The organism is Arthrobacter sp. NQ4 (assembly GCF_029077345.1).
GTDB lineage: Bacteria > Actinomycetota > Actinomycetes > Actinomycetales > Micrococcaceae > Arthrobacter.
Map to the genome: position 1 here is coordinate 57672 of NZ_JARETC010000005.1, position 225585 is coordinate 283256.

General features: G+C 67.2%; 206 protein-coding genes, 6 tRNA genes, 1 other RNA gene, 1 pseudogene and 2 riboswitches (2 of these 216 running past the window's edge). Of the genes and pseudogenes, 104 read left to right on the forward strand and 110 right to left on the reverse strand.

Annotated features, from left to right (window positions below; genetic code table 11):
- A protein-coding gene (locus tag PUN51_RS10675; RefSeq protein WP_224024935.1) for an MFS transporter crosses the window boundary here: on the forward strand, window positions 1–1253 show its 3' portion. It extends 229 nt beyond the left edge of the window; only the last 1253 of its 1482 coding nucleotides appear in the window; its start codon lies beyond the left edge, outside the window; the stop codon is at window positions 1251–1253.
- Here the strand turns inward: PUN51_RS10675 and PUN51_RS10680 are convergent.
- On the reverse strand, window positions 1177–3381 hold the full coding sequence (locus PUN51_RS10680; RefSeq protein WP_275180900.1) for a RecQ family ATP-dependent DNA helicase: 2205 nt from the start codon (window positions 3379–3381) through the stop codon (window positions 1177–1179). The two genes, PUN51_RS10675 and PUN51_RS10680, sit on opposite strands and share 77 nt — an antisense overlap.
- 151 nt (window positions 3382–3532) lie before the next feature.
- Between PUN51_RS10680 and PUN51_RS10685 the strand changes: the two genes are divergently transcribed.
- The 4 genes from PUN51_RS10685 (at window position 3533) to PUN51_RS10700 (ending at window position 7221) form a co-directional block, all read left to right on the forward strand.
- On the forward strand, window positions 3533–4951 hold the full coding sequence (locus tag PUN51_RS10685; protein WP_275180903.1) for a phosphomannomutase/phosphoglucomutase: 1419 nt from the start codon (window positions 3533–3535) through the stop codon (window positions 4949–4951).
- 6 nt (window positions 4952–4957) lie between these two features.
- Window positions 4958–5455 carry a hypothetical protein gene (locus PUN51_RS10690; RefSeq protein WP_159632944.1) on the forward strand — a complete coding sequence of 166 codons (498 nt, stop codon included), beginning with the start codon at window positions 4958–4960 and terminating at the stop codon, window positions 5453–5455.
- A 15-nt stretch (window positions 5456–5470) separates the two neighbouring features.
- Window positions 5471–5920 (forward strand): RrF2 family transcriptional regulator, encoded by a 450-nt coding sequence (locus PUN51_RS10695; RefSeq protein WP_159632945.1) that lies wholly within the window; start codon window positions 5471–5473, stop codon window positions 5918–5920.
- Window positions 5921–6060: 140 nt separating this feature from the next.
- Window positions 6061–7221, forward strand: a complete 1161-nt coding sequence (locus PUN51_RS10700; protein WP_275180906.1) for a globin domain-containing protein — start codon at window positions 6061–6063, stop codon at window positions 7219–7221.
- 85 nt (window positions 7222–7306) lie between these two features.
- Here the strand turns inward: PUN51_RS10700 and PUN51_RS10705 are convergent, their stop codons facing one another.
- Complete coding sequence (locus PUN51_RS10705; RefSeq protein ID WP_159632947.1) at window positions 7307–9139, reverse strand: phosphoenolpyruvate carboxykinase (GTP); 1833 nt, start codon at window positions 9137–9139, stop codon at window positions 7307–7309.
- A 276-nt stretch (window positions 9140–9415) separates the two neighbouring features.
- On the opposite strand from PUN51_RS10705, the gene PUN51_RS10710 reads away from it, so the two are divergent.
- The 5 genes from PUN51_RS10710 to PUN51_RS10730 all read left to right on the forward strand — a co-directional run bounded on the left by PUN51_RS10710 (window position 9416) and on the right by PUN51_RS10730 (window position 14505).
- A tRNA-Arg gene (locus PUN51_RS10710) sits at window positions 9416–9492 on the forward strand.
- Window positions 9493–9568: 76 nt separating this feature from the next.
- On the forward strand, window positions 9569–11023 hold the full coding sequence (locus PUN51_RS10715; protein ID WP_224024922.1) for a dihydrolipoyl dehydrogenase family protein: 1455 nt from the start codon (window positions 9569–9571) through the stop codon (window positions 11021–11023).
- Between the two features lie 67 nt (window positions 11024–11090).
- Window positions 11091–11828, forward strand: a complete 738-nt coding sequence (locus PUN51_RS10720) for an ABC transporter ATP-binding protein (protein ID WP_275180907.1) — start codon at window positions 11091–11093, stop codon at window positions 11826–11828.
- Window positions 11825–13861: a YhgE/Pip domain-containing protein gene (locus PUN51_RS10725; protein ID WP_275180908.1), complete on the forward strand. Its 2037-nt coding sequence runs from the start codon at window positions 11825–11827 to the stop codon at window positions 13859–13861. Before PUN51_RS10720 ends, PUN51_RS10725 begins: the two co-directional genes overlap by 4 nt.
- On the forward strand, window positions 13858–14505 hold the full coding sequence (locus PUN51_RS10730; protein ID WP_224024916.1) for a TetR/AcrR family transcriptional regulator: 648 nt from the start codon (window positions 13858–13860) through the stop codon (window positions 14503–14505). Before PUN51_RS10725 ends, PUN51_RS10730 begins: the two co-directional genes overlap by 4 nt.
- Window positions 14506–15064: 559 nt before the next feature.
- Here the strand turns inward: PUN51_RS10730 and PUN51_RS10735 are convergent.
- On the reverse strand, window positions 15065–16069 hold the full coding sequence (locus PUN51_RS10735) for an EamA family transporter (RefSeq protein ID WP_275180909.1): 1005 nt from the start codon (window positions 16067–16069) through the stop codon (window positions 15065–15067).
- A 72-nt stretch (window positions 16070–16141) separates the two neighbouring features.
- Between PUN51_RS10735 and PUN51_RS10740 the strand changes: the two genes are divergently transcribed.
- The gene (locus tag PUN51_RS10740; protein ID WP_159632953.1) at window positions 16142–17080 is read left to right on the forward strand and encodes a LysR family transcriptional regulator; all 939 of its coding nucleotides are present in this window, start codon (window positions 16142–16144) and stop codon (window positions 17078–17080) included.
- Here the strand turns inward: PUN51_RS10740 and PUN51_RS10745 are convergent.
- The 3 genes from PUN51_RS10745 to PUN51_RS10755 form a co-directional block, all read right to left on the reverse strand.
- Window positions 17049–17576 carry a SixA phosphatase family protein gene (locus tag PUN51_RS10745; protein ID WP_275180910.1) on the reverse strand — a complete coding sequence of 176 codons (528 nt, stop codon included), beginning with the start codon at window positions 17574–17576 and terminating at the stop codon, window positions 17049–17051. The two genes, PUN51_RS10740 and PUN51_RS10745, sit on opposite strands and share 32 nt — an antisense overlap.
- Before the next feature lie 198 nt (window positions 17577–17774).
- A complete protein-coding gene (locus PUN51_RS10750) occupies window positions 17775–18641 on the reverse strand; it encodes a winged helix-turn-helix domain-containing protein (protein ID WP_275180911.1) in 867 nt (288 codons plus the stop codon).
- Between the two features lie 566 nt (window positions 18642–19207).
- Window positions 19208–20128, reverse strand: a complete 921-nt coding sequence (locus PUN51_RS10755; protein WP_275180912.1) for a hypothetical protein — start codon at window positions 20126–20128, stop codon at window positions 19208–19210.
- A 226-nt stretch (window positions 20129–20354) separates the two neighbouring features.
- On the opposite strand from PUN51_RS10755, the gene PUN51_RS10760 reads away from it, so the two are divergent.
- The 6 genes from PUN51_RS10760 (at window position 20355) to PUN51_RS10785 (ending at window position 29355) form a co-directional block, all read left to right on the forward strand.
- Complete coding sequence (locus tag PUN51_RS10760) at window positions 20355–21095, forward strand: response regulator transcription factor (protein WP_159632959.1); 741 nt, start codon at window positions 20355–20357, stop codon at window positions 21093–21095.
- 12 nt (window positions 21096–21107) lie between these two features.
- Window positions 21108–22583 carry a sensor histidine kinase gene (locus tag PUN51_RS10765; RefSeq protein ID WP_275180913.1) on the forward strand — a complete coding sequence of 492 codons (1476 nt, stop codon included), beginning with the start codon at window positions 21108–21110 and terminating at the stop codon, window positions 22581–22583.
- Window positions 22584–22657: 74 nt separating this feature from the next.
- A complete protein-coding gene (locus PUN51_RS10770; protein WP_224024906.1) occupies window positions 22658–24001 on the forward strand; it encodes a glycosyltransferase in 1344 nt (447 codons plus the stop codon).
- On the forward strand, window positions 23998–26109 hold the full coding sequence (locus PUN51_RS10775; RefSeq protein ID WP_275180914.1) for a glycosyltransferase family 39 protein: 2112 nt from the start codon (window positions 23998–24000) through the stop codon (window positions 26107–26109). The genes PUN51_RS10770 and PUN51_RS10775 overlap by 4 nt, the downstream gene beginning before the upstream one ends.
- A gap of 6 nt (window positions 26110–26115) precedes the next feature.
- Window positions 26116–28227 (forward strand): ArnT family glycosyltransferase, encoded by a 2112-nt coding sequence (locus tag PUN51_RS10780; protein WP_275180915.1) that lies wholly within the window; start codon window positions 26116–26118, stop codon window positions 28225–28227.
- A 241-nt stretch (window positions 28228–28468) separates the two neighbouring features.
- Window positions 28469–28630: riboswitch (cyclic di-AMP (ydaO/yuaA leader) on the forward strand.
- Between the two features lie 5 nt (window positions 28631–28635).
- A complete protein-coding gene (locus PUN51_RS10785) occupies window positions 28636–29355 on the forward strand; it encodes a hypothetical protein (protein ID WP_275180916.1) in 720 nt (239 codons plus the stop codon).
- Between the two features lie 218 nt (window positions 29356–29573).
- On the opposite strand, the gene PUN51_RS10790 is transcribed toward PUN51_RS10785, so the two are convergent.
- Genes PUN51_RS10790 through PUN51_RS10800 form a run of 3 tightly spaced genes read right to left on the reverse strand, consistent with a single transcriptional unit; the run spans window position 29574 to window position 31540 of the window.
- The gene (locus tag PUN51_RS10790; RefSeq protein WP_224024899.1) at window positions 29574–30023 is read right to left on the reverse strand and encodes a glyoxalase superfamily protein; all 450 of its coding nucleotides are present in this window, start codon (window positions 30021–30023) and stop codon (window positions 29574–29576) included.
- Between the two features lie 44 nt (window positions 30024–30067).
- A complete protein-coding gene (gene upp / locus PUN51_RS10795; protein ID WP_141158139.1) occupies window positions 30068–30703 on the reverse strand; it encodes a uracil phosphoribosyltransferase in 636 nt (211 codons plus the stop codon).
- Window positions 30704–30715: 12 nt separating this feature from the next.
- Window positions 30716–31540 (reverse strand): phosphatase PAP2 family protein, encoded by an 825-nt coding sequence (locus PUN51_RS10800; RefSeq protein ID WP_275180917.1) that lies wholly within the window; start codon window positions 31538–31540, stop codon window positions 30716–30718.
- A 55-nt stretch (window positions 31541–31595) separates the two neighbouring features.
- Between PUN51_RS10800 and PUN51_RS10805 the strand changes: the two genes are divergently transcribed.
- The gene (locus PUN51_RS10805) at window positions 31596–32144 is read left to right on the forward strand and encodes a nucleoside deaminase (protein ID WP_275180918.1); all 549 of its coding nucleotides are present in this window, start codon (window positions 31596–31598) and stop codon (window positions 32142–32144) included.
- On the opposite strand, the gene PUN51_RS10810 is transcribed toward PUN51_RS10805, so the two are convergent.
- The 4 genes from PUN51_RS10810 to PUN51_RS10825 form a co-directional block, all read right to left on the reverse strand.
- Window positions 32101–33183, reverse strand: a complete 1083-nt coding sequence (locus tag PUN51_RS10810) for a glycosyltransferase family 4 protein (protein WP_275180919.1) — start codon at window positions 33181–33183, stop codon at window positions 32101–32103. The two genes, PUN51_RS10805 and PUN51_RS10810, sit on opposite strands and share 44 nt — an antisense overlap.
- Window positions 33184–33185: 2 nt before the next feature.
- On the reverse strand, window positions 33186–33581 hold the full coding sequence (locus tag PUN51_RS10815; protein WP_224024891.1) for a 6-pyruvoyl trahydropterin synthase family protein: 396 nt from the start codon (window positions 33579–33581) through the stop codon (window positions 33186–33188).
- A gap of 3 nt (window positions 33582–33584) precedes the next feature.
- Window positions 33585–34625 carry a zinc-dependent alcohol dehydrogenase gene (locus tag PUN51_RS10820; RefSeq protein WP_275180920.1) on the reverse strand — a complete coding sequence of 347 codons (1041 nt, stop codon included), beginning with the start codon at window positions 34623–34625 and terminating at the stop codon, window positions 33585–33587.
- Window positions 34626–34695: 70 nt separating this feature from the next.
- A complete protein-coding gene (locus tag PUN51_RS10825; RefSeq protein WP_275180921.1) occupies window positions 34696–36180 on the reverse strand; it encodes an HNH endonuclease signature motif containing protein in 1485 nt (494 codons plus the stop codon).
- 110 nt (window positions 36181–36290) lie between these two features.
- Here PUN51_RS10825 and PUN51_RS10830 point away from each other — a divergent pair.
- A tRNA-Ser gene (locus tag PUN51_RS10830) sits at window positions 36291–36380 on the forward strand.
- Window positions 36381–36497: 117 nt separating this feature from the next.
- Here PUN51_RS10830 and PUN51_RS10835 read toward each other — a convergent pair.
- Both PUN51_RS10835 and PUN51_RS10840 read right to left on the reverse strand, forming a co-directional pair.
- Window positions 36498–37532, reverse strand: coding sequence for a zinc-dependent alcohol dehydrogenase family protein (locus PUN51_RS10835; protein ID WP_275180922.1), 1035 nt, complete (start codon window positions 37530–37532; stop codon window positions 36498–36500).
- A 176-nt stretch (window positions 37533–37708) separates the two neighbouring features.
- The gene (locus PUN51_RS10840; RefSeq protein ID WP_275180923.1) at window positions 37709–38245 is read right to left on the reverse strand and encodes a GNAT family N-acetyltransferase; all 537 of its coding nucleotides are present in this window, start codon (window positions 38243–38245) and stop codon (window positions 37709–37711) included.
- 188 nt (window positions 38246–38433) lie between these two features.
- Between PUN51_RS10840 and PUN51_RS10845 the strand changes: the two genes are divergently transcribed.
- Window positions 38434–38820: a DUF7793 family protein gene (locus PUN51_RS10845; RefSeq protein ID WP_275180924.1), complete on the forward strand. Its 387-nt coding sequence runs from the start codon at window positions 38434–38436 to the stop codon at window positions 38818–38820.
- An 11-nt stretch (window positions 38821–38831) separates the two neighbouring features.
- Here the strand turns inward: PUN51_RS10845 and PUN51_RS10850 are convergent, their stop codons facing one another.
- The gene (locus PUN51_RS10850) at window positions 38832–39395 is read right to left on the reverse strand and encodes a hypothetical protein (RefSeq protein WP_159632993.1); all 564 of its coding nucleotides are present in this window, start codon (window positions 39393–39395) and stop codon (window positions 38832–38834) included.
- A 424-nt stretch (window positions 39396–39819) separates the two neighbouring features.
- Here PUN51_RS10850 and PUN51_RS10855 point away from each other — a divergent pair, with 424 nt between their 5' ends.
- Window positions 39820–40440 (forward strand): Rho termination factor N-terminal domain-containing protein, encoded by a 621-nt coding sequence (locus tag PUN51_RS10855; protein WP_275180925.1) that lies wholly within the window; start codon window positions 39820–39822, stop codon window positions 40438–40440.
- Window positions 40441–40505: 65 nt separating this feature from the next.
- On the opposite strand, the gene PUN51_RS10860 is transcribed toward PUN51_RS10855, so the two are convergent.
- Genes PUN51_RS10860 through PUN51_RS10905 form a run of 10 tightly spaced genes read right to left on the reverse strand, consistent with a single transcriptional unit; the run spans window position 40506 to window position 53111 of the window.
- Window positions 40506–42785 (reverse strand): gluconokinase, GntK/IdnK-type, encoded by a 2280-nt coding sequence (locus PUN51_RS10860; RefSeq protein WP_275180926.1) that lies wholly within the window; start codon window positions 42783–42785, stop codon window positions 40506–40508.
- A 29-nt stretch (window positions 42786–42814) separates the two neighbouring features.
- The gene (manD, locus tag PUN51_RS10865; protein WP_159634054.1) at window positions 42815–44044 is read right to left on the reverse strand and encodes a D-mannonate dehydratase ManD; all 1230 of its coding nucleotides are present in this window, start codon (window positions 44042–44044) and stop codon (window positions 42815–42817) included.
- Between the two features lie 36 nt (window positions 44045–44080).
- The gene (locus PUN51_RS10870; RefSeq protein ID WP_275180927.1) at window positions 44081–45493 is read right to left on the reverse strand and encodes a mannitol dehydrogenase family protein; all 1413 of its coding nucleotides are present in this window, start codon (window positions 45491–45493) and stop codon (window positions 44081–44083) included.
- Window positions 45490–46893, reverse strand: a complete 1404-nt coding sequence (uxaC, locus tag PUN51_RS10875) for a glucuronate isomerase (protein ID WP_275180928.1) — start codon at window positions 46891–46893, stop codon at window positions 45490–45492. Before uxaC ends, PUN51_RS10870 begins: the two co-directional genes overlap by 4 nt.
- A gap of 2 nt (window positions 46894–46895) precedes the next feature.
- On the reverse strand, window positions 46896–47801 hold the full coding sequence (locus tag PUN51_RS10880; RefSeq protein WP_275180929.1) for a sugar phosphate isomerase/epimerase family protein: 906 nt from the start codon (window positions 47799–47801) through the stop codon (window positions 46896–46898).
- 3 nt (window positions 47802–47804) lie between these two features.
- On the reverse strand, window positions 47805–48965 hold the full coding sequence (locus tag PUN51_RS10885; RefSeq protein ID WP_275180930.1) for a Gfo/Idh/MocA family protein: 1161 nt from the start codon (window positions 48963–48965) through the stop codon (window positions 47805–47807).
- The gene (locus PUN51_RS10890) at window positions 48962–49810 is read right to left on the reverse strand and encodes a sugar phosphate isomerase/epimerase family protein (protein WP_159633012.1); all 849 of its coding nucleotides are present in this window, start codon (window positions 49808–49810) and stop codon (window positions 48962–48964) included. Before PUN51_RS10890 ends, PUN51_RS10885 begins: the two co-directional genes overlap by 4 nt.
- Window positions 49811–49812: 2 nt before the next feature.
- On the reverse strand, window positions 49813–50736 hold the full coding sequence (locus PUN51_RS10895) for a carbohydrate ABC transporter permease (protein WP_159633014.1): 924 nt from the start codon (window positions 50734–50736) through the stop codon (window positions 49813–49815).
- A complete protein-coding gene (locus PUN51_RS10900; protein WP_275180931.1) occupies window positions 50733–51743 on the reverse strand; it encodes a carbohydrate ABC transporter permease in 1011 nt (336 codons plus the stop codon). The genes PUN51_RS10895 and PUN51_RS10900 overlap by 4 nt, the downstream gene beginning before the upstream one ends.
- 6 nt (window positions 51744–51749) lie before the next feature.
- Window positions 51750–53111, reverse strand: coding sequence for an ABC transporter substrate-binding protein (locus PUN51_RS10905; protein ID WP_201302462.1), 1362 nt, complete (start codon window positions 53109–53111; stop codon window positions 51750–51752).
- 222 nt (window positions 53112–53333) lie between these two features.
- Here PUN51_RS10905 and PUN51_RS10910 point away from each other — a divergent pair, with 222 nt between their 5' ends.
- Entirely contained in the window at window positions 53334–54389 is a 1056-nt protein-coding gene (locus tag PUN51_RS10910) for a LacI family DNA-binding transcriptional regulator (RefSeq protein WP_159633018.1), read from the forward strand.
- Here PUN51_RS10910 and PUN51_RS10915 read toward each other — a convergent pair whose 3' ends face one another.
- The 6 genes from PUN51_RS10915 to PUN51_RS10940 all read right to left on the reverse strand — a co-directional run bounded on the left by PUN51_RS10915 (window position 54390) and on the right by PUN51_RS10940 (window position 61215).
- On the reverse strand, window positions 54390–56105 hold the full coding sequence (locus PUN51_RS10915; RefSeq protein WP_275180932.1) for a CocE/NonD family hydrolase: 1716 nt from the start codon (window positions 56103–56105) through the stop codon (window positions 54390–54392). It abuts the gene before it with no gap.
- Entirely contained in the window at window positions 56098–57066 is a 969-nt protein-coding gene (locus PUN51_RS10920) for an MBL fold metallo-hydrolase (RefSeq protein ID WP_275180933.1), read from the reverse strand. Before PUN51_RS10920 ends, PUN51_RS10915 begins: the two co-directional genes overlap by 8 nt.
- Window positions 57063–58010 (reverse strand): alpha/beta hydrolase, encoded by a 948-nt coding sequence (locus PUN51_RS10925; protein ID WP_275180934.1) that lies wholly within the window; start codon window positions 58008–58010, stop codon window positions 57063–57065. The genes PUN51_RS10920 and PUN51_RS10925 overlap by 4 nt, the downstream gene beginning before the upstream one ends.
- Before the next feature lie 4 nt (window positions 58011–58014).
- Complete coding sequence (locus PUN51_RS10930) at window positions 58015–59142, reverse strand: FAD-dependent oxidoreductase (RefSeq protein ID WP_275180935.1); 1128 nt, start codon at window positions 59140–59142, stop codon at window positions 58015–58017.
- A gap of 67 nt (window positions 59143–59209) precedes the next feature.
- Window positions 59210–60163, reverse strand: a complete 954-nt coding sequence (locus tag PUN51_RS10935) for a phosphotriesterase family protein (RefSeq protein ID WP_275180936.1) — start codon at window positions 60161–60163, stop codon at window positions 59210–59212.
- A 38-nt stretch (window positions 60164–60201) separates the two neighbouring features.
- On the reverse strand, window positions 60202–61215 hold the full coding sequence (locus PUN51_RS10940) for a phosphotriesterase (protein WP_275180937.1): 1014 nt from the start codon (window positions 61213–61215) through the stop codon (window positions 60202–60204).
- Window positions 61216–61416: 201 nt separating this feature from the next.
- Here PUN51_RS10940 and PUN51_RS10945 point away from each other — a divergent pair, with 201 nt between their 5' ends.
- From PUN51_RS10945 to PUN51_RS10965, 5 genes are read left to right on the forward strand one after another with little or no spacing between them, the layout of a single operon-like run.
- The gene (locus tag PUN51_RS10945; protein ID WP_275180938.1) at window positions 61417–63141 is read left to right on the forward strand and encodes an MFS transporter; all 1725 of its coding nucleotides are present in this window, start codon (window positions 61417–61419) and stop codon (window positions 63139–63141) included.
- A gap of 45 nt (window positions 63142–63186) precedes the next feature.
- Window positions 63187–64356 (forward strand): cytochrome P450, encoded by a 1170-nt coding sequence (locus PUN51_RS20745; RefSeq protein ID WP_275180939.1) that lies wholly within the window; start codon window positions 63187–63189, stop codon window positions 64354–64356.
- On the forward strand, window positions 64353–64550 hold the full coding sequence (locus PUN51_RS10955) for a ferredoxin (RefSeq protein ID WP_275180940.1): 198 nt from the start codon (window positions 64353–64355) through the stop codon (window positions 64548–64550). The genes PUN51_RS20745 and PUN51_RS10955 overlap by 4 nt, the downstream gene beginning before the upstream one ends.
- Entirely contained in the window at window positions 64547–65728 is a 1182-nt protein-coding gene (locus tag PUN51_RS10960; protein ID WP_275180941.1) for an NAD(P)/FAD-dependent oxidoreductase, read from the forward strand. The genes PUN51_RS10955 and PUN51_RS10960 overlap by 4 nt, the downstream gene beginning before the upstream one ends.
- A 50-nt stretch (window positions 65729–65778) precedes the next feature.
- Window positions 65779–66393, forward strand: a complete 615-nt coding sequence (locus tag PUN51_RS10965; protein ID WP_159633046.1) for a TetR/AcrR family transcriptional regulator — start codon at window positions 65779–65781, stop codon at window positions 66391–66393.
- A 15-nt stretch (window positions 66394–66408) separates the two neighbouring features.
- On the opposite strand, the gene PUN51_RS10970 is transcribed toward PUN51_RS10965, so the two are convergent.
- The 4 genes from PUN51_RS10970 to PUN51_RS10985 form a co-directional block, all read right to left on the reverse strand.
- Window positions 66409–67035: an alpha/beta hydrolase gene (locus PUN51_RS10970; RefSeq protein WP_275180942.1), complete on the reverse strand. Its 627-nt coding sequence runs from the start codon at window positions 67033–67035 to the stop codon at window positions 66409–66411.
- A 36-nt stretch (window positions 67036–67071) separates the two neighbouring features.
- Window positions 67072–68112, reverse strand: a complete 1041-nt coding sequence (locus PUN51_RS10975) for an LLM class flavin-dependent oxidoreductase (RefSeq protein WP_275180943.1) — start codon at window positions 68110–68112, stop codon at window positions 67072–67074.
- Window positions 68113–68230: 118 nt separating this feature from the next.
- On the reverse strand, window positions 68231–69478 hold the full coding sequence (locus PUN51_RS10980) for an FAD-dependent oxidoreductase (protein ID WP_275180944.1): 1248 nt from the start codon (window positions 69476–69478) through the stop codon (window positions 68231–68233).
- On the reverse strand, window positions 69471–70766 hold the full coding sequence (locus PUN51_RS10985) for an MFS transporter (protein WP_275180945.1): 1296 nt from the start codon (window positions 70764–70766) through the stop codon (window positions 69471–69473). The genes PUN51_RS10980 and PUN51_RS10985 overlap by 8 nt, the downstream gene beginning before the upstream one ends.
- Before the next feature lie 48 nt (window positions 70767–70814).
- On the opposite strand from PUN51_RS10985, the gene PUN51_RS10990 reads away from it, so the two are divergent.
- From PUN51_RS10990 to PUN51_RS11030, 9 genes are all read left to right on the forward strand, one after another.
- The gene (locus PUN51_RS10990; protein WP_224024831.1) at window positions 70815–71621 is read left to right on the forward strand and encodes an IclR family transcriptional regulator; all 807 of its coding nucleotides are present in this window, start codon (window positions 70815–70817) and stop codon (window positions 71619–71621) included.
- 108 nt (window positions 71622–71729) lie between these two features.
- On the forward strand, window positions 71730–72860 hold the full coding sequence (locus PUN51_RS10995) for a cupin domain-containing protein (protein ID WP_224024829.1): 1131 nt from the start codon (window positions 71730–71732) through the stop codon (window positions 72858–72860).
- Complete coding sequence (locus tag PUN51_RS11000) at window positions 72860–73684, forward strand: fumarylacetoacetate hydrolase family protein (RefSeq protein WP_159633069.1); 825 nt, start codon at window positions 72860–72862, stop codon at window positions 73682–73684. The genes PUN51_RS10995 and PUN51_RS11000 overlap by 1 nt, the downstream gene beginning before the upstream one ends.
- Window positions 73684–74442, forward strand: coding sequence for a maleylpyruvate isomerase family mycothiol-dependent enzyme (locus PUN51_RS11005; RefSeq protein WP_275180946.1), 759 nt, complete (start codon window positions 73684–73686; stop codon window positions 74440–74442). Before PUN51_RS11000 ends, PUN51_RS11005 begins: the two co-directional genes overlap by 1 nt.
- Before the next feature lie 243 nt (window positions 74443–74685).
- Window positions 74686–76281 (forward strand): PucR family transcriptional regulator, encoded by a 1596-nt coding sequence (locus PUN51_RS11010; protein ID WP_159633075.1) that lies wholly within the window; start codon window positions 74686–74688, stop codon window positions 76279–76281.
- Entirely contained in the window at window positions 76278–77231 is a 954-nt protein-coding gene (locus PUN51_RS11015) for a glutaminase (protein WP_275180947.1), read from the forward strand. Before PUN51_RS11010 ends, PUN51_RS11015 begins: the two co-directional genes overlap by 4 nt.
- 45 nt (window positions 77232–77276) lie before the next feature.
- On the forward strand, window positions 77277–78794 hold the full coding sequence (locus PUN51_RS11020) for an amino acid permease (protein WP_275180948.1): 1518 nt from the start codon (window positions 77277–77279) through the stop codon (window positions 78792–78794).
- A gap of 37 nt (window positions 78795–78831) precedes the next feature.
- Window positions 78832–80547: a thiamine pyrophosphate-dependent enzyme gene (locus PUN51_RS11025; RefSeq protein ID WP_275180949.1), complete on the forward strand. Its 1716-nt coding sequence runs from the start codon at window positions 78832–78834 to the stop codon at window positions 80545–80547.
- Window positions 80548–80744: 197 nt separating this feature from the next.
- Window positions 80745–81389 (forward strand): NADPH-dependent F420 reductase, encoded by a 645-nt coding sequence (locus tag PUN51_RS11030; protein ID WP_275180950.1) that lies wholly within the window; start codon window positions 80745–80747, stop codon window positions 81387–81389.
- A 78-nt stretch (window positions 81390–81467) separates the two neighbouring features.
- Here the strand turns inward: PUN51_RS11030 and PUN51_RS11035 are convergent, their stop codons facing one another.
- Window positions 81468–81815, reverse strand: coding sequence for a hypothetical protein (locus PUN51_RS11035; RefSeq protein ID WP_275180951.1), 348 nt, complete (start codon window positions 81813–81815; stop codon window positions 81468–81470).
- A gap of 354 nt (window positions 81816–82169) precedes the next feature.
- Between PUN51_RS11035 and PUN51_RS11040 the strand changes: the two genes are divergently transcribed.
- From PUN51_RS11040 to PUN51_RS11055, 4 genes are all read left to right on the forward strand, one after another.
- A complete protein-coding gene (locus tag PUN51_RS11040; protein WP_275180952.1) occupies window positions 82170–82826 on the forward strand; it encodes a DUF4232 domain-containing protein in 657 nt (218 codons plus the stop codon).
- Window positions 82827–83061: 235 nt separating this feature from the next.
- Window positions 83062–84612 (forward strand): FAD-dependent oxidoreductase, encoded by a 1551-nt coding sequence (locus tag PUN51_RS11045; RefSeq protein WP_275180953.1) that lies wholly within the window; start codon window positions 83062–83064, stop codon window positions 84610–84612.
- Window positions 84613–84738: 126 nt separating this feature from the next.
- Complete coding sequence (locus PUN51_RS11050; RefSeq protein WP_275180954.1) at window positions 84739–89868, forward strand: DNA glycosylase AlkZ-like family protein; 5130 nt, start codon at window positions 84739–84741, stop codon at window positions 89866–89868.
- Window positions 89861–90691: an Fpg/Nei family DNA glycosylase gene (locus tag PUN51_RS11055; protein ID WP_224024813.1), complete on the forward strand. Its 831-nt coding sequence runs from the start codon at window positions 89861–89863 to the stop codon at window positions 90689–90691. Before PUN51_RS11050 ends, PUN51_RS11055 begins: the two co-directional genes overlap by 8 nt.
- Before the next feature lie 18 nt (window positions 90692–90709).
- Here the strand turns inward: PUN51_RS11055 and yczE are convergent, their stop codons facing one another.
- Window positions 90710–91330, reverse strand: coding sequence for a membrane protein YczE (gene yczE / locus PUN51_RS11060; RefSeq protein WP_275180955.1), 621 nt, complete (start codon window positions 91328–91330; stop codon window positions 90710–90712).
- 60 nt (window positions 91331–91390) lie between these two features.
- Between yczE and yczR the strand changes: the two genes are divergently transcribed.
- Window positions 91391–92902 carry a MocR-like transcription factor YczR gene (gene yczR, locus PUN51_RS11065; RefSeq protein ID WP_275180956.1) on the forward strand — a complete coding sequence of 504 codons (1512 nt, stop codon included), beginning with the start codon at window positions 91391–91393 and terminating at the stop codon, window positions 92900–92902.
- A 33-nt stretch (window positions 92903–92935) separates the two neighbouring features.
- Here the strand turns inward: yczR and PUN51_RS11070 are convergent, their stop codons facing one another.
- Both PUN51_RS11070 and PUN51_RS11075 read right to left on the reverse strand, forming a co-directional pair.
- Window positions 92936–93628 carry an SRPBCC family protein gene (locus PUN51_RS11070; protein ID WP_275180957.1) on the reverse strand — a complete coding sequence of 231 codons (693 nt, stop codon included), beginning with the start codon at window positions 93626–93628 and terminating at the stop codon, window positions 92936–92938.
- Complete coding sequence (locus tag PUN51_RS11075) at window positions 93625–94260, reverse strand: winged helix-turn-helix domain-containing protein (protein WP_275180958.1); 636 nt, start codon at window positions 94258–94260, stop codon at window positions 93625–93627. Before PUN51_RS11075 ends, PUN51_RS11070 begins: the two co-directional genes overlap by 4 nt.
- A 120-nt stretch (window positions 94261–94380) precedes the next feature.
- Here PUN51_RS11075 and PUN51_RS11080 point away from each other — a divergent pair, with 120 nt between their 5' ends.
- The gene (locus PUN51_RS11080) at window positions 94381–95373 is read left to right on the forward strand and encodes an RluA family pseudouridine synthase (RefSeq protein ID WP_275181026.1); all 993 of its coding nucleotides are present in this window, start codon (window positions 94381–94383) and stop codon (window positions 95371–95373) included.
- On the opposite strand, the gene PUN51_RS11085 is transcribed toward PUN51_RS11080, so the two are convergent.
- Window positions 95345–95875 carry an O-acetyl-ADP-ribose deacetylase gene (locus tag PUN51_RS11085; protein ID WP_275180959.1) on the reverse strand — a complete coding sequence of 177 codons (531 nt, stop codon included), beginning with the start codon at window positions 95873–95875 and terminating at the stop codon, window positions 95345–95347. The two genes, PUN51_RS11080 and PUN51_RS11085, sit on opposite strands and share 29 nt — an antisense overlap.
- A 34-nt stretch (window positions 95876–95909) precedes the next feature.
- Here PUN51_RS11085 and PUN51_RS11090 point away from each other — a divergent pair, with 34 nt between their 5' ends.
- Window positions 95910–96533, forward strand: coding sequence for a DedA family protein (locus PUN51_RS11090; RefSeq protein WP_224024801.1), 624 nt, complete (start codon window positions 95910–95912; stop codon window positions 96531–96533).
- On the opposite strand, the gene PUN51_RS11095 is transcribed toward PUN51_RS11090, so the two are convergent.
- The 3 genes from PUN51_RS11095 to PUN51_RS11105 all read right to left on the reverse strand — a co-directional run bounded on the left by PUN51_RS11095 (window position 96530) and on the right by PUN51_RS11105 (window position 100388).
- On the reverse strand, window positions 96530–96835 hold the full coding sequence (locus tag PUN51_RS11095) for a hypothetical protein (protein WP_043449019.1): 306 nt from the start codon (window positions 96833–96835) through the stop codon (window positions 96530–96532). The genes PUN51_RS11090 and PUN51_RS11095 overlap by 4 nt on opposite strands.
- A 92-nt stretch (window positions 96836–96927) precedes the next feature.
- On the reverse strand, window positions 96928–99735 hold the full coding sequence (gene ppc, locus PUN51_RS11100) for a phosphoenolpyruvate carboxylase (protein ID WP_275180960.1): 2808 nt from the start codon (window positions 99733–99735) through the stop codon (window positions 96928–96930).
- 113 nt (window positions 99736–99848) lie between these two features.
- On the reverse strand, window positions 99849–100388 hold the full coding sequence (locus PUN51_RS11105; protein ID WP_275180961.1) for a hypothetical protein: 540 nt from the start codon (window positions 100386–100388) through the stop codon (window positions 99849–99851).
- Between the two features lie 92 nt (window positions 100389–100480).
- On the opposite strand from PUN51_RS11105, the gene PUN51_RS11110 reads away from it, so the two are divergent.
- Complete coding sequence (locus PUN51_RS11110; protein WP_275180962.1) at window positions 100481–101335, forward strand: DUF1684 domain-containing protein; 855 nt, start codon at window positions 100481–100483, stop codon at window positions 101333–101335.
- A 12-nt stretch (window positions 101336–101347) separates the two neighbouring features.
- Here PUN51_RS11110 and PUN51_RS11115 read toward each other — a convergent pair whose 3' ends face one another.
- The gene (locus tag PUN51_RS11115) at window positions 101348–102553 is read right to left on the reverse strand and encodes an acyl-CoA dehydrogenase family protein (protein WP_275180963.1); all 1206 of its coding nucleotides are present in this window, start codon (window positions 102551–102553) and stop codon (window positions 101348–101350) included.
- A complete protein-coding gene (locus PUN51_RS11120) occupies window positions 102550–103344 on the reverse strand; it encodes a 3-hydroxyacyl-CoA dehydrogenase (protein WP_275180964.1) in 795 nt (264 codons plus the stop codon). Before PUN51_RS11120 ends, PUN51_RS11115 begins: the two co-directional genes overlap by 4 nt.
- A gap of 141 nt (window positions 103345–103485) precedes the next feature.
- Here PUN51_RS11120 and PUN51_RS11125 point away from each other — a divergent pair, with 141 nt between their 5' ends.
- Window positions 103486–104775 (forward strand): glycoside hydrolase family 76 protein, encoded by a 1290-nt coding sequence (locus tag PUN51_RS11125; protein WP_275180965.1) that lies wholly within the window; start codon window positions 103486–103488, stop codon window positions 104773–104775.
- Here the strand turns inward: PUN51_RS11125 and PUN51_RS11130 are convergent.
- Both PUN51_RS11130 and PUN51_RS11135 read right to left on the reverse strand, forming a co-directional pair.
- A complete protein-coding gene (locus PUN51_RS11130) occupies window positions 104772–106439 on the reverse strand; it encodes a glycoside hydrolase family 32 protein (protein WP_224024788.1) in 1668 nt (555 codons plus the stop codon). The genes PUN51_RS11125 and PUN51_RS11130 overlap by 4 nt on opposite strands.
- Before the next feature lie 132 nt (window positions 106440–106571).
- Window positions 106572–107174: a YdeI/OmpD-associated family protein gene (locus PUN51_RS11135; RefSeq protein ID WP_224024786.1), complete on the reverse strand. Its 603-nt coding sequence runs from the start codon at window positions 107172–107174 to the stop codon at window positions 106572–106574.
- Window positions 107175–107279: 105 nt separating this feature from the next.
- Here PUN51_RS11135 and PUN51_RS11140 point away from each other — a divergent pair, with 105 nt between their 5' ends.
- From PUN51_RS11140 to PUN51_RS11175, 8 genes are all read left to right on the forward strand, one after another.
- Window positions 107280–108032: a VOC family protein gene (locus PUN51_RS11140; protein ID WP_275181027.1), complete on the forward strand. Its 753-nt coding sequence runs from the start codon at window positions 107280–107282 to the stop codon at window positions 108030–108032.
- 9 nt (window positions 108033–108041) lie between these two features.
- Window positions 108042–108581 (forward strand): NUDIX hydrolase family protein, encoded by a 540-nt coding sequence (locus PUN51_RS11145; protein ID WP_141158190.1) that lies wholly within the window; start codon window positions 108042–108044, stop codon window positions 108579–108581.
- An 88-nt stretch (window positions 108582–108669) separates the two neighbouring features.
- A complete protein-coding gene (locus tag PUN51_RS11150; RefSeq protein ID WP_159633396.1) occupies window positions 108670–109701 on the forward strand; it encodes a DUF6707 family protein in 1032 nt (343 codons plus the stop codon).
- 116 nt (window positions 109702–109817) lie between these two features.
- Window positions 109818–110546, forward strand: a complete 729-nt coding sequence (locus tag PUN51_RS11155; RefSeq protein WP_275180966.1) for an SRPBCC family protein — start codon at window positions 109818–109820, stop codon at window positions 110544–110546.
- A 39-nt stretch (window positions 110547–110585) separates the two neighbouring features.
- The gene (tgt, locus tag PUN51_RS11160) at window positions 110586–111869 is read left to right on the forward strand and encodes a tRNA guanosine(34) transglycosylase Tgt (protein ID WP_275180967.1); all 1284 of its coding nucleotides are present in this window, start codon (window positions 110586–110588) and stop codon (window positions 111867–111869) included.
- Between the two features lie 35 nt (window positions 111870–111904).
- Window positions 111905–112654 carry a dienelactone hydrolase family protein gene (locus PUN51_RS11165; RefSeq protein ID WP_275180968.1) on the forward strand — a complete coding sequence of 250 codons (750 nt, stop codon included), beginning with the start codon at window positions 111905–111907 and terminating at the stop codon, window positions 112652–112654.
- 156 nt (window positions 112655–112810) lie between these two features.
- Window positions 112811–113749, forward strand: coding sequence for a hypothetical protein (locus PUN51_RS11170; protein ID WP_275180969.1), 939 nt, complete (start codon window positions 112811–112813; stop codon window positions 113747–113749).
- Window positions 113750–113887: 138 nt separating this feature from the next.
- Window positions 113888–114745, forward strand: a complete 858-nt coding sequence (locus PUN51_RS11175) for a hydroxymethylpyrimidine/phosphomethylpyrimidine kinase (RefSeq protein ID WP_275180970.1) — start codon at window positions 113888–113890, stop codon at window positions 114743–114745.
- A 137-nt stretch (window positions 114746–114882) separates the two neighbouring features.
- Here the strand turns inward: PUN51_RS11175 and PUN51_RS11180 are convergent, their stop codons facing one another.
- Both PUN51_RS11180 and PUN51_RS11185 read right to left on the reverse strand, forming a co-directional pair.
- Window positions 114883–116631, reverse strand: a complete 1749-nt coding sequence (locus PUN51_RS11180) for a pyruvate dehydrogenase (RefSeq protein WP_275180971.1) — start codon at window positions 116629–116631, stop codon at window positions 114883–114885.
- Window positions 116632–116714: 83 nt separating this feature from the next.
- Window positions 116715–117338 (reverse strand): TetR/AcrR family transcriptional regulator, encoded by a 624-nt coding sequence (locus PUN51_RS11185; RefSeq protein WP_275180972.1) that lies wholly within the window; start codon window positions 117336–117338, stop codon window positions 116715–116717.
- Window positions 117339–117616: 278 nt separating this feature from the next.
- On the opposite strand from PUN51_RS11185, the gene PUN51_RS11190 reads away from it, so the two are divergent.
- On the forward strand, window positions 117617–117769 hold the full coding sequence (locus PUN51_RS11190) for a hypothetical protein (protein WP_275180973.1): 153 nt from the start codon (window positions 117617–117619) through the stop codon (window positions 117767–117769).
- 116 nt (window positions 117770–117885) lie between these two features.
- Here PUN51_RS11190 and PUN51_RS11195 read toward each other — a convergent pair whose 3' ends face one another.
- Window positions 117886–119280 carry an MFS transporter gene (locus PUN51_RS11195; protein WP_275180974.1) on the reverse strand — a complete coding sequence of 465 codons (1395 nt, stop codon included), beginning with the start codon at window positions 119278–119280 and terminating at the stop codon, window positions 117886–117888.
- A 239-nt stretch (window positions 119281–119519) separates the two neighbouring features.
- On the opposite strand from PUN51_RS11195, the gene PUN51_RS11200 reads away from it, so the two are divergent.
- From PUN51_RS11200 to PUN51_RS11210, 3 genes are read left to right on the forward strand one after another with little or no spacing between them, the layout of a single operon-like run.
- Window positions 119520–120191: a response regulator transcription factor gene (locus PUN51_RS11200; protein WP_275180975.1), complete on the forward strand. Its 672-nt coding sequence runs from the start codon at window positions 119520–119522 to the stop codon at window positions 120189–120191.
- Entirely contained in the window at window positions 120188–121639 is a 1452-nt protein-coding gene (locus PUN51_RS11205; RefSeq protein ID WP_275180976.1) for a HAMP domain-containing sensor histidine kinase, read from the forward strand. The genes PUN51_RS11200 and PUN51_RS11205 overlap by 4 nt, the downstream gene beginning before the upstream one ends.
- Window positions 121626–122642, forward strand: coding sequence for a TAXI family TRAP transporter solute-binding subunit (locus tag PUN51_RS11210; protein ID WP_275180977.1), 1017 nt, complete (start codon window positions 121626–121628; stop codon window positions 122640–122642). The genes PUN51_RS11205 and PUN51_RS11210 overlap by 14 nt, the downstream gene beginning before the upstream one ends.
- Window positions 122643–122845: 203 nt before the next feature.
- Here the strand turns inward: PUN51_RS11210 and PUN51_RS11215 are convergent, their stop codons facing one another.
- Window positions 122846–124357, reverse strand: a complete 1512-nt coding sequence (locus PUN51_RS11215; RefSeq protein WP_275180978.1) for a helix-turn-helix transcriptional regulator — start codon at window positions 124355–124357, stop codon at window positions 122846–122848.
- Window positions 124358–124506: 149 nt separating this feature from the next.
- On the opposite strand from PUN51_RS11215, the gene aceA reads away from it, so the two are divergent.
- Window positions 124507–125823 carry an isocitrate lyase gene (aceA, locus tag PUN51_RS11220; protein ID WP_275180979.1) on the forward strand — a complete coding sequence of 439 codons (1317 nt, stop codon included), beginning with the start codon at window positions 124507–124509 and terminating at the stop codon, window positions 125821–125823.
- Between the two features lie 256 nt (window positions 125824–126079).
- Window positions 126080–127732 carry a malate synthase A gene (gene aceB, locus PUN51_RS11225; RefSeq protein ID WP_159633437.1) on the forward strand — a complete coding sequence of 551 codons (1653 nt, stop codon included), beginning with the start codon at window positions 126080–126082 and terminating at the stop codon, window positions 127730–127732.
- 227 nt (window positions 127733–127959) lie between these two features.
- On the opposite strand, the gene PUN51_RS11230 is transcribed toward aceB, so the two are convergent.
- On the reverse strand, window positions 127960–129153 hold the full coding sequence (locus PUN51_RS11230; protein WP_224024767.1) for an MFS transporter: 1194 nt from the start codon (window positions 129151–129153) through the stop codon (window positions 127960–127962).
- Window positions 129154–129295: 142 nt separating this feature from the next.
- On the opposite strand from PUN51_RS11230, the gene PUN51_RS11235 reads away from it, so the two are divergent.
- Together PUN51_RS11235 and PUN51_RS11240 are read left to right on the forward strand one after the other, a co-directional pair.
- Window positions 129296–130255, forward strand: a complete 960-nt coding sequence (locus PUN51_RS11235) for a D-2-hydroxyacid dehydrogenase family protein (RefSeq protein WP_224024765.1) — start codon at window positions 129296–129298, stop codon at window positions 130253–130255.
- Between the two features lie 22 nt (window positions 130256–130277).
- On the forward strand, window positions 130278–130811 hold the full coding sequence (locus tag PUN51_RS11240; protein ID WP_159633446.1) for a GNAT family N-acetyltransferase: 534 nt from the start codon (window positions 130278–130280) through the stop codon (window positions 130809–130811).
- A 5-nt stretch (window positions 130812–130816) separates the two neighbouring features.
- Here the strand turns inward: PUN51_RS11240 and PUN51_RS11245 are convergent, their stop codons facing one another.
- Both PUN51_RS11245 and PUN51_RS11250 read right to left on the reverse strand, forming a co-directional pair.
- Complete coding sequence (locus PUN51_RS11245; RefSeq protein WP_159633449.1) at window positions 130817–132997, reverse strand: amylo-alpha-1,6-glucosidase; 2181 nt, start codon at window positions 132995–132997, stop codon at window positions 130817–130819.
- 60 nt (window positions 132998–133057) lie between these two features.
- Window positions 133058–134119, reverse strand: a complete 1062-nt coding sequence (locus tag PUN51_RS11250; protein WP_159633452.1) for a glycosyltransferase family 4 protein — start codon at window positions 134117–134119, stop codon at window positions 133058–133060.
- Window positions 134120–134333: 214 nt separating this feature from the next.
- Here PUN51_RS11250 and PUN51_RS11255 point away from each other — a divergent pair, with 214 nt between their 5' ends.
- Window positions 134334–135032: a DsbA family oxidoreductase gene (locus PUN51_RS11255; protein ID WP_275180980.1), complete on the forward strand. Its 699-nt coding sequence runs from the start codon at window positions 134334–134336 to the stop codon at window positions 135030–135032.
- 34 nt (window positions 135033–135066) lie between these two features.
- On the forward strand, window positions 135067–135717 hold the full coding sequence (locus PUN51_RS11260) for a TetR/AcrR family transcriptional regulator (RefSeq protein WP_159633458.1): 651 nt from the start codon (window positions 135067–135069) through the stop codon (window positions 135715–135717).
- 9 nt (window positions 135718–135726) lie between these two features.
- On the opposite strand, the gene PUN51_RS11265 is transcribed toward PUN51_RS11260, so the two are convergent.
- A complete protein-coding gene (locus PUN51_RS11265; protein ID WP_275180981.1) occupies window positions 135727–136401 on the reverse strand; it encodes a LytR C-terminal domain-containing protein in 675 nt (224 codons plus the stop codon).
- Window positions 136394–136693, reverse strand: coding sequence for a type II toxin-antitoxin system VapB family antitoxin (locus tag PUN51_RS11270; RefSeq protein ID WP_026264985.1), 300 nt, complete (start codon window positions 136691–136693; stop codon window positions 136394–136396). The genes PUN51_RS11265 and PUN51_RS11270 overlap by 8 nt, the downstream gene beginning before the upstream one ends.
- 148 nt (window positions 136694–136841) lie before the next feature.
- On the opposite strand from PUN51_RS11270, the gene PUN51_RS11275 reads away from it, so the two are divergent.
- The gene (locus PUN51_RS11275; protein WP_224024757.1) at window positions 136842–137771 is read left to right on the forward strand and encodes a hypothetical protein; all 930 of its coding nucleotides are present in this window, start codon (window positions 136842–136844) and stop codon (window positions 137769–137771) included.
- 75 nt (window positions 137772–137846) lie between these two features.
- Entirely contained in the window at window positions 137847–139484 is a 1638-nt protein-coding gene (locus tag PUN51_RS11280) for a stealth family protein (RefSeq protein ID WP_275180982.1), read from the forward strand.
- An 85-nt stretch (window positions 139485–139569) separates the two neighbouring features.
- Here PUN51_RS11280 and PUN51_RS11285 read toward each other — a convergent pair whose 3' ends face one another.
- From PUN51_RS11285 to PUN51_RS11295, 3 genes are all read right to left on the reverse strand, one after another.
- Window positions 139570–140499, reverse strand: a complete 930-nt coding sequence (locus tag PUN51_RS11285) for a phosphodiesterase (protein WP_159633470.1) — start codon at window positions 140497–140499, stop codon at window positions 139570–139572.
- Between the two features lie 159 nt (window positions 140500–140658).
- A complete protein-coding gene (locus PUN51_RS11290; protein ID WP_275180983.1) occupies window positions 140659–141171 on the reverse strand; it encodes a glutathione peroxidase in 513 nt (170 codons plus the stop codon).
- 52 nt (window positions 141172–141223) lie between these two features.
- Entirely contained in the window at window positions 141224–142870 is a 1647-nt protein-coding gene (locus PUN51_RS11295; protein WP_275180984.1) for a M23 family metallopeptidase, read from the reverse strand.
- Window positions 142871–143055: 185 nt separating this feature from the next.
- On the opposite strand from PUN51_RS11295, the gene PUN51_RS11300 reads away from it, so the two are divergent.
- The gene (locus tag PUN51_RS11300; RefSeq protein WP_275180985.1) at window positions 143056–143991 is read left to right on the forward strand and encodes an oxygenase MpaB family protein; all 936 of its coding nucleotides are present in this window, start codon (window positions 143056–143058) and stop codon (window positions 143989–143991) included.
- Window positions 143992–144069: 78 nt separating this feature from the next.
- Here the strand turns inward: PUN51_RS11300 and PUN51_RS11305 are convergent.
- Window positions 144070–144154: transfer RNA gene (locus PUN51_RS11305), tRNA-Ser, on the reverse strand.
- Between the two features lie 405 nt (window positions 144155–144559).
- Between PUN51_RS11305 and ffs the strand changes: the two genes are divergently transcribed.
- The 4 genes from ffs to PUN51_RS11325 all read left to right on the forward strand — a co-directional run bounded on the left by ffs (window position 144560) and on the right by PUN51_RS11325 (window position 150655).
- An RNA gene (ffs, locus tag PUN51_RS11310) (signal recognition particle sRNA small type) lies at window positions 144560–144656 on the forward strand.
- A 21-nt stretch (window positions 144657–144677) separates the two neighbouring features.
- Entirely contained in the window at window positions 144678–148415 is a 3738-nt protein-coding gene (locus PUN51_RS11315) for a DNA polymerase III subunit gamma and tau (protein ID WP_277999470.1), read from the forward strand.
- A 73-nt stretch (window positions 148416–148488) separates the two neighbouring features.
- Window positions 148489–149088 carry a recombination mediator RecR gene (gene recR, locus PUN51_RS11320; RefSeq protein ID WP_141158226.1) on the forward strand — a complete coding sequence of 200 codons (600 nt, stop codon included), beginning with the start codon at window positions 148489–148491 and terminating at the stop codon, window positions 149086–149088.
- Window positions 149089–149296: 208 nt separating this feature from the next.
- On the forward strand, window positions 149297–150655 hold the full coding sequence (locus tag PUN51_RS11325) for an aspartate kinase (RefSeq protein ID WP_224024744.1): 1359 nt from the start codon (window positions 149297–149299) through the stop codon (window positions 150653–150655).
- An 83-nt stretch (window positions 150656–150738) separates the two neighbouring features.
- Here the strand turns inward: PUN51_RS11325 and PUN51_RS11330 are convergent, their stop codons facing one another.
- Window positions 150739–150954, reverse strand: a complete 216-nt coding sequence (locus tag PUN51_RS11330) for a hypothetical protein (protein ID WP_159633488.1) — start codon at window positions 150952–150954, stop codon at window positions 150739–150741.
- Window positions 150955–151071: 117 nt separating this feature from the next.
- Window positions 151072–151314, reverse strand: coding sequence for a hypothetical protein (locus PUN51_RS11335; protein ID WP_159633491.1), 243 nt, complete (start codon window positions 151312–151314; stop codon window positions 151072–151074).
- A 78-nt stretch (window positions 151315–151392) separates the two neighbouring features.
- On the opposite strand from PUN51_RS11335, the gene PUN51_RS11340 reads away from it, so the two are divergent.
- The 4 genes from PUN51_RS11340 (at window position 151393) to PUN51_RS11355 (ending at window position 153756) form a co-directional block, all read left to right on the forward strand.
- Window positions 151393–151866: a MarR family winged helix-turn-helix transcriptional regulator gene (locus PUN51_RS11340; RefSeq protein ID WP_159633494.1), complete on the forward strand. Its 474-nt coding sequence runs from the start codon at window positions 151393–151395 to the stop codon at window positions 151864–151866.
- A gap of 75 nt (window positions 151867–151941) precedes the next feature.
- The gene (locus PUN51_RS11345; protein WP_275180987.1) at window positions 151942–152517 is read left to right on the forward strand and encodes an SSI family serine proteinase inhibitor; all 576 of its coding nucleotides are present in this window, start codon (window positions 151942–151944) and stop codon (window positions 152515–152517) included.
- Window positions 152504–153427 (forward strand): 3-methyladenine DNA glycosylase, encoded by a 924-nt coding sequence (locus PUN51_RS11350; RefSeq protein WP_370871739.1) that lies wholly within the window; start codon window positions 152504–152506, stop codon window positions 153425–153427. Before PUN51_RS11345 ends, PUN51_RS11350 begins: the two co-directional genes overlap by 14 nt.
- Complete coding sequence (locus PUN51_RS11355; RefSeq protein ID WP_275180988.1) at window positions 153424–153756, forward strand: serine protease inhibitor; 333 nt, start codon at window positions 153424–153426, stop codon at window positions 153754–153756. Before PUN51_RS11350 ends, PUN51_RS11355 begins: the two co-directional genes overlap by 4 nt.
- A 100-nt stretch (window positions 153757–153856) precedes the next feature.
- Here PUN51_RS11355 and PUN51_RS11360 read toward each other — a convergent pair whose 3' ends face one another.
- Both PUN51_RS11360 and PUN51_RS11365 read right to left on the reverse strand, forming a co-directional pair.
- Window positions 153857–156988 carry a S8 family serine peptidase gene (locus PUN51_RS11360; RefSeq protein WP_275180989.1) on the reverse strand — a complete coding sequence of 1044 codons (3132 nt, stop codon included), beginning with the start codon at window positions 156986–156988 and terminating at the stop codon, window positions 153857–153859.
- Between the two features lie 249 nt (window positions 156989–157237).
- Window positions 157238–157423: a hypothetical protein gene (locus PUN51_RS11365; RefSeq protein WP_159633506.1), complete on the reverse strand. Its 186-nt coding sequence runs from the start codon at window positions 157421–157423 to the stop codon at window positions 157238–157240.
- 272 nt (window positions 157424–157695) lie between these two features.
- On the opposite strand from PUN51_RS11365, the gene purS reads away from it, so the two are divergent.
- Genes purS through purL form a run of 3 tightly spaced genes read left to right on the forward strand, consistent with a single transcriptional unit; the run spans window position 157696 to window position 161028 of the window.
- Window positions 157696–157947: a phosphoribosylformylglycinamidine synthase subunit PurS gene (gene purS, locus PUN51_RS11370; RefSeq protein ID WP_015935902.1), complete on the forward strand. Its 252-nt coding sequence runs from the start codon at window positions 157696–157698 to the stop codon at window positions 157945–157947.
- 1 nt (window position 157948) lies between these two features.
- Window positions 157949–158722 (forward strand): phosphoribosylformylglycinamidine synthase subunit PurQ, encoded by a 774-nt coding sequence (gene purQ / locus PUN51_RS11375; protein WP_275180990.1) that lies wholly within the window; start codon window positions 157949–157951, stop codon window positions 158720–158722.
- Complete coding sequence (purL, locus tag PUN51_RS11380; RefSeq protein ID WP_224024734.1) at window positions 158719–161028, forward strand: phosphoribosylformylglycinamidine synthase subunit PurL; 2310 nt, start codon at window positions 158719–158721, stop codon at window positions 161026–161028. Before purQ ends, purL begins: the two co-directional genes overlap by 4 nt.
- 71 nt (window positions 161029–161099) lie before the next feature.
- Here purL and PUN51_RS11385 read toward each other — a convergent pair whose 3' ends face one another.
- The 5 genes from PUN51_RS11385 to PUN51_RS11405 all read right to left on the reverse strand — a co-directional run bounded on the left by PUN51_RS11385 (window position 161100) and on the right by PUN51_RS11405 (window position 163797).
- Window positions 161100–162041 (reverse strand): hypothetical protein, encoded by a 942-nt coding sequence (locus PUN51_RS11385; protein WP_224024732.1) that lies wholly within the window; start codon window positions 162039–162041, stop codon window positions 161100–161102.
- A 175-nt stretch (window positions 162042–162216) separates the two neighbouring features.
- Window positions 162217–162510 (reverse strand): DUF503 domain-containing protein, encoded by a 294-nt coding sequence (locus PUN51_RS11390; RefSeq protein ID WP_159633515.1) that lies wholly within the window; start codon window positions 162508–162510, stop codon window positions 162217–162219.
- Window positions 162511–162525: 15 nt separating this feature from the next.
- The gene (locus PUN51_RS11395) at window positions 162526–162846 is read right to left on the reverse strand and encodes a putative quinol monooxygenase (RefSeq protein WP_159633518.1); all 321 of its coding nucleotides are present in this window, start codon (window positions 162844–162846) and stop codon (window positions 162526–162528) included.
- Window positions 162843–163391, reverse strand: coding sequence for a DUF1990 family protein (locus PUN51_RS11400; RefSeq protein ID WP_224024730.1), 549 nt, complete (start codon window positions 163389–163391; stop codon window positions 162843–162845). Before PUN51_RS11400 ends, PUN51_RS11395 begins: the two co-directional genes overlap by 4 nt.
- On the reverse strand, window positions 163384–163797 hold the full coding sequence (locus PUN51_RS11405; RefSeq protein ID WP_224024729.1) for an MmcQ/YjbR family DNA-binding protein: 414 nt from the start codon (window positions 163795–163797) through the stop codon (window positions 163384–163386). Before PUN51_RS11405 ends, PUN51_RS11400 begins: the two co-directional genes overlap by 8 nt.
- A gap of 45 nt (window positions 163798–163842) precedes the next feature.
- Here PUN51_RS11405 and PUN51_RS11410 point away from each other — a divergent pair, with 45 nt between their 5' ends.
- The gene (locus tag PUN51_RS11410; RefSeq protein ID WP_224024727.1) at window positions 163843–164877 is read left to right on the forward strand and encodes an isopenicillin N synthase family dioxygenase; all 1035 of its coding nucleotides are present in this window, start codon (window positions 163843–163845) and stop codon (window positions 164875–164877) included.
- Between the two features lie 24 nt (window positions 164878–164901).
- Here PUN51_RS11410 and PUN51_RS11415 read toward each other — a convergent pair whose 3' ends face one another.
- Complete coding sequence (locus tag PUN51_RS11415) at window positions 164902–165327, reverse strand: CoA-binding protein (protein ID WP_275180991.1); 426 nt, start codon at window positions 165325–165327, stop codon at window positions 164902–164904.
- Window positions 165328–165560: 233 nt separating this feature from the next.
- Here PUN51_RS11415 and acs point away from each other — a divergent pair, with 233 nt between their 5' ends.
- The 4 genes from acs to PUN51_RS11435 are packed head-to-tail and all read left to right on the forward strand — an operon-like array spanning window position 165561 to window position 170627.
- A complete protein-coding gene (gene acs, locus PUN51_RS11420; protein WP_374114935.1) occupies window positions 165561–167597 on the forward strand; it encodes an acetate--CoA ligase in 2037 nt (678 codons plus the stop codon).
- Window positions 167594–168784: a dimethylsulfone monooxygenase SfnG gene (gene sfnG, locus PUN51_RS11425; protein ID WP_224024721.1), complete on the forward strand. Its 1191-nt coding sequence runs from the start codon at window positions 167594–167596 to the stop codon at window positions 168782–168784. The genes acs and sfnG overlap by 4 nt, the downstream gene beginning before the upstream one ends.
- Window positions 168784–170136 carry an O-acetylhomoserine aminocarboxypropyltransferase/cysteine synthase family protein gene (locus PUN51_RS11430; protein ID WP_159633536.1) on the forward strand — a complete coding sequence of 451 codons (1353 nt, stop codon included), beginning with the start codon at window positions 168784–168786 and terminating at the stop codon, window positions 170134–170136. Before sfnG ends, PUN51_RS11430 begins: the two co-directional genes overlap by 1 nt.
- Entirely contained in the window at window positions 170133–170627 is a 495-nt protein-coding gene (locus tag PUN51_RS11435; RefSeq protein WP_214944045.1) for a CoA-binding protein, read from the forward strand. Before PUN51_RS11430 ends, PUN51_RS11435 begins: the two co-directional genes overlap by 4 nt.
- Before the next feature lie 61 nt (window positions 170628–170688).
- Here the strand turns inward: PUN51_RS11435 and PUN51_RS11440 are convergent, their stop codons facing one another.
- From PUN51_RS11440 to PUN51_RS11460, 5 genes are all read right to left on the reverse strand, one after another.
- The gene (locus PUN51_RS11440) at window positions 170689–171630 is read right to left on the reverse strand and encodes a hypothetical protein (protein ID WP_224024719.1); all 942 of its coding nucleotides are present in this window, start codon (window positions 171628–171630) and stop codon (window positions 170689–170691) included.
- Complete coding sequence (locus tag PUN51_RS11445; protein WP_224024717.1) at window positions 171627–172178, reverse strand: RNA polymerase sigma factor; 552 nt, start codon at window positions 172176–172178, stop codon at window positions 171627–171629. Before PUN51_RS11445 ends, PUN51_RS11440 begins: the two co-directional genes overlap by 4 nt.
- 296 nt (window positions 172179–172474) lie before the next feature.
- Window positions 172475–172846 carry a YegP family protein gene (locus PUN51_RS11450; RefSeq protein WP_224024715.1) on the reverse strand — a complete coding sequence of 124 codons (372 nt, stop codon included), beginning with the start codon at window positions 172844–172846 and terminating at the stop codon, window positions 172475–172477.
- A 178-nt stretch (window positions 172847–173024) separates the two neighbouring features.
- Entirely contained in the window at window positions 173025–174314 is a 1290-nt protein-coding gene (locus PUN51_RS11455; protein ID WP_224024713.1) for an adenylosuccinate synthase, read from the reverse strand.
- Between the two features lie 234 nt (window positions 174315–174548).
- Window positions 174549–175613, reverse strand: a complete 1065-nt coding sequence (locus PUN51_RS11460; RefSeq protein WP_275180992.1) for a M14 family zinc carboxypeptidase — start codon at window positions 175611–175613, stop codon at window positions 174549–174551.
- Between the two features lie 229 nt (window positions 175614–175842).
- Window positions 175843–175947, forward strand: a riboswitch (SAM riboswitch).
- Between the two features lie 13 nt (window positions 175948–175960).
- Between PUN51_RS11460 and PUN51_RS11465 the strand changes: the two genes are divergently transcribed.
- The gene (locus PUN51_RS11465; protein ID WP_275180993.1) at window positions 175961–177169 is read left to right on the forward strand and encodes a cobalamin-independent methionine synthase II family protein; all 1209 of its coding nucleotides are present in this window, start codon (window positions 175961–175963) and stop codon (window positions 177167–177169) included.
- Window positions 177170–177380: 211 nt separating this feature from the next.
- Complete coding sequence (locus PUN51_RS11470; protein WP_275180994.1) at window positions 177381–178010, forward strand: uracil-DNA glycosylase; 630 nt, start codon at window positions 177381–177383, stop codon at window positions 178008–178010.
- A gap of 70 nt (window positions 178011–178080) precedes the next feature.
- Here PUN51_RS11470 and PUN51_RS11475 read toward each other — a convergent pair whose 3' ends face one another.
- From PUN51_RS11475 to PUN51_RS11485, 3 genes are all read right to left on the reverse strand, one after another.
- Window positions 178081–178506: a DUF3151 domain-containing protein gene (locus tag PUN51_RS11475; RefSeq protein ID WP_224024709.1), complete on the reverse strand. Its 426-nt coding sequence runs from the start codon at window positions 178504–178506 to the stop codon at window positions 178081–178083.
- Window positions 178507–179526, reverse strand: coding sequence for a class II fructose-bisphosphate aldolase (gene fbaA / locus PUN51_RS11480; protein ID WP_175319088.1), 1020 nt, complete (start codon window positions 179524–179526; stop codon window positions 178507–178509).
- A gap of 122 nt (window positions 179527–179648) precedes the next feature.
- Window positions 179649–180305: a TrmH family RNA methyltransferase gene (locus PUN51_RS11485; protein ID WP_275180995.1), complete on the reverse strand. Its 657-nt coding sequence runs from the start codon at window positions 180303–180305 to the stop codon at window positions 179649–179651.
- A gap of 71 nt (window positions 180306–180376) precedes the next feature.
- Here PUN51_RS11485 and PUN51_RS11490 point away from each other — a divergent pair, with 71 nt between their 5' ends.
- Entirely contained in the window at window positions 180377–181213 is an 837-nt protein-coding gene (locus PUN51_RS11490; RefSeq protein WP_159633566.1) for an HAD-IIA family hydrolase, read from the forward strand.
- On the opposite strand, the gene PUN51_RS11495 is transcribed toward PUN51_RS11490, so the two are convergent.
- The 5 genes and pseudogenes from PUN51_RS11495 to PUN51_RS11515 all read right to left on the reverse strand — a co-directional run.
- On the reverse strand, window positions 181210–182250 hold the full coding sequence (locus tag PUN51_RS11495) for a thioesterase domain-containing protein (RefSeq protein ID WP_159633569.1): 1041 nt from the start codon (window positions 182248–182250) through the stop codon (window positions 181210–181212). The two genes, PUN51_RS11490 and PUN51_RS11495, sit on opposite strands and share 4 nt — an antisense overlap.
- A 69-nt stretch (window positions 182251–182319) precedes the next feature.
- Window positions 182320–182940, reverse strand: coding sequence for a hypothetical protein (locus PUN51_RS11500; protein WP_159633572.1), 621 nt, complete (start codon window positions 182938–182940; stop codon window positions 182320–182322).
- An 81-nt stretch (window positions 182941–183021) separates the two neighbouring features.
- Window positions 183022–183771, reverse strand: coding sequence for a GAF and ANTAR domain-containing protein (locus PUN51_RS11505; protein WP_224024702.1), 750 nt, complete (start codon window positions 183769–183771; stop codon window positions 183022–183024).
- Between the two features lie 145 nt (window positions 183772–183916).
- The gene (pyrE, locus tag PUN51_RS11510; RefSeq protein ID WP_200830744.1) at window positions 183917–184501 is read right to left on the reverse strand and encodes an orotate phosphoribosyltransferase; all 585 of its coding nucleotides are present in this window, start codon (window positions 184499–184501) and stop codon (window positions 183917–183919) included.
- A 48-nt stretch (window positions 184502–184549) separates the two neighbouring features.
- A pseudogene (locus PUN51_RS11515) lies at window positions 184550–185809 on the reverse strand (FAD-dependent oxidoreductase); the annotation flags it as partial.
- Between the two features lie 75 nt (window positions 185810–185884).
- Here PUN51_RS11515 and nadE point away from each other — a divergent pair.
- Complete coding sequence (gene nadE / locus PUN51_RS11520) at window positions 185885–186739, forward strand: ammonia-dependent NAD(+) synthetase (RefSeq protein WP_159633581.1); 855 nt, start codon at window positions 185885–185887, stop codon at window positions 186737–186739.
- Between the two features lie 89 nt (window positions 186740–186828).
- On the opposite strand, the gene PUN51_RS11525 is transcribed toward nadE, so the two are convergent.
- Entirely contained in the window at window positions 186829–187626 is a 798-nt protein-coding gene (locus tag PUN51_RS11525) for an IclR family transcriptional regulator (RefSeq protein ID WP_275181029.1), read from the reverse strand.
- Window positions 187627–187787: 161 nt separating this feature from the next.
- Between PUN51_RS11525 and PUN51_RS11530 the strand changes: the two genes are divergently transcribed.
- Genes PUN51_RS11530 through PUN51_RS11545 form a run of 4 tightly spaced genes read left to right on the forward strand, consistent with a single transcriptional unit; the run spans window position 187788 to window position 191887 of the window.
- Window positions 187788–188504, forward strand: a complete 717-nt coding sequence (locus PUN51_RS11530) for a CoA transferase subunit A (protein ID WP_275180996.1) — start codon at window positions 187788–187790, stop codon at window positions 188502–188504.
- Between the two features lie 53 nt (window positions 188505–188557).
- The gene (locus PUN51_RS11535) at window positions 188558–189997 is read left to right on the forward strand and encodes a short-chain fatty acid transporter (protein ID WP_224024697.1); all 1440 of its coding nucleotides are present in this window, start codon (window positions 188558–188560) and stop codon (window positions 189995–189997) included.
- A gap of 37 nt (window positions 189998–190034) precedes the next feature.
- Entirely contained in the window at window positions 190035–190706 is a 672-nt protein-coding gene (locus PUN51_RS11540) for a CoA transferase subunit B (RefSeq protein WP_275180997.1), read from the forward strand.
- Window positions 190703–191887, forward strand: a complete 1185-nt coding sequence (locus PUN51_RS11545) for an acetyl-CoA acetyltransferase (protein ID WP_275180998.1) — start codon at window positions 190703–190705, stop codon at window positions 191885–191887. The genes PUN51_RS11540 and PUN51_RS11545 overlap by 4 nt, the downstream gene beginning before the upstream one ends.
- Window positions 191888–192013: 126 nt before the next feature.
- Here the strand turns inward: PUN51_RS11545 and PUN51_RS11550 are convergent, their stop codons facing one another.
- Window positions 192014–192697 (reverse strand): ankyrin repeat domain-containing protein, encoded by a 684-nt coding sequence (locus PUN51_RS11550; RefSeq protein WP_275180999.1) that lies wholly within the window; start codon window positions 192695–192697, stop codon window positions 192014–192016.
- A gap of 10 nt (window positions 192698–192707) precedes the next feature.
- A complete protein-coding gene (locus tag PUN51_RS11555) occupies window positions 192708–193280 on the reverse strand; it encodes a GlcG/HbpS family heme-binding protein (RefSeq protein WP_275181000.1) in 573 nt (190 codons plus the stop codon).
- A gap of 197 nt (window positions 193281–193477) precedes the next feature.
- Between PUN51_RS11555 and PUN51_RS11560 the strand changes: the two genes are divergently transcribed.
- From PUN51_RS11560 to PUN51_RS11585, 6 genes are all read left to right on the forward strand, one after another.
- Entirely contained in the window at window positions 193478–194707 is a 1230-nt protein-coding gene (locus PUN51_RS11560) for a sensor histidine kinase (protein WP_275181001.1), read from the forward strand.
- The gene (locus PUN51_RS11565) at window positions 194704–195330 is read left to right on the forward strand and encodes a response regulator (protein ID WP_275181002.1); all 627 of its coding nucleotides are present in this window, start codon (window positions 194704–194706) and stop codon (window positions 195328–195330) included. The genes PUN51_RS11560 and PUN51_RS11565 overlap by 4 nt, the downstream gene beginning before the upstream one ends.
- A 132-nt stretch (window positions 195331–195462) precedes the next feature.
- Window positions 195463–195666 (forward strand): cold-shock protein, encoded by a 204-nt coding sequence (locus tag PUN51_RS11570; RefSeq protein WP_009357211.1) that lies wholly within the window; start codon window positions 195463–195465, stop codon window positions 195664–195666.
- Between the two features lie 121 nt (window positions 195667–195787).
- Complete coding sequence (locus PUN51_RS11575; RefSeq protein ID WP_224024689.1) at window positions 195788–196123, forward strand: hypothetical protein; 336 nt, start codon at window positions 195788–195790, stop codon at window positions 196121–196123.
- A gap of 50 nt (window positions 196124–196173) precedes the next feature.
- Entirely contained in the window at window positions 196174–196959 is a 786-nt protein-coding gene (locus PUN51_RS11580; protein ID WP_275181003.1) for a MerR family transcriptional regulator, read from the forward strand.
- A gap of 109 nt (window positions 196960–197068) precedes the next feature.
- Complete coding sequence (locus tag PUN51_RS11585) at window positions 197069–198043, forward strand: IS481 family transposase (protein ID WP_275181004.1); 975 nt, start codon at window positions 197069–197071, stop codon at window positions 198041–198043.
- A gap of 27 nt (window positions 198044–198070) precedes the next feature.
- Here the strand turns inward: PUN51_RS11585 and PUN51_RS11590 are convergent, their stop codons facing one another.
- The 4 genes from PUN51_RS11590 to PUN51_RS11605 form a co-directional block, all read right to left on the reverse strand.
- Complete coding sequence (locus PUN51_RS11590; protein ID WP_159633609.1) at window positions 198071–198739, reverse strand: DedA family protein; 669 nt, start codon at window positions 198737–198739, stop codon at window positions 198071–198073.
- A 118-nt stretch (window positions 198740–198857) separates the two neighbouring features.
- Complete coding sequence (locus tag PUN51_RS11595; RefSeq protein ID WP_275181005.1) at window positions 198858–199634, reverse strand: enoyl-CoA hydratase; 777 nt, start codon at window positions 199632–199634, stop codon at window positions 198858–198860.
- Window positions 199631–200653: a 3-hydroxyisobutyrate dehydrogenase gene (mmsB, locus tag PUN51_RS11600; protein WP_275181006.1), complete on the reverse strand. Its 1023-nt coding sequence runs from the start codon at window positions 200651–200653 to the stop codon at window positions 199631–199633. Before mmsB ends, PUN51_RS11595 begins: the two co-directional genes overlap by 4 nt.
- Complete coding sequence (locus tag PUN51_RS11605) at window positions 200646–201770, reverse strand: enoyl-CoA hydratase/isomerase family protein (RefSeq protein WP_275181007.1); 1125 nt, start codon at window positions 201768–201770, stop codon at window positions 200646–200648. The genes mmsB and PUN51_RS11605 overlap by 8 nt, the downstream gene beginning before the upstream one ends.
- Before the next feature lie 160 nt (window positions 201771–201930).
- Here PUN51_RS11605 and PUN51_RS11610 point away from each other — a divergent pair, with 160 nt between their 5' ends.
- Together PUN51_RS11610 and PUN51_RS11615 are read left to right on the forward strand one after the other, a co-directional pair.
- Window positions 201931–202737: an exodeoxyribonuclease III gene (locus PUN51_RS11610; RefSeq protein WP_159633621.1), complete on the forward strand. Its 807-nt coding sequence runs from the start codon at window positions 201931–201933 to the stop codon at window positions 202735–202737.
- 34 nt (window positions 202738–202771) lie between these two features.
- Window positions 202772–203662, forward strand: coding sequence for a hypothetical protein (locus PUN51_RS11615; protein WP_275181008.1), 891 nt, complete (start codon window positions 202772–202774; stop codon window positions 203660–203662).
- Between the two features lie 20 nt (window positions 203663–203682).
- On the opposite strand, the gene PUN51_RS11620 is transcribed toward PUN51_RS11615, so the two are convergent.
- The 5 genes from PUN51_RS11620 to PUN51_RS11640 form a co-directional block, all read right to left on the reverse strand.
- Window positions 203683–204738, reverse strand: a complete 1056-nt coding sequence (locus PUN51_RS11620; RefSeq protein ID WP_224024677.1) for a LacI family DNA-binding transcriptional regulator — start codon at window positions 204736–204738, stop codon at window positions 203683–203685.
- Between the two features lie 155 nt (window positions 204739–204893).
- Window positions 204894–205142 carry a hypothetical protein gene (locus PUN51_RS11625; protein WP_275181009.1) on the reverse strand — a complete coding sequence of 83 codons (249 nt, stop codon included), beginning with the start codon at window positions 205140–205142 and terminating at the stop codon, window positions 204894–204896.
- Complete coding sequence (locus PUN51_RS11630) at window positions 205139–206038, reverse strand: carbohydrate ABC transporter permease (protein ID WP_159633633.1); 900 nt, start codon at window positions 206036–206038, stop codon at window positions 205139–205141. The genes PUN51_RS11625 and PUN51_RS11630 overlap by 4 nt, the downstream gene beginning before the upstream one ends.
- On the reverse strand, window positions 206035–207072 hold the full coding sequence (locus tag PUN51_RS11635) for a carbohydrate ABC transporter permease (protein WP_159633636.1): 1038 nt from the start codon (window positions 207070–207072) through the stop codon (window positions 206035–206037). Before PUN51_RS11635 ends, PUN51_RS11630 begins: the two co-directional genes overlap by 4 nt.
- Window positions 207073–207079: 7 nt before the next feature.
- On the reverse strand, window positions 207080–208369 hold the full coding sequence (locus PUN51_RS11640; RefSeq protein ID WP_159633639.1) for an ABC transporter substrate-binding protein: 1290 nt from the start codon (window positions 208367–208369) through the stop codon (window positions 207080–207082).
- A 140-nt stretch (window positions 208370–208509) separates the two neighbouring features.
- Here PUN51_RS11640 and PUN51_RS11645 point away from each other — a divergent pair, with 140 nt between their 5' ends.
- Window positions 208510–210318 carry a glycoside hydrolase family 13 protein gene (locus PUN51_RS11645; RefSeq protein ID WP_275181010.1) on the forward strand — a complete coding sequence of 603 codons (1809 nt, stop codon included), beginning with the start codon at window positions 208510–208512 and terminating at the stop codon, window positions 210316–210318.
- A gap of 35 nt (window positions 210319–210353) precedes the next feature.
- Here PUN51_RS11645 and PUN51_RS11650 read toward each other — a convergent pair whose 3' ends face one another.
- The 9 genes from PUN51_RS11650 to PUN51_RS11690 all read right to left on the reverse strand — a co-directional run bounded on the left by PUN51_RS11650 (window position 210354) and on the right by PUN51_RS11690 (window position 215260).
- Window positions 210354–210965 carry a hypothetical protein gene (locus PUN51_RS11650; protein WP_275181011.1) on the reverse strand — a complete coding sequence of 204 codons (612 nt, stop codon included), beginning with the start codon at window positions 210963–210965 and terminating at the stop codon, window positions 210354–210356.
- Complete coding sequence (locus PUN51_RS11655; protein WP_159633649.1) at window positions 210962–211600, reverse strand: hypothetical protein; 639 nt, start codon at window positions 211598–211600, stop codon at window positions 210962–210964. Before PUN51_RS11655 ends, PUN51_RS11650 begins: the two co-directional genes overlap by 4 nt.
- The gene (locus PUN51_RS11660; RefSeq protein ID WP_224024669.1) at window positions 211597–211977 is read right to left on the reverse strand and encodes a hypothetical protein; all 381 of its coding nucleotides are present in this window, start codon (window positions 211975–211977) and stop codon (window positions 211597–211599) included. The genes PUN51_RS11655 and PUN51_RS11660 overlap by 4 nt, the downstream gene beginning before the upstream one ends.
- On the reverse strand, window positions 211974–212165 hold the full coding sequence (locus tag PUN51_RS11665; protein WP_159633655.1) for a hypothetical protein: 192 nt from the start codon (window positions 212163–212165) through the stop codon (window positions 211974–211976). The genes PUN51_RS11660 and PUN51_RS11665 overlap by 4 nt, the downstream gene beginning before the upstream one ends.
- On the reverse strand, window positions 212162–212611 hold the full coding sequence (locus PUN51_RS11670) for an Asp23/Gls24 family envelope stress response protein (RefSeq protein WP_224024667.1): 450 nt from the start codon (window positions 212609–212611) through the stop codon (window positions 212162–212164). The genes PUN51_RS11665 and PUN51_RS11670 overlap by 4 nt, the downstream gene beginning before the upstream one ends.
- Before the next feature lie 199 nt (window positions 212612–212810).
- Entirely contained in the window at window positions 212811–214403 is a 1593-nt protein-coding gene (locus PUN51_RS11675; protein WP_275181012.1) for a glycoside hydrolase family 68 protein, read from the reverse strand.
- A 495-nt stretch (window positions 214404–214898) separates the two neighbouring features.
- Window positions 214899–214974, reverse strand: a tRNA-Phe gene (locus PUN51_RS11680).
- Window positions 214975–215022: 48 nt separating this feature from the next.
- A tRNA-Asp gene (locus tag PUN51_RS11685) sits at window positions 215023–215096 on the reverse strand.
- 91 nt (window positions 215097–215187) lie between these two features.
- A tRNA-Glu gene (locus PUN51_RS11690) sits at window positions 215188–215260 on the reverse strand.
- A 164-nt stretch (window positions 215261–215424) separates the two neighbouring features.
- On the opposite strand from PUN51_RS11690, the gene PUN51_RS11695 reads away from it, so the two are divergent.
- Window positions 215425–216441 (forward strand): PHP domain-containing protein, encoded by a 1017-nt coding sequence (locus tag PUN51_RS11695; protein WP_224024664.1) that lies wholly within the window; start codon window positions 215425–215427, stop codon window positions 216439–216441.
- A 42-nt stretch (window positions 216442–216483) separates the two neighbouring features.
- Here PUN51_RS11695 and PUN51_RS11700 read toward each other — a convergent pair whose 3' ends face one another.
- Entirely contained in the window at window positions 216484–217167 is a 684-nt protein-coding gene (locus PUN51_RS11700; protein WP_275181013.1) for a DsbA family protein, read from the reverse strand.
- 79 nt (window positions 217168–217246) lie between these two features.
- Between PUN51_RS11700 and PUN51_RS11705 the strand changes: the two genes are divergently transcribed.
- The 4 genes from PUN51_RS11705 to PUN51_RS11720 all read left to right on the forward strand — a co-directional run bounded on the left by PUN51_RS11705 (window position 217247) and on the right by PUN51_RS11720 (window position 221252).
- A complete protein-coding gene (locus PUN51_RS11705; protein ID WP_374114937.1) occupies window positions 217247–218218 on the forward strand; it encodes a DMT family transporter in 972 nt (323 codons plus the stop codon).
- 9 nt (window positions 218219–218227) lie between these two features.
- On the forward strand, window positions 218228–218656 hold the full coding sequence (locus PUN51_RS11710) for a metallopeptidase family protein (RefSeq protein ID WP_275181014.1): 429 nt from the start codon (window positions 218228–218230) through the stop codon (window positions 218654–218656).
- Window positions 218657–218666: 10 nt separating this feature from the next.
- Window positions 218667–219587, forward strand: coding sequence for a cation diffusion facilitator family transporter (locus PUN51_RS11715; RefSeq protein ID WP_275181015.1), 921 nt, complete (start codon window positions 218667–218669; stop codon window positions 219585–219587).
- Between the two features lie 183 nt (window positions 219588–219770).
- Window positions 219771–221252, forward strand: coding sequence for a C40 family peptidase (locus tag PUN51_RS11720; RefSeq protein WP_275181016.1), 1482 nt, complete (start codon window positions 219771–219773; stop codon window positions 221250–221252).
- A 46-nt stretch (window positions 221253–221298) separates the two neighbouring features.
- Here PUN51_RS11720 and PUN51_RS11725 read toward each other — a convergent pair whose 3' ends face one another.
- From PUN51_RS11725 to PUN51_RS11740, 4 genes are all read right to left on the reverse strand, one after another.
- Window positions 221299–222183: an ABC transporter permease gene (locus tag PUN51_RS11725; protein WP_224024654.1), complete on the reverse strand. Its 885-nt coding sequence runs from the start codon at window positions 222181–222183 to the stop codon at window positions 221299–221301.
- Window positions 222173–223162: an ABC transporter ATP-binding protein gene (locus PUN51_RS11730; RefSeq protein WP_275181017.1), complete on the reverse strand. Its 990-nt coding sequence runs from the start codon at window positions 223160–223162 to the stop codon at window positions 222173–222175. Before PUN51_RS11730 ends, PUN51_RS11725 begins: the two co-directional genes overlap by 11 nt.
- 45 nt (window positions 223163–223207) lie before the next feature.
- The gene (locus tag PUN51_RS11735) at window positions 223208–224359 is read right to left on the reverse strand and encodes a LolA family protein (RefSeq protein ID WP_275181031.1); all 1152 of its coding nucleotides are present in this window, start codon (window positions 224357–224359) and stop codon (window positions 223208–223210) included.
- A gap of 84 nt (window positions 224360–224443) precedes the next feature.
- Window positions 224444–225585 carry the end of a PEP/pyruvate-binding domain-containing protein gene (locus PUN51_RS11740; protein ID WP_275181018.1) on the reverse strand. Its footprint extends 1723 nt past the window's final position, so 1142 of the gene's 2865 nt are visible here — the last part of the coding sequence; its start codon lies off the right edge, out of view — the gene reads right to left on this strand; the stop codon is at window positions 224444–224446.

Here is a 225585-nt window from a genome sequence, read left to right on the forward strand (position 1 = left end):
GGCTGGCGGAACGGTTTGGTGCCAGGCGGATCTTCTGCACTGCCATCGCGGTGTTCACCCTGTCGTCCCTGGCCTGTGCGCTCAGCCAGGATCTGGCCACCTTGACCTTGAGCCGCATTGCCCAGGGTGCCGGCGGCGCCATGATGGTACCGGTGGGCACCCTGGTGGTGCTGCGCGGCACCCCGAAGTCCGAGCTGCTGCGTGCCACCGCGTTCCTGGTGTGGCCCGGGCTCCTGGCACCCGTAGTCGCCCCGTTGGTGGGCGGGGCGCTCACGACGTACCTGTCGTGGCACTGGATCTTCCTGGTCAACCTTCCGCTGGGGGTGGCCGCCTTCGTGGCGTCCCTGCGGCTGGTTCCGGCGGTGGCCGGAGATCCCGGCCGGCGGCTGGACTGGCCGGGAATGCTCCTGACAACGGTTGGCGTCGGTGCCCTGGTGACCGGCCTGGAGCTCGCCAGCAGCCACCCGGGACTGCCCTGGGCAGGAATCAGCGCTGCGGCCGGGATTGCGGCACTGGCCGGGGCGGTCCTGTGGATGCGACGGGCTCCCCATCCGCTGTTCAACCTGCAGGTCTTCCGCACCAGGACGTTCCGGGCCATGGCCACGGGCGGATTCGTGTACCGGGTCACCATCAGCTCCGTCCCGTTCCTGCTGCCGCTGATGTTCCAGGCGGGGTTCGGCTGGTCGCCGCTGCACGCCGGCGCCCTGGTGGCAGCAGTGTTCGTCGGGAACATCGGGATCAAACCGGCCACCACGCCGTTGATCCGGAAGTTCGGTTTCAAGGCGATGCTGGTGTTCGCCTCGCTGGCATCAGCCGTGACGTTCGCCCTCTGTGCCTTCCTGACACCGGAAACCCCGGTGGCTTTGATGGCCGCACTGCTGGTGTGCAGCGGCGCCTTCCGCTCCATCGGCTTTTCGGCCTACGCCTCGGTCCAGTACGCGGACATTCCCCCGGCGCAGCTGACCTCCGCCAACACCGTGTCCGCCACGCTGGTGCAGCTCGGCACAGGCTCCGGCATCGCCATCGCTGCCCTGCTGATCCGGACCTTCGAAGGCCTGTCCTCCGCGGCCCAGGATCCGGCCGGCCCATTCCGCGGCGCTTTCCTGGCGATGGCCGTCCTGATGCTGGCAAGCACCGTGGACAGCATCCTGCTCCCCCGGCACGCAGGGGCAGCAGTCAGCCGGCCTGGGCCAGCACCAGGGGCAGAACCGCTCCCGCCCCGGCCTGCCGAAGGGCGCGCCCCGCGACGGTGAGGGTCCACCGGCTGTCGGTGAGGTCGTCGATGAGCATCACCGGCTGGCCTTGGACGGACTGCAGGGCGGCCTCGAGCTCGGGACCCACCACCAGCCGGTCCCATACTCCCGCCAGCCGGTATGCGCTGTTGCCGCCTCGGCCGCCGGTGGGTCCGCCGTGGGCCAACTGCAGCTCACCAAGGTAGGGGATGCGCCCGATTTCCGAGATTCCCCGGGCCAGCGAGCCCACGAGCTGGGGCTTGCCACGGGACGGCACAGCCACGATCGCGGCCGGCCTGCCCACCCCGCTCCACCCCGGGTTCCGGCCATCACCGGTCCCCCACTCGCGCAACACCTGGACGCAGGCCTGGAGCATGCCCGGGTCCACCGGCCGGTCCTCCGCGCCGGCGGCAAACAGTTCCCGCAGGGCGCCGCCCCAGCCGAGGTCCGTCAGGCGGGCCAGGACGCGCCCCTCCGAGAGGCCCTCAGCCGGTTTGAGTTTCCCCTTCACCGGCACCCCAAGACGGTCCATGCCGCTTGGCCACTGAAGACGTGGCTCCAGGACGCCGCCCGCCCTGCTGAGGGTCTGGCTGGCCGCCGCCGTGGCGTCGGCGGCCACGTCCGCAGGGAACCACTGGCCGGCGCAGTTGTCGCACCGGCCGCAGGGACGGGCTGTCTCGTCGTCCAGGACCGACGTGATGTACTCCATCCGGCAACCGGCCGTGTCCTGGTAGATGACCATGGAGTCCTGCTCGTCCACCCGGGCCTCCGCAATGCGGCTGTAGCGCTCGGCGTCGTAAACCCAGGGCTGGCCCGTGGAGCGCCAGCCGCCGCCGACCCGCTCCACCGCCCCGTCCACGGACAGGACCTTCAGCAGCAGCTCAAGCGGCGTGCGGCGAAGGTCCACCCGGGCTTCAAGCGCCACCGTTGACAGTGCCGTTCCTGCCTCTGCCAACGCCGTCAGCACGGCGGCCGCCTTCTCCTCGGACGGCATGGACGCCGTGGCGAAGTACTGCCAGATCTCCCGGTCCTCGGAACCGGGCAGCAGCAGGACGTCGGCGTTCGCGGCCCCACGGCCGGCGCGGCCCACCTGCTGGTAATAGGCCACCGGCGACGACGGGGCGCCCAGGTGGACGACGAAACCAAGATCGGGCTTGTCGAACCCCATGCCAAGCGCGGACGTGGCCACCAGCGCCTTGACCTGGTTGTCCTTCAGGAGCTGCTCTGCCCGCTCCCGGTCCGCCGGATCGGTCCGCCCGGTGTAGGCGAGCACATTGTGCCCCGCTTCGGAAAGCAGCCGGGCGGTGTCCTCCGCCGCGGAGACGGTCAGGGTATAGATAATTCCGCTGCCGGGAAGGTCTGCCAGGTGGGTCAGCAGCCACCCCAGCCGCTCCTTGGAATTGGGCAGCGACAGGACTCCCAGCCGCAGCGAGTCGCGGCCCAGGGAGCCCCGGATGGTCAGGACCCCGGCGCCGAGCTGCTCTTCGATATCGTGCACCACCCGTGAGTTGGCCGTGGCGGTGGTGGCCAGGACCGGCACCGTGTCCGGCAGCCGGGTGATGAGGTCCGCGATCCTGCGGTAGTCGGGGCGGAAATCGTGGCCCCAGTCCGAAATACAGTGCGCCTCGTCGATGACCAGCAGGCCGGTCCGGCGGAGCAGCTCCGGCAACTGGGTTTCCCGGAACGCCGGATTTGTGAGCCGCTCCGGGGACACCAGCAGGACGTCCACCTCGTCCGCGGCCAGCTGCTCACGGACCGTGTCCCACTCCAGCTGGTTGGCTGAGTTGATGGCCACAGCCCGGACCCCTGCCCGGGCGGCGGCAGCCACCTGGTCCCGCATCAGGGCCAGCAGGGGCGAGACAATCAGCGTGGGCCCGGCTCCCCGGCGGCGCAGCAACAGGGATGCCACGAAGTACACGGCGGACTTGCCCCAGCCGGTGCGCTGGACCACCAGGGCCCGCCGCCCGCCGTCGGCCAATGCCTCGATGGCTTCAAACTGGCCGTCGTGGAAAATGGCGCCCGGGTTCCCTACCAGGCCCCGAAGGACCTCCAGTGCCTCGGCGTGCGTGGCGGTCCCCGGACCGTCCGGGCCTGCCGACTCTGCAACTGCGGTAGCGGAAACTGTGGAAGCGTACTGGTTATTGGCCATTGATTCAGTATCCCAGCACCCTCCGACACCGCGCACAGCGATCGCGCCGCTATGTGGAAACCTGCCGGGCACGCGCTGCAAAGCCACCGCTGTGACGCAAGTTCTCCCCAAACCCGTTGGCCACATGCGCCGCACACGTAAGATAAAGCCCGTGACTAGCGAACAGACAACGACATTTGATCTCTCGGCATCCTTCAAGGCCTACGACGTCCGTGGGATTGTAGGCGAGTCGATCACCGCCGAAATCGTCGAAGCCGTGGGGGCCGCGTTCGTGGATGTCCTGCAGCTCGAAGGCCAGACCATCGTGGTGGGCGGCGACATGCGCCCCTCCTCCCCGGAATTCAGCAAGGCCTTCGCCAACGGCGCGGCAACGCGGGGCGCCAGTGTCGAACTGCTGGACCTGATCTCCACCGATGAACTGTACTTCGCCTGCGGTTTCCTCAACCGCGCCGGAGCCACCTTCACCGCCAGCCACAACCCCGCCGAATACAACGGCATCAAGATGGCCAAGGCAGGCGCCGTTCCCATCTCCTCCGAAACCGGCCTCAAGGACATCCAGGCCCTCGCGGAGCAGTACCTCAACTCCGGTTCCATCCCCGCCGCCGGCGCCCGCGGCCTGATCAGCGTCCGCGACGTGCTCAAGGACTACTCCGAGTACCTCCGCAAGCTCGTTGACCTCTCCGCCTCCCGCCCCCTGAAAGTGGTGGTGGACGCCGGCAACGGCATGGCCGGCCTGACCACCCCGGCGGTGCTGGGCGACACGTTGCTGCCCAAGCTGCCCTTCGACATAGTTCCGCTGTACTTCGAACTGGACGGCTCCTTCCCCAACCACCCGGCCAACCCGCTGGAGCCGGAAAACCTCCGCGACCTGCAGGCCGCAGTGATCGAGCACGGAGCGGACATCGGCCTTGCCTTCGACGGCGACGCCGACCGCTGCTTCGTCATTGACGAGAAGGGCGAGCCCGTCTCGCCGTCGGCCATCACCGGCATGGTGGCACGCCGCGAAATCGCCCGCGCCAAGGCCCAGGGCGAGGAAACGCCCAGCATCATCCACAACCTGCTCACCTCCCGCGCCGTTGCGGAACTGGTGGAGCACGACGGCGGACGTGCGGTCCGCACGCGGGTGGGCCACTCCTTCATCAAGGCAGTCATGGCCAAGGAAGGTGCCGTGTTCGGCGGCGAGCACTCCGCGCACTTCTACTTCCGCGACTTCTGGAACGCTGACACCGGCATGCTGGCCGCCATGCATGTCCTGGCGGCGCTGGGCGAGCAGGACGGCCCGCTTTCCGAACTGGCCCGCGAATACGAGCCCTACGTCAGCTCCGGCGAGATCAACTCCGAGGTGGAGGACAAGCCGGCAGCGGTGGAGCGCGTGCGCCAGGCGTTCGCGGACGAGGACCTCACCATCGACAACCTGGACGGCAGCACGTTCACGGCCAACGACGGCAGCTACTGGTTCAACCTGCGCCCGTCCAACACCGAACCGTTCCTGCGGCTCAACGCCGAGGCCACGGACCGGGCCACCATGGAACGCGTGCGCGACCGCGTCCTTTCCCTGGTGCGGGCCTAGCACCGGATGACTGACCATACCGGGCAGGCAGCGGACGGAAACAGCGGGCAGGACAGCTGGCGTGATTCCGTCTCCGAAGCCACGGCAACGGACCTGGAGAACCTCCTGGGCACGGGCGTCAGCGCGGCCCAGGAGCAGCTCCAGCGCAACGGCGGCTTCCTGCCCTTCGCGTTGACCGTCCAGAACGACGGCGAAGTGCGGCTGGTTGCCGTCTCTCCCGCGGATGCCGGAGAGGGCAGCGACGCGGACTTTGACGCCGACGCCATGATCCACGACCTGCAGGCGCTCCTCCGCCAGAACCGGGACGACTTCCGCGCCGCTGCCGTGGTGTGCGACATCCTGCTGGTGGAGGAGGATTCGGATGCCATCCACGTGGCGGCTGAACACCGGGATGGTTCCCTCTTCGCCGCGGTGCTCCCCTACTCGGCCAACGCCACCACCCAGTCCTGGGAATTCGGCGAGCTCGGTGCAGATGCCAGCGAGCCCGTCATCTGGGTGGACTAGACCGGATTTGCTGCCATGAAGATCAATGCCTTCGCTGACGTGAGCCTGCGGGCACTCATGGTGCTCGCCGCGGTCCCGGACGGCACGCTGCTCACCACCCAGAGCATCGCCGACTCGGTGGGGACACCGTACAACCACGTCAGCAAGGCCATGGCCAGGCTGCGGACCATGGGCCTGATCGAAGTGGTGCGCGGCCGGTCCGGCGGTTCACGGCTCAGCCATGCCGGCCGCATCGCCACGGTAGGCCAGATCCTGCGGCAGCTTGATACCCGCACGGATCCCGCGGACTGCGTCTCCCCGGCCGGCAACTGCCCCCTGATCAACGAGTGCAGGCTGCGTGGCGCCCTGGCCCGTGCGCGGGAAGCTTTTTACGCCGAGCTTGATTCGGTGGTGATCGGGGACCTTCCCCAGGCCCGTCAGATGGCGCCGGTCTTCCAAATGATCGGCCTCCGCCCCGGCCTCTGAGTGCCCCGTATCCGGGTGCCCGCTCCCGGTTTGATTTCAAACTTCTACAAGGTGTAGAACTGAGGCAGAAATACTCGCATTTCAAATATGAGTTTTCATCCGGCCGGACGAAGGCCCCGGCCATAACCTCAGGAGTACAGATGCTCTCGGACAAGTCCCGCCCCGTCATTGAGGCCACCCTGCCGCTGGTCGGCTCCCGGATCGGTTCCATCACCCCCAACTTCTACGCCCGCCTGTTCGCGGCGCACCCCGAACTGATGGATGGCCTGTTCAGCCGCTCCAACCAGCGCTCCGGCAACCAGCAGCAGGCCCTGGCCGGGAGCATCGCCGCCTTCGCCACCCACCTGGTGAACAACCCGGGCACCCTGCCGGAGACGGTCCTTTCCCGCATCGCCCACCGCCACGCCTCCCTGGGCATCACCGAACCGCAGTACCAGGTGGTCTACGAGCACCTGTTCGGCGCCATCGCCGAGGACCTGGCCGAGGTCATCACGCCCGAGATCGCCGAAGCCTGGACCGAGGTGTACTGGCTGATGGCCGATGCCCTGATCAAGCTCGAGAAGGGCCTGTATGCAGCCCAGGCCAATGACAAAATGTGGATGCCGTGGCGCGTGGCGGCCAAGACCCCCGCAGGGACCGGGTCCATGACCTTCACCCTGGAGCCCGCGGACGACACCCCCGTCACCCCGGCCCTTCCCGGCCAGTACATCAGCGTCAAGGTGGCCGTTGCCGACGGCCTGCGCCAGGTGCGCCAGTACTCCCTTTCCGGCGACGCGGGCACCAGCCGCACCTTCACCACCAAGCTGGACGACGGCGGCGAGGTCTCCCCCGTGCTGCACAACACCGTCCAGGTGGGCGACGTCGTCGAGATCTCCAACCCCTACGGCGAGATCACGCTCAAGGAAGGCGACGGACCCGTCGTCCTGGCCTCCGCCGGCATCGGCTGCACCCCCACCGCCTCCATCCTCCGTTCCCTCGCCGAGTCCGGCTCCGACCGCCAGGTCCTGGTGCTTCACGCCGAGAGCACCCTGGACAGCTGGGCCCTGCGCAGCCAGATGACGGACGACGTCGAACGCCTGGAAGGTGCCGAACTGCAGCTTTGGCTGGAGAAGCCGGTGGACGGTGCCAAGCAGGGATTCATGTCCCTGCGTGAAGTCGACCTGCCGGCCGACGCCTCCCTGTACCTCTGCGGCCCGCTGCCGTTCATGAAGAACATCCGCAACGAGGCCATCAACGCCGGCATCCCGGCCACCAAGATCCACTACGAGGTCTTCGGCCCGGACATCTGGCTCGCCAGCTGATTTCCGGCGCCTTCGTGAACGACGACGGCCCCGCACCTTTTCGAAAAGGTGCGGGGCCGTCGTCGCATGGAAGGTGGAGCGGCTGCTAGTGCTGGGCCATCCGGGCCTTCAGGGAATCGAGCTCGGAGCGCAGGGCCTCGGGCAGCGAGTCGCCGAACCTGGCGTACCACTCCTCGATGGAGGCGAGCTCCGTGTCCCACTCCTCGCGGTCGACGCGGACGGCGTCCTCCACGTGGGCGTGGGTGAGGTCCAGGCCGGTGAGGTCCAACGCGTGCCCGGCGGGGACGTATCCGATGGGGGTCTCGACGGCGTCGGCCTTGCCCTCGATGCGCTCGATGGCCCACTTGAGGACGCGGGCATTGTCGCCGAAGCCGGGCCAGGCGAAGCCGCCGTCGGCCGTGCGGCGGAACCAGTTCACCAGGAAGATGTGGGGCAGGCGTTCCGGGTTGGCCTTGCCGGAGACGCTGATCCAGTGCTTCAGGTAGTCGCCGGCGTCGTAGCCGATGAACGGCAGCATGGCCATGGGATCGCGGCGGAGCACGCCAACCTGGCCGGCGGCCGCGGCCGTGGTCTCGGAGGACAGGGTGGAGCCCATGAAGATGCCGTTGGTCCAGCTGCGGGCCTGGGTGACCAGCGGAACAGTGGTCTTGCGGCGTCCGCCGAAGAGGATGGCCGAAAGCTCCACGCCCTCGGGGCTGTAGTACTCCTCGGCAAGCATGTCGATCTGTGCGATCGGCGTGCAGAAGCGGGAGTTCGGGTGTGCTGCGGGCTTGTCCGAGTCCGGGGTCCAGGAGTTGCCCTGCCAGTCGGTCAGGTGCGCCGGAACCTCGTCCGTCATTCCTTCCCACCACACGCCGCCGTCGTCGGTCAGGGCGACGTTGGTGAAGATGCTGTGGCCCTTGGCGATGGCGCGCATGGCGTTGGGGTTGGTGCCCCAGCCAGTGCCGGGGGCAACGCCGAAGAGGCCTGCTTCCGGGTTGGTGGCGCGGAGTTCGCCTTCCTTGCCGATCCGCATCCAGGTGATGTCATCGCCCAGCGTCTCCACTTCCCAGCCTTCGATGGTGGGATCCAGCAGGGCGAGGTTGGTCTTGCCGCAGGCGGAGGGGAAGGCGGCGGAGACGTAGTAGGTCTTCCGCTCGGGAGAGGTCAGCTTGAGGATGAGCATGTGCTCGGCCAGCCAGCCTTCGTCGCGTGCCATGACCGAGGCGATGCGCAGGGCGTAGCACTTCTTTCCGAGCAGGGCGTTTCCGCCGTAGCCGGAGCCGAAGGACCAGATGGAGCGCTCCTCGGGGAAGTGGACAATCCACTTGTCCGGGTTGCAGGGCCATGCCACGTCTTCCTGGCCGGGCGCCAAGGGTGCACCCAGCGAGTGCAGGGCCGGAACGAAGAAGGCGTTGGTCGCGGTGATCTTGTCCAGCACTGCGGTGCCGATGTTGGCCATGATGCGCATGGACGCAACAACATAGGCGCTGTCCGTGATTTCGACGCCGAACTTGGGGTCCTCGGCGTCGAGGTGTCCCATGACGAACGGGATGACGTACATGGTGCGGCCGCGCATGGAACCGGCGAACAGGCCGCGCAGCTTGTCCTTCATCTCCCGCGGGTCCATCCAGTTATTGGTGAAGCCTGCGTCGCGCTTGTTCTCGGAGCAAATAAAGGTCTGCTCCTCAACCCGGGCTACATCGGCGGGGTCGGAGAACGCGGCGAAGGAATTCGGGAACAGGTCCTGGTTGAGCCTGGTCAGGGTGCCGGCAGCAACGAGTTCGTCCGTGAGGCGGGTGTTTTCCTCTTCGGAGCCATCAACCCAGTAGATGCGGTCCGGCTGCGTAAGCTCAGCAACCTCTTCGACCCATGCCAGCAGGCCGGCATGTGTGGTGGGTGCTTTCTCAAGCAGCGGCTTCTGCGCCAGATCGCCCATTGCAGTTCCCTTCCTCGGGTTCATCGGTGTGTCCTAAATGCTATGGTCCGGACCAGTGGAGTTTTTGGGGAGCTTGACTGACATATCCGGTCACCGAAAGTGAATTCCGCGGGAAATCAAGGAATTGTTGCCGCGAAAACGCCCATTAAGTGACGAAGGTCACCTAGACCGGTCTAGTCGCACAGATTACAGCCGCTTCGATTTGGCATCGGGCCCCGCCTCGCGTAAAGTAATTCGAGGTTCGGGGAGAGCGGTTCTTCTCCCGGGACACAGAATGCGCCCATAGCTCAGCTGGATAGAGCGTCTGTCTACGGAACAGAAGGTCAGGGGTTCGAATCCCTTTGGGCGCACCAACAAGGTCCGCACCGGTTCGCCGGTGCGGACCTTTTTTGTGCTGTCAGGCCGGCCGTCCCCGGCTAGGCTTTGGTCATGAATCCCGAGGCCGCTGGGCGCGAATTTGATGTTGTTGTTATCGGCGCAGGCGCCGTAGGGGAAAACGTGGCCGACCGCGTGGTCCAGGGCGGCCTGACGGCCGTCCTCGTGGAAGCGGAACTGGTGGGCGGCGAATGCTCTTACTGGGCGTGCATGCCATCGAAGGCACTCCTCCGGCCCGGCACTGCGCTCCACGGGGCACAGACCACCCCGGGGGCCAAGGAGGCGGTCACGCGCACCCTGGACGCCGCCGCCGTCCTGGAGCGCCGCAACTACTTCACCTCCAACTGGCAGGATGACAGCCAGGTTTCATGGGTCAAGGACACCGGCATCGAACTGGTGCGCGGCCATGCATGGCTGACCGGGCCGAAGGCCGTCGAGGTGGCCGGCCTCGACGGCACGCAGCACCTCCTGCGGGCCCGGCATGCCGTGGTGCTTGCCACGGGCTCCACCCCCAACACGCCGCCCATTGAGGGACTGCAGGACGTGCAGGTCTGGGGAACGCGCGAAGCAACGTCGGCCAGCGAGGTCCCGGACCGGCTGACGGTTTTGGGCGGCGGTGTGGCCGGAGCAGAGCTGGCCCAGGCCTTCGCGCGGCTTGGTTCAAGCGTTACCCTGGTGGCGCGCAGCGCACTGCTGGGCACTTTTCCGGAAGAGGCCGCGGCCCTGGTCGCCGCGGGACTGAGGGCGGACGGCGTCGAACTCCGGCTGCACACCGCGACCGAGCGGATCAGCGGAAACGACGACGGAACCCTCACCGTAAGCCTCGGCGACGGAACCACTGTCACCTCGGACAAGGTCCTGGTCTCCACCGGCCGCCACCCGGCACTCGAGGGCCTGGGCCTGGAAAGCGTGGGTTTCGAGCCCGACGAATCAGGCCACCTGTCCTTGTCAACGGACGCCTCGGGCCTGGTCCGCGAAATACCCGGCGACGATCCCTGGCTCTACGCCGTGGGCGACGCCGCCGGCAAGAACCTCTTCACCCACCAGGGCAAATACGAGGCCCGCGCCACGGGTGACGCCATTGCCGCCCGGGCCAGGGGCGGGCTGAAGGGGACCCCGGAGGACTGGACGCGCTACGCGCAGACGGCCAACCAGCATGCAGTGCCCAGCGTGGTCTTTACCGACCCCGAACTGGCCGGCGTGGGACGGACCCTGAAGGCGGCGAGGAAGGACGGGTACAACGCCTCGTCCGTGGAGCTCCCCATCCAGGTTGCCGGCTCCTCCCTCCACTCGGAGAACTACGACGGCTGGGCCCAGCTGGTGGTCGACGAAGACCGGAAGGTTCTCCTCGGCGCAACGTTCACCGGCCCGGATGTGGCGGAACTGCTGCACGCCGCCACCATCGCCATAGTGGGCGAGGTGCCCCTGGACCGCCTGTGGCATGCCGTCCCCTCCTACCCCACCATCAGCGAGGTGTGGCTCCGCCTCCTGGAGAAGTACGGTCTGTGAGGTCTATTTGAACTGACCAGTCAGTTCGGTTAGTCTTGATGCAGACTTCTTCTGCGAAAGGCAATCCTTGCTCTCAGCACACCAGCTCCAGGCCAAAGGACGCCGGGACCCGCTGCTTCCCCCCACCTCCCTGGGGGTGGCGCGCGGTGAACTGCTGCTCGTGACCGGCGACAGGCAGGACCAGCGCACGGCGTTGTCCCTGCTGCTCAGCGGCAGGATGAAGGCAGCCGCCGGGCAGCTCAGCTGGGACGGCGGTTCCCGCACCAAGCAGCTCCGCCTGGCCGCAGCCCTGGTGGATTCCCCGGGTGTCAACGAACCCGAGGAGCACCTCAGCGTCCGCGACCTGGTGACCGAAGACCTCGCCCTGATACCCCGCCGCTACCGGGGAGCGTTGCTCAGCGGCCCCTGGCTCAAGGTCAACCGCTTCGAGGACATCGCGGGCCTGTGGACCGAGCAGCTGGAACCCGGGCGGCGGCTTGAACTGCTGACCGCGCTGGCGCTGGCCAACCCCCGCACGGACCTGCTGGTGGTCGATTCGCCGGACCGCCACAGTGCGGATGAGCTCACCTGGCTGCCGCGCCTCCGGGAGTTGGCGTACGACGCCGGCCGGCCGCTCGCCGTCGTGGCGGCAGTCAGTGCCGTCCCCGCCTCGTGGAACGGCCCGGTGGCCGGGATCGGCAATGCCGCACCCGAGCCTGCCCCCGCCGGCAAGCACACCGCACAGACCGGGGAAGCAGAGACCGCGGAAACCGTCCGTGAGGCGGAAAACCAGGAAACCAAACTCGAAACTGAGGTTGCCAAGTGACTGTCCTGCGGCTGGCCCGCTCCGAACTGAAGCGCATGACCGGTGGGCTCCTGCCCAAGCTGACCATCCTGGCGCTGACCATGGTCCCGTTGCTCTACGGCGCCGTTTACCTGTACGCCAACTGGGATCCCTATGGCCACCTCAACAACCTGGATGCTGCCCTGGTGGTGGAGGACTCCGGCGCCACCAACGCCGATGGTACGCGCCTTGAGGCAGGGGCGAAGGTGGCGGACAGCCTGGTGGAGGGCAACGTGTTCCATTGGGTGCCGGTGGAAAGCTCAGCGGAAGCCGATGCCGGCGTCAGCAGCGGCCAGTACGCTTTTGCGCTGAAGATCCCGAAGGACTTCTCCGCCAACCTGGTCTCCCCCGGCAGCTTTGACTCGGCCAGCCAGGCCATGCTGAACGTGACCACAAACGATGCCAACAATTACCTCCTGAGCACCATCGTGGACAAACTGACCACTGCCGTGCACACCACGGTGGCCAAGGAAGTGGGCGAGGAAACCGCCAACCAGCTGCTCACCGGGTTCGGCACCATCCACTCCAAGATGGTCCAGGCGGCGGACGGCGCGTCCCAGCTGGCCGACGGCGTAGCCACGCTCCGGGACGGAACGGTTACCCTCCACGAGGGGACCGCAGCCCTGAGCAGCGGCGCGGACCAGTTGTACGCCGGCCAGCTGAAGCTGCGGGACGGGGCCAACCAGCTGACCGACGGCGCGGGTCAGCTCAGCAGCGGCCTGGCAGTCCTCAAGGACAAGACGGCCACCCTGCCCACAGACACCCAGACCCTCGCTTCCGGCGCCGCCCAGGTTGCCGCCGGGAACGCACAGCTGAACACCAAGGTGCAGGACGTGGCGGCCCAGCTGGAGGCGGTGGACCAGGGCCTCCGCAACCGCGTGGTGGAGTCCAACAGCAGGCTCGTCGCGTCAGGCGTCCTCACCCAGGCGCAGGCGGACAAAGTCCTGGCCGATTTCGATGCCACCGCCGCGGCCAGCCCGATGGCTGCTGCGAAGGGCAAAATCCAGGCGGATGCTGCCCAGGTCCAGCAGCTGGCCACCGGATCCGAGGCCGTGAGTGTCGGCGCAGCCCAGCTCGCAGCCGGGATGCCGGCACTCAAGGGTGCCATCGCACAGGCCTCGGCAGGGGCTGACCAGCTGCACACGGGTGCCGCCGCGCTCGCAGCCGGTGAGCAGTCCGCCGTCGACGGCGCCGCCGGCCTTGCCGACGGAGCGCGGAAGGTTGATGCGGGGGCCGCCCAGCTCTCGGACGGGGCGGGACAGGCCGCCACAGGTTCGCGCACCCTCTCCGATGAGATCGGCAAGGGTGCCGGACAGGTTCCCAACCCCGACGACGCGCAGAAGAGCAACCTGTCCCAGGTGATGGCGGATCCCGTGGCGGTCAGCAACGTCTCGCAGGCCAAGGCCGGATCGTACGGCGCAGGACTGGCACCGTTCTTCCTCACCCTCGCCATGTGGATCGGGATCTTCATGCTGGTGCAGGCCATGCGCCCCATCACACAGCGGGCGCTGGCCTCCAACGCACCGTCGTGGAAGATCGCCCTGGGCGGCTGGCTGCCCTTCTTGCTGGTCTCGGTGGTGCAGGCGTCCCTGTTGACCCTGGTGGCGGACCTCGCGCTGGGGCTCAATCCCGCCCACCCGGTCCTGATGTGGCTGCTGATGCTGGCCGCCGCCATGGCGTTCAGCGCGCTCATCCAGGGCATCGTGGCACTGCTGGGCTCCCCCGGCAAGCTGGTGGTGCTCATCCTGCTGGTCCTGCAGCTGGTGTCATCCGGGGGCACGTTCCCGTGGCAGACCACCCCCGAGCCGCTGCATGTGGTGCACCAGGTCCTGCCCATGGGATACGTGGTGACCGGAATGCGGCACCTGGTCTACGGCGGGGACCTGTCCATGATTGCCCCCACCTTCGTGGGCCTGCTGGGCTACACGGTGCTGGGCGCGGCCATGTCCACGCTCGCGGTGCGCAAGAACAAGTACTGGACACTCAAGACCCTGAAGCCGGAGATCGCGGTATGACCACCGAACCCACATCCGCGGGCAAGGGGCTGCGGCCCGCCCGGACCAACGCCACCCGCCAGAAGCTCTTCGACGCCTCCATGGAGCTGATCGGCGAGCGCGGGGCCGCCAGCGTCACCGTGGATGAGATCGCGGCAGCTGCCGGAGTCTCCAAGGGCACCGTCTATTACAACTTCGGCAGCAAGTCGGAGCTGATCGCGCAGCTCCTACGGCACGGCGTGGACATCCTCAAGGCGCGGCTGCTCGAGGCCGCCAACGGCGGAGCAACGGGCCGCGACCCGCTGCTCGCCATGGAGGCGATGATCGGCCAGGCCATGGACTTCATGGCGGAGTACCCGTCCTTCGCGCGCCTGTGGGTCAGCGAAAACTGGCGGATTCCCAGCGAATGGCAGGGCACGTTTTCTGTCCTGCGCGGGGAGCTCCTGGAAGTCATCGGCCAGGCCGTGGAAAAAGTGGCCGAGGCCTACCCGGTGGACGATTCGGTGTCCAGGGGAAGCCTGGAAACTGCCATCTTCGGTGCGTGCTTCGTGGTGGGCCTGGACCGGCAGACGTACAACCCCGAGCGCACCCGTGACCAAAGCGTTGCAGCAATCATGGCCATCATGCGCGGCTACGTCCTGAAGGGGCCAGCTCCTCAGGGATGATGGAGCACATGCGCCATACGGGGAAGAGCGGAAAGTTCGCGGTGATCTGCGGCGTCGTTGCTGCAGGGCTGCTGGTGCTCACGGCCATGACCCTCGCAGAGCCGGTGTTCCTCGCGTTCCTGGGCGTCCTGGGGCTGGCCTACCTGGCCGCTGTGGCCGAGGTCCTGGCGAGGCGGCGCCGCTTTGCCCTGTTTGCAGCCGGCTCCGGGACCGCCCTCGCCCTTGGCTTTTCGCTGGCATTCCTCAGCACGTGGGAGCTGGCGTTCGACGGCCAGTCCTCCTTCCTGGGCACCCCGCTGCCTACCGACGATCCCGACAACTACTTCATCGGCGCTGCGGGCGCCCTGGTGGCCACGTTCGGGGTCCTCTTCCTGGGTGCCCTGTGGCCGGGGCAGCGACGGACGGCTGCGGCGCGCAGGAAGGCGCCGCGGCAGGCGGCCCAGCGCGGCCCGTCACAGCGCGGGACCTCACAGCGGACCGGCGCGACGGCGGCGCGCGGCGCCCGCGCTGCCGCACCCAGGACAGGCGGCCAGGGAGCCGGCGCCCAAGGATCTGCCGCTCAGCGGACGTCGGCTCCCCGAACCCCCGCCCGGGGGACGTCCTCCGCAGCCCGGCGGCCGTCGTCGTCCGCCCCGCCTTCGCCCAGGCCGGCACCCAGGTCCGGCAACGGCCCGCTCCCCCGCCGCTGACGCCGCCCTCCGGCCCGGGTGAGCACCGCCGTCGCCACGCCGCCCAACAGGAGCATTCCGCCCGCCAGCTCCGTCGGTGACGGCACCTCCGCGAGGACCAGCCACGCAGCGCTCATGCCCACTACCGGGACCAGCAGGGTGAACGGAACAACGGCCGACGACGGGTGGGTGGCCAGCAGCCGGTTCCAGATTCCGTAGCCCACCAGTGAGGCGAAAACAGCGGTGTACAGGGCACTGAGCATGGTGGATGCCTGAAGAGAGGACAGCGACTCCCAGAAGGTTCCCGGCCCGTCCACCAGCACCGACAGCGCTGCCAGCGGAAGCGGAACCACGGCGCCGGACCACACCACCAGCCCCAGGCCCGAAGCTGCCCTGGCCTTCCGGGCAATGACGTTCCCGGCGGCCCAGGACAGGGCCGCGGCCAGGACAATGACCAGCGGGAGCAGCGGCGCCACGGCGCTGCGTCCCACCGCCACGAGGGCGAGTCCGGCCACGCCGAGCGCCACCCCCGCCAGCTGGCGCCGGCTGGGCCGCTCACCGAGGAACACCGCAGCGAGCAGGACCGTCAGCAGCACCTGTGCCTGCAGCACCAGCGATGCGAGGCCCGCCGGCATGCCCAGCGCCATGGCCAGGTAAAGGAGGCCGAACTGGCCCGCACTCATGAACAGCCCCACGCCGATGATGGCCTTCCAGGACACCGCGGGTTTCCGCACAAAGAAGATCCACGGGACAACCACCAGGACAAAGCGCATGGCCACGAACAACAGCGGGGGAAAATTTTGGCCGCCCGCGTGGAGCCCGATGTCAATGGCCACGAAGTTCAGGCCCCACAGCAGGGCAACGACGACGGCAAGGAGGGAATCACGGAGGTTCACGCTCCTACTGTGGCAGAGCAGCGGATGAAGCACCAGCGCCTAATTCAGCATTGAATCATGTACCTTTGCTTCATGATTGATATCGGGTCGCTGCGTGCCCTCGCGGCCATTGAGCAGCATGGCACAGTCATTGCCGCCGCGGAGGCGATGGGGTTCAGCCCGTCGGCCGTTTCCCAGCAGGTGAAGAAGCTGGAGAAGGAGGGCGGCTTCGCAGTCCTGGAGCGCCGCGGCCGCGGCGTCCTGCTGACCGAGCGCGGGCTGGCCCTGGCGGCGTACGGCCGGCGCATCCTGGCCGAGCTCGAGGAGCTTGAGTCCACGCTCCTGGCGGATCCGGCCAAACCCACCGGCAGCCTCCGCGTGGTTTCCTTTTCCACTGCCGTCAGGGGGCTGGTGGGCCCGCTGCTGGCGCGGATCGGGCAGTCGGGGGCCGCGCTTGACCTGTCCGTCCTCGCCGAGGACCCGCGCGAGGCGGTGGCGAGGGTTGCCAACGGCGAGGCGGACCTGGGCCTGGTGCACAACTGGAACTCGGTGCCGCTGGTGATCCCGGAGCACTTGACGCTTGAATGGCTCTGCGAGGACGTGGCGGATGTCCTGGTGCACAGCAGTCATCCGCTCGCACGCCAGGCGGAGGTGGAGCCGGCACAACTGGTGGACGAACGCTGGATCAGTACGCCCGACGGCGCCATCTGCAATGAAGCGCTCCTGCGGATTTTCGCCGATCTTGGGCGGGTCCCGGACATCAGGATCTACGACCCCGATTTTGCGACCCACATTGCGTTGGTGGAGCAGGGGGTGGCCGTTGCGCTGGTGCCCCGCCTGGGACGGCCGGCACTGCCTCCGGACGTGGTGGCCGTTCCTGTAGTCAACCCCATCCAGGCCCGGCAGGTGGGGCTGGTCCATCGCAGGACCATGACGGCCAGCCCGGGCATCAGGCACGTGGCCGCGCTGCTGCGCGGGATTGCCGGCAGTGGAGCTGCAGCTAGTGGGCCCGGGGCACCGCGAACCGGGTAATCCGGGCGTCCTGGCCGTCGAGTTCCGCCCACGGTTTCTCCGTCTCCAGGACGGTGAGGGCATTGGTGGGGAAACGGGTGGCGGCGTCCATGTAGGCGTCGTGGTCGGAATCCCGCGAGGCGAGGTGCATGGCCAGGTCCTGTACGCCCGGCAGATGCGCGATCAGCATCAGTGTGGTCACGGTGTCCGGCACATGGTTGACCACTGTCAGCATCCGCAGCGCCGATGCCGCGTACAGGTCGTCTTCGAGTTTGGGCGTGGGGGCCTTGTCGCCGAGTTCGGAGCACACCCAGGTGCAGGTTTGCCGGGTGCGCAGGGCACTGGAGCACAGAATGAAGTCCGGGACGATGTTGTGGTTGAGCAGCCAGCGCCCGGCCAGCGGCGCCTCCCGGTGTCCGCGTTCCTCAAGCGGCCGCTCGTGGTCAGCCACGCCGCCTGGCCAGTCAGCCTTGGCATGGCGCATGATCACGAGGCGTCGAACGTGGTGCGAACTCATGGCCCAAGCCTAGCTGGCGGGAACCACCAGAAGCAGCGTCACGCAGAGCACGCTTTCATGGGCGTGCAATGAGACAAAGCCCGCGAATTCAGGGCGCAGCTACAAACGGGACATCAAAAGCATGCCCACAGTGACACGAGCGAAGGCGACCAGTTCCACGGGAACAGGTCGCCTTCGCGCGCGAAAGAAAGGGAGTTCCTAGATCGAGTACTCCGGAGCGGCCCAGACAACAACCTCCGGGTGCTCGTAGAACCGGTAGCCCTGGCCGCGGACGGTGCGGACCGTGTTGGCGAGGCGGCCGAGCTTGGAGCGGAGGCGGCGGATGTGGACGTCGATGGTGCGCTCGTTGGGCACTTCTTCGGCGTTGCGCCACAGCCCCTCGAGGAGCTCGTCACGGCCCACGGTGCGGGTGCCATTTTCGACGAGGTAGTTCAGGAGCTCAAACTCCTTGAACGTCAGGTTCAGGGATTCGCCGTCGAGGTGGACTTCGCGGCGGGCGAGGTCGATGAGCACACCGGAGGGACGCGGTTCCTGCGGCTGGGCAGGGCGCGGGGTTTCGGTGCGCTGGCGGGAGTTGACCGTGGGGTCGCCAAAGGTGGAGCGGACGACGTCGAGCGCGGAACCGGGAGTGCCGGCCGGCGCGACCGCCACGGCTGCGTAGCTTTCGGCACCGGAGACAAGCGACTGGGCGTAGGCGCGGATTTCCTGCGCAAGCTTGGCGATGGAGGTGCCTGCTGCCGCCGCGGTCTCCTCATCGATGCCCATGTAGAGGACGAACCCGCGGGCAACGTTGTCGTTGGCTACCGGGCGGACCTGGTTTGCACCTGGCACCACAGGGGTAGGGGCAGTAACGGGAGCAGACTCGGCGGGATGCACGGCGCGAAGCTGGCCGTAGGAATTCGGGTTGTAACCCTGCGGGGCGAAGCCCTGGGCCGGGAAGCTGCTACCGGATGCGGAGGGAGCAAGCGAGGGACGCGGGCCGAAGCCGGGACGGAGGCCGGTGGCCTGGCCGGTCTTGGCGGCGTTACGGACAGAGATGTGGACGTATCCGGATGCAACTGACATGAATGCTTACCTCAATGTGAAATGGCCGGCTCCGCGGCTCGAATGCTGGTTTCCCCGTCACGCGGACCGGGGAGGGACGCCCGACGCTGGGCTTGGGGGCGAATGCCTAAGAACTTCAGTGGGTGGGGAAGGTCAGGCGTGCATTCGACAACAGCGCATGTCGGCAGCAGCGGATGTGCTGGGCCAATATTCTGCGGCTGCAGGTGCTGTTGAGTTCTTGTTCACATTGGAAGTGTGCCGCGTAACAATGCCAACTTGCAAGTAACAATGGACCGAATCGTCCGCATTGTGAGACAGATCCGGAAATTGTGCTGCATGTCACTATTTCGGCAGCGGGGATGATTTGGGACACTCGAATCGGCAAGCGGCCGAAATTTGATGCTTTTCAGAAGAATCTTCGCTGATATCGCAGATTACCGAATGTGTCCGAAATTCAACCGTTTGACGTGGAATCAGCCCGGACCTCTGCGGCGTGTCCAACCGGCGTCCTGCCCCCAGCAGATTTTTTTGCCCGCGAGTGCCGCTGAGCCGGAGGCAGGACAGTCCAACATCGTTTCAGGCCGCCGTCAGTTACTGCTGGTGCCCTGGCTGGGGGTGGTGGCGGTGGTGGCTGCGGCCAGCTGGATGGTCTCGGCAGTGTAGGTGTCCGAATTCTTCAGGGCGGTGACCCGGACGCTGGCGCCTGCGGTCACATTGGAGAGGCTGAGCGTGGTGCCGGTGGAACCTCCGCCCCGCTGCCGCATCCCCTGGGTCACCTGGACGTCTGATCCGACGGCGTAGGTCCGGGAAAACCCGTCCTCACTCTTTACGGTCATGGACGTGCCGGAGATCTCGGTGACGGTGCCGGCCTGCCCCGCCATGGTGACGTAGCTGGAGCCCTGGAGGACAACGTATTCGGAGTGGACGGCTGCGTTGAGCCCTGCCGAGCCCATCCCCAGGCCACCAGGCCCGCCGTCCATTCCCATGCCGCCGTCCATGCCACCTGCCATGCCGCCACCCGTGCTGCTTTGGCCGTCCGGACCGGTCATGCCGCCCTGGCTCCCCGGGCCGAACTGGCCCATGGCACCCGTGCCGCCCTGGGCATTGTTCGCTGAAGCCGTTCCGCTCCCGTTTCCGGCAGCATAGGCGCCGGCACCGGCTGCCGCTGCCACCACCACCGCAATGCCACCCACCAGGAGGCCCTTCTTCGCGGTCCAGTTCCCTTTCCCTGCCCGGGTCGAATCAGTGGGTGCGTACTGCCGGGGTGCGCCCCATCCCATGCCGGAGTCGGGCACCCGGCCCTGCTCCGTCGTCGTACCCCACGCTGCAGAAGGCGAACCGGGAACGGGGGCGTTCCAGCCCTGCGCGGCACCGTCGCGGGCGGCACCATCTGCCGCGCCTTCCCACACCGGGGCCGGTTGGCCCGGCTGCTTTCGGCCTTCTGCGGACGGGTCCGCCTGGCCGTTGTGGCCTGCTGCCCCGGGGTAGGCGTTGTCTTGCTGTTCCATGGCTTTCTCCAAAAAGTCGTCGGTGTTAGTGGTGGTCCTGTTGTCCCAACAGGCTGTGCCGCTTTGCTGTGCAGGGGCTGTGCGGCGGACCAAGCCTGGCTGTGACCTGACAGGGCCCCAGCCAAGCCGCCACCTCGCCGGGGTCACAGGTGGCTAGGCTGGAGCTCACAGCCGGAACACAGCAACGTCAAAGCATCGGCAAACCGACAGATCGGAGAGTTGTCCCATGGCATCCCCGCACCCCATGACCAACAACCTTCCCCAGCTCACCCATCCGGACGGTTCCCCGATCCGCGCCCTGGTGGTGGATGACGAGCCCAGCCTGTCGGAACTGATGAGCATGGGCCTGCGCATGGCAGGCTGGTCGGTGGCCGTGGCCGGCGACGGGCCCACTGCCGTGAAGCTCGCCAAGGACTTCCACCCGGACGTCCTGGTGCTCGATGTCATGCTGCCAGGGTTCGACGGCGTGGAGCTGCTGGGCAGGATCCGCGCCTTCGCGCCGGAGGTCCCCGCGCTTTTCCTGACGGCCAAGGACGACGTCCAGGACCGCATCGTGGGGCTGGCAGCCGGCGGGGACGACTATGTCACCAAGCCCTTCAGCATGGAGGAAGTCCTGCTCCGCCTGCACCGCCTGGTCCAGCGTTCCGGGGTGGCCGCCATGGACACCGCCGAGCTGGTGGTGGGCGACCTGGTGCTCAACGTGGACACCCGGGAAGTCACCCGTGCCGGGGACGACATCCAGCTGACGGCCACCCAGTTCGAACTCCTCCGCTACCTGATGGAAAACCCAAAACGCGTGGTCAGCAAAGCCCAGATCCTTGACCACGTGTGGGATTACGATTTCGGTGGCCAGGCAAACATCGTGGAACTGTACATCTCCTACCTGCGCAAGAAGATCGAAGCGAACCATCCGCCGATGATCCACACCGTGCGTGGCGCGGGCTACGTCATCAAGCCCGCCGACTAGACGGGGAAACGCGTGTCTCTTTCCGGTGTCCCCCGGCCTGCCGGCCGCTCCTGGTTCAACCCCTCAACCTGGCACCTCCGCACCCGGCTGATCCTGCTCTCCATGGCCCTCCTGGTGGCAATCTCCAGTGCGATCGGCGTGGTCAGCTATGCCTCCATGGATGTGGTCCTCACCAACCAGCTGGACGCCCAGCTGAAGCTGGCATCCCGCGGCCGGCCGCCGGAAGGCAACCCCTCCGGCCGTCCCGACCCCCTCGACGCACGCGGACAAAGCGTGGGAACGCTCAATGCAAGGGTGGTGGGCGGACAGGTCAGCCGGGAAGCGGGCTTCCTCTCCTCGGACGCCACCCGCACAGCCCTGACCCCCCGGGACGCGGCCACCCTGCAGGCACTCCCCCACGACGGCATGCCGGTGGACCGTGAGCTGTCCAACGGCGACTACCGGCTGATGGCAACCGAAACCCCATACGGCGACGTGGTGATCACCGGCCTGCCACTGGCAACGAAACAAAGCACCGAGGCCTCGCTGGTCCTGACCATGGTGCTGGTTTCGCTGGGCGGCCTGGTCCTGATCGGGCTGGCCGGCACTGCCCTGATCCGCCGGACCATGCGGCCGCTGGAACAGTTGTCCGACGTCGCCACCAAAGTGTCCAAGCTCCCCCTGGACGCCGGTGAGGTTGCGCTCGCTGTCCGCGTGCCGCCCTCTGCGGCGCATCCCACAACCGAGGTGGGCAGCGTGGGCCACGCCCTGAACCTGATGCTGGACAACGTCTCCAGTGCGCTGGAAGCACGCCAGCGGAGTGAGACGAAGGTGCGCCAGTTTGTTGCCGACGCCTCCCATGAACTTCGAACACCGCTGACCGCCATCCGCGGGTACACCGAGCTGATGCGCATGACCGAACCCCTGACCGAGGACGGCCAGAAGTCGCTGGGGCGGGTTCAAAGCCAGTCGGAGCGCATGACCGCGCTGGTGGAGGACCTGCTGCTGCTGGCACGGCTGGATGAGGGCAAGGCAACCAAGGCCACCGACGTGGACCTGACCCAGCTGGTGGTGGAAACCGTCAGCGACGAAAAGGTCATGGCCCCGGACCACGCGTGGCAGCTGCAATTGCCCGACGAACCCGTCACGGTCCGCGGGGACACCACTCAGCTCCACCAGGTGCTGGCCAACCTGCTCTCCAACGCCCGCAAGCACACCCCGGCCGGGACCACCGTGACCACCGGCGTGATGCGCTCGGCCGACGGCAGTGTGGTGGTCACGGTCGCCGACGACGGGCCCGGCATCCCGGCCGAATTCCAGGGCAGCATCTTCTCGCGCTTCACCCGGGCCGATGCCGCCCGTTCCGGCTCCGAGGGTTCTTCAGGGCTGGGTCTGTCCATTGTCGAATCGATTGTCATGGCCCACGGCGGCACCGTGGAACTGGTGTCACGTCCGGGCAGGACCGAGTTCGCGGTCCGCCTTCCGGCGGCCGGGCCCGCGCAGCCCTGAAGCGTCCTGACTTACACAGCCGCGTCACAGGTTGTGCCTAAAGCCTTCAAATCAGGCGGCGCCACTCTTGATGCATGACGCTCACCGACCACACTTCAGGAACCCTGCAGGACGCCGCGGTGGCGCCGCCGGGCCTTCCCTCCCCGGGACGTGCCGTACGGCGCGCCCCCGTGGACACCCGCACCGCAGTCCCCGTCCTTGATGTCACCATCCCCGTCTTCAACGAGGAGCGCGACCTTGAGGAATGCCTCCGCAGGCTCCACGGACACCTGCGCGACACCTTTCCGCACAGCTTCCGGATCACCGTGGCGGACAACGCCAGCACGGACGGGACCCTGACGATCGCCGAACGGCTGGCCCGCGAGTTCCCGGAGGTCGCCGTGGTCCACCTCGATGAGAAGGGCCGGGGGAACGCGCTGCGCAAGGTATGGCTCGCGTCCCCGTCGCCGGTCCTGGCCTACATGGATGTGGACCTTTCCACCGACCTGGCAGCCCTGCCCCCGTTGCTGGCCCCCCTGATTTCCGGCCATTCCGACCTTGCAATCGGCACCCGGCTGACCCGCAACTCCCGGGTTGTCCGCGGACCCAAGCGGGAGTTCATCTCGCGCAGCTACAACCTGATGCTCCACTCGCTGATGGCAGCCCGGTTCAGTGACGCCCAGTGCGGGTTCAAGGCCATCCGGGCCGACGTCGCGCAGCAGATCCTCCCCTACACCGTTGACAATTCCTGGTTCTTCGACACCGAGCTGCTGGTCCTGGCTGAGCGCTGCGGCCTGCGCGTCCACGAAGTTCCCGTGGACTGGGTCGACGATCCCGACTCCAGCGTGGACGTGGTCCGCACGGCGCTGGCCGACGTCCGCGGAATGGCCCGGCTCACCAGGGACCTGGTCTACGGCCGCATCCCGGTTCCGGAACTGCGCGCCGCCCTTGCCAGGGGTCCGCTCCCGGCGTCGTCCCGGGCTGGCGAACAGACCCGCGGCAGCAGCCTCTTCGGCCAACTGGTCCGGTTCGCCGCCATCGGCGCGGCCTCAACGCTGGCCTACCTGCTGATCTTCCTGTTCTGCCGGGGTTTCATGGATCCGCAGCTGGCCAACTTCCTGGCCCTGCTGGTCACGGCCGTGGCCAATACCGGGGCCAATCGGCGCTTCACGTTCGGGATCCAGGGCGGAAACCCGGTCCGGCACCATTTTGAGGGTTTGATTGTGTTCGGCATCGGCCTGGTGCTCACCTCCGGGGCGCTCGCCCTGGTCCACCGGACCACGACGCCCGACCGGTGGATGGAAGTCCTCACCGTGGTCGCGGCGAACCTGGCGGCCACGGCAGTGCGGTTCCTGCTGTTCCGGCTCTGGGTCTTCCGGGGAGCCGGCACCAACAAGACAACCCACGCCACCACCTCCACAGAAACGGGTGCACCATGACCTCCACCATCTCACCGGCAGGCGCCGGCTCAACTGCCGCACCGCTGCCCGCAAACGCCGGTGGGCCGGCCACTGCCACAGGAGCTCCACAACCCACCCCGCGCTGGACGCGCTACGCGTTCGGCAGCCAACCGCGCTGGGTGCGCCCCTCGGCCGCCGCGCTCCTGGTGGCCACGGCGGTCCTGTACCTGTGGAACCTTGCAGCGACCGGCTACGGGAACTCGTTCTACGCCGCCGCCATCCAGGCGGGCACCAAGGACTGGACCGCGTTCCTCTTCGGATCGCTCGACGCCGGAAACGCCATCACGGTGGACAAGCCCCCGGCGGCACTGTGGATTCCAGCCCTGGCGGGCCGCATGTTCGGATTCTCGTCCCTCAGCATGCTGGTGCCCGAGGCACTCATGGGCGTGGCCGCCGTCGGCGTCCTCTACCTGGCGGTCAAGAGGGTCTCAGGACCGGCCGCAGGCCTGCTGGCCGGCGCCGCGCTGGCGCTGACGCCCGTGGCTGCGCTCATGTTCAAGTTCAACAACCCCGACGCCATGCTCACCCTGTGCCTGGTGCTGGCGGCATACTTCACCATCCGGGCCACCGAACGGGCTGGCTGGAAGTGGCTTGTTGCGGCCGGAGCCGTGATCGGACTGGCTTTCCTCACCAAGATGCTGCAGGGCTTCCTGGTCGTTCCGGCGCTGGGACTGGCCTACCTGTGGGCCGCCCCTACCCCGATCGGCCGCCGGTTGGCACACCTCGTGGGCGCACTGGGAGGCATCATCGTGGTGGCCGGCAGCTACATCGCCCTCTTCCAGCTGACACCGGCTTCAGCCCGCCCGTATATGGCCGGGTCCACCACCAACAGCTTCCTGGAGCTGACTTTCGGCTACAACGGCCTGGCCCGCATCACCGGCTCGGGTGAAGGCATGCCCGGCGGCGGAGCAGGCGGAGCGGCCGGCGGGCCCGGCGGCAGTTTCGGCGGCGGCAACAGTGGATTCGGCGGGGCTGCTGGCCTGCTGCGGATGTTCGGGACGAGCTTTGGCGGCGAAGTGTCATGGCTGCTGCCCGCCGCCCTCGTCCTGCTGGTTGCCGGCCTCTGGTTCACCCGGCGGGAAGCCCGCACCTCGATGGACCGCGCGTCGCTGATCCTGTGGGGCGGCTGGCTCCTGGTCACCGCGGGTGTGTTCAGCTTCATGAGCGGCATTGTCCACCCCTACTACTCTGTGGCGCTGGCACCGGCGATGGCGGCACTGGTGGGAACCGGTGCCGTGGAACTCTGGCGCGGCCGGGCGTCCTGGCCTGCCAGGATTGTCCTCGCCGCAACGGTCCTGGGCACCTCCATCTGGTCGGCTGTCCTCCTGGGCCGCGACGCGTCCTGGCTCCCCTGGCTGCGCATCGTCGTCATCGTCCTTGGCGTCCTTGCCGCCGCCGGCCTGCTGCTCCGCGTTGACGGCCTCGGCACCGCCGGACGGTTCCGGCGCGCGGGCGCTGCCGCCGTCGTCGTCGTATCCCTCCTGGCCGGAGGACTCGGGGCGGGTGCCTGGACCGTGGCCACCGCAGCGTCCGCGCATTCGGGTTCCATTCCGACGTCGGGGCCTGCAGGTTCGGCGGCAGGCGGCTTTGGGAACCGGGCAGCTGGTTTCCGCGGCGACCGCACCGGCGGTACGGACGCCGCCACCGGAACCGACAGGTTTGACCCCGCAAACGGGTTTGACCCCGCAAACGGAATGGGCGGCGCAGCCGACGGCGCCGGTGGTCCCGGCGGGGCCGGCGGCCCCGGTGAGGGAACTGCCGATGCCGCAGTGACCGCGCTGCTCTCCTCCACCACCACGAAGTGGTCCGCGATCGTCTCCGGCGCCAGCCAGGCAGCAAGCCTGGAACTTGCCACGAACACCAACGTCATCGCGCTCGGCGGCTGGAACGGCGGGGATCCATACCCCACGCTCGCCCAGTTCCAGGACATGGTGTCCAAGGGTGAGATCGGATATTACATCCAGGGCGGCGGCATGGGTGGCGGGATGGGCGGCCGGGGCGGCAACCCGGAGGTGGCGGCCTGGGTGCAGGCCAACTTCCAGGCCCAGACCGTGGGCAATTCCACTGTCTACGACCTGGCCAAGTAGCCCGCCATGGCCAGCCCCTACTTCAGCTCCATGACTTCAAGCCCAACAACCGGGTCCACGCGCGCCCGCCTGCATCATGCGTCGGGAGGGGGCGGGGCCACCACGGCCCGGGGGACCAGGCCCGGCAGCCGGAGCCGGGATCCCCTGGGCCGCCGGCGGAACCTCGAACTGGCAGCGGTGCTGGCGGGCACGGCGGCGCTGTACTTATGGAATCTCGGGGCGTCCGGCTGGGCCAACGCCTTCTACTCCGCCGCGGCCCAGGCGGGTTCGCAGGACTGGACGGCCTGGTTCTTCGGTTCCTCGGACGCCGCCAACTCCATCACGGTGGACAAGCCGCCGGCCTCCCTGTGGGTCATGGGGTTGTCGGTCCGGCTGTTTGGGCTGAACCCGTGGAGCATCCTGGTTCCGCAGGCGCTGATGGGCGTAGCGGCCGCCTGGCTGCTCTACCTGTCCGTGCGCCGGACCGCGGTGCATGCCACCGGAGATGCCACCACTGCCCACCGGGCGGGCTTGCTGGGAGCCGCGGTGTTGGCCCTCACCCCGGTTGCCACGCTGATGTTCCGGTTCAACAACCCGGATGCCTTGCTGGTGCTGCTCATGACGGCGGCCGCGTACGCGGTCCTCCGCGCGGTCCAGGAGGACCGGTTGCGCTGGTTCCTGCTGGCCGGGGTGTTCCTGGGCTTTGGGTTCCTGGCCAAGCAACTGCAGGTCCTGCTGGTGGTTCCCGGTTTTGCCGTGGCCTACGCGGTTGCGGGGCCGGGCAGGCTGGGCCGGCGCCTGCTGCGGCTGGCCGCGGCCGGGGCGGCGATGGTGGTTTCCGCGGGCTGGTGGCTCGTGGCCGTGCAGCTGACGCCGGCCGGCATGCGGCCCTACATCGGCGGTTCGCAGGACAACTCCATCCTGGAGCTGACCCTCGGCTACAACGGACTGGGCAGGCTGACGGGCGACGAAACGGGCAGCGTGGGCGGCGGCAACGGCTGGGGCGTTCCGGGCCTGTTCCGGATGTTCAACAACGAGTTCGGTGGCCAGATCGCCTGGCTGCTGCCTTCCGCCCTGATCCTTGCGGCCGGCCTGCTGTGGGTCGGCCGGCGGGCACCGCGGACGGATCCGGTGCGCGCGTCCGTGCTGGTCTGGGGCTCCTGGGTGCTGGTGACCGGCCTGGTGTTCAGCTTCATGGCGGGCATCATCCACCCCTACTACGCCGTGGCGCTGGCGCCGGGCATCGCCGGGCTGACCGGCCTGGGCGCAGTCCTGCTGTGGCAGCACAGGCAGCAGGCGGCCGCCGCAATCGTGCTCGGGGCCGCAGTGGCCGCGGCAGCCCTGACGGCATTCTCCCTGCTGGGCACCACCTCGGCCTACGGTCCGTGGCTGCGCTGGGTGGTCCTTGCAGGCGGGCTGGCCGGGGCAGCAGGAGCGGGCTTCAGCAAGTTCCTGGGCATGCGTTCGGTGCAGCGGGCGACGGCGGCCCTGGCCATCACGGCGTCGCTCGCCGGACCGCTGGCCTACTCCATCTCCACGGCGTCCACAGCGCACAGCGGGGCAATCGTCAGTGCCGGCCCCACGGCCGGCTTCGGCGCTGGGCCGGGCGGTGCTCCCGCCGGCGTCCGGAACAGCCGGAACGGGTCCGGCCCGAACAGCACCGGCGGTTCAAGTATTGCGGGACAGGGGAACACCAACCAGGGCAGTGCGGGGCAGGGCTTCCGGCAGCCAAACGCCCAGGGCGGCGCGGGCTTCGCGGGTGGCCGCGGGGGTGGCGTGGGTGGCCTCCTGGGTGCCCCCACGCCGTCGGCTGACCTGGTCGCCGCGCTCAAGAGCAGCGCCTCAAGCTACACGTGGGCCGCGGCCGTGGTGGGCTCCAACAACGCCGCAGGTTACCAACTGGCAACGGAGCTGCCGGTCATGGCGGTGGGCGGCTTCAACGGCACCGACCCCTCCCCCACGTTGGCGCAGTTCCAGGACCTGGTAGCCCGGGGAGAGATCCATTACTTTATCGGTGGCGGAGCCATGCGCTCCACCACCGGTTCGGACGCTGCCACCCGGATCGCGGAGTGGGTGGCAGCCAATTTCACGTCGCAGATCATGGGCGGCACTACGGTCTACGAACTGACCGGCCACTAGCGGAGGACGCCCCGGGGACCCGGCCTTGGGCTGCATGATGCTCTGGCACGCGAGTGCCCGGGGTGAATGGTGCCCGGGGGCCCGGCAGTCCATTACGGGGATACTCCCGGCGCAGTCAGACAACCCGACGCGCTGCCGGCCGTGACTTCCGTTACCTAAATGTGACTTTCATTTAATCTTCCTGTACCGTCGATTGGGTGCGGTCCCCGTTCGGGCCGCATATCCCGGGTTGACGCCAAGCTCTGCCGCTTCCCCGGATTTCCGATTGAGCAACGGCAGAGGCGGGGGACCCACCGTCCCGGGCAATGATTGCCCTTGGGGTTAAGCCAGTACGTGATTTTTCCGTACGGCCGGATGCCCTCATCCGAACCCGACAGCTAACTCCGCAGGTGTGAGAGGCGATCAATCATGTCCAAAAACACGGCAGAAGCACGCCTGCATGCCAAGGCTAAACATAAGGCCACGCAGCAGGCAAAGAAAACCACCCTCGGCCGCAGGGCCGGAATCCTCGCAGTATCCTGCGCGGTGCTGGTTGGGGTCGGCGCAGCCGGCCAGGCCACCAGCAGCATGGCCCCGGTGTCATCGACCCAGGCAACCCAGGCAGCGTCCGATGCCCAGATGAGCATCGAGAAGAGCGAGATCCGCTCCAACCCGGTGGAGAGCCCCGCTCCCGCCGCAATCGCAGTGGCGCCCCAGGCGGCGGAGCCCGCTCCCGCGGCCCCGGCACCCGCCGCCCCCGCGCCGGCCGCGCCAGCGCCTGCACCGGCACCTGCACCCGAGCCCGCCCCGGCTCCTGAGCCGGCACCCGCCGTCGCGGTCAACGACCCCGCTGGCGCCCAGGCCTACGCCGCCAGCCAGCTGGCCACATTCGGCTGGGGACCGGACCAGATGCAGTGCCTGCAGACCCTGTGGACCAAGGAATCCGACTGGACCACCACGGCCACCAATCCCAGCAGCGGGGCGTACGGAATCGTCCAATCCCTCCCGGCCGAGAAGATGGCCAGCTCCGGCGCGGACTACCTCACCAACTACCGCACCCAGATCAACTGGGGCCTGGATTACATCAAGAAGAGCTATGCCTCCCCGTGCGGTGCGCTCAACTTCCACCTGGCGCACAACTGGTACTAGGCACCGCTCCCCTGCGGCTGCGCGTCGAAGGACCACCCTCCGCGGAGCCTGCCCTGCATTGACCGCGGCCGACGGCGCGTCCCTGCTCTCCGCCGTCGTACGCCTTGGGCAGGGGCACAACAGAGCATTGCAGCATCACCACTGCCCGCATCCAAACGGATGCGGGCAGTGGTGTTTTAACCCCAGGCTGTCTTAACCCCGGGTTGAGCTGCAGTGCCCTATGGTGCGGACGTTAGGGTCGCGGTGGTTGGGGTTGCGGAGCCTGTGATTGCGGTGCTTTCGGTTGCGTCCGGCCCGGCGTTCCGCCACGGGATGTACTGGACGGACCACTTGTTGCCGTCCGGATCGGCGAAGTACACGAAGTGGCCCCACGGCAGCACTTCGATATCACTGACGTCCACACCGTTGTTCTTCAGGTGGTCGTGTGCGGCCTGGATGTCGTCCACCACCAGCTGCAGGTTTGACCCCGTGCCCGGAGTTGCGTCCACCAGCCCCTCCCCCAAACAGATGGAGCAGGCGGATCCGGGCGGCGTCAGCTGCACAAAGCGGATGTCGTCCGAAGGCCGCTCGTCATAGTCGGCGTTGAAGCCCACCCTGTTGACGTAGAAATCCTTGGCGCGGTCGACGTCGGACACGGGGACAAAGACAAGTTCGAGTTTCCAGTCCATCCGCACAGGCTAGCGGCGGTGATCCTGCCGGAAAAGGGGGAAGGCTACCCTGCGATGCCGTACAGGCGGTCGCCGGCATCGCCCAGGCCGGGAACGATGTAGGACTTCTCGTTGAGCTTCTCGTCGATGGAGGCCAGGACGATGTGCACGTTCGCGTCGCCCAGTTCCTCCTCCAGCTTGGCCAGGCCCTCCGGGGCCGCCAGCAGGCAGATGCAGGTGACGTCGGACGCGCCCCGCTTGAAGAGGAACTTGATGGCCTCGCGCAGAGTGCCGCCGGTGGCCAGCATGGGGTCCAGGACGAATACCTGGCGGCCGGTCAGGTCCTCCGGCAGGCGCTCCGCGTAGGTGATGATGTCCAGCGTCTCCTCGTCCCGGGCCATGCCCAGGAAGCCAACCTCGGCGGTGGGGACCAGCTTGGTCATGCCCTCCAGCATGCCCAGGCCTGCGCGCAGGATGGGGACTACCAGCGGGGTGGGCTTGGTGAACGCCGTGCCAATGGTGGTGCTGACGGGGGTTTCGATGGTGACGGGCTCCGTGCGGACCTCCCGCGTGGCTTCGTAGGCCAGCAGGGTCACCAGCTCTTCCGTCAGCTGGCGGAAGACCGGCGACGGCGTGTTCTTGTCCCGCAGGACGGTGAGCTTGTGGGCGACCAGGGGGTGGTCAACAACGAGAGTACGCATCCCCCAAAACTATCATCCGGCGGTGTCCTTGTTGTGGCTGCCGTGGGCATGCTCGTTGCCGTCCCCGCCGTGGTGGTGCACTTCCTCTGCCACCACGTCACGGACGATCGGACGGTCGAACGACGGAGCCGCACCGGCGTGCTCCCGCCTGCGGACCAGGTGGAACAGCCTGTGGGCCAGGATCACCACGCCCACCCAGGTGAGGCCCAGCAGCCACCCTGCCATGACGTCCGTCAGCCAGTGGTGGCCTAGGAAGACGCGGCTGAGCCCCATGGCGATGATGAAGAGCGCGCCGGCCGTGATGGCGGTGACGCGCACCAGCATGGTGTTGAACTGGAGGCAGATGAGGTACACCACCAGGCTGATCACCACGGTGGTATTCAGGGTGTGGCCGCTGGGGAAGGAGGGTGAATCCTCGTAGGGGGGCACCGCGTCCGCATGGTCCGGGCGGGTGCGGCCCACCAGTTTCTTGCCAAAGGTGGTGGCCATAATGGAGACCCCCGCCGCACCGCCGATCAGGACGAGCGGGCGCCAGTTCCGGCTGAGGAACGTCAGCCAGGCGGTCAGGATACTGGCAAGGATGGGCATGCCGATGCCGCCGCCGATGTTGGTGAAGCCGGTCACGAACGCATCAAGTCCGGGGCTGCGCAGGCTCTCGGCCAGGGCCAGGGCAGGTTTGTCCAGGTTGGCCAGGCCGGCAGAATCCACCACGTTGTCGTACACCTCGGCACCCAGCAGTGCCAGGGACACGATGATGACGCCGCCCACAAGGATGGTGAGGACGAGCGCCGCGTAAGGTTTGAACCAGAGACCTAGCCGATCCCGAAGAGTGTCCATGGTGCCTCCCGGCATCCGTAAGTAACCTGAGTATCCCCGAAACTATCATTGAGCCATGCCGTTGCCCGAAAAGAAACATGATGCCTGGATGGGCCTTGCCCTGGCGGAAGCCCGCAGGGCACTCGCCACGGAGGATGTTCCCATCGGCGCCGTGGTGATAGGGCCCGACGGCGGGGTGCTGGGTTCCGGCCGGAACCAGCGGGAGGAACTGGGCGACCCTACGGCCCATGCCGAGGTGGTAGCCATCCGTGAAGCGGCGGCACGGCTGCAGGAACAGGCACGGCTCGACGGCGGCCGCGGCGACGGGTGGCGGTTGTCCGACTGCACGCTGGTGGTCACGCTGGAACCCTGCGCGATGTGTGCCGGAGCGATTGTCCTGGCCCGGATCCCGCGGGTGGTGTTCGGGGCGTGGGACGAGAAGGCCGGCGCCGCAGGCTCGGTGTTCGACATCCTCCGCGAACGCCGGCTCAACCACTGGGTTGAGGTGTATCCGGGAGTCCGCGAGGATGAGTGCGCCATGTTGCTGCGCGGGTTTTTCGCCGGGCACCGCGGAGCAGCCTCTAGTCCGGTTCCGCCAGCAGGGCCAGCACTCCCCTTGCCGTAGTACCCCAGTCCGGAAGGCGTGTCCGCGCCTCCAGCGCTGCTGCGCGCCAGCTTTCCCTCATGTCCGGGTCCTGCAGCCAGTGGCGCAGGACGCCGGCCAGCAGGCGCGGGCTCTCCTGACCACCTTCCGGAAGTGGCAGCGCTGCCCCGGGAAGCCGGGGTCCGCCGTCGGCCGCTGTTAATCCTGCCAGCCCCAGCGCCTCCACCGCCCCTGTCCCTTCACGGACCAGGACCGGGATGCCGCGGGCCAGGGACTCGGTGACGGCCATGCCGAACGCCTCCTGCCGTGACACCAGGAGGCTGAGATCAGTCCGCGCCCATTCAGCTTCCAGTGCTTCGCCGGCGAGCTCACCGGTGAACCGCACCCGTTCCTGCAGCGAATTCTCCATCATGGTGGCCCGGACTTCCCGCGCATAGTCGGAGTCTGCCTGGTCCGAGCCCACCAGGGACGCGGTCCAAGGGAGGTCCCGGACCAGGGCGAGTGCTTCCACCGCCAGCATCTGGTCCTTGTTGGGCAGCAAGGCGGCGACGACTGCCAGATGCGGAGGCGTGGAACCGCCGGCCTGGGCTGCGGGGTCGACTCCGGGCAGGGCGACGTGTGCCTGCGGAAGCCCTCTTTCGGTCAGGACAGATGCGGCCCAGGTGCTGGTGCAGATCACACCGGCTGCTGCGCTGAGCGCCCTGGCCTCGTCTGCCAGGGCTGATTCGCCTGAACTTTCCGGCACCGGCATATGCACCAGCACCCATGTTTCCTGTCCCGCCCGGGCCGCGGCTTCCAGCTCAGCCGGGGCACCAACGGCCACCAGCCCGTCGACGATTGCCACTGCCTGCCCGGGACCTCCCCCAGGTTCGCTTGCTTCGAGGAAGGTGCCCAGCCGGCGTCGTTCGGTGGTGCCGGCGTGCGGCCAGTCCCCCTCAACGCTGATGACGTCCACCGCGGCGCCAAGTTCCCGCAACCCTGACACCAGGCGGGCGTTGTAGACGTTGCCGCCTGAGCTGTGGCGGATGTTGCCGGGGACCAGCAGCCGGATGTGGCGCACGGTCAGGCGGTGAGGTCCAGGGAATAAGCGGCCCACGCGTCCGGATTCTCGCGCAGCGTGACGTCGAGGCCCGCGAGTTCGCGGCCGTCGTCGCTGTCCTTGATCCTGGCGGCGACTTCCTGGGCGATGTACTGGGCCAGCGCTTCCGTGGTGGTGAGCTTGCCGTCAAAATCCGGGTGCTCGTCGAGGTTGCGGTAGTTCAGGCCGGCCAGCACTTCCTCGATGATGGTTCCGGCGGCGCCGATGTCCAGGACGATCGCGTCATCGTTCAGGGCACGGCGACGGAAGGTCACCTCGGCGACGAAGGTCGCCCCGTGGAGTCCCTGGGCCGGGCCGAACGCTTCACGCGGAAGACTGTGGGCAATCATGAAGTGGCGGCGGACTGTCAGGCTGAACATGGGTTACCTCAAGTTTTCGGAGTCGTGGGCGGCTGGAGTGGGTGCTTGGTTGGTGGCGGGGTACTCAACGACGTGGCACAGCGCTTCCAGGGTGCCGTCCGCCAGGCTTTGGACGACGCCGGGCAGGTCCTCGAACTTGGAAGAGCCGGTCAGGAATGCGTCGAAGACGGGATCCTTCAGCAGGGACACTGCCAGATCCAGGCGGTCCGCATTGGTGCGGCGGTGGCGCCGGGCACGCGCCACCATGCCCACCTGGCTGGCCCTGATGGACAACCGCCTTGCGTGGAAATCCTCCCCCAGCGGGACAGTGACTTCCCGGTTGGCGTACCAGGACATTTCGATGACGTCGCCTTCGTCGCCGACCAGCTGCAGGCTGCGTTCCAGGCCTTCCTGCGAGGCCGAGCAGTGGAACACGATGTCGCAGTCGTCCAGGGCGTCGTCGGGGTGTGCAAAGTCCACGCCCAGGGTGTCAGCGAGTTGCTTCCTGCCCGGATCCAGGTCCACCAGCTGAAGGCGTTGCAGCGGGAAAGTGCGCAGGAGCGTGGCCACCATGCCGCCCACCAGGCCTGCACCGACGACGGCAACCCTGTCCCCGAGCCGCGGCCCGGCTTCCCACAGGGCGTTGACTGCTGTTTCCACCGTCCCGGTGAGGACCGCACGCCGGGAGGGGACGTCGTCGGGAATCCTGGTCAAGGACTCCACCGGAACCACGTAGAGGTCCTGGTGCGGGTTCAGGCAAAAGACGCGCTGGCCTTTCCACCCCTCGGGCCCTTCCTCCACGATGCCGACAGACAGGTAGCCAAATTTCACCGGGCCGGGGAACTGGCCTTCCTGGTGCGGGGCCCGCATTTCCTCTGCGACCCGTGGCGGCACTGCCCCGGCGTGGACCACCATTTCCGTGCCCTTGCTGATACCGGAGTAGAGGGCACGGACCAGCGCTTCGCCGGGGCCCGGGGCCGGCACGTCCTCGGTTCTGAGTTCGCCGTGCTCCTTGGCAGTGGTCCAGTATGCGGTTGCGTGGATGGGAGTCTGTGAATTTGTCATCTTGCTGATGAATCTAACCGGACGCGCAGGGACGGGGAAAGTCCGACGCCGCGTGGCAGGGTTCATTGCTTCACGAGACAAGGTGCTGGAGGAGCGCTTCTTCGAGGAGGCTGTGCTCTTTGGCAAGGCTCGGTTCTCCAGGCACCGCCCCTTCGCCCGGCATGATGTGCCCACCTGGCAGGTACCTTTCACCTTGCAGGAATCGCGAGGGCCAGCGTGGTGGTTCCCAGTCCTGGTGTTCGCTTTGGTAGTGGCGGCCGGTGGGTGAGGTCCAGCCGGGTGGTTCGTTCTTGGTGGCGGGGGTGGGTTTCCAGGCGGTGGTGTGGCGGAGTTTGTGGTGTTTCGGGCAGGGCTGTCCCAGGTTGCTGATTCCGGTGGTGCCGCCGTTGGCCCAGGCGAGGATGTGGTCGGCGTCGTTGTCCAGGGAGTTGTTGCTGCAGCCCGGGAACGGGCATTTGCCGTCGCGCATCCGCAGCCAGGCCCGCATGGCTTTGGTGACCCGGTAGCTTGTCCGGCCGATTTCCAGTGGTGCCCCGTCCCGCGGGTCCACCAGGACCCGGTAGAACGAGCCCGCACCCTCAGCGACGAGTGCCCTGGCCATTGACGGTGGGATGGGGCCGTACCCGTCCAGCATCGCCGGTTCATCGGTCTGGCCCAGCAGGGAGAACACCGGAACCGTGACCAGCACCTGCGCACGGATACCCGACGACGGCTGGTCGGTGCCGGCGCCGTTGCCGGTGCTGTTGCCGCCGTCAAGGAGAGCTGCGGTGAAGGTGTCGGCCCGGAGTTGGGGCATGCTGCGGGGCTCGTCCGGTCCCTGCATGCCCCGGGCGGCCGCGGTGAGCCGGTTCCACCCGGCCAGGGCCTGGTCCGCCGGCAGGTAGGCGGACAGCCAGGCCATCCCGTCCTGGTCCGGCCGGAACTCCACCCGCCGGTCAGCCACCCCTTTGGCGTGGCGTTGTTCGATGGACCCGGCCTGGTGGCGTTCCCGCCAAGTCCGGGCCTTGGCCTTGAACCGGTGCGCCGGCAACCCACCCACAGGGCACCCCCGCGCCCGGTCCGGGGCGTCCGGGTCCAGGAAATGCGCTTCCAACGCCGCAGCCCCATCAGGATCAAGGCACGCTGTCTCGTCCGCCATCACCACCGCGTGGCTCCAGGAAATCGCCCCGGCCTGCAACGCCTCCAACGTCCGCGGCAACGTCGCCGTCACCGCGTGCGAGGTGACCAGGAACGACGACGCCGCCCGCGGACCCAGGGCCAGCACACACCCGATCTCCGCCGCGACCGCCATCTCCTGCGCCCGCACCGGAACATCCGGCCCCGCAACGGCAGCGGCGCTCTCCACATACCCAACTGCCGCCTTGGCCTTCACCGCAGCAATCCCGGCCTCAACCTCACGGGACCCGGCCAGAATCTCCAGGCAACCATCCGCCAAACCAGCCAACGGGTCAGCCACAGAAAAAGGCACCGCACCGGCCCCATCCACCTCAGCATTCAGCACCGCAAGGGCAGCACGGATCTCCCCGAACGCCCTCACCACCGCTGCCTTCCCCATAAACCCATCATGACAAAGGGGTACGACAATCAAGACCGGCCGCCGCAGCACTGGCTGGTGGTACGCACGTTTTGGGGATGCAGGCCTTGCTCCGGTACCCTATTGAGGTTGGTGACGTGTCCGAGCGGCCGAAGGTGCAACACTCGAAATGTTGTTTGGTGTAAAAGCCAACGTGGGTTCAAATCCCACCGTCACCGCCAGATAGAAAGGCCCTGCTTCCCCTTTACAAGGGAAGCAGGGCCTTTCTTCATCCCGGGGAAAAGGTGCCCCCAGAAACGCCATGATGTGGACTACCGCTTTGGTCTGCGGAGAGAGCCTCAGCGGGTCGGATCGATCATCGTCATGCCCGCAACGTTGGCGGTATCAAGCCGGGGCAGCATTTCCGCAGCCTCCTCCAGACCAATCACGCGTTCGATCAACTTCTGCGGTTCGAGCGCTCCTGACTCAATCAAGGCGAGCATTCCGGGGTAGTCCGCAGCGGCCATCCCGTGGCTTCCGAAGACGTCCAGTTCCCACGCAATCACACGCGCCATGGGCACACGGGGGTGTCCTTCCACCGGCGGCAGGAGCCCGATCTGGACGTGGCGGCCCCGGCGGCGCAGGCTCAGGAGCGCGTCGGCGCACGTCTGCTCGCTGCCGACGGCGTCGACCGAGACATGGCTACCTCCCGTGAGCGCGTGCACCTGCGCCGGAATGTCTGAACCGTCTGCAACCAGGACGTGGTCCGCGCCGAGGCGCGCAGCCACCTCAAGGGCGGCCGGGTTCCGGTCAACAGCAATCACTTTGCCGCCGAGGGCCTTGGCGATCATGACGGTGCTGAGCCCCACGCCGCCTGCCCCGATGACGGTAACCCATTCATCGGCTTTCAGGCTGGCCCGGCCGGTCAGCGCACGGTAGGCAGTGGCGAACCGGCATCCCAGGCTGGCGGCTGCCTCGAAGCTGACGCCCTCGGGAATTGCCACGAGATTGGTGTCCGCCGCGTGGATCACCACCTGCCCGGCAAACGAACCCCAGTGCGTGAAGCCAGGCTGTTGCTGCTCCGGGCAAACCTGCGCGTTGCCGCTGAGGCACCACTCGCACGCGCCACAGCCCTCGACGAAAGGTGCGGTAACCCGGTCGCCGGCCGTCCACTTCGTCACTCCCGGGCCAACACTGGCAACGACACCGGCGAATTCGTGGCCCGGGACATGCGGCAGCGCTATATCGTCATGTCCTGCCCAGGCATGCCAGTCGCTGCGGCAGAGCCCCGTCGCAACGACGCTGATGACGACGCCGCCCACCGGCACCTCAGGCTCTCCAACCTCCCGGACGGCCAGCGGCCCTGCTATCTGGTCCAAGACAACCGCGCGCACATGACCTCCACATATTGACGTTGTGCCGCCCGCATCCTTGAGCGGCTCCGGCCGACATCTTCCCACGCGGCGCCGATGCGCTGAAAAACCTCCCCAAGATCACGCCCGGGCCGCGGCGTGACGCCGGGGGCCGTCGTCGGGCCTGTCCCAACCGCGCGCCCCAAAAGGCGCGGCGGTCAGAGAAGCCGCTGGTAGATGCGGTGATCCTGCCACTGGCCGGCGATCCGAAGGTAGGCGCGCGCGGTGCCGTAGGCCTCAAAGCCGTTCTTTTCGAGCACCCTCTGCGATGCCATATTGTGCACCAGGGTGGCTGCTTCGAGGCGGTGGAGGCCGAGCCCATCTTTCGCGATGTCGGTTGCCGCGGCCACTGCTGCCGTCATGAGCCCCCGGCCCTGGACAGACTGGGCGATCCAGTAGCCCAGGTGGGCGTTCTGGAAGGCGCCCCGGACGATCGAACTGAGCGTCAGGAGTCCCAGAATGCCGTCTCCACCAGCCAGCACCATGGAAAGCGCTGTGCCTGCGTCAAGGTCATCCCGCCTTCTCCTGATCAGCTCGCGCTGGCCTTCAACGGTATAGAACTCCTCTGCCCTGACCGGTTCCCACGGGGCAAGGTGGGAACGGTTGGCCTGGAGCGCCCCAGCCAGCGGTCCCGCGTCGGCAGCCTGCACGGGACGGAGAACGATGCCGTCAGCGAGTTCACAGGAGAAGTCCACTGGTTCAGGCTACACAGCCGGAAAAGCGCGCCGCCGAGGCCCACCACGTGTCCCGGGCCAGCACTTTGCCCCCGGCCAGCGATGAGCCCCTGCTGCCGCTGCACCAATTGTCATCACCATCAGGCAGAATGGGCCTGAATTAGTCCAAGCTCTGGAATACAAGTCCTCAATGAGAATCCAGGACGGGAATGAACGAATTCTTTACTGCTTCCTTCGACAAGGGCGTGCTGCGGTTGCAGTGGAGCCCCGAAGTCCTCATAACCTACGACATTGCCGTCCGGGCGGCGCGGGTCCTGGAAGGCCTCAGTGGCGGCCGGGTCCTGCCTCTTCTTGTTGACCTCGCGGGGGTTGCGGCATTGACGCCCGAGGCCAGGGCCGGGATGAACGCCTACCGCGGGTTCTCCGCCGTCGCCCTCATTGGCGATGGCCCGATGGGCAAGGTTGTGGCGGCGTTTTCCCAGCGGTCCCTGACTCCCACGGCATACTTCACCAACGGCCCCGATGCCCTGCACTGGCTTTCGGAGCAGGGCAACCGGACCGGCACGCCAGGCGGGGCGCTCCGCACCGACCGCTGAGGGCGCGGCTGTCACAGCTGTGCCGACGGCGGCGGCTTCCTTTGCGCGTCCCTTCCGGCGCGTTTTTTGATGCCCAGCAGCATGGCACGATCCATGACGAGGTAGCCCGGCCGAAGAACGAAATCCATCAGTCGAAGACCCCATGGCCGTCCGGGGCCGGACCGGGTGCGGAGCAGCAGCCTGGTCCCCGCGTCACCGGCATCATGGAGGACGAATTGCCAGGTCCCGGTGACCGTCCCAGGCGGCGCACCAGGGCTCAAGTCCAGAACCAGATGGCGGCAGCTCTCCATGTCCACCACACGCGGCCCGCTGCGTCCGCCCGGATAACCTTCCGGCGTGAAGGCAATGATGTCTCCCACCTGCAGGTCCTGCCACTCGGGGTGGATGCGGTCTGCATTCGTGACGCCCAAATGGAGCAGCCCGTTCTCCAGCCAGGTGTAGGAATACAGGCCCGCACGGTCCACCCCCATCTGCAGAAGCCATGGCCAGACTTCCTCCGGCGGGGCGGGGATGGTGACCGCCATGGTCTGCACTTCAGCCGGAGCGGGAATCAGTCCGTCGCCGGGAAGGGGCATCGATCTTTCCGGCTCCGTCGCTCCCCACGCGCCCAGGGTGCGGGGCAGGAGACCATGCGTAATGAAACCGGCCGCGGCAGCGAAGCCGAAAACCGCCGGCAACCAAGGACGGAAACCAGCGGAGCGCGAACCAGCAAAGCGCAAACCACCACTTGCCCGGTTCCCCCGCTGTGATGGCTTTACGGTAGCCAGGAAACCCGGCATCAGGCTGGTCATGGCGTCTCTCCTCCGCGATCGGATGCAAGGAGCATATGGACAGGGTTCCCCGGGGACCCAGAGTCCAAAGCCCTCCCCGTACCGGCGCCCACACTCCACGGCTGATATGCGCCCAATGCTTGACGGTCCCGTCCGGCACACGCTAGAAAGTAAGTAGCCTTATCATTTCCCAATGCTGCACAACCGTTCCGCAAAAGGAGGACATGCCATGAGCGACAAGCCGGGGAACCAGACCCCCAACACGCCTGATGTGAGTGAAACCGAACTGCGCAACAAGAAGGTGGACGAACTCCGCCAGGATGCCAAGCAGGAGCACATCGCCGGCGCTTCGGGCATGCGCAAGGAAGAACTTGTGAAAGAGGTGGCCCAGGCCCGGCAGGAGGACGCGGATAACGGCCGGGGCCGCAACAGCCGCTCCGGGGCGGACTACGCGGAAGACCTGGGAGCCGGCCCCGACGGCGGCAGGGTCCGCCATGGCGACGACTCGTCCAAGTCGTTGAAGTACTCGCAGGAAATTACGTCCACCGAGGAGGAGCCAGAGCGCGAAGGACGCAGCCTCGCGACCACACACCATGAGGTCATCAAGCAGTGGGCGGAAGAACGCGGCGGCGTTCCGGCGACTGTTGACGGCACGGAACACGGGGACCACCTGGGCGTCCTGCGCATCGACTTCAGGGAGAAGGACGCGAACCTTCGCGAAGTCAGCTGGGAGGAGTGGTTCAAGACGTTTGACGACCGCGGGCTCAACTTCATCTACCAGGAACAGAGGTCCGATGGGAGACAGTCCAACTTCTTCCGGCTGGAGAACCCGGAGCGGGAAGACGCCTAGGGGGACCCAGGCCTGACGCATAAAGGAGGCGCCACCACTGCGGTGGCGCCTCCTTCGGCTGGTTCCTATAGCCGGGTGTCGAAGGACCCGCAGAATACGTTGTCGTTGAACGTCCCCTGGAACACCGATTTGCCCTGGATCTTGTCCACGGCTGCCCGGATGGCTTCCCGGGTGCCCGCATGGGCGTGGATCGCCGTCTTGACCATGGGCACGTCGATCAGGTGGTTCGGCTGGTTGAGGGAGACGAACACCGTGGGCACTTCCGTGACATACCACGGGATTTCCGCTGCCATGGGCGATGACCACTTGATGCGGATGGCTGCCTCCTGCGCAAAGCCCTTGACGTTGGCGAAGACAAACGCAGCGTCGTACTTCTCCGCGTAGTCCCCCGTGGCTTCCTCGGAAATGATGGACATGAAGTTCACCCCGGTCTCCCCCGCTGCCTCGCGCTGCTCGGCGGTGCGGAACAGGTGCACGTCGAAACCGGCAGCTTCGAGTTCCTCCTTCACCACCTCCAGGTAAGCCAGCGGATCGGCACGGGTGAAGTCGGCGCCGCCGGAAATGCCGTACAAACGGATCCGGGGATGCGTCTTCGGGGTGATGGGCAGGTTGCCGGCGGTGTCCTTGACCAGGGTCACCGTCTTGTCCGCAATCTCGGCAGCCACCGAACGGTGCTCATCGGATCCAATGACCGCAAGCGCCTCGGCAGGCGGCACCATCTGGTCAGCGGGCTTCAGGTGCAGCCCCAACGACGCCTTCAGCCCAAGGATTCGCCGCAGCGCATCATGGAGCCGCTGCTCCGTGATGATCCCGGACTTGTAGCCGTCCAGCATGTACTGGAAGTCCTCGGCCGGGTTCCGGAAGAACAGGAACATGTCACAGCCGGCAGCGATGGTGGCCGGCACCAGGTCCCTGCGCTTTCTCGCCTGAGTGAGGCCGACCATCTGTGACGCATCGGTCAGCACCAATCCGTTGAAGCCGAGTTCGCCGCGCAGCAGGTCCTGCAGCAGTTCCGGGGACAACGTGGCGGGAAGGATCTCAGCATCGGAGAGGCCCGGCCGGAAGTGCCGGGAAACCTCCGGGGCCCCGATGTGGCCCACCATGATGGACTGCACGCCGTGCGCAATCATCTCCCTGTACACGTGGCCGTACGTCCGGTTCCACTCCTCATACGGGAGGGTGTTGTAGGACGTCACCACGTGCTGGTCGCGCTCGTCAATCCCGTCGCCCGGAAAGTGCTTCATGGCGCAGGCCGTGGGCGATTCACTGATGCCGTCGAAGTATTCCTTGGCGCGCTCCACCACGATTTCCGGAGTGTTCCCGAAGGAGCGCGTGGAGATGACGGTGTTCCGCCAGTTGTAGTGGATGTCCACGATCGGCGCGAACGCCCAGTTGCACCCCAGTGCCGCGGTTTCCACTCCGGCCACCTGCCCCATCTGCCGGGCGATGGCCTTGTCCGGGTGCGAGCCTGCCTGCAGGTGCGTGGACACGAACGTGCCGTCGTCGCAGCTGCCGGCTCCGCCCATCTCCGGGTTGGATGCAATCAGCAGGGGAATCCGGGTTTTGGACTGTGCGTAGCGGATGTGTTCCTGCACGGCGGCGGAGGGACCCGGGCGATACCTCATGCCGCCCACGTGGTAGTTTTCCAGCACGCCGTCGAGGTACGCGGGTGAGTAGTCGTTGTTGTGGTTGATGAACAGTTGCCCGATTTTTTCCTCGAGCGTCATGGCACCCAGGGTGCCTTCCACCCAGGCGATGGCGTCGGCGTCGAGATTGAACGGGGCGGCGGCAAGGTCGACGTCGAACTGCCGGGGAGCAGCGCCCTGCGCTGCCTTGGGTGAAGGTACGACGGCGGCGATCCCCTTGAGTGCCTGGGCCACCACCTCCGGGACGGGCGCGGCGATGTCCACTACGACCCCGCCCTCGTCCTCCTGCAGCGGTTCCAGGGTGGCGAGCTGTGAGTCCAGCAGCGTGGTGGGCATGAAGTGGCCCGATCTGCCTTCAACGCGCTGCGCGAGGACCTCCTTGCTGCCGTTCAGGTGCAGGAACACGGTGTCCGGAGCCTGCTCCCGGATGGCATCGCGGTAGCTGCGGCGCAACGCGGAGCAGGCCAGGACCAGTCCGCCATCGCCTGCCTTGGCCAACTCCGCGCCTACGGTTGCGAGCCAGGGCCAGCGGTCCTCGTCCGTCAGCGGGGTGCCGGCTGCCATCTTGGCCACGTTCTCCACGGGGTGGAGGGAATCGCCGTCGAGAAATGGGACACCCAGTTCGCGGGCCACGAGGTCCCCGATGGTGGTCTTGCCGCAGCCGGAAACACCCATGACGATGATGCGCTGCTTTGTCATTCTTGGTGCCTCACCAGTCGTGGCCGCGCTCACCAGTCGTGCACGGTGCCGTCGACGAGGCGGTTGTAGGGCAGGTAGGCCTGCTGGTAGGGGTAGGCTGCGGCGGCTTCTTCGTTGAATTCGACGCCGATGCCCGGCTTGTCGCCGGGGTGCAGGTACCCGTCCACGAAGGTCATGGACTGCTCGAAGACCTCGTTGGTCTTATCCGAGTGCTGCATGTACTCCTGGATCCCGTAGTTATGGATCGCCAGGCCCACGTGCAGCTGTGCCGCGAACCCCACCGGGGAAATGTCCGTCGGTCCGTGGAACCCGGACTTGATCTGGTACTGCGCAGCGAAATCCATCACCTTCTTCAACGGGCTGATCCCGCCAAAGTGCGTGGACGCGGCCCGGACGTAGTCGATCAGCTGTTCCTTGATCAGCGTCTGGTAATCCCACACGGTATTGAAGATCTCCCCGATCGCCAACGGCGTGGTGGTGTGCTGCCGCACCAGGCGCAACCCCTCCTGGTTCTCCGCCGGGGTGCAGTCCTCCAACCAGAACAAGTCATAGGGTTCCAGCGCCTTGCCCAGCTTCGCCGCCTGGATCGGCGTCATCCGGTGATGCCCGTCATGCAGCAACGGCAGCTCCGGACCAAACTCGTTCCGCACCGCTTCAAAGACGGTGGGCAGGTGCCGTAAGTACGCGCGGGTGTCCCAGTCCTCCTCCACCGGGAACGCACCCCGCCCGGCCGGCTCATAGTCATACCGCTCCCCCGACGCCTGCGCCTGCGCCGCAACACCATAAACAGCCTTGATGCCCGGCACGGCGGTCTGGATCCGGATCGACTTATACCCCAGCTCCAAATGCTCCCGCACCGAGTCGAACAGCGACTCAATATCCGAACCCGACGCGTGCCCGTACGCCCGCAACCCGTTCCGCGACGCACCACCGAGCAACTGGTACACCGGCATCCCGGCGAGCTTGCCCTTGATATCCCACAACGCCATATCCACCGCGGCGATCGCCGCCATCGTCACCGGCCCCCGCCGCCAGTACGAAGACCGGTACAGGAACTGCCACGTATCCTCGATCCGGTGCGGATCCTTCCCGATCAGCAACTGCGCCACGTGCTCCTTCAAATACGCGGCGACCGCGAGCTCGCGGCCGTTCAGCGTGGCATCACCAATCCCGGTCACACCATCCTCAGTCGTGATCCGAAGGGTCACAAAGTTCCGGGACGGACTGGTAACGAACACATCGGCGGCAACGATTTTCATGGGACTAACTGTTCCTTCCGGAAGTAAAAGCTGGATTCAGGTACGTGCAGGGGTCTCGGCCGGGGTCGTCGCGAAGGATCCGCACAGCCGGGCAACAAGGGCGACGACGTCGGGGTCGTCCGCGAGGGCAGCGCTGACCAGGCGAAGCAACCCCTGCACCCGTTCGGTTCCCTCAAGCGCCACAGCTGCCTGGATTTCGGCGGCGAGCGGATCCTGGAAGTCGCTTCCCGCGGTGACGTAGTCAATCCAGGCGGCAAGCATCAACGCGCTGCCTGCGCCACTGCGGCCATCGGCCCGTTCCGCCGTCATCACGGGCACCGCGCGCATGCGCAGCTTGGTGGTGGCATCGGCCGCGATCTGGGCGAGCCGGTGGGCGATGCGTGCGTTTCCGAAGCGCTCCAACAGGGCCTGGCGGTATGTCGGGATGTCCAGCCCTTCCCCCTGCAGGTGGCGCGCTGCCTCGTCCCAGAAGTCTTCCACGGCCTTCCGGCAGAGGGGATCCGCCAGGGCGTCGGCCACGGTGGCGTGCCCGCGGAGCTGTCCCGCGTAGGCCAGGATGGAGTGCGAGCCGTTGAGGAGCCACAGCTTCCGGTTCTCGTAGGGTTCGATGTCACTGACCACGACGGCGCCGGCCTCCTCCCAGCGCGGACGCCCGGCCGGGAAGTCCCCGCTGAGCACCCAGTTCCGGAATGGTTCAGCCACCACCGGCGAATTGTCGCTGTAACCGCATTGCTCTGCCACCTCTGCGATGTCCGCTTCGGTGGTCCGCGGCGTAATCCTGTCCACGGAAGTGCTGACAAAGCTGACGTTCGCTTCGATCCACCCAGCCAACCCGGAACCCCACCCGGATGCCAGTCCCAGGACTGCGCGGCGGGCAACGTCACCGTTGGCGGACAGGTTGTCGCAGCTGACGACGGCGAGTGGGCCGGCGCCGCTGTCCCGGCGCCTGGCGAGGGCCAGCACCAGGCGCCCCAGCGGCGTGCCGGGCACTCCTGCCTCCCCGGACGCTGCTGCCGACAGCGCCCGGAGGTCATCCGCCGCACCTGGAGCGCCGGCGTCGAACGTTCCATCCGCGGCCAGCCCGTAGGCAGCCTCGGTGATCGTCAGCGTGACGATTGCCGTTTCCTTCGCCGCGACCAGCTCGCAAAGCCGTGCAATGTTGGCCCCGTCCACCGCCTCCACGATGCTGCCGATGACTTCGAAACTGTCGCCGCCGGCCGACCGCTCCACCAGCGTGTAAAGGCAGTCCTGGCGGGACAACGCTGCCGCGGCGTCGGGGCGGCGGCCCGTGAACGCCGCGATCCCCCACTCCGCAGCGTCCGGGGCGTGCTGGGTGTACCAGGCCTGGTGGGAGCGGTGGAATGCCCCCAGCCCAAGGTGCACGATGCGCACCGGGGGTTTGGGCAGCGGCTTCAGGCTGCGGTTGAGTGCAGGCGGCGCGGCGTTCACAGCTTGAACACCCGCCGGGGAGACGCGTCCACGAGGTCCACGATCAGTTCATGTGCCCGTTCCTCGCTGACCCGGTGCTCAGCAACCAGCCTGGCCAGGAAGGATGCCTCGATCCGCCGGGCGGTGTCATGCCGGGCCGGGATGGAGCAGAACGCACGGGTGTCGTCGATGAAGCCCGAGGACCGCGAGAAGCCGGCCGTCTCCGTCACCGCCGACCGGAAGCGCAGCATCGCATCCGGGGCATCGAGGAACCACCACGGCGCGCCCAGGTACACCGATGGGTAGAAGCCCGCCAGCGGGGCCAACTCCCGGGAGAAGACCGTCTCATCAAGGGTGAACAGCACCAGGTGGAAGTCCTTGGCCGTGCCGAAGTCCTGCAGCAGCGGGCGCACCGCCTCCGTGTAATTGACCGCCACCGGAATGTCATGGCCGGTGTCGGCTCCGAAGGCCTCGAACGTGGGCGCGTGATGGTTGCGGAACGAGCCCGGGTGTATGGTCATCACCAGGCCGTCCTCCACCGACATCCGGGCCATCTGGTAGATCATGTGCGCTTCGAAGGCGTCCCGGTCCGCAGGACTGGCCTGACCGGCCCGGCCCCGCTCGAAAAGCCGCTCCGCCTCGCCGTCGTCCAATTTCAGCGTGGCGGGCGTGAAGACGCCGTGGTCGGCGGACACCGCGCCGCGCTCCACGAAGTGGCGCCGGCGCGCTTCGAGGGCCTTGATGTAGCCGGCGTAGCCGGAAGCACCCTCCCCTGCGGTGTCGATGAGGCGTTCCACGTTGTCCCGCCACACCGGATGCGCCATGTTCAGGTACTGGTCCGGCCGGAAGGTGGGCAGCACCCTTGCGGCAAATGAGGGGTCGGCGTGCAGGGCCGCGTGGCTGTCCAGCGAGTCCAGTGGGTCATCGGTGGTGGCGAGCACCTCGATGTTGAATTCCTTGAACAGTTCACGCGGCCGGAAGCCCGGCTCCGACAGTTTGGCCTGCAGCGCGTCGTACAGCCGGTCCGCATTGTCCGCGGACGGTTCCTCCGGCAGCCCGAACACGTGGGCAAACTCCTGCCGGATCCAATACCCGGACGCGGTTCCCTCGAAGTCCGGCCACGCCTCGCAGAAGCGGCGCCACACCTGCCGTGAATCGGCAGGCTGGCTGCCCAGGCCCAGCTGGTCCATGGGCACCCCGCCCGCGTGGATCAGGCGGGTGACGTAGTGGTCCGGCGTGACCAGCAGTGCCGCCGGGTCAGGGAAGGGGGTGTTCTGTTCGACGATTGCCGCGTCCACGTGTCCGTGCGGGGAAATGATCGGCAGTCCTTCCACCTTCTTGAAGAGGGACCGTGCGATGTCCCGGACGCCGGGATCGGCAGGCAGCAGCCGGTCCGGGTGGTCCGCTATGGGCTGGCCCATGCTCAACGCCTTCCTGCCGGGACGGAGAGCCCCGCCAGAGCTGCGGTGGAACGAAGGTAGTCCAGGTTGTCAGCCGTCCGCTCGGCCAACGGACGGTCGGTGGAGAAGTCCTCCACGGTCACCCACCCGTCATAACCAAAGGCCGCGAGTGCCTTGAAGTACTGCAGCACGCTGCCCTGGCCCGAGCGGAGTGGAGCCCACTCGTTCCGGAAGACGGCCGCGCCGGACTCATCGGTTTCGCCGCTGTTGACCCAGACCGCGTTCTTCACGTGGACATGGGCCAGGTAGTCGCCCAGCAGCTCGAACGCCGGCAGGTAGTCCTCCTGCCCTTCGATGAGCAGGTTGCCGAGGTCGTGGATGACACCCACGTGCCGCGGATCCAGTCCGTCCAGCAGCCGCAGCGCTGACGACGCGGAAGCGGTGATGGTCCGGTGGTGCAGCTCAACGAGTGCCTTCACGCCATGGTGTTCAGCCCGTTCGGCGATCCATTCAAAATCACGGCGGGCTCCGGCAAAGAGCTCCGGGTAGGGCGTACCACTGGCCGGTTCGTTTCCCCAGGCCGCAGTTCCCAATGGAAGCGTTGTTACCCGGACCTGGCCAGCGCCCAGCCTGGCTGTGGCGGCCAGCATCCGGTCCACGTCGGCGTGGTTGTCGCACCGTGCGTACCCGCCGATTCCGGAGAACTGCAGTCCCGCGCTGCCGGTGATGGCCGCGATCCGGTCCAGGTGGTCCTCCATTCCCGTGAGCGGGACCGTGGCCCTGTTGCCGGCCCAGAAGCCTGGTTCCGCCGCATCGGCCTGGTCGGTGATGCGCCATTCGACGCCGTCCCAGCCCTGGTCCGCGAGGTGCTGGACAGCCTCTTCGGGCTCCCATTCCGGGGTTGATGCGGTAAATACTGAAAACTTCATGGCTCAGGCGCTTTCTGCCGCGGTGCCGGTGCGGACTTCGAGGTCGTTGTACTTGCCCGCCAGCACATCGTCGAAGAGGACGGGCTGGCCCAGGGTGGCCGATACGTACACGGCCCGCACCGCTGCGAGCGCGTTGACGGCGTCGCTGACCGTGACGCCGGGCTGCCTTCCGCCGGCAATGGCGGCCAGGATGTCCCGGTACTGCCGGACGTGTCCGGCGGGGTAGGTGGTGGGATCCGCGGCCTTGTAGTCCTCCTCCGGGTACTTGGCCAGTTCCTCCTCGGCCTGGTTGCCCCCGCCCTGGAGGCCCATGTCCGCGGATTCGCCGCCGGCGTCCTTGCTGTGGAAGTACTGCAGGCGGTCGTTATCCACTACGGCTGATCCTTCGGATCCCATCAGCTGCACGCGGACGGTCAGGCCGGGGTAGGCGGCAGTGGTGGCGTGCAGCACGGCCAGGCCCCCGTTTTCGAAGGTGATGGTGGCTACCGCGGTGTCCTCCACCTCGATCCGTTCGTGGGCCAGCCTGGCGGTGTGGGCGTGGATCTCCACGGGGCGTCCCATGAACCACAGCAGCAGGTCCACGGTGTGGACGCCCTGATTCATGAGGGCGCCGCCGCCGTCCATGGACCAGGTGCCCCGCCAGTCACCGGAGTCGTAATAGCCCTGGCTGCGCCACCACGCGACGGATGCGATGGCAGAGGTCAGCCGGCCGAAGCGGCCCTTTGCCACGGCATCCGCAACGGCAACACTGGACTGGTCGAACCGGTGCTGGCTGATAACGGAGGCCACGACCCCGTTGCCCGCGGCTTTCTTCGCCGCGGCTTCGATTTCCTGGGCCCGCGTCAGGTCCACGTCCAGTGGCTTTTCAATGACCACGTGCTTGCCGGCGGCCAGGACTTCCAGGCCCTGCTGGATGTGCAGGCCGCTGGGCGTTGCCAGGGCAACAAGGTCGATGTCCTCCGCCGCGAAGGCGTCCGACAGCGTGGTGAACTGCTGGGGCCGCTGCCCGCCCTGCTGCTCGATAAAGTCGGCGAGCGCTTCGGATGCCGCCGGAATGGCGTCGACGAGGGCAACAATCCGGGCTTCCGGGAAGGACTGGAGGGCTACGGCGTGGGTGCGCCCAATGACGCCGCATCCGGTGATGGCTACGTTCAAGGTGCTCATGCGGTCTGGACTCCTGCTTCTGCGGTGACTTTTGCGAAGGCGCGTGCTGCGATGCCGAAGGCGGTGGGCCCGGAGAAGCCGCCCAGGCCGTGCGCACCTGCCAGGTGGGGTTCCAGGGAGGCGAAGCCTTCGTAGCCGTCGGCCTTGAGTGCTTCGACGGTGCGGAGCACATCGCCGTCCCCTTCCCCGGCAGGAACAACGTGGCCGTTGGCGAAGAGGGCGTCCTTGACCTGCAGATACTCCAGGTGCGGGCGCAGCTTGGCGTAGCCCTCGTCGAAGGGTTTGACGCCCACCTGGACAAAGTTCGCGGCGTCCCAGGCGACCTTCAGGGCCGGCGAGTCCACGGTCTCGATGATGTCCAGGACCCGGTCCGGAACATCCCCGAAAATGTCTTTTTCGTTCTCGTGCAGGAGGATGACGCCGCCTTCTTCGGCAACGTCGGCGAGTGCCCGCATGCGTTCCATAACGGCGTCGCGGATGTTGTCCACCTGCACCGATTCGCCGTAGTAGAAGGAGAAGATGCGGATGTACCTGGCGTCCAGGACCTTGGCAGCGTTGACAGCCCGGCGGAGCCGCTCCACCTCGTGCTCCACGGGCAGGCTGACATCCACCTTTCCGATGGGGGAAGCGATGGCTGAAACCTTCATGTCCTTTTCGGCGAGCAGTGCGGCTAGTGCCTGCAGCTGCTCATCGCTGAGGTCCACGATGTTGGTGCCCCACGCGCTGCGGACTTCGATGTGGTTGGCGCCCAGCGCCTGCAGCACTGCGATCTGGACCGCGGGGTCGTCGTCGATCTCGTCGCCAAAGCCTGACAGCTGCCAGGTGACCTGGTTGGTCGAAACCATGGTTATTTAACTCCTCCGGCGGTCAGCCCGCCTACTAGGTAACGCTGGAAAATCAGGTAGAGAATGACCACCGGTGCGGCGCACACCAGGGCCGCCGCCATCATCTGGCCGTAGTAGGGAATGGCGCCGCCTTCCTGGGAGGCACCAAAGATCTGGAGTGCGACGGCGGCGGTCTGGCTTTCGGGGCGCGTCATCACCGAGGCGAACAGGACGTCATTCCAGCCGAGCAGGAAGGCGAAGATGCCGGAGACGACGATGCCGGGCCAGCTCAGCGGGAGGATGATCCGGAAGAGGACCCCCAGGTTGGAGGCGCCGTCGATCCGGGCTGCCTCTTCCAGTTCCTTGGGAAGCCCGCGGAGGTAGGTGACCATCACCCAGGTGGAGAACGGCATGGCGAACGTCAGGTAGGTGACGAACAGTCCCCACTGGGTACCAATCACCTGGATCCCGAGGTAGGTGGAAGCCGAGGAAAACAGGACGAAGACCGGCAGCACCATGAGGGTTCCGGGCACCGACTGGAGGGCCAGCAGGCCCCGCAGGATGGTCAGCCGGCCCCGGAAGGTGTAGCGGACCAGGACGAAGGCGGTGGATACGGACAAGGCAGCGGACACCACGGCGGTTGCGCCGGCCACCAGGACGCTGTTGGCGAGGCCGGTGGCCAGGCCCACGCTGGTCCAGATTTTGGAGTAGTTCTCAAACGTGACCGAGGACGGCCAGAACTCGCCGTTGGCCACCCCGATGTCAGAGTTCACGGAGGCCAGGAAGATGTACAGCACCGGAATCAGGACCAGGGCACCCAGGAAGACCAGGACGAAGATCAGCAAAGGGGTGGGAAGAAGGCGCAGGACCTCGTGCTGCCGGTGTGAGCCGGGACGGTCGACGTGGTCGGTGGCCGGCCTCTGCCGTGTGGCTGTGGTGGCGCTCATTTCTTGCCTCCTGGTGTTTCGGCGTCGTCAAGCTTGACGGCACGCAGGTAGACGAACAGCGGGATGGCGATGAGCACCAGGGAGATGAAGGCCATCGCGGCGCTCAGGCCAAACCGGAAGCTCTGGAAGCTCGTGACGTACGTCAGGATGGGGAGGACTTCGACGTCGGCGGGGGCCGGGACGCCGAAGAGCACGAACGGGAGGGTGAAGTTGTTGATGTGGTGCAGCATCCCGATCAGGAAGGCCAGCGACAGCGGGCCCTTGAGGTAGGGGAAAACCACGTACCGCAACTTGTTCCACCACAGTGCACCGTCCAGGGCCGAGGCCTCATGCACCTCATGGTCAACGGACTGCAGGCCGGACAGCGCCAGCAGGTAGATGAACGGCCAGGACGCCCAGATCTGGACCAGGACCAGCGTCCAGAAAGTCTGCGGCCCGTTGAGCCACAGCCCCACGTGGATCCCCACGGTGGCAAGGGCTTCATCAACGATTCCGCCGGGCTGGAGCATGGTCCGCCATACCGTTGCCACCACGAAGGACGGGAGGACATACGGGATAAGGAAGATGGAACGGATCACCGCCCGCCCCTTGAACGCGTTCTGCGTTGCCACTGCGGCGGCGATACCCAGGGGCAGTGTCACCACCATGGCCAGCAGCGAGTAGCTGACGCTGAGCCAGACGGCGTGGATCAGCGGCGAATCCGTGACCGCTTCAACGAAGTTCTCGGCTCCGATGAGCGGTGCGCTGATCCATTTCCGCAGGGTGTACTGGTCCAGGTTGAGCACGGACATGTAGATGCCCAGCAGCAGCGGGACCACGATGATGATGATCATCAGGGCTCCGCCCGGGATCAGCATCCAGAGCGGGCGGTTCCGTTCACTCAGGCCCTTGCGGCGCGGACCGCCCTTGTGCCCGGGCTGCTGCCCGGCGTCGTCGGTGTTCCGGGGCGCCCGGCCTGCGGCGGTATCCGCCGGAAGCCGGACTTCATGGGAGGCGTCGGTTGACATCAGAACCTATCCTTTGGAGGCCCGGTCCAGGGAAGCCTGGCCCTTGTTCTGGGCGTCCTTGATCCTTTGGTCCAGGGCTGATTCGTCCACCTTGCCTGCGGCAAGATCGGGGACGGACTGGACAGTGACGTTGAGGAGTCCCAGCTGGATGTCGCCCCAGGCACCGGTGAACGGCGTGGCCTTGGACTTGGCGGCGGCGTCGGCCAGCGGCTTGAGCTTGGGGTCTGTCAGGCTGGCCAGGGCCTCGGCGTTGGCAGGCAGGTCGCCGAAGGTCTTCTGGTAGTTCAGCTGCTCGTCCTTGGAGGTGATCAGCTTGATGTAGGCGAAGGCCAAATCCTTCTGCTTCGAGTAGTCAGCCACCACCAGGTTGTCGCCCGAGAGGATGCTGGCCGCGTCGCCGTCGGACTTGGACTGCGTTTCACCGGGCGCAACGGTGGGCATCAGCGTGTACTCGTACTTCCCGGCAACCGCCGACTTGTCGAGCGTGGGGATGGAGCTGGAGGTTGTCATCATCAGGTAGCCGGCCTTGCCGCTGGCAAAGGCAGCCACGGCGTTGCTGTTGCTCCAGCCGACCGATGCAGGGTCGACAACCTTGTCCTGGGTGAGCCAACCGAAGTAGGTCTCGTAGGCCTTCTTGACGGTGGGGTCGTCCATCTTCAGCTTGTTGCCGTCAACCAGCGGGTTGCCGGCCTGGACGGACATGGCCCAGATGAACTTCCAGGGATCGTAGTTGTCCTTGTAGCCAGTGGCGATGCCGTAGGTGTCCCCCTTGGTCATCTTCTTGGCCTGGGCTGCGAGCTCGTCCCACGTGGTGGCGGGCTTGTCGATGCCGGCTGCGGCCAGCAGGTCTTTGTTGTAGGCCATCACGAACGGACGGCTCACAAAGGGGATGCCGGCCTGATGGTCCTTGTCCGGCCCGGAAATCCCGAGGGCGGCCTGGTTGAAGCGGTCCTTGCCACCCACTGCTTTCCAGTCGTCATCGGAAAGGGTCACGAACGCCTTGGTGGCGTAGGCCGTGGGGGTGAACGTTGTGCCAAGGCCATAAATGTCAGGTCCCTGGCCTGATACCACCGAGGTCTGGATGCGGGTGAGCTCGTCGTTGGCCGAGGCGAAGGTTTCGAATTTCACGTCCGCCCCGGTCTCGGCCTTGAACTTGGCGGCGATATCGCTCTGCCACTGCTTCTGCTGTTCGGGGTACTGGCTCAGGACGCCGACCAGGACGTTCAGGGTCTTGCCCGTACCATCCACTTTCCCGTTCGCGTTGGTTGATCCTCCGCTGCTGCCGGAGCCTCCGGATCCACAACCGGTCAGGGCGAGTGCTGCAGCCGTGACAATTGCCGCGAGCCCAGTAGTCGATTTAAACCTCATTGTTTTTCTCCTCTAGGACACCCGCATGGCCACATCCGTCCTGTGGCGGAGATCACTGCAGGCGACTCGAGAGTCAGTCTAGGAAGATGGCAACGCGCATGGCAAGCGGTTGCCAAAAGTTGCCATAAATGCTCAGATTGAGTTCAACAGGATTCCGGGAACGAGTAGCCTTGGAAACCCCACATGGCCGGTTTTATCCCGGTCCGCGAGGAAGGCCCAGCGATGGCAGACCCAGCAACCACGGCGTCGTCAGTCCCGGCAGGCCTTGACGCGGGCACCCGGCGGGACCGCCCACCCACCATCCGGGACGTGGCAGAGCTCGCCGGAGTGGCCACCTCCACCGTGTCGCGGGCCCTCGCGCGGCCCGACCGGGTCAACCCGCGGACCCGGATCCGGATCGAGGAAGCTGCCGCGGAGCTCAATTACGTGCCCAGCTCCCAGGCCCGCGGCCTCAGTTCCGGACGGACCAACGCGGTGGCTGTCCTGGTCCCCGACATCACCAACCCGTTCTATTTCGACATCATCCGCGGCACACAGCACCAGCTCAAGGCGGCCGGCGTCACCCAGCTCCTGGTGGACACAGAGGAGTCCAGTGAGATGGAACTCGATGCCCTGCACAAGATGCGCAAGTCCGCGGACGGCTTTATCCTGGCCGCGTCACGCCTGACGGACGCCCAGCTTGCGGAGGTCTCGCAGTCGCAGCCCCTGGTAACCTTCAACCGCGCCTCCACCAGTGCCCCTACGGTGATGATCGATACTCCCTCTGCCATCATCCAGGCCCTTGAGCACCTGGCCTCGCTGGGCCATCACAAAGTCTGCTATGTGGCCGGACCGCCCACCTCCTGGTCCAACCAGATGCGGTGGAAAGTCTTCGAGGAGGACGCGACCAAACGGGGTATGGAAGTCCACCGGATCGGCCCCTACGCCCCGAAGACCACGTCCGGCGCGGCGGCGGCGGATGCGGCCGTCAGGACGGGGGCAACGGCATGCATCGTCTTCAACGACCTGCTGGCCATCGGCATGCTCCAGCGCCTCCAGGCCCGCGGCATCCGGGTTCCTGCCGACATGAGCATCATTGGCTCGGACGACATCTTCGGCGCGGACTTCTGCAACCCTCCGTTGACCACGATCTCCAGCCCTATCGAGCAGGCCGGCAGGGTGGCCGTGTCCATGCTGCTGGCGCAGCTCAACCCGCTGTCCGGAAGTGCCAGCAGGCAGCTCGCCGTCATGCCAACGCACCTGACCGTCAGGGAATCAACAGGCCCAGCCCCGGCCTGATCAGCCCACCGTGAACGGCAGGACCAGGCGGGACTGGTGGTGCGCGTCGCGGTAGATCTTGTGCGTGACCGGCCTGCCCACCGGGAGGTGGAAGGCGTCCGGCGGCAGCAGCGAGTTGTGTTCGTCCGCGAGCGGCTCACCGTTGGACAGCTCCACTACCAGCCGGTGCCCGGGGTTGAAGGTGTTGGCGAACGGGTAGAGGCGGACCACGTATTCCTCGATCCTCCCCGGCTCCACCGGAACCGCGCGGGTATGTGGATGGTAGGGGTTGCCCTCGGTGGTGCGGTCATCGAGTTCGCGGTGGGAAGCCTTGAGGTAACCGGTGGTGATGAGCTGGCGTTTCCCGTTCGGCGCGGCATCCCACAGGCGCAGGATGAAGTTGGTGTCCGGCTGGTCGATCTCCGCGAAGATGTGCGCCGCCCCGGTACCAATCATCTCGGTGGGTTCTTCAAACGTTTCGGTGCTCCAGCTCACGATCTGCACCGTGTCGGTGACCGTCAGCGGCGCCTGGTAAAAGCCGTCTGGGGCCGCATGTTCGGTGCCCATCAGCTCCGGCTCCGGGGAGAGCTTGTGCCGGGGGCGCAGGTAGAGGGCCCGGTAGTCAACGTCCTTGGGCGGCCACGCTTCGGCAGTAACCACGTCCCGGGAGCCTTCCACGAAGACGGACACGGCGGGTTCGTCCATCACGCCGTTGTCGATGCCCTTGATCCAGTAGTCGTACCAGCGGAACATCTTGTCGTGCTCTTCGATGAAGGGCCGGGACTGCATGGGCGGGTACGGGCCGATGTCCAGTTTCTTCGGCCCCTTGAGCGCGTTGAACAGCTCGATGGTGCCATCCAGCGTCCAGCCGCGGCCCTGGTCCAGCTGCAGCCACACCGGAATGTCGATGTTCGGGGCCAGGGTGATGGGATTGCGCTCTTCGTACCACTCGCCGTCGAGCCCGTTCATGACGATGTCGAACCACGCCTCGTGGTTCGTGGGGTAGTTCAGGACATGGACCAGGTTGGGCCAGGCGGCCACGTCCGGGTCCTGCAGCCGCTTGGCCACGAGCTCCTTGAGTTCCTCCGGGGAGTACTTCTCCACCATTCGGGACTTCACCCGGTCCGTGAAGGCCCAGCCGGAGTCCCCTCCCCTGCCCTCACGCGCAGCGCGGGGCATGAACCACATGACGCCGCCATGGTAGGTGGTCTCGTAGAAGTCATAGTGTCCGCCGGAGACGAAGATGGCCTTCAAATGCGGCGGCCGTTCGGCGGCGGCGAGTACCTGCATGGACCCGAAGTAGGAGATGCCCACCATGCCCACGTTGCCGTCGCACCAGGGCTGGTCCGCCACCCACTCGATGAAGTCGTACGCGTCCTGGCCCAGGGACACTCCCCCGGCGTTGTAGTTGCCGATGTGCTCGCCGCCGGAATGTCCGGAACCGCGCAGGTCGCCGATGACGTGGACGTAGTCTTCCTTGACGATCCGGGCGATGTCGCCGGCTTCGATGCAGCCGTCCCACATGGGGCTGGGCCGGCGCTGCGGCGGGGTGGTCAGGGCCAGGGCCTGCAGCTCCTTGCCGTAAGGGCTCAATGCCACCAGCGCGGGCCGTGGCTTGTCATCGGTGCCCTGGTAAGCGTCGGCGGCAAGTTCCACCCCGTCCCGCATGGGGACGCGCAGGTCCTTGCGGACGGCAATTTTCTGCCCGCCGGCGTCGATGGTCTGGTACTCAGCCATGGTTGCGAACACTCCTCTGGAAAGACGTGGTGGTGGACTGGCTGCGGTAGCCGTCCATCGTGGTGAAGAACGGCGAGGGCTCAAGGGTGGGATCGCCGTCGTAACCAAGCTCCCGGGCAACCGGGGCGAACGGCGAGTAGGGGGACTGTGTTTCCTGGAGGCCGTCGGCCAGGCAGCCGCAGGCGGCCCCGCCGACGCGCGCCTCGATGGCCAGGCTCTCCGTGAGGGCCTCGCGGGCCTGGTCTTGATCCAGTTCCACACCGTAAGGTGTGCCGTCCGAGCGGCGGTACGGGTGCCCCAGGTACAGGTGCCGCGGGCGGACCTCGTCCCGAAGGTACTCCAGGCTGGAACGGTAGCCGGACGGATCCACGTACCCGGGGAATCCGTTGGCCGCACCGTGGACCTGCACGGCGTCTCCTACGAAGACGTCATCCTGCCCGTCGATGACGTAGGCCACCGACCCTGGGGTGTGGCCGGGAATTGAATGCACCGAGACCGTGACGTCACCGCCCAGGGAGAGGGTTTCACCGCCGCGCACCAGCATGGACGGTTCCATCTCCCCCGAGATGACGGCGTTGGCGGCGCCAATCTGCTTCGCTTCGCCGTCGGGGTCCTGCAGATACTGTCCCCGGCCGGATAGATACTCGTCCACGTGCGCCTGGCGTGCGCGGAGCATCGGAGCATCGGCTTCGTGGATGACCACCTTGGCCCGCCGGCCGGTGAGCTCCCACAGCGCGTGCGCGCCGCCGATGTGGTCGATGTGCCCATGGGTAAGCAGGATCCAGCGGACGTCCTCGATCCGGCGGCCGATCGCCTCCAGTGCCGGCGCCATTCCTTCCGCGGGGGACGACGCGATTCCGGTATCCACGATGGCCGGCTCCGGAGAATCAATGAAGAAGCTGTACAGGCCGAAGCGGCCCCACGGTGAGACCAGCGGATGGACAGCGACAGGTGTGGTCATTGCCCGGCCTCCGTTTTTACTGGTGAGCCGTTCAGGAACGCCCCCGTCTCTTCGAAGGCCCGGTGGTATTCCGGGAGCCAGGAGAAGTGCTGGACGAAGCCATGTCCGGCCCCGGCATACCGGCTGACGGTGACGGGCACGCCGGCCTCTTCAAGCCGCCGGCCGTACAGTTCGCCTTCGTCCCGCAGGGGGTCGTGCTCGGCGGTGATGATGAGCGCCGCCGGAAGCCCGGTGAGGTCCCCGCGTTTGATGGGCGAGGCCAGGGGATCGGCCGGATCCGCGCCGTTCTCGAGGTAGAAGGAGTTGAAAGGCTTCAAACCCGCAGTTTCGAGTCCATACCCCACGGCGTTCTCCCGCATCGAGGGGTACCGGTCTTCGTCAAAGTCCAGGTCAAGGGACGGGTAGAACATGACCTGGTGGGTGATCCAGTCGAACCCGGCGTCGTGGGCCTTGGCAGCGACGGCGGCCACGAAGGTTCCGCCCGAGCTGTCGCCAGCAATGGCGAGGTTCTTTCCGTCCCAGTCCAGGGTGTCGCCGTGCCCGGCGGCCCAGCGGACAACGCCGTAGCAGTCCTCGAGGCCCGCCGGAAAGGCGGACTCGGGGGCAAGCCGGTAGCCAACGGAGATGACCTTGTGGCCGGTTTCCTTGGCCAGGGCCCGCGCCACGTGGTCGTGGGTGTCCAGGCTGCCCAGGAAGAAGGCGCCTCCGTGGAAGTAGACCAGCAGGCCGTAGGCGTCGGCGTCGACTGGTGTGTAGATCCGAATGGGCACGTCGCCGGCCGTAGTCACGGCAGTGGCGTCTTCGACGGCGTGCAGCGGGAGCCGGTCCTCCAGCGGCGGAACCTGCGCTGCTTCGCCGGCACGCATGGCCTCAGGGTTCAACGGACCCGGCGGCAGCGGCGGGAGGGTGCCGAGGATCCTGGCAATTTCGGGATGCAGCGACATCGGCTCAGGCCTGCGCCACGGCGGCGGGCTGCTGGGACTTTGGCTTCTGGCCCGGGAAGACGTCGTTGACCTCTTCTTCGCTCCAGCCCTGGCGGGAGATGCGCTGCAGCTCGTCGGTGACGGGCTTGCGGGTTGCTTGGAACATGGCCAATGCCTCCTTGACCGAGCCGGCCTGGGCCAGTGCGTCGGCCAGCGCTCCGGCGTCTTCAATGGCTGAGTTGGCGCCCTGGCCCTGGTGGTGGAGCATCGAATGGGCGGCGTCGCCCATCAGCACCACCGAGTCGGTGTGCCAGGTGTCCACGGGGTCGATGTCGTAGACGGCGCGGATATTCACACTGTCCATGTCCAGGCCGCGGGCAATGCCGACGATGCGCTCATCGAAGCCTTCCACCGTCTTCAGAAGGTCTTCCTTGGTGATGCTGGGCGCCCAGGTGCCGTCCGGGTTGAGGGCGGTGATGTCGAACGACATCTGGTTGCGGTGGCGCAGCGGCAGCAGGTAGACCTTGGTGCCCTTGCCGATGTACATGCGCAGGTTGTCGTCAGTCACCATGCCGTGGGCGTCGTCGGCCGGGATCACCACGCGGTAGGCATGCTCGCCGGAGAACACCGGGCCCCAGTCGCCGAAAAGCTGCTCGCGCACCGAAGACTTGATGCCGTCCGCGCCGACCACCAGGTCAGCCTCGGCGGTCTCGCCGTTGGCAAAGGTCAGGACGGAGCTGCCGCCCTTGTCCTCTATGCTCTCCAGCCTGTGGCCCAACTGCACCATGCCCTCGGGGAGGACACCGAGAAGGGCATCGATGAAGTCGCGGCGGTGGATGAGGTACGTGTGCTTCTCTTCGCCGAATTCCGGCCAGGTATCCTTCATGATCGGATCACCCGTGGCTGACAGGATTTCGAAGTAGTCGCTTGCCGTACTTACCTTGGCGATCGCGTCGAAGATGCCCCACTGGCGGAACCGGGCCATGGTGGCCGGGCGCAGGCCGATGCCTGCGCCGACCTCGCCCATCTGGGGAGCCTGCTCATAAACCTTGACATCTGCGCCAAGCAGGCTCAGTGCCTTGGCCGCGGCAGCGCCGCCGAAGCCTGCGCCGATGATGGCGATCTTGAGGTTCTTGAGGTCTTCAGCCTTCATTGGATAAGTCTCTTTCGTGGGCCAGGCAGGGCCTGGGGAAGTGGGAGGAAGTGGTGGCCTGTGCGGGTCAGGCGTGGAGGGACAGGAAGTCGGCCGGGTTGTCCTGGAGCAGGAGCTTGAGGGTGGCGTCGTCGATGCCGGCGGCGCGCATGTCCGGGATCATGTCTTCGAAAATGTAGTTGATGGTGTGGCCCTTCACGCCGGGCCAGCCCAGGGGGCTGCAGTTTGCGTCGGCCGAGACGAGGAGCTTGTCCGCATAGCCCTTGTTGACCAGCTTGACGAAGTGCTCCATGCGCTCGGCACGTTTGCGGCCCCAGAAGGGCGGGTCGGGAAGTTCGAGGTCGTACCCGAAGGTGTCGAAGCCGATCCGGCCGCCCTGTTCGTAGATCCAGTCGTGCGGCGTGATGGGCGCGTTCAGGCCGTCGTCGGCGTGGCCGAACAGCACCCGGTCCAGCGGCAGGCCTTCTTCCTTGAAGATGGCCACGGCCGGTTCCGGGTCGATGGCCAGGTGGGTCAGGATCGGGGCTCCGGTGACGACGGCGGCACGGGCCGCGGCCCGGTAAATCCGCTTATCCAGGTCCGTCATGCGTCCGCCGCGGCTGACACCCACCTTAATGACGCCGGCCTTGGCGCCGGTATCGCCGATACCGACGGTGATTTCGTGGATGAAGACCTTGGCCAGGTAGTCAACCGTGGCGCGGGAAAAGTGGGGCAGCGCGGTGTCGCCGCCCACGAAGCCCGTGCAGGCCACGATGTTGACGCCGGTCTTCCGGGACAGGGACTTGTAGTAGTCGATGTCGCGGCCGTTGCAGATGCCGGTGGCGTCCACCATGGTGCCGCCGCCGTATTCACGGAACTTTCGGAGTTTGGGCACGGTTTCCTCGTAGGCCTGTTCCGGCGTCTTCCACCATTTGGTGTCCAGCTCGGATCCGGGCATGCCGTAGCCGATGTGTTCGTGGACGGCCACGATTTCAAGTTCTTCGGCCGGAATGGTTCCCAGCACTGTATTGACCTTGGTCATTGTTCTACCTCGGGTTTGGAAAGCTGATGGAAGCGTGGTCAGCGGACGGCCAGTAGGGTGCGCGGGTTGTCCACCAGGATGCGCCGGGCGTCGTCATCGCCCAGGCCGCGGGTCTTGAGGAACGGCATGAACGTGGCCAGGACGTGGCTGAAGGGTAGGTTGTACTCCGGCAGGCCCTTGGCCACTCCGATGGAATTGCCGGAAAGGATGATCTTGTCCGCGTGGCCGGCACCGACGAGTTCCAGGACCAGTTCGGCCCGGCCGTGGTCCGTGAGGTAGCCGGGGTGGTCGTTGAGGCCGACGTGATCGATGCCCACGAAGGCGCCGCGCTCGGCCACCTTGCCTGCGGCGCCGGCGGCGTCGAGGCGGTCAAGGCCGCCAACCAGCACGCGGTCCGCGGGAAGCTGCTCGTCCAGGACGATGTCCAGGTCATGGAGGGCATCGGCGCCGAAGCGGATGGACACGGGCACGCCGGTTTCCCGGGCAGCCCGCGCGGATCCGCGGAAGAGGCTTTCCTCGGTGGGGGTCATGCCGGCCCGGTCAGCAGTTGTGGCGATCATTCCGGCAGCCGCGCGGCGTTCAACCCTCGGGACCACCATCCCGTCGGTGACTTCCTTGCCAAAGAGATCGCTGAACTTTTCGGCCGGCCATGGGGTGGGCGGGTTGGTCTGCGGCGTCAGGAAGTAGCCACCGAGCTCCTCCTCGGGCCCAAGGCCGGTGGAGGCGATGATGTGCACGCCGGTGGAGCGGGACAGTGCCTCGTACAGCTTGAGGTCCCTGCCGTGGAACATGCCGGTGCTGTCGACGATCGCCTGGCCCCCGTGCTGGCGGAAGTCGCTGAGCTTTTCGGCGAGCGCCGCAAAGATGTCCGCCCGGTCCATTGAGATATCGGGGGCATACTGGGCTCCCGGAAGGACTGACAGCAGCGCTTCATGAATGGCGACCACGCCCAGTTCAGAAGCGGGAACCGGTCCCAGGACCGTGTTGACGGTGCCCTGTTCCTGGGTGGGGACGGGGGCGCCATAAGAATTGGCGGCCGGATGGATGCTCACGAAGTTCTCCCTTGAATCCGGGTGCTTGAGTAGGGGTCCCGCCGAGCCCTCGCTCCGTTGCGGTGTAGCCAGCATCACACATTTCTTTACAGAGTGTCAAGGAAACTTTTATTGCGAATTTTCCTTGACACTGTGTAATAGATCACTACAGACTGTTGGAAACAACACTCAACTTCGCAATGGAACAAGGGAGTTTCATCGATGAGCCTGACCCCCACCGTTTCGAGCCGCGGCTCGGTACGTGCCACCTTTATCGCGGCCTACAGCGCCGTGACCCTCGCGCAAATCACCAATGCCCTCCCCGGCGCACTCAACGGAACCTTCGCCGTCGAATTCCGGACCTCCGGCGCCGGGCTGACCTGGATCGCCGGCATGTTCATGATGGGCATCGTGGTGTTCGAGCTCAGCTGGGGCCTGCTGGGCGACCTGTTCGGCCGCCGGAAGCTGCTGTACGCCGGTGCGGCCGTGAGCATCGCAGGATCCGTCCTGGCTGCACTGGCAGTCAACACGGAAATGATGATCGCGGCCCAGGCCGTGGGCGGCATCGGCGCCGGCATCCTGTTTCCCATTTCGCTCTCCATGATCGCGGCCATCACCCCGGACCACCGGGCGCGGGCCAGGGTCATCGCCACCTGGGCCGGCTTCCTGTCGCTCGGCGCGGTCATCTCGCCCATGCTGGCCGGCCTGACGTCCCAGGCGTTCACCGTCCCGGGGCCCGCGGCGGGCGCCCCCAACGCCTTCAGCGGGTGGCGGGTAGCCTATTACATCGCCGCCGCGATCGCCGTCGCCGTCCTGGTCATGGCCACCCGGGCGAAGGACTCCGCTGCCGCTGAAGGGCGGAAGCTCGACGTGCCCGGCCAGGCCACCCTGGCACTGGGACTGATTGCGGTGCTCTTTGCCACCGTGCAGGCGGTCGACGCCGGGTTCGGCAGCGCGGAGGTCATCGCCAGCTATGTTGTGGGTGCTGCCCTCCTGGTTGCCTTCGTGGTGATCGAGACGCGGACGCACCAGCCCCTGGTCCACCTGTCCCTGTTCCGGAACAGCGCCTACTCGATTACCGGAATCGTGGCCGTGACCGGCATGTTCGCCTTCCTGGCCGTTTGCTACAGCACCAGCGTCGCCGTGGGCGGCCTTGCCCTGGCCGAGGCCTGGAAGGTGGGCGTGTTGTTCGTTTTCATCCAGGGCCCGGCGTTTGCGTTCATTCCGGTGGTGGGGTGGCTGATCCACCATGTGGCACCACGGTGGGTGCTGACGGCCGGCTTCGGTTTCATGGCAGTCTCCGCTTTCTGGCTGTCCACCATCCCGCTGGGTACGCCGGAGGCTTTCGGCGGGACACCCTGGACCGCGTTCATCCCGCCCCTGTTCCTGCTGGGCATCGGTTTCGCGCTCACGGTGGGCTCCATCACCGCCGTGGCCATCAACACCGTGGCGCCGCAGCACATCGGCATGGCGTCGGCCACCACCAACCTGCTGCGCGACCTGGGCTTCGCCCTGGGCCCGGTGATCGGCTCGGCCATCGCGTTCGGTGTGGGCGCAACCGCCTTCGCCGGCCCCCTGGCCGGAATTCTGGGCGGGGCGGGCCTGCCCGCCGAGGCAGTGGCAGGACTCTCGCACGTACCGCCACTGGGTTACCTGTCCGGCTGGGACGGCGTCGTTGCCCAGTTCTCCGGCCAGGCCGCTGCGGGCGGCGCCCCGGCGCAGGCGGTCGACGCAATGGCCAAGGCCCTGGCCTCCGTCCAGCCCCAGATCCAGGGGGTGGCGGGAACGTCCCTGGGCCAGGGCTTCCAGACGGTTTACCTCGCGGCGGGGATCGCCGCCGTCCTGTCGGCCGTCCTGACCCTTTTTATCAACTCCCGTTCATCGGCCCCCACGGCCGATGCCATCGCCGAAACCACGGAAGCCAGCGCCGAGGCCGTCCAGGCATAAACGGTCCAGGCCCAGAAACCCCCAACTATCCGCAAGGAGACAACAGTGAACCCCATCGAATCCGATATCGACATCTGGGATGACGACATCACGGTGGACCCCTACCCCACCTACGCCGCGCTGCGTGAACTGGGCGGCGTGGTCCACCTGCCGAAGAACAGCCTCTACGCCGTCACCCGCTACGACGTCATCCGCGACGTCCTGGCGGATCCGGAAGCATTCTCCTCCACCACCCTCGGTTTCAACCCGATGGTGAACGAGGCGCTGCAGGGCACCTCGCTCGCCTCGGACCCACCCATGCACACCCAGCTGCGGGCCACCCTGTCGGCGAACCTCACGCCCCGGGCCCTCCGCGGCCTCAAGGTGACCATTGATGAGAAGGCGGACAAGCTGGTGGCCGAACTGGTGGCCACCGGCTCCTTCGACGCCATCGATTCCCTGGCCCGCGCCTTCCCGCTGGACATCGTGGCGGACCTGATCGGGTTCGGCGGCCACGTCAAGGACAACATGCTGCGCTGGGGCCAGGCCGCCATGCAGGTGATCGGCCCGCTGAACCACCGGACCCAGGAGAGCTTCCCCATCGCCGGCGAACTCTATGGCTGGTGTTCGTCGGTCACAGCGGAGGACCTGGCGCCCGGCTCCATCGGCCGGGGCATCTTCGACGCCGAGGCCCGCGGGGACATCCCCGAGGGCTCCGCGGGCCACATCATCCACCAGTACCTCGGTGCCGGCGTCGACACCACCATCGCCTCCATCGGCAACATCGTGGCCCTGTTTGGCCGCCACCCCGAGCAGCTTGAGCTGGTCCGCAACAGCCCCGAGCTGGTTCCCGCGGCCTTCGCCGAGGTGCTGCGCTACTGGACACCCCTGCACATCTGGGGCCGTACCACCACCCGCGAGGTGGAGCTCGACGGCGTGATCGTTCCGGCGGGCGCCCAGCTCGGCATCCTCCTGGGTGCGGGCAACCGGGACCCCCGGCACTACGACAACCCGGATGCCTTCGACGTCACGCGGAACCCGGTGGACCACCTCTCCTTCGGCTACGGTCCGCACGGCTGCGCCGGGCAGGGACTGGCACGCCTGGAAGGGCACGCCATCGTTGAAGCCCTGGCCCGGCGGGTGAAGTCCCTCTCCCTGGGCGAGGGGTACCGGGTTCCGAGCAATATCACCAGGAGCTTCGAACAGCTCCAGGTACTGGAGGTGGAAGCAGCATGAGGATCGAACTGGACCGGCCGCGGTGCGAGGGCCACGGACTTTGCGAGGAAGCAGCCCCGGCGCTGATGCACCTGGACGACGACGGCGAACTGGTTATCGACGTGCCGGAAGTGGACGGGGAGCAGGACGTCGCGGCGGCCAAGGCCGCAGTCCGCGTCTGCCCCGTGGCAGCCCTCAAACTGGTGGCGGCATGACGCTGCACCGCATCGTCGTCGTCGGAAACGGCATCGCCGGCCTCACCGCGTGCGACTCGCTGCGGGCAGCGGGCTTCGACGGCGAGCTGACCGTGGTGGGCGCCGAGCGCCACTCCCCCTACAGCCGCCCTGCCCTATCCAAGGCGCTGCTCCACGGCGGCGACGGGCTGGCGGCGCACGAGCTGCCGGCGCCGACGCACGGCGCGGACGAATTGCTGGGCGTCAGCGCCACAGGGCTCGACGCCGGGGCACGCGTGGTGAAGCTCGACGGCGGCGGGAGCCTCCCATACGACGGACTGGTGATCGCTTCGGGTTCCCGCGCCAGGCGGCTCGCCGGGAGCGCAGAGGCGGCCCACGATGGCGAGCTGACCCTGCGCACCCTGGAGGACGCCGTCCGGCTGAAGGAACTGGTGGCAGGGCGTCCGTCGGTGATCGTGGTGGGCGGTGGCCCGCTCGGCATGGAGGTGGCGTCCGGCTGCCTGCACAGCGGCTGCGACGTCACCCTGGTCACCGACGGCGAACCGCTGGTGCGGCAGCTGGGCACCTACCTGTCCGGAATTTTCACCGCGGCGGCCCGCACGAATGGACTCCGGATCGTCAATGGCTCCAAGGCCCGGCTCATCCAGTCAGGGATAAACCGGCAGGTGGCGTTGGCCGACGGAACGGTCCTGGAGGCGGACCTGCTGGTCAGCGCGATCGGCGACGTGCCGAACATCGAATGGCTGGAAGGCTCCGGCCTGCTCACGGACGGCGTCCTGCGGGTCGATTCCCGCGGCCGCGTGCGCCCGAACATTGTCGCAGCCGGCGACGTGGCATACTTTCCCACCCAGCGGGGACTGAGCCGGGTACCGCTGTGGACCAGTGCGATCGACCAGGCCAAGGCTGCCGCCGTCGGCCTCCTCCTTGGCAACGACGCACCGCCGCTGGAATTCCAGCCGTATTTCTGGACGGAAGCCTTTGGATTGACGCTCAAGGCGGTGGGATTCACGCCCGTGGAAGGAGCGCCGGACTTCCGGGAACAAGGCGCCGGGAACAATTCGGCACTGCTGCGGTGGGAGCACGCAGATGGTTCCGGAACGGCCGCGGCCATCAACTACCGCATCCCCATCCCCAAGCTGCGGCGGCTGGCCAACACGGGATCACAGGTGGCCCGGGCCGCCGAACCCGTGACGGCCTGAGGCCACCACCTCCGGTTCCAGCGCCCGGACTCCACGTTAGGATTGACGCTATGCCATCGCTGCGCGAAGCCCAGAAGCAGCTCACCCGGGACACCATCGTGGAACGGGCGCTGGAACTTTTCACCAAAAAGGGCTACGCCGCCACCACCATTGATGAAATCGCCGCGTCAGCCGGAACCACCCGTGTGACCTTTTACGCGTACTACCCCACCCGCGCAGACTTGATGCGGGATTTCATGGCCCGGGTGAACGCGGTCCTGGAGCGCGCCGACGGACCCGACAGCGGATCAACCGCTCCGGACCTGGTGCAGGTGGTGCGGGACGGCAAGCTGGCCGGCATCCTGTCCTGGCTGGAATCCCGGGCAGCGCTGTGGCCGGTCTTCCGCCCCTACCTGGATGTCCTGGACGAGGCCGCGGCAGTGGACCCCGAGGTGCGCACCATGGTGGAACGCTGGCATGAGGAAGTCATCACGGACATGGTCCGCGGCATGCAGCTCGCCGGGCGCTTTGCCGCGGAAACCCGCCACATCCGCGGCACCCTGGCCTTCACTCAACTCGACTACGTGGCCACGCTGTGGACCCGCCGCAAGATGGAACCAAACCGCGAGCACGCACTGGAAGTACTGGCTGACAGCTGGTACCACCTGCTCTGCGACGAAGGCTGACCAGGGCAGGGGAAGCTAGGCCCGTTCGGTGATCCACGCACCAAGTTCGGCGGCGGTTTCCGCGGTGAGGGCGTGTCCGCCCGGGTCCTTGCGGGCGTGGGTGTCTGCCCCGGAGGCCCCCAGGAGGTAGTCCCAGGTACGGCCCAGCAGGTCAGCCGGGATGACGGTGTCGGCTTCACCGTGGGCCAGGAACACCGGGGCGCCGGCAAGCCGGTCCGGCGACGTCGGGACGCCTGCGTCGAACGGCAGCGTCCCGTAAAGGACGGCGGTGCCCGCAAAACGCTGCGGATCAGCCAGCAGCAACCCGCCGGCGAACGCCGCACCGCCACTGAAGCCGACCAGGATCACCGGCCGTCCTTTGCCGGCAATCGGGTCCAGCCAGGTCCGGAACCATGCCATAGTTTGGTCCAGCGAGTCGGCGACGGGCCGCCCCGTCCCCCGATTCGCGAACCAGGCGAACCCGCCACCCGACGGGATCGGCGCCCGGACGGCAGCGTAGGAGAAACCTTCGGGAAGGTGGTTGGCCAGCCCGATGATTCCTGATTCATCCGATCCGCGCCCGTGCAGCAGCACCACGAGCGGGCGGTTGGGATCGTCGGGGCTCTGCCAGGCGACGGTGGGTTCGGCGAACGGTGCGTGCATATCGTGTCCTCGGTGTTGGTGGTGGAAGGGCTTGGGTCAAGCAGGGGCCGGGGCCCCGATTTCCCGGTTGACTGCGGGCATGATCTCGGTGGCGAGCAGCTCGATGGAACGCGCCGTTTCGGCGAACGGCAGCCCGCCCAGTCCGATCTGGGCCATGTACCGGCTGGTGCCCAAGGCCTCGTGGATGGCCAGGATCTTCTCCACCACCTGCTGCGGGCTCCCCACCAGCAGGCCGCCGCCGGGTTCGGACCAGTCATCGAAGGTTGAGCGCGGGAAATGGTCCACGGGCCGGGGCATGTTCTGTTCGAAATAAGCCCGGTAATAGGGATAGAAGGTATCGCGTGCCTGCTGGGAGGTGGGCGCCACGTAGAAGTGGCCGCCGGCACCCACCGGCAGGGCGGCGGCGTCATGCCCGGCCTCGGTAGCGGTGTGCCGGTACAGCTCCAACAGGCGGCGGAACCTTTCGGGTCCGGACAGCAGCGCGACAAACAAGGGCAGGCCCAGCCGTCCGGCGCGGGCAAAACTCGCCGGCGTCCCGCCCACCCCCACCCAGACGGGAAGTTTTTCCTGCAGCGGCCGCGGGGCAATGTCCATGCCGGGGATTGTCTGGGTCAATGTGCCCTGCCACGTCAGGGTGGCGTTGTCCCGAAGCTCCAGCAGCATGCGCAGCTTTTCGTCGAAGAGGGCGTCGTAATCGGCGGTGTCGTAGCCGAACAGCGGGTAGGACTCGATGAACGCGCCGCGCCCGGCGATGATCTCGGCGCGGCCGCCGGATATGAGGTCCAGGGTGGCGAACTGTTCGAAGAGCCGCACCGGGTCCTGGGTGGAGAGGACGGTAACGGCGGTGCCCAGCCTCAGGTTGGTGGTCTCGCGGGCAACCGCGGCCAGCACCATTTCGGGGGCGGACAAGGCGAAGTCGCTGCGGTGGTGCTCGCCCAGGCCCAGGAAGCTGATGCCCGCCTGGTCGGCCAGCTTGGCCAGCCCAATGATTTCTTCCAGCCGCTGATGCGGCGACTGGGCCAGCCCGGTTTGTCCGTTGCGCGACAGTTCGCCAAAAGTAAAAATGCCAAAGTCCATATTGGTTGAACATTCAACTTTGTAGATCTATTCCTGCACCTTCCCTTGCATCCGAAAAGGCGGGCGTACGACGCCGGGAGCCACCCGCCGTCGTACGCCCGCCTTGGAATAGTGGTGCTTAGGCTCCCACGAGCTTGGCGCCGGCAGGAACCTCCACCGGGGCGCCGGGCACGTCGCGGCCGTACAACCAGTCGTTGTACTGGAAGTTGTTGTCGCCGCGGCTCTTGAACAGCATGTTCCGCAGGACGCGGGCCACGCCGTCCACGTGCCAGGACTCGCCCCAGATCCGGGCGATGGTCTGGACGCGGGCGGTGCGCGCCGCGCGGGTTTCGTTGAACTCGCGGAAGGCATCCTCCCATGCACCGGCGTCGATGCCTTCGGGCGTGAAGACCTTGTGCTGCGCGGCGTCCTGCAGCACAGCAGCATCCTCGAGTGCCTGGCAGGCGCCCTGGGCCAGGTACTGCAGCATCGGGTGGGCGGCATCGCCGATCAGTGCCATGCGGCCGGAGACCCAGGTCTCGATCGGGTTGCGGTCGTACATGGGCCAGCGGATGCCGGTGGCCAGGTTCTTCAGGGCTTCCTGCACGGCGGGGACGCAGTCCTTGTAGGCCGCCTGGAGTTCGTCCACGCCGCCGTACTGCTCTTCGCCGCGCTCGAACGACGGGGACTTGAACACTGCCACGGTGTTGAGCAGCTGGCCCTTGCGGAGCGGGTACTGGACCAGGTGGCAGTTCGGGCCGAGGTAGACGATGACGTCCTCCAGGTCCGCGGCGGGGGTTTCCTCGGTGATGGGCACGGTGCCGCGGTACGCCACGTAGGCGGAGTTGACGGGGCCGTCGTTGGCGACGGTGGCGCGGAGGGTGGACTTCAGCCCGTCGGCTGCCAGGATGGCGTCAGCCTCGAACACCTCACCCTTGGCGGTGTAGGCGCGGGCCCGGTCGCCGTCGGTCTCCACCTTCTGCACCAGGACGTCGTTCACCAAAGTGACGCCGGCTTCCTGGCACGCTTCGAGCAGGATCCGGTGCAGGTCGCTGCGGTGGATCACCACGTAGGGGGCGCCGTAGCGTTCCTCGAATTCGCCGCCCAGGGTCTGGCGGGTGAGTTCCTCGCCGGTGATGGCGTCGCGGAACACCAGGTGCTTGGGCTGGACGCCGATTTCCAGCGCCTTCTCCAGCAGGCCCCAGCGCTTGAGGACGCGGGAGGCGTTGGGGGCCATCTGCAGGCCGGCGCCTACTTCGCCGAAGGCGGGTGCCACTTCAACCAGGGTGACGTCGGCGCCGTTTTCGCGAAGCGCCAGCGCTCCGGCGAGTCCGGCCATGCCGCCGCCCACTACCAGGACGTCGGTGGACGCTTTGACGTTAGACATTGGAAACTCCTACTGCTGTTGATTTCTTGATTTTGGTACCGACGGCTGCGAGCAGGACTGCTGCTGCTGCGGCTGCTCCGGCAAATGCCAGGAAGTTCGAGTTGACGCCCAGCCCCGCCGCGAGCAGGAGCCCGCCGGCCTGCGGGGCGGCTACAGCCCCGATCCGGCCCACGCCGAGCGCCCAGCCAAGGGCGGTGCCGCGCAGGTGTGCCGGGTAGTGGCTTGCCACGGCGGCGATGATCAGGCACTGGGTGCCGTGCGTGCCCACGCCGGCGAGCACCAGCATGAGGTAGACGACGGCGACCGGCGGCCCGGTCACCAGGACCAGCAATCCGATGGCGGCCACGGCCGCTGCCGCGATGGCGGTGGGAATGGGGCCGAACCGGGTGCCGGCCCAGGCGGTGAGCACCGAGCCCGCCACCGCGCCAAGGTTGAGGGCCAGGGCGAACGTCAGGGCGGACCCGAGGTTGTAGCCTGCCAGCTGCATGAGGTTGGGCAGCCAGGTGCCCAGCCCGTACCAGGCGAAGAGGGTCACCAGGGTGCCAATGGCGAACAGCAGGCTGATCCCGAGGTAGGGCGCACGGAGCAGGGATCCGAACCCCACGGCGTCCTTGGCGGTGCTGCCCTGGGCTGCGCCCTTGGGGCCCGGCGCCAGGGTCTCCGGCAGGTAGCGGATGCCCAGCGGGATAACCACCACCAGGGCGACGACGGCCACCAGGAACATGACGGGCCAGCCGAAGGCCGGGATCAGCGGAATGCCGACGAGGGCGGCGATGGAACCGCCGATGGGGACGCCGGACATCATCAGGGTGGCGATGGTGGACCGCCACTTTTCGGGAACGAGTTCTGCCACCAGGGCATTGGCCGACGGCACCAGGCCGCCCAGGCCAATGCCTGCCAGGAGACGCAGGCCGCCGAAGACGGGCGCGTTGGGGGCAAAGGCGCAGAGGATGGTGAAGAGGGAGAACACGACGGCGCAGCCGATGATGGTGCGCCGGCGGCCCCAGCTATCGGACATGCGGCCTGCGAAGACCGCTCCGATCATCATGCCGATGAAGGCCATCGACCCGATGGTGCCGGCGGTGGCCTTGGTCAGGCCCCAGCCGGTATCGCTGATGAGCGAGCCCTGGACCGTCCCATAGACGATCAGGTCATAGCCGTCGAAAACGACCAGCAGCCAGCACACCAGGACGGCAAGCACGGAACGCCGGGGAAACCCGGAACGGCCGGCGCCCGGGGCGGGGGCGGCCGTGCGCTGCGGCGCTGCAGCGGAAGTTGTGTGATTCATCCCACCACTGTGCTGGCAGCCATACCGCTCCGCACATAAGATTCTGTTATGCAGAATCTTCCGGCCCGACGGAAGCCCACCTACTCCATTGAGGCGGTGGACAACGCCCTGCAGCTGCTGCAGCTCCTGCGGGACGTGGGCAGCCTGCGGCTCAAGGACGCCGCGGCGGAGCTGGGCGTGGCCCCGTCCACCGCCCACCGGCTCCTGGCCATGCTGGTCTACCGCGGCTTCGCGGTGCAGGACGAAACGCGCCGTTACGTGCCGGGCCCGGCGATGGGCGCCGGCCCTGCCGGGTTCAGCTGGACCCGGCAACTGCGCGACATCTCCCGGCCACACATGGAAGTCCTGTGCGCCCGCACCAACGAGACCGTCAACCTGATGATCCGGGTGGGCACCAAGGTCCGGTTCCTGGACACGGTGGAAAGCTCAAACATCCTGCGTGTCGGCGACCGCCAGGGGACATTGCTCCCGGCGCACAAGGCATCGGGAGGCAAAGCCATCCTGGCGGAGCTGGAACCGGCCGCGCTGGAACAGCTGTTCCGCAGCCCCAACGCGGAGCTGGCCGGCGACTACATTCCCGACGCCGAGTACCCGGCATTCCTGCGCGAACTTGAGTCGGTGCGGGCCAACGGATTCGCTGCCAACTTCGAGGGCACCGAGGAGGGCATCAGCGCCTTCGGGATGGCGCTGCACAACGGCAAGGGCATGGTGGTGGGCGCCTTGAGCGTCGCCACTCCGGTGGCCAGGTTCCGGCCACTGTTCGACGCAGGGCTGGTGGGCGTGATGATGGAAACCCGGCGCCAACTGGAGATGGACATCGCGGCCAATCCGGCCGACGGCGGCGCGGGCGGCTGACCACGACTGGCAGCTCTTTCTGCTGTACAGAATATGCTGGGGATCACAGCGCTCATTCCTTAGGGTCGAATCCACGTCGCAGTCAGTCCGCACGCAAGGAGAAGGCCAGTGTCGATCAGCGCTGAAAACCAAACGCACGAATCCGTGGCACAGGAACACCATGTTCCCGAGCCCACCCCCGAGGAGGCTGCCCAGCTCGAGCAGCTGTACAAGGACTTCAACAAGGAAAACCTGATTCCCCTGTGGACGGAGATCGCGGACCTGATGCCCATGGTCCCGTCCCCCAAGGCGGTACCGCACGTCTGGCGGTGGGATGACCTGTACCCGCTCGCCGCCCGCGCCGGCGACCTGGTACCCGTGGGCCGCGGCGGGGAACGGCGGGCCATCGCCCTGGCCAACCCCGGCCTGGCCGGGACCCCGTACGCCACCCCCACCCTCTGGGCCGCCATCCAGTACCTGGGCGGCCGCGAAACCGCCCCCGAGCACCGCCACTCCCAGAACGCCTTCCGCTTCGTCGTCGAAGGCGAAGGCGTGTGGACCGTGGTGAACGGCGATCCCGTACGCATGTCCCGCGGCGACTTCCTGCTCACCCCGGGCTGGAACTTCCATGGCCACCACAACGACACCGATGAGCCCATGGCCTGGATCGACGGCCTGGACATCCCGTTCGTCCACTACGCCGACGCCGGGTTCTTCGAATTCGGCACCGAACGCGTCACGGACGAGGCCACGCCGGACATCTCCCGCTCCGAGCGGCTCTGGGCCCACCCCGGCCTGCGCCCGCTCTCCGGACTGGAGAACACCACCAACTCCCCCATCGCCGCCTACCGGTGGAAGTACACCGACGCCGCCCTGCGCGAGCAGCTGCTCCTGGAGGACGAGGGCCACCCCGCCACCGTGTCCCAGGGCCACGCAGCCATCCGGTACACCAACCCCACCACCGGCGGGGATGTCATGCCCACCATCCGCGCGGAGTTCCACCGCCTGCGGGCCGGCGCCTGGACCGAGACCGTCCGCGAGGTGGGCTCCAGCGTCTGGCAGGTCTTCGACGGCACCGGCACCGTGACGCTCAACGGCGAAACCAGGGTCCTGGCCAAGGGCGACCTGTTCGTGGTCCCGTCCTGGGCCGCCTGGTCCCTGCAGGCCGAATCCGAGTTTGATTTGTTCCGGTTCAGCGACGCACCCATCTTTGAGCGCCTGAACTTCAACCGCACCTACATCGAAGGACGCACCAAGTAATGAAACTCCTCACCCTCCGCACCGCTGACGGCACCAAGGCGGTCCGCCAGGACGGCGACACCCTCACCGAGATCCCAGGCTTCTCCGACGTCGGGGCCCTGCTGAAGGACCCCAACTGGGAAACCACCGCCAAGGCGGCCAACGGCGCAACGCACCCAGTGGACGGCGCCGACCTCGCCGCCGTCGTGCCCTCCCCCGGCAAGATCATCTGCGTGGGCCACAACTACCGCAACCACATCAAGGAAATGGGCCGGGAGGTTCCCGAGCACCCCACCCTGTTCGCCAAATACGCCGAATCCCTGATCGGCCCCAACGACGACCTGGCCCTGCCGCAGGAATCGGACACCGTGGACTGGGAAGCCGAACTCGCCGTCGTCATCGGCAAGGCCGGCCGCCGCATCCCCGAATCCGAAGCCGCTGAGCACATCGCCGGGTACTCCGTGCTCAACGACGTCTCCATGCGCGACTACCAGTTCCGGACCATCCAGTGGCTGCAGGGCAAGACCTGGGAGAAGTCCACCCCGTTCGGGCCGGCCCTGGTCACCAAGGACGAGTTCACCGCCGGCCCGCTGATGACCTCCGCCGTGGACGGCGAAGTCCAGCAGTCCACCCCCACCTCGGACCTGGTGTTCACCCCTGAGTTCCTGGTCTCCTACATCTCCACCATCATCACCCTGAACCCGGGCGACGTGATCGCCACCGGCACCCCCGGCGGCGTGGGCCACGCCCAAGACCCCAAGCGCTACCTGCAGGAGGGCCAGGTCCTGGTCACCACCATCGAGGGCCTGGGCCAGCTGACCAACCGCGTGGTCAAGGAAGCCTGATGGTTGCCCGGCACGACCAGACCACCGATCCCGTCCTGCTCGACGGGCTCCTGCAGGCCCGGCGCGGCACCGCGTTCTTCGCCCGCAAGCTCAACGAGCTCACGGACGCGGAACTGGACGGGGACTCGCTGCTGCCGGGCTGGACCCGCCGGCACGTTGTGGCCCACGTGGGCTACAACGCGCGGGCCTTGGCACGGCTGGTCGAATGGGCAGCCACCGGCGTGGAGACCCCCATGTACCCCTCGGTGGAGGTCCGCAACCACGAGATCGACTTCGGCGCCACGCTCAGTCCCATCGCGCTGCGGAACCTGTTCGACCACTCCGCCGTGCACCTGAACGTCGAGTGGCGCGACCTGCCCGCCGACAACTGGCACCACAAGGTCAAGACCGTCCAGGGCAGGACCGTTCCCGCCGAAGAGACCGTCTGGATGCGCACCAGGGAAGTGTGGGTGCACGCCGTTGACCTGGACAACGGGGCCACGTTCCGGGACATCCCCGCACCCGTCCTGGAACGGCTCCTCACGGACATCACCGGCGCCTGGCACACCCGCGGCACGGACAAGGACCTCGTGGTCAAGGTCACCGGCCAGCCCTCTGCGCTGGTCTTCGGTGACACGGCAGCCGCCTCCCCCACCCTGGTGTCCGGCTCCCTGGCCGCCATTGCACAGTGGGCCACCGGCCGCGGCACGGACGGCACCACGGCACAGCACGACGGCGGATCGGTCACCCCCGCGCCCCCGGCCCCGGCCTGGATCTAGCTGCAGATCGAGCGCCCGGGCAAGCCATCTGCCACACCGCACCCAAGGCGGGCCAGCATACGCTGGCCCGCCTTTGCCGTTGCCCGCCGGACTCCTCCCACGCAGCCGGCCTTCGCCTCGGGCTGCAAACCAAAAATCCGTCCCCGCGTTTGGGACCGGGCCCATAATCAGGACGGCGGCCGCTGGATAGCATGAGGTGACCGGACAGAGCCGTCCGGCGGGATCGACGCAAAAGGAAAACCCATGGCCGCGGTTACGGTGGATGACATCCTCTCGGACCTCCCCCTTGGCTTCGCCAGCCTCATCCTCCGTCCAGCCCCTTCGGTGCCGGCCATTGAACGGTTCCTTATTGTCGACGCCGACGACGAGTCCGTCGAGGCTGCCGGCGCGTTTGTCCTGCTCATCGGTGTCCGCGGCCGCTCCGCTCTGCCGGCGCTCCGGCGGCTCCTGAAGGACCCGCCCCCGGTGGTAGCCGTCAAGGGCGACCGCGAAGACCTCGCCGAAGCGGAAGAACTCCTGCAGGCGGCGGGCTCGGGCCTCCTCCTGGTTGATCCCGCCGCCGACTGGGACCGCCTGCTGTCCATCGCAAAGGACCGGATCCAGCCACGCAGCTACGAGAGCGAAGTCCTCACCCTGCTTGAGGAAGACCTGTTCGCCATCGCCCAGACCACGGCCAGGCTCACCTCCAGCCACGTGCTGATCGAGGACGCGGCCAACAAGGTCCTGGCGTACTCCACGGTCACCAACGACATCGACGAGCTCCGCAAAGCGTCCATTCTGTCCCGCCGCGGCCCGCGGAAGTACGAGCTGCTGCTCAAGGACCTGGGTGCATACCGCGAACTCCACCGCACCCGGCAGCCGGTCCGCGTGCCTGCCCGGCCCCAGGACGGGCTGCGTGAACGGGTGGCCATCGCACTCTTCGCCGGGGAGCGGATCATGGGCTACATCTGGCTCCAGGAGACCGGAGAAGGCTTCGGCCCCGACGTGGAGTACGTCCTCACCGGATCCGCAGCCAGGGTTTCCGCCGAACTGATCCGCTACCGCAACCAGCAGTCCGTCCACATGCGGGAGGACCGGGTGGCACGGATCCTGTCAGGTCCCGCCGAGGCCGCCGCCAGCGCCCACAGCGGAAAGATCCCCTCGGAGCGTCCCGCGGCACTGCTCCTGATCGGCATGTCCGACGCCGACTCCCGGGCCGACGACGCCGCGCTCAAGCACGGCGAACTGGCCAACCTGGCCTCCATCCACGCCGCCGCGTACAAGGCATCCGCCGTCGTGGGCCAGTTCAACGGTGACACGGCCATTATCCTGCCGGACCTGCAGTCCAGCACGGCGGAGGCGGGGCTGAGGGCACTTGCCGAAGCAGTGGTCAAGGATGCCCGCAAACACCTGGGCATCATTCCCTTCGCCGCCGTCGGACCGCTGGCGCCGGACCTGCTGTCCATCCACGGGGTCACCGGCATCACTGAAGCACTGCTGGCCTGCGTGCGGAACGCCACGCCGGGCACGGTGGCCACCGTTGACGATTTCGAGGCGGAAATCCTCTACCGCGAGGCCGTACGGAACTTCCACAGCTCACCCTTCCGGCACCGCAGTATGGCGGCGCTGCTCCAGGAGGATGCCGAACTCGCAGCAACCCTGCAGGCCTACTTCGACGCCTGCTTCGACGTCTCCGAATGCGCCAAACACATGAACCTGCACAAGAACACCGTCTATTACCGCGTTGCCAAGGCAGCCAGGGTCACCGGCCTGGACTTCGGCAACCCCCGCGACTCACTGGTGGCCCTGCTCCATCTCCAGGAGTGGGCCGCCTCCACCGACAATCCAGGCAGGAAATGAGCACCACACTCAGCGCACCGCCCCTGGGCCTCCTCCTTAAGGACATCGTCCGGCGCCACCGGCCCAGGCAGAACGCGGGCAGCGTTCCCGGAAACATCCCTTTCCTGGCCACGGTCCCGTTCGACCGCTTCGGCATCGCCGTCGCCACCACCTCCGGCGAGGTCTTCAGCTCCGGGGACGCCGGCATTCCTTTTTCCATCCAAAGCATTTCCAAGGTGTTCACCCTGGCCATGGCCCTGCAGGGCGGCAGGTCCGCCGCCCTGTGGTCCCGGGTGCTGCGCGAACCCTCCGGAACGTCCTTCAACTCGCTGGTCCAGTTGGAAGCCGAAAAGGGCATCCCCCGCAATCCGTTCATCAACGCCGGCGCCCTGGTGGTCACCGACCACCTGCTGGAAGAGACGCCCGACGCCGCCACGCAGCTCCTGCGGTTCCTCACCGAACAAGCGGGGAGCCATGAGCCGGAGCCAGGCTCCCACGCACCGTTCATCGATGAAGCCGCTGCTGCCGGCGAGCTGGCCGGCAGCAGCCGCAACCTGGCCCTGGCGCACTTCCTCAAGGATTTTGCCAACCTCACCCAGCCCGCCGCCGTCGTGGTGGAGAACTACGTCCGCCAGTGCTCCATCATGATGACCTGCGTCCAGCTGGCCCGGGCCGGCCTGTTCCTTGCCAACGACGGCCAGGGATCAACCGGCAGGGTGCTGTCCCCCAGCGAGGCCAAGCGGATCGGCTCCATCATGCTGACCTGCGGCATGTATGACGCCGCCGGCGAATTCGCATACCGGGTGGGCCTGCCCGGCAAGAGCGGAGTAGGCGGCGGGATCCTGGTGATCGTCCCGGGGCAGTGCGCCATCTGCGTCTGGAGTCCCCGGCTGGACGCCAAGGGCAATTCCCTTGCCGGCACCGCCGCCCTGGCCGACCTCTCCGACCGCACCGGCTGGTCAGTCTTCTAAGTTTCCCCATCCAGCAAGATCTTTTCCGGATCGAAAGGAATACCCATGCCCAACAACCCCAATGAAGAGGTTGAGTTCGACCACGTTATTGATGGTGGTCACGCGCATGCGTCCGAGACCTCCCTGCACGCGGAGGACAAGGGTTACCACAAGAACCTGAAGCCGCGGCAGATCCAGATGATCGCGATTGGCGGTGCGATCGGTACCGGCCTGTTCCTGGGCGCCGGCGGCCGTCTCAACGCCGCGGGCCCGTCCCTGGTCATCGCGTACGCGGTGTGCGGGTTCTTCGCGTTCCTGATCCTGCGTGCCCTGGGCGAACTGGTCCTGCACCGGCCCTCCTCGGGCTCGTTCGTCTCCTACGCCCGTGAATTCTTCGGTGAAAAAGCCGCGTTCGTCTCCGGCTGGTTCTACTGGATCAACTGGGCCACCACCACCATCGTGGACATCACCGCCGCCGCCCTCTACATGCACTTCTTCGGCAACTACGTCCCCTGGATGGCCGATGTCCCGCAGTGGGCCTGGGCGCTGACCGCCCTCGTCGTGGTCCTGGCCCTGAACCTGGTCTCCGTAAAGGTCTTCGGCGAAATGGAATTCTGGTTCGCCCTGATCAAGGTCGCCGCCCTCGTCGCGTTCCTCATCATCGGCACCTACTTCGTCATCTTCGGCACCCCCGTGGACGGCCAGCAGGTCGGCATCAGCCTCCTGTCCGATAACGGCGGGATCTTCCCCAACGGCCTGCTGCCCATGATCATCCTCATGCAGGGCGTCCTGTTCGCCTACGCCTCCATCGAACTGGTCGGCACCGCCGCCGGCGAAACCGAGAACCCCGAAAAAATCATGCCCAAGGCCATCAACTCCGTGGTCTTCCGCATCGCCGTGTTCTACGTCGGCTCCGTGATCCTCCTGGCCCTGCTGCTGCCCTTCACCTCCTACCAAAAAGGCGTCAGCCCCTTCGTGACGTTCTTCGGCTCCATCGGCGTCCAGGGCGTGGACGTCATCATGAACCTCGTGGTCCTCACCGCAGCCCTGTCCTCCCTGAACGCCGGGCTCTACTCCACGGGCCGGATCCTGCGTTCCATGTCCGTCAACGGCTCCGCCCCCAAGTTCGCCTCCCGCATGAACAAGGCAGGCGTCCCCTACGGCGGCATCGCCATCACCGCCGTCGTCTCCCTCCTCGGGGTCCCGCTGAACTACCTCGTCCCGGCCGAAGCCTTCGAAATCGTCCTGAACATCGCCTCCGTCGGCATCATCATGACCTGGGCCACCATCGTGCTGTGCCAGATCCAGCTCAAACGCTGGGCCGACAAAGGCTGGGTCGAACGCCCCTCTTTCCGGATGTTCGGCGCCCCCTACACCGGCTACCTCTCCCTGCTCTTCCTCGTCGGCGTCCTCATCATGGTCTTCATCGACTCACCCCTGACCATGCTCGTCACCGCCATCGCCTCCATCCTCATGGTCATCGGCTGGTACGCCTGCCGCCACCGCATCCGCCAAATCGCCGAAACCCGCGAAGGCTTCACCGGCAAAGCACCCGTGATCGCCAACCGGACGCCCATTTCCTGACCACAACGCCTGCAACCCTCCGAGCTGAAGAAAGACCATGACACCAGAGCCGCAGCCCACCCTGACCACCTCCCGTCCCCAGCCCGCCGCCGTCGTCCACCACCAGGACCGTGTGGCGCCCGCCCTCAAATCCGCCGGGCACGTCATCGTCGATTCGCTGGTGGCCCACGGCGTGGAACGCACCTACGTGGTTCCCGGCGAGAGCTTCCTCGACGTGCTGGACGGCCTGCACCAGTCCAGCGTCGAAACCATCGTCTGCCGGCATGAGGGCGGGGCCGCGTACATGGCGGAGGCGGACGGCAAGATGCAGCAACGGCCGGGCGTCGCGATGGTCACCCGGGGGCCGGGGGCCGCGAACGCGCATGTGGGCCTGCACACCGCCTGGCAGGACTCCACCCCCATGCTGCTCTTCGTGGGCCTGATCCCGTTTGCCCACCGGGACCGTGAAGCGTTCCAGGAATTCGACATCAAGTCCTGGTTCGATACCGGCGCCAAGCGCGTCATGGTCCTGGACCATCCGGAGCGGGCCTCCGAAATCGTGGCCGAGGCCATGTTTGCGGCGATGAGCGGACGGCCCGGGCCCGTGGTTGTCGGCCTGCCGGAGGACGTGATCCGGCAGCAGGTCAGCCCGGTTCTCCACCCCGCCATACCCGTAGCCGCTGGGGGCCTGAGCGGTACGGACTCCGCGGCGCTGAAGGCGGCCCTGGCCGAGTCCAGCAAGCCGCTCTTCGTCACCGGCGGCAACGACTGGACGCAGGAGGCAGCCGGGCAGCTCACCGCCTGGTTGGAGCGGCACCACATCCCGGCCGCCGCGGAATGGCGCACGCAGGGGACGGTGTCCTTTGATTCGCCGTCCTACGTGGGGCCCATCGGGTACGGCCGGCCGCGCCCCACGTATGACCTCCTGGAGGAGACCGACCTCCTGGTGTTCGTGGGCACGGTGCCGGGAGATGTGATCACTGACGGATTCGTGTGCCGCCAGGACTGGAGCAAGAAGAACTTCCTGGTGACGGCGGACCCGTCGCTGCGGGGGCGGTCCGGACCCGTGTCACGGCAGATCCTGGCCAAACCGGACGCGTTCGTCCGCGACCTGGCGGGCATTGACCTGCCGGTCAAGGAGGAGTGGAAGGACTGGACGGCGAGGATGCGGGGAGAGCAGGAAAGCTTCGCGGCGCTCCCTTCTGCGGTGCCGGCTCCGGGCCAGGCGAGGATGGACACCCTGATGGCCAACCTGGTGCCCCGTCTTCCCGGGGACGCGATGGTGACGTTCGGGGCCGGAGAACACACCAACTGGGCCCACCGGTATTTCCCCACCCGCCGGTACGCGTCCATGATCAGCGCCCGCAACGGCTCCATGGGGTACTCAGTACCGTCCGCGATCGCCGCTTCCCTGGCTGAGCCCGGGCGGCGGGTGGTGACCATCGCGGGGGACGGCGAGTTCCTCATGAACGGGCAGGAACTCGCCACCGCCGCCCAGTACGGAGCAACGCCCCTGGTGGTGGTCATGGACAACCAGGAGTACGGCACCATCCGCACGCACCAGGAACGGCACTACCCGCAGCGCGTGTCCGGAACGCAGTTGAAGAACCCGGATTTTGCGCTGATGGCCAGGGCTTTCGGCGGCTTCGGCATCACCGTCACGGAGGACCGCGACGTGCCGGCCGCCCTGGATGCAGCGTTGGCGGCCATCGACGATGACGGGGTGTTTGCCCTTATCCACCTCATCGTGGAGCAGCGCGTCAAGGCGTACTGAGGCAACGTGCCGCTGATGCGGCAGGCTCCATCCGGTGACGCGGACGACGGCGGGACCTCCCGCCGTCGTCCGTTTGGGTTTAATTGCCGGTCGGCGGAATAGAACGGCAACTGCTGTAGTTGAAGCTTCAAGTAAGGGCATTTCAACGAAGGACTGCAGTGAATTTCCTATCCCGCCTCTTTGGAAAGAAGAACATCATGACTGACATCACCATCATTGGCACCGGCAACATGGCCCGCGGACTTGCAGCCCGCGCCGTCGCCGGAGGCAACAGTGTCCAGATCCTGGCCCACGGGGACAAGGCCAAGGCCGACGCCCTGGCCGCGGAATTCACAGGCCAGGTGAGCACGGGCGTGCTGGGCGACGCCATCACCGGTTCCATCGTCATTCCGGCGGTATACTTCGACGCCGCCAAGGACATCGTGGCCCGCTACGGCGACAGCCTCGACGGCAAGGTGTATGTGGACATCACCAACCCGGTGGACTTCTCCACCTTTGAAGGCCTCTCCGTTCCCGCCGGCAGCTCCGCCGCGGAAGAACTGCAGAAGACCACCGGAGCCAAAGTGGTCAAGGCGTTCAACACCACCTTCGCCGCCGCATTGGGTGCGGGCAAGGTGGCCGGCCAGCCGCTGGACGTCCTGGTTGCCGGCGACGATGACGACGCTGTCGCCGCCGTGGCCGCCTTCGCTTCTGCCGCCGGCCTGACCCCCATCATGGTGGGACCGCTCCGCCGCGCACGGCAGCTGGAACAGACCGGTTTCCTGAACATCCTGCTCTCAGCCAATGAGCAGCTGCCGCAGTTCCAGTGGAACTCTGCCCTGAGGTTCGTTCCCGCGGCGTAGCCGGGAAGGTATGCAGCTGGAAGACAAAGGGAAGGCCGGCACGAATGTGCCGGCCTTCCCTTTGTCGCTTTCCCCAGGCTACAGCCGATCCGTCCGGTCCTCGCCGCCCTTGTGGCCGGCCCCGCGGAGGTTCTCCTGGACCTTTCCGAACAGGTCCTTGATGGTGGATTCCGCGTTGGAAATGACGTCCACCGGCACGTAAACCTCATGGTTCACGGGCAGATCGTATTCGTCCTTCAGGTGGGTGCCGTTTCCCACTCCCGCCAGGGACAGGTAGACCATGGCTTCCGTCCGTGCGATGCCTGCGAGCTTCCCGAAGACGATGGTGAACTCGTTCGGCTGGAAGCTGATTGTCTGCCCAATATGGCTGCGGCCCAGTTCACCGGCGTGAACGACCTTCTCCGACTGGCTTCCGGTGTAGTCCATGAACTTCTCCTTCGATCGCCAACACGTACGCTGGCAGTCTAACGCCGCCCTCAACGCCGTCACAGGCCCGGAGAGCTTCCCGACAGTTCCACATCACCAGGCGCAGCAGCCAGATCGTGTACACCGACAAAGCGCCCTTGAGCCCTGAGCTCCCCGACACCCTTGCCCTGTCCGCACCCCTGCCGGACAGTGCCGCGCAACCCTGCACTTCCCGACGCCGGCGGCCGGTGACGCGGCAACCGGCAACCAGTTACGACGCATTTGATGCCCGGATCATCACGATCCGGGCATCAAATTGCTGCCAGTGCATGCGGCATCGTTGACGTGGGCAACGGCTACCGCGAAGGTGGTGCCATGAGGTCTCAGAAAATTTCCCAGGGGTTTGCCATGACGACGGCGATAGCAGCGGCAGCACTGCTGCTCACCGCATGTGGTCCAAGCCAGCCGCAGTCCCAGACGACCACGTCTGCCGCCACCGGGCAGGCCAGCCAGTCCCCCACGGGAACGGCGTCCACGCCGCCTCCGGCATCGTCGGCGCCCGCCAGCTCCACCCCGGCCTCCCCCGCCCCCGGCACCACGGCGGCAGGGGAACCCGGCCTGTGCAAGGCGGCAGGGCTCACCGCCGCCACCGATGCATCCGGCGGCGGCGCGGCAGGCAGTGTCTACATGAAGCTCAACCTCACCAACAAGGGTTCCGACCCCTGCATCCTCCGGGGATACGCCGGCGTCTCCCTGGTGGCGGACGCCGCCGGAGCCCCCATCGGCGCACCGGCCACGCGGGACGATTCGGCCGGCGTCGTGGACGTCCTCCTGGCTCCCGGCCAGACCGGCACCGCCGTCCTCCGCTACACGCAGGCCCGAAACTACCAGGGCTGCATGGTCGTGGACGCCGCCGGTTACCGGATCTACCCGCCGGAGGACACCGACTCACTGTTCATCCCGAAGCCCACCACGGCCTGCAGCAACGCCGAAATCACCCTGCTCAGCATCGGGGCATTCCAGCCCGCCTGACCGCTTTGCCCCGCAGGAAGGCCCCGTGACACAAAGGCGGCCCGGCTATCAAGCCGGGCCGCCTTTGCGTCCGGTTGGGCCGGCGTCGGCAGTGCCCAGGAGCAGGGGGACGATGTCGTGCTTAAACCCCAATATCATAAGTACACTTAGCAAATACGCCGCGGATAGCAGGGGTGCATAACGGACCCATCACGAAGCTTGTGAGGGTTGTGGACCGAAGGCAGGTTGGACTGGCATGACGTCGATTTGGCTGGACCGCAGGGCTCCCTTTGCCTCTGATCCGTTCGAACCGGATTCCAGGTACGACACCGTGGTGGCGGGTGCAGGGCTCACCGGGCTGGTCACCGCCCTGCTGCTGGCCAGGTCCGGGCAAAGCGTGCTGGTACTGGAGGCCCGCTCCCCGGGCGCCGTGACCACCGGCAACACCACCGCCAAGGTAAGCCTGCTGCAGGGCACGTTCCTGTCCCAGCTCGCCCGCCAGTATTCGCAGAAACAGGTGCAGGCGTACGTGGACGGGAACAGGGAGGGCCAGGCGTGGCTGCTGCGCTACCTGACGGAACAAAACGTGCCCTTCCAGCGCCGCACTGCCTACACCTACGCTGCGTCAGCCCAGGGCACCGAGAAGCTGCGGGAAGAGATGAGCGCCGCCGGCACCGCGGGACTGGACGTGGACTACGTGCGCGACGCCGGCCTGCCGTTTCCCGTCCACGGCGCCGTCCGCCTGCGTGACCAGGCCCAAATCAACCCGATGGATGTCCTCGACGCGCTGGTGGCGGACATCCGGAGCCGGGGCGGGCGCATTGTCAGCGGCGTGCGGCTTCGCGACGTCACCGGGGACGCGCCCTCCGCCGTCCGGACCGACCGGGGCAGTGTCAGGGCGGACAAGGTAGTGCTCGCCACCGGTATCCCGGTCCTGGACCGCGGCCTCTATTTCGCCAAGCTGAAGCCGGCCCGTTCGTACGCGGCAGCGCTGGAACTGCAGGAGGACCAGGCGCCGCCGCCGGGCATGTACATTTCCGTCGAACAGCCCACCCATTCGCTCCGCGACTACGAGGTGGGCGGGAAGAACCTGCTGCTCGTGGGCGGGCACGGCCATCACGTGGGCAGGACGGACTCCGAGAAGGCGCACCTCGCCGGGCTGCTGGACTGGGCGGGAAAGCATTACCCCGGCGCTGCCACCACCCACACGTGGTCCGCGCAGGACTATATGCCCACCAACCTCATGCCGTTTTTCGGCAAGCTCCCCCGGGGCAAGGGCCAGATCTACTTCGGCACCGGCTACAACAAGTGGGGAATGACCAACGCCGTCGCCGCAGCGCTGGGCATATCGGCTGACATCCTTGGCGGCCAGGTGCCGTGGGCTGACACCATCCACCACCGCGTCACGTCACCGGCCGGCGCGTTCTCCGCCGTCGCGCTGAACGCCGGTGTGGCAGCCAGGCTGGCCTCTGACTGGGGGAAGGTGGCCGCCGAGGGCCGCAGGCTCGATGGCTTGAAGCGGGGCAAGGACCGGGCTTCCTGGCCCGCTCCCGGGGAGCCGGCCACTGCCCCGGCCGAAGGCCAGGGCAAGGTCTACCGCGACGGCAATCGGCCGGTGGCAGTGTCCACCGTTGGTGGAAGCACCTGCAGGTTGTCCGGGGTCTGCACCCACTTGGGCGGCATCCTGCACTGGAACGACAATGAACAGACGTGGGACTGCCCCCTCCACGGCTCGCGCTTCACGAACGAGGGCACGCTTCTTGAGGGCCCTGCCACCAAGGACCTGCCGCAGGCTGGGACGGCGTGAGCGGGGCTGCATTACGCGGGACATCAGTAAGCGGCATCCTGGGTTGGATCAGGCCGGTTTCTGCTGGGGGCGGAGCCGGGGCCAAACGCGGAGTTGGGTGTCGGTGCCTTGGGGCATGATGGAGGCATGAACCAGGAACAGCGTCCTGCCGGCGGTAGCGCCTCCGGTACGGCTGCGCCCATGGGCCAGTTCAGCCGGCCCACCCGGGACTGGTTCCTCGGCGCGTTTTCGGAGCCGACGCCGGCGCAAGCCGGGGCCTGGAACGCCATCTCCTCCGGCTCGCATGCGCTGGTGGTGGCTCCCACCGGCTCTGGAAAAACCCTCGCGGCCTTCCTCTGGGCGCTGGACCGGCTGCTGGTCTCAGCGTCCCACGCCCCTGAGCCTGCCGCTGCGGAGGTGCCCGCGAAAGGCAAGCGCGCCCGGGCGCCTAAGCGTAAGACCCGAGTCCTCTATATTTCGCCGCTGAAGGCGTTGGGTGTGGACGTGGAACGGAACCTCCGGTCCCCGCTGATCGGCATCACGCAGACCGCAAAGCGGCTTGGGCTTCCCGCCCCGCTGATCACCGTGGGGGTCCGGTCCGGGGATACTCCCGCAGCGGAGCGCCGCGGGCTGCTGAGCAACCCGCCGGACATCCTCATCACCACCCCCGAATCGCTGTTCCTCATGCTCACGTCAAAGGCCCGGGAGACCCTGGCCGAGGTGGACACCATCATCATCGACGAGGTCCACGCCGTGGCCGGCACCAAGCGTGGAGCACACCTTGCCGTATCACTGGAACGGCTGGACGCGCTCCTGCCCAAGCCTGCACAGCGCATCGGGCTTTCCGCCACGGTGGAGCCCCGGGAACTCGTGGCGCAGTTCCTTGCGGGTTCGGCTCCCGTGGAGATCGTCGCGCCGCCGGCCCGGAAGAACTGGGACCTGACGGTCTCCGTCCCGGTGGAGGACATGTCGGACCTGCAGGGCGCCGCCGGTGCCTTCGATTCCGGTCCCGCGTCCGGGCTCCAGCCGCAGGCGTCCATCTGGCCGCACGTGGAGGAAAAGATCGTGGACCTGGTCCTGGCCAACCAGTCCACCATCGTCTTCGCCAACTCCCGGCGCCTCGCCGAACGCCTCACCGCCCGGCTCAACGAGATCTACGCAGAGCGCCAGCTGGTTGCCGTGGGCGGCGGCTGGGACGGACCCGGCCCGGAAGGGCAGTCGGCCGCGCCCGGCACTGCGGATGGACCGGCGTCGGGCATTCCCGCGTCAACCGCCACACCGGCCCACATGATGGCCCAGGCCGGAAGCTCCGCCGGCGCGGACCCCGTACTGGCCCGCGCCCACCACGGTTCCGTGTCGAAGGACCAGCGCGCGCTCATCGAGGACGACCTCAAGTCCGGACGGCTGCGGTGCGTGGTGGCAACGTCGTCCCTGGAGTTGGGCATCGACATGGGCGCCGTGGACCTGGTGGTCCAGGTGGAGTCGCCACCCTCGGTGGCCAGCGGCCTGCAGCGGGTGGGCCGCGCCGGTCACCAGGTGGGCGAAATCTCCCAGGGCGTCCTCTTCCCCAAGCACCGCGCTGACCTGGTCCACACGGCCATCACGGTGGAGCGCATGCTGGACGGCAAGATCGAGCGGCTCAGCATCCCTGCCAACCCACTGGACATCCTGGCGCAGCAGACCGTGGCTGCCACGGCGCTGGGCAGCATCGACGTGGAGGAATGGTTCAGCACCGTCCGGCGCTCGGCGCCCTTCGCGTCCCTCCCCCGGTCGGCCTTCGAGGCAACCCTGGACCTGCTGGCGGGGCGGTACCCGTCCGACGAATTCGCCGAGCTCCGGCCAAGGATCATCTGGGACCGCAACGCCGGTACCATCGAGGGCCGGCCGGGAGCCCAGCGCCTGGCCGTGACGTCCGGCGGCACCATCCCGGACCGCGGCCTGTTCGGCGTCTACATCATCGGCACTGAACAGGAGGGCTCGGCTTCCCCCTCCGAGGACGGCAAACCGGCGCGCGCACCCAAGGGCGGCCGCCGCGTGGGCGAGCTGGACGAGGAAATGGTCTACGAGTCACGGGTGGGCGACGTCTTTGCCCTGGGTGCCACCAGCTGGAAGATCGAGGACATCACGCACGACCGCGTCCTGGTCTCCCCCGCGTTCGGGCAGCCCGGCAAGCTGCCATTCTGGAAGGGTGATTCCCTGGGCCGGCCGGTGGACCTGGGCCGCGCGCTGGGCGCGTTTGTCCGCGAACTGTCCGCGTCCGACGCCGGCCCTGCCACCGAACGCTGCAAGGCCAGCGGCCTGGACGACTTCGCCGCCAACAACCTCATCCAGTACCTCACCGAGCAGAAACAGGCCACCGAGGTGGTTCCCAGCGACACCACGCTGGTGGTGGAACGCTTCCACGACGAACTGGGCGACTGGCGCGTCATCCTGCACAGTCCGTTCGGCATGCCGGTGCACGCGCCGTGGGCCCTGGCCGTGGGGCAGCGGCTCCACCAGCGCTACGGCCTGGACGGCTCGGCCATGGCGGCCGACGACGGCATCGTGCTGCGGGTTCCCATGATGGAGGACGAGCCGCCGGGCGCGGAGCTGTTCCTCTTCGATCCCGAGGAACTGGAACAGATTGTCACGGCCGAGGTAGGCGGCAGCGCCCTGTTCGCCTCCCGCTTCCGCGAGTGCGCCGCACGTGCGCTCCTGCTGCCCCGCCAGACCCCCGGCAAACGCCAGCCCCTGTGGCAGCAGCGCCAGCGGTCCGCGCAACTGCTGGACGTGGCCAGGAAATACCCCACCTTCCCCATCGTGCTGGAGACCGTGCGCGAATGCCTCCAGGACGTCTACGACCTGCCGGCATTGAAGGACATCGCCGCGTCCGTGGAGCGGCGCGAACTGCGGATCGTGCAGACCACCACGCAGCAGCCCTCGCCATTCGCCAAGTCCCTCCTCTTTGGCTACGTGGCACAGTTCCTGTACGAGGGCGATTCCCCGCTCGCGGAGCGGCGTGCCGCCGCCCTGGCGCTGGACTCCACGCTCCTCAACGAGCTGCTGGGCCGGGTGGAGCTGCGCGAACTCCTGGACGCCAAGGTCATCGACGCCACCGAACGCGAGCTGCAGCGCCTTGCCCCGGACCGCCGTGCCCGCGGCATGGAAGGCATGGCGGACCTGCTGCGGCTGCTGGGCCCGCTGGATCCGGAGGAGGCCGCTTTGCGGCTGGAACCTGCCGAAAGCCCGGTGGTTGAGGCCGCCGAACCCGCGGTCAATGAGTCCGCCGAACCGGTGGTTGAGCCCGTGGAGGCTCCACGCGCCGAAACCCCCTCCGCCACCGTGGCGGAAGCGGCAGCCCACCTGGCCGCCCTCCAGCGTGCCAACCGCGCCATCAAGGTCAACATCGGTGGCGTTGAACGTTTCGCGGCGGTGGAAGACGCAGCCCGCCTCCGCGACGCCATCGGCGTGCCGCTGCCCATGGGCGTCCCGCTGGCCTTCATTGAGCCGGTTGCCGATCCCCTGGGCGACCTCGTCTCCCGGTACGCCCGCACCCACGGCCCCTTCACCGCGGCGGAGGCAGCGGCCCGCCTGGGCCTGGGCGTGGCAGTAGTGGGCACCGCGCTGAAACGCCTTGCGGCCGACGGCCGCGTGGTGGAGGGCGAATTCCGGCCGCACGTCACCACACCAGGCGCCGCACACCCGGACTCCCCACCACAGGACGGGCCAAAGAACGGCGCCGCGCAGGAATCGGCCCGGGAGTCCGCGCAGGAATCCGGCCTTGAGGCCGGTACCCAGGCAACAGAGGAACTGCCCACCCCTGCGGCCGGCTCCCCCGCCGGCACCACGCACACCATCGCCAGCGAATGGTGCGACGTCGAGGTGCTGCGCAAGCTCCGCCGTCGTTCGCTGGCCGCCCTGCGCGCGGAAGTGGAACCGGTGGACGCCGCCGCCTACGGACGCTTCCTGCCGGCATGGCAGCATGTCAGGACCCCGGGCGGTGGCCGCGGCCAGCCCTCGCTGCGGGGACTGGACGGCATCATCACCGCCATCGACCAGCTCTCGGGCGTGCCCGTTCCTGCCTCGGCCTGGGAACCCCTGGTGCTGGCCACGCGGGTGTCCAACTACCAGCCGGCCATGCTGGATGAACTGATGGCTGCCGGCGAGGTCCTGTGGTCCGGGGCCGGCGCACTTCCGGGGAATGACGGCTGGATCAGCCTTCACCTGGCGGACTCGGTGGAGCTGACGCTCAACCCATCACCCGAGTTTGAACCGGGGGACGCCGGCCAACGGCTCCTGGAACACCTGCGGAACAACGGCGGCGGGTACTTCTTCCGCCAGCTGACCGAGGTGGCCGGAGGCATGGACGCCGTCCTCAGCGACCAGGAAGTGGTGGCTGCGCTCTGGGACCTTGCCTGGGCCGGCAGGATCACCGGGGACACGTTCGCCCCTGTCCGGGCACTCATTGCCGGCGGCCACACAGCCCACCGCCAGGTGGCCCGCGCACCCCGGGCCAGGGCACCGCGGCTCAGCCGCCTGGGCCGTTCCCATGGCACCGGCCTGATGGGGTCCCCCGGGCTGGCCGGGGGCCGGTACGGATCGCAGGGGGCCTCCACCCCGCCCACCGCGGCGGGCCGCTGGTCTGCCCTGCCCGAGCCTGAACTCGATGCCACCATCCACGCCCGTGCCACCGCGGAACTGCTGCTGGACCGCTACGGCGTGGTCACCAGGGGCTCCGTCATGGCTGAGCAGATCCTCGGCGGCTTCGGACTCATGTACAAGGTGCTGGCACGGCTGGAGGAAGCCGGCCGCTGCCGCCGCGGCTACTTCATCGAGCACCTCGGCGCCGCCCAGTTCGCGGTGCCGGCCACCGTTGACCGGCTCCGTTCCTACTCGGAGGACACCCAGCTGGCCAAGGCCGAACCCGTGGCCCTGGCCCTCGCCGCCACCGATCCCGCCAACCCGTACGGTGCGGCCCTCCCCTGGCCGGCCCTGCAGACGGACGCCGGTACCGGCCACCGGCCCGGCCGGAAGGCAGGGGCCCTGGTTGTCCTGGTGGACGGTGCGCTGGTCCTCTACGTGGAGCGCGGCGGCAAGACCCTGCTGGCCTTCAGCGAAGACGACGCCGTCCTGGCGGCGGCCGGTGCGGCGCTGGTGGGTGTGGTGACGCGGGGGGCAGTGGACAAGCTGATCATGGAGAAGGTGAACGGGCACGGAATCCTGGACACCCCGGTCGCCGTCGCCCTCAGCTCCGCCGGCGCCTACTCCACGCCGAAGGGACTGAGGATCCGTGCCTGAGGGGGATTCCGTCTGGCGGGCCGCCCGCCAACTGCATGAAGCCCTGGCGGGCCAGACCCTGACTGCCTCGGACTTCCGCGTGCCCCGGTTCGCCACCCTGAACCTGTCCGGCTGGACCGTCGATGAGGTGATCCCCAGGGGCAAGCACCTGCTGATGCGGGTGGTCAGCCCGGAGGACAAGAGGCTGACCATCCACTCGCACCTGAAGATGGAAGGCGCCTGGCAGGTCTACCCGCCCGGCGGGAGGTGGCGCAAGCCGGGTTACACCGCCCGGTGCGTTCTGCGCACGGCCGTCGCTGACGCCGTCGGCTTCTCCCTCGGAATCGTAGAAGTGGTGGCCACCGCCAACGAGGATTCGATCGTTGGCTTCCTTGGCCCGGACCTGCTGGGCCCGGACTGGGACCCGGACGAAGCCGAACGCCGCATCAGGTCACGCCCCGAGGTTCCCATCGGCGTCGCGCTGCTGGACCAGCGGAACCTCGCAGGGATCGGAAACATCTACCGCTGCGAAGCGTGCTTCCTGTCGGGTGTGCATCCGGCCACTCCCGTATCGGACGTCGCGGACGTGCGGACCATGATCACAGACGCCAAGCAACTCCTGGAGGTCAACCTGGGTCCGGGGCGCCGCGTCACCATCCTCAACACCCGCGGGCTGCCGGTGGGCAGGATGGCCGGCAGGCCCGGCTACTGGGTGTACGGCGGGGAACGGCGGCCGTGCCTGAAATGCGGCACGCCCATCCAGCGTGGACTCCTGGGGAAGCCGAACGGCGAAGAGGAGCGGGACATCTATTTCTGCCCGAAGTGCCAGCCCCCGCCCGCCTGACGTGCTGCAGGGGTGAGGTCAACAGGTCGACGCGCTGGGTTCCTTGACGGTGCTGGACTGACTGGCCGCCACCATGAAGCGCGGCAGCAGGATATGGACCAGCGGACCGATCGCCAGGGCGTAGACCACGGTACCCACACCCACCGAGCCGCCCAGCAGCCAGCCGGCGGCCAGCACGGTGACCTCGATCAACGTGCGGGAGAACCTGACGGTCCATCCGGTGCGCCGGGCCAGCCCGGTCATCAGGCCGTCGCGGGCGCCTGGCCCAAAGCCGGCGCCGATGTAGAGGGCCGAGGCCACGGCGTTAACCAGTACGGCCCCTGCGAGGAGGCCGATCTGGGCGGCCAGGTGGGTTGCCGGCGGGATCACGGCCAGCCCGATGTCCGCGAAGACACCCACCAGAATGGCGTTGCAAAGAGTTCCGAAGCCGGGCATCTGGCGCAGGGGGATCCACAGCAGCAGCACCAGGAAGCTCACGGCGATCACCACCACGCCGATGCTCAGTCCGCTCCGGTTGGCCAGGCCCTGGTGGAACACGTCCCACGGGTCCAGGCCCAGGCCGGCGCGGATGAATATGGCCAGGGAGATGCCGTACATGGCGAGGCCGGTGAAGAGCTGGACAAGTCTGCGGGTCATCATGGAACCATGCTCGCAGCGAACTGGCATTGAATTACATAGCCAGTCTGAAATACTGGCTACATGGCTGCCGCCCTTACCGCCCTCGCCCTGTCCCGCCTCCTTGGCCCCTGGAACACGGGCACTGGGCCCGCGTACCGCGAACTGGCTGATGTCGTGCGGCTGCTGATCCTGGATGGCCGCATCCCGCTGGATACTGCCCTGCCCAGCGAGCGTTCACTGTGCTCCACCCTGGCGGTCAGCCGGACCACCGTCACTGCGGCTTACGCCAACCTCCGGGAGCAAGGCTTCCTGAGCAGCGGCCAGGGCAGCCGCGGCAAGACCCGCATCCCCGAACTGACCCCGTTCGGCCCGGCACTTTTCGGTCCGCAGCCGCCTTCCACCGGCCCGCTGGCAGCACCCGGACTCACCGCACCCGGGCTCACCGCGCCCGGGCTCATGGCGCCCGGAGGTTTGGTGGACCTGGCCTATTCGGCGCTGCCCGCCAGCGGGGAGGTGGTGCACCGGGCCTTCGCCGCGGCGCTGACGGAGCTACCGGCATTGCTTCCCGGGTTCGGCTATGACGCCCTGGGACTGCTGCCGCTGCGGCAGGCGGTGGCGGACCGTTACTCAGCGGCCGGCGTGCCGACACAACCGGGCCAGATCATGGTGACCTCCGGCGCCCAGCACGCCCTGACCATCATCATCCGCACCCTGGCGGACCGGCAGGACCGGATCCTGGTGGAGCACCCCAGCTACCCGCACGCGCTGGATGCCATCCGTTCCGCCCGGTGCCGCCCCGTGCCGGTGGCCTTCGCCGATTCCGGCTGGGACCTGCCCGCGATGGAAGCCGCCATGGTCCAGCAGCAGCCAAAACTCGCCTACCTGGTCCCGGATTTCCACAACCCCACCGGCATGATCATGCCCGATGCCCAGCGCCGCCGGCTGGCCCGCGCGGCCGCCGCGGCCGGAACCGTGCTGGTGGCGGACGAAACCCTCCGTGACCTCAACCTCGACGGCGTTGCCACCACTCCCCTGGCGGGTTTCGGCAGCGCCGTGGTGTCCATCGGATCACTGAGCAAGTCCCACTGGGGCGGGCTGCGCACCGGCTGGATCCGCGCCTCGGAGTCCATGATCCAGCGGTTCGCCGCCGCCCGGACCACCCTGGACCTGGGCGGGCCCGTCATGGAACAGCTCGCGGCAGCACACCTGGTGCGGGCACTGGAGGAGCCCCTGCCCGCCCTGTTAAAGATGCTGCGCCGCAACAGGTCCACACTGCTCGGCCTCCTCGCGGAGCACCTTCCCACGTGGCAGGTGGCGCCGCCCGCCGGCGGCCTCTCCGTGTGGTGCCGGCTGCCCGGCCCCATCAGCACGGCCCTGACCGTCCTGGCCCCGGAATACGGCATCAGGCTGGCGGCCGGGCCCCGGTTCGGAATCGGCGGCGCATTTGAACGCAACCTGCGGCTGCCGTTCACCCTCCCGCCGGACAAGCTCGAGACGGCAGTCCTGGCGCTGCGGGCGGCCCAGGACCGGCTGGACGCCGCACCCCAGCTGCGGCGCTCACTGACCCAGGCGCCCGCCGTCGCCATCGCCTGACCAGCCGCTGCCGGAATCGCCGGGAACCGGGAGCTACCCGTACACGCGCTCCAGGAAGCCGCCCCAGGCCTTGGCGGTGGCCTCCGTGCCGCCGGCGCCGCTGAAATCGTGCACCGTCATGCCCACCGGGGCACCCCATGCGTTGCGGCCGAAGAACCGGTACAGCGCATTCTGGGTGCGGATGCCCAGGAAGTGCTCGTTCGCGAAGTCCACCTCGCCCGTAAGCCGCCCCACGCCGTCGAGCTCCACATCAACCGTGGCGCCTTGCTCCGCGGAACCGGCGCCCAGCGCGTCACGGAGGCGGGTGAAGCCGTCCGGTGTTTGGGATGCCACCGGGGCCTGGATGTCGGTGAACACCACGGGGCGGCCGTCGAAGTACTGCAGGTACTGGCCCAGCGTGTGCAGGTAGAACTCGGTATGGAGGCTGGCGCCGTCGTACTGCTGGTCCCAGTTGTCCGCGAAGATGCCGCTGTGGACGTAGTGGAGCCGGGCGCGGCCGCCGTCCAGGGGCTCCAGCACGTGCTCCAGCTGGTTGAACCAGCCGCCCGGCCCCTCCATCCGCGACACCAGGTGGTGGGGGTATTCCTCAACGGTTTTGACTGCCGGCCATTGGTCCGTGGGGAACATCCAGGCCGGCGTTCCGTTGGTGACGGCTTCCCACACCCGCTCGGGGGTGCCGGGCAGTTCGGTGTCCTGGACGATCTCGAAGTCCCGTTTGTTGCTCATTTGTCCTGCTCCTTGCCTGCTGTTTCGTTGGTTGCCGTGACGGCATTGGTCTCTTTCAGGGCCGGGTGCAGCGCCACCACGAGCCGGTGCCGCCGCCCGCGGGATGATGCGCCGGCGTCGTGGTACTTGTCCACCAGCCGCGTGACCTCGACGCCGAGTTCCTCCGCGAACGCGGCCCTGTCAGCCGCCGTGCGGAAGGTGATCTCGCCGTCGATCGCGAACGTGGCCAGCTTCTGCCGGGCCGCGGCGGCGCCGGCGATGAGCTTTCCCACCTCCTGCACCATCCGGCCGGCGAGCGCCAGCAGCCAGAACGCCGAAAAGCGGTCCGCGAACCGGACTGGGTCCGGGGACACGGCGGCGAGCGCTGACGGCGAGATGAGGTAGGAAGCGGCGGTTGCCTGCAGGACCCGTTCGGTGACGTTGCCCTTGCGGCGCTCCTCCACGAGTTCCACCAGTCCGTGCCGCTCCAGCGCCTTGAGGTGGTAGTTCACTTTCTGCCGTGGCAGGCCGATCCGCACTGCCAGCTGCGTGGCCGAGGCCGGCTGGACCAGCTCCCGCAGGATCCGGGTACGGATGGGATCCAGGGATGCTTCGGCGGCTGCCGGGTCCTCGATGACTGCAATGTCCTGCATGCCTCCAGTGTGCCCGCCGACAACTTTTGTTGTCAAGAACTTTTTTATGGTCGGAGGAGGGCGCGGGCGGCGGGCTGCGGGCCAGACCGGCTAAACCAGCGCCGGTAGAATGGACCGGTGATGCAATCCCCCCTCCCCGTCCGCGACGGCGTCAATGCCACGCGCCTGCGCCTTCCGGAAGAGGGCCCGTGGGAGACCGCGATGGACTACATGATGCACCGCTGGGGCCACATCGACCCGCAGGGCATCGAGGACAGGTTCGACGCCGGGGAGATCGTGGGCGAGGGCGGCATCCCCCTGGACCGGGCCACGCCGCTGCAGGAGCACACCTTCATCTGGTATTACCGCACCCTGCCGCCGGAAACGCGGCTGCCGGTGGAACTGAGCATCCTGCACCAGGACCACCACCTGCTGGTGGTCGACAAGCCGCACTTCCTGCCCACCACGCCGGGCGGCACATACATCCAGGAATCCGCCCTGGTGCGCCTGCGGAACCAGCTGGACCTGCCGGACCTGATCCCCATGCACCGGCTGGACCGCATGACGGCCGGCGTGCTGCTCTTCTCCACCAACCCGCAGACCCGGGGCAAGTACCAGGTGCTCTTCGAGAAGCGGCAGGTGCAGAAGGAGTACGAGTGTGTGTCCGCCGCCGAGCCCGCGCCGGGGCACCCCGCCGTCGACTTTCCCGTGGTGGTCCGCAACCGGATGACCAAGTCCCGCAGTTACCTGCTGGCGGAGGTCGTGGACGGCGAACCGAACGCGGAGACCAGGATTGAGCGGCTGGAAACGTTCGACGGCGGCGCACCGGCAAGTACCGGCGGCACCGGCGTCACCGGTACAGGCGCCATCGGTACAGCTCAGCGCCTGGCCAGGTACCGGCTGGAGCCCCACACCGGCAAGACCCACCAGCTGCGGGTCCATATGGCCTCGCTGGGGCTGGGGATCGTGAACGATGCCTTCTATCCCGACCTGCTGGACAAGGCCCCGGACGACTACGCCAGGCCGCTCCAGCTGCTGGCACGGGGCATCCGGTTCGTTGACCCGATCTCGGGAAAGCCCGTGGAATACCGCAGCAGCCTGGAGCTCAGCGAAGCGGTCCGAGCACGTCCCTGAACGCCGCCTCCATCTCCGCGGTGTGCAGCACGAACTCCACCAGCTCCAGCCCGCTGGCCGGATGGGCGGTCCGGAACCCCGTCACCGCCTCAAGCGCTGCCTGCGCCACGTGCGCGGCACTCCACCCGTAGGCTCCGCCGCCCACCGCGGGAAAGGCCACGTCCTGCGCCCCCAGGGTGTCGGCCAGCCGCAGGCTTTCGCTGAAGCAGGACCCCAGGAGGACGCGGTTGGTCTGTCCTGCGTGCCGGTTGGGCCCCACTGTGTGGATCACCCAGCGGGCCGGCAGCCGGAAGGCAGGTGTTGCCACGGCGGCTCCGGTCTGGAGGCCGTGCGGAAGTCCGGTGGCACGCAGCTCCCTGCATGCAGCGAGCAGTTCCGGCCCGGCCGCCCGGTGCAGCGCCCCGTCCACTCCCCCGCCGCCCAGCAACGAGGAGTTCGCAGCATTCACCACCACATCCACGCGCCGTTGCGTAATGTCGCCCCGCAGAACCGAGATCCGCATGCCGCCAGTTTCCCAAGTGCGGTACCTTGTGGCAATGGACTTCGGCAGCGTTGACAGCTGGGGGACGGCCCTCTACTTCTGGGTTATCCCCGTGGTGATCGGCGATGCCATTTTTCCGCCCATCCCCTCCGAAATGCTGGTGATCACCGGGGGCGCCCTGTCCGCGGACGGCCGGGCCAACGTGTTCCTGGTGCTGGTGCTCGCTGCCGTGGCGTCCTGGCTGGGCGACATGGTGGTCTTCCATCTCTTCCGGCGGCGGCTGAGCCATGTGCTGGACCGATGGAAGTGGGGCCGGCGGGTCCACAGCGGCATCCACGCGGCGCTGGCCAAGGCCGGCCGTTCCTCCACCTACGGCACTATCATCGGCGCCAGGTTCATTCCCGGCGGACGGCTCGCCACCTCGGCGGCATCCGGCGTGGCCAACGTGTCCGTCCGCGGCTTCAGCCTGTGCGCGGCCCTGGGCGCCGTGCTGTGGGCATGCTGGCTGGTGGGCCTGGGCTACTTCACCGGGTCAACCACCAGGCTGCCGTTCTGGGCGAGCTCCCTGATTGGCGTGGCCGTCGGCCTGGTGATCGGCGCCGTCGTGGGCATCCTCGTCACCCGCCGCCGCGGCGACCGGTCCCCGGTGGAGGAGGAGCCCCTCCCGGACGCAGGCTAGACGGGCAGCCACTTGCCGCGGCTGCGCCGCAGCACGCTGAGCGGGCCCGTCAGCGCAACGCGTTCGACGGCGTCGCGCATCATGGCTGCCGATTCCACCGCCTGGCGGTTCTCACCGCTGTACTCGCTCGCCTCCACGAGGAAGCGCAGGTTCAGCTGCGGCACGCCGCCGGCGATCTGCAGCTGGTGCGCCTCCACGTGGTGGCGGGTGCCCAGCGCCTCCACGGCCGCGTCCATAACGGACTCGGGCGGATTCCCCGGCCGGAGCCCGGTGATCTTAAGGCGGGTCTGGAAGGAAGGCATGCCTCCAACCCTATCCAACCCCCGGATGCGCCATCACGTGTGGCCCCCAACAGCGCCTGTTAGGGACCACACGTGATGGAGCAACTGGAGAATCAGCCGGTGTTGCGGAGGCCGGCCGCCACGCCATTGACGGTGATCAGCATGGCCCGCTGGAGGCGTTCATCGATCTCGGCCCCGCTGATCCCGCCCTCAGTGCGGATGCGGCGCAGGAGTTCCACCTGGAGGTAGCTGATGGGGTCCAGGTACTGGTCGCGGATTTCCAGGGAGCGTTTCAGGGTGGGTTGGGCATCCAGGAGGATGTTCTCGCCGGTGAGCTTGCGCACCTCGGCGACCGTGAGTTCGTACTCTTCCCGGATGGTGCGGAACAGGTGGTGAAGTTCCTCCGGAACCAGGGTGGACACGTAGTAGCCGGCGATATCCATGTCCGTCTTTGCAAGCGTCATCTCAACGTTGGACAGCACGGACTTGAAGAAGTTCCAGTGGTCGATCATCTCCACCAGCTGGGCCGAGTGCCCGGCTTCGCGGGCGGCCTTGAGCCCGGAGCCCACACCGAACCAGCCGGGCACGATCTGCCGGGACTGGGTCCAGCCGAATACCCAGGGGATGGCGCGCAGGCCGCCCAGGCCGGCGCCGGAGTCCGGACGCTTGGACGGGCGGGAACCGATATTCAGGGAGCCCAGCTGCTCCACCGGGGTGGAGGCCATGAAGTAGGCGGGCAGGTCCGGGTGGTCGATCAGCTTCCGGTACCGGTCAAAGGCGGCGTCGGAGATGGCTTCCATGACGTGGCCGTACCGCTCTCGCTGGTCCTCGGAGGTCCGCGGGTTCCGGTGCAGGGCAGACCCCTGCAGCACAGCGGCCAGGGACAGCTCCAGGTTTTCGCGGGCCAGCTCCGGCAGGGAGTACTTGTCCGAGATGACTTCGCCCTGCTCGGTGAACTTGATTTCGCCTTCCAGGACACCGTTGGGCTGGGCCAGGATGGCGTCGTAGGTGGGCCCGCCGCCACGGCCCACGGAACCGCCACGGCCGTGGAACAGGCGGACGCGCACGCCGTGCTTGGCGGCGACGTCCCGCAGCTTGCGCTGGGTCTTGTGGATTTCCCACTGGCTGGTCATCACGCCGGATTCCTTGTTGGAGTCCGAGTAGCCCAGCATCACTTCCTGGACGTCCCCGCGCAGGCGCACCAGCTCACGGTAGGACGGGTCGGAGAGCAGCTGGTCGACGATCTCGGCCGAGGCCCGCAGTTCCTCCACCGTTTCCAGCAGCGGCGCAAAACCGAGCTTTGCGTACGGCTTGTCGCCGAAGAGGTTCACCAAGCCGGCTTCGCGGGCCAGGACGGCCGCGGCCAGGACGTCGTCGGCGCCGCGGGTCATGGAGATGATGTAGGTCTCGATGACGTCCGGGCCGTACATGCGCAGGGCGCGGCGGATCTCGCGGAAGACGTCGTAGGTGCCGTCGGCGGCGCCGTCGAGCTTGATCGGGTGGCCGGACAGCGGGCGGCGGGACGCCAGCTCGGAGCCGAGCACCTCGAAGCGTTCCTCACGGCTCAGCTCGGCGTAGCGCAGGCCGGGGCCGCCGATCCGGTCCATCAGCTGGCCAACGGCGTCGTGGTGGTGGTCTGCGTGTTCGCGGATGTCCAGGGTGGCCAGGTGCAGGCCGAAGGAGGCGATGGCACGGCGGACGCGGGCCAGGGAGCCGTCCGCCGCCAGGGCCGCGGAGTGGTTGCGGAGCGAGAGCTCCAGCAGGTTCAGGTCCGCCAGGAGCTCCTCGGTTCCGCTGTAGTCGCGGCCGTGCTCGTGGTTGGAGTTGGCGGCCACCCGCTTGCCCGTGTTGATGAGCTTGGCCTTGATGCAGGTGAGCTTCAGCCGGTACGGCTCCTGGGCGTTCAGTTCCAGGACCCGCTTGTCCAGGCCGGGCAGCTTCTTCAGGTCCTCGTCGATGGACTCCAGGAGCGGCTGGTCCGCGCCTGCCAGGGCCGTGGAGTTGGACAGGATGGAGATCAGTTCATCGATCATGCCGATGCTGATCCGGATGGCGCTTTGGTTCTGGATCTGCAGGATTTCGCGGGTCACGGCCGCGGTGACGTTCGGGTTGCCGTCGCGGTCACCGCCGATCCAGGAGCCAAACCGGATGGGGGCGTCCTTGGAAGCAAGGGTGACGCCGTGCTCGCCCAGCAGTTCGGAGAGCTCGGACAGCATTTCCGGCATCGCGTCCGTGAGGATTCCGCCCAGGTAGTAGATGGCGTTCCGGGCCTCATCCACGGGGGTGGGCCGGACCTGGCGCAGCTCGTCGGTCTGCCACATCTGGTCGATGATCTCTGCCAGCTGCCGGTCCTGCCGGCGGCGTGCCGTGGACCCTTCGGCCGTGGACTGGGACAGGACGTCGGAGAGCTTGCGGATCTTGTCCAGGACGGAGCGGCGGGACGCCTCGGTGGGGTGGGCGGTGAAGATGGGACGCACGTCCAGGCCGTTGACCACTTCCTGCAGCACGTCCGGTCCGGCCTGCGCGGCGATGTCCGCCACGGTCTTGGCCAGCCAGCCGTCCTTTTCGGCCCGGGTCCGCAGGCCGCGAACGCGGTGCACCTGTTCGGCGGCGTTGGCCAGGTGGAAGTAGAAGGCGAAGGCGCGCACCAGGTCGGTTGCCTGCTCAATGGGCAGGGAGCCGAGCAGTTCGCGGACCTGGGCAACGACGTCGTGCGCGCTCCAGGGCCCGGTGGCGTGGGCACCGCCGCGCGCTGCTTCTTTGGATTCCTTGGTCAGGAGCCGGACCTGCTCCACGAGGTCCAGGAGTTCCGGTCCGTGCTGGCGGACCAGCGATTCACCCAGGAGGGTGGAGACACGCCGGACGTCCGCGCGCAGTTCGGAGGCAAGATCGGTTTCGGGAGGTGTTGCAGTGTGAGCCATTGAAACAATCTTTCGAGGGATTTGGACTTGGCTCGTACACTGCGCTGGATACTGTGAGCCACGTTACTAGCTAAAGATGCTACCCCCGGACCCGTGGGTCAGTGGAATCCGTCTCAGAAGATGTCGCGGTACCCCACATGCCGTTTGACGGCGTCGAGCTCAGCCCGTAGGTTCTGCACCTCGTCCTGCCAGGCGGCCGCCTCCGCCGTGCGGCGCCGGGCCCTCCCGGCCTGGACCACGGCAGCCGTGAGCAGCAGCGGCACCAGGAGGGCCAGCGCCCAGCCGGCGGCCGCGAAGAAGTCCAGTGCCACCGGCAACGCGGCCCGGAAGTCGATGAAATCGTTGACGCCGCCGGCCATGCCTGCCATGGCTCCGTCGAGCGGCTGCAGGAACTGGCCCACGACGGGGGTCCCGGAGAGTTCGGGCGGGGCGAGTTTCGCCTGCGCGTCCCCGCCCCAGCGCCCGTCCGCGAGGTGGTTCAGGACGTAGATGCCGGCGCCCACGTTGGCTGCCATGAAGACGGCGACGGCGGCGGGCGCTGCGAGGTCCGGCCGCCGCCGGCGCCACGCCAGGACGCCCGCGGCGGCAAGGGCGGCCGCCAGCCAGGTGAGCGCGGCAAGCCACTCCCGATTCACTCCCGCAAGGATGTCCATGTCTCCATTCAACCCCGGATAAAGGAATCAGCGGTGGAATGAACATGCCTGGCCGGCGGTTGTAGCGTGGGCAGACGAAACCGGAAGGAACCATGACCACCACGCCAGCAGCCACCGCTCCAGCCGCCAGGGAGGAGCGCTGGCAGCGCTTCCGCGCCAACCGCAACAAGGCCCTGGCAACGCCGCACGGCTGGCTGACCCTCACGTCCTTTCAGTGGCTGGAAGACGCACCGGCCGCCGTCGACCGTGCCCCGGGCCTGTGGTCCACGGACGGCGCCGGTGCAACAAAAGGTACGACGGCGTTCCTCACCGCGGTACCGGCGGACGGGCTCACGCTGGTGGAGACAGGGGAAAGGGTGGACGGCACCGTGTCCGCCGTCCTGGCGGACGAGGAGTCGCTGATGTGGGTGCAGTTCGGCGGCCCGGACGGGGACCAGGTGGTGGTGGAGCTGGCCATGCGCGGCGGCAGGTACGCGATCCGGACCCGGGACGCGGCATCGCCGGTCTTGACGGAGTTCGACGGCGTGCCCACCTTTCCGTACAACCCTAACTGGGAGGTGACGGGCCGGTTTGAACCGTACCCGGCCCCGGTGGATGTGCCGATCGGGACCGCGAACCCGCTGGTTGACGGCGTGCACCGCAGCGTTGGCGAGGTGGTGTTCCGCCTCCCCGGCAGCAGCCACGAGTTCCGGCTGCAGGCGGAGGAGGAGAAACTCGGCGCCCTGACCGTCACGTTCCACGACGAAACCAACGGCGACACCACGGACGAGTGGCGGAAACTCTCCCTCCCCAGGCCCCGGCCGGACGGCTCCGTGGTGCTGGACTTCAACCGGGCCATCAACTACCCCAGCGCCTTCACCCCCTACGGCACCTGCCCCATGCCGGTGAAGAACAACAGCCTCGACATCCGGGTGGAGGCCGGCGAGAAAGAGCCCTACCCCGCGTAGCGCCCGGGAAGCTCAGGAAATGGCCGAAATCCCGGTGATGGCCCGGCCCACGATCAGGGTGTTCACCTCGAAAGAGCCCTCATAGGTGTAAATGGCCTCGGCGTCGGCGAAGATCTTGGCCATCCGGTAATCGGTGACAATCCCGTTTCCGCCCAGGATGGACCGGCCCAGCGCCACCGTCTCACGCATGCGGGCGCTGAGGTAGGACTTGGCGAGCGCCACCTGCGGCATGCCGGCGGCGCCCCCCTCCTGCAGCCTGGCGATCCCGGCCATCATGGACATGCTGGCCACAGTGTTGCCCAGCATGGTCACCAGCTGCTGCTGGATCAGCTGGAAATGGGCCAGCGGACGGCCGAACTGCTGCCGTTCCACGGCGTACTGCCGGGCGACGTCGAAGGCCGCCAGCTGCTGGCCCACCGCCTGCCAGGCCACCATGATCCGTGAGCTGCGGAGCAGTTCCTTGGTGTCCTCGAAGCTGCTGATCCCGCCGAACCGGTCCGCCTCGGCAATCCTGACGTCGCGGAACTCGATGTCGGCGTTCTGGACAGTGCGCAGGGCGATCTTGTTCTCGATCCTGCTCCGGCTGACCCCCGGCAGGGTGGCGTCCACGATGAAGCCCCGCACCGAGCCGTCCGCCTCGTCCCGCGCCCACACCAGCATGTAGTCGCAGAACGTCCCGTTGCCGATCCAGCGTTTGGCCCCGTTCAGCACCCAGGTGTCGCCGGCGTCGTCCGCTTCTCCCGTGGTGGAGGAGATCCGCCGGGCGCGGGTCTCCAGGCCGCCCGCCACGTCCGAGCCGTGCAGCGGTTCGGTGAGGGCGAACGCGCCGGTGGTGCGCAGTTCCGAGGCGTCGGCCAGCAGCCGCTGTTTCTGGTCGTCGGTGCCGAAGGTGTGCAGGGACTCGACGAAGAGGTCGTGGTGGACCAGGAAAAACGTGGCCAGGGAGGTGTCCACCCGGGTTATCTCCGCAATGACAAGCCCGGCGAAGAGATGGCTGTAGCCGCGGTGGACGGGCGTGCTCAGTTCCAGGGCCGCCAGCTTGGGCAGGATGTGCGCGGGAAACTCGGCCTTGTTCCACCAGTCCCCGGCGTAGGGTGCCACCTCGGCGGCCAGGAAGTCCCGCAGTTCGGCGAGCTTGGTCCGTTCGGCCGGGTCCAGTGTTGCTTCGACGGCGAAGAAGTCCGCCGCCGGCAGCTGCGATACGTCCGGCGCGCTCATTTCGGTCCCATCCGGATGGCGCCGTCCAGGCGGATGGTTTCACCGTTCAACATGGCGTTGTCCACGATGTGCGCCACCAGGTTGGCGTATTCCGCGGGCTTGCCCAGCCGGGACGGGTGCGGAACCTGCGCCCCCAGCGAGTCCTGCGCTTCCTGGGGCAGGCCGGCCATCATGGGAGTCTCGAAAATGCCCGGGGCGATAGTGACCACGCGGACCAGCGAGCGCGCCAGTTCGCGGGCAATCGGCAGCGTCATGGCGGCCACGGCGCCCTTGGAAGCGGAATATGCAGGCTGGCCAATCTGCCCGTCGAAGGCAGCCACTGAGGCGGTGTTGATGATGACGCCGCGTTCCGGGCCGCCCAGCGGGGTGGCGGCGGGCTCGGTGGCCACCATGGCCTCGGCCGCCAGGCGCAGGACGTTGAAAGTCCCGATCAGGTTGACCTGGATGACCTTGCTGAACGTTTCCAGCGGCAGCACGCCGTCCCGTCCCAGGACCTTGCCCGGGGTGGCGATCCCCGCGCAGTTCACCACGATCCGCAGCGGTCCCAGCCCTGCGGCGGTCCCGACGGCGGCCCCGACGTCCGTTTCGCTGGTCACGTCTGCGGGGGCAAAGACGGCGGACTGGCCGGCCGCGGCGCGGCCGTTGAGTTCGTCCGCCACTGCCTGGCCGACTGAGGACGGCAGGTCAACGAGCACGACGGATGCGCCGGCGTCGAACAATCTCTGCGCGGTGGCTGCGCCCAGCCCGGACGCCCCGCCTGTCACCAGTGCGACGCTGCCATTGATGTCCATACATCCTCCTTGATGCGTGTCCCCACGCCGCGGCACGGCCTTGGGCAACAGTTAATGCATGTTAACTGAAATCCGGCGCCGCCGCACGCACCCCCGGTTCCCTGCCCTCCCGGCTCCGGCGGCCCGGTTAGGGTGGACGGCATGACGTCCAGCAGCACCTCCCCCACCACCTGGCAGGACCGGGCGAACCACGCGGCCCGTTCCGTGACCGCCCTGTTCGGCCGGAAACTGCTGTTCCTGCCCGGAACCCACCTGGGGGCCGTGCTGTGGCAGGGCCGGCATGCGGCCGGTCAGCCCACCCCCTCAACGCCGGCGCAAGAGCCCGGCACCCAGCCAGGGCCGCGGTGGCGTGCCGCGCTCCGCCGGATGCGGCCGGCCGCGTCCCTGGCCCTCCCCTGGCATTACTGGTGGCAGGCGCATTACGTTGACTGCCTGGTGGACACCGGGCGGCGGGAACTTGGCGGCGGAGCCACCCCCGCGGCCCGGTTCAACGGCCCGGGCCGGCCCAGCGCAGGGCACCTGGCCTCGCGGCTGGTCACCGGGATCAGGCTCCGCAACGCCTTGACCTTCGTGAACAGCTATTACGACGACATGGCGTGGCTTGCCCTGGCAACCCTTCGGCTGGACAACCTGGCTGAGGAGACCCGGCGTCCGGGCCGCCGCCGTAACGCCGTGGTCCGCGCGTCGCTGGCGCTGCAGTTCGACGTCGCGTGCACCGACGACCTGGGCGGCGGGACGTTCTGGAGCAAGAAACGGGACTTCAAGAACACCCCCGCCACGGCGCCGGTGGCCCTGTTCTATGCCCGCACCGGCCAGCACGCCAAGGCCCAGGCGCTGCTGGACTGGCTGGACGCCACGCTCTTTGACGCGGACCAGGCCCTCTACCTTGACGGTGCACGCCTGAATCCCGCCGGAGAGGTGGTGCTGGAACGTGCGGTGTACACCTACAACCAGGGCCCGGTGCTGGGTGCGCTCCTCGAGCTCGGGGGCGAGGCGAACCTGGCGCGGGCCGCGATCCTGGTGGACGCGGTGCAGCGGCTGCTGACCGTCCCGGCGGACAGTTCCGGCCCCGGTACCGGCGCCGGTGGTTCAGTGCTGCGCTGTGAGGGAACGGGCGACGGCGGCCTCTTCACCGGGATCCTCTGCCGTTACCTGGCGCTCGCCGCAGCAGACCGCCGGCTTCCCGACGCCACCCGCGCCACGGCCGCGCGGCTGGTGACCGACACCGCTGAAGCGTTCTGGTCCGGCCGGCGCCCCGTGGGGCCGGGCGAAGCGGGAGCCGGGCGGGAAGGCAAGAGCATCTTTTCGCTGCACGCCGCCCAACCGGCGGCCGCTGCGTATCCGCCGGGCGCCGCCGTCGAACTTTCCACCCAGCTCCAGGCATGGATGACGCTGGAGGCCGCGGCGGCCGTCAGCGCGGCTGGCGCCTAGCGGATGCCGGCCAGCGGCGTGACGGTGCCGTGCCGGAGTGACACGGCACCGTCGGCCGCCAGCCGCACTTCCCTGGGGCCCGCCGGCGGAAACACCAGGGACGTCAGGGCCTGTCCGTCCACGAAGACCTCCACGGATGACCTGTCCACGTAGACGGTGAGTCGGACGGCGTCCCCGGTGGGCCGCGCGTCCACCGACCGCGCCTGCCGGTATTCGCCGCGGGCGTCCTCCCGGTCCGCCAGGCCGCTCCCGCCGGCCGCCGCATCGCCGCCGCGGTCCACGAAGGCCCGGCCGGCCGCGAAATCGTAGCCCACCGTGGCGTAGGTGGTGCCGCCGCTTTGCAGCAGCAGCCGCACCTCACCGGTCCCGTCCGCGGGCTTGGCCAGCTCGACGTCGGCCTTGAAGGCGCCGCTGTCCGGAACCGGCAGTGCCGTCCCGCCACCGATGCTGCCGCCGGGCAACTGGACCGGATCCCCTTCCAGCGACTGGAGCGCGGCGGTGGGCGCGGACACCAAGGCCGGCCGTCCGCCGTCGGACGCCAGCCTGATATCCCGCACCACGGAAGCGGACCCGTACCAGTCACCGGTGGGGAGCTGCCGGGCGTAGGCCCAGTTGTTCATCCAGCCGATGGCGTGGCGGGACGCCTTCCGCTGCGCATCGTCCAGCCGCGGGTCATCCCAGGTGACGGCCGCGTAGAAGTCCGGCCCGCCGTCCAGCCACTGGTGGCCGCCGTCCGGCGCGAAGGCCTTTCCGTCGAAGCTGCCGGTCCAGTAGGCCAGCCCGGTGGTGCGGCCCTCCCCGGACCCGTTGGCGCTAGCTGCCAGGACCCACGTCCGTTTGGCGGGGTCGCCGTCGACGTCCATCTGGAAGAAGTCCGGGCACTCGAGGATTCCCAGCCCCTCCTGGCCAAACCCCGAAACGTAGGTCCACTGCTTGAGGTCCCGGGAGGTGTAGAAGCCGATCTTGTGGCCCTCCGCGAGCAGCATGAGCCATTGGTTGGTGGCCTCGTCCCGGATGATCCTGGGGTCCCGCCAATGCTCGGCGCCGGGGTTCTCCATCACCGGGTTCTGCCCGTAGGCCTGGAAGCTGTAGCCCTTGTCGGTGGAGTAGAACAGGGACTGGCGCTGGACACCGTCGTGCTGCTGGGTGAGGACGGCGATCACGGCCCCCTTGCCGAATCCTGCTGTCCCCTCGGTGTCCACCACCGCGGACCCGGTTTCGATGTCGCCCAGGCCGTTGCGGAACTTGGGAATGGCCACCCCTTCGTTCTTCCAGTGCACCAGGTCCGTGCTGGTGGCGTGGAACCACTCGGTGCCGTTCCCTTCCGGGTAGTCGGCGTTGTAGAGGTAGTAATAGTGCCACCGGCCATCGAGGAAGAAGGGCCGCTGCGGATCGTTCATCCAGTGCTGGTCAGGGGTGAGGTGGTACGCGGGCCGGTAGCCGGGATCGTCCGCGGGGGCGGCTGCCGGCGGATCACCGGGCTGCCCGGTACCGCTCTGCCCGGTACCGGCCTGCGGGGTTCCGGCTTGCCCGCCGTCCCTCTGGATGTTGCCGCCCAGCACCAGCAACCCGGCCAGCACCAGCACCGTCACGGCCGCCAGGGCCCACAGGACGGGGCGGCGCCGAACGGCGGCGGGAACGGTTTCCGGAATTTTGGGGGGCATGGCGGTGTCAATCCCTCGCTGAACGCACAAGTGCCGTCCCCCGGGTTCGGGGAACGGCACCAGCGCAAGTGAACCGTCAATTTTACCGGCCAGCCCCGCGGGAGCAGAATCCCGGGCGTCACACAGCCGGCACTAGCCCTGCCCGGCGGGGCGCTTCTTCTGCGGATACGGCGTCTCACCGCGCGCCAGCATGTCCACGAAGCCAGCGATCCTGCGCTCCCGGGTGGCTGCCTGCTTGGCCGAATTCGTCCGGTACACCAGGGAGAACAGGTTGGTTTTCGTCAGGACATCGAACATTGCCTGCGCGGCGGGGTTGGCGGCGATGGCTGCTGCAAGGTCTGCGGGAACTTCGACGTCAGCCTGACCGCCGTAAGCGGCGTCCCAGCGGCCGTCGGCCTTGGCGGCCTCCACCGCCGCCCTGCCGGCGTCGGTCATCTTGCCCGTTTCCTCCAGCCGCGCGATGTGCCCCACGTTCCGCGCCGACCAGACGCTCCGGGGGCGCCGCGGCGTCATCCGCTGGAACACGCTTTCGCTGTCCCGGCGCCGGCCCTGCCCGTCGATCCAGCCAAAACACAGGGCCTCGTCCAGGGCCGCCGCGTAGTCAAGGCCCGTCACCGTCCCGCCCTTCTTGTGCAGCACCAGCCACACCCCCGGGCTGGTGCCGTGGTTCACTTCCAGCCAGGCACGCCAGGCAGCGGCATCGGGCAGCAGCAGTTCCTCAAGCTCAGTGGCCATGGGCTAATTCTGCCCGTGGAATCCCGTGCCACAAGCCCCGTGTGCAGAGCGGTTTCGCGTGGCATCATGGCCCTACAGATCCATCCGCCACCTGAGGACAACGCCATGCTCCGAGTCCGCCCCGTCCATTTCACCTCGCGCACCGAGTCCTGGAAGCAGCTCCTCACCACCCTGGGGATGGTGCAGACAGAGGACGACGGCGGGTGGCAGGTCTTTGATTCGGCGTCAGGCCGCGTGGCGCTCCACTCCGCGGAGGCGGATTCGGGCCAGGACGGCCGGACGGTGCTGGCGGTGGAAGTGGGAGACGTGGCCGAATTCGCCCGCCGCACCAACCTGTCGGCACAGGAGGAGTCCCCACAGGAAGGGGCGGCGGAAGGCGCCGGACCGGCCGAACTCGTCACTGCTGACCACGGTGACGCCTGCCGGATCAGCGCGCCTGACGGGTTCAGCTTCCTGGCGGACAAGGCCGCCCATTTCGCCCAGTGCGCCGACGCCGATCCCGCCCTGGCCGTTGCGGCGGTCTGGTACACCGCGGACCCGGAGGGGGCCGTCCGCACGCTGCTGCACATCGGCGCCCGCCCCCGGCCCGTGCCGGACAATGACGAGACGGCAGACTTCACTGCCAAAAACGGCGGCGTCCTGCTGGTTCGGCCGGCCACCGGACAGCCCAGGTCAGGCTTGGGTTTCGAATACGACGGCGGGCTGGAACCGTTGCAGGAGCGCCTCACCGCCGCGGGCCTCACCGCCAGCCTGACCGAGGAGGCGTTTGGAAGCACCCTCCACGTAGCCAACCCGGATGCCGGCGGCCCCAACGCGCCCGCCACGGTGTGGATCTCCCAGCGGCGCCCCATGGGGTAGAACTTAAGCATGAACGTGCGCACACCTGACCCGAATCCCGGCTGGCTCTCTGAAGAAGACCTCTTTGAGGCACGGGGGCGGCTGCCCATGGTGTACGTCGAGGCAGTACCGGTCCGGCTGGACCCGCTGGGCTACGTCAACGAAGTGGGCACGCTGCTGCAGGCGGACGCAGACGGGACCATGGTGCGTTCCCTGGTGTCCGGGCGCGTCATCTACCGCGAAACCATCCGCGCCGCCCTCCTGCGGCACATGGAAAAGGACCTCGGCCCCCTGGCGTTCCCGCAGCTGCCGTTGAGCCCCGTGCCGTTCACGGTGGCCGAATACTTCCCGGCACCGTCCCAGACCGGCTTCACGGACGAGCGGCAACACGCCGTGTCCCTGGCCTACGTGATCCCGGTGACGGGCGAGTGCGAGCCGCGCCAGGACGCCCTGGAGCTGACCTGGATGACCCCGGAGGAAGTCCTCAGCCCGGGCGTCCAGATGGAGTTTTCCGGCGGCCGCGGCGGCCTGATCCGGCAGGCCCTGGCGTTTGCAGGCGTGGGCTTCTGACCACCCCGCCGGGACGTGGGGGTCCCCGGTTTTGAGTGCCCGCCTTTGTAGACTGTAGGGCGGACCGCAAGAGAACTTAAGGACTCCCATGACCGAATCACCAGCCGCCAGGCACCACCGTGAACAGCAGGCTGGATCTCTGACCACCGGCAGCCACATCCTCCTCCCCGACGGCCGGCGCACTGCCGAAATCGACCAGGTGGAGCTCGAGCACGACGATTTTGGCTCCCCCGCACTGGTACTGGCCAGCCTCTCCGGCGGCGGAACCCTGCGGGTTGCCATCGGCACCATGGTCACAGTGGTGGACGGAGCGCACGACGACGTCACCCAGCTTCCGCTGCCCGCGGACCTTCCGGAGGCCGCACCACCGGCGGAAACCCTGACCCCGCGGAACGGTGCGCAGGAGCAGCCCGGCGCCGGGACCGGTCCCCTCAATGTGGCGCCCGCCGTCGTCGTCCCTCCCCTCCCGCCGGCGCCGCCCGCAGCGACCGGGCCCAGCGAGGAGGAACTGGCACTCATCCCGGCGCCGGCCGGCACCCCCGAATCAGTAGTGGAGGCCGCCGCGGAGGCGCACCCGGATGCGGAGGGCGTGCTGCTCCTGGCCGACAGGCTGTCCAAGGGCGTCAACTTCAAATCCGGAAGCTGCCTGAAGGACCTCAGCGACCTGGCGCACGAACTGTTCATCACGCTCAAGGACGCGGACGGCGCACTGTCCGTGGCAGACCTGATCACCGTGCTGCCCTATGACGGAAACCCGGGCCGGTGGACCTCGGTGGAGGCCTCCCTGGCGCTGGCCAGCTACATTTGCCGGCAGGACGGCCAGGACGAACGCGCCGAAGTGTACGAGAAACTGATCCGCACCCCGGAAAACCAGGAAACGGACCCGTTCAAGGCGCGCATGGCAGCCAAGGTGCGGCAGCGCTCGCTCAACGAGCCCAACCTGTACGACAAGGAAATCTTCCGCTCCATCGACAACTCCAACCATGACGCCGAGCGCGAATGGCGGCTGCTGCGGCTGGAATCCCTGCTGTTCCTGCGGGCGCACGGCGGCTCGGAAACCATCGGGACGTCCGAACTGGAACGGCGCATCAGCAACGAGCTGGAGGCCGTCCGCTCCTGACCCGCGGGGCGTCCGGCAGGCGCCTCCCGCGGGCCTTCCGGGCGTCTTCCCGGTGCCTTCCCGCAATGGGAAATTGCCCCTACCCGAGGCTATGTCCGGGGCGTACATTCGGGGCTATGACCAACAATCTCAGCGTAGTGATCAACGCCGACGCGCCGCAGGTCTGGACCATGCTGCGTGAACCGTCCAAGGTGGCCCAGTGGCATGGCTGGCAGGCCGAGGACCTGGAGTCCGAGATCAAGGAGATCTACTTCTCCAGTGACGTGCAGGAAGCACCGGACCACACCAGCCTCACCGTGCACGGCGGGGACACGTTTGAGCTCCACCCGGAGGCCGGTGGAACCCGGGTCAGTGTCACCCGCGCCGCCGTGGACCATGACTCCGAGTGGGCTGCCTGGGACGAGGACATCACGCAGGGCTGGCTCACCTTCCTGCAGCAGCTCCGCTTCGCCCTGGAACGACACCCGCACGGCAAGCGGCACACCCTGTTCCTGCACCTGACCGAGGGCAAAGCCTCCGCCATTGAGAAGCTGGGTCTCTCCGACCTCCCGGCGCCGGGCGAGCCATACCAATTGACACTCGGCACCGGCGAGGACATCAGCGGCAAGGTCTGGTACCGGACCAGCCACCAGGTGGGCCTCACGGTGCACAGCTACGCCGAACACGGCGAGGGGCTGCTGGTGGTGGCGGACCACCCGGCCATCAAGGATGTCCGCGCGGAGGGTGACGGCTCGCTGGTCATCGCTTCCACGTACGACCTCGGCGCCGGCGCCTTCGAGGCCATCCGGCAATCCTGGGATTCCTGGCGGTCCGAGAACTACCCGGCTTCCGAACCGGCCAGCTGAGTTTACTGGGGCCGCGCGGTTTGCTGGCACACTGGTACGGTGCCAGCCAACCCCGCCTTCGCCCTGCCTGAAACCCGATCCCAGTTCTCCTTCACGGTCGGCACCCGCCTGGCGGAGTCCTGCCCGCCGACGGCTCAGGTAGCGGAAAACGACGGGGAATTCCTGGGCCGCACCGGCACCATCACCACGCCGCACGGTGAGATCCAGACGCCGGCGTTCATCGCCGTCGGCACCAAGGCCACCGTCAAGGCCGTGCTGCCGGAATCCATGGCGGACCTGGGCGCCCAGGCGCTGCTGGCCAATGCCTACCACCTGTACTTGCAGCCGGGCCCGGACATCCTGGATGCGGCCGGCGGCCTGGGTGCCTTCATGAACTGGCCCGGCCCCACCTTCACCGACTCCGGCGGATTCCAGGTGATGAGCCTCGGCTCCGGGTTCAAGAAAGTCATCGACATGAAGTCCGTGGACGCCTCCGGACCGGATGATGCCGTGGCCCCCGGCAAGGAACGCCTGGCCCATATTGACGACGACGGCGTCTGGTTCAAGTCCCACCTGAACGGCGATCGCCACCGCTTCTCGCCCGAGATCTCCATGCAGGTCCAGCACCAGATCGGCGCGGACATCATGTTCGCGTTCGACGAGCTGACCACCCTGCAGAACTCCCGGCGGTACCAGGAGGAATCACTGGAACGCACCCGGCTGTGGGCGGAGCGGTGCATCGAGGAACACTTCCGCCTGACGGAGGAACGGGCGGCCAAGCCCTACCAGGCGCTGTTCGGCGTAATCCAGGGCGCCCAGTATGAAGACCTGCGCCGGAAAGCCTGCCGCGACCTCGGCGCGATGCCGTTCGACGGGTTCGGCATCGGCGGGGCGCTGGAGAAGGAAAACCTGGGCACCATCGTGCGCTGGTGCAACGAGGAGCTGCCGGAGGACAAGCCTCGGCACCTGCTGGGTATTTCCGAACCGGATGACATCTTCACGGCCATCGAGAACGGGGCGGACACCTTCGACTGCGTCTCCCCCACCCGGGTGGCCCGCAACTCCGCGTTCTATACCCCGTACGGCCGGTTCAATCTTTCCGGCGCCAAGTACAAGCGTGATTTTGGGCCGCTGCAGGAGGGCTGCGACTGCTACGCCTGCGCCAACTACTCGCGGGCCTACATCCACCACCTGTTCAAGGCCAAGGAAATGGTGTCCGCCACCCTCATCTCCATCCACAACGAGCGGTTCGTGGTGAAGATGGTGGACGACGCCCGGCTGGCCATCGAGTCCGGCATCTTCTTCGATTTCAAGGCCGAAACCCTGGGCCGGTACTACTCCTGAGCGTGGCTCCCGGGTGGCTCCGCTATCCTGACCAAATGCTCATCGAGATCCAGGCCGCAGCAGGCCCTGCCGAAGCCATTGTCGCCCGCCCGTCCACCGGCACCGGCCCGTTCCCGGGGGTCATCCTCTACATGGACGCGTTCGGCCTGCGCCCGCGCATCCAGGAGATGGCGCAGCGCATTGCCGACTGGGGCTACGTGGTGCTGGCGCCCAACGTGTTCTACCGGGAAGGAACAGTCGCCGAGTTGGCCCCGGCCGATGACATGTCCACCCAGGAGGGCCGGGAAGCTGCCGGCAAGGCTGCCTTCCCCCGGGTGGGCCGTCTGACTCCGGACAAGGCCCTGCCGGACATCGATGCCTGGGTTTCCGCGCTGGCGGCGCTCGACGGCGTGGCGCCGGGTCCCATTGGCACCACCGGCTACTGCATGGGTGCCCGGCTCGCGGTCCGCACCGCCACCTCGCACCCGGACCTGGTGGCAGCGTGTGGCGGCTTCCACGGCGGCGGGCTGGCAACGGAGGATCCGGACAGCCCGCACCTGGGGCTTGGCACGGCCCGGGCGCGCTTCGTCTTTGGCCACGCGGACCACGACCGGAGCATGGCCCCCGACGCCGTCGCGCGCCTGGGCGAAGCGCTCAAGGACGCCGGACTCGAGGCATCCAACGAGATCTACGAAGGGGCACCTCACGGCTACAGCATGGCGGACACCTCGGCGTTCCACCCGGAAGCCACGGAGCGGCACTTCCGGGAACTGCGCGCCCTGCTGGACAGGATGCTGAAGGGCTGACCCGGCCGGCCGCCGTCGAACCCGCCGGAAAGCTGCCGGCCCGCCGGAACGTCGCGGCGAACCGGACGGGTTCCGGCGAGTTGGGGACGCAGGACGTTGTCCACATGACGACGACGGCGCTTTCAGTGAGTGCCGCAGCGGCGGGATCCTGTCGGGATGACACCGCAGCAACCAACCCCTCTCCCGGCTCTGCCAAACACCGGCAACCTGTGGCGGACCGGGCAACTGCATGGGAACGGCCTCAATTCCCGGGCCATCAAGGCCTTGGTCCTCCACGGGAAGCTGGTCCGCCTCCGCCACGGTTGCTACATCCGCGCCGAGCTGTGGGAAAAACAGTCACGTCCCGTCCGCAGCATGCAGCTGATTCACGCCCATGCACTCGGGACGCTGACCACTTCGGCCGGTGGCTACGTGTACAGCCACACCTCCGCGGCCCGGCTGCACGGGTTGTATCTCTGGGATGTGGATGACCTGGTCCACCTTTTGATGCCGGGAAACCCTTCCAGTGAGCGGCTCGGCAAGGATGTCCGCGGCCATACTCGGCCCTGGACTGCGTTGGAGGTGGTGACCCTCGGAGGCCTCAAGGTGACCTCGCTGGAGCGGACGGCAGTGGATTGTGCCATGATGCTGGGCTATCGGCAGTCGCTGGTGCTGATGGACCACGCCCTCCGGCTCGGCGCGGACAGGGCCCTGATGGAAAGCATGGCTGACGGCCTGCAGGGACGGCGCGGGATCCGGACCCTCCGGCTGGCGCTCGCCCACGCAGATCCGCGCTCGGAGTCCGCCGGAGAGACACTCACGCGCGAACTCCTTATGCGGCTGAAACTTCCCCTGCCGGAGCCCCAAGTCTCGGTGGATACGCGTGCCGGCCGGTACCGGCTGGATTTCGCCTGGAAGGAAAAAAAGGTTGCCCTCGAATTCGACGGGAAGACGAAGTACTTCGACTACAAACCGACGGATGAGGTGCTGTTCCAGGAACGACAGCGGGAGAATGCCCTCACCGAGAACGGCTGGACGTTTGTGCGCGTGAAGTGGGCCGACCTCTTCCGCGAACACGAGTTCAAAGCCCGCATCCTCGCGGCGCTCCAGAGGTAGTCACCCCGCCGGAGCTCGAGATCGCCGGAAAGCTGCCGGAACGCCGGAACGTTGCGGCGATCCGGCACCTTTCCGGCGATCCCGGGACTCGGGGCACCGGTTTGGCGGGCGTCCGACGGCGGGTGGCAGGATGGGTGCATGACTTCCGCTACCCCTGACGCAACGCTGCCCGCCGCACGTCCCGCCGTCGTCCTCACCATCGCCGGGTCCGAAGCCACCGGTGGCGCCGGCGCGCAGGCCGACCTGAAATCCTTCCAGGAACTGGGCGTCTTCGGCATCGCCAACCTGACCTGCATCGTGTCCTTCGACCCCAAGGACAGCTGGAACCACCGCTTCGTGCCGGTGGACCAGCAGGTGATTGCCGACCAGCTGGAGGCGACGACGGCGGCCTACGGTCCGGCGTCGGGCGCCCCTTCGGCTTTGGACACGGTGAAGATCGGCATGCTGGGCAGCCCGGCGACCATCAACACGGTGGCCGGCGCCCTGCAGGAGAACAGCTTTGCCAACGTTGTCCTGGACCCGGTGCTGATATGCAAGGGCCAGGAACCGGGGCACGCGCTGGACACGGACCAGGCCCTGAAAGCCCAGATCCTGCCGCTGGCCACCTTCGTCACGCCCAACCATTTCGAGGCGGAATCACTGTCCGGCCTGGAGATCACGGATGTGGAGTCGCTGAAGGCCGCTGCCGTGCGCATCCACGAACTCAGCGGCGCAGCAGTCCTGGCCAAGGGCGGGGTCCGGCTGGAAGGCCCGGACGCCGTCGACGTTTTCTACGACGGCCAGACCCTCGAAGTCCTCAGCGCCCCGAAGGTGGGCGAGGTGGCAGTATCCGGCGCCGGCTGCTCGCTGGCCGCCGCCGTAACGGCGGAACTGGCCAAGGGCGCCAGCCCGCTGGAGGCCGCCCGTACCGCCAAGGACTTCGTGACCGCCGGCATTCGCAACCGCGTTGCCTCCGGCGCCCCGTTCGACGCCCTGTGGCAGGGCGGCGGCCGCTGACCAACGCCCCATCACTTTTGGCCCCTAAAACCCAAACGCCCCATCACTTTTGGCCCTTAATTCCGGAACGCGTCTGCACTTTATGCAGACGCGTTCCGGAATTATGGGCAGGATGTGATGGCGGGTTTGGACCCCGGTCAGCGCCGCGGGATGTTGCGCAGATTACTGCGCGCCATGCTCACAGCCTCGCCCGCCCCGCGATTCAGCACCACCTTGGACATGGCGGTGGCGAACCCGATCACCTGGGAACCGGAGATCTTCGGCGGGATGGACAGCGCCTTGGGGTCGGTGATGAGTTCCACCAGCGACGGGCCGGGGTGGGCGAACGCTTCCCGGTACGCCGATTCGATCTGCGCCGGATCCGTGACCCTCACCGCATGGAAGCCCAGCGCCTGTGCCACGGCCGCGTAGTTGGCATCGGGGACGTCCACACCGAAATCGGGCAGTCCGTCCACCAGCATCTCGAGCTTGACCATGCCCAGGGTGGAGTTGTTGAACACCACTACGTTCACCGGCAGCTTGTAGGCGGCGGCGGTGATGAGCTCACCCAGCAGCATGGACAGCCCACCGTCGCCGGAGACGGAGATGACTTGCCGGCCGGGGTAGGCCAACTGTGCGCCGATGGCGTGCGGCAGGGCGTTGGCCATGGAGCCGTGCAGGAAGGATCCGATCAGGCGGCGGGTGCCCAGCGGGTTGATGTACCGCGCGGTCCAGACGTTGCACATGCCCGTGTCCGCGGTGAAGATGGCGTCCTCGGCGGCCACCTGGTCCAGCAGGGACGCCGCGTACTCCGGGTGGATGGGCTGCTTCTTCTCCACCTTCCGGGTGTAGGCGCCCACGGCCTTGTTCATCAGCCGGTCGTGCTTCTTCAGCATCTGGTCCAGGAACCTGCGGCTCTTCTTCGCCTCCACCAGCGGGAGAAGTGCGCGCAGGGTGGGCAGCACGTCGCCGTGGACGGCAATGTCGACGTCGGTCCGGCGGCCCAGCCGGTGGGCCACCCGGTCCACCTGCGCGGTGCGGGTGTCCGGCAGGAACTGGTCGTATGGGAAGTCGGTGCCCAGGAGGACCAGCAGGTCGGCGTCCTCGATGCCCTCCGCCGCGGCCCCGTAACCCAGCAGCCCGGTCATGCCGATATCGAACGGGTTGTCGTACTGGACGAAGTCCTTGCCGCGCAGCGAGTGCCCCACCGGCGCCTTGGCCAGGTCGGCGAGCGCCATCAGTTCGCTGTGTGCCCCTTCCACGCCGGCGCCGGCGAAGATGGCCACCTTGCCGGCATCGTTGATGGCGTCCGCGAGTGCCTGGACGCTGGCCGGGTCCGGGACCAGGCTGGCAGGCCGGAAGGTGGCAGGCAGCGGGGTGGGGCCGGCGGCCTCCAGCCCGGCAATGTCACCCGGCAGGGTCACGACGGCCACTCCCCCAAGCCCCAGCGCGTGCTGGATGGCACTGTGCATTACCCGGGGAGCCTGCTCTGCGGTGCTGACCAGCTCCGAGTACACCGAGCATTCGTTGAACAGGCGGTCCGGGTGGGTCTCCTGGAAGAAGCTGCTGCCGATCTGCTTGCTGGGAATGTGGGAGGCGATGGCCAGCACCGGAGCGCCGGAGCGGTTGGCGTCGTACAGGCCGTTGATCAGATGCAGGTTTCCGGGGCCGCAGGATCCGGCGCACACGGCAAGCTTTCCGGTGAGCTGCGCTTCGGCTGCGGCCGCAAAGGCGGCGGCTTCCTCATGGCGGACGTGGATCCAGTCAATGCCGCCCTTCGCGGAGCCGCCGGTCTGGCGGACGGCATCCACGATCGGGTTGAGGCTGTCGCCCACAATCCCGTAGATCCGCTGCACGCCGGCAGCCTGGAGTTGTTCGATGAGCTGGGTGGCAAGTTCCTTGGCCATGGGTGCAGACTCCCGCGATGGTGGTGGTGTGCTGACATGGCCCAATATAGTCCGCCCACCCGGCCGGTTCCCCGGCAGGCCTTCTAGCCGGCCTGGTCCAGGGCAGCTCCGGGGGCGGCCCGCACCTCGGCGGCGAGGGCTTCAGCGAGCAGGGTTGCGGTCCGCACGATGAACGCCCGACGACGGGTGGTCCGGTCAGCACTGCTGCCCGCCAGGAGCGTGTCGATCTGGGGCAGGACCGGCCAGCCGTCGCACAGGGTGATGACGGTGATCAGCAGGTCCGCGGCGTCGGTCCTGTCGATTCCGGGCAGGACGTCCAGGACCTGTCCCACCTTGATGGCGCAGTGGTCGGACCGGGTGGCGCGGCTGACAGTTTCCCCGCCCCGCTCCAGGCCTTCCCAGAACAGGAGCCTGGGCAGGACGCCGTCGGTGGTGTGCCGGTCGAAGAGGCGGCCTGCGTATTCGCCGAACGCCTCCGGCCCGCTGCCGGTGATGGGCACCTCGGTCATTACCCGGACCATTTCGGCGGCCAGGACGGCGTCGAACAGCTCATCCTTCTTGCCAAAGTACTGGTAGATGCGCTCCTTGTTCACGCCGGCGGCAGCTGCAATGCGGTCCACCCGCGCCCCCGCGAGCCCCTTGGCGCTGAACTCCTCCGTGGCAGCGGCCAGCAGCACTTCCCTGGTCCGCGCTGTGTTCCATGCCATGACATAAGTCTACGCAATTCCAACCAGGTAGTTGCAATTGCACCGGTCCGCGTTTAGTGTCTTTGCAAGCAATAAGCAACTAATCAGTTGGAGTTGTCCATGGACACGGTTCCACAGCCCGCAGCCCCCTCCGTTGCCCAGCCGGCAACCCTTTCCGCTCCCCAGCCCGTGCTGCCCGCAGTCCCACCGGTGCCGGGGTTCCGGCGGCTCCGCCCTCCATCCACGTCCGCGCGGCCATCACCTGGCTGGCAATTTTTCCGCTGGTTGCCATCGGCATGATGGCGGCCGCACCTCTCATGGAAACCTGGCACCCCGTCTTCCGGGCCATGGGGCTGACCATGGTGGTGGTTCCTACCGCGGTGTATGTGGTGCTGCCCCGCCTGTTCGCCGCGCATGGGTTCCTGGTGCGCCGACGGATGACGCGCCGCTAAAGGGGCTCCGCGTCCCATACCTCCCTTTGCACATGCAAAAGGAGGCGTACGACGGCGGCCTGGCAGCCGCCGTCGTACGCCTCCTTAGGCGATGCGTCCGTTGGGACGCCTGAATGCTAGACGCCGAGCGCGTCCTTGTCCTTGCCGCCACCCTGCGGCGCCTGCTCCCAGGCGTGGCCCTGTTCGTCGTCCAGGTGCGTGGCCTTCTTGTTCTTCAGGGCGAAGATGTAGACCACCAGTGAGATGGCGATGGCGATGCTCACGTAGGTGAAGAACAGGTCCTCCCGCTCCGCCTTCTGGAAGGCCGCGCCGATCAGCGGCACGGTGCCGCCGAAGAGCGAGTTGGCGATTGCGTAGCCCAGGCCAACGCCGAGCGCGCGGATGGAGGCGGGGAACAGTTCAGCCTTTACCAGGGCGTTGATCGAGGTGTAGCCGCCGACAATCACCAGGCCACCCATCATGAGCAGGAACGCGGTGAACGGGTCCTTGGTGCCGGCCAGGGTGGAGAGCAGCGGCCAGGTGAAAAGCACGCCGGTGATGCCGAACCAGAGCAGCAGCGGCTTGCGGCCCACCTTGTCCGAGATGATGCCGTAGACGGGCTGGAGCAGCATGAAGATGAACAGCGCCCAGAAGTTGATCACGGAGGTGTCGGTCTTGGCGATGCCCGAGGTATCGTTCATGAACTTCAGGATGAAGTTGGTGTAGGTGTAGAACGCCACGGTCCCGCCAAGGGTGATGCCGATGCAGACCAGCAGCGGCTTCCAGTAGCTCGTGAACAGCAGCTTCATGGTGCCCGGCTGGGCCTGTCCGGCAACCGCGGGAGTCTTGGCGGCCTCGAGCTGCTCGGCGGAAACCGTCTCCTCCATGGAGCGGCGGAGCCACAGCACCACCAGGGCGGCCACGCCGCCGATGACGAACGGGATGCGCCAGCCCCACTCCCCCAGGTCGCCCTTGGGCATGACGTTCTGCAGGATCACCAGGACCAGCAGGGCCAGCATCTGGCCGCCGATCAGGGTGACGTACTGGAAGCTGGAGAAGAAGCCGCGGCGCTTGCTGGTGGCTGCCTCGGACATGTAGGTGGCGCTGGTTCCGTACTCGCCGCCCACGGAGAAGCCCTGAATCACGCGGACGAGCACCAGCAGGATCATGGCCCACAGTCCGATGACGTCCTGGGTGGGCAGCACGGCGATGGCGAAGGAACCCGCCGACATCAGCGTGACGCTGAGCGTCAGGGCAGCCTTGCGGCCCTTGCGGTCCGCGTACCGGCCAAAGAACCAGGCACCGATGGGCCGCATGAGGAACGACGTCGAGAAGACGGCCATCGCTTCGAGGCCCGCCTGCAGCTCATCCTTGGAGTTGAAGAAGTGGGCCTGGAAGTAGGCGGCAAAGACGGTGTAGACGTAGAGGTCGTACCATTCCACAAGGTTGCCGGCGGAACCCTTCAGGATGTTGCCCACGGCCCGCCGGGTCTGGGCGGCCTCCGTCAGGGGCGCGGTTTGTTGGGTGCTCATCGGTGAGTTCCTCCTAGTGGTGACGTGCGTCCTCCAACGCCGGAGGGCCTCATCCACGGTATGGGTGATCCACCGCACAGCCAACGTGGCGGGGCATTTCCTAACACTTCCTTAGGTTTTGCCTGCGTGTCCCGTCTCGGCCGGCCCGTCCTCCGTCGGGCATATCCTGGCGCCACGCGGTAATCTCACGTGGCGGGGATGAACCGGACACCACAGGAAACGCAGCAAGGAAGATGGCCATGGACGTGCTGATCGTCGAGGACGACGACGCCATGGCCGGTGCCCTCACCGCCGCCGTCGAAAGCGCCGGACACCACCCGCAGCGGCTGGCGCGGGGCGCTGATGCGCTGCTGTCCCACCGGAACTTCCAGGTGATCCTCCTGGACCTCGGCCTGCCGGACATGGACGGGCTGGAGGTGCTGCGCAAACTGCGCCAGGTCACCGATGTCCCCATCCTGATCCTGACCGCCCGGGACGACGAACGCAGCGTGGTGCTCGGGCTGCGTTCCGGCGCGGACGACTACCTGGTCAAGCCCGTCAAGCTGGTGGAGCTGCTGGCGCGGATCGAAGCGGTGACGCGGCGGGCGGGCCGTGGCGGCGGCACCCCGCAGGAGCACGTCATCGTGCTGGATGACGTGTCGATCGACCTGAACCGCCGCACCGCTTCCAAAGCCGGTTCGCCGCTCGCCCTGACCGCCACGGAGTTCGAGCTCCTCGCGCTGCTGGCACGCCACGCCGGCTCGGTGGTCACCCGGGAACAAATCCTTGACGCGCTGTGGGGCGACGCCTTCCTGGCTTCCTCCCGGTCCCTGGACGTCCACCTCACCGGGCTGCGGGCAAAACTGCAAAAACCCGGCTTCATCATCAACGTCCGTGGGGTGGGGTACCGGGTGGAGGCGGCTTCCGGATGAGGCTGCGGGTGCTGGGCGTCCTCAGCGTGCTCTGCCTGGTGGTGGTCTTCCTGATCTCGGGCACCATCCTCACCTCCGCGTCCCGCGAGCTGACCCAGGAGCTGCAGATCAACCGGGCGGCGTCCCTGAACCGTCTGGCGCAGGTGGCGTTCGACGCCTCCGCCGACGGGGACACGGCGCGGCTGCAGCGGGAGATGGACACGTACTCCGGGCTGTACGGGGAAGGGATCGTGGTGCGTGTGCAGCAGGCCACCCTTCATTCCGGGGACCTTGATGCCGGCCGGTCCGACGTGCAGGACGCGCTGTCCCTGGCACGGTTGAACGTCAGCAACACCGCCCTGGACCCACTGGAACCTTTCGGCTCCGGCTCCCGGGTGATCTTCCGGCCCTTCGGCAGCGCCAGCCAGGTCCTGGGCGCCGTGGTGCTGGACGTGGACGCCGGCACCGCGCAGCAGAAGCTCCGGGAACGGTGGCTCGCGGTGGGGGTGGCTGCGCTTGCCCTTGCCGCCGTGCTCCTGCTGGGTGCGGCCCGGGTCACCGGATGGGTCCTCCGGCCCGTCCAGCGGCTCAACTCGGCGGTGCACGAACTGGAAAATACCGGCCGGGCGGGCCGCCTTCCGGAGGACGGGCCACCGGAGTTGCGGGAATTGAGCCGGTCCTTCACCGTGATGGCCCGGACCGTGAGCTCCAGCATGGCAGCGCAGCGGCAGCTGATAGCGGACACGTCGCACCAGCTGCGCAACCCCGTGGGGGCCCTCCGGCTTCGGCTGGACCTGCTGCAGCTGGAACTGAAGACGGCCCGTGAACACGATGCCGCCGAGCGCGCCATGGCGGAACTGGACCGGGTGGAGGAGATCCTGGACGGCGTCCTGAAACTCGCCGCCGCGGAGCACCGGGCCTCCGAGGGGTACCTCCGGGCTGCCGGCAGCATGGAAGGCTTCCCCGCGCCGGATCCGGTGGACCCTTTTCCGGTCCTCCAGGGGGAAATCGAGCGGGCAGCACCGCTGGCAGAACAGGCAGGCTGCAGGCTGGTCCTTGCTCCGGCGCCGCAGCCCCCGGCACTGGTTTCCTGCCACCCGGCGGAGCTGGCCCAGATGGCGGCCGAGCTCCTCAACAACGCCCTCAAGTACGCCCCCGGTGCCACCGTGACGGCCACGGTCCGGATGGAGGGCGGCGCGGTGGTGGTGGAGATTTCCGACGACGGTCCAGGGCTTCCTGCCCCGGAGCGCGCCGCGGCTGCCACCAGATTCTGGCGGTCCCCGCAGCATTCATCGGTTCCCGGGACCGGGCTGGGCATGACGATCGTGGGCCAGCTTGCCGCGGCCAACGGTGGCCGCCTGGTGCTGGCCGAAGCGGCCCCGCATGGGCTCGCGGCCCGGATCGAGTTTCCCGCTCCGGCGTCTGATCAGCTGCTTCCGGGCACCAGGAGCGGTGATGCCAATGCGTGAAGCGCTTGCCCCGGGCCGCCCTGTCTCCCTGCCGCCGCGACGGTCCGCGCTCAAGTGGACCTTCGCCGTCGGACTCGCAGCATGCCTGCCGCCTGCCCTCAGTGCGTGCACCGGAGGCGACCGGCCGGAGAACCTGGTGGTGGCCGGCGGCGAACCCGGCGGCTTCTACCTTGAGTTCTCGACGTTGCTGGCCGCGGCGCTTGAACGCCACGGCGTAGCGGGCCATGCCCGGGCCGTGGCCACCGGCGGAAGCCTGGACAACATCGCGGAACTGCGGGCGGGCCGGGCGGACTTTGCTGTGGCCCTGGCCGATGCCGCCGGCCAGGCGGGCGGGGACGGAGCGGAGATCGCCGCCATCGGGAAGGTCTACGAAAACTACGTCCACTGCGTGGTGCGGAAGGACAGCGGCATCCGGGACATTTCCGGGCTGGCGGGGCGGCGGGTCGCCGTGGGCCAGCCGGGGTCGGGGACCTCGCTTACCACTCCCCGACTGCTGGAAGCAGCGGGCCTGGGCACCTCCGCGGATGCCGCGGCACCCTCCGCCGGAACTGCCGCCGTCGAACATCTTGGCCTGAATGACGGCATCGCGGCGCTGAAGGCGGGGACCGTGGATGCCCTGTTCTGGTCCGGCGGCGTGCCCACTGCGGCCATCGCCAGCGCGCAGCAGGACGTGGCGCTCGGACTGCTGGATTTGTCCGCGCTGCTGCCGGAACTGCGGCGGAGGTACGGCGGGCTGTACGACCGGGTCCTGATACCGGAAGGCAGCTATCCCGGCATACCGGCGGTGTGGACGGTGGGTGCTCCCAACCTGCTGCTCTGCCGCAGGGACCTGGACGCCGCCACCGTGGAGCGCACCGTCCAGCTGCTGGTGCAAAACGCCGGCGAACTCATCCCCCAGTCCACCTTGGGCGTGCAGTTCCTCAGCGCGGAGAGCCTCATCAACACCGCCGGGATTCCGCTGCACCCCGCCGCCGCGGCAGCTTACCGGACCCTGCACGGCTGACCCAACGCCCCATCACCTTTTGCCGCCTCAACCCACACGCCCCATCACCTTTTGCCGCCATAACCCAAACGCCCCATCACTTTCGTCAGGAAATTGATGGGGCGTCGGGAGGAAACCGGCGGGAGGTGATGGGGCGTCGGGAGGAAACCGGCGGGAGGTGATGGGGCGTCGGGAGGAAACCGGCAGGATGTGATGGGGCGTTCCTATGAGCCGGAGTGCGCCTGCAGGAAGCTGTACACCTCAGTCTCGTCCACCCCGGGGAAAGCTCCGGGGGGCATCGCGGCCAGCAGGTGAGAGTGGGCCCGGGCGGACGGCCACGCGTTCCCGGCCCACTGGCTGGTCAGTTCGGCAGGCGGCCGCTTGCAGCAGTTGGGATCCGGGCAGTTGGACCTGGCCCGGGCGCTGGTTTCCCGCCCGCGGAACCACTTCACATGCTGGTACGGCACGCCAATGCTGAGCGAGAACTCGCCGCTGGCGGACCGCTCGGTGCGGGCGGTGCACCAGTACGTGCCCGACGGCGTATCGGTGTACTGGCTGTAGGCACTGAACTTGTCCGGCACATCGAACACGGCACGGGAGGTCCAGGCCTTGCACGACGGCTGGCCCTCAATGGCTCCGGTGTGGTCCTGCGGGAAGTTCACGCCGTCATTCTCGTACGCCTTGTAGATGATGCCGCTCTGGTGGGTCTTCTGGAAATGTGTGGTGATGCCCAGATGCTTCGTGGCCAGGTTGGTGAACCGGTGGGCTGCCGTCTCGTAGGACACTGCGAAGGCGTCCCGGATGTCCTCGACCGCGATTTCCTTGGCTGCTTTAGCTTTTTGCAGAAATTCGACGGTTGCCTGCTCGGGCAGGAGCAGGGCGGCGGCGAAATAGTTGGTGGCTACCCGCTGGGCCAGGAAGTCACCGTAGTTCTTGGGCGTTTCATGGCCCAGGACGTAGTGGCCCAGGGCCTGCAGCAGCACCGAGCGGGGGTCGTGGTCCTGCCGCTGGCTCTGCGTCAGGTAAATTTTGCGGTTCTTCAAATCCGTCACGGAACGGGTGGAATGCGGCAGATCCCCCACGTGGTGCAGGGTGAATCCGAGGTGCTCGGCGATGTCCGCGATGACGTGCTGGCTCAGCGGGCCGGTGGTGTAACCCACCTCCTTGAGGACCTTCTGCGCCTCGGCCTCGTACTCCGGGAAATAGTTGCCGCGCTCCCGCATCATGGCCCGCAGTTCGCCGTTGGCGCGCCGGGCTTCTTCCGGGGTGGCCACCTGCTCGTTCATCTTCCGTTCCAGCTCGTGCAGCAGCCCCACCTGGGCCTCCAGCACATCCAGTGGAAGCCGCGAGCTGATGCGGATTTTGGGCAGGTTCAGCGATTCGTACAGCGGCCCGCGCTGGTAGCGTTCCAGCTCGATTTCGAGGGCGGCGCGGCGGCTGGGTGGCTCGGCCCCGAGCAACTGGTCGATGCTGACGTTCAGGGCGCCGGCGAGGTGCTGCAGCAGCGTCAGTTTGGGCTCGCGTTTGCCGTTTTCAATCAGGCTGAGCTGGCTGGGAGCGGTACCGACGGCGGCGCTCAGGTCATCGAGCGTAAGCCCGGCTTGTTTACGGAGATGGCGGACGCGGCGGCCCAGCGCGATGACGTCCAGTTCCGCTGCGGCGGCTGACGGTGGCTGGGAAACGTCCCGGTTCCAGCTTGAAGGCGACATTTCTGAAGAATACGTGAAGAAGTGCATTTCTTTCCATAGTTTTTCTCTAGAAAGGGGGTTGAAAGTGCTGAAAAGTAGTTGTCACGGAAAGAAACACCGCACCGGATAAGCCGGTGGGAACCTCAACGACGCGGTTCCCACCTACTCCATCCGGAGCTCAATCAAGGAGATCAACGATGACTGCAGCATTTGAGCCCACCCAGCAGACGCCCGAAGAGCAGGCCGCCGCCCTGGAGCTCGAGTGGGCCGCCAACCCCCGCTGGGAAGGTGTGACCCGTGACTACTCAGCCTCCGACGTCGTCCGCCTCCGCGGCCGCGTCACCGAAGAGCAGACCCTGGCCCGCCGCGGCTCCGAAAAGCTGTGGAAGCAGCTCACCGAGGAGCACAAGACCGGCGGCTACACCAACGCCCTGGGCGCCCTCACCGGCAACCAGGCCGTCCAGCAGGTCAAGGCGGGCCTGCGCGCCATCTACCTCTCCGGCTGGCAGGTAGCTGCCGACGCCAACAACTCCGGCCACACCTACCCGGACCAGTCCCTCTACCCGGCCAACTCCGTCCCCACCGTGGTCCGCCGCATCAACAACGCCCTGCTCCGGGCAGACCAGATCGAATTTTCCGAAGGCATCCGGACCGTTGAGGACTGGCTGGTCCCGATCGTCGCCGACGCCGAGGCCGGCTTCGGCGGCCCGCTGAACGCCTACGAACTCATGAAATCCATGATCCAGGCCGGTGCAGCAGGTGTTCACTGGGAGGACCAGCTCGCCTCGGAGAAGAAGTGCGGCCACCTCGGCGGCAAGGTGCTGATCCCCACCCAGCAGCACGTCCGCACGCTGAACGCCGCCCGCCTGGCAGCCGACGTCGCCGGCACCCCCACAGTCGTCATCGCCCGCACCGACGCCGAGGCCGCCACCCTGATCACCTCCGACGTCGACGAGCGCGACCAGGAATTCATCACCGGCGAGCGCACCGCCGAGGGCTTCTACAAGGTCCGCAACGGCATCGAACCCTGCATCGCCCGAGCCAAGGCCTACGCCCCCTACTCCGACCTCATCTGGATGGAAACCGGCACCCCGGACCTGGAGCTTGCCCGCAAGTTCGCCGAGTCCGTCAAGGCCGAGTTCCCGGACCAGATGCTCTCCTACAACTGCTCGCCGTCGTTCAACTGGCGCAAGCACCTGGACGACGCCACCATCGCCAAGTTCCAGCGTGAACTCGGCGCCATGGGCTTCACCTTCCAGTTCATCACCCTGGCCGGCTTCCACGCCCTGAACTACTCGATGTTCGACCTCGCCCACGGCTACGCCCGTGAAGGCATGAGCGCCTACGTCGAACTGCAGGAAAAGGAATTCGCCTCCGAGTCCCGCGGCTACACCGCAACCAAGCACCAGCGCGAAGTCGGCACCGGCTACTTCGACACCATCTCCACGGCGCTCAACCCGAACGCGTCGACCCTCGCATTGGTCGGATCGACCGAAGAGGGACAGTTCCACTAATCCCCCGGCGCCCAAGGTGAGCCGTTCGCTTCGCTCACCGAAGAGGCACGACGGCGGCACTCGCCCAAAGCGTGACCGTCGCGGGCCGGGAGGGGGAATCCGGAAGCGTGCGTAAAGGGGCCCTGTCCCCGGCGTCGACCGAGCTTTGCGAGGTCTTACGCCGGGGATGGGGATAGCACGCGGAGGATTTCCCTTCCCGGCCCCACCCAGGCAAGTCCCGCCGTCGAACTTCCCTTTCGTCTTTAAGGAGACTGAAATGAACAGCTTCACCGACAGCTTCACGATCAATGGCATCACCCTGACGGCACAGCCTATTTGCCGGCAGGACGAAGTACTAACCCCGGACGCACTGACGTTCATCGCGAAGCTGCACCGGGCAACTGCCGAGCGGCGGCAGGAGCTGCTCCAGGCCCGGCGCACACGGCGGGCTGACATCGCCGCCGGGGCGGACCCGCGTTTCCTGCGGGAAACCGAGCACATCCGCAATGATGCGTCCTGGCGGGTCGCTCCCCCGGCACCCGGGCTGGAGGACCGCCGGGTCGAAATCACGGGCCCGGTGGACAAGAAGATGACCATCAACGCCCTGAATTCGGGTGCCAAGGTGTGGCTGGCTGACATGGAGGACTCCTCCACCCCCACGTGGCGGAACGTCATCAAGGGCCAGCTGAACCTCACCGACGCCCTGGAGCGCCGGATCGACTTCACGTCCGAAGAAGGCAAGGAATACAAACTCCGCCCGGCCGGCGAGCTGCCCACCATCGTGGTCCGGCCCCGCGGCTGGCACCTGCCGGAAAAGCACATGCTCATCGACGGCCAGCCCATCGCCGGCGGCATCGTGGACTTCGGACTGTTCTTCTTCCACAACGCCCGCCGCCTGCTCGCCCAAGGCAAGGGCCCGTACTTCTACCTGCCCAAGATCGAGAACCACCTCGAAGCCCGGCTGTGGAACGACATCTTCATCCTGGCCCAGGACCTGCTCGGCATCCCGCAGGGCACCATCCGCGCCACGGTGCTGATCGAGACCATCACCGCAGCGTTCGAAATGGAAGAGATCCTTTACGAACTGCGCGACCACGCCGCCGGCCTGAACGCCGGCCGCTGGGACTACATCTTCTCCCTGATCAAGAACTTCCGCACCCGCGGGCCCCGCTTCGTCCTCCCCGACCGTGGCCAGGTAACCATGACCCAGCCCTTCATGCGCGCCTACACCGAACAGCTGGTCCGTGCCTGCCACAAGCGCGGCGCCATGGCCATCGGCGGCATGGCAGCAGCCGTCCCCAACCGCAAGGACCCCGAAGCCAACGCCAACGCTTTGGAAAAGGTCCGCGCGGACAAGACCCGCGAGGCCAACGACGGCTTCGACGGCTCCTGGGTGGCCCACCCCGACCTGGTGCCCGTGTGCCGCGAAGTGTTCGACGGCGTCCTCGGCAGCAAGCCCAACCAGCTGGACCGGCTCCGCGAGGACGTCACCCCGGACGACCGCGCCCTGATCGACGTTGCCGCCACCACCGGCACCATCACCGAACAGGGCATCCGAAACAACATCGAGGTAGGCATCCGCTACATCGAATCCTGGCTCCGCGGCAACGGCGCAGTGGCCATCCACAACCTCATGGAGGACGCCGCCACAGCCGAGATCTCCCGGTCCCAGCTCTGGCAGTGGATCTACGCCCGGGCCATCACGGACCACGGCGAGATCATCAGCCACGAGTGGGTGGAGGAACTGCTGGACGAGGAATTCGCCCGGCTGGAACGCTTCGACGGCGACCGGTTCGAGGACGCCCGCGACATCTTCGAGGAAGTCACGCTCAGCCGCGAGTTCCCGTCCTTCCTCACCCTGCCGGCCTACGCCCGCTACCTGACTGAGGCCCGTGAAAAGGCCACCGTCGAGGAGCTCACCGCGGCCTGACCCGCCAGTACTTCCGTCTGCCGGGCCGGCACGCCCTTCGCAACAGGCCCCCCGAAATCCGGGGCGCCGGTCCGGCAACGGAGCACCACCCACAACGCCCGATCACTTTCCCCAGGAAAGTGATCGGGCGTTGTCGTATTCGTTGCTACAAGTGATCGGGCGTCGTTGTGTTTATTGCGCTAAGTGAGCGGGCGTTCCGGGAAGAACGGTCGACGGCGGGCCTCGCCTCAGCGGCCCTTCGGCACCTGCCGCACGGACAGGGTGGTGCTGACGAAGAAGGTCAGCACCGACACCAGGATGACCAGCAGGGCCGGCGTCCAGGATGCGGAGCTGTCGTGGACGAAGCCCACCAGCGGCGGGGCGACGGCGGCGAGGCAGTAGCCCAGGCCTTGGACCGTGGCGGACATCCGCCCCGCGGAGGCCTGGTCGCGGGCCAGCTTGATGACGGCGATGAAGATCAGGGTGATGCCGCCGCCCTGGGCAATCCCGCCGGAGGTGGACCACAGCCACCACAGCTGCGGCAGGAAGAGCAGCCCCACCGGAACGGCAAGCCACAACGTACCCAGGGTGACCGCCACCGCCGTCGTGCTCAGGTATTTGGCCGCGAAAGGCACGCCGAGTCCGCCCACGATGGCCAGGATCTGGAAGATCGAGGACGCGGCGCCGGCCTGGGCTGCGTTCATTCCCAGTTCGTCGTGCAGGTAGCTCGGCAGCCACGCCGTGACGCCGTAATAGGAGAATGCCTGGCCGCCGAAGCCGGCCGTGAGTCCGGCGGTAATCCAGCCGGAACGGCTTGCCGGGGCACGGGGTGTGTCCCCGCCGTCTTCGGCCTCGGCCAGGAAAGCCGTCCGGGGCCCCACTGCCAGCACCCACACCACCACCGCGGCGACGGCCAGGACGGCGACAGCGGCCAGGGCCAGCCGCCACCCCGTCACTGCGGCGAGCGGGGCCATGATGACCGAGGTCAGGAAGGACCCGATGTTCAGGGCTGCGGTGTAGATCCCCATCGCAGTCCCCTGCCGTCGGGGAGCGAAATCGCGGCGGATGATCAGTGGCACCGCGATGTTGCCTATGGTGATGGCCACCCCGATGACCACCGTGCCGGCCACCACCAGGACCGGTCCTCCCGCAGACCGGAGCAGCACGCCGGCCAGGACCCCCAGGATGGTCAGCGTCACGGCGAACTCGGCACCAAACCTCCGCGCAGCCAGGGACGCCAGCGGAGCCGCGAGCGAGAAGCAGAGCACGGGGATGCTGGTCAGCAGCCCCAGCATGACCGGCGAAAAGTGCAGTTCCGCCTGCATGAGGTCCACCAGGGGCGCGACGGCAACAAAGGGGCCACGGAGGTTCAGCGCCAGCAGGCCGATGCAGGCCAGCAGGACCCAGCTTTTCGGGACGCGGGACAGGACGCGGCTGCTCACAGGGTCAAAATCGGGAATGGGCGTGGATTCATCACTCCCATTGCTATCATGCTCCGCGTTGCTGGAGTTTCAGGCACCCTCCCGGACGGCCCTGCCATACGATGAACGTGACCCAGGACGTAGGACACTGCGAAGGACACCGATGACCCACCGCCTTGCCATCCTCGATGACTACCAGGACGTGGCCCACGGCTTCGCTGACTTCACGGCTTTGGAGGCCGAAGGGGTCACGGTGACGTCCTACCGTGAACCTTTCACATCCCGCGACGCGCTGGTTTCGGCCTTGGCGGACACCACCATTGTGATCGCCATGCGGGAACGGACGGCGTTCCCCCGTGAGGTGTTCGAGAAACTGCCGTCGCTTGAGCTGCTGGTCACCACCGGAATGGCAAACGCCGCCATCGATGTGGCGGCGGCGTCCGAGCACGGGGTGACGGTGTGCGGTACGCCCGGCTCACCCACGGCCGCGCCCGAACTGACCTGGGCCCTCCTGCTGGCCATCGCCCGGCACCTTCCCGCCGAGGAAAGCTCGCTCCGGGCCGGTACCTGGCAGTCAACGGTGGGCTTTGAGCTGGCCGGCAAGACGCTGGGCATCGTGGGGCTGGGCAAGATCGGCCGGCGGGTGGCCGCCTACGGGCAGGCTTTCGGGATGGACGTCGTGGCGTGGAGCCAGAACCTAACCGCGGAGGCAGCCAAGGAGGCCGGTGCGCGGCTGGTGTCCAAGGAGGAGCTCTTCACGCTCGCCGACATCGCCACCCTCCATCTGAGGCTCTCCCCGCGGTCCGAGAACACTGTGGGCGAGGCCGAGCTGCGGCTGCTGGGGCCCGAGGGCATCCTGGTCAACACCGCCCGGGGGCCGCTCGTTGACCAGGAGGCCCTGGTCAGGGCATTGAACGAAGGGTGGATCCGCGGCGCCGCCCTGGACGTCTTCGACCAGGAGCCCCTGCAGGCCGGCCACCCGCTCCTGGCAGCGCCGAACACCCTGCTCTCCCCCCACCTGGGCTACGTCACGCAGGAAAGCTACCGGCAGTTCTACGGCGGTGCCCTGGAGAACATCACCGCCTGGCTTGCCGGCTCCCCCATCCGAACCCTCACGGCCTGACCTTCCCTACCGGAGCAACCGAATGACGCACACCATCCGCACCGCAACATCGGACGACGCCGGCCCCCTCGCCGGGCTGGCGGCCGTCACCTTCCCGCTGGCCTGCCCGCCGTCGTCGTCACCTGCCGACATTGCCGCCCACCTGGCCAACACGCTCAGCGAGGAGCACTTCAAGGGCTACCTCGCCGACCCGGACATCACCATCCTGGTCATCGACGCCGACGGGCAGCTCTGCGGCTACAGCCTCCTGGTGGACAGGCCCGCAGCGGACCCGGACGTGGATTCCGTGCTGACGCTGCTGCCGTCCGTGGAAATCAGCAAATGCTATGTCCACCCGGACTATCACGGGCTGGGCGCGGCAGCAGAACTCATGCACGCGAGCCTCCAGGCGGCCGCAGCATCCGGCAGCGCCGGGGCCTGGCTGGGTGTGAACAGCCAGAACGCCCGGGCCATCCGTTTCTACGAAAAGTCCGGTTTCCACAAGGTGGGCACCAAATCATTCCGGCTGGGCAGCACCGTGGAGCACGACTTCGTCCTGGAGCGCGCCCTACCCTGAACTGTTCAGCTGCTGGACTGCTGTAGGCCCGGGACGCGCGAGTTGGCCGGGGCTCCGTTCGGCGGATAGGCCAGCGGTGGGCGGGGCTCCGTCAGGAGCTTCAGCCCCGGCGGGAGTCCGTCGATGCCGCCCTGGGTTCCCGTGGCGGTGATGGTAACCCGGCTGGTATCCAACAAAACGTTCTCTGCGCGGAATGTCCCCACGACTTCAGGCAGGATCGGGGCCAGGTGCACCACCCCCCGGGTGAAGACGGGATCGAACCGGAGCAGGATCCGGGCGAGCTGCACGGGCGCCGCCGCCGCCCACGCCTGCGGGGAGCATGCAGTGGGATACGGAACAGGGCCCGGGAACTCGCCGCGGTCGAACCCGCAGAACAGTTCCGGCAGCCGGCCATCAAAGTGCCGGGCTGCGTCGAGGATGCCCAGTGCCACCCGTCTGGCCTCGTCCACGAACCCGTAGCGCATCAGCCCGGTGGCCACCAGCGCGGTATCGTGGGGCCAGACCGAGCCGTTGTGGTAGCTGACGGGGTTGTAGGCGCCCATGTCGGAGGCCAGCGTACGGATGCCCCAGCCGGTGAACATCTGCGGGGACATCAGGTTTTCCATGACGGACACGGCTTTGTCCTCGTCCACGATGCCCGTCCACAGGCAGTGGCCGATGTTGGACGTCAGCGCATCGACATGCCGTTTGTCCTTGTCCAGCGCCACCGCAAAGTACCCCTTGTCCGGCAGCCAGAACTTCCTGTTGAACTCCTCCTTGAAGGCTGCCGCCTTGTCGGCCCAGTGCTTTTCGAGGTCAGGATCCCCCGTCCAGTGGGCCAGCAGCGACCTGCCCAGGTAGGCCGCATATACGTAGGCCTGGACCTCGCAGAGTGCGATGGGGGCTTCCGCGATGGTCCCGTCCGCGAAGTTGATGCCATCCCAGGAGTCCTTCCAGCCCTGGTTCACCAGTCCATGCTCGTTGGGCCGGAGGTACTCCACGAAGCCGTCGCCGTCGCGGTCGCCGTATTTTTCGATCCATTCCAGGGCCCGGTCGGCGTGGGACAGCAGCGGCTGGATCGCATCCCGGGACAGTCCCCAGCGGCTCAGCTCGCCCAAGGTTGCCACGAAAAGCGGAGTGGCATCCGCCGTGCCGTAATACGCGGTGCCGCCAAGCGACAGGCCAGCGGTCACGCCCAGCCGGACCTCGTGCGGGATGCGTCCGGGTTCCTCTTCGGAATCCACATCCACTTTCTTCCCTTGGATCCCGGCCAGGGTCTGCAGCGTGCCCAAGGCGAGATTGGGGTTGACCATCATGCTCATGTAGGACGTCAGCAGCGAGTCCCGCCCAAACAGCGCCATGAACCAGGGCGCCCCGGCCGCGACCGCCGCGCGGTTGGGATGGTGGGCATCGAAGATTCGCAAGGCACCGAGGTCGCTCTGGCTGCGGTTGAGCACGTTCTGGAAGCTGCTGTCCTCGATGCTGATCCGCGGCACGTTCTCTTCCCAGGCCAGGTGGCGCCGCACGCCCTCACGGTGGTGCGGCAGCTGGCCCTCCATGAAGGGCTTTTCCGGGGCCTCCCCGTTGACCAGGGGCACCACAATCACGCTGGTGCTCCACTTGCCGCGGGCCGGGACGGTGACGCGGAACCGGAGCCCATCCGTGCCTACCTCCGCATCCTTGGCCCCGATGGCGGAGCCCCGCTGCTGGCCGTGCCGTGACGCTTCGATGATGAGCTTTCCATCCACCACTGTGCGGGTGGTGTCATCGGGGCCTGTAGTCCGGCCACCCTTCACTTCAAAGAGGTCGGCCTGGTCCGCGTCCACAAGCAGCTCTATGGCGCATTCAACGGGTTCCGCTGCGTAATTCTCCAGGATGATGTCGTCCTGTAGGCCCGGTCCGATGTGCCGGACCTGCCGGACCACCAGCGGACTGTCGAACCGGCCTCCCGGCCATGTTGCGCGGCCAACGAAGGTTGCTTCGAAAGGCTGGGCCTTCTGGGCGGACAGCGGTTCGCGCCGCGAACCGTTGATCCGCAGAACCCAGCCCGAGACGATCCGGGTGTCCTGGTAGAACGCACCATTCGTGCTGCCGTCGGCGCTGATGTCGCCGGTTCCGGCCGAGATGCAAAACGAAGAGCCTTCCAGTACGGTGACGGCACCAACATCGGAGCCGGAGGCCTCATTGTCTTCGTTCCAGGCGGTCATGGAAGGACTCCCTTCTCAGGCTGGATGCTGCCGGGGAGCCCAACGCCCGCCGGTCCCCCCTTAACGATTCTGGTGCACCGGCGGGGCAACCGGAACCCCTCCCGGCAATCTCCCGGCCAGCAGGTCATCAAAGAGCCTGAGGTGCTGCGCCACCATCCGCTGGGCGCTGAACCGCTCCTCTACTGATGCCCGGCAGCGTTCCCTGCTGAGCCCGGCGGCCGCCTCAACGAAGCCCCGCAGTTCCTCGGTCTTCCCGAGGAAACCCGTCCGGCCATGTTCCACGATCTCAGGGGCGGAGCCGATGCGCGTGCCGATGACGGGGGTGCCGGTGGCCAGTGCCTCGATCATGACCAGGCCGAAAGGTTCGGACCACTGGATGGGGTTCAGGAATGCCAGCGCCTCACCCATCAGCCGGTACTTGGTGGCGTCATCCACCTCCCCCACAAAATCCTCGTTGGGGCCAAGTATCGGCTCGATGACCTCGCGGAAATAGCGGATCTCCTCGGGCTCCCGCATTTTCACGGCGATCTTCAGGTGCACGCCCGCCTGCCGCGCAATAGTGATTGCCTCCAGCAGGCCCTTGTCCTCGCACGCCCGGCCCACGAAGCACAAGTAACCACCGCGTCCGCTTCCGACGGGGACAGCGGAAACATCCATCCCGTGATGGATCACCTGCGTGACGGGGACTTCCGGGGCATGGGACGCCTGGTCGCGCGATATCGCCACGATGGCGACGTCCTGGCCCATGGCCCGGTACAGGTCCTCTGCGTCCTGGTGGAGCGGCCCGTGGATGGTGGTCACCACCGGCACCTTTGGAGGCCTATGCGCGTAGAGGGGGCCTGCCAGGGTGTGGTCATGGATGATATCCACGTCCTGGAGGCCCTTGTAGGCGCGGATGACATGGCTGAGCTCAGACATCGTGAGGCCCAGTTCATCGCGGGATGCCGGCCGCATCCCGGGTACCTGCGGCACGGGGCAGGTACTTTCCGAAGGGGCTGCCAGCAGCACTTCATGTCCGGCCGCGGCGAACCCGCGCGCCAGGGTGTCCACGACTCTTTCAATGCCGCCGTAGGTGACCGGTGGAATCGGAATCCACGGTCCTGCAATAAGTCCGATACGCATATCCGGCCTCCAGAAAACGAGGCCCGAGCTCCCCAGCCGCCAGGCACATAAATCCGCAGGACATGCTTGTCCCGCGGTGTTCGACATTTCCATGGCGTCTGCTTCACCTACCTCAGAACTATTGCCCAGGATCGCCCCGGCCACAAGGGCTGAATGTGCCCCATCTCACGGCACGCGCCGGAATGGCCGCCAGGGCGGCCCGGTTATGCAGGGCATGAAGATTGAGATCTGGTCGGATGTTGCATGCCCGTGGTGTTTCATTGGCAAGCGCCGGTTCGAGGCTGCCCTGGCAGCGTTTCCCCACCGTGAAGCCGTCGACGTGGTGTGGCGCAGCTACCAGCTGGACCCAACACTTCCGGAGCACTACGACGGCACCGAACTGGAGTACCTGAGCAGCCGCAAGGGCATGCCGGCGCCGCAGGTCTCGCAGATGTTCGAGCACGTGGCGCAGCAGGCCAAGGGTGAAGGCCTGGACTACCGGTTCGACAAGGTTGTGGTGGCCAACAGTTTCACCGCCCACCGCCTGATCCACCTCGCGGCGGCCCACGCCAGGCAGGATGCGGCCAAGGAGCGCCTGCTCAGCGACCACTTTGAGCACGGCAAGGACATTGGCAGCCGGGAATACCTCACGTCCTTGGGCGCGGACCTGGGCCTGCCGGCCAGCGAGGTGGAGGAACTCTTCACCACCGACAAGTACTCGGACGAGGTCCGGTTCGACTTCCAGGAGGCCCAGGGCCTCGGGATCAGCGGCGTCCCGTTCTTCGTGATCGACCGGAAGTTCGGATTGTCCGGCGCCCAGCCCACGGAGACGTTCACCGCTGCCCTTGACCAGGCATGGCAGGACGCCAACCCCCTGGTCCTGGTCAATTCCTCGGAAGCTGACGCGTGCGGCCCGGACGGCTGCGCGGTTTAGCTCTTTTACTGACACATCGCGGTAAAGTGTCTGCATGCCCAGGATTTCAGCGGCCAGCAACGCCGAACAACGCGCGGACACCCAGCGCCGCATCCTCACCGCTTTCGGCGAGCTCCTTTTCACCCATGGCCTCCCGGGGCTGACCATGACGGATGTGGCCCGGCACGCAGGTGTGGGCCGCACCGCCGTGTACAACTACTACGCGGACATCGAAGAACTGCTGATCTCCTACGCCCTGGACGAGACCGAGAAGTTCCTCTCCGACCTGCGCGAATCGCTGAACCGTTTGGAGAACCCGGTGGAGCGGCTGGCACTGTACGTCCGCGCCCAGGTGGTTGACCTCAGCCGCCGCCACCTCCCGCCGGGGCCTGCCATGGGGGCGGTGCTGTCGCCGTCGTCCTTTGCCAAGCTCTCCGACCATGTGGGCGAGCTCAGCGTCCTGCTGCAGGGCATCCTGCGTGACGGCATGGAGCAGGGCTACCTGCCGGTGGCGGACGTGGGCCAGCAGTCCCAGCTCATTCTGGGCACCTTGTCCTCAAGTGCCGCGAGGGGCAGCGACGAGCCGGCCGAACTGGAGGCGCGCGTGGCGCGGACCGTGCGCTTCATCCAGTTGGGCGCCGGTGCAAGGTTCGACGACGGCGGCCGGCCCGTGCGCGTCGGCCAGCTCCCGGCTGTGGCCGGCTGAGTCCGGCGGTCAGGGCGTCGGAGCGGCGGCGGGCATGACGGGCAGCTTGTCCGTGTCCGCAGTGCGCCGGTTCTCCCTCGGGCAGCTGAGCTTTCCTGGTGTCTGGTCCACCAGTTCCGGCGGGACCAGCGCTTTGTAGTCCTGCGCCAGGATGACGTCCACGCTGGCGTCTGTCCTGCTGTCCTGGAAGTAATCCGATCCGGGCACATGGCGCTGCACCGTGAACGCCGCCGCCTGGCCTGCGGCGCCTGACACCACCGCAGCCACGCCCCGGTAGCCGGCGTTGATGTTCGACACGTTCCCCACCGCGAACTTGCGTGCCAGCAGTTCATCCGCCACGGAGCGGGCAAGGCCGGGCCGGCTGGTGGAGTTGTAGACGTTGAGGTTGATCTTGTCGGTGGGCGTGTAGTCGAACGTTGAAGCCGGACAGGATGACACCGGGGTCGGGGCCGGCTCGGCCGAGGGCAGCTTCAGCCGGCCGTTGATAATGGCCAGGGCAACGATGATGCCTGCGGCGATCACTCCGATGAGCAGGACCAGCACCACGCCGTGCAGCACGCGGCGGCGGACCCGGACGGTTTCGTCGGCGTCCCTTGCCGCTTCCATGGCGGCGCGCAGCTCAGGTCCGGAAACAACGTGGTGGCCATGCAGGATGCCGGGATCCTTTGGCCGCTTGCTAGCCATCGAGCACCAGGACCCGGGCGTGGATCGCGGTGCGCTGGTGCAGGGCGGTCCGCACTGCGCGGTGGAGTCCGTCCTCCAGGTAGAGGGTCCCTTGGTACTGCACCACGTGCGGGAACAGGTCACCGAAAAATGTGGAGTCTTCCGCCAGCAGCGCTTCCAGGTCCAGGGTGCGCTTGGTGGTCACCAGTTCGTCCAGCCGCACCGGCCGCGGCGGCAGCGATGCCCACTGCTTGGGAGTGCTGTAACCATGGTCGGGGTAAGGGCGGCCCTCGCCCACAGCTTTGAATATCACCATGCCACAGTAGGCACCGCGGTGCCCCAGCGAAAGTAGCAGGGCTGGCCCGCGCCAGGTTGTAGCCAAACAGTGACCATACCGCCACGAGGCCTGCTCCGCTGGCGCCCGCACGGGACGGCGGCGGTCCTGCTGACAGAATGGACGTATGACAGTATCCGAGTCCCCTGCCGTGTCCGCACCCGGAATCCGCCTGCCGTCCGCACCGCCGCTGGCGCTCCTGCTGGACGTGGACGGGCCGGTGGCCAGCCCGGTGACACGGGACGTCAAGCCCGCCATCATCCTGGACCTGGTGGCCCTCGCAGCAGCCGGGATTCCTGTCATCTTCAACACCGGCCGTTCCGACGCCTTTATCCGCGAGCAGGTCATGGAACCGATGATCGCGGCCGGCATTCCGGCGGGAACCGTCATCCATGCCATTTGCGAAAAGGGCGCGGTCTGGTTCAGCTATACGTCCGCCGGCCCCGGCCCCATCCACGTGGACCGGGAACTCGCCGTCCCGGCAGCGTACGGGGATGACATCCGCCGGCTGGTGGCGGAGGACTATGCCGCCCACATGTTCTTTGACGAAACCAAGCGCGCCATGGTCTCGGTGGAGCAGCACATCGACGTGCCCAGCGCTGACTACCTGGCGGAGCAGAAGCTGTTCGACGCCGAGGCGATGGAACTCATGGCACGCCACGGGCTGGGCGTTGTCCGGCTTGACCACCACGTGCCGAATTCCGACGACGAGGTGGACTACCGCGTGGATCCGACCATTATTTCCACGGACATTGAGTCCGTGCGGCTGGGGAAGGACCTGGGCGCCAGCCGCGCGGTGGAGCTCCTCGCGGCGCAGGGCATCACCCCGCAGGCGTGGCGGACCGTGGGCGATTCCCGCACCGATTACGCCATGGCGGACTGGCTGCACCACAACGACCATCCCGTGAAGCACGTGGACGTGCGGCCGGCGGACGGTGTGCCCAGCAAGCCCTACCCCGTGCTGACGGCAGCGGACCTGGGGCTGGAGTCCACGGTGATCCACGACGACGCCGGCGGCGCCTTCCTGCGCGCCTGGCGGGAGGCGCTGGACGCCTGAGTCCCTGCCGGGCGGGGATGCCCCGCGTGGCCGCAACAGCGCCGCGAAACCTTGTGTTACCCAGGCAGGACTATCATGCAGGTAAGAATGCCCACTTCCACCAGCACGGAGACAACCATTACAGAAGCACCGGTCCAGGACGAGGTCTACTACGGCGCCCAGGCGTCAGTGGAAGAACAATTTCACGCCGAGATCACATCGGCGGCGGCAGAACGGCGGCTGAGCCACCGGGCCGACGTCGTCCGGCACAAGGGCCGCTATGCCCTGATTAACGACACCAGGACCCCCTACCAGGCCATGGTGGAAGACCTGCTGTTCCTGCGGAACGTCCTGGCGAACGCCGGCCTGTCGTACCTCCTGGTCCGCGGCAACAATGACCGCCCCGTGCTGGCCCTGGACTGGAAGGATCGGAAGAAACTCCGGGCTGCCCTGGTGGAGGCGTGCCGGGACGAGCCCTTCTACTCCATGACCGTGGACGCGAAGAAGAAGACGTCCGTCCTGGTGGCGGACGGCGAGCTGTCCCCCAACCGGCAGGGACGCATCTTCCGGCTGTACCGGCCGCGGGTGGAGCCGGTGGGCGGTTTCGAGTTCGGCGCCTCTGCCGGCGTCCAGATTGAGCTGTGGTCCTTCGAGGGAGAACAGCTCATCCTTCCGATCGAGAACTCCCTGACCCGCAGGACGCTGCTGCGCCAGGATGCGGTCCGGGGCACCGTGGAGCGCTACGGTCACACGTGGCCCACCATCGAGAACATGTTTGCGGACCACGCCAGCGACATCAGCTTCGACATCGACATCGTGTTCTCCTGGGTGGACGGCAGCTCCCCCGAATACATCGCGGCCCGCCGGGCCCAGCAAAAGGGACATGTCCTGGGCGAAGGCGACGACCATGAGGCCCGGTTCCGGCAGATCAACGAACTCAAGTACGCACTGCGGTCCGTGTACATGTTTGCGCCCTGGATCCGCCGGATCTTCATCGCCACGGACTCCCCCGCTCCTTCCTGGCTGGCGGAGCACCCTTCCGTCACCATCGTCCGGAGCGAGGAGTTCTTCTCCGATCCCTCGGTGCTGCCCACGCACAATTCACAGGCTGTGGAGTGCCAGCTGCAGCACATCGATGGGCTGTCCGAGCACTTCCTTTACTCCAACGACGACATGTTCTTTGGCCGGCCGGTGGGCCCGGACATGTTCTTCACCCCCGGCGGCATCACGAAGTTCATCGAGGCGGAAACCAGGATTGGCCTGGGCGAGAACGATGCCGAGCGCAGCGGGTTCGAAAACGCCGCCCGGGTGAACCGCAAGCTCCTGTGGAACCGGTTCGGCCGGATCACCACCCGCCACCTGGAGCACACTGCCGCGCCCCTGCGGCGGAGCGTGGTGGGCCAGATGGAGGAGGAGTTCCCGGAGGAGTTCCGCAAGACGGCGGCCAGCCGGTTCCGTGCAGCGGACAACATCTCCGTGACCAATTCCTTCTACCACTACTACGCCCTGCTGACCGGCCGCGCCGTGACGCAGACTGCGGCGAAGGTGCGCTACGTGGACACCACCATGCGCTCGGGCCTGAAGTACCTGCCCAAGCTGCTGGCCAAGCGGAACATGGATTTCTTCTGCCTGAACGACGGCAGCTTCCCTGAGGTCAGCGCGGACGAGCGCGCCGAAGTGGTGACGGACTTCCTGGAAAGGTACTTCCCCATCAAGGCGCCCTGGGAGAAGTAGGCTGGCCGCCCATTGACCCTTCACTTCCAAAGCACTGGGGCAGGCTCCGTCAGGGAGCCTGCCCCAGTGCTCTGTGGAGCCGGTATTACCGGCTGGTAGGCACCCCGAGTTTGGTGCTGCCGCGCTGCTTGGTGGTTTCCGGGATCCTAATCCCGGCGGCCTCCAGCCGCCGGGCCGTCTCCTCGGGAGACACATACTCGCCAACGGTGGGGGCACTGCCCATCGGCACCACGGAGTGCACGATGGTGTGTTCATACACGTGCACCAGGTTGAACGCCTGGCCGCCGTCCTGCCCGCGGGTTCCGCCCACAGGTACATTAAGGTCCTGGGTGTAGCAGGAAGCCGACGCCACCGAGACGGGAACGCCGGCGAAGCTCGCGGTGGTGGAGTAGTGCAGGTGTCCGGCCAGGATGGTGCGGACATCCGAATTACGCACTACTGCGGCCAGGGACGCCTGATCGCGCAGTTCCACCAGCACCGAAAGGTCCAGCACTGACGGGACCGGCGGGTGGTGGAGGGCCAGGATGGTGCCGTCCGGGGCAGGGGTTTCCAGCTGGCGGGCCAGCCACTCCAGCTGCGATGGACTCAGTTCGCCGTGGTGGAATCCCGGGACGGTGGTGTCCAGGGTGATGACCCGCAGCCCGTTGATGAAGTAGCTGTGGTCAACCGGCGCGTCACTGCCGGGCTGGTCAAGAAGTCCCCTGCGGAAGTTGGCCCGGTCGTCATGGTTTCCCATGGCCCAGATGACCTGGGCGCCCATCTCCTTGCAGGCCGGCTCGACGATGGCCCGAAGCTTCACGTACGCCTCGGCATCGCCCTTGTCGGCAAGGTCGCCCGTGAAGATCACGGCCTCCGGCCTGGCCCCGGACGCTTTGACTTCATCGAAGAGCTGGATAAGCCTGGCTTCGCTGTCGACGGTTCCGTAGAGGGGTTCTGGACCTCCCAACAGGTGGGGATCGCTCAGGTGGAGTAGGAAGTGGCGTGGCCGGGGGTGTTCGGCCTCGATGTGCTCCATTGCTACCTCTATGGTCGGTGGGAAGCCGTTCTTCCCTTGTACCCTTCAGTAATATTTATCCAATCAGACATTTGGCAAACATGGGGTAAATCTCCGCCGCTGATGTGGAAAAAGTTACAAGAACTGCGCTTTTGCAGGGCAAATTCGGCGGGCCGCCCTTTATTCGAGCGCATGCTCGATGGCCTCGATGATCTCTGCAGAGTCGGGCTCGACCGTGGGGGCGAACCTCGCCACCACGTCCCCCTCCCGGTTGACCAGGAACTTCTCGAAATTCCACTTCACCAGCCCCGGCAATAGCCCGGTCTTGAACTTGGTGAGCTCCGAATAGAGCAGGTGCTGGTTCCTGCCGCGGACCTCTGCCTTGGCCGTCAACGTGAACGTGACACCGAAATTCCGTTCGCAGAAGTCAGCAATGTCGCTGTCCGTTCCCGGCTCCTGCCCTGCGAACTGGTTGCACGGAACGCCCAGGACCTCGAACCCCCTGTCGCGGAACTTGCCGTAGAGGGCTTCCAGGCCTGCGTACTGCCGCGTGAAGCCGCAGTTGGAGGCCACGTTGACCACCAACACCACTTTTCCCTTGAAATGGCCGAAATGTGTCCTGGTGCCATCGTTCAGGATCAGCGGGATCGGATAGAGGGGTCGCTGGCTGCGTGTCAGAGGAGAGATGTTCATGGAAGGGATTCGGTGCCGGCGGGGCGCCGTACGGGTCCGGGGTGGAAATTCCCTAGGCCGGGGGTGCAGTCGGTACTGGTTCTGTCGAGGTAGGTGTGGGGGTTGGCGTCGGCGTGGGGGCAGGCTCCGCGGGCGGCAGGGTCGGCGCAGGTGCCGGGGCGGTGGTGGTTGGTGCCGGGGCCGGCTCAACCGGTGCTGGGGCCGGGGCGGGAGCGGGCGCGGTCTCCACCGGCGTTGGCGCCGGTTCTGGGGCGGGAGCGGGGGCAGGTTCCACCGGTGTTGGCGCCGGAGCCGGGTCGGGGGCGGGCGCGGTCTCAACCGGCGTTGGCGCCGGAGCCGGTTCAGTGGGCGTGGGCTGGGCGGGAACCGGCGAAGTCGTCGGCGTTGGGCTTGCAGGGTCCGTGGGCGACGGCGACGGTGTGGGCGACGGCGTGGGACTTGGTGACGTCGGAGTTGGCGAAGTCGGGGTCGGCGAAGTGGGTGTCGGCGACGGCGTGGGACTTGGTGAAGTCAGGGTGGGTGAAGTGGGCGACGGCGATGGCTCCGTCGGTGACGGAGACGGCGTCGGGCTTGCCGGGACGGTCGACGGATCGCTGGGTGCCGGCCCGGACGAGGGCCGCGCGGCGCTTACCGACGGTTCAGCAGTCGGCGGTGACGTCGTCGTCAACTGCACGTTGGGAGCGGGCAGCACGATGCCCGTTGCCTGGGATGGCGACGGTGCCGGGCCGGGTACGAAAAGCGGCGGGAAGGGTGAAACCTGGAGCCCCGCTGCAGGGAGCCCGTCACCCGGATCAACCTGGAGGGGGATGGTCCAGCTGATCCTGCCGCCGGACAACCCCATACCCGGGGCGTACGACACCATCCCGGCCGGAAGGGCCTGGTCCAGCGCCCGGAGCTGGAGGAAGTTCCATCTCAGGGGGTTGGTGTAGCGGCCATTCAGGATTGCCTCGAAATGCAGGTGGCAGCCCGTGGACCATCCGGTGGTGCCAACGCGCGCGATGACCTGGCCCACCCGCACCTGGTCGCCGGTGTGCACACCAATGGATTCCAGGTGGTTGTAGGTGGTGATGAGCCCGTCGCCGTGGTCAATCTCAATCCGGTTGCCACCGCCCCAGGGGTGCCAGCCGGCTGCCCGCACAACACCGGAATCAGCGGCGTAGACCGGGGTTCCGCAGGGGGCTGCGTAATCCTGGCCCAGGTGGAAGTCTCCCGCTGCCCCGCTGATCGGGCTGACCCGGAACCCGAACGGCGAGCTTGGGTCCAGAAGTTGCAGTGGTGCCATGAGGAAGCCGGGCAATGGCCTGCCGGCACCGGCCGGGCCCAGCGTGAGGGCCGCCGCAGCGCCCTGGTCGGCGCCGCCAATGGACGTGTGCGGGAAGGCCAGGGCCACCTGCGGATTGGAGAAGATGGCCGGCGGAAGGGCAGTGGCGCCAAGCTGGTCCGTTGCCGTCGGGGCTGGTTCGCCGTGCCCTTCCCGGAGCTTCGCCGTTCCGGACGTTCCGTACGGGGCGGCACTGCCCGGAGTGGTCCCGGTGCCGGCCACCGATCGCGCCAACTGTGGCGGCTCAGCGGAGCCGGCGGAAAGGTTGACGGCGCAGACGGAGGCCGCCAGCACGCCGGCAGCAGCGACGGCCCGGGCAACGGGGGGAAAGGTACGCTGGTCCGGCTTGCGGTTGCCGGGCACGGAATTCTTGCCCAATTGACTGACTCCACGACGTGGCCTGCCGCACGGTGTCTCGACGGTATGTCCCATGGGACCACAGGACCGCAGGCGTGGAAACCCCATAGCCGGACAATGCGGGTTTTTTGTGGGTCGTTAGGGGGTGGAGCTGGGCTTCCCTGCCGGATCCAGCCGCGCGTGGCGCAAATGGGCGACAATGTCTCATGCGCAATGTCCTTCGTACCTGGCAGGACGAAATCAAAAAGACCTTCTCGGGCAGGGCCGACGCCCCGCCGGACTGGACGCTCAAGCTGGCCGAGGGCGACAACGCTGGCTACCACCTGCCCGGTTCGGCGGTGTGGGCGGTGCACGGCTCCATGACGCCCATCGTGGGTGGAATCCGCACGCTGCTCATGCAGTCGCTCCATCCTGGTGCGCTCGCGGGCGTGCATGAGCACTCCAACTTCCGTGACGATCCCCTGCGCCGGCTGGCCAACACAATCCGCTGGATCTTTACGGTCACCTATGGATCCACGGACGCCGCGGAGGAAGCAACGCGGCGGGTACGCCGCCTGCATGAGCCAGTCCAGGGCAACTACGAGGACAACGACGGCGAAGTGCGCACCTACAGTGCCAACGATCCGGGGCTGGCCAACTGGATCCACCTGGCCTTCACGGACGGCTTCCTCGCAGCCCACAGGATTTGGGGCGGGCCCATCCCCGGCGGCCCGGACGCCTACGTGCGGGAGTGGGCCCAGGCCGGGCGGCTGATGGGGGTGGAAGACCCGCCGCTGACGGAGGCGCAGATGCGCAGCCAACTGGAACGCTGGTACGCGCAGGGGGCGCTGCGGGCGGACGGCCGGGTCAAAGAAACGGTGGAGTTCATCCGCAATGCGCCGCTGCATCCGCTGCTGAAGCCTGGCTACCGGATCCTGTTTGCCGCTGCGGTCTACAGCCTGGAACCCCGGTACCGCCAGATGCTGGGGCTCTCTCTTCCACGGCTGGGCCCGTTTCCCCTGCCCGTGCGGTTAACCACAAAGGTGGTGCTCGGCGTCGTCCACCTGGCCCTGGGCGGTCCCCGGAGGCGGATGGGTCCCAGCGAAACAGCAGCGAGGCAGCGCCTGAGGCGGCTTGGTGAACCGCTGGCAGATCTGGCCTGACCATGAATCGGAAGGCTGCAACGGAGGCAAAAAAGCAAGAACCCGGCCCCGGGTTATCGGGGCCGGGTTCTTGACCGGCGGAGAATGGGGGATTTGAACCCCCGAGGGCGTTAACCCAACACGCGTTCCAGGCGTGCGCCATAGGCCGCTAGGCGAATTCTCCAACTGCTTCTGAATCAAAAGCAGGTACTAGATTACCTGAAGTTTTCCGCATCGCCCAATTGGCCCATCCGGCGGCGGTTTTCTGCCGGCTGCAGCCCGCCTCAAAGGGGCGCGGCGACAGTTGCCTTAACCTGAAAATGGACGCCCCCAATGCGCCCATTCCCTGTTGCACCGTTGAGCTGCCGGGTCCAACCCCGTTAAGCCAGGCCACGCAGCTCACAACCTTGAGATTGCCCCAATCGGTGTACATAGCCATGATCCCGGCTGGGGCGGGGATAAGCAATGCACATCCGTACCCGGGCATCCTCCCGCCAGCTGCCGCCGACCCGCCGGGCGGCGTGCCAGGGCCTCCGGCGGCGGCGCCGGGTCCGATTCGAGTCGGGCCGGATGTTCGGGTAAAGTATCTGACGGCCCCTCATGTGGCGTCATCCTGTTGAACTCCCCCAGGACCGGAAGGTAGCAAGGGTAGACGGGCTCTGGCGGGTGCATGGGGGGTCTTTACTATTCCCCCACAGGGCGGCATGATGTCAGCCCGGATTGGTAGGGTTTTCTCTGTGACAGTTACTACCGCCCTGTACCGCAGATACCGTCCCGACTCGTTCGCTGACGTTATTGGCCAGGAGCATGTCACCGAGCCGCTGATGACGGCTTTGCGGAAGAACCGCGTCAACCACGCCTACCTTTTCTCCGGCCCCAGGGGCTGCGGCAAGACCACGTCCGCCCGTATCCTGGCCCGCTGCCTCAACTGCGCCCAAGGCCCCACGGACACTCCCTGCGGAACCTGCCCCAGTTGCGTTGAGCTGGCCCGTGGCGGCTCGGGTTCCCTCGATGTCATCGAGATTGACGCCGCGAGCCATGGCGGTGTTGACGACGCCAGGGACCTCCGCGAGCGCGCCACCTACGCCCCCGTGCGGGACCGCTACAAGATCTTCATCATCGACGAAGCCCACATGGTCACCTCCGCCGGGTTCAACGCCCTGCTGAAGATCGTGGAAGAGCCGCCGGAACACATCAAGTTCATCTTCGCCACCACAGAGCCGGACAAGGTCATTGGAACCATCCGTTCCCGGACCCACCACTACCCGTTCCGGCTGGTACCGCCGGAGCCCCTGATGGCCTACCTGGAGCTTCTGTGCCGCCAGGAAAACGTTCCCGTCGCCCCTGGCGTCCTGTCACTGGTCATCCGCGCCGGCGGCGGCTCCGTCCGCGATTCGCTCTCCGTCCTGGACCAGCTCATGGCAGGCGCCGGACCCAACGGGCTGGACTATGAGCTCGCCGTGGCCCTGCTCGGCTACACCCACGCTTCACTGCTGGACGACGTCGTGGAAGCCGTGGCTGCTTCCGACGCCGCCACCGTTTTCCGCGCCGTGGACCGGGTCATCCAGACGGGCCACGATCCCCGCCGGTTTGTAGAGGACCTGCTGGAGCGCTTCCGCGACCTGATCATCGTGCAGGCCATGCCCGAGAGTGCCCACGCCATCCTGCGCGGGATGCCGGCGGACCAGATCGCCCGGCTGCAGAACCAGGCCCACAACCTTGGCGCAGCGGAGCTTTCCCGGGCCGCTGATGTTACCAACACGGCCCTGACCGAAATGACCGGGGCCACGTCCCCCCGGCTGCACCTGGAGCTGTTGTGCGCCCGGATCCTGCTGCCCAGCGCTGAACAGAATGAGCGCGGCATGGCCGCCCGGATCGACCGGGTGGAGCGGCGGCTGAACTACGCCGGGAACGACGTCGGTGCTCCCGCCACGGCAGCGCCGGCATCGGCGGAGGTGCCGGCGGCGGCAGTCCAGCCAACGCCAGTCCAGCCAATGGCCCCAGCTGCCACTCCCGCCGGTTCCCCGATGGATTCCCAGCGCGCGCACCAGCCGGTTGCCCCGGAGCCTTCTGCCAATACTGCTGCAGCCAAGGCTGCGGAGGCCCAATCCGCGTCGGCCCATGCCGGACCGGCTGCTCCCGCCACGCCCGGTTCCGGGGACGGACAGGTTGCTCCCGCCGCTGACGGCGCCCGCAGTCCCCTGACACCCCCGCGGGTCAGCACCAGCGACTGGCCCGTCGAGGCAGAACCGTCCCGGCCCCGGACGCCACAGGGCCCCCAAGGTTCTGCCCCCGGCGGGACCACCAACCCCACCCAGCGGGCCTCTTCAGGGCCGCAAGACCATGCAGCGCCGCAGGCCCAAGACACCGCAGCAGGCCAGGCCCAAGCTCAAGCCCAAGCAGCACCGCAGGGACAGGAAGACCGGCCGGCGCCCGGCCAGGCCGCGGCCACTCGCGTCCCGGACCGGCCCCTGGCCCAAAGCGACCAGGTGCCAGCCAGCCACGGGCCCGGCAGCAACTCCCCCGGCGCCCAAACGCCAGGCCAGCAGGTGCAAGGCCAGCAGGCCCCTGTTCATCAGGCTCCCGCAGCGCACCACCAAGCACCCGGCGGGTCGTCCCCGGCCAACCCCACGGCCATGGGCGACGTCGAGGTTCTTCGCAGGGCCTGGCCGGATGTCCTGCAGGCGCTGTCCAAAATTAAGCGCAGCACCTGGGCCCTCGTTGAACCCAATGCGCAGGTCCAGGCGTTCGACGGCAGTGTCCTGACCCTGTCCTTCACCACGTCCGGCCTTGCCGGCGCCTTCGGCAGGGCGGACCATTCGGACAACCTGCGCCAAGCCATCCACAAGACCGTCGGCATTGACTGCCAGATCCAGGCGGTTGCCGGCGGCGCCAGCCAGGCGAGCTCTGAGCCAAACCCAAAAGTTCCCGCCAGCCCGGTGGTTCCGGCCACCTCAGCTGACGTTGCCTGGGGCCTGGCCTCTGCCTCTGCCTCTGCCTCTGCCTCTGCGCAGGCAACCCCAGCGGTGCAGGTACCCGCTGCAGCGGCGGGCACCGGAACGCCGCTGGGCGGTAGTTCCGGAAGCCCAGCCGCTGCCGGCAGCTCCCCCGCCGCGGGAAGCACCGCCCCTTACGGCAGTTCGGGAAGTTCTGCTGTAACCGCAAGCCCGTCGGCCGCACCTGCAGCCGCCCCTTCAACTGCCGCCCCTTCTACTGCCACCCCTCCGGGTGCCCCCTCTCCGGGGGCACGCCCGGCGGCCGACGCCAACGCGAGGGGCAACCACGGCATGGATCCTGCGGGGTCTGGCCCCAGTGCCACTGCCGGTGCCAGCGCCCGGGCTGCAGGGACCGCTGCCGACACCTCCGGCACGAATTCCGCCCACCCCGCGTACCCGCCTGCCGGAGGCGACTATTCCTACTCCGATGACGATTGGGGACCGCCGCGGGATGAGGACGCTCCCCCGCTGGATGAGGAACCCCCCATGGACTGGGAGCCCTCCGCACGTCCGGGCAACCGGACGGCACCACCTTCCCCTGCCACTGGCGCCGACCAGGCGGCAGGCGGCGCCCACCCTGCAGCTGCCGCGCGCCCCCAGGGGACTGGTGGCCCGGGCTCGAGCACCGCTTCCCAACCTGCCGGCCAACCGGCTTCCCTGCCTGCTGGTGCCGCCCACGATCCCTGGACCCGGGCCGTGGAACAGGCACCCGGCGTATGGGTAGTGGGAGACAAGAGCAACGTCGGCGCCAAGCCGGAACCTGCATCCGCGAATGACAACATTGGGGCGTCCGCCACCGTCCCCCATTACGAGCCCGCAACCGCCCAAGTGCCGCCCTCCATTCCCGTGGCCCCGGCAGCCATGGCTGCTGCCGCAGCGGGGCCAGACTGGGCTGCGGGGGCAGTTTTCGGCTCCGGCCGGACGGAGCCGGATGCGGGGCCGTACCAGGCCCAATCCCCGGATCCTTCCCCGGTACCCGAGTTCGCCATGGCGGCCGCCGCACCGGCCCCGGTCACCCATGCTTCGGCTGCCCAGGCCACTGTTGCCCAGGCACCGGTTCCACAGCCAACCGCTTCCCAGGCACCGGTTGCACAGGCGGCCGCGCGTGCGTCCGTTACGCAGGCACCGGCCGCACCCTCCCGGCCGCAGCCGGGAAATGCCGTGCCGGCTTCTGCAGGAACTTCTGCACCGGCGGCCGGACGAACGGAAACGCGGCAAAGCCTGTACCAGCGGCTATCCAACAGCCCCGAAGCTGAGGCAGGACGGGCCAAGGCCCCGGCCAGGGCCGCCGCGGCGCCGAGTGCCTACGTCCAGGACATACCAAGCGCCGACGATGAAACCATCGAGGAATCAGGCGTTTTCGGCCGGGCCGCCGTCGAACGCATCCTGGGCGGGAAACTGATCGAGGAGCGGTCCCTGGACGGAAGCCCGGTCACGCCACGCTACTGAAGGCCCAGCCTGCGGCCGGGCCTTGCCGATTGATTGATTCATCCGCTATTCACACCAAGCTAAAGAGGGAAACGTGTACGAAGGTGCTGTCCAGGAGCTGATCGATGAGCTTGGACGCCTTCCGGGCGTGGGGCCCAAGTCCGCACAGCGGCTGGCATTCCACATCCTTGAAGCCGACCCCCAGGACATGAAACGGCTGGTTGAGGCCATCACCACCGTCAAGGAACGGGTGAAGTTCTGCACCGTCTGCGGCAACGTCACGGAGCAGGAACTGTGCAATATCTGCCGCGATCCCCGCCGCGACCCCGCCGTGATCTGCGTCGTGGAGGAGTCAAAGGACGTCCTGGCGGTGGAGCGCACCCGTTCGTTCCGTGGCCGGTACCACGTGCTCGGCGGGGCCATCAATCCCATTGCGGGCGTGGGACCGGAGCAGCTGCGGATCCGCGAACTGCTCACCCGGCTTAACGACGGCGAGATCCAGGAAGTCATCATCGCCACCGACCCCAACCTGGAGGGTGAGGCAACGGCCACCTACCTGGCCCGGATGCTCAAGACGATCGGCATCGCAGTGACCCGCCTTGCCTCCGGACTTCCCGTGGGCGGCGACCTGGAGTATGCCGATGAGGTCACGTTGGGCCGCGCCTTCGAAGGACGCCGGAACGCCCTGGGCTGAGGCACCCGGCGGCCTCCCGCCGTCGTACTCCCGCCGGGCCGGACGTGCCGCAGCCCTGCCCGCGGGTACCACGGCGCCCTATGGCCGGAATGTGGTCACAATTCAACGTCCCTCCGGGCGCGGCGATAAACTGTGGAGGAAAGCCGCGCCGTCCAGCGTCAGGCTGCCTGGCCTCCAGAACTCCAATTGATCCGATGAAGGTACGCGCATGAGTACGCCCACCACCGAAGTGCACAACGCAACACAGCCGCTGGCGGCACCCGCCTCCGGCGCGGTGACCAAACAACTCATTGTGCAGAAGTTCGGCGGCTCCTCCGTCGCGGACGCTGACGGCATCAAGCGCGTTGCAAAGCGCGTCGTGGATGCCCAGCAGGCCGGCAACGAGGTCGTGGTGGTCGTCTCGGCAATGGGCGACACTACGGACGAGCTCCTGGACCTCGCCGCACAGGTGACCGACTCCGCCCCCGCCCGCGAAATGGACATGCTCCTGTCTGCCGGCGAGCGCATTTCCATGGCGCTGCTGGCCATGGCCATCAACAAGCTCGGCGCTTCCGCCCAGTCCTTCACCGGGTCCCAGGCCGGCATGATTACCGACGGCATCCACGGCAAGGCGCGGATCATCGACGTCGACCCCCACCGCATCCGCACCGCCCTGGACAAGGGCAACATCGCCATCGTGGCAGGCTTCCAGGGCATGACCCGGGCCACCAATGAAATCACCACCCTGGGCCGCGGGGGTTCCGACACCACGGCCGTGGCACTCGCGGCAGCCCTCGAAGCGGATGTCTGCGAGATCTACACCGACGTGGATGGCATCTTCACCGCCGATCCGCGCGTTGTCCCGTCAGCCCAGAAAATCGACACGATTTCCAGCGAGGAGATGCTGGAACTGGCGGCCTCCGGCGCCAAGATCCTCCACCTGCGCTGCGTGGAATATGCCCGCCGGTTCGGCGTCCCGCTCCACGTCCGCTCCTCATTCAGCCAGCATGAAGGCACCTGGGTCATCCCCAGCGCCGACGACAAGATCACCACTCAAGAGGGAGTTGCCTTGGAGCAGCCAATCATCTCCGGCGTTGCGCATGACCGTTCCGAAGCGAAGGTCACCGTGGTCGGCGTCCCCGACATCCCCGGCAAGGCCGCCGCAATCTTCCAGGTCATCGCCGACGCGCACTCGAACATCGACATGATCGTGCAGAACGTGTCCACCCACGGCACGGGCAAGACCGATATCTCCTTCACCCTGCCCATCGTTGAAGGCGCCGATGCCCTGGCCGCCCTGCACGCCGCGCAGGACCAGATCGGCTTCGAGGCCATCGAATACAACGAGCAGATCGGCAAGCTGTCCCTCATCGGCGCCGGCATGCGGTCCCACCCCGGCGTCTCGGCCACGTTCTTCAAGGCACTCTCCGACGCCGGCATCAACATCAATATGATCTCCACCTCGGAAATCCGCATCTCGGTGGTCACGCACGCCGATCTGCTGGACGAGGCCGTGCGCGTCATCCACAAGGCGTTCGGGCTCGACACCGAAAGCGAAGCGACGGTATACGGCGGCACCGGCCGCTGATCGCCGACGAAAAGCCGGGCTGCCCTTTCCTCAAAAGGAGAAGGCAGCCCGGCTTTTTTGTTTCTGGAAGCATCCAGGAAGAATCAGGTTTCGCGTTCCAAATCTTCACGGCGTACCGCGTAGTGGTGGCCGGTTGAGTCGGTCTCCACCACGAAATGCGAAAGGTCCTCTTCCGAGGCCTGCTCGAATTCGTCGTGTTTGTGCACCACGGGCGCGTCGGCGTCCAGTCGGGTGGCAGGACCAAAGACGAAGCGCAGCCTGTCAGTCAGGCCCATGAAGCTGGTGAGGACATGTGCCACTGTTTTCCACCCCCTTCCCGACCATCGGGCGAAAGTGCAGCAGGCCCCGGCAGGAACCAGTGCCCCCATTTTATGCCCGGGACGCGGAAAAGGCTCCGGCGTAAAGCGGAGGAATCGCTACCGCAGGGAGCGGTCTTCAGGATTCCGCGGGACAACATACGTGCTGCCGTCCGGCCTGGTGATGGTCTCCCACTGTTGGGTCTCCGCCTGGCGCTGGGCCAGCAGGCGGCGGTTCTCGTCAGTCATGTCGTGCGCCAGCGCGGTGCGGCTAGCGGGACCGAAAACGGCCCGCAACTTCCCGGTGGCGCGCATGAAGCGCTGGGAGGCATTGCCCTTGTCCGCGGACCTGTCCCTGCCCATGAAGAGGTTCCTTCCACTCACTGTCCAACCTGCCACCAATGTACACTAATCATTAGTGCACTAACAATCGGAGGACCAATGACTGCCACAGCGGCAACGGACTCAAAAGAAACTGACGCAGCACACGAGGAAGACCTGCTCCTCGAACATCAGCTCTGCTTTGCGCTGACCGTGGCTGCCCGCAGCGTGGTGGGCGCCTACAAGCCCGTGCTCGAGAAGCTTAACCTCACCCATCCGCAGTACCTGGTAATGCTCTGCCTGTGGGAAGACAGCCCCCGCACTGTCCGGAACATCAGTGAAGCCCTGGCCCAGGAACCGGCCACCATCTCCCCGCTCCTGCGCCGTCTGGAAGCGGCGGAACTCATCACCCGGCGCCGTGCGGACGGCAATGAGCGCGCACTCGCCGTCGAACTGACACCCAAAGGCGCCGCCCTGCGGGAGCAGGCGCTCCGGGTGCCGGGGACCATGATGGAGCGGCTGGGGTTGACCCGCGGACAGGTCACCGAACTGCACGCGTCCATGATGGGGCTGATCGCCGCCACCTCCCAGTGAGTGATTGCGGCCAAACGGAAACCTGCCGCCGTACGCCAAGCGACTAGAATTACTGGACGAAGGAGAGGTGGCCTGATGCGGAAATTTCGGATGCTCGCGGCATTCCTGGCGGTCGGCGCCGGGCTGATCTCCGGTTGCAGCGGCACCCCTGACAGCGGCACGTCCAAGGGCACAGCGCCTTCCTCCGCCTCAACCTCCACGGCTCCGGTAAGCTCCCCCGCGGGCTCTGCAGCTCCCTCCCCCGACACCGAAACTTCAGTGCCGGCTCCTGCCCCCGCCACGTCACGGCCAAGCAATGGCCCGGGGCAGGGGAACGCTGAACTCGCCATCACCCTGGTGCCATCCCCGGGCGCGCCCGAGGTCAACTACACCCTGGTCTGCTCCTCAGGTGAGCCGGCCGCGGAAAGCAGCCATCCCAACGCCGCTGCCGCCTGCGCGGCACTGAAAGCCAATCCGGCCATCGCCGCTCCGGCCGCGCCCGGAACCGCACAGCCCTGCACCCAGCAGTATGGCGGCCCCCAGACAGCGGCCGTCACGGGCATGGTGGACGGCGTCGCCGTGGATTCAAAGTTTTCGCGGACCAACGGATGCGAGATCAGCGCGTGGGACGCTGCCAAGGACGTATTGGGCGCATCCGGTGGAGCCTCTTAAGCTCCTGGCGGCGGACACTGCGCAGGCAAGGGAAGAGGCCCACCTGCAGCGCGTCAGCCGCTATGCCGATCCATACCTGGCCCGGCGCTCCGCGGGACAGAAACACCCGGTGGAAGACTTCCTCTTCACCTACTACACCCAGAAGCCCGGCCAGCTGAAGCGCTGGCACCCCGGTGCCGGCGCAGTCCTCACCGGCGCCCAGGCAGCCGGACGGCTCGGCTGGAAGCATTACCGGACGCTCGACGACGGCGAGCTTGCCGCCCTGGGACTGGCTGCGGGAAGCACCGCGGTCACCTTCGACCGGCACGCCTTTTTGGCCGACCGCAGCGATGCAGTGGCCTTCGCCGGCATCATCCTCCGCGGCACCGCCGCCAGGCCGGCGCAGTTTGGCTGCTTCGGACTGCACGAGTGGGCCATGGTCTACCGGCAGGACAAGTTCGACCTCCGGCATGAGTACCTGCAACTGCGGCTGGGTGCGGCCGGTACGGACAAGGTGGTGGAGGACAACAGGATCCGCTGCACCCACTTCGACGCGTTCCGGTTCTACACCCCGGACGCCATCCCGCTCAACGAGCATTCGCCCAGCCGGGAATCGCAGCGGCACATGGAGCAGCCGGGATGCCTCCATGCCAACATGGACCTCTACAAATGGGCCTATAAACTGCTGCCGGCGCTGCCCAGCGAGCTGGTGATGGACTGCTTCGAACTGTCATGGCGGATCAGGGCCATGGATATGCAGGCATCCCCCTACGACCTGGCCGACTGGGGGTACCCCGCCATCCCCATTGAGACGCCCCATGGCAAGGCCGCCTATGTTGAGCACCAGCGCTCTTTCACAGCGGAAGCGGGTGCACTGCGCGAACGGCTGGCAGCGGAACTCGGGGTCATCGCGGAAGGAGCGCCACGGTGATAGACCTGACCATCAGCATCCGGGACCACCCCGACGCTCCCGAACACGTGTTCCGGCTGGTATCAAAGGACGGGCACCCGGCTGCCGGGACCACCCTGCCAGAGCCCGTGGCCGCCCTTGCCGCCGTGGAGCGGTTCGGCGAAGACATCTTTTTCCCCAAGCCGGGGCCGCCCAAACTGTGCACGCAGCAGTACGGGGGCCCGCAGGTTGCCGTTGTCACGGGTATGTACCGTGGGCGCGCCGTCCACGCGGCCTTCTCCCGTACCGACGGCTGCGAAATCGCCCGCTGGAAAGCCATGGGCCCCCTGCTCGGCGGGACGGCCACGTAGCTTCCTGCGGCAGCAACGAGCCAGGAACGACAGCGGCCGGAACGAAAAAGGTCCCGGGCGGCCTGACGACCACCCGGGACCTCCCCCCATGTCTTCCCGGTCAGGCGGCGGGTACCGCCTGCGCCAGGCCAAGCTGGGGAGCGCCGGCCGGGGCGGGCGCGGAGCCCGGTCCCACCTCCACGTTCACCCACGTTTTGATGCCGTTGCTGCCAAGGCTCAGCCGTGAGAGGTAGGAACCGTCAGCAAGGCCGGTCCAGTTCAGCGTCGCCGAGGTGGCGGTTCCGTTCGGCGCCACGATGGGGTTCGGGTTCACCGTGAGATTGCCCGCGTCCCCGGCGAAGGTCACGGCCTGGACGGAGGCCGTGGCGGGGCCGTTGTCAGGTGTGGCGTACAGGTTGGCCACCACATAGTAGGTTCCGGGACGGGGTGATTCCAGGTCCAGGAACTCACTGGCGGATGCTGTTGCCACCTGGGTGGGCGTGAGGCCACCCGCTCCGTTCGGGGCGTAGACCACCATGTCCCAGTCGACGTCGTTCGACTGCGCCTGGACGCCGAGCCGGGCAAACGACGTGCCGGCCGGCACGTCTACCTGGACCAGGGCATTGTGCGCATCGTTCGTCGGGGCATACGCGCCCGGCGTCTTGGTGATGGCGGTCTGGCTCAGCGGCGCCAGTCCTTCGACGGCGACGGCGATGGGATTGTCCGAACCGGAGACAAGCTCCATGGTGCCGCTGCCGGTGCCCGTGGCCGAGCTGAAGGTGAAGGACGGGGCGATCTGGGCGTCAACGGGGCGGATGGCGATTGGTGACGCCACCGTCCGGGGCCCCTTCCAGGTGAGGCTTCCCGTGCTGAATTTGCCCATTGGTGCGCTGACGTTCCGGATGGTCAGGGTTACGTCACGGGTCTGGCCTGCCTTGGCGAAGTTCAGGGCCTTGGGTTCGACGTTGACGTTGAAGCCCGGCATGTTCACCTCGGGACGGTACATGCCCGGCACCAAGGCGGTCACCTTGCGCTTCACCTGGACCTCTCCAACCAGGCTGCCCAGGGCGATCGAGGGCAGGTTGAGGTCGCGGGCGGCGATGGTGCCTGCCTGTGGCGCTCCGGTCTGCACCCCTTGTCCGTTCAGGAAACCAAGCCAGTCCTGGATGCCGGAGTCGTAGACCAGCCCGGGATCAAGCACCCGGGTGGAGTCGATGTGGCCGGCGCCGCCCTGGAAGGGATCCGCATTGGGGGTGCCGTCGGCGTTGACCAGCGGATAGGCCGTGGTCATCATGGCGGACTTCACCCTGGCGGGAGTCCATCTGGGCTGCTTGCCCAGCACCAGGGCGCCGAAACCGGCGATGTGCGGGGCCGCCATGGAGGTACCGGACATGAATCCGAACTGGGCGCCGTGGTTGCCGATGGTGGAGACGCCGGCCAGGACGTTCACACCGGGGGCAGAGATGTCCGGCTTGAGCAGGTCACCGCCGGATGCCAGGGTGGGTCCGCGGGATGAGAAGCCGGCGATCTGGGGTGCGGCTGCCGGGGGCAGGCCGGTCAGGTCGCCCTTGACCAGGCTGACGGTCAGCGCCGGGTTGGCTTCCAGCTTGGATTTCAGTTCCAGGCTCTTGGGGGCATTGACGTGGACGGTGGGAATGACGTGGTTGTCGGCGTCCTCGGAGCTGCTGGTGAGGTTGACCAGGATCATGCCCACGCCGCCCTTGGCCAGGACTTCCTGGCTCTTGGCGGTCCGGTCCACCACGCCGCGGTCGCAGACGACTACCTTGCCCTCCACTTTGCCGGCGTCAAGGGTTCCCGGACCGCAGAGGTTGGGGTTGGCCGCGCCGGGGGCCGCGGCAGCAGCAGCCACGACAACGGGCTTGTCCGCCACTTCCGACTTCATGATCGACGCGCCGCGGTACAGCGACCCGTCGGACACCTTGACCGTTCCCAGCAGGTCACTGGGGAAGGTGGACGCAGCAACCGTGGTCAGCCACGGGGACGCGTGGTTCACCGTGGAGGCGGTCGGGCCGGAGTTTCCGGCGGAGGCCGAGACGAAGATCCCGGCGGCGGCAGCGTTCAGGAATGCCAGCGCCACGGGGTCGGTGGTGCTGTTGTTGTTGCCCGAAATGGAATAGTTCAGGACGTCGACGCCGTCCTTGATGGCCGCATCCACGGCCTCAACCGACGCCGAGGAGTAGCAGCCGCCCGTGTCCGGGTTGGTGTCCTCCCAGCAGACCTTGTAGACCGAAACCTTGGCGGCGGGGGCGATGCCGGAGCTCTTTCCGAAGCTGGCTCCGTCGATCACCTGTTCGATGTTGGCGTTGCCGGCGGCCGTGGTGGCGGTGTGCGTGCCGTGGCTGCCCACGTCCACCGGGGAGATCTGCTCTTCCGGGGCGCGCTGTGCCGGTGGCACGTACTGAAGGAAGGAATCCGCGAAATAGCGGGCGCCGATGACCTTGGAATTGCAGAGCGATCCGTCAAAGGATGCCCCGGTCCCCTGGCCTTTTTGGCATTCGCCCTCGAAGGTTGTGCCGTCCGCTTTGAGCATGGCAATCCTGCCGTCACCGGTGCGGTAGGGAACGCCGACCTGCGGGTCGCCCTGCAGCGGCTTCAGCGGTTCGCCCTGGAGGAAGGGGTTGTCCGGCGCGTAGCCGGAGTCGATAACACCCACCACGACGCCCTTGCCGGCGTTGGCTTCGCCGTCGAACTGCTGGGCCCAGGCGCCGTCGGGGCCGGTGAGCTTGAGGAAGTCGGTGGTGGTGTAGTCGGGCTTGTTCTCGACGTCCGGTGCCACGGCCAGGACCCGGCTGTCCTTTGACAGTGCTGCGGCCTGCACTGCCGTCAGTTCCGCCGTGAACCCGTTAAGGGCTGCGGTGTACTGTTTGGCGGGGGTGGCGCCCTGGGCCGCTGCAACGTCCCGCTGCTGGGTGCGCAGGTGCGCGTCGTACGCCTTGTAGTTGGGACTGCCGGCGTCGAGCTTCCTGCCCAGCTGGGGCTTGGTCGCACCAAGTCCTGCAGCTCCCCCTTCGTAGGCCGCGGCGGCCGGACCGGCGAGTACCACAATGTACCGGCCGTCCTTGAACTGACTGTCCTTTGCGCTGGAGGAAACATTTCCCGGGCCTTGGACGCCAGGCGCCGCCGAGGCGGGAGCCACGGCCAGCGAGCTCAGGATCAGGGGCAGCCCGACGGCCAGCGCGGCCGCCTTCCGGAGTCCCCCAGCCCGCGAAGGGCTCTTTCCAGTTGATTTCACGTGCAACCCTTTCACGATGTGCGGCCCATACTTGGTGGGCGCCCCAATGACTGGCACTGCAGAGGGAATTACAGGTTTTGTAATTTGCCGCGACCAGACTGTTCACAGAGTACAGACTGATAGCGCGATATGACATAGAGCACATTTAAGAAAATTCCGCTTGTCATACGGGGAACACCGAAGGAGTGCGGAACTAAAAAAGGGCGCCCCGAAGGACGCCCTGCAAGGAGCGGAGGAAGCCTGCCCGTGCTACTGCCGGGGAGTGCGCACCACATCACTGATCCATTGCCTGGTCTTTTCATCCACAGGCCCGGCCACCCGGGTCTCGCGGGCCAGCCGGTCCGCTTTCACCTTCTGGAACACCATCCGGCCCAGACCGGCGAACACGGCAGCGGCAACCACCGGCAACAGCACGGACTTCGAATTCTCAGCCATCCAGCAATCCTAGTGAAGGCCTCCCGGCAACTCCAGAACCAGCCAAAGAACGGCCGTGCGGCCCCGGCGTTTCGCGCGGCTCCGCTGCAGGGAACCGCGCGATTCAAAGGGATGCGCCCGGGCCGGTAGAATGGGAGAGCAAGCTCGCGGAGCGCCCGACCTCATGGTGAACCAACGCAGGTGACCCCCTTTGTCCCCGGCACCCCCGGTACGGCGTGAGACGGCACCACTCCGCTGCGCCCTTACCCAAGCTCACGCACAGGAGTTGCCGGATGCCCCGGATCGTTGTTGACGTCATGCCCAAGCCCGAGATTCTGGACCCCCAGGGGAAGGCAATCGTTGGCGCTCTCCCCCGGCTGGGCTTCACCAGCTTCAGCTCTGTCCGCCAGGGCAAGCGTTTCGAACTGACGGTCGACGGCGAGGTGACGGAGGAAATCCTGGCCCAGGCCCGCGACGCGGCAGAAACCCTCCTCTCCAACCCGGTGATCGAAGACGTCGTCAACGTCGAGGTCGTCGAGGCCTGAGATGAGTGAACTTCCCCTGATCGGCGAAGCTGTCGCTGTCGCGGCGGAACCGCGCCTCGCCGGCGCCCGCATCGGCGTCGTCACCTTCCCTGGAACCCTTGACGACCGGGACGCTGCCCGAGCCGTGCGCCTCGCCGGTGCCACCGCCGTCGAACTCTGGCACGGCGACACCGAACTCGGTGACGTGGACGCCGTCGTGATTCCCGGCGGCTTCTCCTACGGCGACTACCTCCGTGCCGGCGCCATTGCCCGCTTCGCGCCGCTGATGTCCAGGATCATCGACGCCGCCAACTCCGACGCCAAGCTGCCCGTCCTGGGCATTTGCAACGGCTTCCAGATCCTCACCGAGTCGCACCTGCTGCCCGGCTCGATGATCAAGAACGACCACCTGAAGTTCCTCTGCCGCGACCAGGTGCTGCGCGTGGAGAACACCAACACCGCGTGGACGCTGGACTACCAGGCCGGCCAGGAAATCACCATCCCGCTGAAGAACCAGGACGGCCAGTACATCGCCGACGAAAAAACCCTGGACGCCCTTGAGGCCGAGGGCCGCGTCGTCTTCCGTTACGTGGGCTTCAACCCGAACGGTTCCCGCCGGGACATCGCCGGCATCTCCAATGCCGCCGGCAACGTGGTGGGCCTCATGCCGCACCCGGAGCACGCCGTGGAACCGGGCTTCGGCCCCGAATCGCTGGACGGCATCGGCGGGTCCGATACCCACGGCCTCGGCTTCTTCACCTCCGTACTGAACAAGATTGTGGGAGGCGACAAGTGACCACCGAAACCACCAAGAAGTTCAACATCGACACCGTCGAGAACGCTGCCAAGACTCCGGACACCGAGCTGCCCTGGGCCGAGCTCGGCCTGAAGCAGAACGAGTTCGACGAGATCGTCAAGGTCCTGGGCCGCCGCCCCACCGGCGCCGAACTGGCCATGTACTCCGTCATGTGGAGCGAGCACTGCTCCTACAAGTCCTCAAAGAACCACCTGCGCCAGTTCGGCCAGAAGGTCACCGAGGAAATGAAGAAGGACATGCTGGTGGGCATCGGCGAAAACGCCGGCGTGACCAACCTGGGGGACGGCTGGGCCGTGACCTTCAAGATCGAATCGCACAACTCGCCGTCGTTCGTTGAGCCCTACCAGGGCGCCGCGACCGGCATCGGCGGCATTGTCCGCGACATAATCTCCATGGGCGCCCGCCCGGTCGCCGTCATGGACCCGCTGCGCTTCGGCGCCATCGACCACCCGGACACTGCCCGCGTCATGCACGGCGCGGTGGCGGGCATCGGCGGCTATGGCAACTCCCTGGGCCTGCCCAACATCGGTGGAGAGATGGTCTTCGACTCCGTCTACCAGGGCAACCCGTTGGTCAACGCCCTGGCTGTCGGCGTCATGCGCCACGAGGATATCCGCCTGGCCAACGCCTCCGGCAAGGGCAACAAGGTGGTCCTGTTCGGTGCCCGCACCGGCGGCGACGGCATCGGCGGCGCCTCCGTGCTGGCCTCCGAATCCTTTGACGACACCAAGCCCTCCAAGCGCCCCGCCGTCCAGGTGGGCGATCCCTTCGCGGAAAAGGTCCTCATCGAGTGCTGCCTGGAGCTCTTCAAGGGCTCCCTGGTGGAAGGCATCCAGGACCTCGGCGCCGCGGGCATCTCCTGCGCCACGTCGGAGCTCGCCTCCAATGGCGACGGCGGCATGCAGGTTGAGCTGACCTCCGTCCTGCTGCGCGATCCCACGCTGACCCCGGGCGAGATCCTGATGTCCGAGTCGCAGGAACGCATGATGGCCGTGGTGACCCCGGAGAACGTGGAAGCGTTCGAAGCCGTCATGGACAAGTGGGCCGTGGAGTACTCCTGGCTGGGCGAGGTGACCGATACCGGCCGCCTGATCATCACGTGGGAAGGCGACGTGATTGTCGACGTCGATCCCCGCACCGTGGCGCACGACGGCCCGGTCTACGACCGCCCGTTCGCCCGCCCCGAGTGGCAGGATGCCGTCCAGGCCGACACCTTCACCGGCTCGGTGCAGGATGCCGGCCGCCCGGCCGCTCCGGCCGAGCTGGCTGCGGCCGTGACTGAACTCGTGGCCTCGCCGAACATGTGCTCCAAGTCCTGGATCACCAACCAGTACGACCGGTACGTGGGCGGCAACACCTCCATGGCATTCCCCGACGACGCCGGCGTGGTCCGCGTTGACGAGGAAACGGGCCTGGGCGTGGCCCTGGCCACTGATGCCAACGGCCGCTACACCTACCTCGATCCGTACCACGGTGCCCAGCTGGCACTGGCCGAGGCCTACCGCAACGTCGCCACCGCGGGCGCCATCCCCATGGCCGTCAGCGACTGCCTGAACTTCGGTTCCCCCGAAGATCCGGACGTCATGTGGCAGCTGGCAGAAGCCATCCGCGGCCTGTCCGACGCCTGCATGGTGCTGGGCATCCCGGTTACAGGCGGCAACGTCTCGCTGTACAACCAGACGGGCACCACGCCCATCCACCCCTCCCCCGTGGTGGCGGTCCTGGGCAAGCTCGACGACGTTGCGCGCCGCACGCCGTCCGGCTGGCGTGAAGATGGCCAGGCCATCTACATGCTGGGCACAACAGGCGCCGAGCTGGACGGCTCCGAGTGGGCCAACATGCGTGGCCACTTGGGCGGGCAGCCGCCGAAGGTTGACCTTGAGGCAGAACGCGCCCTGGGCGAGATCCTGATCAACGCTTCGCGCGACGGCATGATCGACTCCGCGCACGACCTCTCCGAGGGCGGCCTCGCAGCTGCGCTGGTTGAGTCCTCGCTGCGCTACGGCGTGGGCGCCCGGATCGCCTTGCAGGACATCATGGACCGGGACGGCGTGGACCTGTTCACGGCGCTCTTCTCTGAGTCCCAGGGTCGCGCCATTGTGGGCGTCCCGCGGTCCGAGGAAGTCCGCTTCACGGATATGTGCACCGCCCGCGGCTTCGCGCACACCCGCATCGGCGTGGTCGACGCGGCCAGCGGCAAGCTGGAGATCAACGGCGTGGAGGGCCTGTCCCTGGACGCCCTCCGTGAAGCCCACGAAGGGACGCTGCCGAAGTACTTCGGCTAGCCCCCCACCCATCGACTGCTCCGTACTTGTCGTTTTGACCCGTCAGAACGACAAGTACGGAGCACTCGTTTTTATAAACCCCTTCGCCAGCCGGCCTGTGCCAGGGCAACAAGAACTTTGGCTGCGGCCGGTTTCGCATCGTTGACCATGTGGCGTTTGGAAATCCTGACCTCCGTCCACCCCAGGGCGGCGTACCGTTCAGAGCGCGTTATGTCCCTGGCGATCTGGCTTTCATCTCCGTGGTGCTCGCCCTCGTACTCGATTCCGATCCTGTATTTGCGGTAAGACAGGTCCGGTTCATGGTGCCTGACGCCGTCCTCAGTGATGATCGGAACGTTCAGCTCGGGCTCGGGCAGGCCTGCGCGGACGATAGCGAGCCGGAGCATCGTTTCCTGGGCCGAATCCGATCCGACCCGGATGAGTTCCAGGGCCTCCTTGGCCTTCCGGAGGCCCCGCTTTCCCCGGTGCCTGTCGATGGTCCGCTGCAGGTCCCATATGCTGCACAGCGGCAAGTCGCGGCCCTCGAAGTCGGGGCGCGGAGCACGGACACAGGCGTCCCCCATGGCCACGATTTCATCCACGGACAACAACTCGGCCATGTCGAGCCAGGTCCGGGCAGGCGTTGTCACCGGAATTCCGTTAAGTGTGGCGACCTCATCCTCAAACAGCTTCATGCGGTGCACGATGACATGGGGCCTGTCCAGGTGGGCTGCACCCTCGGGGCGGATGAGGTGGTAATCGTCATAGGCCTCGTCCTGGCGCCGCTGCGGCAGCGAATGCAGCTCCGCAGCCGTCACGTGCGAGGCTGCACACAGCTCGTTGACCTCGATAAAGGGCCGAACCCGAACGCTTAAGGGGAGCTCCGTCGTCGTGCCTTCCACCCTGATGCCCCGGCCACGGTATGTCAGCGACCCGTGCCGCCAGCGGCGCGGGGAGACTCCGGCAACCGAAGCGTCAACAAGAGTGAAGGGGCGTCCCCGGAGTTCCTCCGGCAGCGGGTGTGGGGTCTTCATCGATCCATGAGAGCAGAATCCCGACAACACCCGCAGAAGTTATCCACACCCTCCATCCATTGCTGAGCAGATGTCGTTTTGGCGCGTGAAAACGACAAGTTCTCAGCAATCGATGGGTGGGCCCACGCCGCCAGGGTTCCCTGGCCGAGCTTGCGAGGCGAGGGTGGCGGTGGGGCTAGTCTTCGCTGTGGAGCTCGCGCTGGCGGGCGCTGAGCAGCTCGATCTCGGGCCGGCCGGCCACAAAGCGTTCGACGGCGGCCAGCACCTCCATAAGGTGTGGCCGGTCCGCTGCCACCAGGCCGACGCCGAGCTGCGTGCGCCGGTACTGGCTGTGGTCCCCTACCTCGGCGACCGACACCTCAAAGCGGCGTTTGAGCTCGGCCAGGAGCGGCCTGACGACGGACCGTTTCTCCTTCAGGCTGTGAACGTCGCCAAGGAGGATGTCGAACTCGATCCAGCCAATCCACATGGCTCCGGACCTTCCCTACTCGATGGTGAGCTCGCCCATCCGGTCCCAGCCGTCGCCGTCGAGCTGCCGGCTGACGATCCTGGGGGTTTCGGCGAGGGCCTGCGGCATGTCCGTCATGGCCTTCTTGAAGTGGCCGCTGTTCACGTGGTCGCCGGCGGCATCGTCCTTGAAGGCTTCCACGAGGACGTATTCGTTGGGATCGTCCAGGCTGCGGGACCAGTCGAACCAGAGGTTGCCGGGTTCCTTCCGGGTGGCTTCGGTGAAGTCCGCCACGAGGGCCGGCCAGCGCTCGGACCACTCGGGCTTGACCTTGAACTTGACGACGATAAAGATCACTGGGATTTTCCTTCCGCGGCGAGACTGCGTGCCCCTTCAATGTACCGGGAAGTAACGTAGCGCTGCGCCGCACGGGTCACCACGCCGCCGGCCGCGTAGAACCAGTTGGCAGGCCTGCTGAACGCCCGGATCCGCAGCCATACTTCACCCTGGCTGTTGATCTCCACTTCAAAGGATTCCTCCCCTCGGGCAGGGTGTCCGGGCAGCGTCCCGTAGCCAAAACCCGCCGATTGCGGCACGCCGTCCGGCGTCGGCTCATGGACCCACACCACCTGGCAGGGGGCCGGCAGGCGGAAGGGCCCGACGCCGAATCCGCTCACCACGCGTGCGCCGGGGACCGCCTTTGGCGAATCCGCGCGGACGCGCAGACCTGCCCGCCGCTGCAGCTCCCAGGCCAGGATGCCGTCCGCCACGCGACGGTAAACGTCCAGTCCGGTCCCCAGGCGTGCCTCCTCAAGGACACGGCCGTATCCTTCGGGAGCGCTGCCCTGTTCCGTGCCTCCCACTCCCGGGTAGTTCAGCCTGGCCGCGGCCCTGTCAGTCAATGCTGCCTTCCTTCCCGAGGCGCGCCCACCCCAGTTGTTCCTGCTGCTTCCGGCTCAATCCTGACACCACCAGGTCGTAGGAGTCCTCCACCATGTCCCTGACCATCCCGTCCGGCAACGAACCGTCAAGGCGGACACCGTTCCAATGGGTCTTGTTCATGTGCCATGCGCCGGTAATCGCCGGGTGCACCGCCCGCAGCTGCACGGCAAGGGCCGGTTCGCACTTCAGGTTCACGTAAAAGTCGTCCTCATCCATGGATGACAGGGCAAACAGCTTGGCCTCGTGGCGGGTGCCGCCGGCAATGTGGGCCCGGACCTTGAAGACCGATGTTTCCGGTCCGAACGGAAAATCTTCGTAGGCTCCCGGAAACGAAAGGCAGATCGTCCGCAGCGCGTTTGGGTCCATGAAGGAAGCCTATAAAGCAGGCCTGCACAGTGCTAGTCTGCGAGGATGTCACGCGACCAGGGAGCCATACCTGTTCTGGATCTGAGTACCGCACGGCAGCCCTACGGGCCCTTCAGCCCGGAGTTCATCGAGCAGCTGCGGCATGCCACCCACGATGTGGGCTTCTTCCAAATCACCGGCTACGGGGGCCGCCCTGGCCAGGCAGAAGAGCTGCTGGACCTCCTCGGGCGCTTCTTCAACCTGCCGCTTGAGGAGCGTATGAAGCTGGACAACCGGCTGTCCCCGCACTTCCGCGGCTACACCCGGATGGGCACCGAAGTGACCCAGGGCCGGGCGGACGCGAGGGAGCAGATCGACTACTCCCCGGAACGTGAGCCGGTGAAGGACTACCCGGAGGACCAGCCCTATTGGCTGCTGCAGGGGCCCAACCTCTGGCCGGACGAGGCGTTCCCCGGGCTCAGGCCTGCCGCCATGGAGTGGGCCGAGCTCATGTCGGAGGTAGGGATGGAGCTGCTGCGGGCCATCGCGGTGTCGCTGCAGCTGCCGGAGGAGTACTTCGATGAACCGTTCCGGGACACCCCGGCGTGGATGGGCAAGCTGGTGCACTACGTGGGCGGCGTGGTGGAAGCCGCCGGTGACCAGGGTGTCGGTTCGCACGCCGACTACGGGTTCGTGACTCTCCTGCTCCAGGACGGCGTGGGTGGCCTGGAAGTACTGCCGCCCGGCACCAGCCAGTGGTTGCCCGTGGAGCCCCTTCCGGGAGCCCTGGTGGTGAACCTCGGCGAGATGCTGGAGGTAGCCACGGAGGGATACCTCGCAGCCACTATCCACCGCGTCCAGGCCCCGCCGCCGGGTGTGGACCGCTACTCGGTACCGTTCTTCTGGTCGCCCCGGCTCGATGCGGTCATCGAACCGGTTCCGCTGGCTCCCGGGCTGAAGGCGGCGGCCCGGGGCATCACGGACGATCCCGCCAACCCGCTGCTGGCTTCCTTCGGAATGAACATGCTCAAGGGCCGCATGCGCGCACACCCTGACGTCACAGAGCGGCACTATCCTCACTTAACGCAGGGCCGGAGCTGATTAACTGCCGGAGCCGCTGAAGCTCTACAGATTGTACTTCCAGGCGAGCTGCGCCGGGCAGGCGTTCATCACCACGTCGAGGCCGGCCGCCTTGGCGCGCTCCGCCGCCGCCTCATCGATGACGCCCAGCTGCAGCCAGACGGCTTTGGCCCCCACGGCAATGGCCTGGTCGACCACGCTGCCCACCTTCTGCGAATTCACAAAGAAATCCACGACGTCGATGGGCTGCTTTTCGGCCGGGATGCCGGCCAGGGTGCGGTACCCGGTTTCGCCGTGGACAGCATCGCCGGGCAGGTTGACGGGAATGATGTCCATGCCAAGCTTGTCGCGGATAAAGAGCGAAACATCGTAGGCTGCGCGCCACTCATTGGTGGTGAGGCCGACGATGGCCCAGCGGCCCTTGGTTCGCATGAGGCGTTCAATGACTGCAGAATCGTTCGTGTGGCCCATGGGATCAGCCTACGCTCCCCGCTGGAAGTCCTGAAGGACCGAATAAAAGAACGAATACAGCAACGTTGGGCGCCTGTGAACGAATATTAAGCGGCGGCTGCGAGAGTTTGCTCTCGCGGATTCACTGGAGTGTAGTGGTCTTTGACCATCCCGAGCGGCCGAGAGACCTGGATCGATGACGCCGCAGCAACCCTGGTCGCCGGACGTTCCCCCACGCTCCGGCGATAACAAGGATGGCAGCCGCGGATCTCCGGAACTGGCTTTTCCGGAAGGCTGCCTCCGTCGGGTGCTACCGCCAGGACCGATGGAGTGAAACGATGGGCTTGAGCGCCGCTGAAACGATGGACCTGAACGCGGGGGTCCACCCTGACAATGTTGCCTTTTGGGAGCAGCAGGCGCTGCGTCTGGACTGGGACACACCGTGGCACACGGCGCACCGCTGGCTTCCGGCAGACCCGGAGGCTGCCCGCGGCCCGGAGATCACCTGGTTCGAGGGCGGCACGCTCAACGTGGCCGCCAACTGCGTGGACCGCCACGTCGCGGCCGGCCGCGGCGCCAAGGTGGCCCTCCACTTCGAAGGCGAGCCGGGCGACCGCAGGTCCATCACGTACGCCGAGCTCCAGCGCGAGGTGGCAAAAGCCGCCAATGCGCTCCTGGCCCTGGGCATCACCAAGGGTGACCGCGTGGTCATCTACCTCCCGGTCATCCCCGAGACAGTCATCATCACGCTCGCCGTGGCCCGGATCGGCGCCATCCACTCCCTGGTGTTCGGCGGTTTCTCGGCCGAAGCGCTGAAGTTCCGGGTGGAGGACACCGGCGCCAAGCTCCTGGTCACCACCGACGGCCAGTTCCGCCGCGGCGTGGCCGTTCCCGTGAAGGACAACGCGGACGCCGCCGTCGCCGGGGACAACGCCATCGAGCACATCCTGGTGGTCAACCGCACCACCCCTGCCAACGGCCTGGCCGCCGTCCCCATGACCGCAGGCCGCGACGTGTGGTGGCATGACGTCGTCGGAAACGCCCCGGACGTCCACGAGCCGGAGGCGTTTGACGCCGAGACGCCGCTGTTCATCATGTACACGTCCGGCACCACCGGAAAGCCCAAGGGGCTGGTGCACACCTCCGGCGGCTACCTGACGCAGGCTTCGTGGAGCTTCGAGCACCTGTTCAGCAACCCGGATCCGGCCCTCCGCGACCGCGACGTGCACTGGTGCACGGCCGACCTCGCCTGGGTCACGGCCCACACCTACGAAATCTACGGCCCGCTGTCCAACGGCGTGACGCAGGTGATCTTCGAAGGCACTCCCAACACCCCGCACCCGGGCCGGCATTTTGAGGTCATCGAACGCTACGGCGTAACCCAGTACTACACGGCACCCACCCTGGTCCGGTCCCTCATGGGCTGGTTCCCGGACGGCGTCCCGGACACCTACGACCTGTCCTCCATCCGCCTGCTGGGGACCGTGGGGGAAGCGGTCAACCCCGAGGCCTGGCGCTGGCTGCGGAACAACGTGGGCGCCGGCACTGCACCGGTGGTGGACACGTGGTGGCAGTCCGAAACCGGGGCCACCATCCTCTCCCCCGCGCCGACGGACAGCAGCTTCAAGCCCGGCTGCGCCGCCCGTCCCCTGCCGGGAGTCAGCACCAGGATCGTGGACGACGGCGGCAACACCGTTGCGCCGGGCGTACAGGGAAACATCGTGGTTGACTCCCCCGGACCCGCCATCGCCCGCACCGTCTGGGGCAACCCGCGCCGCTACTTCGACTCCTACTGGAGCAAGTACGCGGACCAGGGCTGGTTCCTCGCCGGCGACGGCGCCAAGTACGACGCCGACGGCGACATCTGGATCCTGGGCCGCGTGGATGACACCCTGAACGTCTCCGGCCACCTGCTCTCCACCATCGAGATCGAGTCCGCCCTGGTGTCGCACCCGGACGTGGTGGAGGCCGGCGTCTGCCCGGTGGCGGATCCGAAGACCGGCCACGCGGTGGTGGCCTTCGTCGTGCTGAAGGCCGGGGCCCCGGCTGACTGTATCGACGAGCTCCGCAACCACGTGGCCAAGGAGATCGGCCCCATCGCCAAGCCACGCGACGTCGTCGTGGTTCCCGATGTCCCCAAGACCCGCAGCGGCAAGATCATGCGCCGGCTGCTCACCCAGCTGTTCGAGGGAACTGCGCTGGGCGACACAACCTCCCTCCAGAACGAACCGGCCATCGCCGGTATCCAGGACGTCCTGCGCCAGCGGGCCCTACCGAAGGAAAATTCATGACCGAGATCAGCAACGTCGCACGACTCTCCGAACCGCTCAAGTTCGCCTACTGGGTGCCCAACGTCTCCGGCGGCCTGGTGGTATCCACCATCGAACAGCGCACCGGCTGGGACTTCGACTACAACAAAAAACTGGCGCGCATCGCCGAGGAGTCCGGCTTCGAATATGCCCTGACGCAGACGCGCTACGCCGCCTCCTACGGCGCGGACAAGCAGCACGAGGCGACGTCGTTCAGCCTGGCCCTGTTGGCCGCCACGGAGCGCCTGAAGGTCATCGCCGCGGTCCACCCGGGCATGTGGCACCCGGGCGTGCTGGCGAAGTACATCATCACCGCCGACCACATCTCCAACGGCCGTGCCGCCGTCAACATCGTCTCCGGCTGGCTGAAGAGCGAGTTCACCAACTTCGGCCTGGAGTGGCTGGAGCACGACGAGCGCTACGTCCGCACCGAGGAATTCATCAACGTCCTGCGCGGCCTGTGGACCGAAAAGGAGTACAGCCAGTCCGGCAAGTACTACAACATCACCGACTTCACCCTGAACCCCGCCCCGGTGGACGTCCCCGGCCGCGCCCACCCCGAGATCTTCTTCGGTGGAAACTCGACGGCGGCCCAGGCCACCGCGGGCCGCGTGGCGGACTGGTACTTCTCCAACGGCAAGGACCTTGAGGGTTTCAAGGACAACATCGCCGGCGTCGTCGCCTCTGCCGGCGAGGCCCGCCGCGGCACTGCCGGCCAGTTGGCCGCTCCCCGTTTCGGGCTGAACGGCTTCGTCATTGCGCGCGACTCGGAGAAGGAGGCCCGGGACACCCTGCGCGAGATCGTGGAAAAGGCGCACAAGCCCGCCGTCCAGGGGTTCCGGGACGCGGTGCAGGAGGCCGGTGCCGCCACCAAGGACGGCAAGGGCATGTGGGCGGATTCCACGTTCGAGGACCTGATCCAATACAACGACGGCTTCAAGACCCAGCTGATCGGCACCCCGGAGCAGATCGCCGAACGGATCGTCGAATACAAGAAGATCGGCGTGAACCTGTTCCTCACCTGCTACCTGCACTTCCAGGAGGAGGTGGCCGCATTCGGCCGGGACATCCTGCCGATCGTCCGGGAGCTTGAGGCGGACCTGGCCCGCAAGCACGGCACGGAACTCGACCTCTCAATCACTCCCGCCGCCCAGGCGGTGGCTGTCTGATGGCTGAGCGCACCTTCGGGTTCCGCACCCGCGCCCTGCACGCCGGCGGCACCCCCGACGCCGAACACGGCGCCCGCGCCGTTCCCATCTACCAGACCACGTCGTTCGTCTTCAAGGACACCAACGACGCCGCCAACCTGTTCGCCCTCCAGAAGTACGGCAACATCTACTCCCGCATCGGCAACCCCACCGTCGCGGCGTTCGAGGAGCGCATCGCGTCCCTCGAGGGCGGCATCGGAGCGGTCGCGACGGCGTCGGGCATGGCAGCGGAGTTCATCACCTTCGCCGCCCTGACACAGGCGGGCGACCACATCGTGGCAGCTTCCCAGCTGTATGGCGGAACTGTGACCCAGCTCGACGTGACCCTGCGCCGGTTCGGCGTGGACACCACGTTCGTCCCCGGCACCGACCCCGCTGACTACGCCGCGGCGGTGCGGGACAACACCAAAGCCATTTTCGTGGAGGTGGTGGCCAACCCGTCGTCGGAGGTCCAGGACCTGGAGGGGTTGGCAAAGGTGGCGCACGACGCCGGCATCCCCTTGGTGGTCGACGCCACCTTGAGCACGCCGTACCTGGTGCGGCCCATCGAACACGGTGCCGACATCGTGATCCACTCCGCCACCAAGTTCCTGGGCGGCCACGGCACCACCCTGGGTGGCGTAGTGGTGGAGAGTGGCCGGTTCAACTGGGGCAACGGCAAGTTCCCCACCATGACTGAGCCCGTGGCTTCCTACGGCAACGTCTCCTGGTGGGGCAACTTCGGTGAGTACGGGTTCCTCACCAAGCTGCGCAGCGAGCAGCTGCGGGACATCGGTCCGGCCCTTTCGCCGCAGTCGGCGTTCCAGCTGCTCCAGGGCGTTGAGACCCTGGCACAGCGGCTCGACGAGCACCTGAAGAACGCGCAGGCCGTGGCCGAATGGCTGGAAAACGATGAGCGGGTAGCCTACGTCAACTACTCGGGCCTGCCTTCGCACCCGCACTTCGAACGGGCCCGGAAGTACCTGCCGCTTGGCCCGGGCTCGGTGTTCTCCTTCGGGGTCAAAGGTGGGCGCGCCGCAGGGCAGAAGTTCATCGAGTCCCTGCAGCTGGCCTCCCACCTGGCCAACGTGGGTGACTCCCGGACCCTGGTGATCCACCCCGGCTCCACCACCCACCAGCAGCTCAGCGCAGCCCAGCTGGAATCCGCGGGCGTGCCGGAGGACCTGGTCCGCATCTCGGTGGGCCTCGAGGATATCGAGGACATCCTGTGGGATCTGGACCAGGCACTCACCGAAGCCTCCAACGCCGCGGCCCGGGACGCCGCCGTCGCCCAAGAACCCGCAGGCGCCTGCACGATCGGAGCAAACGCATGAGCACCGCCGAACGCACCTGGTCCGGCCCGTCGGCACCTGAGCGGCTGGCCCTGCTCCGGCAGGCGAAATCCATTGCCATTGTTGGAGCCTCTGACAAGCCGTCGCGGGCCAGCTACTTCGTGGCCACGTACCTGCTGTCCTCCACCCGCTACAAGGTGTACTTCGTGAACCCGGTGGTCAAGGAGATCCTGGGCCAGCCCACGTATGCGTCCCTGGCGGACCTGCCGGAGAGCCCGGACATCGTTGACGTGTTCCGCAAGCATGACGACCTTCCGGGCGTCCTGGACGAGGCCGTGGCCGCCGGTGCCAAAACACTCTGGCTGCAACTGGGTTCCTGGCACGAAGGCGTCGCGGCAGGCGCGGAAGCCGCGGGGCTCAACGTGGTGATGGACCGCTGCGTGAAGATCGAGCACGCGCGCTTCCACGGCGGACTCCACCTGGCCGGCTTCGATACCGGCGTGATTTCCTCCAAGCGCCAGGTCATGGCCTGACCGGGCACTGCATGAGGCGACAGCGGGTCCGTCCGACGGGCCCGCTGTTGCTGTGTTTCGGCTATTTCGCCGGAGACGTGGGCTTGGGCCCGGCTCCCTGTCCTGCCGCCTGGGAGCTTGTTTGGCCCTGCCCCGGCATCGCGTTGGCCGCGGAGCCCGCCGCCTTTTGTGCCTCGGCGGCTGCATCCCCGGCTGACGGCCCGGTGTTGGCCGCCGGGAGTCCGGCCTTCGCCGGCCCGGGAGCCCCTTGCCCTGCCGGCATCCCGTCCGTCGCGGCGCCGGGATTCTCCTTGCCCCTGCCAAGTCCATTGCCCTGCAAAGAAGTCCCGGGAGCCGCGGGCGTGCACGCTTCGGCGCCGGCCTCGTGTTTGACCGGGCCGACGCACGGCGGGAACCCGGTGTGCGCCCGTCCTGTGTGGCGGGAGGAGCCGGCAGGATCCCGAAGGAGGCTGGAGGCAAGATTTGCGGCATCGGCGGACTCACCGGGTGCAGGTGAGCCGGCAGCGGCAAGGTCCCCGTCGGAAGCCACCTGGGGGCCCCGGTAGCTGTAACCGGCGGCGGACGGTTCCCCCGCTGTACCGTTCCAGGGCGCCCAATCCTCCAGCAGGTGCTCCACTGGACTGGTTCCGGAAGTGCTGGAGCTGGCGGCTACCCCGCCAGCGCCCAGCCCCATCCCGGCCACCAGCACCAGGCCCAGCGCGGTGGGGCGGTGCCGCCGGCGGCGGCGGCGCGCCAGTTCGTCCCCAGGCAGCGCATCGGGCTGTCCAGTGGCCTGTACACCGGGCTGTTCCGGCACCTCTTCAGCTGCCTGTTCAGCTGCTTCCCCGCCCGGTTCCCCTGCCGTGAGCAGTGCGGCAAGCTCACCGCTGGGTTCCGGCGCGGGCAGCGAAGCCAGGGTGCCCAGCGACAGCAGGGCGTTGCGAAGGTCCGCATCCAGCTGGCAGCCGGCGTCCAGCAGCATGTCATCAACAAGGGCGGCGCGGTTTTCCGGGGCGGGTGTCATGGCGCGAGGTACTCCTTCACTGCGGCGAGTTCCCGGAGTTTCAACAATGCGCGCCGCTGAAGCTGCTTCACCGAACCGGCGCTCTTTTCCATGGTCTCAGCCGTCTGTTCCACTGTGAGGCCTCCCACCAGGCGCAGCGACAGGACGTCCCGCTGGTCCTGCGGCAGACCGTCCAGCAGCGTCAGGACCTCCTGGGGCGAAATGCGCTGCAGGGCTTCCTTTTCCGCTGAGGTGTCCACGCGCTGGTCGAGCTCGGGCTCGAAGGGCAGCTTGACCGGGCTCCGGCTTTGCCGCCGGTGGTCATCCACCATGCGGGCGTGGGCAACGGAGAAGATAAAAGTCCGCAGGCCGGATTCGCCGCCGTGCACGGTGTGGAGGCGGGGCAGCACGGAAAGGAACACTTCCTGCATGGCGGCCTCCGGATCCTCGACTCCCCGGGCTGTGAGGTAGCCCAGCACCTGTGATGCGTAGGTCTTGTAGACAAGGCTGAAGGCGGCAGTCCCGGAAAGCGGCTGGTCCGGAGCCTCGTCTGTCTGTGCATCGGTCACTGACGTAGTGCTTTCCGTCAAAGAAGGGTGTTGGCAAGGCGGGCGCTCAGTACATCCGGAACGCTGCCCTTACTTTACCCTCAGGTAACCACCCCCGCCGGAACCGCCACGGCGCCGGCAACAGGGCCGGTGCCGGGCCAGGCGGGTGCAGCCACCCTTGCGGAAAGACAAAAGAGCCGGCCTGGAACGTGATGGGGGACAGGTTCCAGACCGGCACTTCATAGGGGTAATCGCCGGGGCACCCCAAAGGGTTACGCGCTTTCAAAAAAACTTCTGAGAATTTCCTTCCCCGCCTGTCAGCGGGCTGCTGCCCTGGTCCACCGGCGTGCCGTGGCATGCCGGCGCGGCGCATTGGCCAGCGCAAAAGCGTGCCGCGTGGCGGGCGCGCGTTCCTCTCCGCACACGGGCACGACGGCGGCGGGCAGCCCGGCCGGAACAGCGGCAGCAGCCGCAGCGGGTTCAGCCGCGGGACGGGCTACGGTTCCGGCGGGACACAGGTCGGTGACCAGGCCCGTGCCGGCACATTCACGCACCGCGGCGATCCCTGCCGCCACAGCGGCCTTGTCCTCGAAGGGGCCGGAGACGGCGATAACGGCCCCGTCCGGAGCCAGGAGACGGAACCGGAAAAACGAATCAGCGTCGACGAATGCTTCAAATCTTCCGGCCATGACGATCCTTCCTTGGGCACCAGGTTGTACAGACGAGTCTGGCCGCGGCACCGGAAACCTCACAAGACCGTGCGCGTTAAGCCTGTGTAAATTCGCTGTCCGCCACCAAAAGAGAAGCGGCAGGCCACCTGCGAAAGGTGGCCTGCCGCCGTCGTCATGCCTGCTCCGGGAGGGCGCGTCAGTCGTTGATGAGGTCGTTCACCACGATGGTCTGGTCGCGGTCCGGGCCAACGCCGATGGCCGAGAACCGGGTTCCGGAGAGCTTCTCCAGGGCCAGCACATAGTTGCGGGCATTCTCTGGCAGGTCCGCCAGCGTCCGGGCTCCCGTGATGTCCTCGGTCCAGCCATCGAAGTACTCGAAGATCGGTTTGGCGTGGTGGAACTCGGTCTGCGTCATGGGCATCTCGTCATGCCGGACACCGTCGACCTCGTAGGCCACGCACACCGGGATCTGCTCGATGCCGGTCAGGACGTCCAGCTTGGTGACGAAGTAGTCCGTGAAACCGTTCACGCGGGAAGCGTGCCGCGCCAGGACGGCGTCGTACCAGCCGCAGCGGCGCGGGCGGCCGGTGTTGACGCCGAATTCGCCGCCGGTCTTCTGCAGGTACATGCCCATCTCATCGAAAAGTTCGGTGGGGAACGGGCCGGCACCAACGCGGGTGGTGTAGGCCTTGATGATGCCGATGGAACGCGAAATCCGGGTGGGGCCGATGCCGGAACCCACCGAGGCGCCGCCGGCGGTGGGGTTGGAGGAGGTCACGAACGGGTAGGTGCCGTGGTCCACGTCCAGGAACGTTGCCTGGCCGCCCTCCATCAGGACTACCTTGCCCTCGTCCAGCGCCGAGTTCAGGACCAGGGTGCTGTCGATGACCAGCGGGCGGAGCCGCTCGGCGAAGGACAGGAAGTACTCCACGATCTCGTCCACCACAACGCTGCGGCGGTTGTAGACCTTGACCAGGAGTTCGTTCTTCTGGCGCAGCGAGCCTTCCACCTTCTGGCGCAGGATCGATTCGTCGAAGACGTCCTGGACGCGGATGCCCAGCCGGGCCACCTTGTCCATGTAGGCGGGGCCGATGCCGCGGCCGGTGGTGCCGATGGCGCGGCTGCCGAGGAAGCGTTCGGTCACCTTGTCCAGCACCTGGTGGTACGGGGCCACCAGGTGGGCGTTGGCGGAGACCCGCAGTTTTGAGGTGTCGGCGCCGCGCGCCTGGAGTCCGTCGATTTCCTGGAAGAGGGCCTCCAGGTTCACCACGCAGCCGTTGCCGATGATGGGAACGGCGTTGGGGCTGAGAATGCCTGCCGGCAGCAGCTTGAGTTCGTACTTTTCACCGCCTACGACGACGGTGTGCCCGGCGTTGTTGCCGCCGTTGGGCTTGACGACGTAGTCAACACGGCCGCCCAGCAGGTCGGTGGCCTTGCCTTTTCCTTCGTCGCCCCACTGGGCTCCTACGATCACAATTGCTGGCATGGGATCCTCCCCCATTCGTTCGGACTGCCCGGGCCGGCCACCAGGTGGCGGGCCCATGCAGCGCCGTTCATGAGAATGCCCCGAACATACCGGCCTTCGCACAGCCGCAGCACGGCGCAGCGAAGCAAGAGTTCCGGGGCTCTTACCACCCAAGTTTAGCCGATGGGGCACTTTGTCCACTGTTGTGGCCCGCCGCGGTCCTTTCTGCCAAAAGGCCGCGGCGGCCGGTGCCGCCTATTCGTCCTCCGCCTCCCCGGCGGGCCGGGACGTCTGTTCGGCGAGCGTGTTCCAGAAGGAGGTGTCGGCGTCGGCAATGGACCCGTCCGCGATGGCCGCGGCCGTGGAGGTCAGCGTGGTGACGGTCTGCTTGATCAGGTAGCCGTTGCTGCGCTGTCCGAGTGCATAGCCGTCCAAATAGTGGTCCGACATGCCGCGCATCTCGAAGAGCAGGGTGGCGATGCCGTACTCCACGGAGATGCCGTTGCGGCTGATGGTTTCGGCACTGCCGCCCTGGTACTTGCCCAGGTGTCCCCAGCCGGTGGAGTCGACGTTGTTGAAGACCACCGCGCCGAGCTGCTTGGATTTTTCGACGACGGCGGGGTCGGCGTTGGGGGTGGTGGGGTACAGGATGGAGCCGGATACCAGCTTGCCGTCACGCTCCGCCCGGGTGCCCTGGTGGTGCAGGTCGATCATGTAGTCGATCCGGTATTTGCGCATGACGTTGTTGTGCAGCGCCTGGGTCTCCGGCTGGACCTTGGCCACGTGGTCGCGGTTCAGGTCCACACCCTCGGCGTTGTAGCGGGTGAGGTGCCGGTCCCCCTTTGCGAGGTAATTGTCCAGGGAGAAGTTCACGTCGCCCATGGCGCCGTCCGCATTGAGCATGGGCACCACCAGGATGTTCACGCCTTTGAGGATGTCCGCGGATTTGCCGGTCCCCAGGTGCTTGATGAACTCCATGGCGCCCTCGGTGGTGAGCTGCTCGTTGCCGTGCTGCTGGGTCAGGTACAGGATGGTGGGCTTGGCGGGGTCCGAAATGTACTTGACCAAGTGGATGTCGCGCCCCTTGACCGTCTGCCCGATGACCTCCAGCTCCATTGCCGGCTGGCGGGCATCCTGGTCCTTCAGGAACGAGACCATCTGTTCGTACGTGGCGAGCTTGGACGTGGTGATCTGGCCGTTGCCGTCGTAGGTGGGGCCTTCGCCCACAGCGTGTGCCAGCGGGGCAGGTCCTGCTACGACGGCCAGCGCCAGGGCTCCGGAGACGGCGAGGGTCCTGAAATTTGCCAGGGGTTTCTTCACAGTGCGTTACCTCTTTCGAGTGCATCGGGGTGCCGTTAGCCAGCTTCGTCGCGGCGGCGGCATGTGACCTCAGCCAACCAAGCTTAACGAAACCTGTCAATAACCTGAACAAAAGCTGTAAGTATGCTGCTGCCCGCTGGGAAACGGCAGGAAAGCCGCCGGGCAGCCCGTCGCGACATAAAGCGGAGCAGACTTGCCCCGGGGCAGGCATCTGGATTTATGTGAGAGTGAACCATCCGGAGCGGCCGAGAGACCTGGCTCGATGACGCCGCAGCAACCACGGTCCAGCAGGATTCCTGCCGGCCGAAGGTGCTACTGCCAGGACCGATGGAAAGGAAGATTCCAGCATGTCCCTGAACACCGACCACATCCGCGTCACCCACGCGGGATCCTTGCCCCGCACCCCGGAACTCATCGCGGCCAACGCCGCCAAGGAAACCGACGGCGTCACCCCTGAATTCCTGGAACTTCTGGAGGCCTCCGTGGTGGAGGTGGTCCAGCGGCAGAAGGACCTCGGCATCGATATCCCCAACGACGGCGAATACGGGCACACGATGTCCAGCTCCGTGGACTACGGTGCCTGGTGGAACTACTCCTTTGCACGGCTGGGCGGCCTGGAGCCAACCAACGTGGACCGCTGGGCCGATGCCCAGGTGCACCGCTCCTCGCCCGGCAACATTGTCCTGACCTCATTCCCTGACCGGCGCGACCGGCAGGCGTTCAACGAGGCCTACAACGACCCCTCCTCGGGCATCCTGTCCCACCGCAAGAGCGTGACCCAGCCCAAGATCGCCGGACCCCTGACCTACACGGGCCAGGACCTGGTGGCATCGGACATCAGGAACCTGAAGACCGGCCTCGCAGCGGCCGGGTTGTCGGACGGCTTCGTAGCGTCCCTCTCTCCCGGCTCCTGCGCCCGCGTGGCCAACGAGTACTACAAGTCTGATGAGGAACTTGTCTACGCCTGCGCCGATGCCATGCGGGAGGAATACAAGGCGATCATCGATGCCGGCCTCACCGTGCAGCTCGATGATCCGTCCCTGGCCGAGAGCTGGGACCAGATCAATCCCGAGCCCAGCCTGGAGGACTACCTGAAGTTCATCCAGCTGCGCGTCGAGGCCACCAACTGGGCCCTCCGCGACCTGCCCCAGGAACAGATCCGGCTGCACGTCTGCTGGGGTTCCTGGCACGGTCCGCACACCACCGACATCCCCTTCGCCGACATCATCGGATCGGTGCTGCAGGTGAACGCCGGCGCCTACTCCTTCGAGGCCGCCAACGTCCGCCACGAACACGAATGGCGGGTATGGGAGGACACCAAGCTCCCCGAGGGCAAGGTGATCATCCCGGGCATCGTCTCGCACGCCACCAACGTGGTGGAACACCCGGACTTGGTGGCAGACCGCATTGTCCGCTTTGCCGACGTCGTGGGCCGTGAGAATGTCATCGCCTCCACCGACTGCGGCCTGGGCGGCCGGGTCCACCCGCAGATCGCCTTCGCCAAGCTGGAGGCCCTCGGCGAGGGCGCCCGCCGGGCCACCAGCCGCCTCTGGTAGCTGCAAGAGGCGACGCGGGAACCCGCCGGTTCCGTGCCCTGGCTGAGTCAGGTGCACGGGACCGGCGTTTCGTTTCCCGGGGCTTGCTAAACTGGGTAAGGCCGACCAGGAATCGGCCCACCCCAATCAACCGCCGCTGATGTGTCGCGCCCCCGCGTGCCCGTTTCCGTGGCGGCAGCAACGCCAATCCCCGCAGGAGAACCAGCACTTCATGACAGCCCTGGCACCCGAAACATTCCACGAACAGCTCATGAGCCGCCGCTACGACCCCAGCGTTGCTGCCGTTAACGAGCTCTGCGATTCCCTGCGGGAGACCAAGCCCGGAACCGTGGTCCCTTATGTGGATCCCATGCACGACGTGGAGGAATGCCGCATCATCAGCCTGTTCTCCAACATTGGCGAGGCGGACCCGTCCGGGTTCATCACGGCCGGGGACCAGGACGCCGCGACCCGCATGCTGGGACTGCAGTGGAAGCTGGGCCTGCGCCCCGAGTTCGTGATGCCGTGGAACGTCCACCCCTGGCACGTTCCCGGTGAGCCCAACGGCAAGTTCACTCCCGACCAGATCCAGGCAGGCCTGAAGCCGCTGCTGAAGTTCCTGGCCCTGGTGCCCCGTGCCTCCGTCATCGTGGCGCACGGAACCGAAGCCAACCGGTTGGCCAACGCACTCCTGAAGACCGAAGTTCCGCTGCTGTGGCGCCGTGGCCTGAAGACCTACAAGGTGCGCTCCCTGAGCGGCCGCGCCTTCGCCGGTTCCCCCGCTCGCCAGGAGGAGTACCTCGAGGACATGCGCGCGGCCTACGCCGACGCCATGGCACGCACCGGCATCGCCAAGCCTTAAGCGACCGACGGCGGGTGGTTAACTTTCCAGGAAAGGGAACCCCCCGCCGTCGGTGTTTAAGCGCAAAGGACTAAAACTTGCCCTCGATCGCTGCCTTCGCCGTGGGGTCCGAGTCGTTGAGGAACTTTTCGATCCGCTCCGGCTCGTCAGCCTCGCCGATGGCGGAGGAAGCCCTGCCCAGGGAATAGAGGGCCCGCAGGAATCCGCGGTTGGGCTCGTGCTCCCACGGGATGGGCCCGACGCCGCGCCAGCCGTTGCGGCGCAGCGAGTCCAGGCCGCGGTGGTAGCCGACGCGGGAGTAGGCGTAGGAATCGATGATCCGGCCCTCCGCCCATGCTTCTTCGGCGAGCACAGCCCAGAGCAGCGAGGACGTGGGGTGCTTGGCCACCAGGTCCAATGCCTCGTGGCCGGCCTCCAACTGCCCGTGCACCTCGGTTTCGGCAGGCAGGAGCGTGGGCTCCGGCCCCATCAGGTTCCGGCGGAACTCGTCCGACATCTAGAAGGTCTTTCCGGCCGAACCGAGCTGCTTGGTGGCTTCCACCACGCGGGCTGCCAGGCCGGCTTCGGCGGAGGCGCCCCAGACGCGGGGGTCGTAGGTCTTCTTGTTGCCCACTTCGCCGTCAACCTTCAGGACGCCGTCGTAGTTCTTGAACATGTGGTCAGCCACCGGACGCGTGTAGGCGTACTGGGTGTCGGTGTCGATGTTCATCTTGATCACGCCGTAGGAAACGGCGTCGGCGATCTCCTGGTCGGAGGAGCCGGAGCCGCCGTGGAACACGAGGTCGAACGGGTTGTCCTTGCCGATCCTGGCACCCACCTGGGCCTGGATGTCCTTGAGGATCTCCGGGCGCAGCTTGACGCCGCCGGGCTTGTAGACGCCGTGCACGTTGCCGAAGGTCAGGGCGGTGATGTAGCGGCCGTTTTCACCAGCGCCGAGGGCGTCGATGGTGGCCAGGGCGTCCTCGACCGTGGTGTAGAGCTTGTCGTTGATGGCGTTCTCCACGCCGTCTTCCTCGCCGCCGACGGTGCCGATCTCCACCTCGAGGATCATCTTGGCTGCCGCGGTGCGGGCCAGCAGGTCGCGGGCGATCTTCAGGTTCTCCTGCAGGGTCTCTGCGGAGCCGTCCCACATGTGGGAGTTGAACAGCGGGTTGCGGCCGGCCTTGACTTCAGCCTCGGACGCTTCCAGCAGCGGCAGGACAAAGCCGTCCAGCTTGTCCTTGGGGCAGTGGTCCGTGTGCAGGGCGATGTTGACACCGTAGTTCTTGGCCACCTCGCGGGCGAAGGCAGCAAAGCCCAGGGAACCGGCCACCATGTCCTTGGTGGAGGCACCTGACCAGTAGGCGGCACCGCCGGTGGAAACCTGCACGATGCCGTCGGACTCTGCCTCGGCGAAGCCACGCAGTGCCGCGTTCAGCGTCTGCGAGGACGTGACGTTGACGGCGGGGAAGGCGAATCCGCCCGCCTTCGCGCGGTCGATCATCTCGGCGTAGATCTCTGGGGTTGCAATGGGCATGCTGGCTCCTCTGCTGAGTTTCGTCTGTGGGTGGATGACCCTCAAATAGACCGCTTACGGCTTGGCACCATCCTAGCCATTCCCGGGCTGGCAGGGTGTTTCGGGTCACCGGTCGGTAATACTCACACGTGCTGGTTGAAGACGTGCCGCCGGATCCAGGCGTGCATGGCAATAGCCGCGGCGGAGGCGGCGTTGATGGACCGGGTGGAGCCGAACTGCTCGATGGACAGGGTGGCGGCGGCCGCCTGGTGCACTTCCGGAGTCAGGCCCGGGCCCTCCTGCCCGAATACCAGCACGCAGTCGCGCGGCAGTTCATACGTCTCCAGGGGCACCGAGTCCGGGAAGATGTCGATCCCGATGATCGCCAGCCCCTCCCCCTGCGCCCACTGGACGAAGTCCTCCACGGTGGGGTGGTGGCGGACGTGCTGGTAGCGGTCGGTGACCATGGCGCCGCGCCGGTTCCACCGCCGTCGGCCGATGATGTGTACTTCCTTGGCGAGGAAGGCGTTGGCGGTGCGCACCACGGTGCCGATGTTCAGGTCGTGCTGCCAGTTTTCAATGGCCACGTGGAAGTTGTGCCGCCGGGAGTCCAGCTCCGCGACGATCGCCTCGTGCTTCCAGTAGCGGTATTTGTCCAGGACGTTGCGCCGGTCGCCGTCCGCCAGCAGGTCAGGGTCCCAGTGGTCGCCTTCCGGCAGTTCCCCTTCCCAGGGCCCGAGGCCGACCTCCGCCTTTGCGGGTCCGGCCTCCCCGGGCTGGTGGTCGGGTTCGTCTGTCATGCCGGGCGTTTGGTTCACCCTTCAACACTAGACTGGACTCTTCGGGCAATCATCACAGGCGGAGGCAGGGCATGGCAGACGAGGACCAGGTAGCAGGCAACCCGGCGGTATACCGGAGCGGCCAGGAGATTGAGTGCTGGCTGACGGACATGGACGGCGTCCTGGTCCATGAAAACCAGCCCATCCCCGGGGCGGCTGAGCTGATCCAGCGCTGGGTGGACACCTCAAAGCGCTTCCTCGTGCTGACCAACAACTCCATCTTCACGCCCCGCGACCTCGCCGCACGCCTGCGCGCTTCCGGGCTGGAGATCCCCGAGGAGAACATTTGGACCTCCGCCCTGGCCACCGCCCAGTTCCTGAAGGACCAGGTGTCTGCCGGCGGGTCGGAATCGGGCAACCGCGCCTACACCATCGGCGAAGCAGGGCTGACGACGGCGCTGCACGAGGCTGGCTTCATCCTCACCGACCAGAGCCCGGACTTCGTGGTCCTCGGCGAGACGCGCACGTACTCTTTTGAGGCAATCACCACGGCCATCCGCCTGATCCTGGCCGGTGCGCGGTTCATCGCCACCAACCCGGATGCCACCGGCCCCTCCAAGGACGGCCCCATGCCGGCCACGGGTGCCATCGCGGCCCTGATCACCAAGGCCACCGGCCGCGAACCGTACATTGTGGGCAAGCCGAACCCCATGATGTTCCGGTCGGCCATGAACCAGATCGATGCACACTCCGAGACCACCGCCATGATCGGTGACCGGATGGACACGGACATCATCGCCGGCATGGAGGCCGGCCTGCACACCGTCCTGGTCCTCAGCGGCATCACGCACAAGGACGACATCGCCGCGTACCCCTTCCGGCCCAACCAGGTGCTGAATTCCGTGGCGGACCTGAAGAACCAGATCTAGAAGATGCTGACCCGGGAGCCGCCCCGGGGCAGCGGGAAGTACTCGTCCAGCAGTTCCGTGACCAGGGGCCGGTAGATCTGCGGGTTCCAGCCGGGGCTGGCGTGGGCGGGCGCCGCACCCGTGGTCTGCAGGTTGCTGGAGACCATGTTGTCCTTGAACACCACCGCCCAGGTTTCGGCCGCGGTCTCATAGTCAACAGTGCCGTCTTTGGGGTTGCCGATATAGGCCATCTTGGCTGTTCCGAGGTGGCCGGCGAACTGGCTTCCCTCGAAGTGGTAGATGTAGGCGGACTCCGTTTGGACCAGGACGTTGGACGGGGCAATGGGTGAGAGCTGCTCCAGCGTCTGGTTCAGGATCTGGCGCCAGCTCCGTTCGTCCTTGTGGATGATCCGCTCCCCCAGTTCATACCCGCCGCGCAGGGTGGAGGGGAACCTGACGCCGCTCTCGTAGAGGAACACCACGCCGTCGAACCAGCTTTGGTCCAGGACGTCGTGGGCGCTGTAGGGGCTGGAGTCCAGGAGGATGAACTGCACCTGGACGCCCTGCAGGGCCAGGAGCCGGGCCGCCACCTGGGTGGCGAGCATGCCGCCGAAGCTGTGCCCGTAAAAGAAGAGCTTGGTGATCTTCTCGGCAGTGATGTAGTCGGTGATCGCGTTGACCACCTCAGTGATATTGAGCCCCAGGTTGGAATATCCGACGGCGGCGAGCCGGGCGCGCTTGTTCAGTGCGCCCCTGAGCGTGTTCAGGATCCACTGCGCTTCTTCCCAGCTGGTCTTGTACCCGGGGAACAGGAACCAGCTTGCGTCCGGGTAGTAGGCATCGGCGAAGTCGTCCGCAATGGTCAGGATCCTGGTAGTCCGGCGCTGCGACTGCACTTCCCGGGTCATCAGCATGTCCGCCGCCAGCAGCCCGGAGGCGCCGGCCCCGGCCAGGAACGTACGCCGCGAAAAGCGTTTGAGGGCAGCCGCTTCCGCCAGCAGCCGGGCATCGGAGACCCCTCGCCGGCTCTGTGGATTAACTTCCCCCTCATACGGCACACTCCTACCGTAAGCCCCGGGAAAGTCACCACGGCAACCGCGGATGTTAACGTTCGGTGACGCTGAGCGTCAGCTGGCGGCCTGCCCCTCCGTGGCCGGGAAGGGCGCCTGCGGTTCCTGCTGGCGGCGAAGGATCTCCAGGCCAATGTCGTTGTAGCGGCCCAGCAGGTCAGCGCCGTCGGGGGCGTCCGGGTTATCCAGCAGGGCAAAAGCGGAGTCGCTGGCGTGCAGCAGTTCCTGCTCCGTGTATTCCGTCAGCGGACGGCCATACAGCCCTTCGATCCACATCACCGGCAACTGCGGGTACTCACCTGCGAACTCACCGCCGGGGAAAAGCTCCCTGATGTCATCATCCACCAGGAGCGGGCGGAGGCTGGAGGCGTCCCATTGTGCCCAGTCGTGCGCCGCGGGGGTGAGCTGAAGGGACACCCCGGCGGAGGGGACGCCCGGCAGGGACGTGGTGTCCATGGCGTTGAGGTCGCCGCGGAGACCTGCCAGCGCGGATGATTCGACAAGTTCAGCCTGCGAGAGATCGACGCAGATACGGCAGCGGATGCCCATCCTCCGGACGCGGCGGATGATGTGGACCAGTTCAGCACGGGAATCGTGGTGAAGGGCTCCCCGGACTTCAATCCGGACGATGTCCGCGGGGACATCAAGGTTAACGAGTGCGTCTAGCGCGCGGTCCATAGGTACTCCAAAAGAGGTTCTATGGCCGACGGCTCAACCTCCGCTAGCGTAACCCTCACCGGGCCTCCGCACAACCTGCCTTCAGGCCCGCCGACCCTGGCCGACTTTGCCCGGTTCCTGGTAGTGGGTACGCGCTCCGGCGGTGCCGCCCACCGAATCCACCAGCGACTTGGCGATGTCCCGGAGTTTGGTGTTGCTGTTGCTGGACGCCTCGGTGAGGATTTCGACGGCCGCTTCCTGGCTGCACCGGTTCTGCGCCATGACGATGCCGATGGCGATATCGATGATGGTCCTCGACTCCAGCGTGGCCCGCAGGTTCGTCGCACTGTCTGCGTGCAGCGAGAACCGGACAGCCAGCCGGAGTGCTTCGGAAATTTCCCGGGTGAAGTCCCGCGCCCTGTCCGCCGCCCGGCCGTCAAACTTGCGCGGGGCGTCGGAGTAAAGGTTCAGCGCGGCCTTGGCCTCCCCCTGCAGGTTGAACGGCAGCGACAGCACCGAACGCAACCCGTGGGAGGCAACGGCAGCCGCATAGTCCGGCCCCCACCGGTCCTCCTGCAAGAGGTCCGGTACGTAGACTTCGCGCTCTTCCTGTGCCGCGGACAAGCACGGACCCTGGGCGAGGGAATACTGGATTTCATCCACTTCCCGCGCCGCTTCGCTGCTCCAGCCGATGGTGGCTGCCTTGCGGTCGCGGAGCAGCGTGATGCCGCACAGGGCGTCGTCGCCGTCGCCTGCCATCTGGTGCGCGGAGAAGCGTGCCAACTCGTTGAGGAAGTCCTCGAAATCGGCGCTTTCCAGGATGAGGTTCTGGACTTGGTCCGTCGCGCTCAAAGGCTGTTGTGGGGGGAGCAAAATACAGGATCTCCAAGCAACTGAAAGGTGTTAACGCAAATAATAAATCAGCCACCAGCGGCGGGCCAACACCGGTCCCCCAGGTGTCCCGGAGCCGGCCGCCGGGGCCGGCCCCGTCACGGGACTAGTCCAGGCCCAGCTCGTCCTTGCCGAATGCGAACAGGTAGGGAACGCCGGTTTCGGCTTCGATCTTTTCCTTGGCGCCGGTATCGCGGTCCACGATCACGGCCACTGCCACGACGTTGCCGCCGGCTTTCCGGACGCCTTCCACTGCGGTCAGCGCGGAGCCGCCTGTGGTGGACGTGTCTTCCAGGACCAGCACCTTGCGGCCCTCAACGGACGGCCCTTCCACCTGGCGGCCCATGCCGTAGGACTTCTGGGCCTTCCGGACCACGAACGCGTCAACTGTCCGGCCGGCGTCAGCGGCAGCGTGCATCACTGCAGTGCCGACGGGGTCGGCACCCATGGTGAGCCCGCCGGCGCACTCGAAGTCGATGCCGGCGTCGTCCGCCAGTGCCAGCATTACCTGGCCCACCAGCTTTGACGCCTCATGGTGCAGGGTGATGCGGCGCAGGTCGATGTAGTAATCGGCCTCGGCTCCGCTGGAGAGGATCACCTTGCCGCGGACCACGGCAAGTTCCTTGATCAGTTCGAGCAGTCGGGCGCGGGCAGCCGCGGTGTCTACCGCAGTGTCAGTGGGCGAAGTCATGGCCCCAAGTTTAGTGGGTGGCGGGACGGTGAGCGGGCGGGCGAAGCCGGGCGCGTGCTCGGGGCGCGGCCCGATCGCAATGACCCGGGGCAGGACACGCTTGACCACGGGGTTGTGGCGGAGGATGAAGAAAAGCAGGCGCTGGATGGAGAACGGCCTCCGGTCACCCACCCGGGCCAGCATGTCGCCGGACAGTGTGCCCGCGAAGAGCGGAACGAACACCACCCGGTGCATGACCCGCTGCACCGCCTGGACCAGCACCGTGGGCATGCGGCGGCGGCGCTGGATCGAAGCAAGGGTCCTGGTCCGCACGCGCCCTTGGCGCAAATCAGGGGCCAGGCGTTCCGCGGCTGCCACCGCGTCCTGGATGGCCAGGTTGATGCCCACCCCGCCCGCGGGGGACATCGCGTGCGCGGCGTCCCCAATGCAGAGAAAACCGTCGACGTACCAGCGCCGCAGCCGGTTCAGCCTGACGTCCAGCCAGTGCAGGTCCGCCAGGCTGCGGATGGAATCAACGCGGTCGGCGAGGTCGGGGCGCAGCGCTGCCACCCGCTGGCGGAAGTGTTCCACGCCGTCTTCCCGGATTTTGGCATCCGAGCCCTTGGGGGCCAGGTATCCCATCTGGTAGTAGTCGGTGCGGTTGAGGGCGATCAGGGCATCGCGGTCCCCCAGGGCGGGGACCACCCCGGCGACTTCGCCGCGCTCGGCGGCGCGGCGCGGGATTTTGAACCACCAGGTGTCAAAGGGCACCGGGTACTCCTTTGCCCGCATCCCGGCCGCCTGTCGCAGCACTGAATGCCTGCCGTCCGCGGCCACTACGACGTCGGCGTGCAGCACCTGTTCCGGGCCCTCCGCGCCGCCGGCGGTGGACCGGAAGCGCACTCCGGTGACGCGTCCGCTGTCGAACTCCAGGCCGGTGGCTTCCGTTTCCATGAGCAGGGTGAACGTCGGTTCCGCGGCGGCGGCCGAGGCGAGGAAATCCAGGAAGTCCCACTGGGGCATCATGGCCACGTAGTTGTACGGGGGCTTCAGGGAGTCAAAAGCCGCCAGCGTGACCAGCCCGCTGCCGGGGACCGGGACAGCGACGTTGCTCAGCCTGCTCTGCGGGAGGGCCCGGAATCCGGCGCCCAGGCCCAGTTCGTCGATCAGCCGGATGGTGGACGCATGCACGGTGTCGCCACGGAAATCCCGCAGGAAATCACGGTGCTTTTCCAGGACTGCCACATGCACTCCGGCCCGTGCCAGCAGCAGCCCCAGCATCATTCCTGCCGGGCCCCCGCCCACCACGGCGCATCCCGTCCGCTCCATGCACCTAAGCTACGCCGCCCAGGGCCTGCCCGGAACAGTTGAGGGTTGTTGACAGCGCTGGCTAGGCTGGACACCATGCGCGAACTCCAGGCCAAGATCATTGAAGAAATGGGCGTTCAGCCCCGGATCGATCCCGCAGGGGAGGTGCGCAAACGCGTCACATTCCTCAAGGAATACTTGAAGGCCACCCACACCAAAGGCTTTGTCCTGGGCATCTCCGGCGGACTTGATTCCTCGCTCGCCGGAAGACTGGCCCAGCTGGCGGTTGATGAGCTTGAGGCCGAGGGCGTAGAGGCCAACTTCGTTGCAGTCCGCCTGCCCTACGGCGTGCAGCACGATGAGGAAGACGCCCAGGCGGCGCTGGACTTCATCAAGGCCAAGACCGAATGGACGTTCAACATCTCGGCGGCGGTGGATGGCTTCGAGGACGAGTTCGAGAAGACCGTGGGCTCGGAGATCTCCGACTTCCACAAGGGAAACACCAAGGCCCGCACCCGGATGATCGCCCAGTATGCGCTGGCCGGCGAGTTCAACTACCTGGTGCTCGGCACCGACCACGGCGCGGAGTCCGTCACGGGCTTCTTCACCAAGTACGGCGACGGCGGGGCTGACATCCTTCCCCTGTTCGGCCTCAACAAGCGGCAGAACCGGGCCCTCCTGGCGGAACTGGGTGCACCGGCGCGCGTGTGGGAAAAGGTGCCCACGGCGGACCTGCTCGACGACCGGCCGGGCCGCACCGACGAGGACGAACTGGGCATCAGCTACGACCAGATCGACGACTACCTCGAAGGCCGCGAGGTCCCGGACGCGGTGGCCGAATCCATCGAGCAGAAGTATCTCCGGACCCGCCACAAGCGCACCGTGCCGGTGACCATCTTTGACACGTGGTGGAAGGGCGAAGGGCCCGTGGAGCCCCGCGCCGGGCTGTAGGCAGGAATTCCCCACCTTTTGGGGTACGACGGCGGGGTCACCGGACAGGTGGACCCGCCGTCGTCGTATCCCGGCACAGCCGTGGCGGCTCAGCGGGCCCGGCGCCCGCCGTCGGCGCTTCCGCCCAGCTGCTGCGTAATCCTGTGGGCCTCCGCCATCAGCAGGCCACCCAGCTCCTCCTGCCGTTCGGCCTTGAACCGCGGTTCAATGCCGGTCAGTGACAACGCCCAGGCCGGCCGTCCTGAACGGTCGAACACCGCCGCGCCCATCCCCCAGCTTCCCTCCAGGACCAGCCCCGGGTTCACCGAGTAGCCGGCCAGCCTGGTGCGGGCAAGGTTCTTCCGGACCAGGTCAGCCGTGTGGTTCACCGCGAAGGCCCCCCCATGCTCCGGCCACCGGCCCAGCAACTCTTCCTGCTCATTCGTTGGCAGGAAGGCCAGGATGGCTGTCCCGGCTGACGCGACGCCCAGCGGGAAGCGGACGCCCTCATGCAGGACAAAAGACCGGACAGGGAAGCTGCCCTCCTCCCGCAGGAGGCACACCGTCTCATTGCCCCGGCGGATGGAGAAGAAGGCGCTCTCCCCCGTGGCCTGGGCCAGCCGGCGCAGGCTGGGCCGGGCGATGTCCTCCATGGGAAACCGTGCCGAGGCCACCGATCCCATCAGGAGGATTTCCGGACCCAGGACCCAATTGCCCGTGACGGGATCATGGTCCAGCAAGCCCTCCGCGGCGAGCGATGTCAGGAGCCTGTGGGCCGTTGGGCGCGTGAGGCCTGATTCCCGGACCAGGGCCGCGAGGGGCATCCCCTCCGAGCCGCGGCCCACCAGCCGCAGCAGTTCCGCGATCCGCGCCACCACCTGGGCACCCTGCACCGGCGTCGATGCCATCACTTCCCCTTTGTCCACAATATGGATGCTTTTCACCCTACTGTCCATACTGTAAGGCACAAACGAGTGATTCTTGACACGTTCTGCCGGGCGCCCGTAGTCTCCAAACTCAGATCCAAAGCGTCCACTAAGTGGACTACCGCGCTCAACGAGGAGACCTCATGAAGAAACTCCAGGCTTCTGCCGCCACGGCCCTGGAAGGGTCCCTGCAGGACGGCATCACCCTCGCCGTCGGCGGGTTCGGCTTGAGCGGCATCCCGGCCGACCTCATCGAAGCCGTCCGGGATTCCGGCGTGCGGGACCTCACTGTGGTCTCCAACAACATGGGTGTGGACGGCAAGGGGCTGGGCATCCTCATCGAGGCGGGCCAGGTCCGCAAGGTAATCGCCTCCTACGTGGGCGAAAACAAGCTGTTCGCCGAGCAGTACCTCGCCGGCAAGCTGGAAGTGGAGTTCACCCCGCAGGGCACCCTGGCTGAGCGCCTCCGCGCCGGCGGCGCCGGAATCCCGGCTTTCTACACCAAGACCGGGGTGGGCACCCTGGTGGCCGAAGGCAAGCCGCACGAGGTCTTCGATGGTGAAACGTACGTCCAGGAGCGGGCCATCCGCGCCGACGTCGCACTGGTCCACGCCCACACCGCGGACACGGATGGCAACCTCGTCTACCGCTACACGGCCCGCAACTTCAACCCGGTGGTGGCCACCGCCGGGATCCTGACCGTTGCCGAGGCGGAAGTGATCGTGGAGCCCGGCGTCCTGGACCCGAACCACATCGCCACCCCGGGCGTCTTTGTCCAGCGGCTGGTGCAGGCCACGGACCGGGTCAAGGACATCGAGCAGCGCACGGTCCGGCAGCGCACCGGCCTTGTCCCGGCCTGACCGAACCCACGCCAGCCCCTGAAACACAGCACTCAATGGAGAGAAACACCCTCATGACCAGCACGCAGACCACCCACCAGGACGTCCGCCAGAAGGGTTTGGCCCGGATGGCTGAAACGCTGGCCGGGTGGACGCAGAAGTGGTTCCCGGACGCCTATATCTTTGCCCTGGCGGGCGTGCTGCTGGTGGCCATCGCGGCCCTGGCCATCGGCGCCTCACCCAAGGCTGTGGTCGATTCGTTCGGCAACGGGTTCTGGGACCTCACGGCCTTCACTCTGCAGATGGCCATGGTGGTACTGACCGGCTACGTCGTGGCAACCTCGCCGCCCGTGGCCAGGCTGATTGAGCGGCTGGCCCAGGTTCCCGGCTCCGCCCGCTCCGCCGTCAGCTTCGTGGCGGTCCTGTCCATGTCCGTCTCGTTCGTGAACTGGGGCCTGAGCCTGATCTTCGGCGGCCTCCTGGCGCGGGCCGTGGCCCGGCGCAAGGACCTGCACGTGGACTACCGGGCACTGGGCGCCGCGGCCTTCATGGGGCTGGGTGCCGTCTGGGCCCTGGGCATGTCCTCCTCCGCCGCCCAGCTACAGGCAACCAAGGCCTCCATTCCGCCGGCGCTGCTGAAGATCACCGGCGTCCTGGATTTCGGGACCACCATTTTCACCTGGCAGTCCCTGCTGACCCTGGCCATCCTGATGCTGCTGACCACGGTCATCGCGCACTTCTCGGCCCCGACGGGAGCCGGCGTGAAGACGGCGGCCGATCTCGGCGTCGACCTTGATGACCAGCCCGAACCGCCGGCCGAAAAGTCCCGGCCCGGCGAATGGCTGGAATACAGCAGGGTCCTGCCCATCCTGGCCGGCGTGCTGACCTTGGGCTGGCTGGTGTCCCAGCTGCTGACCCTGCCCATCCTCAGCGTGGTCAGTTCACTCAACGGATACCTACTGGTCTTCCTGATGCTGGGGCTGGTGCTGCACGGCACCCCACGCAAATTCCTGCAGTCGGTCACCAAGGCCGTACCCGCCACGGCAGGAATCCTGGTGCAGTTTCCGCTGTATGCAGCGATGGCCGCCATCCTCACCAAGGCCCAGGGGGCCGGTGGCCTGTCGGTGTCCGAACACCTGGCACACTTCTTCACCAGCATCGGCGGCAACGGGGCATTCGCCGTCATCATCGCCATCTATACGGCCATCCTGGGCATGTTCGTCCCGTCCGGCGGCGGAAAGTGGCTGGTGGAGGCGCCCTACGTCATGCAGTCCGCCACGGACGTGAACATGAACCTTGGCTGGACCGTGCAGATCTACAACATGGCCGAGGCCCTGCCCAACCTCGTCAACCCGTTCTTCATGCTCCCGCTGCTCGCGGTGCTGGGCCTGCGGGCCCGGGACCTGGTGGGCTTCACGTTCCAGCAGTTCCTGTTCCACCTGCCGGTGGTGCTGCTGCTCGCGTGGCTGCTGGGCATGACGTTCGAGTTCGTGCCGCCGGTAATACCCAACTAAGTCAACGGGAACAGCTACAAGACCAAGGAGAAACCCCATGGGATGGACCAGGGATGAAATGGCTGCCATCGCGGCCGAGGAACTGAACGACGGCGACTACGTGAACCTGGGGATCGGCATCCCCACGCTGGTGGCCAACAACCTGCCCGACGGCGTGCGGGTGGTCCTGCAGAGCGAGAACGGCCTGCTGGGCATGGGCCCCTTCCCCTACGAGGGCGAGGAGGACGCGGACCTGATCAACGCCGGCAAGCAGACCGTCACGGTCCTGCCCGGCGGCAGCATCTTCGATTCCGCCACCTCGTTCGGCATGATCCGCGGCGGACACGTCAAGGTGGCCATCCTGGGCGCCATGCAGGTCTCCGGCAACGGCGACCTGGCCAACTGGACCATCCCGGGAAAGATGGTTAAAGGCATGGGCGGCGCCATGGACCTGGTGGCCGGGACCCCGCGCGTCGTGGTCCTCACCGAGCACAACGCCAAGGACGGCAGCGCAAAGATTGTGCGCGAGTGCACGCTGCCGCTGACCGGGCTCAGCTGCGTGGACCGGATCATCAGCGACCTCGCCGTCTTCGATCTGCACAAGGCGGACGACGGCGGCCGGCAGCTCACCCTGATCCGGCTGGCTCCGGGGGTCACCGTGGACGAGATCCGGGAAAAGACCGAAGCCGGCTTTGAGGTCCGGCTCGAGAATGAGGAAGTGGCGGCATGAGCCTGAAGGAACAGTTCGGCAAGGATGTCCTGCTCACCGGCTGGGGACACAGCCGGTTCGGCAAGCTGACGGAGGAGACCCTCGAGTCCCTGATCGTCCAGGTGGCCACCGAAGCGATCGGCACAGCCGGAATCGACCCCGGGCAGATCGACGAGATCTACGTGGGCCAGTTCAACTCCGGCATGATGCCGCTGGCGTTCCCGTCCTCGCTGGCCCTGCAGGTCTCCCCGGCCCTGGCCAACGTGCCCTCCACCCGGGTGGAGAACGCCTGCGCCTCGGGGTCGGCCGCCTTCCAGCAGGGCACCAAGTCGCTGCTGGCCGGCACCGCGAAAACCGTCCTGGTGATCGGTGCCGAGAAGATGACCCACGCCGGTGCAGACGTGGTGGGCGCTGCCCTGCTCGGCGCTGACTATGACATGGCCGGCAAGCCCTCCACCACCGGCTTCACCGGACTTTTCGCCGAGGTCGCGAAGCACTACGAAAAGCGGTACGGACCTGTTTCCGACGTACTGGGCAGCATCGCGGCCAAGAACCACCGCAACGGTGTGGACAACCCGTATGCCCAGCTCCGGAAGGATCTTGGCGAGGAATTCTGCCGCACCGTCTCGGACAAGAACCCCATGGTGGCGGACCCGCTGCGCCGCACCGACTGTTCGCCCGTCTCCGATGGTGCCGCCGCCGTCGTGCTGTCCGTCTCCCCCACCGCCGGCGCCACCGCCCCGGTCCGGCTCGCAGGCTTCGGCCAGGCCAACGACTTTTTCCCCGCCGAGCGCCGGGACCCCACCGCCTTCGCCGCCACCCGTGCCTCCTGGCAGCGCGCCATGGCGATGGCGGGCGTCGGCCTGGCGGACCTGGACTTCGCCGAGGTGCATGACTGCTTCACCATCGCCGAGCTGCTCATGTACGAGGCCATCGGCCTGGCCGAACCCGGCCAGGGGGCCAGGGCAGTAAACGAAGGCTGGGTCTTCAAGGACGGCAAGCTTCCCATCAACGTCTCCGGCGGCCTGAAGGCCAAGGGCCACCCGGTGGGTGCCACCGGCGTTTCCCAGCACGTCATCGCCGCCATGCAGCTCACCGGTACTGCGGGCGACATGCAGCTCCCGGCGCCACGGCGGGCGGCTGTGCAGAACATGGGCGGCGTGGGCATCGCGAACTATGTGAGCGTGCTGGAAGCGGTCTGAGCTGACAGCCCGCTGAATCTCCCCGGATTCAAAGCCCGACGGCGGCGCGTCGCACCAAGAGTGCGGCGCGCCGCCGTCGTTAACCGGCAAAGGTGGGCAAGCCCGGCGGTCCGGCACCCCGACCGGCTAACCCTGGCCGCGTATCACGGCGGCTATCCCTGAAAAGCCGAGCCGCTCAGCGTTCTGCAGCGCCGTCCGGCCTTCCGGGTCGCGGATTCCGGGGTCTGCGCCGGCCGCCAGCAGCAGCCGCACCACCTCCTGCTGGCGCGGGCCGCCGTCGTTGAGCAGGATGGCCTCCTGCATGGCGGTCCAGCCAAGGTTGTTGACATGGTTGACAGGCACTCCGGCGTTGATGAGGATCGTCACTGTTTCCACGTGTCCGTGCTCGCTGGCCGGGATCAACGCCGTCCCCCCGTAGCGGTTGGTGCTGGTGACGTCTGCCCCGGAGGCCAGCGTCAGCTGCAGGACGTCGTTGAGCCCTTCAGCTCCGGCGAACAGGAACGCAGAATCCTGGATAGGGTCCTTGGCGTTGACGTTGCCACCCCGGCCGATGAGTTCGGCCATCAACGCGGCGTTGTTGGCTTTGGCGGCCACGATAAGGTCCTGGTCCAGCCTTGCCTGGTCCGCGGGCGTCAGCGCCGGTGGGGACGCAGAGGAGGGCGGCGCGGGCGTCCCGGCACCGGGGCTGACCGAGGCAACGGGCGGCGGGGTATCCACTCCCTGCGGCTGGCCGGGACTGGCCTGGCACGCGGCCAGGAGCAACCCCAGCGCGGCCACGGTCATGAGTGCTGCGGTGCTGCCGGGCCTCAACGCGTCCAGCCTATTTCGCGGCGCCGGCGATGGCCTCCGCGCCTGCCGCCGCGCAGGCTTCATCCAGGGCGCCGTCAGGGGCCCCGCCGACGCCGATGCCGGCCACGGAGACACCGTTGACCTTCAGTGGAACACCGCCTGCGAGAAACAGGGTGCCCGGCAGATCCGCGATGGAGGGACCGTTGCCGTTGACGCGCCTGGCCAACTCGCTGGTGGGGGCACCGAACGCGGCTGCCGTATAGGCCTTCTGCTTTGCCGCTTCGATGGTGTGGGCGGCGGCGTTGTCACCCCGGAGCAAGGCCTGGACAGTACCAAAGCGGTCAACGAGGGCCACCGTGACGAACGGTATCTTGTCGGCCTGGCACTTCGCGAGCGCCGCCGTGACGGCCTGGGCCGAGGCGCCGGCGGCAATGCGGTTTTGCTGCACCACCGTTTCCGGAGCCGGCTGGACATCAACGGCAGGTACGACGACGGGTGCTTCCGTAGTGCCCGCGGTACCGGCGTTGGCGGCAGCCGTTGCTCCGGCAGTGATCATGAGGGCTCCGGCTGCGGCGGCGGCGAGGGCTTTGGTGGACTTCTTCAAGGTGTTTCCTTAGGTCAGGGAGGGATCGTGTTGCCGCTATCCATGCTTTCGGGAAACACCGGACCTGGCATCGGGCCTTCGTCTGGTCCCGGCTCCGACGAAAGGCCAGCCGTATCAGCCAAAAGGCTGAGGCACGGGAGAACCCGTGAGCCCTAGCATGGAAGGCAGCACTTCCCGCCACCAGATCCGGATCCAGCATGCCCGCCAGAAACACCACCCAACACACCGGGCCAGCCCAAGCCGCCGCCGGTCAGGGCGCCGGATCCCGCCGTCCGCTGCTTCCCAATGCCACAGGCCGGCCGGGCAGCATCGAAGCAGCCGTCCACCTGGGCTTCGCCGTCCTCCTGGTGGCCTCGGTGGTCCGCTACGTCATGCGGCATACCCCGGCCGACAATCTCCTGGTCCTGGGGCTCGCCGTTGCCGCTTGCCTGCTCTACGCCGTCGTGGCCCTGCTCTCGGTACAGGACCGCCGCGGAACCCCCTGGATGGTGGCCCTGGTGGCCGTCTGGGCGGTCCTGGTTGTGGCTGCACCGAGTTTCGCGTGGTGTTCCTTCGCTCTTTTCTTCCTCTGCAGGAGCGCCCTGCGCGGTGCCGCGTCCTATGTCCTGGCCGGCGCCATCACACTCGCCACCGCAGCCGGCCTGTTCCGGCTGGGCAACGGTACCGACCTGGCCATGCTTTTGGGGCCCTTGGCCGTGGGCGTCATGCTGACATTGATTTACGACCGGATACAGCACGACGCCGAGGAGCAGCGCCGCCTGCATGCGGACATTTCCCTGGCCCAGGGCCAACTGGCCGCCAGCGAGCGACGGGCGGGCACCATTGCCGAACGGGAGCGGGTGTCGCGGGAAATCCATGACACTGTCACCCAGGGCCTCGCCAGCAGCTTGCTCCTGCTCGAGGCCGCCGGCCGTGGATGGCCCAGTGCAGCAGCCCGTGACGGCCTTCTCCAGGCCACCAGCCTGCTCCGCGCGAACCTGGCGGAGACCCGGAGCCTGGTCCATGAGCTGGCCTCGCCCGGTTTGGAATCGGTTCCCTTGCCGGAGGCACTGCTGGCCACCGCCCGCCAGTACGTTCCCGGGACCACGCTGCTGGTGACCGGTGAGCTGCGGCCGGTCTCCCCTGATGTTCGCCACGCCCTGCTGCGCGTCGTGCAAAGCGCGGCGTCGAACATCCTGCTCCACGCTGCGGCGTCGGCGGCCACGGTAACGCTGGGCTTCCTGCCGGACGCCGTGACTTTGGATATTTACGACGACGGCGCCGGCTTCGATCCGGCGGCGGCAGCTCCGCCGTCGCCCACGGGAGGCTACGGGCTGCGGGCCATGCGGCAGCGGGTGGAGCAGCTGGGCGGAACATTCTCCGTGCAGAGCGCCCCCGGCGACGGAACAATCGTGGCGGCGCAGCTGCCGGTGGAGGCGGGCGCATGAACAGCATCACCGTCCTGCTGGTGGACGACCACATGGTGGTCAGGAGCGGACTGCGCGCACTGCTCAGCACGGAGCCGGACCTCGAGGTGGTGGCCGAAGCCGCGTCCGGCGAGGATGCCGTGCACCTGGCCCAGGCGTTCTCCCCCGCGGTGGTGGTGATGGACCTTGCCATGGGGCCGGGCATGGATGGGCTCGAAGCGATCAGGAGGATCAGGGACCTCAACGGCCGGCAGGCCATCCTGGTGTTCACCACGTACGACTCCGACGCCGACATCGTCCGCGCCGTGGATGCCGGCGCCATGGGCTACCTGTTGAAGGATGCTGCCCCGGAGGAGATTTTTGCCGCCATCAGGGGGGCGGCCGTGGGCAGGAGCGTGATGAGCCCGCCGGTGGCATCCCGGCTGTTCCAGCAGCTCCGCAATCCCGACGAAGTCCTTACACCGCGGGAGGCCGAGCTGCTGGGCCTCCTCACCGAGGGCCTCAGCAACCGCGAACTCGGCCGGCGGCTTTTTATCTCCGAGGCCACGGTCAAAACCCATCTGGCGCACATCTACGCCAAACTCGGGGTGGACACCAGGGCGGCCGCCATCGCCACCGCGATCCGGCGCGAGGGCATGCGTTGACGGCACTTTATGGCGCATACCCTTGCACCCAGAGCTTGCGCCCCGTACGTTGGGGTCTGTGGGGGACTAACTCCCGCACACTCCGGGACGATCCCCGGGGAGAGAATCAGAGTCACATGAAGGAATGCAGCCATGGCAACAGGCACAGTTAAATGGTTCAACGCCGAAAAGGGTTTTGGCTTCATTGCCCCCGATGACGGGTCCGCTGACGTATTCGCCCACTACTCGGCAATCGCCACCAGCGGCTACCGCTCACTGGACGAGAACCAGAAGGTCGAATTCGATGTGACCCAGGGCCCCAAGGGCCCGCAGGCAGAGAACATCCGCCCGCTCTAAGTCTTCGGCGGCCTCCGGCATACGCCGGGACCCCATCCAGCGGTTCCTCCAACCCAGGTTGGAGGGGCCGCTGTTTTTGTACCCGGCGTCTCCGGGTTTCCGCATTTGGGATAATTGATTCATGACCGGACAGGACCAGGACAGGGATCCCTGGGAGGAGTTTGACTCCCTTGGCCCCGCAGCGCCGGACCGCGTCCCCGGACAGCCCGGCGGGGAGCCGCACGGCTTCGGGTTCCGGACGGGGGTCCGCAGCGCCCGGGTGGCTGTCGGATTCGCCGTCTACGCGCTGGCCCTGGGGACCATCCTCGCCCTGACCGGGTGCGTCGTCTTCATCAGCCGGCAGCAGTGGCTGCTGCTGGGCCTCATGCTGCTCATCGAGGCCATCTTTGTTTTCGCCTTCACGCGTTTGGTGGCCCAGGCCAGGCGCCGGAGGCCCCACGGCCGGCGGGTTGGGTGACGGTCCGCCGCCCTTGACCTTGACGCAGCGTCAATGCCTAGGCTCGGTGCATGCAGGATTTCCCCGACGCCGGTGGCAAGGACTGGTCCATCCAGGACGTAGCCAGGCTCGCCGGCACCACCAGCCGCACGCTCCGGCACTATGACCGCATCGGCCTGCTGAAGCCCAGCCGGGTGGGCCACAACGGTTACCGGTATTACGACGGCGCCGCCCTCCTTCAGCTCCAGCGCATCCTTTTGCTGCGGGAACTGGGCCTGGGCCTGCCGGCGATCGCGGAGCTCCTTGAGCGCCGGGCGGATCCCGTAGCGGCGCTCAGCCGCCATCTCGACTGGCTCGCGCGGGAGCAGCAGCGGCTGGCCCTGCAGGCCGAATCCGTCCGGCAAACAATCGAAACAGTAAAGGCAGGAGGCCAGCTGATGGCAGAGAACATGTTCCAGGGCTTCGACCACACCGAATACAAGGATGAAGTCCAGGAGCGCTGGGGCAAGGACGCCTACGCCGCATCCGACTCATGGTGGCGCGGCATGGGGGCAGCGGAAAAGCGGGAATGGAAGTCCCGGGCAGAGGGCCTTGCCCGGGACTGGACGGCGGCTGCGGGAGCCGGGGTTGCTGCGGACGGGCCGGAAGCCCGGGAGCTGGCAGGGCGGCACGTGGCGTGGCTGAAGTCCATCCCCGGAACGCCTGCGGCCCAGAGCGGCGGGGATATCCGGGGATACGTCACCGGCCTGGCGGACATGTACGTGGCGGACCCCCGATTTGCCGCCAACTACGGCGGGGCGGAGGGCGCACGCTTCGTCCGGGCCGCCCTGCACAGCTTCGCGGAGACGTACCTCTAGGGCACCGGGCCTCTAGGTGTACTGAGTCAGGACGTTGGTTACCTCGTGAATAGGTGAAGACCTCTTAGGTTGGTGGTTACCACACACAGCCAACGACTAAGAGGTCTTCATGTCCCACCGTAATGCCCGCCTGACTCCGAACGGTAGGCGGATCATTATCGAGCGCGTCCTTGCCGGCCGGCCAGTGGCCCATGTAGCCAAAGAGATGGGCATCTCAAGGACCTGTGCGCACCGCTGGATCAGCAGGTACCGCGCGGATGGCTGGGCTGGTTTGGAGGACCGCAGCTCCCGTCCGAGGTCATGCCCGCACGCCACCTCCGCGGAAGTCGTAGCGGATGTTCTCACCCAGCGCGTCGAGCATCGCGAGGGACCAGCGGACCTGGCCGTGCGCTGCGGCACGAGCGCCCGGACGGTCTCCCGGATTCTGGTCCGCGCGGCCATGCCCAGGTTGTGGGACCTGGACCCAGTTACCGGGGCACGAATCCGCGCGTCCCGGGCCACCGACCGCCGCTACGAACGCGACGCCCCAGGCGACATGATCCACATCGACGTCAAGAAACTCGGCCGGATCCCGGACGGCGGCGGTTGGCGGACCGACCCGGCGCAAAGCCGCGCCAACCACCGCAAATCACCTCAGAAAGTCGGTTTTGACTACGTCCACGTGGCCGTCGATGATCATTCCCGCTTCGCCTATGCCGAGGTCCTGCCCGACGAGAAAGGCCCGACCTGCGCCGAATTCCTCACCAGGGCCGCAGCCGCCATGGCCGCCAACGGAGCACCGGTGAAACGGGTCATGACAGACAACGCCTTCGCCTACCGGCTCTCCCGCGACTTCCAGGACGCACTCGCTGCCCTGGGCGCCAAACACATCCTGATCAAACCCCGCCACCCCTGGCAAAACGGCAAAGCAGAACGCTTCAACCGCACCCTCCAAGAAGGCTGGGCCTACCGCCAACCCTTCACATCCAACCAAGCCCGGACAGACGCCCTGCAGTCCTGGCTAAACTTCTACAACAACCACCGGCCACACGGCAGCCTCGGAGGCAAACCACCTATCAGCAGGTGCAACCAACCTACTGACTGAGTACATCTAGGGCACCGGGAGGCTGCCTCAGCGGCGGGCATCCTCCCGTTGGGCCCTGGCCCGCTTGGTCCGCCGGACGACGAGCAGCACCACCGCAACGGCCAATGCGCCATAGACCGCGTAATTCAGGAACCTGGAGTACTCCTCGATGAGCTGGTACTGCGTGCCCAGGAGGTAGCCCAGCCCGATGAGGGCGCCGTTCCACAGCCCGCTGCCGGCAAGGGTGAAAAGAGTGAATGTTCCCAGCGGCATGGCCGCCGCGCCCGCCGGCAGGGAGATCAGGCTGCGGACCCCGGGCAGCAGGCGACCGAAGAAAATGGACGACCTGCCGTGCCGCCGGAACCAGCCCGCCGCGTGCTCGAAGTCTTCCCGGTCCACCAGCGGCAGCTTGGACAACCCCCGGATGGACCGGTCAAGCCCCAGCTTTGCCCCCAGCAGGTAGAGCAGCAGCGCCCCCAGATACGCACCAAGGGTACTGGTGGCAAAGACGAGGAAGAGATTCAGGGAGCCCTGCTTGGCCAGATAGCCCGCAAGCGGCAGGATCACCTCGCTGGGGATGGGCGGCACCACGGTCTCCGCCAGGGTAAACGCCCCGACACCCCACTCCCCCAGCGTGTCGATGGACCTCGCCGCAAAGCCCACGATGCCCGTAAGTCCCTCGGTGGGGCTGGCTGCACCGGTGATCATCGTCCACATACGCTTACCCCGTTCCGCTGCATGCCGTGGCCGCGTGCTGGCCCGTACTGTCTACCTTACGGGGACTGGCGGACGCATGCCGTGCTGGCCCCGCCTGCCAGGGCATGCGTGCCAGGGACTAGCGGTGCTTGAATTTCGGCTGGCGCTTTCCGGTGAACGCCGCCATGCCTTCCTTCTGGTCCTCCGTGGCGAACAGGGAGTGGAAGAGCCGCCGTTCAAACACCACCCCCTGGGCCAGCCCGGTTTCGAAGGCAGCATTCACGGCTTCCTTCGCTGCCATCGCCGCAGGCTTGGACTTCCCGGCGATCACCCCGGCTGCCGTGAGTGCCTCGGACACCACGTCTGCCGCCGGAACCACCCGGGAGACCAGCCCGCACCGCTCTGCTTCCTCCGCGTCGATGAACCGGCCGGTGAGGATCATGTCCATGGCCTTGGCCTTGCCCACGGCCCGTGTGAGGCGCTGCGAGCCGCCCATGCCGGGGAGCACGCCCAGGTTGATTTCCGGCTGCCCGAACTTGGCGTTGTCCCCCGCGATGATCAGGTCGCACATCATGGCCAGTTCGCAGCCGCCGCCCAGGGCAAAGCCGGATACCGCGGCGATGGTGGGGATCCGCAGGCGGGTGAAGTCTTCCCAGCCCCGGAACCAGTCCGCCACGTACATGTCCATGTAGCCCTGGTCCGCCATCTCCTTGATGTCGGCGCCCGCGGCGAAGGCCTTGCCGGAGCCGGTGATCACGACGGCGCCGACCCCGGGATCGGAATCCATGGCGGTCACGGCGGCCACCAGCTCTTCCATGGTGGCCTTGTTCAGCGCGTTCAGTGCCGAGGGCCTGTTGAGGGTCACCAGCCCTACCCTGCCCTGCTGCTCCACCAGGATGTTGGCGTACTCCGTCATTCGGGACTCCCGTCGTCGTGTGCTGTTGTGGCCCTGCGCCGGTCCGGCAACTCCATGCCGTGCTCCGCTGCGGGACCGTCGCCGGCCTGCCGCTCCGATGCGCCGCGGATTTCGGTGATGATGGCGGAGAAGTCGCGGCCCGCGCCGCCCTCCGCGGCAAACCTATCGTAGATCCGGGCCGCGAGGGCTCCCATCTGCCCTGCCACCCCGGTACTGTCGAGCGCGTTGACGGCCAGGTTGAGGTCCTTGGCCATGAGGGCCGAAGCGAATCCTGGCTGGTAGTCCCTGTTGGCGGGGCTGGTGGGGACCGGCCCTGGCACGGGACAGTTGGTGGTCAGCGCCCAGCACTGCCCTGACGCGGCGGACGCGACGTCGAACAGGGCCTGGGGCGTCAGGCCCAGCTTTTCCCCCAGCACGAAAGCCTCGCTGACTGCGATCATCGAGACGCCCAGGATCATGTTGTTGCAGATTTTGGCGGCCTGGCCCGCTCCATGGGCACCACAGTGCACGGCCCGCTTGCCCATCACCTCCAGGAGCGGCCGCACTGCCTCGACGTCCTCCGCCTCACCGCCGGCCATGAAGGTCAAGGTGCCTGCCTCCGCGCCCACCACGCCGCCGGAAACGGGGGCATCGACGGAACGGTGGCCCGCTTCGATGGCCAGGCGGGCTGCTTCCCGCGCCTCTTCCACATTGATGGTTGAGCAGTCCAGGAACATGGTCCCGGGCCGCGCGGCAGCCAGCAGCCCGGGTTTCTCCGGTTGTCCAGGATTTCCAGCGCCGCCCCGGTAGGCGTCCAGGACGTGCCGGCCGCTGGGGAACATGGTCAGCACCACGTCGGCGCCCGCCAGCGCATCGACCGCGCTGGTCGCCACCGGAACACCCTGTGCCCGGGCAGCCTCCACGGCTGCCGGCACCACGTCGAACCCGGTCACGCGGTAACCGGCACGGACCAGGTTCACGGCCATGGGACCGCCCATGTGTCCAAGGCCCAAAAAGGCCACACTGCCCTTTTCAGGCATGGTCCGCCTCCTTCACTTCCAGGTCCGGCCCAGGCTGCAGGTCCAACTCCCCGCCGTCCAGCGGCTGGAAGAACCTGTCCACCTGCGCGGGCAGCACCTCGGCCAGCGTGGCCGGTTTCCACTGCGGGTTCCTGTCCTTGTCCACCACCTGGGCGCGGATACCCTCGCGGAAATCAGGGCCGGCCAGGAGGCGGATTCCTACCCGGTATTCCTGGGCCAAGGCCTCATCAAGGGTCAGGTTTGCGGCCCGGCGCAGGGACGCCAGGGTGACCTTGACCGAGGTGGGTGACTTGGCTTCGATGGTGTCCGCCGCGTCCGTGGCATCTTCCCGGCCCGGCCCGGTCCAGGCGCGGAGCCGGGCCACAATTTCCCCGGCATCGTCGCTGGCGTAGCAGGCATCGATCCAGTCCCGATGCCCGGACAGAGCCGAGGCCGGAGGCTGTTCGGCGCAGCGGGCGACGGCGGCTTCCGGGCTTTCGTCCTCCAGCGCCGCCACCAGCCCGGGCAGCGCGTGCGAGGGGACGTAATGGTCGGCAAGGCCCAGGAACAGGGCATCCCCCGCGTCCAGGTGTGCCCCGGTCAGGGCCGCATGGGTTCCCGTTTGGCCCGGCGCGCGGGACAGCAGGAAGGTGCCGCCGACGTCGGGGGCGAACCCGATGGTGGTTTCCGGCATCCCCATCCTGGTCCGCTCGGTGACCACGCGGGCGCTCCCGTGCGCCGAGACACCCACCCCGCCGCCAAGGACCAGGCCGTCCATGAGGGCAACGTACGGCTTGGGATAGCGGGCAATGAGCGAGTTCACGCGGTACTCGGTCTGCCAGAAGCCGGCGGTCCGGTTTCCGCCGTGCAGCATGTCCCGGTAGATGGCCACGATGTCTCCGCCCGCGCACAGGCCCCGCTCCCCGGCGCCCTGCACCAGGACGGCCGCCACGCCGTCGTCCCCTGCCCATGCGGTGAGCTGCCGCAGGAGCAGGTCCACCATTCCGGCGGTGAGCGCGTTGACCGCCCGTGGCCTGTTGAGGGTGATCACGCCGAGCCGGCCGCGGCGGTCAAAAAGCACTTCCGCGGTTCCGTTTCCTGCCGTGCTGTCCGTGGTGTTGCCCGTAGCTGCCGTCATCGGCTGGTGCTCCTTCGCATGGTGGCCGGACGTGTGATCCAGGTCATTCTGGTGCGAATATACCCGCCGCCTGCTGCCCGGGACCAACCGTGCCCGCGGCGCGGGCGGGGCCTTTTGACGGCTTTACCTGCCGCGCGGCTGCCAAGGTAAGTTAGGAACCGTGAAGATAGCTACCTGGAATGTGAACTCGCTCCGTGCCCGCGCCGACCGCGTCGAAGCCTGGCTCCAGCGCAGCGACTGCGATGTCCTGGCCATCCAGGAGACCAAGTGCAAGGACGACAACTTTCCGTGGGAACTCTTTGAACGGATGGGCTACGAGGTAGCCCACTTCGGGGTGAACCAGTGGAACGGCGTGGCCATCGCCTCCCGGGTGGGGCTTGAGGACGTGGAACGGACGTTCCTGGACCAGCCCTCGTTCGGCAAGGCCGGCAAGGATCCCGTCCAGGAAGCCCGGGCCATGGCTGCCACGTGCGGCGGCATCCGCGTCTGGAGCCTCTACGTCCCCAACGGCCGCTCCCTGGACGACGAACACATGCCGTACAAGCTCAAGTGGCTGGAAAGCCTGAAGACCCATGCCCAGGGACTGGTCACGGACAACCCCCAGGCGCAGGTGGCGCTGATGGGCGACTGGAACATCGCTCCGTTCGACGACGACGTCTGGGACATCGACCTGTTCATCGCCAACCGGTCCACGCATGTCAGCCCGCCCGAGCGTGCGGCGTTCCACGCGTTCGAATCGGCGGGCTTCACCGATGTGGTGCGCCCCTACACCCCGGGCCCGGGCGTCTACACCTACTGGGACTACACCCAGCTGCGGTTCCCCAAGAAGGAGGGCATGCGGATTGACTTCGTCCTGGCCTCCCCCGCGCTGGCGGCCCGCGTCACCGGCGCCTCGATCGACCGCGAGGAACGCAAGGGCAAGGGCGCTTCTGACCACGCTCCCGTGCTGGTGGAACTGGCGGACTGATGACTGCACCCTGGACCCTTCCAAGGAGACCGTGATGACGGGAAACCTCTACCGGGGCCAGGCTGGCCTGCCGTTTTCCTCCACCCTGCGCGTCTACGAGCCCCTGGAAGCCTTCCCGGAGGAACAACGCCCGGCCATCAAGGCCGCGGGCGCTCAGGCCGTGTCCCGCGCCGCCGTCGAAAACGCGGAACTGCTGGCGTCGCTGGGACGTATCACCCGCACGGGCGGCGATCCGTTCCCCACGGGCCGCACCGACCTGGTGCGCGTCACCACGGCGCCGGAGCCGGAAGGCGGAACGACCGACGACGGTGCCGGCGCCGGCACTGAGCCGGTCCTCCTGTATTGCCCCAGCCAGCTTGTCCTGCGCGCCGGGCTGGCCGCGAACGCCCTGATGGAGGGAATCCACGGTCCACTGGCCGAGCTGCTGATTCCGGAGGAGCAGCGGGACCGGCACCAGGAGCGGATCGACCTGGTGAAGGCCCGTGACGGTTCCGTCCGCGTCCATACCCGGGCCTCAACCTGGGGCATCCCGTTCAGCTGGTTCTCGTTGTTCATGGAGTCCGACCGCAAGGATGTGGTGGAAGCCGCCGGGCGCATCCTCACCGTCCGCGTCTGGACGCCCATCACCGACGCCCTGGAGCGGGCCCGCTACGCGGTGGCCAACCTGGCCCTCGCCGCCCCGGACCTGGACATGCTCGATGACCTGGCGCAGCTGACGGAATGGCTTGAACTGTTCCACGTGAACTCCATGGTGGAGCTGGACTACGGCGCCGTGGCGGACAAGGTGTACCCGGACGAGTCCCCCATGGACATCAGGCTGGGCATCGAATGCCTGGCCGAGGGTGACATGACCGGCGCCGCCGCGGCCTACCGGCGGCTGGCCTCACGCTGGATCCCCATCCGGCAGCTGGCCCGCGCGTCGTAACGGTCCCCGGTTCCTGGCTGTTACAGGTTTTGGGGCGGCGCAGTGGTGCGCCGGATGATCAGTTCGTGGGGGGCGACGGCGGAACGCACCGCCCCTGCCTCGCCATCCAGTTCGTCCAGCAGCATCTTGGTGGCCAGTTCGGCCTGCTCGTCCGGGCGTTGCCCCACGGTGGTCAGGCCTATGGCGTCGGCAAAGTCGTGGTTGTCGATGCCCACCACGGACAGTTCGCCGGGAACGCTGACGCCCAAGCGGTTGGCCTCAAAAATAACCCCCATGGCCATTTCGTCCGAGGCGCAAAAGATGGCGGTGGGCTTCTGCCCCGGCCGGGACCACAGCCGGCGCAAGGCTTCCTGGCCGCTGCGGACGGTGAAGTCCCCCCACTCATCCCATTCCGGCCGCGTCGGCAGCCCGGCCGCCGCCATGACGTCCTTGAAGGCCAGGATGCGCACCCGGGGAACGTCGAAGTTCAGGTCGGTCTCGTCGTCGCCATGCAGCAGGGCGATGTCCCGGTGGCCGAGGTCGATCAGGTGCCGGACCGCGGTTGAGGCGGCGGCGTAGTCGTCGATGCCGATATACGGGCATTCCTCAACGTGCCCTCCCACCACAATCAGGGGTATATCGATCTTCTGCAGGTGCTCGATCTCTTCGTGGCTGAGCGCCATACACAGGACCAGCAGGGCATCGATCTGCTTGTACACCATGGTCTTGCTGAAAAGCCGTTCGCGGTTGCTGCCATGGCCGCCAAGGTTGAACAGCGAGAGATTATAGTGGCGGGCGTGCAGTTCCCGGTCGGCGCCCTCGATGGCTTTGGAGAAGAACCAGCGGCTGACGAATGGGGCCAGGACGCCAATGGTCTTGGTCCGTCCGGTGGCCAGGCCGGAGGCCGACGAAGACGCGACGTAGCCCAGGTCCCCTGCGACTTCCAGGATCTTCTTCCGGGTGGCCGGCGAAACCCGCGGCAATCCGCGGACGGCCCGGGAGACTGTGGCTGTTGAGACTCCGGCGGCAGCCGCCACGTCCTCGATGCTGACGCCGTTATGGCCGCCCCGCTGGGACCTTTCCGTTGTCCGTGCCACCGTGTCCCCTCTTCAACTCCTTTGCGGCGTAGGGCCGGCCGGCCCTGCGTTTACCCCGGCCCTGTATTTTTCCACTCCGCGGGCAGGCAGTGGTAACCGGTCCGCTGGCTGCGTAGGCACCCACCATCACGGCGGCGGCCCGGCGCCGACGATTCCTACCTGCGGGCGGGGAGTTTCCGGCGCAGCCGCACCATGCCATACAGGGCCAGCAAAGTTGCCAGCAGTCCCAGCGCCCATCCAAGGGCAGGCTGGGCAGTTACTTCCATCCACACGGTGACCACCAGGAGGACCAGTGCCCAGAATGCGAGGAAGCCAATGATGATGTCAAAGTCCTCACCCGAGCGGACCAACCGGCTGCGGCTTCCCGCCCCCGGGATGCGGGGGCGGGAACCGTTGTCCGTCACTTGACTGCACCTGCCGTGAGGCCGGCGACAATCTTGCGCTGGAAGACGAGCACCAGGATCACCAGCGGAATGGTGACAATGGTGCCTGCGGCCATGATGGCCGTGTACGGGATCTGGTTGGGCTGTGCACCGGCGAAGTTGGCGATGGCCACCGTCACCGGCTGGGTTGCGTCGCTGGACAGCTGGCTGGCAATCAGGAACTCATTCCACGAGGAAATGAACGCCAGGATTGCGGTGGTGAAGATTGCCGGTGCAGCCAGGGGCATGATGACCTTGCGGAACGCCTGTCCCTGGGTGCAGCCGTCCACGCGGGCCGATTCCTCAAGCTCCCAGGGCATTTCCCGGAAGAACGAGGTCATGGTGTAGACCGTCAGCGGGAGCACGAAGGAGATGTTCGGGATGATCAGCGCCTGATACGTCCCCATCCAGCCGATGTTGGTGAACAGCTGGAAGAGCGGGGTGATCAGGGCAACGCCGGGGAACATGGAGGCTCCCAGGATGAAGCCGAGCACCAGGAACTTGCCCTTGAAGTTCAAACGGGCCAAGGCGTAGGCCGCGAACACGCCGATCAGCAGCGAGACGGCCGTGACCACCCCGCCGATGAACACACTGTTCAGCAGAGCCTGGCCGAACCTGTTGCCGAAGGACGTGTCAAAGGCTGTCGTGAAGTTGTCCAGCGTGACGTGCGTGGGAAGGATCGAGGTGTCGTACGTGAAGCCCACCTCGCGGAACGCGGTGACCACCATCCAGTACGCCGGTGCCAGGCACCAGAGCAGGATGATGGCGGCGCTCAGGTAGGTACGCCCCTGCGCCCACTTTTCCCGGTTCTGCGCAGCCTTGCGGCCCTTGTCCTGGCGGGCCCGGAGTGCCGAGGCGTCTGCTGTTGCCGTGGTCATTTCTTCCCCTTTCCTGTGGCGCCACTCTGCTCAACCACGTTTGCCCCGAGGAAGCGGACAAAGATGAAGGCGACGAGGAAGATGATGATGAAGGTGATGGTGGACAGCGCAGCCGCCGCATTAAAGCCTTGCCTGATTTGGTTGATCACCAGGATGGACAAGGTGGTGGTGTTATTGGCACCGCCGGTGAGGATGTACGGCAGGTCGAACATGCGCAGCGCATCCAGCGTACGGAACAGGATCGCCACCATGAGGGCCGGCTTGACCAGCGGAAGCGTGATCAGCCGGAACCGCTGCCAGGCAGTGGTTCCGTCCACCTTGGCTGCCTCGTAGACTTCTGCCGGGATCATCTGCAAGCCTGCCAGGATCAGCAGGGCCATGAACGGCGTGGTCTTCCAGACGTCGGCAATGATCACGGCCCACTTGGCCGGCCACTCGCTGCCCGTCCACAGAATGGTGGTGTTGAACAGCTTGTTGGCGATGCCTTCGAAGGCGAAGATAAAGAACCAGAGCTTGGCCGTCACAGCGGTAGGGATAGCCCAGGGCACCAGCACGGCGGCGCGGACCAGGCTGCGTCCGCGGAACGTGCGGGCCATGATCATGGCCATCCAGAAACCGAGGACGGTTTCCAGTGCCACCGTTACCACCGTGAAGAAAAACGTGGTGGCCGTGGCAGACCAGAACTGGCCGCCCAGGGTGCCCGGCGGGCAGGCGACGGTTCCGCCGCCCGGCGCCGAACACTGCTGCGCCAGCCAGTTGACGTAGTTCTGAATTCCCGCCGGGCCGCCCGCGGTGAAGAGGCCCGTGGCCGGATCCAGGCCGGCATCCTTCTGGAACGACATGACGATGGCGCTGATGATCGGGTAAACGATCACCACGGCCAGGGCGATGATGGTGGGGGCGAGGAGCCAGGAGGCCCAGCGCCCCTGGCTTGCAATCCTGTTGTCCTCCCCCACGCCCTTGGGCGCGTGATGGACGGGGGTACCGCCCGACGCCGGTGACTTGACCGGCGTCGGGCCTAGTTCGGTTGCCATGGCAGAACTACGATCCCGCACCGGCGGATTCGATGGACTTCTGCATGTCAGAGAGTGCGGTTTCCACGGACTTTTCTCCCTTGATTGCGGAGTAGGCGTTCTCTTGGATTGCCTTGGTGACAGCCGGGTAGAACGGCGTAACGGGACGCGGTACGGCGTTTTCGATGGACGTCTTCAGGACCGGCAGGTAGGGCAGCTTGGCAACGAGTTCCTGGTCCTCATACAGCGAACCAAGCACGGGGGCCAGCGAGCCCTGCGTGGCGTAGAACTTCTCGGTTTCGGCCGAGGTCATGAACTTCATGAAGTCGAGCGCGGTGGCCTTGTTCTTGGAGTAGACGCTGGTGGCGAGGTTATGGCCACCCAGCGAGGAGGCACCCGGGCCGCTCTTACCCGGCAGGGCTGCCAGGCCGGTCTTGTCCTTCACAGTGGATGAGCCTTCAGTGGTGATCAGGTTGAACGCGTACGGCCAGTTGCGGAGGAACAGGAGCTTGCCGCTCTGGAAGGCCTGCCGGCTGTCCTCTTCCTTGTACGTGATGGCCTCCTTGGGGATGTTGCCGTCCGCGTAGGCCTTCGCCAGGTTGCCCAGGCCGGCCTTGGCCTCGGCGGTGTTCAGGTCCGGCTTTCCATCCTTGTTAAGGACGGATCCGCCCGCGGAGTTGATGGCCTCGGAAGCATTTACCGTCAGGCCCTCATATTTGCTGAACTGGCCTGCGTAGCAGCCGATGTTGTTCTGCTTGGCGATGGAGCACATGCTCATCATCTCGTCCCAGGTCTTGGGCGGGGTGGGGACCAGGTCCTTGCGGTAATACAGGATGCCGCCGTCGGAGGTCTGGGGAGCCGCGTACAGGGTGCCCTTGTACGTGGCGCTGTCCACGGTGGGCTTGAGCATGGCGCTGGTGTCGATCGCCATCTTGTCCTTCAGCGGCTGCAGCCAGCCCTTCGCTGCGAACTCCGCGGTCCAGACAACGTCCACATCCACGACGTCGTAATCGGACTGCTTGGCCTGGAAGTGCTGGACCAGGTCGTCGTGCTGTTGGTCCGCCTGGTCGGTCTGTTCCTTGAAGGTGACCTTTTCGTTCGGGTGGGCCGCATTCCACTTATCGACCAGGGGGCGGACAACGTTGCTGTTGTCCTTGCCCTGGACATACGTGATGGGGCCGCGGCCGTCGAGGTTGGCGTCAGCGTCGCTGCCCCCACCACCCGTGGTGCCCCCTCCACCCCCGCCACCGCAGGCGGACAACGTAAGGGCCAGAATGCCGGCAGTGGCAGCCGGAAGCAGGAATCTCGGGGTTTTCATTAGCTTGAAGCTCCTCGCTGAGTGACAAGTAAGTCGACAGTGCGCTTGCTAGGTGAGGTTGATGTGGTGACCATCACACTAGTAAGGTTGCTGTCTGCAATGCAAGCGTTTACATCAAAAAGTTATCAGAGGGGAACCAAATGCCCGATCCGTCCGTTCCCGCGCCGCGTCCAGCCTCCTCTGCCTGGTGGGCCGACGCCGTGGTCTACCAGATCTACCCCCGCTCGTTCGCCGATGGCAACGGCGATGGCATGGGCGACCTGGGCGGCGTCACCGGCAGGCTTCCCTACCTTCGCGCCCTCGGGGTGGACGCCGTCTGGCTCTCACCCTTCTACAAGTCGCCGCAGGCAGACGGCGGTTACGACGTGGCGGACTACCGCCAGGTGGACCCCCTCTTCGGCTCGCTGGCCGACTTCGACACCATGTTGCAGGAAGCTCACCGCCTCGGCCTGAAGGTCATTGTGGACCTCGTTCCCAACCACACCTCGGATGAACATGCATGGTTCCAGGAGGCGCTGGCGTCCGCCCCCGGGAGCCCGGCACGGGACCGGTATATCTTCAGGAACGGCAAGGACGAGGTGCCGGGATCCGGCGACGGCAACCGGGCTCCCAACAACTGGAAATCCATCTTCGGCGGGCCGGCCTGGAGCCGCGTGAATGAAGCCGACGGGTCACCGGGCCAGTGGTACCTGCACCTCTTTGACACCCGGCAACCGGACCTGAACTGGGACAACCCGGAAGTCCAGGAGGAGATGCGTTCAGTGCTGCGCTTCTGGCTGGACCGCGGCGCCGACGGCTTCCGGGTGGACGTCGCCCACGGATTGGTGAAGGAGGCAGGGCTTCCGGACTGGGAGGGCGTTGCAGCCATGGTGGAGGGAACCTCCGGACCCCACCGGGAAAGCCACCTGCCCGGTGATGCGCCGCACGCCCACACCGATGCCGAGGAACCCCACAGGGCAGTATCTCCCATGTATCCGCCGTCGCCCTTTTTCGACCAGGACGGGGTCCACGCCATCTACCGGGACTGGAACCGCGTCCTTGCCGAATATGGCGGGGACCGCATGATGGTAGCCGAGGCCTGGGTGGAACCGGCCGAGCGCCTTGCCCGCTATGTCCGGCCCGACGAAATGCAGCAGGCCTTCAACTTCGATTTCCTGCTGGCAGGGTGGGATGCCGAGCGCATGGCGGACGCCATCGACGCATCCCTGGCAGCGGCAGCATCAGTGGGGGCCCCGTGTACGTGGGTTCTCAGCAACCACGACACCGTACGGCACACCACCCGGTTTGGCCTCAAGGATCCCACGACGTTCCCGAAAGGCATCGGCCCCGCCGACGAACAGCCGGACGCGGCGCTGGGCCTTGCGCGCGCCCGTGCCGCCACGCTGGTTGAGCTGGCGCTGCCTGGGTCCGCCTACCTCTACCAGGGTGAGGAACTGGGACTTCCCGAGCACACTGCGCTTCCCGACTCCGCCCGGCAGGACCCCACATTCTTCCGGACGGGTGGGGCTGAAATCGGGCGAGACGGCTGCCGTGTCCCGCTGCCGTGGGTCCAGGACCAGCCCGGGTTCGGATTCTCCGGGGCACTCTCCACCAACGCGTCCGGGCCCTGGCTTCCCCAGCCGGAAAGCTTTGGCCCCTTGGCCGCGGACCAGCAGGATGGCGAGGAGGGCTCAACCCTTGAGCTCTACCGGGCAGCCCTGGCCTTCAGGTCAGCACAGCAACTGGGCAGCGGCAGCGTGGAATGGACTGATGAACACGCGCCGGACAGTGGACTGCTGGCGTTCCGGAACGGGGATGTAGTGGTCCTGTCCAACATGGGCTTCGCCTCCGCCCCTGTGCCGGAGGGCTACACCGTGGCGCTCTCCAGCGGGCCCGAACCGGCCGATGAATGGGCCGCGATGCGGGAGGTTCCCGTGGACAGCACCGTGTACCTTCTGGGCGGCCGGTAGCAAGCAGGGTGCCTGGGCTGCCCTGCAGCGGCAGTTCAGCGGACGCGCTCTGCCCGGCTGAAGCGTGTCCGCGCCCCGGCCCCGATGTGGATGAGGACAGGAATCTCCTTGCCCACAACAGACTCCAGGGCGTCCAGGAGCCCGGAGACCTCGGCTGCGAGCAGGTGCGGGGCCACCCCTTGGCGTGGCAGGAGCCGGACCTTCAACGCCGGGGAACCTTTCACGTCGTAGGTGGTGACGGTGGCGCCTGCCAGGTCCGGCCGTCCTTCAAGGGCCTGCCGGAGGGCCTGCTCGGCCACCCCGCCGCCGATCCGGACGTCCCCGGGAATCTCTCCGGGATCGTATTCCGCGGCCAGCAGGTTTGACCGGCCCTTGCCTTGCTGGGCGATCCAGGCAACCATGAGCCCCATCAGTGCCAGGAGCGCCAGCGCCACGACGATCCACAGCCAGCTCTCCGGCCGGCCCGGGAACCGGGTGGAGTCGAACAGCCGGCTGACACCCTCCCAGGCTCCGCCGGACCAGGAATGCCACCAGGAGCCCACCGGGGGCACGGTTGCCAGCAGCACCAGGATGAGTCCGGTGCCCAGCAGGATCAGGCCCAGTACGGTGAGGAGGATGCGGTTGAGCAGTGCCGGGGTGCTGTTCATGCTCCGATCACTCCGGTCGGGGTCACGTTGACGCGCGGAACAGGGGCCGGCTCCAGCAGCATCTGGTCCAGCTCATCCCGCACCGCGCCAAGGACACGGTCCGCGTCCACGGGCACACCGGAGGTTGGCCGGACGTTCACCAGCACCTGGCGCTGGGAGACGACCACCATGACCTGGTCGGGGGTGACGTTGGCGGCCAACCGCGCGCGCCGGGCGATCGAGGAGGCGACGACCTCGTCATCCACCACCACGGCCGGGAGTCCCTCGCCAGGGGCGCCGGCCAGGAGATGGCGGGCACGTTTCCCGGGAAGGATTCCGTTGAGCAGGAAGACCAAGCCCAGCATGGCCAGCACACCGCCGATGGCCGCCAGCAGCAGCGGGGGGATTCCGGCGGGCAGGTCGACGATGCGCTGGGCAGCCACCTGCGGCTCGATCAACCAGGCGGGCTGCCCCACGGCATGGACGCCGGACTCGAGGACGCCGTAGCCGGCCAGCACCAGGACCAGGACGGCGGCCACGACCGACACCACGGCCCTGGAGGAATGGGTTTCGCGGTAGACCACCCTGCGCATGTCCGGGCCGTTGCTTCTCCGGGATCCGCTGTTGGCCCGGCGGCTTTCCACGCTGCTGCTCACCGTACCCGCCCTCCTGTACTGATCTTTGCCCCGCTGACGCGGATATCCACCCGGCTCAACTGCGAGCCGCTCAGTTCCGAGACCCTCGCCAGGATGCTTTCCTTGGCCTTCACCGTGCGGTCCCAGATGGATCCGCCGGCGATCCCGACCCTGGCAGCGTCCAACACCACGGACTGCAAGGGCGGGATGCTGATGGGAGTGACGAGGGACAAGGCCAGCAGGCCGTCGTCGTCCGTCCAGTCCGCGCGCACGTCCTGGGCGTCGACTCCCAGCGCCTGCGCCGCAGCCGCCTTGGCAAGGCTGGTCAACGCCTGGGTGCTGATCCGGTTATGGCCGCTGAGCGCCTGCCCACGCACAACGGGCGCGGGCGAGCTCATGAGGAGGAGCGCCGGCCGGTGATGGCATCGAATATGCCGCGCAGGTCCAGCTTGCCTTCGGCGGCACGGCCCAGGAGCGCCCCGATGGCCATGAAAAGAAGGGAAACGAGAAAGCCCCACAGGCCGAACTGCAGGGACATGAATGCCACGAACGCGCCCATGGCCGTGCCTGCCACGGTGAGGTTCACAGCAGCGCCTCCCGTTCGGGAGCAACCGGCGCGGTGGTCTTGACGGGCGGCGGCACGTAGACGTCCGTGATTTCGACGTTCACCTCGATAACCTGCAGCCCCACGAGTTCTTCAACTGCCCGGTAAACGGCGGCCCGGACATCATTGGCCAGGGCGTGCAGGGGCGTTCCGTAGCTGGCCACCAGGGTGATATCCACGGCTACCTGCGTTTCGCCCACTTCCGCGTGGACGCCGGCGGCATGATCGGAACTTCCGACCGCATCACGGATGGCGCCCAGGGCACGGGACGGACCCGAACCGAGGGAGTAGACGCCGGGGACCGAACGCGCGGCGATCCCCGCCACTTTTGCCACGGCGGTCTCGGAAATGACGGTCCGTCCCGGACCGGGAGCCGGGCTGGCGGCAGGACGGCTTGGCACCACGGGTTGCGGGTTCTGGTATTCCATCAGGCACTCCCCCTTCTGTTGGTTCCACCCTATAACCAGGCTGCGGCACATGGGCTGGAAAACCCCGCAGGCGGGCCGCATCGCATATGGCGTTCCGTGACGGGGTAATTCCGCGCCGGTTAAAAGGAACCAGGCGGGAAGCCCCTGGGGGCTCCCCGCCTGGATCACGTGCGGCGACCAGCCGCTGGTGCGTGAGGACCTACTTGTAGAGGCCTTCGCCGCCAACCCTTACATTGGTGGGCAGGTAGCCGAACGGGCCCAGGCCGTTCCGGCCAAAGTTCCTGTCCACCTGGGACACACCATTGCGGAAGTTGATCTTCACCGTCGGTGACAGGGAGCCGCCACGGACGCCGTTGACGTTGTCGATGAAGGACTGCACCAGGCCGCCGGGCTGCACGTAGTGCGAATATGCCTGGAACTGCCGGCCGTTCTGGTTCGGGGTGGGTGCCTCCGGGGACTCGGACGGAAGGTTCAGGTCCGTGGGCGAACCCAGGGCCAGGCCGCTGTTGTTCATCGGCTGGTAGTCCGAGCGGATGCCGTCGCCCACGAAGCCGTACACGCCGTCGGGACCGCGCATGCCTGCCGCGTAGGTGAACTGGTGGCTGATAGTGAACAGGTAGTACTTGTTCTTGCCGTTTTCATTCTGGATGAAGATCTGCGGACGCTCCGTCTGGTCGTTCACGCAGTTGCCGGAAAGGATGGGCGGAAGGAAGGACCACTTGGTCAGGTCCTTGTTGTCCGCCACTGCCAGCCCCACGTTCGCTGTCTGGAAGTAGGCGCCGCTGTTCTGGACGTCCGTTACGCTTTCCGCATGGGGATCACCGGGGCGGTAGCCCAGGTCCTCGGCCTTGCACTGGTAGTCGCCGCGCTTTGCTGCGGTGTTGCCTTCGAACACCATGTACGTCTTCCCGGGGTGGGCCGGGTCCACGAACGTGTAGGGGTCCCGGAAAGCGAACCCGGCGTTCTGCGCCTTGGTCTGGTACATCTTTCCGTCCGGTTCCAGCAGCTTGGTGTGCTGGAACCCGTCGAACGTGACGCCGTTCTGGTCGGCGTGGATGTTTCCCAGCGCCTTGGCGATCACAGCGTCCGGGGCGATTCCGCCGCCGCCGGCGTTCCGCTCGGCCACATCGTAGAACGTGGTGGCCGTGTAGAAGACGTTCACGTGGTTGCCCTGCATCAGGCGCGTGGAACCGGACCATTCGGTGTTGCCGATGGAAGTGTTGTCCAGGAACAGGTGTCCGCCGTAGTTCCACTTGTCCTTGGCCGGGTCCGCGTTGGTCTTCCGGAAGAAGTAGCCAATCCGGGCGTTCCAGTGGCGCTGGTCGAAGCCGTAACCGGCGTGCCGGTCAGCGACCAGGGAGAAGATGACGTCCCAGCCCTTGTAGCTGATCTGGTTGGCGTTTTCGTCCGTCAGGGACCAGGTGTCCCAAACCCAGACGTCGTCGTTCATGGCGGGGAAGTCCTGCGGGATTTCCGGCATGGTGACGTCCGGGCTCATGGAGTTCGCGCCCGGGGCGACGGTGGAGTCGCTCTGTGCCATGATCTGCCGGGCGTCTGCGCGGGTCCACTTGGAGGTGAAGTCCGACGCCGGGTCGAAGGCCTGCTGCGTGTGCTGCGTGGGCAGGGGGAAGCCTGGGGCGGGGGCCGGCATCTGCTGGACGGCAGGCGGGTCGGAAGGCTCGTTGGCCTGTGCCGCGGGGACGGCCAGGAAGGCCGAGGCGGCCAGGGTTGCCGCCAGCGCTGCGGCGCCGGTGCGCCACCGCAGCAGCCGGTGTTGGGGGTGCTTGTGCATGTCTTGCTCTTCTCGCGGAGTTGTAACTTTTCGTGGAAGGCGGGCGTGTGCCCATAACCCCGAAACCAACCGCGGCCCCGGCAACACCTCTGGCGTCATCCGGGACGCCGTTGTGTTGTGGGGGTGCAGGCCTGGGTAGGGCCTGTCCGGCCGATGGAAAGCATGCTGTCCTCCGGCCGCGCTCAACCGTAGACGGGGTGGAGGGAGCACTTCAAACCCTGTTTCGGGAGCCAGAACCGGTTACCACCCAGTAGAGTGCAAGCGCTTACGCAAGCCATTGCGCGCGCGTGCCACACCCCGTCGGCAGGGGTCAAATGTTTCGTTGGGTGCCCAAAGATTTCTTTCGACGGTGGCTGCGATGTTGCGTTAGCCACAGGGCGGGCACTCATACGTGGCGGAAGGCCGCGTCAGGGGCAGAGGCGAAGCCTGGTCAAGGTTGCCCAAACCGGTGTTAAAGCAGAAAAGCACCAGTTCCGAAGAACTGATGCTTCCCAGTGGTGGCTCCGACCGGCGTCGATCCGGTGACCTTTCGATTTTCAGTCGAACGCTCTACCAACTGAGCTACAGAGCCTAGGTGACTAGTCACCATGACAGCCGGAATTTCTTCCAACAATCAGAGCGACCCTGACGGGACTTGAACCCGCGACCTCCGCCGTGACAGGGCGGCGCGCTAACCAACTGCGCTACAGGGCCTTGCTTTTCTTGCTTTTGCAGTATCTCTACCGCTTTTTTCAAGGCTTCCAGCCTACCAGACTTTTTTAGCCTGTTTGACCAGTTCCTTGCGTACCCCCAACGGGATTCGAACCCGTGCCGCCGCCGTGAAAGGGCGGTGTCCTAGGCCGCTAGACGATGGGGGCCAGAACCCGTTCGGAACAAAATAAAAGGCGTCAAGCGGGGCTTTCCGTCTTTGTCCTCTGCGTTTCTCCGAACTGGACTCTAAAACTATAGGGGCTAACCGGGAATATTCCAAAATCGGCGAAAAACCCCGCCGTTTGGCCCCGGGACGGGTCAAGATGGACGGATGGATGCCGTCGACGCGCTCAATGAGATCGCTTTCTGGCTGGAGCGCGGACGCGCGGCCACGTTCAAGGTCCAGGCTTTCCGGAAGGCGGCCGCCGCCATCAGCCCCCTCGGCCCCGCGGAAGTAGCCGAACGCGCCCGGAGCGGCCGGCTCAAATCCATGAAGGGAATCGGCGACCGGACCTACGCGGTGATCCGGCAGGCCGTGGACGGACAGGTCCCTGACTACCTGGCGGACCTCAGGGAGAAGGGTGCCCAGCCGCTGGCATCGGGCGGAACGGAGCTCCGGGCGGCGCTGCGTGGCGACCTGCACAGCCACAGCGAATGGTCCGACGGCGGCTCCCCCATTGAGCTGATGGTGGCGGCCGCTGAGGTGCTGGGCCGCGAATACCTGGCCCTGACTGACCACTCCCCCAACCTCACCATCGCCAACGGGCTGTCCGCCGGGCGCCTGCGGGAGCAGCTGGACGTGGTGGCAGGCATCAACAGCAACGGCGGGGCCACCCGGCTGCTGACGGGCATCGAGGTGGACATCCTGGAATCCGGCAGCCTGGACCAGGACCCGGAGCTGCTGGACCGCCTGGACATCGTGGTGGCCAGCGTCCACTCGAAGCTCCGTGCGGACCGGAAAACCATGACCACCCGCATGCTCGGGGGCATCCGGTCTCCGCAGACCAACGTCCTTGGCCATTGCACGGGACGGCTCGTTGAGGGCTCGCGCGGGACGCGGCCGCCGTCGGAATTCGACGCCAAGGAAGTCTTCGCAGCGTGCGCGGAACACAACGTTGCCGTTGAGATCAATTCCCGCCCGGAGCGGCAGGACCCGCCCGATGCCCTGATCCAGCTGGCACTGGACGCCGGGTGCCTGTTCTCGATTGACAGCGATGCCCACGCACCGGGACAGCTGGATTTCCTGCAGTACGGTGCCGAACGGGCAGCCCGCAACAACGTTCCGGCAGACCGGATCATCACCACCTGGCCGGTGGACAAGCTGCTTGCCTGGGCCGCCACGAAGTAGGGCGGCCTCGCTTCGGGGCAGCGTCGGCGGGGCTGACCGCCGCTACTTGACGGCGTCTGCCAGCTTCTGGCGGAAGTCCGCCTTGGTGGACAGCGTGAGCTTCTCACCGTTGAGGAAGAACGTGGGTGTGCCGGTGACGCCGAGGGCGTTGCCGTCCGCGATGTCGGCCAGGATGCGGTCCTCGGTCTTCTGGTCGGCCACGACGGCATCGAACTGCGCCAGGTCCAGCCCCAGCTGCCCGGCGTAGGTGCGGAACAGCGGCGCCTGGGACTGCTGGCTGCCGGCCCACTGAGACTGGTTTTCGAAAAGCTTGGCGGCCATCTGCTGGTACTGGCCCTGCTGCGCGGCCGCTTCCGCCGCCAGGGCAGCCTGGCCGGAATTGGGGTGCGCAGAAAGCGGGAAGTACCTGTTGACGAAAGTAATCCTGTCCCCGAACTCCGCCTTGAGCTCCTCCACGAAAGGATGGACTGCACCGCAGGACGGGCACTCGAAGTCCAGGAACTCCACCAGCTGGGCCTTCTCCTCGGCAGGCGCAGTGAGGCGGTGGCTGTCGGCACGAACCAGTTGCTCAGCACCCGCGGCCGGAGGCGCCGCCTGCTGGGGCTTCGTTGCGGCAAAGATGGCGTACCAGGCAACGCCGCCCAGGACGATGAGAGCCAAGGCGATCCAGATGATCTTCCTGACAAGGCGCGGGGTGTCACGGCCGGGAGCCGAAGGAGAGGACATGGTCCGCATCCTAGCCCGCGGGCACCCACATGGCCGATTTCCGCCAGTTCGGTGCCTGCAGCAGCCGTACATTTGACTCATGCCTTCCACCAGCCCCGCCCGCCAGCCCCTGGCTTCCCCCGCCGCAGCACCCACGCCCGTGAAGGCCCTTGGCGTGGCGGCCATGGTGGTTACCGTGGTGCTGTGGGCCTCCGCGTTCGTCGGCATCCGCGCCATCGGGCCGCACTTCTCCCCCGGAGCCCTGACGCTCGGCAGGCTGGCGGTCGCCGCCGTTGTCCTCGCGTTCCTGGTGGTGCCGCAGCTGCTCAGGAGCCGGGTGCTGCCCAGGGGGCGCGAATGGCTGCCCATCCTGGCCTATGGCGTGATGTGGTTCGGCGGCTACAACGTTGCCCTGAACGCCGCCGAACACATCCTTGATGCCGGCACCAGCGCCCTGCTGATCAACGTCAACCCGATCCTGGTGGCCATCATGGCCGGCATCTTCCTCAAGGAGGGCTTTCCCCGCTGGCTGCTCATCGGCAGCACGGTGGCCTTCACGGGTGTTGCACTGATCGCCCTGGGTTCCGGACAGCCGCGCAGCCCCGGGGAAAGTTCGACGGCGGACCTGGCAGGCGTGGCGCTTTGCCTCCTCGCGGCGGTGCTCGCCGCAGTCAGCGTCATCATCCAGAAACCGGTGGTGCGGAAGTTCCCGGCGGCGCAGGCCACCTGGTTCGGCATCGTGGTGGGAGCACTGTGCTGCCTGCCGCTCGCCGGGCAGTTGGCGTCCGAAGTGCAGGCCGCTCCCCCGGAGGCCACCTGGGCGCTGGTGTACCTCGGTGTCTTCCCCACGGCCATTGCCTTTACCACCTGGGCTTACGCCCTGTCCCTGGTGGACGCCGGGAAGCTTGCCGCCACCACCTACCTGGTGCCCGGGACCACGGTGCTCATCTCCTGGCTGCTGCTCGGTGAAATCCCTACCGCCTGGGGACTGGTGGGCGGGCTGGTGTGCCTGGTGGGCGTAGGGCTGACCCGGCGCAGGACGCGGGCACCCGGGCAGCGGCCCGGGCGCTAGAGTCGGAGTATGCCAGCCAGCCTCCCGCCGGGACTGCCTATCCTTCCCGACGGCCCGCACGAACCGTCCGGGTTCACCATGTCTCCTGACGAATTCGAGGCGGCCGTCGAGGATGCCCTGGCCAGCATCCCGGACCGGCTGGCCCGTGCCATGGACAACGTGGCAGTCTTCATCGACGACGACTACGTGCCCGGTCCGGGGGAAGATCCGGACACCGTCCTGCTGGGGCTGTACGAAGGCGTCCCGCTGACCGAACGCGATTCATGGTGGGACGCCGGTTCCCTTCCCGACCGGATCACCATTTTCCGCGAACCCATCCTGGAGATCTGCTCCTCCCGGGAGGACGTGATCCACGAAGTGGCCGTCACGGTGGTCCATGAAATCGCGCACCACTTCGGCATTTCCGATGTCCGGCTGCACGAGCTGGGCTGGGGCTAGCCTTGTAAGCATGGGACACGACCACAGCCACAGCCACGGGATCACCGCCACCGGGCGGCACCGGAAACGCCTGGTGGCCGTCCTGGGCATCACGCTTGGCGTCGTCCTCATCCAGATCGTGGGAGCGGTGCTGTCCGGTTCGCTGTCCCTGCTCGCGGACGCCGGCCATATGCTCTCCGACGCGGCCGGCGTCACCATCGCACTGCTTGCCGCCTGGATCGCCGGCCGCCCGGCGAGCGACCAGCGGACCTACGGCTACCAGCGGGCAGAGGTGCTCGCGGCGTTGGCGAATGCACTGATCCTGATCGTGATCTCCGTTGTGATTTTCACGGAGGCCATCCGCCGGTTCGGGGCGCCCCCGGAAGTGCAGACGGACATCATGCTGTTTGCGGCCATCCTCGGCGCCGTGGCGAACCTGGTATCGCTGCTGATCCTGCGTGGGGCGCAGGATGAAAGCCTGAACATCCGTGGCGCCTACCTGGAGGTACTGGGCGACCTCCTGGGTTCGGTGGCCGTCATCATTGCCGCCGTCGTCATCATGGCCACAGGTTTCCAGGCAGCGGACACCATCGCTTCCGTCCTTATCGCACTGATGATCCTGCCGCGGGCCTGGAGCCTGCTGCGCGACGTGGTGGATGTCCTGCTGGAGGCCAGTCCGAAGGGCGTGGAGGTGCAAATGATCCGCGAGCACATCCTCTCGGTTGCCGGCGTGACCGATGTCCATGACATCCACATCTGGACCATCACGTCCGGTGTCCCCGTCTTCTCGGCCCATGTGGTGGTGGAGGACGGCGTGCTCAACGCACGGGGCGCCGACCAGTTGCTGGACAAGCTGATCACGTGCCTGGGTTCCCATTTCGATACCGACCACTGCACCTTCCAGCTGGAGCCTGCGAGCCACTCAGAGCACGAGGAACACCAACACGCCTGACCCCGACACACCCGTCAAATTCACGGGAAAATGACACGCTTGTGGTTTATGTTATTGATGTGACTGTTGTTGCCAATGTGCAAAAGGTCACGTAGCCTCGGACTGCTGGCGAGCAGCTGAGGGGCACGGTCGTGCCGCATCCAGAACCTCACTCCCAGTCTTACCGTTGCGAGGTCTCTGCAGATGGCTTTACCCGGATCCGGCCGCAGGACGGCTGCGCTGTGCGCCGCCGTCGTACTCTTTGCATCCGTGGCAACACCCGCACTCGCGGTACCGGCGCCATTGGCCCCCGTGGCCTTTCCGGCGTCGCCAGCGATTCCCTCGCCGGACGATATCGCAGCAGCGAAAGCCAGTGAAGCCGCGACGGCGGACCAGGTCACCGCGATTGAGCGCATTTTGGCGGATGCCTCCACAGCCCAACAGGCAGCCTTCGCGGTGGCCATGCAGGCCAACAACTCCTACAGCGAGGCGCTCGTGGAGCTGCAGCAGCGGACCGAAGCGGCGTCAGTTGCGGCTGCCAAGGCCTCTTCCGCGCGCGACCAGCAGGACAAAACCCGGAAGCAGGTGGGACAGCTCGCCGGTGACCTGTACCGCAATGGCGGCCTGAACCCCACCCTGGGAACGCTGGCCAGCGGCAGCGAAAGCCTGCAACAGGCCGCCACGCTTGAGGCGCTTTCTGCCAGCCGCAGCCGGGCCTTTGAGGCTGCGGACGCTGCTGCCACGGCCTACCGTTCCCTGACCGCCGCCGCAGAGGACGCCACCAAAGCCGCCGATGACGCTGCAAAGACGGCCGAGCAACGGAAGTCCCAGGCGGAACAGGCCAACGCCGCGCAGGTCAAAGCCGTTGCCGATGCCAAGGCACAGCGGACCATCCTGGTGGACCAGTTGGCCCAGCTCCGCAACACGACTGTGGCGCTCGAATCGGCCAGGGTGGATGCCCTTGACCGGCAACGCGAAGAGGCACGCCTTGCCGCCTTGTCCGCCGCCGCGGACCAGGCCGCCCGGGAGAAGGCAGAGCAGGACAAGGCAGCCCAGGAGAAGGCAGCCCAGGACAACGCCGCCCAAAACCGGCCCGCCACACGGAACGGCGGCGGCCAGGACATGGCCCCCGCACCGGCCGGTCCAGCGCCTGCTGCTCCGGCTCCGGCCCCAGTGGCGCCGGCTCCTGCTCCGGCAGCCCCGGCACCTGCACCCGCCGCGCCTGCCCCTGCGCCAGCCCCTGCTCCGGCACCGGCGCCCGCCCCGGCCCCGGCTCCAGCTCCGGCTCCGGCCCCCGCGCCTCCCACTGGCTCGGGCACGTATGAGGCAGCCATTTCGGTTGCCCTGGGGAAGGTGGGCGCGCCGTACTTCTACCAGTGGGGCGGCACGGGCGTGTACGGCTTTGACTGTTCGGGCCTGGTGCAGAATGCCTTCGCTGCGGCCGGAACGTACCTTCCCCGCACCGCATCCCAGCAGTATGCCGCCGCCCCGGTCCACGTTCCCATCTCCCAGGCCCGCCGCGGCGACCTGCTGGTCTGGGGTTCCGCGCCGAACTTCTACCATGTGGCCATCTATCTGGGGAACGGCCAGGTGGTGCAGGCGCTGAACCCGCAGGAAGGCATCATGGTTTCCAGCATCAGCTCAATGGTGGGCATGGACCTGTATCCGTACGCCGCCCGCTACTGACCACCCGACTGGGCGCGGCGGGGCCTGAAGGCTCCCGCCGCCGTCGTCAGCTCAGGATGTCCTTGGTGACGAAGCGGCCATAGGCGAGCGCGCCGAACACTGCCACGTAGCCGGCCTGGAGCAGGGCATTGTCCAGGAAGGAATCCCACACCACGGGCTGGCGGAGCATGTCGGCGAAACCAAGCCAGTAGTGGCTGAAGAGCCACGGGTGCAGCCAGTCCAACTGCGGAAGCTGGTCCGCGACCTGCGAAACCACCGAGACCACCACCGTTGCGGCCATCGCCCCAACGGGAACCACCGTCATGGTGGACAGGAACAGTCCGATCGCCGACAGCCCGGCCAGCGACACCGCGAGGTAGGCGGCGATGAGCACTATCCGCAGGGCAGCCTCGGCGGGCTGGACCACCCCGCCGGAGAGCAGTGTCACCGGGCCGACCGGGAACAGCGCCGCACCAATCGCCGCGCCCGCCAATCCAACGGTGAGCGGAGCCACGATGCAGAAGGCCAGCGCCCCCGCATACTTGACCAACAGGAGCCGCACCCGCCCTGCCGGCGCCACCAGGAGGTACCGGAGGGTCCCCAGGTTGGCCTCCCCGGCGATCGTGTCCCCCGCCACCACCCCCACTGCGAGCGGCATGAACAACGGGACGGAGACCAGCATGGCGGTGAAGGCCACAAACAGCCCGTTCTGGGTGATCCGGTCGAGGAACGCAGGACCCCGCCCCGGTGGGACCGCAGAGGAAACCTTCACGGCCACGGCAATGAGGACCGGGATGGCGGCGAGCGCCAGGAGCAGCGCCCAGGTCCGCCGGCGCCCGAACAGCACCTTAAGCTCAGACCCCAGAAGGGACAGTCCCGGGCCGCGCGGCGCGGCGGCCGTCCGGGTGGCTTTGGCGGTTTCCGGTATGTCCGCGGGAACGCTACTGGGCAACGTCGAATCCTTCCCCGGTCAGGGCAACGAAGCGGTCTTCAAGGCTTTCACGCTCGATGGCGAAGCCCCGGACGCGGACGCCGGCCTGCACCAGGTGCGCCACAACATCCTCCGGGAGCACGGCAGGCTGCCCGGCGGCGGCACCCATCGCCGCAACAATGGTCTCCCCATCCAGCTGTGCGCGCTGGGAAGCCTGTGCCTCCTGGTCCCCCGGGCCGGGTGCCAGCCCCAGCCCTGCCAGGACCTGCCGCGCCGCGCCGCCGTCGGGCGTTACCAACCGCAGGCGGGTGCTTCCGGCCTGCCGCAGTTCGGCCAGGGGACCCTGTGCCACGAGCTTTCCCGCGCTCATGACAGCAGCGTGGGTGCACATCTGGTCCACCTCGGCCAGCAGGTGGCTGGACACGAACACAGTGGTGCCCTGGTGTGCCAGGGAGCGCACCAGGTTGCGCACTTCGCGGGTGCCCTGCGGATCCAGCCCGTTGGTGGGTTCGTCCAGTACCAGCAGGTCCCGGGGTGAGAGCAGGGCGTTGGCTATGCCCAGCCGCTGCTTCATTCCCAAGGAGTATGCGTGCACGCGTTTCCCCGCCGCGTGCTCCAGGCCTACGCGCTCCAGTGCCTGTTGCACGCGGGCTTTGCGCGTGGCGGGCACTGAATGCGGGCTGGCGGAGTCCAGCCGGTGGAGGTTGGCGGCGCCGGACAGAAAAGGGTAGAAGGCCGGCCCTTCCACCAAGGCGCCCACGCGCGGCAACACCTCGTGGAGCCTCTGCGGCATCTCCTGGCCCAGGAGGTTCACCGTTCCTGCGGACGCGGCTGCCAACCCCAGCAGCATGCGGATGGTGGTGGTCTTGCCGGAGCCGTTGGGGCCGAGGAACCCGAAGACCGTCCCGTGTGGGACGGCAAGGTCCACGTTGTCGACGGCGGCGTGCTGGCCAAAGTGCTTGGTGAGGCCCCGCGTCTCAATCGCCAGGTTGTCAGTCACCGCGCCAGGGCCGGCCCGGTTGCCACTCCCCCGCCCGTCCAAGGCCTACCGGGCCGCTGCTGCTGCGGCCTGCAGCCTCTCCGGCGGCACCATTCCCGCGAAGATCCGGCCGTCGTCGGTGATCAGGATGTTGAGCAGGGCCGTGGACAGCAGCCGGCCACCGGGTACGGCGACGGCGGCCTGGGACAACAGCGGGTCCTGGAGCAGCGGTGCGGCCGCCGCAGCGGATCCAGTCGCCGTGCCCACCACCGTCTCCCAGCCGGTGCCGGTTATGGAGACATTCCCCTTGGCACCACCGTGCGTGGCGCCCGGGCCATGGGCATGAGCGGGGTCATGGGATTTGGTGGGATCGTGGGATTTGTCCGGTACCGGGAGTTCCTTCACGGTGCTGCCCGGCGGAGGGGTGAAGGCGAAGACTGACGGGTCCGGCGCGTCCAGCGAGAAGCTGGTGAACCCGGACGCGAAGGCAGGCTTATCCGCGCCGCGCGCGGTCACCTGGACTGACAACGGCATCCCGCTGGCACCGTCGACGGCAATGGCCACCTTGCCTACCAACGTTGCGTCCGTGCGGGGCTCGATCAGCAGGTTGTAGGCGGCGCGCCCTGCAACGGAAACGTCCGGGCCCACGGAAACGGCGGTGCTGGGGTCCACCTTCGACAGGAACTGTTGGGCCAGTTCAGCGGGAGTGTGCATGCCGGGTGCGCCGTGCGGGTCGTTCGGAAGCGCGGGATCCTCTGTGTGGGCAGGGTCCTCGGTGCGCTGGGGCAGGGACAGGTGGGCTGCCGAATTGTCCTTTGAGGAGTAGAGCCAGACGTCGCTGCCGTGGCGGACCACGTCTCGTTCGGCCAGTTGGTCCATCACCTGCACACGGGCGTTGTCCTTGCCGTCCACGTAGATGCGCGCGGTGTGCTTGCCTGACAACAGCTCGATCACCGACGCCACGCTGCCGGCCGAGGCAGGTCCGGACGCAGACCCGGACGGCTTGCCGGCAGCCGGAAGTTCCGGCAGTCCCAGTTCAGCGGACTGCTCCACCGTCCCGGAGAACGTGCGCACCTGGTGGCTGGCCGCCAGTTCCAGGACCTCGGCAGGTGTCTTGGCCGGCAATGGGTTGCTGGCGCCGGCCGGAAGGGACCCGATCAGGGCACCGGAGGCAATGGCCACCGGAGCCGCGACGGCGGGCAGCCACCGCAGCCACATCCTGCGCCTTGCGCTGTTTCGTTGCACCTGTACGTGTTGGAACGGTCCGCTGGAATCCAGCCTGTTGGAGCCCATGGATCAAGACTACGCCCGTGCAGGTGGGTCCGTGCCCTTGGGAACTTTCCCGTTTTGCGGGATACGGGTGCGTTCCGGCACGACGGTTCCCGCGCCACCGTCGACCGTTATCTTTTGGCCCGTGCTGATCAGGGCGGTGGCGTCCGCCACGCCAACAACTGCGGGGATGCCGTATTCCCTGGCCACGACGGCGCCGTGGGAGTTGGGTCCGCCCATCTCCATCACCAGTCCTCCTGCCGTCAGGAACAGCGGAGTCCATCCCGGGTCCGTGGACGGTGCAACCAGGATCTCGCCCGGCTCCAGGCGCGCTCCGACGGGATCCAGGATGACCCGCGCCGCAGCGGTCACCGTCCCGGCCGAGGCCGGGCTGCCGGCCAGGGTCCCGTTGGCCAGGTTTCCGTTGGGCCCGATTCCGTTCGCGGCGGTTCCGGCGGCCCGCGCCGCCTCGGGTTCGGTGCCGTCCGAAAGCAGCACCCGGGGGATGTGCCGGCGCCTGAGCTCCAGGGCGTAGTCCTGGCGCCGGGCCGCCACGAGTGCCTTCAGGTCAGGGGCAGGCGCCGGGTTGCCCGCGGTTGTTCGGGTCAATGCTTGGCGGACCTCCGCGAAATTGAGGAAGAACACGTCGTCCCGCCGTTCCACCGTGCCTGCCTGTTCCAGTTCGGTACCCACCAGGAGCAGCTGCCGGCGGACTTCCCCAAGGCCAAGCACCAGCTGGTACTTCGGCAGCTCCCGCAGTCCGGCGAACATGCGCGCCCGCCGGAGTGCGGCACGCACCAGCCGTCCCCGGATCCTGCTGCGGGCAGCGGCCCGGGCCACGAGCCGGTCAACCTGCGCTTCTGCGTCCTCGGCGGCTTTGCTGAACTGGGCGTCCGGTGCCAGGGCGGGGTCGTCCAGCCGGAGGTAGTTGGCGAGGATGCCCAGGATGTGTTCCGGTTCCTCCGACCACCGGGGCAGTCCGACGTCGATCTCGCCGACCGCCCGGTGGCCGTATCTGTCCAGGAACCTGGCGAGGCCCGCGTCCAGGCGCGCCGGCAGCTCGCCGGCCTGGAAAGCGGCTGCGAGGGGGGCGGGATCGCGGGCCATCAGTGCGGTGCGTGATTCGGCGTCTTCCTGGATCGCCTGCGCCAGGTGCCACAATTCCAGGTCCATTT

What these genes read in the sequence shown, in the direction of transcription:
- PUN51_RS11015 (WP_275180947.1), top strand. Translation starts at nt 76,278, where the DNA reads ATGAGCACCACACTCAGCGCACCGCCCCTGGGCCTCCTCCTTAAGGAC.
- aceA (WP_275180979.1), top strand. Translation starts at nt 124,507, where the DNA reads ATGACTGCAGCATTTGAGCCCACCCAGCAGACGCCCGAAGAGCAGGCC.
- PUN51_RS11390 (WP_159633515.1), bottom strand. Translation starts at nt 162,510, where the DNA reads ATGTGGATTGGCTGGATCGAGTTCGACATCCTCCTTGGCGACGTTCAC.
- PUN51_RS10770 (WP_224024906.1), top strand. Translation starts at nt 22,658, where the DNA reads ATGACGCTCACCGACCACACTTCAGGAACCCTGCAGGACGCCGCGGTG.
- PUN51_RS11135 (WP_224024786.1), bottom strand. Translation starts at nt 107,174, where the DNA reads ATGGCCACTGAGCTTGAGGAACTGCTGCTGCCCGATGCCGCTGCCTGG.
- PUN51_RS11535 (WP_224024697.1), top strand. Translation starts at nt 188,558, where the DNA reads ATGACCAGCACGCAGACCACCCACCAGGACGTCCGCCAGAAGGGTTTG.
- PUN51_RS11650 (WP_275181011.1), bottom strand. Translation starts at nt 210,965, where the DNA reads ATGAACAGCACCCCGGCACTGCTCAACCGCATCCTCCTCACCGTACTG.
- PUN51_RS11455 (WP_224024713.1), bottom strand. Translation starts at nt 174,314, where the DNA reads ATGCCAGCAATTGTGATCGTAGGAGCCCAGTGGGGCGACGAAGGAAAA.
- PUN51_RS11185 (WP_275180972.1), bottom strand. Translation starts at nt 117,338, where the DNA reads ATGGCATGGAACACAGCGCGGACCAGGGAAGTGCTGCTGGCCGCTGCC.
- fbaA (WP_175319088.1), bottom strand. Translation starts at nt 179,526, where the DNA reads ATGCCCATTGCAACCCCAGAGATCTACGCCGAGATGATCGACCGCGCG.
- ppc (WP_275180960.1), bottom strand. Translation starts at nt 99,735, where the DNA reads ATGGCTCACACTGCAACACCTCCCGAAACCGATCTTGCCTCCGAACTG.
- sfnG (WP_224024721.1), top strand. Translation starts at nt 167,594, where the DNA reads ATGACCGAGATCAGCAACGTCGCACGACTCTCCGAACCGCTCAAGTTC.
- PUN51_RS11595 (WP_275181005.1), bottom strand. Translation starts at nt 199,634, where the DNA reads ATGACGGAGTACGCCAACATCCTGGTGGAGCAGCAGGGCAGGGTAGGG.
- PUN51_RS11080 (WP_275181026.1), top strand. Translation starts at nt 94,381, where the DNA reads ATGCAATCCCCCCTCCCCGTCCGCGACGGCGTCAATGCCACGCGCCTG.
- PUN51_RS10980 (WP_275180944.1), bottom strand. Translation starts at nt 69,478, where the DNA reads ATGTCTAACGTCAAAGCGTCCACCGACGTCCTGGTAGTGGGCGGCGGC.
- acs (WP_374114935.1), top strand. Translation starts at nt 165,561, where the DNA reads ATGGCAGCCGCGGATCTCCGGAACTGGCTTTTCCGGAAGGCTGCCTCC.
- PUN51_RS11525 (WP_275181029.1), bottom strand. Translation starts at nt 187,626, where the DNA reads ATGGCATCGACGCCGGTGCAGGGTGCCCAGGTGGTGGCGCGGATCGCG.
- PUN51_RS10705 (WP_159632947.1), bottom strand. Translation starts at nt 9,139, where the DNA reads ATGGGCGATCTGGCGCAGAAGCCGCTGCTTGAGAAAGCACCCACCACA.
- PUN51_RS10785 (WP_275180916.1), top strand. Translation starts at nt 28,636, where the DNA reads ATGTCCAAAAACACGGCAGAAGCACGCCTGCATGCCAAGGCTAAACAT.
- PUN51_RS10845 (WP_275180924.1), top strand. Translation starts at nt 38,434, where the DNA reads ATGAACGAATTCTTTACTGCTTCCTTCGACAAGGGCGTGCTGCGGTTG.
- PUN51_RS11085 (WP_275180959.1), bottom strand. Translation starts at nt 95,875, where the DNA reads ATGCGGATCTCGGTTCTGCGGGGCGACATTACGCAACGGCGCGTGGAT.
- PUN51_RS11205 (WP_275180976.1), top strand. Translation starts at nt 120,188, where the DNA reads ATGAGGCTGCGGGTGCTGGGCGTCCTCAGCGTGCTCTGCCTGGTGGTG.
- yczE (WP_275180955.1), bottom strand. Translation starts at nt 91,330, where the DNA reads ATGATGACCCGCAGACTTGTCCAGCTCTTCACCGGCCTCGCCATGTAC.
- PUN51_RS10850 (WP_159632993.1), bottom strand. Translation starts at nt 39,395, where the DNA reads ATGCCCCTTCCCGGCGACGGACTGATTCCCGCTCCGGCTGAAGTGCAG.
- PUN51_RS11670 (WP_224024667.1), bottom strand. Translation starts at nt 212,611, where the DNA reads ATGGAATACCAGAACCCGCAACCCGTGGTGCCAAGCCGTCCTGCCGCC.
- PUN51_RS11490 (WP_159633566.1), top strand. Translation starts at nt 180,377, where the DNA reads ATGGCAGACGAGGACCAGGTAGCAGGCAACCCGGCGGTATACCGGAGC.
- PUN51_RS11735 (WP_275181031.1), bottom strand. Translation starts at nt 224,359, where the DNA reads ATGTGGCTGCGGTGGCTGCCCGCCGTCGCGGCTCCGGTGGCCATTGCC.
- PUN51_RS11210 (WP_275180977.1), top strand. Translation starts at nt 121,626, where the DNA reads ATGCCAATGCGTGAAGCGCTTGCCCCGGGCCGCCCTGTCTCCCTGCCG.
- purQ (WP_275180990.1), top strand. Translation starts at nt 157,949, where the DNA reads ATGAGTGAACTTCCCCTGATCGGCGAAGCTGTCGCTGTCGCGGCGGAA.
- PUN51_RS10985 (WP_275180945.1), bottom strand. Translation starts at nt 70,766, where the DNA reads ATGAATCACACAACTTCCGCTGCAGCGCCGCAGCGCACGGCCGCCCCC.
- PUN51_RS10920 (WP_275180933.1), bottom strand. Translation starts at nt 57,066, where the DNA reads ATGACCACACCTGTCGCTGTCCATCCGCTGGTCTCACCGTGGGGCCGC.
- PUN51_RS11430 (WP_159633536.1), top strand. Translation starts at nt 168,784, where the DNA reads ATGGCTGAGCGCACCTTCGGGTTCCGCACCCGCGCCCTGCACGCCGGC.
- PUN51_RS11130 (WP_224024788.1), bottom strand. Translation starts at nt 106,439, where the DNA reads ATGCCCCCCAAAATTCCGGAAACCGTTCCCGCCGCCGTTCGGCGCCGC.
- PUN51_RS11530 (WP_275180996.1), top strand. Translation starts at nt 187,788, where the DNA reads ATGAAGAAACTCCAGGCTTCTGCCGCCACGGCCCTGGAAGGGTCCCTG.
- PUN51_RS11440 (WP_224024719.1), bottom strand. Translation starts at nt 171,630, where the DNA reads ATGACACCCGCCCCGGAAAACCGCGCCGCCCTTGTTGATGACATGCTG.
- PUN51_RS11585 (WP_275181004.1), top strand. Translation starts at nt 197,069, where the DNA reads ATGTCCCACCGTAATGCCCGCCTGACTCCGAACGGTAGGCGGATCATT.
- PUN51_RS11365 (WP_159633506.1), bottom strand. Translation starts at nt 157,423, where the DNA reads ATGGCTGAGAATTCGAAGTCCGTGCTGTTGCCGGTGGTTGCCGCTGCC.
- PUN51_RS10855 (WP_275180925.1), top strand. Translation starts at nt 39,820, where the DNA reads ATGAGCGACAAGCCGGGGAACCAGACCCCCAACACGCCTGATGTGAGT.
- PUN51_RS11050 (WP_275180954.1), top strand. Translation starts at nt 84,739, where the DNA reads ATGAACCAGGAACAGCGTCCTGCCGGCGGTAGCGCCTCCGGTACGGCT.
- nadE (WP_159633581.1), top strand. Translation starts at nt 185,885, where the DNA reads ATGCGCGAACTCCAGGCCAAGATCATTGAAGAAATGGGCGTTCAGCCC.
- PUN51_RS10860 (WP_275180926.1), bottom strand. Translation starts at nt 42,785, where the DNA reads ATGACAAAGCAGCGCATCATCGTCATGGGTGTTTCCGGCTGCGGCAAG.
- PUN51_RS11045 (WP_275180953.1), top strand. Translation starts at nt 83,062, where the DNA reads ATGACGTCGATTTGGCTGGACCGCAGGGCTCCCTTTGCCTCTGATCCG.
- yczR (WP_275180956.1), top strand. Translation starts at nt 91,391, where the DNA reads ATGGCTGCCGCCCTTACCGCCCTCGCCCTGTCCCGCCTCCTTGGCCCC.
- PUN51_RS11405 (WP_224024729.1), bottom strand. Translation starts at nt 163,797, where the DNA reads ATGGACCCAAACGCGCTGCGGACGATCTGCCTTTCGTTTCCGGGAGCC.
- PUN51_RS11150 (WP_159633396.1), top strand. Translation starts at nt 108,670, where the DNA reads ATGACCGAATCACCAGCCGCCAGGCACCACCGTGAACAGCAGGCTGGA.
- PUN51_RS11075 (WP_275180958.1), bottom strand. Translation starts at nt 94,260, where the DNA reads ATGCAGGACATTGCAGTCATCGAGGACCCGGCAGCCGCCGAAGCATCC.
- PUN51_RS11030 (WP_275180950.1), top strand. Translation starts at nt 80,745, where the DNA reads ATGACTGACATCACCATCATTGGCACCGGCAACATGGCCCGCGGACTT.
- PUN51_RS11035 (WP_275180951.1), bottom strand. Translation starts at nt 81,815, where the DNA reads ATGGACTACACCGGAAGCCAGTCGGAGAAGGTCGTTCACGCCGGTGAA.
- PUN51_RS10730 (WP_224024916.1), top strand. Translation starts at nt 13,858, where the DNA reads ATGACCACCGAACCCACATCCGCGGGCAAGGGGCTGCGGCCCGCCCGG.
- PUN51_RS11105 (WP_275180961.1), bottom strand. Translation starts at nt 100,388, where the DNA reads ATGGACATCCTTGCGGGAGTGAATCGGGAGTGGCTTGCCGCGCTCACC.
- PUN51_RS10880 (WP_275180929.1), bottom strand. Translation starts at nt 47,801, where the DNA reads ATGAAGTTTTCAGTATTTACCGCATCAACCCCGGAATGGGAGCCCGAA.
- mmsB (WP_275181006.1), bottom strand. Translation starts at nt 200,653, where the DNA reads ATGCCTGAAAAGGGCAGTGTGGCCTTTTTGGGCCTTGGACACATGGGC.
- PUN51_RS11565 (WP_275181002.1), top strand. Translation starts at nt 194,704, where the DNA reads ATGAACAGCATCACCGTCCTGCTGGTGGACGACCACATGGTGGTCAGG.
- PUN51_RS10745 (WP_275180910.1), bottom strand. Translation starts at nt 17,576, where the DNA reads ATGAGTTCGCACCACGTTCGACGCCTCGTGATCATGCGCCATGCCAAG.
- PUN51_RS10805 (WP_275180918.1), top strand. Translation starts at nt 31,596, where the DNA reads ATGCCGTTGCCCGAAAAGAAACATGATGCCTGGATGGGCCTTGCCCTG.
- PUN51_RS11615 (WP_275181008.1), top strand. Translation starts at nt 202,772, where the DNA reads ATGACGGGAAACCTCTACCGGGGCCAGGCTGGCCTGCCGTTTTCCTCC.
- PUN51_RS11335 (WP_159633491.1), bottom strand. Translation starts at nt 151,314, where the DNA reads ATGGGCAGGGACAGGTCCGCGGACAAGGGCAATGCCTCCCAGCGCTTC.
- PUN51_RS11590 (WP_159633609.1), bottom strand. Translation starts at nt 198,739, where the DNA reads ATGTGGACGATGATCACCGGTGCAGCCAGCCCCACCGAGGGACTTACG.
- PUN51_RS11245 (WP_159633449.1), bottom strand. Translation starts at nt 132,997, where the DNA reads ATGACCGCCTGGAACGAAGACAATGAGGCCTCCGGCTCCGATGTTGGT.
- PUN51_RS11040 (WP_275180952.1), top strand. Translation starts at nt 82,170, where the DNA reads ATGAGGTCTCAGAAAATTTCCCAGGGGTTTGCCATGACGACGGCGATA.
- PUN51_RS11200 (WP_275180975.1), top strand. Translation starts at nt 119,520, where the DNA reads ATGGACGTGCTGATCGTCGAGGACGACGACGCCATGGCCGGTGCCCTC.
- PUN51_RS11570 (WP_009357211.1), top strand. Translation starts at nt 195,463, where the DNA reads ATGGCAACAGGCACAGTTAAATGGTTCAACGCCGAAAAGGGTTTTGGC.
- aceB (WP_159633437.1), top strand. Translation starts at nt 126,080, where the DNA reads ATGAACAGCTTCACCGACAGCTTCACGATCAATGGCATCACCCTGACG.
- PUN51_RS11020 (WP_275180948.1), top strand. Translation starts at nt 77,277, where the DNA reads ATGCCCAACAACCCCAATGAAGAGGTTGAGTTCGACCACGTTATTGAT.
- PUN51_RS11275 (WP_224024757.1), top strand. Translation starts at nt 136,842, where the DNA reads ATGACAGTATCCGAGTCCCCTGCCGTGTCCGCACCCGGAATCCGCCTG.
- PUN51_RS10680 (WP_275180900.1), bottom strand. Translation starts at nt 3,381, where the DNA reads ATGGCCAATAACCAGTACGCTTCCACAGTTTCCGCTACCGCAGTTGCA.
- PUN51_RS10900 (WP_275180931.1), bottom strand. Translation starts at nt 51,743, where the DNA reads ATGTCAACCGACGCCTCCCATGAAGTCCGGCTTCCGGCGGATACCGCC.
- PUN51_RS11450 (WP_224024715.1), bottom strand. Translation starts at nt 172,846, where the DNA reads ATGGCCGGAAGATTTGAAGCATTCGTCGACGCTGATTCGTTTTTCCGG.
- manD (WP_159634054.1), bottom strand. Translation starts at nt 44,044, where the DNA reads ATGAAAATCGTTGCCGCCGATGTGTTCGTTACCAGTCCGTCCCGGAAC.
- PUN51_RS10955 (WP_275180940.1), top strand. Translation starts at nt 64,353, where the DNA reads ATGAGGATCGAACTGGACCGGCCGCGGTGCGAGGGCCACGGACTTTGC.
- PUN51_RS11695 (WP_224024664.1), top strand. Translation starts at nt 215,425, where the DNA reads ATGGATGCCGTCGACGCGCTCAATGAGATCGCTTTCTGGCTGGAGCGC.
- PUN51_RS11115 (WP_275180963.1), bottom strand. Translation starts at nt 102,553, where the DNA reads ATGAGCGCGCCGGACGTATCGCAGCTGCCGGCGGCGGACTTCTTCGCC.
- PUN51_RS11485 (WP_275180995.1), bottom strand. Translation starts at nt 180,305, where the DNA reads ATGACAGACGAACCCGACCACCAGCCCGGGGAGGCCGGACCCGCAAAG.
- PUN51_RS10990 (WP_224024831.1), top strand. Translation starts at nt 70,815, where the DNA reads ATGCAGAATCTTCCGGCCCGACGGAAGCCCACCTACTCCATTGAGGCG.
- PUN51_RS11025 (WP_275180949.1), top strand. Translation starts at nt 78,832, where the DNA reads ATGACACCAGAGCCGCAGCCCACCCTGACCACCTCCCGTCCCCAGCCC.
- PUN51_RS11465 (WP_275180993.1), top strand. Translation starts at nt 175,961, where the DNA reads ATGTCCCTGAACACCGACCACATCCGCGTCACCCACGCGGGATCCTTG.
- PUN51_RS11250 (WP_159633452.1), bottom strand. Translation starts at nt 134,119, where the DNA reads ATGCGTATCGGACTTATTGCAGGACCGTGGATTCCGATTCCACCGGTC.
- PUN51_RS11675 (WP_275181012.1), bottom strand. Translation starts at nt 214,403, where the DNA reads ATGCACAAGCACCCCCAACACCGGCTGCTGCGGTGGCGCACCGGCGCC.
- PUN51_RS11070 (WP_275180957.1), bottom strand. Translation starts at nt 93,628, where the DNA reads ATGAGCAACAAACGGGACTTCGAGATCGTCCAGGACACCGAACTGCCC.
- PUN51_RS11155 (WP_275180966.1), top strand. Translation starts at nt 109,818, where the DNA reads ATGACCAACAATCTCAGCGTAGTGATCAACGCCGACGCGCCGCAGGTC.
- PUN51_RS11710 (WP_275181014.1), top strand. Translation starts at nt 218,228, where the DNA reads ATGCCAGCCAGCCTCCCGCCGGGACTGCCTATCCTTCCCGACGGCCCG.
- PUN51_RS11315 (WP_277999470.1), top strand. Translation starts at nt 144,678, where the DNA reads ATGTCAGCCCGGATTGGTAGGGTTTTCTCTGTGACAGTTACTACCGCC.
- PUN51_RS11640 (WP_159633639.1), bottom strand. Translation starts at nt 208,369, where the DNA reads ATGAAAACCCCGAGATTCCTGCTTCCGGCTGCCACTGCCGGCATTCTG.
- PUN51_RS10695 (WP_159632945.1), top strand. Translation starts at nt 5,471, where the DNA reads ATGAAGATCAATGCCTTCGCTGACGTGAGCCTGCGGGCACTCATGGTG.
- PUN51_RS10760 (WP_159632959.1), top strand. Translation starts at nt 20,355, where the DNA reads ATGGCATCCCCGCACCCCATGACCAACAACCTTCCCCAGCTCACCCAT.
- PUN51_RS10740 (WP_159632953.1), top strand. Translation starts at nt 16,142, where the DNA reads ATGATTGATATCGGGTCGCTGCGTGCCCTCGCGGCCATTGAGCAGCAT.
- PUN51_RS11340 (WP_159633494.1), top strand. Translation starts at nt 151,393, where the DNA reads ATGACTGCCACAGCGGCAACGGACTCAAAAGAAACTGACGCAGCACAC.
- PUN51_RS11540 (WP_275180997.1), top strand. Translation starts at nt 190,035, where the DNA reads ATGGGATGGACCAGGGATGAAATGGCTGCCATCGCGGCCGAGGAACTG.
- PUN51_RS11165 (WP_275180968.1), top strand. Translation starts at nt 111,905, where the DNA reads ATGCTCATCGAGATCCAGGCCGCAGCAGGCCCTGCCGAAGCCATTGTC.
- PUN51_RS11175 (WP_275180970.1), top strand. Translation starts at nt 113,888, where the DNA reads ATGACTTCCGCTACCCCTGACGCAACGCTGCCCGCCGCACGTCCCGCC.
- purS (WP_015935902.1), top strand. Translation starts at nt 157,696, where the DNA reads ATGCCCCGGATCGTTGTTGACGTCATGCCCAAGCCCGAGATTCTGGAC.
- PUN51_RS10825 (WP_275180921.1), bottom strand. Translation starts at nt 36,180, where the DNA reads ATGGGGAAGGCAGCGGTGGTGAGGGCGTTCGGGGAGATCCGTGCTGCC.
- PUN51_RS10905 (WP_201302462.1), bottom strand. Translation starts at nt 53,111, where the DNA reads ATGAGGTTTAAATCGACTACTGGGCTCGCGGCAATTGTCACGGCTGCA.
- PUN51_RS10975 (WP_275180943.1), bottom strand. Translation starts at nt 68,112, where the DNA reads ATGGACTTTGGCATTTTTACTTTTGGCGAACTGTCGCGCAACGGACAA.
- PUN51_RS10700 (WP_275180906.1), top strand. Translation starts at nt 6,061, where the DNA reads ATGCTCTCGGACAAGTCCCGCCCCGTCATTGAGGCCACCCTGCCGCTG.
- PUN51_RS11560 (WP_275181001.1), top strand. Translation starts at nt 193,478, where the DNA reads ATGCCCGCCAGAAACACCACCCAACACACCGGGCCAGCCCAAGCCGCC.
- PUN51_RS11145 (WP_141158190.1), top strand. Translation starts at nt 108,042, where the DNA reads ATGAACGTGCGCACACCTGACCCGAATCCCGGCTGGCTCTCTGAAGAA.
- PUN51_RS11005 (WP_275180946.1), top strand. Translation starts at nt 73,684, where the DNA reads ATGGTTGCCCGGCACGACCAGACCACCGATCCCGTCCTGCTCGACGGG.
- PUN51_RS10965 (WP_159633046.1), top strand. Translation starts at nt 65,779, where the DNA reads ATGCCATCGCTGCGCGAAGCCCAGAAGCAGCTCACCCGGGACACCATC.
- PUN51_RS11240 (WP_159633446.1), top strand. Translation starts at nt 130,278, where the DNA reads ATGACGCACACCATCCGCACCGCAACATCGGACGACGCCGGCCCCCTC.
- PUN51_RS11215 (WP_275180978.1), bottom strand. Translation starts at nt 124,357, where the DNA reads ATGCACTTCTTCACGTATTCTTCAGAAATGTCGCCTTCAAGCTGGAAC.
- PUN51_RS11500 (WP_159633572.1), bottom strand. Translation starts at nt 182,940, where the DNA reads ATGGACCGCGCGCTAGACGCACTCGTTAACCTTGATGTCCCCGCGGAC.
- PUN51_RS11280 (WP_275180982.1), top strand. Translation starts at nt 137,847, where the DNA reads ATGCAGGTAAGAATGCCCACTTCCACCAGCACGGAGACAACCATTACA.
- PUN51_RS11715 (WP_275181015.1), top strand. Translation starts at nt 218,667, where the DNA reads ATGGGACACGACCACAGCCACAGCCACGGGATCACCGCCACCGGGCGG.
- PUN51_RS11195 (WP_275180974.1), bottom strand. Translation starts at nt 119,280, where the DNA reads ATGAGCACCCAACAAACCGCGCCCCTGACGGAGGCCGCCCAGACCCGG.
- PUN51_RS11285 (WP_159633470.1), bottom strand. Translation starts at nt 140,499, where the DNA reads ATGGAGCACATCGAGGCCGAACACCCCCGGCCACGCCACTTCCTACTC.
- PUN51_RS10690 (WP_159632944.1), top strand. Translation starts at nt 4,958, where the DNA reads ATGACTGACCATACCGGGCAGGCAGCGGACGGAAACAGCGGGCAGGAC.
- PUN51_RS10815 (WP_224024891.1), bottom strand. Translation starts at nt 33,581, where the DNA reads ATGTTCAGCCTGACAGTCCGCCGCCACTTCATGATTGCCCACAGTCTT.
- PUN51_RS10925 (WP_275180934.1), bottom strand. Translation starts at nt 58,010, where the DNA reads ATGTCGCTGCATCCCGAAATTGCCAGGATCCTCGGCACCCTCCCGCCG.
- PUN51_RS10930 (WP_275180935.1), bottom strand. Translation starts at nt 59,142, where the DNA reads ATGAAGGCTGAAGACCTCAAGAACCTCAAGATCGCCATCATCGGCGCA.
- PUN51_RS10790 (WP_224024899.1), bottom strand. Translation starts at nt 30,023, where the DNA reads ATGGACTGGAAACTCGAACTTGTCTTTGTCCCCGTGTCCGACGTCGAC.
- PUN51_RS11235 (WP_224024765.1), top strand. Translation starts at nt 129,296, where the DNA reads ATGACCCACCGCCTTGCCATCCTCGATGACTACCAGGACGTGGCCCAC.
- PUN51_RS11545 (WP_275180998.1), top strand. Translation starts at nt 190,703, where the DNA reads ATGAGCCTGAAGGAACAGTTCGGCAAGGATGTCCTGCTCACCGGCTGG.
- PUN51_RS10945 (WP_275180938.1), top strand. Translation starts at nt 61,417, where the DNA reads ATGAGCCTGACCCCCACCGTTTCGAGCCGCGGCTCGGTACGTGCCACC.
- PUN51_RS10820 (WP_275180920.1), bottom strand. Translation starts at nt 34,625, where the DNA reads ATGACAAATTCACAGACTCCCATCCACGCAACCGCATACTGGACCACT.
- PUN51_RS11630 (WP_159633633.1), bottom strand. Translation starts at nt 206,038, where the DNA reads ATGACCACGGCAACAGCAGACGCCTCGGCACTCCGGGCCCGCCAGGAC.
- PUN51_RS11010 (WP_159633075.1), top strand. Translation starts at nt 74,686, where the DNA reads ATGGCCGCGGTTACGGTGGATGACATCCTCTCGGACCTCCCCCTTGGC.
- PUN51_RS11325 (WP_224024744.1), top strand. Translation starts at nt 149,297, where the DNA reads ATGAGTACGCCCACCACCGAAGTGCACAACGCAACACAGCCGCTGGCG.
- PUN51_RS11385 (WP_224024732.1), bottom strand. Translation starts at nt 162,041, where the DNA reads ATGAAGACCCCACACCCGCTGCCGGAGGAACTCCGGGGACGCCCCTTC.
- PUN51_RS10970 (WP_275180942.1), bottom strand. Translation starts at nt 67,035, where the DNA reads ATGCACGCACCGTTCGCCGAACCCACCGTCGCCTGGCAGAGCCCCGAC.
- uxaC (WP_275180928.1), bottom strand. Translation starts at nt 46,893, where the DNA reads ATGGGCCAGCCCATAGCGGACCACCCGGACCGGCTGCTGCCTGCCGAT.
- PUN51_RS11410 (WP_224024727.1), top strand. Translation starts at nt 163,843, where the DNA reads ATGTCACGCGACCAGGGAGCCATACCTGTTCTGGATCTGAGTACCGCA.
- PUN51_RS11260 (WP_159633458.1), top strand. Translation starts at nt 135,067, where the DNA reads ATGCCCAGGATTTCAGCGGCCAGCAACGCCGAACAACGCGCGGACACC.
- upp (WP_141158139.1), bottom strand. Translation starts at nt 30,703, where the DNA reads ATGCGTACTCTCGTTGTTGACCACCCCCTGGTCGCCCACAAGCTCACC.
- PUN51_RS11635 (WP_159633636.1), bottom strand. Translation starts at nt 207,072, where the DNA reads ATGGCAACCGAACTAGGCCCGACGCCGGTCAAGTCACCGGCGTCGGGC.
- PUN51_RS11435 (WP_214944045.1), top strand. Translation starts at nt 170,133, where the DNA reads ATGAGCACCGCCGAACGCACCTGGTCCGGCCCGTCGGCACCTGAGCGG.
- PUN51_RS11475 (WP_224024709.1), bottom strand. Translation starts at nt 178,506, where the DNA reads ATGTCGGACGAGTTCCGCCGGAACCTGATGGGGCCGGAGCCCACGCTC.
- PUN51_RS11470 (WP_275180994.1), top strand. Translation starts at nt 177,381, where the DNA reads ATGACAGCCCTGGCACCCGAAACATTCCACGAACAGCTCATGAGCCGC.
- PUN51_RS11605 (WP_275181007.1), bottom strand. Translation starts at nt 201,770, where the DNA reads ATGACGGCAGCTACGGGCAACACCACGGACAGCACGGCAGGAAACGGA.
- PUN51_RS10780 (WP_275180915.1), top strand. Translation starts at nt 26,116, where the DNA reads ATGGCCAGCCCCTACTTCAGCTCCATGACTTCAAGCCCAACAACCGGG.
- PUN51_RS11700 (WP_275181013.1), bottom strand. Translation starts at nt 217,167, where the DNA reads ATGTCCTCTCCTTCGGCTCCCGGCCGTGACACCCCGCGCCTTGTCAGG.
- PUN51_RS11095 (WP_043449019.1), bottom strand. Translation starts at nt 96,835, where the DNA reads ATGCCTTCCTTCCAGACCCGCCTTAAGATCACCGGGCTCCGGCCGGGG.
- PUN51_RS11575 (WP_224024689.1), top strand. Translation starts at nt 195,788, where the DNA reads ATGACCGGACAGGACCAGGACAGGGATCCCTGGGAGGAGTTTGACTCC.
- PUN51_RS11125 (WP_275180965.1), top strand. Translation starts at nt 103,486, where the DNA reads ATGACGTCCAGCAGCACCTCCCCCACCACCTGGCAGGACCGGGCGAAC.
- PUN51_RS11265 (WP_275180981.1), bottom strand. Translation starts at nt 136,401, where the DNA reads ATGGCTAGCAAGCGGCCAAAGGATCCCGGCATCCTGCATGGCCACCAC.
- PUN51_RS10895 (WP_159633014.1), bottom strand. Translation starts at nt 50,736, where the DNA reads ATGAGCGCCACCACAGCCACACGGCAGAGGCCGGCCACCGACCACGTC.
- PUN51_RS11255 (WP_275180980.1), top strand. Translation starts at nt 134,334, where the DNA reads ATGAAGATTGAGATCTGGTCGGATGTTGCATGCCCGTGGTGTTTCATT.
- PUN51_RS11660 (WP_224024669.1), bottom strand. Translation starts at nt 211,977, where the DNA reads ATGAGCTCGCCCGCGCCCGTTGTGCGTGGGCAGGCGCTCAGCGGCCAT.
- PUN51_RS11720 (WP_275181016.1), top strand. Translation starts at nt 219,771, where the DNA reads ATGGCTTTACCCGGATCCGGCCGCAGGACGGCTGCGCTGTGCGCCGCC.
- PUN51_RS11300 (WP_275180985.1), top strand. Translation starts at nt 143,056, where the DNA reads ATGCGCAATGTCCTTCGTACCTGGCAGGACGAAATCAAAAAGACCTTC.
- PUN51_RS11580 (WP_275181003.1), top strand. Translation starts at nt 196,174, where the DNA reads ATGCAGGATTTCCCCGACGCCGGTGGCAAGGACTGGTCCATCCAGGAC.
- PUN51_RS11345 (WP_275180987.1), top strand. Translation starts at nt 151,942, where the DNA reads ATGCGGAAATTTCGGATGCTCGCGGCATTCCTGGCGGTCGGCGCCGGG.
- PUN51_RS11290 (WP_275180983.1), bottom strand. Translation starts at nt 141,171, where the DNA reads ATGAACATCTCTCCTCTGACACGCAGCCAGCGACCCCTCTATCCGATC.
- PUN51_RS11415 (WP_275180991.1), bottom strand. Translation starts at nt 165,327, where the DNA reads ATGGGCCACACGAACGATTCTGCAGTCATTGAACGCCTCATGCGAACC.
- PUN51_RS10915 (WP_275180932.1), bottom strand. Translation starts at nt 56,105, where the DNA reads ATGGCTGAGTACCAGACCATCGACGCCGGCGGGCAGAAAATTGCCGTC.
- PUN51_RS10775 (WP_275180914.1), top strand. Translation starts at nt 23,998, where the DNA reads ATGACCTCCACCATCTCACCGGCAGGCGCCGGCTCAACTGCCGCACCG.
- PUN51_RS11645 (WP_275181010.1), top strand. Translation starts at nt 208,510, where the DNA reads ATGCCCGATCCGTCCGTTCCCGCGCCGCGTCCAGCCTCCTCTGCCTGG.
- PUN51_RS10960 (WP_275180941.1), top strand. Translation starts at nt 64,547, where the DNA reads ATGACGCTGCACCGCATCGTCGTCGTCGGAAACGGCATCGCCGGCCTC.
- PUN51_RS10715 (WP_224024922.1), top strand. Translation starts at nt 9,569, where the DNA reads ATGAATCCCGAGGCCGCTGGGCGCGAATTTGATGTTGTTGTTATCGGC.
- PUN51_RS10755 (WP_275180912.1), bottom strand. Translation starts at nt 20,128, where the DNA reads ATGGAACAGCAAGACAACGCCTACCCCGGGGCAGCAGGCCACAACGGC.
- PUN51_RS10885 (WP_275180930.1), bottom strand. Translation starts at nt 48,965, where the DNA reads ATGAGCACCTTGAACGTAGCCATCACCGGATGCGGCGTCATTGGGCGC.
- PUN51_RS10750 (WP_275180911.1), bottom strand. Translation starts at nt 18,641, where the DNA reads ATGTCAGTTGCATCCGGATACGTCCACATCTCTGTCCGTAACGCCGCC.
- PUN51_RS11190 (WP_275180973.1), top strand. Translation starts at nt 117,617, where the DNA reads ATGGCGGCCGCACCTCTCATGGAAACCTGGCACCCCGTCTTCCGGGCC.
- PUN51_RS11705 (WP_374114937.1), top strand. Translation starts at nt 217,247, where the DNA reads ATGCCTTCCACCAGCCCCGCCCGCCAGCCCCTGGCTTCCCCCGCCGCA.
- PUN51_RS10935 (WP_275180936.1), bottom strand. Translation starts at nt 60,163, where the DNA reads ATGACCAAGGTCAATACAGTGCTGGGAACCATTCCGGCCGAAGAACTT.
- PUN51_RS10890 (WP_159633012.1), bottom strand. Translation starts at nt 49,810, where the DNA reads ATGGTTTCGACCAACCAGGTCACCTGGCAGCTGTCAGGCTTTGGCGAC.
- PUN51_RS11140 (WP_275181027.1), top strand. Translation starts at nt 107,280, where the DNA reads ATGCTCCGAGTCCGCCCCGTCCATTTCACCTCGCGCACCGAGTCCTGG.
- PUN51_RS10910 (WP_159633018.1), top strand. Translation starts at nt 53,334, where the DNA reads ATGGCAGACCCAGCAACCACGGCGTCGTCAGTCCCGGCAGGCCTTGAC.
- PUN51_RS11170 (WP_275180969.1), top strand. Translation starts at nt 112,811, where the DNA reads ATGACACCGCAGCAACCAACCCCTCTCCCGGCTCTGCCAAACACCGGC.
- PUN51_RS11180 (WP_275180971.1), bottom strand. Translation starts at nt 116,631, where the DNA reads ATGGCCAAGGAACTTGCCACCCAGCTCATCGAACAACTCCAGGCTGCC.
- PUN51_RS10800 (WP_275180917.1), bottom strand. Translation starts at nt 31,540, where the DNA reads ATGGACACTCTTCGGGATCGGCTAGGTCTCTGGTTCAAACCTTACGCG.
- pyrE (WP_200830744.1), bottom strand. Translation starts at nt 184,501, where the DNA reads ATGACTTCGCCCACTGACACTGCGGTAGACACCGCGGCTGCCCGCGCC.
- PUN51_RS11000 (WP_159633069.1), top strand. Translation starts at nt 72,860, where the DNA reads ATGAAACTCCTCACCCTCCGCACCGCTGACGGCACCAAGGCGGTCCGC.
- PUN51_RS11120 (WP_275180964.1), bottom strand. Translation starts at nt 103,344, where the DNA reads ATGGACATCAATGGCAGCGTCGCACTGGTGACAGGCGGGGCGTCCGGG.
- PUN51_RS11110 (WP_275180962.1), top strand. Translation starts at nt 100,481, where the DNA reads ATGACCACCACGCCAGCAGCCACCGCTCCAGCCGCCAGGGAGGAGCGC.
- PUN51_RS11090 (WP_224024801.1), top strand. Translation starts at nt 95,910, where the DNA reads ATGGACTTCGGCAGCGTTGACAGCTGGGGGACGGCCCTCTACTTCTGG.